A 226,038-nucleotide genomic window follows, 5' to 3' on the forward strand; every position below is an offset into this window, starting at 1 on the left:
TCGAGCAGAACCGCAACGAGGTCATATTCGACCAGTTCCAGCACAACCGGAACCCGTTCATCGACCACCCCGAGTGGGTCGAGTCCATCTGGTAGGGAGTCACCGGAGGCCGACCGGCTCAGCCCGGTCCGGCCACGGCCCGCGCACCGTGCTCGACGGCCGCCTCGCGGGAGCCGAAGCGCGGCAGGTCCTGGCCGGTCCGCTCCCGGACCAGGTCCGGGGGGCCCAGCCGGTCACCCGGGTCGACGACGGCTGCACGCCGCCCCTCCCGGGCGAGTCTGGACAGGCCGGCGTGCAGCAGCTCGAGAGCGAGGGAGTCCGCGCCGGTCACCTCGCGCAGGTCGAGCACCACCGCGCCGGCCCGCTCCGCGCCCGACTCGTCCAGGGCGTACAGCACGCGCTCGGCGGCGGTGAAGTCGAGCGCCCCCTGGGCGGCGACGACACCCACACGCTCGTGCAGCGCGCGCTCCCGCCGGCCGGACGGCGCGGAGGGCAGCACATCGGCGGTGGTGGCCAGCGTGACGGTGGAACCGGGCAGCGCCGGGTTCCTCATGAGGTGGAGCCCGAGGCGCTCCGAGAGTGCGCCGAGCGCGGCGTGGCCGCGCACCGACGTGCCCGCCGCGTCCAGCAGCGGACTGTAGGCGGCCAGGCCGAAGCGGGCCGGGCCGGCGGCGATCAGCCCGCCGGACACACCGCTCTTGGCCGGCAGCCCGACCCTCAGCAGCCAGTCGCCCGAGGCGTTGTACATCCCGCAGGTGGCCATGACCGCGAGAACCTGCGCCGCGACCTCGGGGGACACGACCCGCTCCCCGGTGACGGGATTGACGCCGCCGTGCGCCAGGGTGGCGGCCATCACGGCGAGGTCGAGCGCGGTGGCCCGGACCGCGCACTGCCGGAAGTAGGTGTCCACCGCGGCCACCGGGTCGACGGGCAGGACTCCCGTGCTGCGGATCAGATAGGCGAGCGCCCGGTTGCGGTCCCCGGTCGCCGCCTCCGAGTCGTACACGTCCTCGTCGACATCAAGCTTCCGCCCGGCGAAACGGCTCAGGCAGGTCAGGATGCGCTGGAAGGCGGGGGTGTCGCGACTGTCGGGGACCAGGGCCGTGGTGACGATGGCGCCGGCGTTGACCATCGCGTTGGCCGGCCGGCCGGAGCCGGGTTCCAGGCTGATGGCGTTGAAGGCCTCACCACTCGGTTCGGCGCCTACCCAGCGCCCCACCTCCTCGAGGCCGAGAGAGGCGAGCGCGAGGGCGTAGACGAAGGGTTTGGACACCGACTGCAAGGTGAGATGAGTGTCCGCCACGCCCGCGCTGTAGGAGTGCCCGTCCATGCTGACGAGGGCGAGCCCGAAGTCGCCGGGATCGGCGGTGGCCAACTCCGGGATGTAGTCGGCGAGCTGTCCTTCGCGTACGCCGGCGAAGCGTTCGTGGAGTTCACGCAGCGCGTCCGTGACGGCCTCGGACGCGCTCACCGGAACGTCATTCCGTGTCGTCGCCGAAGATGTCGCGGAGCTTGGCCTCGCGCTCCGGGTCGAGGTTGCTGTGCAGCAGTTCGGCGCCACCGCCGGGCAGCGACTCGCTGATGCGGCTGGGCACCTCGTCGAGAGTGAGCAGGAAGAGCGCCGATGTCCCGGGCGTCACCTCCCGCTTGACCTCGGCGATGAAGTCGTCGTCGATGCCGACGTCGGCGAGCCTTCCGCCGAGCGCACCGGCCGCGGCTCCGACGGCCGCGCCGAGCAGAGGCATCAGGAAGATCAGCCCGAAGAGCATTCCCCAGAAGGTGCCGCTCAGCGCGCCCGCGCCGACGAGGTTGATCAACTGCTTGGTCTTCGGCTTGGAACGCCTGTCCGGCCAGGTCACGACAGCCGCGTCGAGGATCTTGACCAGACCTTCCTTCTGGAGGGACTTCAACGCGGCCTCCACACTCTCCGCGCCTTCGGCCGTCCGGAACTTCCACACCGTGAGCGTGGACATCGCGTCTACCTCCGAAAGAACGGGGAATAATTCGCCCATACTAGGATCAAAAGGTATGAATTGACTCGTTGGGCGACCCCTCCGCACAGAGGCGGCCCCAGCATCGCGGACCCCGAACCCTCCGGGAGGGAACGATGGATACGGACGCCCTGACGCCCGGCCTGCTGCAGGAACTTCGCGCGACCAGGCCCTATCCGGCCCTGTCGCTGACGATGCCGACCCACCGACGCGCGCCGGACAACGCCCAGGACGCCGTACGGCTGCGGAACCTCGTGGCCGAGGCCGGCAACCGGCTGGCCGCCGATCCCCGGGTGACCCACGAGACACAGAGGGCCGTGAAGGCGCAGCTGGACCGCGCGGCCGCCGACGTCGACCAGCGACGCGCCCTGGACTCACTGGTCATCCTGGCCGACACGGACGGCTACCAGATCTGACAGCTGCCGCGGACTGCTCCCGAGCGCGTCGTCCTGAGCGACTCCTACCTCACACGCAACCTCGTCGCGGCCAAGGCGGGGGCACAGCTGTTCTGGGTGCTCAGCGTGTCCGCCGAACACGCGGCACTCTGGTCGGGGACGAACGAGGTGCTGCGTGCCGAGAACAGGAACGGATTCCCGCTGAGCCCCCCGCACGAGAACTTCGACCCGGAGCGCCAGGCCCGGAGCGGCGGCGCCCCGAGCCTCTACTCCAACGAGGACACCCGCAGCTTCTTCCGCACGGTCGACAGCAAGCTGCGCGGCGTACTGACGGCGGACCCCCGGCCGCTGTTCCTGGTCGGACTGCCGCAGGCACTCTCCTTGCTCGAGGACGTCGGAGAGTGTGCCGGGTCGGCCGCCTGCAAGGTCCCGAAGGGGACGACGGCGGAAACGACCGCAGCCGAGCTGGCCGACGAGCTGAAGGCCGCACTGGACGACTGGCGCGGGCAGACGGACGCCTCCGTCCGGGACAGGCTCGACACCGCCCGGGGCGCCAAGTCCTTCGCCAGCGGGCTCGACGAGGTCTGGACGGCCGCCGGGGAGAGCCGCGTGGCCCTCGTCGCGGTAGAGGAGCACTTCCAGCAGACGGTGCGCGTCGACGACAACCACCTGCAGCCCGTGGACCCGGCGGACGTCGCGCCGGAGGACGGCGGGATCCGCGAGGACGTCGTGGACGAGCTCATCGAGACGGTTCTGGACAACGGCGGCGAAGTGGTGTTCGTGGCCGATGACTCCCTCGCCGGCCACGGCCGGATCGCGGCAGCTCTGCGCTTCTGACCGCGTGTCCCTACGTGAGGATTATGTGAATTATGTCTAGGTTTGGCGCTCCGAAGTTGATCTCACCACGTTGATCCCACTGATCACGTCGTGCACGAAGGAGAGCCATTCATGGACCGATTCAGGCGCGCGTCAGCGGCTGCCCTGCTGACAGCGGTGGCACTGGCCGGCGCGGTGGGCGGGGCCGCGGCGTCGTCCGGTGTCCCCGCACCGCCGTCCGGGGAGCGCGCGCAGGACCTCGCGACGCGTCCGGCCCTATCCGCCCACGCGACCGCCCGCAACGTGTCGGCCTGGGAGGAGTTCCGCATCCACGGCTCCGCCCGGAACGTCGGCTCCGGCACCCCGGTCACTCTCCAGCAGAAGCAGGGCAAGCGCTGGGTGTCGCTGCCCGTCACGATGAGGACCGCCCGCAGCGGCGAGTACACCCTGCGCGTGAAGCTGGGCATGAAGGGCGAGAACGCCCTCCGGATGATCGGCGCCGGTGCTGTCTCGCCCGTCGTCCGCACGACCGTGAACTGAACGCCCCACCACGCGCTTCGGCCGGCCCGCGAAGAGCGGACCGGCCACGCGTCCTTCAGTCAGCCCTCCCAGGTCCAGTCGGCGACCTCTGGCAGGTCCGTTCCGTGTTCCCGGATCCAGTCGTGGTGGCGGGTGCGTACGTCCGCCATCGCCTGCCGGACGGCGACGGCACGGACCCCGAGACCGGGGACCCGGTCGACCACGTCCATGACCAGCCGGTAGCGGTCCAGGTCGTTGCGGACCACCATGTCGAACGGTGTGGTGGTGGTCCCCTCCTCCTTGTAGCCCCGGACATGCAGATGCGCGTGTCCCGCGCGCCGGTACGCGAGACGGTGCACCAGCCAGGGATAGCCGTGATAGGCGAAGATCACCGGCCTGTCCCGGGTGAAGAGGGAGTCGTACTCCGCGTCCGGCATCCCGTGCGGGTGCTCCTCGTGGGGCAGCAGCCGGGTCATGTCGACCACGTTCACCACGCGCACGGCGAGCTCAGGAAGGTGACGCCGCAGCAGGCCGGCCGCGGCCATCGTCTCCAGCGTCGGTACGTCTCCGGCACAGGCCAGCACGACGTCGGGTTCACGGCTGCCGTCCTCGGTACCGGCCCATTCCCACACCCCGGCCCCCCGGGCGCAGTGCGCGCGTGCCTCGTCGAGGGTGAGCCAGTCGAAGCCGGGCTGCTTGCCGGCGACGATCACGTTCACGTAGTCGCGGCTGCGCAGTACGTGGTCGGCGGTGGACAGCAGCGTGTTGGCGTCCGGCGGCAGATAGACCCGGACGACCTCGGGGCTCTTGTTGAGGATGTGGTCGACGAAGCCGGGGTCCTGGTGGGAGAAGCCGTTGTGGTCCTGACGCCAGACGTGCGAGGTGAGCAGGTAGTTCAGAGAGGCGATGGGCGCGCGCCAGTGCAGCCGACGCGAGGTGCGCAGCCACTTGATGTGCTGGTTGACCATCGAGTCGATGATATGGGCGAAGGCCTCGTACGAGGAGAACAGCCCGTGGCGCCCGGTGAGGAGGTATCCCTCCAGCCAGCCCTGGCAGAGGTGTTCCGAGAGGACTTCCATCACCCTGCCGTCGCGGGCCAGATGCTCGTCGGTCGGGAGGACCTCCGCCTGCCATGCCTTGCCGGTGGCTTCGTAGAGCGCGCCCAGACGGTTGGACTCGGTCTCGTCGGGACCCACCACGCGGAAGTTCCTGCGGTCGGCGGTCGCCGCCATGACCTCTGCGAGGAGTCCGCCCAGGGCCCGGGTGGGCTCGTGCAGGACGGTCCCCGGCTTGTCGACCCGTACCGCGTGGTCCTCCAGGGTGGGGAGCGGCAGATCGCGCAGGAGCAGCCCGCCGTTGGCGTACGGCGTCGAGCCGAGCCTGGCCGCGCCCTCGGGGACGCAGTCCAGGACCTGGGCGGTGGGCCGGCCCTCGGAGTCGAAGAGCTCCCCGGGCCGGTAGGAGCGCATCCACTCCTCCAGCTGACGCAGGTGGCCGGGGTTGTCGCGGACGCCCGGCAACGGGACCTGGTGGGCGCGCCAGGTGTTCTCGACGGGGAGTCCGTCCACGTCCTCGGGCCCGGTCCAGCCCTTGGGGGTGCGCAGCACGATCATCGGCCAGCGGGGCCGCGCGGATGCGCCCTCGGCGCGCGCCGCTCGCTGGTACTCCTCGATACGGTCCACGGCGAGGTCCATGGCGGCGGCCAGCGCGCGGTGGACCACGGCGGGTTCGTCGCCTTCGACGTAGAGCGGGTCGTGGCCGTATCCGCGCAGGAGCGCGTCGAGTTCGCCCTCGGGCAGCCGGGCGAGCACCGTCGGGTTAGCGATCTTGTATCCGTTGAGATGGAGGATCGGCAGGACGGCACCGTCATGGACGGGGTCGAGGAACTTGTTCGAGTGCCAGGACGCGGCCAGCGGCCCCGTCTCCGCCTCACCGTCGCCGACGACGCAGGCGACGAGCAGCTCCGGGTTGTCGAAGGCCGCGCCGTAGGCATGGGTGAGCGAGTATCCCAGCTCGCCGCCCTCATGGATGGAACCCGGGGTCTCCGGGGCGACATGGCTGGGCACACCGCCGGGGAAGGAGAACTGCTTGAACAGTGCTCCCATCCCTGCGCGGTCGCGGCTGACATCGGGGTACGTCTCCGAATAGCTGCCCTCCAGCCAGGAGTTGGCGAGGACGGCGGGGCCGCCGTGGCCCGGCCCCCAGACGCAGAGGGCCTGCCGGCTCCGTGCCTTGACGACCCTGTTGAGATGGGTGTGGACCAGGTTCAGCCCGGGCGAGGTGCCCCAGTGGCCGAGAAGCCTCGGCTTGATGTGCTCGGGGGCCAGCGGCTCTTCGAGGAGGGGGTTGGCTATCAGATAGATCTGGCCGACCGCGAGATAGTTGGCGGCACGCCAGTGCGCGTCGAGTGCCGAGATCTCGGTGTCGGACAGGGCGGATGCCCCGGACGGTGTTCGGGCGTCGGTCATGAGGCGTCTCCCTGGGGCATGACTAGCCGGCGTCCGAGCCGGGGCCGTACCAGACGGTGGTGGCGTTGCAGAACTCGCGGATGCCGTGTCCTGCCAGCTCCCGCCCGTAGCCGGAGCGCTTCACCCCGCCGAACGGCAGCGCGGGGTGGGAGGCCGTCATGCCGTTGAAGAACACCCCGCCGGCCTCCAGGTCGCGCACACAGCGTTCCATCTCCCCCTGGTCACGCGTCCAGACGTTGGAACTGAGCCCGAAGGGTGTGTCGTTGGCGAGATCCACGGCCTCGTCGAGGTCCGCCACCCGGTAGAGCGTCGCCACCGGGCCGAAGGTCTCCTCACGGTGGATGCGCATGTCGGGGGTGACCCCGGTGAGCACGGTGGGCTCGTAGAACCAGCCACGGTCCAGTCCCTCGGGCCGCTTGCCCCCGCACAGCGCGGTGGCGCCCTTGGCGAGGGCGTCCTCGACGAGTTCCTCCAGGTCGGTGCGGCCCTGTTCGCTGGAGAGCGGTCCCACGTCGGTGGACTCCTCCAGCGGGTCGCCGACGGTCAGGGCGCGCATCCCGGCGGTGAACCCCTCGGTGAAGGCGTCGTAGGCGTCCGTGTGGACGATGAAGCGCTTCGCGGCGATGCAGGACTGGCCGTTGTTCTGGACGCGGGCGGTCACCGCGGTCTTCGCGGCCTGCTCGACGTCCGCCGACGGCAGGACCACGTAGGGGTCGCTGCCGCCGAGTTCCAGCACGGTCTTCTTCACCTCGTCGCCCGCGACGGAGGCGACCGCGCGGCCGGCCGGTTCGCTGCCGGTGAGCGTCGCCGCGGCGACCCTCGGGTCGCGCAGGACCGCCTCGACGGCGCCCGAGCCGATGAGGAGCGTCTGGAAACAGCCGGCGGGGAACCCCGCCCTGGTGAACAGGTCCTCGATGTAGAGGGCGGTCTGCGGCACGTTCGAGGCGTGCTTGAGCAGACCGGTGTTGCCCGCCATGAGGGCGGGCGCGGCGAAGCGCATGACCTGCCAGAGCGGGAAGTTCCACGGCATCACGGCGAGCACGACGCCCAGCGGCCGGTAGTGCACCCGGGCGCGGACGGCACCGGAGTCCTTGACGTCGGTGTCGTCGGGGTGCTCGTCGGCGAGCAGGCGCTCGGCTTCGGCCGCGTACCAGCGCATCGCCTTGGCGCACTTGGCGGCCTCGGCCCTGGCGGCCTTGACGGGCTTGCCCATCTCGGTGGTCATGGTGCGGGCGATGTCCTGCTGGTCCTCGTCGAGGAGATCGGCGGCCCGGTTCAGCAGGCGGGCGCGCTCGGCGAAGTCCGTGGTGCGGTAGCTGCGGAACGCACGGTGTGCGGCGGCGAGCCTGCGCTCGGTCTCCCGCTCGTCCAGTGCGTCGAATGTCCTGAGCGTCTCGCCGTTCGCGGGATTGACCGTCGCGATGGGCATGGCACTGCCTCCTTGCGTTGTTCTTCGACCGTGCCGCGCCACGCCGCGGCGCGCAACGCGGCCCTCTCCCACGCGTACCCGGCCGGCGCGGATCATGCGTGCTCCGGGCACACCGTCCACGCCGGCCGGGCCGGCACCGGGCTGTTCGTCACACGAGTTCGGCCACCGGGCCGCTCTCGACCACCGGGCCGCTCCCGGCCACCGGGCCGACTTCGTCCATCGGGCCGACTTCGTCCATCGGGCCGCTGAGGAACGTACGGCCGCCGGGGAGCGGCGTACGCGGAAGCAGTCCGGTGGTGACCGGCGTCTCGGCGTAGCGCGTGAACCACACCACCTTGCCGTCGGCGGTCCGGCAGGTGCCCCAGCTGTCGCTCAGGGCCATGACACGGCTGAGGCCGCCGCCACCGCCGTCGAGCAGCCGGGGCATCCGGGAGTCGTTGTCGGCCACGGACACCGTCAGGTGCCGGCCGCTCCAGCGGAGCTCGACGACGCAGTGGTTGTCGTCGCCGACGTGTCGCTGGACGTTCGTCAGGAGCTCTTCCGCGGCCCGGCACACCGGCCGGACGTGCAGGTCGAGACTCCAGTGACGAAGGTGTGCGGCGACTATGCGCCGCAACTGGGAAATGCGCTCTGCCGACACCTGCAGTTCGACCAGATAGTGCCGGTCGAGTGGAACGGTCATCGTCGAGGCTCCTCACCGCGAGGCTCACGAACTTCACCCCGTTCGAACCAACGACCCCCGAACACGAAGCGTGAGCAGTAATCACTTCTGGGTCACTCATCAGGGTGACCCGAGGGGGCCGGTTGCGCAACCGAAGGAGCCTGGCACCGGGTGTCACGGCAGGTAGGGCAGCAGTTTGTCCGGGGTGAGGGGAAGCTCGCGCACCCGGGCCCCGGTGGCGTGCCGTACGGCGTTCCCGATCGCGGCCGCGGTTCCGACGATGCCGATCTCGCCGATGCCCTTGCTGCCCATGGGGTTGAGGTGCGGGTCTTCCTCGTCGATCCAGTGCGCCTGGATGTCGGGGACGTCGGCGCAGGACGGCACGTGGTAGGAGGCCAGGTCGCACTCGGTGAAGTCACCGAAAAGGGGGTCCATGGTGCTGCCCTCGGTGAGGGCCATGCCGAGGCCCATGACCATGCCGCCGATGAACTGGGAGCGTGCCGTACGGGAGTTGAGGATGCGTCCGGCGGCGAACACGCCGAGCATTCTGCGAACCCGCACCTCGCCGGTGAGGGAGTCCACCGCCACCTCGGCGAAGTGGGCGCCGAAGGCGTGCCGTGAGTACGGGGACTCCTGCGCCGTCTCCTCACCGGTGTCGGCGGTGACGGTGATGCCCTCCGGCGGGAGCGGCCCGGTGTGCTCCGCGAGCCGGCGGACCAGCCCGGTGGCCGCCTTGTGCACCGCCGAGCCCCAGGAGGCCGTGCCCGAGGAGCCGCCCGCGACGGACCCGGCGGGCAGGTCGCTGCTGCCGATGTCGATCGTCACGTTCTCCTGGGGGGTGTCCAGCACGGAGGCGGCGATCTGCGCCATCACGGTGCGGGCGCCGGTGCCGATGTCCGTGGCGTTGACCCCGATGCGGTAGGAGCCGTCGGGAGCGGCCTGCGCCGAGGCCGCCGACTTCGAGACCATCACGGGGTACGTCGCCGAGGCGACCCCCGTGCCGAGCAGCCAGGGCCCGTCCTCGCGTGCGGCGGGCTGCGGGTCGCGGTCGAGCCAGCCGAAGCGCCGGGCTCCCTCGCTCAGACAGGCCGCGAGGTTGCGGCTGCTGAACGGGCGCCCGCTGTCGGGTTCGTCCTGGGGTTCGTTGCGCAGTCTCAGCTCGACGGGATCGATCCCGAGGGCGTTCGCCAGTTCGTCCATGGCCGACTCCAGGGCGTACATGCCCGAGGCCTCTCCCGGTGCGCGCATCCAGGACGGGCTGGGCACGTCGAGTGCCGCCACCCGGTGCTCCGTGCGGCTGTGGGGCGAGGCGTACATGATGCGGGCCGGCACGGCTGCCTGCTCGACGAACTCCTTGATCTGCGAGGTGTGGGTGACGATCTCGTGGGAGACGCTGGAGAGGACGCCGTCGCGGTCGGCGCCCAGACGGACCCGCTGCAGCGTGGGTGCGCGATGCCCGACGATCGCCGCCATGTACCGCCGGGGCAGGGCCAGCTGGACCGGAAGGCCGGTGTGCCGTGCGGCCATCGAGGCCAGGACGGCCTGCGGACGCGGGGTGCCCTTGGAGCCGAAGCCGCCACCGACGTGTTCGGAGATGACGGTGATGCGGTCCCGGTCGAGCCCGAAGGCCTTGGCGAGGCTGTCGCGTACGACGGTCGATCCCTGGCTGGAGTCGTGGACGGTCAGATGTCCGTCGTCCCACCGTGCGGTGGACGCATGCGGTTCCATGGGGTGGTTGTGCAGCCCCCCCAGCGTGTAGGTGGCGTCGATCCGCACGGGTGCGGCGTCGAACCCGCGCATGGCGTCGCCGCGTTCCCGCAGGGCCGGGAAGCCGCCGTTCGCCTCCTCGGGGGTGTAGAGGCCCGGGTGGTCCCAAGTGAGGACGACGTCGTGCCCGGTGGTGGCGTACTCGACGTACACCGCTTCCGCACCGGCCCGCGCGGATTCCAGGCTCTCCGCCACGACGAGGGCGACGGGCCAGCCCCGGTGCGGCACCCGGTCGTCCTGGAGCACGGCGAGGATCGGGTCGTCGGGCTCCTTCAGCCTCGGCGCGTTGTCCTTGGTCAGGACGGTGTGCACCCCCGGAACCGCGAGCGCGTCGGCGGTGCGGATCGCGGTGACGCGCCCGCTCGCGACGGTGGCCGGGACGATCCAGCCGTACAGAAGGCCTGGCGCGGTGTGCTCCGCGGCGTAGCGGGCGGTGCCGGTGACCTTGTCCCGGCCCTCGCGGCGGACTACGGGCGCGCCCAGCGCCCGGGTGGAGTCGCTCATGACGGAAGTCCTCGGTTCGTCGGGGTGTGCGGGGCGACGGCGGGTCAGGCGGTCGCGGCCTCGGTGGTGAGTTCGGTCAGCGTCGCGACGGCCAGCCTGCGGGCCAGGACCACCTTGAAGCCGTTGTCGCGCAGGGGCCTGGCCGCTTCGAGCTCGACGCCGACCGCGCGCGCGAAGGTGTCCTCGTTCGCGGGGGCGCCGCGCAGCACGTCCTCTGCCAGCCGGGCACGCCAGGGCCGGTGCGCGAGCCCGCCGAAGGCGAGCGAAGCGTGGTCGACGCGTCCGTCGCGCACGCTCAGCACGACCGCGACGGAGGCCAGGGCGAAGGCGTACGAGGCGCGGTCCCTGGCCTTGCGGTAGAGGGAGACGGCCCCGGCGGGAGGCGGCGGCAGCACCACTTCGGTGATCAGCTCACCCGGACGGATCACCGTGTCCTGGTCCGGGTTGTCACCGGGAAGCCGGTGGAAGTCGGTCACGGGCACGGTCCGCTCCCCCTCGGGGCCGTGCAGCAGGACGGCGGCGTCGAGGGCGGCGAGGGCGACCGCCATGTCCGAGGGGTTGGTGGCGACACAGTCCTGCGAGTGGCCCAGCACCGCGAGATCCCGGTGCGCTCCCTCGCGGGCGGGGCAGCCAGAGCCCGGAGACCGCTTGTTGCAGGGCTTGGAGACGTCCTGGAAGTACGGGCACCGGGTGCGCTGGAGCAGGTTGCCGCCGGTGGTGGCGGTGTTGCGGAGCTGCCCGGACGCCCCCGCCAGCAGTGCCTGGGACAGGGCGGGATAGCCGCTCCGTACGTCGGGGTGGGCGGCGAGGTCGCTGTTGCGGACGGTCGCCCCGATCCGGAGGCCGCCGTCGTCCGTGCGTGTCACCCGGTCCAGAGGCAGCCGGCTGACGTCGACGAGCAGGCCGGGTGACTCCACCCCGAGTTTCATCAGGTCGACGAGATTGGTGCCGCCGCCGAGGAACCGTGCGGCGGGGTGCCCTGCGCCGGCGCGGACGGCTTCGGCCACGGAGGCGGGACGCAGATAGGCGAAGGGTTTCACGGGGCCACGTCCTTGATCGCCTCGACGATGTGCGGGTAGGCGCCGCACCGGCAGATGTTGCCGCTCATCCGCTCGCGGATCTCGTCCGCGTCGAGCGCGGCCGGTCCTCCGGCGGCGAGTGCCGCTCGCGCGGTGACGTGGGAGGGGAAGCCGTCCTCGGCCTCACCGAGCATCCCGGCGGCCGAGCAGATCTGCCCAGGGGTGCAGTAGCCGCACTGGAGCGCGTCCCTCTCCAGGAAGGCCGACTGCAGCGGATGCAGCCGGTCTCCGTCGGCCAGCCCTTCGACGGTGGTGATGTGGGCGTCCTCCTGCGCGACGGCCAGCAGGAGACAGCTGTTGGCGCGCCGGCCGTCGACGAGCACGGTGCAGGCTCCGCACTGGCCGTGGTCGCAGCCCTTCTTGGCGCCGGTGAGTCCGAGGTGCTCTCTCAGGGCGTCCAGCACGGTGGTGCGGTGATCGAGTGTCAGGGTCCGTGCCGTGCCGTTGACGTACAGGGTGAAGGTGGAACAGTCGTCGGGAGTCGGCACCTGGGCCGCTTCCGTGTCGACGGTCCCCGGGGTGGCGTTCATGCAGGCGTTACCTTCCGGGTTCGGGGCGGACGGTCGTCACGCGGGCCGGTGGCTCTCCAGCCGCAGGCGGATCTCCTGTTCCTGGTCGCCGGCCGCCGTCCCGACGAGCCGGACGGTGAATGCGTCCGCCAGGTGCTTGCGGAGGCGGTCGACCGCCCAGTAGCCGCCCTGCGCCTCGACCATCACCGGCGCGGAGAGCTGCGCGGGTCCGGGGCCCGTCTTCGTCTCGGAGACGTCGACCGTCGCCGTCCACACGGTGGGGCGCGTGTCCGAGGCCTCCTGGGGGGCGTCGCCCGCCGGACGGTCGGAGACGAAGGAGCTGCGCAGCACGTCGAACACGGTGCGCGCGTCCTCCTTCGGGCAGCCGGTCACCGCCACCACGACATCGCCGCTCTCCTGGTGTTCCTGTGCCTGTTCGTGCGTGCTGTTCACCCTGGGTTCCTTTCACTGGGAGCGCTCGGCGGCCTCACGCTGGGGGCCGACCGTGTGTACGGGGTCCTCGGCGGAGGCGATTCCCGCCGCGAAGACCCCGAAGCGTGTGCAGACCGAGCCCGCGAGCAGCGCGAGGCCCGCGCCTGCGGCGACGGGGCGGCTGCGGTGCCCGAGCAGGAGGGCCGCCGCCGCGCCGGCCGCGGTCAGCCCGCGTGCCGCGCGCATCAGCGTCCCGGCGCGGCCCTCACGGCAGGTCACCGCGACGGTGCCGAGGCGGCGCTCCATGGCTCGGCTCGCGGCGCCGTCGCCGACGGCCGCGAGTACGGATGCGTACCGGGCCGGGGTGTTCTCGTGGACGGGTCCGGCGACCAGGGCCATTCCGGCCGCCGCGGCGGTGGCCGACGCCGCGAAGAGGTAGGGGAGTTCGCGGTGTGCACCGTGCCAGGCCGGTACGGCGGTGTCGGCTGCCAGGACCGCGGTGTACGTCGCCAGGACGGGCCCCAGGACAGCGGCGGCCGCGGTGGCCGCCGCGCCGGTCCTCGGCAGCCGGCCGGTGACCGCGGTGAGGGCGGCCGCACCCGCGGCCGGTCCGTAGCCGGCGAGCAGCCAGGAGCCCATGCTCATCGGGGAGGTCGGCTTGAAGACGCGCAGCATGTTGGGGAACCGCGACGGGCGGCCGAGGTCGTGGACGAGCGCCGCCGCCGAGAGGCTGACGGCCGCGAGGGAGGACACCTTCAGGGCCTTGGCCGTGGTGCCACGGCCGGTCAGCTGGGCTCCGGCGGCGACGACGGAACCGGCCCCCGCCAGTCCGCCGAGGAAGAAGTATCCGGCGATGTCCTGGGCGGACCACGACGGTGCCTTGATGACAGGCCTGCCGTAGTAGGAGACGGGCTCGGCACGGCCTGCCTTCCTGCTGGACGTGCTGCTGGTCATGTGCGGCCGCTCCTTCGGGTGAGCAGGGGAAGGGCGAAGGAGAGGGCGGCGCCCGTGGCCAGCGACAGTGCGGCGATCCCCGCGTGACGCCACATGGCCGGCAGGTCCCGCGTGGTGACCACGGGGTGCGGGGGCAGGCCGTACACCTCGGGCTCGTCCATGAGGAGGAAGAACGCCCCGTCTCCCCCGACCCCGTTGTCCGGTTCATGGCCGTACAGCCGCGCCTCGGTCACTCCGGCCCCGTGCAGCTGCTCCACCCGCAGCGCGGCGCGTTCCCGCAGTTCGTCGAGCGGGCCGAACTGGATGGACTCGGTGGGGCAGGCCTTGGCGCAGGCCGGCTCCTGCCCCGCGCCGAGGCGGTCGTAGCACATGGTGCACTTGAATGCCCGGCCGTCCGTGGGGCGTTGCTCGATCACGCCGTAGGGGCAGGCGGGCACGCAGTAGCCGCAGCCGTTGCAGATGTCCTCCTGGACGACGACCGTGCCGAACTCCGTGCGGAACAGTGACCCGGTCGGGCAGACGTCCAGGCACGCGGCGTGGGTGCAGTGCTTGCAGACGTCCGAGGACATCAGCCACCGGACGCCGGAGGCGTCCTCCGGCTTCCCGGGATCCGGCTCGACGAGCGGCAGTTCCGTACGTCCGGCGGGCACGGGCTGTTCGATGAAGGCGACGTGGCGCCAGGTGGAGGCTCCCAGGCCGCCCGTGTTGTCGTACGACATGCCGGTCAGCGACAGCCCGTCCTCGGGGAGGGCGTTCCACTCCTTGCAGGCGACCTCGCACGCCTTGCAGCCGATGCAGACGGAGGTGTCGGTGAAGAACCCCACGCGCGGCGGGGCGTTCTCGTGTCCGGCGTCGCCTGCCGGATCGGGCTCGGGCCCGCTGAAGAGGTTGTTCCTCACGACGTCTCCTGCGTTCCGGTGGTCTCCGTGATCCCGGCCCGGCGGCGGTACTCCGCGACGAGTTCGGGCAGTGCGGGTCCCCTTGGCCTGCGTCCGGACCGGATGTCGGCGGTGAGCGCCTTGTCCTCCTGGATCAGGGCGTTGGGATCGAGTGCGATGGCCACCAGTTCGTTCGCCGCGTCGCCGGTGGAGATGCCGTTGGGGCCCCAGTGGAAGGGCAGGCCGATCTGGTGCACGGTCCGGCCCCGGACGGTCAGGGGCGTGATCCGGCGGGTCACCATGACGCGCGCCTCGACGGCGTTGCGCGCCGTGATGATCGTGGCCCAGCCGCCGTGCTCCAGCCCTCTCTCCGAGGCGAGCAGCGGCGACACCTCGCAGAAGAACTCCGGCTGCAGCTCGGACAGATACGGCGACCAGCGGCTCATCCCGCCCGCCGTGAAGTGTTCGGTGAGGCGGTGGGTGGTGACGACGTACGGGTACACCTCCGCGCCCGGCTCGTCGCCGCTCGGGTGGTAGCGGTTGCCCTCGCGGGGGTGCAGCTGCCTGACCGGCGAGCGGGAGCGCGAGGGGTGCAGGGCGTTGGTGAAGGGCGAGTCCTGCGGTTCGTAGTGCGTGGGCAGTGGGCCGTCCTCGAGGCCGGCGGGGGCGTACAGCCAGCCCTTGCCGTCGGCCTGCATGATGAACGGGTCGTCGCCGCGCAGCGCGTCGGGCCCCTCGGCGCCTGGTGGAGGCACGTGGCCGGGGGCACGGTCCGGGACGAAGTCCGGGACGTCGTACCCGGTCCACCGGCCTTCTACGTCGTCCCACCAGACGTAGGCCTTGCGGTCGCTCCACGGGCTGCCGTCGGGGGCCGCCGATGCCCGGTTGTAGAGGATGCGCCGGTTGGCCGGCCAGGCCCAGGCCCATTCGGCCGCCACCCAGTCCTGTTCTGTGTGGGGCTTGCGGCGGGCGGCCTGGTTGACGCCGTCCGCGTACACCCCGCAGTAGATCCAGCATCCGCACCGCGTCGAGCCGTCGTCCTTGAGCTCGGTGTAGGCGGAGAGCGGGGCACCGTCCGGGCCGTGCCCGTTGATCTCGGCCAGTACCGCCGCCGACACCGGTTCGTCGAGCGGCCCGTCGACGGGGTAGTCCCAGGTCAGGTCCTGGACGGCGCGGTCCATGGGGTCGGTGGACGCCGCGAGCCGCTCCTTGACGCGCCGGCCCAGGTGGTACATGAACCAGAGGTCACTGCGCGCGTCGCCCCCGGGCTCGACGGCCGCGTGGTGCCACTGGAGCCACCGGTTGGTGTTGGTGAAGGAGCCGGACTTCTCGGTGTGTGCCGCCGCCGGGAAGAAGAAGACCTCGGTGCCGATGTCGCCGGTGGTCATCTCCCCCGTCTCGGTCTCCGGGCCGTCCTGCCACCAGGTCGCGGACTCGATGAGCGAGAAGTCGCGCACGACCAGCCATTCGAGCTGGGCCATGCCGAGCCGCTGCAGTCGTGTGTTGGCGGAGCCGACCGCCGGGTTCTCACCCATGAGGAAGTAGCCCTTGCACTCCCCCGCCAGCTGCGCCATGACCGTCTCGTACGTGCCGTGGGAGCCGGTGAGGCGGGGCAGGTGGTCGAAGCAGAAGTCGTTCCCGGCCGTCGCCGCGTCGCCGTAGTAGGCCTTGAGCAGGCTGACGAAGTAGGCGCGCATGTTGCCCCAGAAGCCCTTGTCGGTGCGGCTCACCCGGATGAACGCGTCGAGGTTCTCGTGGGCGTGTGCGTGCGGCATCGGCAGATAGCCCGGCAGCAGGTTGAAGAGGGTCGGGATGTCACTGGAGCCCTGGATCGACGCGTGTCCGCGCAGGGCCTGGATGCCGCCCCCGGGCCTCCCGATGTTGCCGAGGAGCAGCTGGAGGACGCTCGCCGCGCGGATGCACTGGGCGCCGGTGGTGTGCTGGGTCCAGCCGACGGCGTACGCGAAGGCGGTGGTCCGCTCCCGTCCGGAGTTGGAGGTCAGCGCGTCGCAGACCTCCAGGAAGACCTCTCGCTTCACCCCGGTGATCTCCTCGACCATCTCGGGGGTGTAGCGCGCGTAGTGACGCTTGAGGACCTGGTAGACGCAGCGGGGGTCCTGAAGGGTTTCGTCGCGCGGGGGCCACGCACGGGTCTGGGGGCCTCCCGAGCCGTGGGTCTCGGACCCGGCCGCGGAGTGCACCCGTTCGTGCGCGTCGTCGTCGCCCGCGCGGTCCCCGTACTGCTCGTCCACGTCCCCGGCGGGCGCCTGCACCTCGGTGTCCCGGTACTGCCAGCTGCGGGGGTCGTAGTGGCCCCGCTCCTCGTCCAGGCCGGAGAAGACGCCGTCGAGGTCCTCGGTGTCCCTGAAGTCGTCGCCGACCAGCGTGGCGGCGTTGGTGTAGTTGAGGACGTACTCCCGGAAGTCCTTCTCCTCGCTGAGTACGTGGTTGATGATGCCACCGAGGAACGCGATGTCGCTGCCGGCCCGGATGGGCACGAAAAGGTCGGAGAGTGCGCTCGTGCGGGTGAAGCGCGGGTCCACATGGATGATCCGGGCGCCGCGGGCCTTCGCCTCCATCACCCACTGGAAGCCGACCGGATGGGCTTCGGCGAAGTTCGACCCCTGGATGATGACGCAGTCCGCGTGCTGGAGGTCCTGCATGAAGGTGGTCGCCCCGCCCCGGCCGAACGAGGTGCCGAGGCCGGCCACGGTGGAGCTGTGGCAGACCCGCGCCTGGTTCTCCACCTGCACGATGCCGAGCCCGGTGAAGAGCTTCTTGATCAGGTAGTTCTCTTCGTTGTCCAGGGTGGCGCCGCCGAGGCTGGCGATGCCCAGGGTGCGTGCCGTGCGGAGTCCTTCGTGCTCCCACTGCCAGGTCCTGCGCCTGGTCTCCACGACACGGTCCGCGACCATGTCCATCGCCGTCTCCAGGTCGAGCGGCTCCCATTCGGCTGCGTACGGGCGCCGGTACAGCACCTGGTGGCGGCGGGCCGGGCCGGTGGTGAGCTGGAGCGTCGCGGAGCCCTTGGGGCACAGCCTGCCGCGGCTGACCGGTGAGTCCGGGTCGCCTTCGATCTGGACGACCCGGTCGTCCTTGACGTACACCTGCTGGCCGCAGCCCACCGCGCAGTACGGGCAGACGGACTTGACGACGCGGTCCGCCGTGGCCGTACGGGGCCGGGCCTCTTCCGTCTCCCGCGACACCACCGCCCGCCCTCTGCCCAGAGGATCACCGCCGGTCAGCTGCCGGAACACGGGCCAGCGGCCGAGCGGGTTGCCTGCTCCCATCGCATTTCCTCCAGCGGTCCGGGGACTGACTCCAGGCTCGCCCCACGGCTCCGTGTCGGCGACACGAGCGGTGTTCCGACGGGCGGGCCCGCGAAAGATCTCGTACCCGGTGTGCGGCGGGGAAACGTGGCCGTCCGCCCGCGCCGTGTACCGGCTCGCCGCCTACAGTTCGCGGAGCGCCGGCAGGAGCGTGCTCCGGGCCCAGTCGATGAAGGGCCGCTGGTGGGACCCGCCGATCTGGACGAGAGCGACCTCGGTGAAGCCCGCCTCGATGTAGGGGCGTACGGCCTCGACGAACGCCTCGACGTCCGAGCCGCACGGGATCGCTCCGGCGATGTCGTCCTCGCGGACGAACCGGGTCGCCTGCTCGAAGGCGGAGGGGCCGGGCAGTTCCGAGTTGACCTTCCAGCCGCCGAGCGACCAGCGGAACTGGTCGTGGGCGCGGGCGACGGCCGCACCCCGGTCGGTGTCGTAGCAGACGGGCACCTGTCCCACGCGGGGCTTGCCGGCCCCGCCGTGCCGGTCGAACGCGCTCAGGAGTTCGCTCTTGGGTTCGGTCGCGATGACCAGGTCGCCCAGGGTCCCCGCGAGTTCGCAGGACTTCTCCCCGGAGACCGCGATGCCGATGGGGACACGCTTGTCGGGCAGGTCCCAGAGCGTGGCGTTCTCCACGTCGAAGTGGGTGCCGTGGTGGTTGACGTAGCCCCCGTCGAAGAGGGCACGGATGATCTGTACGGCTTCTTCGAGCATCTCCAGCCGGACATGGGCGGAGGGCCGTCCCGCGCCCACGACGTGTTCGTTGAGGTCCTCTCCGGAACCGAGGCCGAGGCGGAAGCGGCCCTCGGCGAGCAGCTGGAGCGTCGCCGCCTTCTGCGCGACCACCGCGGGGTGGTAGCGGGTGGTCGGACAGGTCACGTACGTCATCAGCGGGATCCGGGAGGTGGCCTGAGCGGCGGCTCCCAGGACCGACCACGCGTAGGGCGCGTGTCCTTGGGAAGCCAACCAGGGGAAGTAGTGGTCGGAGGTGACGGAGAAGTCGAATCCGGCCTCTTCCGCCGCGACCACGTCCCTGACGAGGGCGCGGGGACCCGCCTGCTCGGTCATCATCGTGTAGCCGATCTGAACCATATGAAACTCATTTACCGTGACATCGCCATAAAACATGAATTCATGTCAATGGCTGTCTGTGATCGACTCCCCGGGGTATGCGCCATGCATGGACGTAACGAACGGAGCAAGGGACTCAATCGCCGCCACCCTCGCCGACGGCCCAGGCGCGGTCGGTGTGATCGTCGGCATCGTCGGGCTCGCCGTGGTGGTTCTGCTGATCGGCGGCTTCTGGTTCGGCATGCGGCGCCGCGACAAGGAATCGCGGCCGCCGCTTCCCGAAGAGCAGCCGCCGCGTCCGGAGTACCGGACGGAGATCCAGGAGAGCGGTCGGCACAGCTCGGACCAGTTCCCCGAGAACGGCCGGGCCATGTCGCCGTACGAGCTCGGCGGCCACGGCAATGAGGTGATCCCGCCCGACACCACCCCGGACACCACGCCCGACCCCGAGCGCCCGCGCGACTGACGGCGGCGCCGACGGATGGGGGGAAAATGAACCGGTCGAAATCCGACCGCAGGACCCGGATCACGGTCCTGGTCGCGCTCGCGGCCAATCTTGTCATCGCTGTGGCCAAGGGGGTGGGGGGACTCCTGTCGGGATCCCCCGCCCTCCTGTCCGAGGCCGCCCACTCCGTGGCGGACAGCGTGAACGAAGTCTTCCTGCTGGCCGCGCTGAGGCGCAGCCGCCGCCCTCCCGACGCCCATCACCCCTTCGGGTACGGCAAGGAGCGCTACTTCTGGTCGCTGCTCGCGGCCGTCGGCATCTTCGTCGTAGGGGGCTGCTTCTCGTTCTTCCAGGGCTTCGAGGCACTGGGCCGGGACGAGCAGGAGTCACCCGAGGGGTACACGGTGGGCCTGATCGTCCTCGGGGTCGCCTTCCTCGCGGAAGGCGGTTCCCTGGTCCGCGCCCTGCTTCAGCTCCGCGGGGAGAAGGGCGCCGCCCGTGACCCCGCGCTGAGGACGGTGATCGCCGAGGACAGCACGGCGGTGCTGGGTGTGGTGCTGGCCATGGCGGGCATGGTGCTGCACCTGGTCACGGGAGACGTCGTGTGGGAGGCGTCGGCCTCGCTGGGGATCGGCCTGCTGCTGGTCTACGTCGCCTTCCGGCTCGGCAGGGACGCGCGTGACCGGCTGATCGGGGAGTCCGCCGAACCCGACCTCCGCCGGGGCGTGAAGGAGCTTCTCGCGTCCCAGGCCGAGATCGACAACGTCGCGGCCCTGTTCACCATGGGCCTCGGTCTCGACTCGGTGCTGGTGGCGGCCAGGATCGACCTGGCACCCGGCATCGACAGCGAGGAGGTCGAGCGGGTCGCCGTGCGCATCAAGCGGTCGATCGCCGAGGCCTGGCCGGAGGCGGAGCACGTCTTCCTCGACATCACGAACGCGCCGCCCCGGGGCGGGGTGTGACCGCGGGCGCCGCGTGTTGCGGGAGTCGCCGAGGCGGAAGAGGCTGGTCCTGGCCGCGCGGCACCGAAGAAGTCATGCCGCAGAACCGATAGGGCAGTGGACCATGACTCCTAGCGATCCCCGGACCGCGCCGGAACCGGCGGTGCTGAGCGGTGCGAGCGCCCCGTGCTGGGTCCACCTGGTGACCCGCGACCTGGAGGACGCACAGCGCTTCTACGGCGCCGTTCTCGGCTGGACCTTCCGCCCCGGACCGCTGGGCAGGGACTTCCTGATGGCGCGCTCCGAAGGTGTGCCGGTGGCCGGCATCGGCGCGGTCGCGTCCGCCTACCAGGTGGGCGTGGCCTGGATGCCCTACTTCTCGGTCCGGGACGCCGGTGTCGTCTCGGCCCGCATCCGGGAGCGCAGCGGCACCGTGGCCGTAGGCCCGCTGACGGTCGGGCAGGGCCGGGCGGTCCTGGCCGCCGACCGGGACGGCGCGTCCTTCGGGGTCTGGGAGTGGACAGGGCGCGCGGCCACCCTCGCACCGTCGGGGAACCGGGCGCACGCCTGGCTCCGACTGCGTACGAGGGACGCCTTCGACGCGGCGATCTTCTACGGCGAGGTACTCGGCTGGGAGAGCGGGGAGCCCGGCGGCTGCGAGGTGGCGTACGTGAAGGAAGAGGTGCTCGTACGCTGCAACGGACGCCCGCTGGCCAGGATCAGTTCGGGTGCCGTCGAGTCCGCTCCCGACCCTCAGGTGCGCCCGCACTGGCAGGTGCAGTTCCCGGTCCCCGATGTCGGCGCGACGGTCCTCGCCGCAGAGCGGAACGGGGGGACCCTCATGGAACGGCGTGACGTGCGGTACGGCAACGAGGCGACGCTTCGGGACCCGGACGGCGGGCTCTTCACCGTGACGGACGTACGCGGTCCGGCGGGCGTGGACGAGGACTGACGACGTCAGGGACGCGGGTCGGAGTTCTCGGGGTCCTCGTCCTCTCCCCCGCCACCCGGCCGGCGCCCGTCGCCCCGGGCGATGGCCCAGAGCGGGAACACGAACCAGCAGACCAGGAACCAGAGGGCCATTCCGCCGACCAGCCACAGTGCCGCCACGTTGTGCAGCGCGACCCGGAGTATGAGCAGCAGCGTGCTGCACATCGTGCAGAAGAGCAGGCCGAGTCCCAGCTTCGTCAGGCGTGAGGCCCAGATGACCGTCTGCGGCTTCATCCGGCGGCCGGTGAGCAGCCGGTGGTAGGACACGGGCCCTATCAGCGCGGCCGCGGTCGCCGAGCCCAGCATGACGGTCACGACATAGATGTTCCGGTCGGCGGTGGAGAGATCGGCGAAGCGGGGCTGGAAGACCACCGCGAGCAGGAAGCCGAACAGGATCTGTACGCCGGTCTGCGCGACCCGGAGCTCCTGGAGCAGGTCTCCCCACTGCCGGTCCGCCCGCTCCTCCTCGGTCTCCTGGCGTCCGCTGCGCGGGTTCGCCCCTCCCCCGTCGCTGCCCACCGGTCTCTGTCCCATGGATGCCTCCCCCGCCTCGTAGAGGTGGTACTGGTGCCCCGCGAGGCGGTCGTGAATCCTGGCTCATCCACGTTGCCGGTCGGTCGCGGGACAGCGCGCCGGGCGGTGCTCTCCATGGTGGCAGCCGCCGGGAAAACCACCACAGCTACGGCCGGGAGGGCCGGCAGCCCTGCCGGACGAGGGCCAAAACCTCGACGCACCGTGACAACTCGCATAGGATCGTCCTACGGCATCGCGCGTCGGTCACCGGCTGGGTGAGGCGTGGAGGTAGCCCGTGAGATGCCCGTTGGAGGCATTCCACAGTGTCAGTCGAGTTGAATCACACCATCGTGCACAGCCGGGACAACCGCGAGTCCGCCGATTTCCTGGCGCACATCCTGGGTCTCACCGTCGGAACGGAGTGGGGACCCTTCATCCCGCTCGTCCTCGCGAACGGCGTCACGCTGGACTTCGCGACCATCCCCGCCGAATCGATCACCGTGCAGCACTACGCGTTCCTCATCTCGGAAGCGGAGTTCGACACGGCCTTCGAGCGCATCGAAGCGCAGGGGATCGATTTTTACGCCGATCCCCACAAGAAGCACCCCGGCGAGATCAACCACAACGACGGCGGACGCGGGGTGTACTTCCCCGATCCCAGCGGTCACGGGATGGAGCTCATCACCCGCCCGTACGGCGGCTGGTCGTAGCCGTCCCGGCCCCTCGATCCGTACGGACGGCCCGGCCCCGATCGGGGCCGGGCCGTCCGGCTCAGGGACCGCCGTCGACCGTCAGCGTCAGCTCGGGCCGATCCCACATCACCGCGGGAGGGTTGGCCGCGACGGTACCGGTGCGTTCGGCGCCGACACCGCGGTAGAACCCCTCGGCCGGCGGGTGCGCCACCACGCGCACGGCGGTGAGACCCGCACGCCGTGCCTCGTCGCGCAGGTGGCCGACGAGAAGCCGCCCGATGCCACGCCCCTGGGCGTCGTCGGCGACGAACATCAGGTCGAGTTCCGGCGGGGACAGAATCAACGCGTAGAAGCCGAGCACGCGGCCGTCGTCGTCCACGGCCACATGGACGGCGTGCGCCTCGATGTAGTCCGGGCCGACCCTGTACCCCGCGACCATGGGTGCGAACGGGCCCTCGTAGGCGCGTGACGTGGTGACCAGGCGGGTGAGCCGTCTGGCGTCGCGTGCGACGGCTCGCCTCACGTGGACGGCGCCACGCCGGCCCGTAATACTCGGTCTCATGAGATGAGTATTACGCACTGCCGGCACGGGGCGCACACGCGATCAGCGCCCGCTTCGCCCGGCGTGCCACTCGGCCACGACCGCGTCGATGTCGAACGGCTCGAGGTTCAGCGGCGGGCCCTCCGGGGGTCTGGCAAGCGCTTCGCGGATCCTCTCGTTCACCTCGGCCATGATGCGCCGGACCTCGGCCTCCGACCGCGCCTGGGACGCCTCGTGCCGGGCGTCCTCGGCCGCCTTCCGCAGCATCAGCGAGGGCGGGAGCGCCGACAGCCCCTCCCGCTCCATCTTCGCCTTGATCCACCACATCGCGTCGTAGGGCCTGTCGAGACCTGGAATCGGCTTGCCGGCACCCGGCAGGCCGGCGAAGACGCCTCGCTCCTCCGCCTCGCGAATCTGCCGGTCGACCCATGTCTCGAAGCTGACCCCCGCCGGTTTCCGCTCGGTCACCGCGCGCCCCTCTCGCAACTCGTACCGGACGGCTCCGTGTTCGTCCGGGCCCGCACCCTTCGAGGATACCGGGGAGCATTCCCGCTTGAACGGCGTCCAGGGGGTACACGCCTGTTGCGCACAGCCCGGCCAATACACCGAACCGGGCCCGAACCGGAAGGGGTTGACGAGAGTGAAACAGCACGACGCACCGACCGCGAACCGACGGGAGCGTCGGCCATGACGACCGTGGTGATCATCGTTGCCGTCGTCCTCGTGGCCGCGCTCGCCTTCTTCCTCGTCCGTGGCCGTGCGACCGGCGGGCGTGGTCTGCGGAGCCGCTTCGGATCCGAGTACGACCGGACGGTCGCCCGTCACGACGGCGACACCGCGGCGGCCGAGCACGAGCTCTCCGAGCGGGTGAGGCTGCACGGCTCCCTGTCCGAGCGGCCCCTTCGGCCGGAGGCCCGTGAAGCGTACGCGCGCCGCTGGGCAGAGGTCCAGGAACAGTTCATCGACTCCCCCAGGGACGCGGTCGTCGAAGCCGACGCGCTCCTGGCGCAGCTGGCGCGCGACCGGGGCTTCCCGGACGGCGACAGTTTCGAGGAGCAGACGGCCGCCCTCTCCGTCCATCACGCCGAGCAGGTCGACGGCTACCGCAGGGTGCACACGGCCGTGCGCGGCCAGGGCGGCACGGAGGAGATGAGGAAGGCCCTGATCGAGTCCCGGGCGCTCTACGACGTACTTCTCGCGGACGCGCCGGCCGAGCCGGCCCGGACGGACCGGCACGAGACGAAAGGCAGTGCAGCAGCATGACCGACCGCATCGAACGCATGGCACAGCCCCGAGACGGCGGGAGCCGTGAGCCGAGGAGCGGAGGGCCGGGCGATCTCAGCGTGCCGCCCGCACCGCGTGCGGCACCCGCCGTTCCGCCGGCCGAACTGAACGGCGGGCGGGACGGCCGCCATGAGACCGTCGGCGCCGACCGGCCGCTGGTCTCCCGGGACGCCCGGGACAAGCTGTCGCTGCGCATGCAGCAGGCGGTGACCGACTTCGTCGAGAGCCCCCGGCGGGCGGTCGAGGAGGCGGACAGCACGTTCGACGAGATCGTCGCGGGCCTGACCGAGGTCCTCGCGGAACGCAGCCGGGTGCTGCGCGCGAGCTGGCAGGAGCAGGACACCGATGCCCAGACGGAGGAGTTGCGCGTAGCTCTTCAGCGCTACCGCGACATCAGCGAACAACTGCTGAGGATCTGAGCGGCGCCGCCTCAGCACACCGGCCCGGAGCCACGTCCCCCGACACGGCTCCGGGCCGGCCCGCGCCCGGGGCGGTCCGTCAGACCGGGACGGACAGGTCGGCGCGCAGCCGCTCGGCAACCGCCGGCGGGAGGCGCAGCGCCTGGTTCAGATAGCCGTCGAGTCCGCCCCAGCGCTCGTCCATCGCGTCGAGGGCCACCTCGAGATACCGGGGCCGGGCCTCGACGACCGCGGACGCGATGTCCGGGTCCCCGCCGTCGGCGAGGAAGCGCACCACCGCGGGCCCGAAAGCCGCGCGCACCGCGCGGTTCCCCGCGAGGAACTCCGCACGTACGGCGTCACGCGACGCCCCCGCCATCATCAGCAGCAGCGCGGCGGCCCAGCCCGTCCTGTCCTTCCCGGTCGCGCAGTGGAAGAGCAGCGGTCTCGCGCGGGGGTCCGCGACGGTGTCCAGGAAGGCGCGGTACGCGGCCGCCGCCCCCGGGGAGAGGACCATCTTCCGGTAGGTCTGCGCGAACAGTTCCTCCGCCTTCCCCCCGCCGAGCAGACGGGCTGCTCCGTCCGGGTCGCCGAGCAGCGCCTTGAGCCGCGCCGGTGCCACGCCCGGGTTGTCGCCGAGGACATCGGCGACGAAGAGCCTCGCACCTGTCGGCAGCCGGTCGGGCGCCCACCTGCGCTCGTCCGCCGTACGCAGATCGACGACGGTGCGGATACCGAGCGCGGCCACCGCCATGTCGTGCTCCGCGTCGAAATCGCTCAGCTGGCCCGAGCGCAGGAGGATTCCCTGCCGCAGGCGGTGGTGGCGCCCCAGGGCGATGCCGCCCAGATCGCGCAGGTTGACAACGGTGGAGGCGGGGACGGCCCGGGCGGTCTGCACGATGAACTGCCTCTTTCCCGACAGACTGCAGGTCGGAATCAACGTCGCACGGCGTGCGAATATCGACAAAGGGAACGTGAGTTACCGGGACACCGGCCGGCGGGGAATCAGTCGGCGAGGATCCTTGCCTTCTGCGCCGCGAATTCGGCGTCGGTGAGAGCGCCCCGCTGCTTCAGCTCGGCGAGTCTCTCGAGCAGCGTGATGACGTCGTCCCCGCCGTCGGCGGGGACGCGCTCGTGCGCCAGGAGACGGCCGCCCGCCTCCTGGACCGCGCGGGTGAGAGGTACCGACCAGAGGTCCTCCCACACGATCAGCGCGGCAGAGTCCTTCTCCGGCGGATGCTCGAGTACGTCGAGATCCGTGACCTGCGGCAGACCGGCAGGCCGGTCGTCCGGCGGATCGAACGACACCAGGCCCTGGGGGTCCATCTCCCGCAGCTCCACGTACTCGACTCCTCCGCCCGCCGTTCTGCGTGCGAAGGCCAGGTCGAGGATGCGTACCGCCTCGGACGCGACGGCGTCGGCCAGTACGGGCGCGATCGCGTCGGCGAAGCGGCCGCCGGGAAAGGTGACGACGAGGTACTCCACGGGTCCCACAGCCATGGTGCGTCCTTCCCCTGCGGTTCTGGATCGACAGCAGCTTAACTTCGGGCAATCCGTTACGCACTGTGAGAAATGGATGGCAGAAGTGATAGGGCGGAGGGCGCGCATGCCGCGGTGCGCGCATCCGCGGCGTGGGACAGTGGTCGTGTGACCCTGGAAGACCTCGTCCGGCTGCGCCGGGCCCGTGACCGGATGGACCGCGACTACGCGGAGCCGCTCGACGTCGCGGCTCTCGCCCGCGCCGCTCTCATGTCGACGGGCCACTTCTCCCGCAGTTTCCGTGCCGCATTCGGGGAGACGCCGTACAGCTACCTGATGACGCGCCGGATCGAGCGGGCGAAGGCCCTTCTGCGGCGGGGAGACCTCACGGTGACGGACGTCTGCTTCGCGGTCGGCTGCACCTCGCTCGGGTCGTTCAGCTCCCGGTTCACCGAGCTCGTGGGTGAGAGCCCCAGCGCGTACCGGGCGCGCCCTCATGACGCGGGCGCCGCCATCCCGGCCTGCGTCGCCAAGATCCACACGAGACCGGTCAGGAATCGAGAAGCAAAAGCCTTTCCCCGCCCGTAGCGTGGCTCACATGGACATCAGACTTTCGACGTGTTTCATCGCCGTCGACGACCACGACAAGGCGCTGGCTTTCTACCGGGACGTCCTCGGCCTCGAGGTGCGCAACGACGTCGGTTTCGAGGGGATGCGCTGGGTGACCGTCGGGGCGCCGTCGCAGCCCGGTGTGGAGATCGTCCTCGAGCCGCCGCTCGCGGACCCGAACGCCTCCCCCTCCGACAAGGCGGCCATGGCGGAACTGCTGGCGAAGGGCCTGCTGCGCGGTGTCATCTTCAGCACCGACGACTGCGACGCCACCTTCGAGCGCATCCGCGCGGCGGGCGGCGAGGTGCTCCAGGAGCCGGTCGACCAGCCGTACGGCGTCCGCGACTGCGCCTTCCGCGATCCCTCGGGCAACATGCTGCGCTTCAACCAGCCCCGCAGCTGATTCCGCCCCGGCCGGGGCCGCCCTCTGCTAGACAACGACCGTTGCCGCGAGCGCCGGTGACGCCGATGGTGACCGCGCAGGCGGCCCGCGTGACAGATGGAGAAAACACAAGCATGGCCACGAGGACGGACACGCAGTCGCCTGCGCTGCATGTTTCCGACAGCCACGATCTGATCCGTGTACACGGCGCACGCGTGAACAATCTCAAGGACGTCACCGTCGAGATCCCGAAACGCCGTCTGACGGTGTTCACCGGCGTCTCCGGCTCAGGCAAGAGCTCGCTGGTGTTCAGCACGATCGCCGCCGAGTCGCAGCGGATGATCAACGAGACCTACAGCGCCTTCGTCCAGGGCTTCATGCCGACACTGGCGCGGCCCGAGGTCGACGTGCTGGAGGGGCTCACCACCGCGATCATCGTCGACCAGCAGCGGATGGGAGCCGATCCGCGGTCCACGGTCGGTACCGCCACCGATGCCAACGCGATGCTGCGTATCCTCTTCAGCCGGCTGGGCAAGCCGCACATCGGCCCGCCCAGCGCGTACTCCTTCAACACCGCGTCGGTCCGCGCGAGCGGCGGGATCACCGTCGAACGCGGTGCGGCGAAGACCAGGACGGTGAAGGCCACCTTCAACCGCACCGGCGGCATGTGCACGCGCTGCGAGGGCCGGGGCTCGGTCTCCGACATCGACCTCACCCAGCTCTACGACGACTCCAAGTCGCTCGCCGAGGGCGCCTTCACCATTCCCGGCTGGAAGTCGGACAGTCAGTGGACCGTGCAGGTCTATGCCCAGTCGGGCTTCGTCGACCCGGACAAGCCGATCGCCGAGTACACCGAGAAGGAACTGCAGGCCTTCCTCTACGGCGAGGCGGTCAAGGTCAAGGTCAACGGCGTCAATCTCACCTACGAGGGGCTGATCCCCAAGATCCAGAAGTCGTTCCTGTCCAAGGACAAGGAGGCGATGCAGCCGCACATCCGGGCGTTCGTGGAGCGCGCGGTCGCATTCACCACCTGCCCCGACTGCGACGGCACCCGGCTCAGCGAGGGCGCCAGGACGTCGAAGATCGAGCGGATCAGCATCGCCGACGCCTGCGCGATGCAGATCAGTGATCTGGCCACGTGGGTGAGCGGGCTCGACGAGCCGTCGGTCGCGCCGCTGCTCACCGCGCTGCGTCACACCCTCGACTCCTTCGTGCAGATCGGGCTCGGCTACCTGTCGCTCGACCGTCCGGCGGGCACGCTCTCGGGTGGTGAGTCGCAGCGCGTCAAGATGATCCGGCACCTCGGCTCCTCGCTCACCGATGTCACCTACGTCTTCGACGAGCCGACCATCGGCCTGCACCCGCACGATATCCAGCGGATGAACGAGCTGCTGCTGAGGCTGCGGGACAAGGGCAACACGGTGCTCGTCGTGGAGCACAAGCCGGAGACGATCGCGATCGCCGACCATGTCGTCGACCTCGGCCCCGGCGCCGGGGCGGAGGGCGGCGCGGTCTGCTTCGAGGGAACCGTGGAGGGGCTGCGTGCGAGCGACACCGTCACCGGCCGCCATTTCGACGACCGGGCCGCCGTCAAGGAGTCGGTACGCAAGCCCACCGGCGCGCTGGAGATCCGTGGGGCGTCGGCACACAACCTGCGGGACGTGGACGTCGACATCCCGCTCGGGGTGCTGACCGTCCTCACCGGCGTCGCCGGTTCCGGCAAGAGCTCGCTCGTGCACGGGTCGCTGCCACACCGGTCGGGGGCGGCCGGTGAGAACGTGGTGTCGGTCGACCAGAGCCCGATCAGGGGCTCGCGGCGCAGCAACCCGGCCACGTACACCGGGCTGCTCGACCCGATCCGTAAGGCGTTCGCCAAGGCCAACGACGTGAAGCCGGCGCTCTTCAGCGCCAACTCCGAGGGCGCCTGCCCCGCGTGCAACGGCGCGGGAGTCATCTACACCGACCTGGGGATGATGGCCGGAGTCACGAGCACCTGCGAGGACTGCGAGGGCAAGCGGTTCGACGCCTCGGTCCTCGAATACCGCTTCGGCGGCCGGGACATCAGCGAGGTGCTCGCGATGTCGGTGGCGGAGGCCGAGGAGTTCTTCGGCGCCGGCGAGGCACGTACGCCTGCCGCGCACCGCGTCCTCGGCCGGCTCGCCGACGTGGGGCTCGGGTACCTCCGCCTCGGGCAGCCGCTCACCACACTGTCCGGCGGCGAGCGGCAGCGGCTCAAGCTCGCCACCCACATGGCCGGGAAGGGCGGCGTCTACGTCCTCGACGAGCCGACCGCCGGTCTGCACCTCGCCGATGTCCAGCAGTTGCTCGGCCTGCTCGACCGGCTGGTCGACGCCGGCAAGTCGGTCATCGTCGTCGAGCACCATCAGGCGGTCATGGCGCACGCGGACTGGATCATCGACCTCGGCCCGGGCGCCGGCCACGACGGAGGGCGGATCGTCTTCGAGGGCACGCCGGCCGACCTCGTCGCCGACCGCTCGACCCTCACCGGCGAGCACCTCGCGGCCTATGTCGGGGCCTGACCGGCGCGGCCCGGCGTTGGCCCAGGTGCCGGCGCCGGGCCCGGGGCCCCTCGTCCGGCCCCGGCCCCGGGTCCCGGCCAGGATCCACCGGACAAGGGCGCACTACCCAGCGGATCCGGCACATTTCGGAGAGTGCAAGGTCACAGCCGGTGGCCCTGCTGCTCATCGGAGTGCTGACCTAGCATCTGAGCATGACGGTCCTGCCTGCTGACGGGCTTTCTCCGGCCGCCGAGTTCGCCGACCCTTCCCACGACCAGTGGCAGAGCCTTGTCGAAGGCGTACTGCGCAAGTCGGGCAAGGAAGTCACGGGCGCGGCCGCCGAGGAGGCGCTGTCCACCGCACTCGAGGACGGACTCACGGTCCGCCCTCTGTACACCTCTGCCGACGTATCGGCGGACCCCGGTCTGCCCGGCTTCGCACCCTTCACACGGGGCAGCAGGGCGACGGGGAACACCACGGCCGGCTGGGACGTGCGCCAGCGCCACGCGCTGGCCGATCCCGTGCGCCTCAACGAGGCCGTGCTCGGCGATCTGGAGAGCGGCGTCACGTCGCTCTGGCTGGCCGTCGGCGGGCCTGGCGGGGTGCCGGTACCCGGCCTCGCCCGCGCACTGGAGGGCGTGTATCTCGATCTGGCGCCAGTCGTGCTCGACGCGGGTGCCGATCCTGGCCCCGCCGTCCGTGAGTTGCTCGGGCTCTACGAGGCCCGCGGTGTCGCGAAGGAGGCCGCACGCGGCAGCCTCGGGGTGGATCCGCTCGGGCAGGCCGCACGCTCGGGCACCGAGCCGGGGCTGGGCGACGCCGTCCACTGGGCGCGGCTGTGCTCCCGGGAGTATCCCGGGCTGCGCTCCCTGGCCGTGGACGCGCTGCCGTATCACGAGGCGGGCGGCTCGGCCGCCGAGGAACTGGGGCTCTCGCTGGCCACCGGGGTCGCCTACCTCCGCGCGCTGACGTCGTCGGGGCTCTCCGTCGAGGAGGCGTGCGCGCAGCTGGAGTTCCGGTACGCCGCGACGGCCGACCAGTTCCTGACGATCGCGAAGCTGCGCGCCGCCAGGCGGCTGTGGGCCCGTGTCGCCGAGGTCTGCGGGGCTCCGGGCGCAGGGGCCCAACGGCAGCACGCCGTCACCTCGTCGGTGATGATGACGCGGCGTGATCCATGGGTGAACATGCTGCGGACGACGCTGGCCTGTCTGGGCGCGGGTGTCGGCGGAGCCGAGTCCGTCACCGTACTGCCGTTCGATCACACACTGGGTCTGCCGGACGCGTTCGCCAGGCGGATCGCCCGCAACACCTCGACGATCCTGATGGAGGAGTCGCATCTGGCCCGGGTCACGGACCCTGCGGGCGGTTCCTGGTACGTCGAGCGGCTGACCGATGAACTCGCCGCTGCCGCCTGGGCGTTCTTCCAGGAGGTCGAACGGGCCGGCGGCCAGGCGGCCGCCCTGCGCTCCGGCATGGTCCAGGAGCGGCTCGCGGCCACCTGGGCGGCCCGGAGCCGGGATCTGGCACGGCGCAAGGAGCCGGTCACCGGGGTCAGCGAATTCCCGTCCCTCGACGAGCGGGTGGTGGAGCGCGAGCCCGTACCCGCCGCGCCGTCGGCCGGCGGGCTGCCCGAGGTGAGGCGCGACGAGGCGTTCGAGACGCTGCGGGCCAGGTCGGACACGCACCTCGCGGCCACGGGCAGCCGGCCGAAGGTGTTCCTTGCCGCACTCGGGCCGGCGGCGGTGCACACCGCTCGGGCCTCCTTCGCGGCGAATCTCTTCCTCTCGGGCGGTATCGAACCCGTCCACGTCCCGGTTTCGGTGGACGCGTCGACCGCTGCCGCGGCCTTCACCGCCAGTGGGGCCACGATCGCCTGCCTGTGCTCGACGGACACGCTCTACGCCGAGCAGGGCGACGCCGTCGCCTCCGCTCTCAGGGGCGCGGGCGCCGGCCAGATCTTCCTCGCGGGGCGGCCGGGCGAATTCACCGGGGCCGACGTCCATGTGTTCGCCGGCTGCGACGTGGTCTCCGTACTCTCCTCCGAACTCGACCGCATGGGAGTGGCGTGATGCAGACACCCGAGACCACGGCGTCCCCCGGGGCCCCTGTGCCGGACTTCTCCGACGTCGCGCTGAACGGCGGGACCCCCTCCGGGGTCACCGAGGACCAGTGGCACGCCGCCGTGAAGGAGTCGGCCGGCCGGTCCGAGGAGGAGCTGCTCTGGGAGACCCCGGAGGGCATCGACGTCAAGCCGCTGTACACCGGGCGGGACCTCGAGGGGCTCGACTTCCTCGGCAGCTATCCCGGCATCGCGCCGTACGTGCGCGGCCCGTACCCGACGATGTACGTCAACCAGCCCTGGACGATCCGCCAGTACGCCGGGTTCTCCACCGCCGAGGAGTCCAACGCCTTCTACCGGCGGAACCTCGCGGCCGGACAGAAGGGGCTGTCCATCGCGTTCGACCTGCCCACCCACCGGGGCTACGACAGCGACCACCCCCGGGTGACGGGCGACGTCGGCATGGCGGGCGTGGCGATCGACTCGATCTACGACATGCGCCAGCTGTTCGACGGCATCCCGCTGGACCGGATGTCGGTGTCGATGACGATGAACGGCGCGGTGCTGCCCGTGCTCGCCCTGTACATCGTCGCCGCGGAGGAGCAGGGGGTCGCCCCCGAGAAGCTGGCCGGGACCATCCAGAACGACATCCTCAAGGAGTTCATGGTCCGCAACACCTACATCTATCCGCCCGGCCCCTCGATGCGGATCATCTCCGACATCTTCGCGTTCACCTCACAGAAGATGCCCCGCTACAACTCGATCTCCATCTCCGGCTACCACATCCAGGAGGCCGGAGCGACGGCCGACCTGGAACTGGCCTACACCCTGGCCGACGGGGTGGAGTATCTGCGGGCCGGGCAGGCGGCGGGCCTCGACGTGGACGCCTTCGCCCCGCGCCTCTCGTTCTTCTGGGCGATCGGCATGAACTTCTTCATGGAGATCGCGAAGCTGCGGGCGGCGCGGCTGCTGTGGGCGAGGCTGGTCAGGGAGTTCGGCCCGAAGAACGCCAAGTCCCTCTCGCTGCGCACCCATTCGCAGACGTCCGGCTGGTCCCTGACCGCGCAGGACGTGTTCAACAACGTGACCCGTACCTGTGTCGAGGCGATGGCGGCGACCCAGGGGCACACCCAGTCGCTGCACACCAACGCCCTGGACGAGGCGCTCGCGCTCCCGACGGACTTCTCGGCGCGGATCGCCCGCAACACCCAGCTGCTGCTCCAGCAGGAGTCCGGCACCTGCAGGGTCATCGACCCGTGGGGCGGCAGTGCGTACGTGGAGAAGCTGACGCACGACCTTGCGGCGCGGGCCTGGCAGCACATCGAGGAGGTCGAGGCGGCCGGCGGCATGGCCAAGGCCATCGACGCGGGCATCCCGAAGCTCCGCATCGAGGAGGCCGCGGCCCGCACCCAGGCCCGGATCGACTCCGGGCGCCAGCCCGTCATCGGCGTCAACAAGTACCGCGTCGAGACCGACGAGAAGATCGACGTCCGGTCGGTCGACAACTCCTCCGTACGCACCCAGCAGATCGAGAAGCTGCGCCGGCTGCGCGAGGAACGCGACGAGACGGCCTGCCGGGCGGCGCTGAGCGCGCTGACGGAGGCGGCCGGGCGGGACCCGGGCCCGGGGCTCGACGGCAATCTGCTGGCGCTGGCTGTCGACGCGGCCCGGGCCATGGCCACGGTCGGCGAGATCTCCGACGCGCTGGAGAAGGTGTACGGCAGGCACTCGGGACAGATCCGTACGATCTCCGGGGTGTACCGCAAAGAGGCAGGAGAGTCCCCGTCCGTGGACCGTACCCGCACGCTGGTCGACGACTTCGAGGAGGCGGAGGGGCGGCGTCCGCGCATCCTCGTCGCCAAGATGGGCCAGGACGGTCACGACCGCGGCCAGAAGGTGATCGCGACGGCCTTCGCCGACCTGGGCTTCGACGTCGACGTCGGCCCGTTGTTCCAGACGCCGGGCGAGGTCGCCCGGCAGGCGGTCGAGGCGGACGTGCACGTCGTGGGCGTCTCGTCGCTCGCCGCCGGTCACCTCACACTCGTGCCCGCGCTGCGCGAGGAGCTGGCCGCCGAAGGCCGGGAGGACATCATGATCGTGGTGGGCGGGGTCATTCCGCCGCAGGACATCGAGGCGCTGCACGAGGCGGGTGCCGCCGCGGTGTTCCCGCCCGGCACCGTGATCCCGGACGCCGCCCACGATCTGGTCACGCGGCTCGGTGCCGCGCTCGGCCACGAGCTGTGAGCCGCTGACGGATGGCGCGGCACATCAAGATCGACATCGACGCGTACGTCAGGGGTGTGCTCGACGGGAAGCGTGCGTTCGTGGCACGCGCGATCACTCTCGTCGAGTCCGCCCGCCCAGATCACCGGGTGCTGGCGCAGCGACTGCTGAGCGAGCTGCTGCCCTGTTCGGGGCAGGCCAGGCGGATCGGGATCAGCGGGGTGCCCGGCGTGGGGAAGTCCACGTTCATCGACGCGCTCGGCACCCTGCTGACGGGGCTCGGGCACCGGGTCGCCGTGCTGGCCGTGGACCCGTCGTCGAGCCGTACGGGCGGTTCCATCCTGGGCGACAAGACCCGGATGGAGCGGCTGGCCGTGGACGCGCGGGCGTTCGTACGCCCCTCCCCCACGGCGGGGACCCTCGGCGGGGTGGCCAGGGCGACCCGCGAGTCCATCGTGGTGATGGAGGCCGCCGGCTACGACGTGGTGCTGGTGGAGACGGTCGGGGTCGGGCAGTCGGAGACGGCGGTCGCCAACATGGTCGACACCTTCCTGCTGCTCACCCTGGCCCGTACCGGCGATCAGCTGCAGGGCATCAAGAAGGGTGTCCTGGAGCTGGCGGACACCATCGCGGTCAACAAGGCCGACGGCCCGCACGAACGCGACGCCCGCTCCGCCGCACGTGAACTGGCGGGTGCGCTACGGCTGATGCACCCCGTGGACGCGGCCTGGACTCCCCCGGTGCTGACGTGCAGCGCCAGGGAGTCGACCGGTCTGGACACCCTGTGGGAGCGACTGGAGCAGCACCGTACGCTCCTGGAGTCCACCGGTCGGCTGTCGGCCAAGCGCCGCGAGCAGCAGGTGGACTGGACCTGGGCGATGGTCCGTGACGAGCTGCTGGACAGCCTGCGCAGCCACCCGGCGGTGCGTGCGCTCACCCCGGAGGTCGAAAAGCTGGTCCGTGAGGGCGAGTTGACGGCGACGCTGGCCGCCGGGCAGATCCTGCAGGCGTTCCGCGGGGAGGACTGAGGGCCGCCCTGCCCGGGTTCACACGGCGGCGCGCCGTGTGCCGGTGGGGGTGTCGTCGGCGATGCCGTGCTGGTCCTCGTCGGGGCGCCCCTGCCCGGGCAGCAGAAAGGTGATGGCGAGGAAAGCGGCCAGGAGGCATGCCTGGACGATGAGGGCGTGGTGGAGTCCGCCGGTGAAGTCGCCGCTCTCGGCCCGTGCGAAGAACAGGGAGCCGAAGACGGCGACGCCGACGGAGCCGCCGATGGACTGGACGGCGGACAGGACTCCGGAGGCGGATCCGATCTCCTTGTCGTCGACGGCGGCGAGGACGAAGCTGAACAGGGCGGCGATGACCATGCCCGCGCCGATGCCGGAGACGGTGATGCCCGGGGCGATGTCCCAGATGGAGAACGCGGCCGTGGTGAGGCCGTCCAGCTCGAACCAGAGCAGTGTCGCACCGGCGAGCTGGACCAGCGGGCCGATCTGGAGGACCTTGCGGCCGATCCTGTCCGCGAGGAAGGCGCCGCTGACCGCCCCGCCGATCGCCGTGCCCACCGCGAGCGGCAGGTTACCGAGTCCCGCGTCACCGGCGGTGAAGTGCCGGCCGATCTGGAGGTAGAGGGTCAGCACGAGTTGCGTGCCGACGAGTCCGGCGAAGAACAGGGCGATGCCGCCGAGCCCGACGGTGAAGGCGGGCTTGCGCAGCAGGCCGGGAGTGACCAGCGGTTCACGGCCCGCCGCTGCCGTACGGCGCTGGTGCACCGCGAACAGGACGAACCCGATGGCCGAGGCGGCCATGCACAGCCATGTCCACAGTGGCCAGCCGTCCTCCTGTCCCTGGTTCAGGGGAAGGACGAGGAGCGCGCAGGATGCCGCGACCAGCGCCGCGCCGGACATGTCGACGCTCACCGTGCGGTCGCCGGCCTTCTTCGGTACGCACTTCGCGGCGGTTGCCAGGGCGGCGATGCCGATGGGCAGGTTGACCAGGAACACCGACCGCCAGCCCAGGCCGAAGAAGTCGCCCTCGATGAGGAAGCCGCCGAGGACCGGGCCGATGATGCCGCCGAGCCCGAGGACGGGGCCGAAGATCCCGAAGACCTTGGTGAGTTCGGGCCCGGTGAAGTTCTCCCGCAGCAGGCCGAGGCCCTGCGGCAGCAGCATCGCCCCGGCGGCGCCCTGCAGCAGCCGGAAGGCGATCAGTGTTTCGATGTTCGGCGCCAGCGCGCACAGCAGCGAGGTGGCGGTGAAGGCGGTCAGGCCGATCAGGAACATGCTGCGCCGCCCGTAACGGTCACCGAGCCGGCCACCGAGCACGAGCCCGGCTCCCAAGGTGAGGGCGTAACCACCGATCACCCACTGAAGGCCGACGGAACTGGCGCCGAGGGATTTTTCCAGTGCTGGTCCGGCGACGTTGACGATGGAGGCGTCCAGGAGATCCATGACCTCCGCGACCAGCATCACCACAAGGATCAGCCACCGCCATCGGTAGGGCTCGGTGGCCTCGTGGACGGTGGGGGAAGGGTCACGCATTACTCAGTACCTCCATCGTGAAGTAATTCCATGATGAAGGTAAATTGATGGCGGTAGGTTGTCAAAGCGGGCCGACGACGCGGATCGCGTGGCAGGAGAGAAAGGTGGCGGGCCTCCCATGGAGGAAGCGGTGCGGGACGGTGTGGCGGCGCAGCGTGAGCGGCTGATGGAAGGGCTGCGTGGCTACGGAGGCCACTACGCCGAGCTCAGCCGACGCTTCGCCGCCTGGCTGGGCCTGCACTCCACCGACGCCACCGCGGTGCTTGAGATCGCTGCCGCCGAGGAGCGCGGCACGCCCCTGTCGCCGGCGCGGCTGAGCGAGCGGATCCCCCTGTCCACGGGCGCCACCACCGCGCTCCTGAACCGTCTCGAAGCGGCGGGGCACATCACCCGCACCCGCGAGCACTCCGACCGGCGTGTCATCACCCTGCGCAGCGGCCCGCACATCCAGGAACGGGCGGACGAGTTCTTCGGCCCGCTCGCCCGCCGCCTCGACACCGCGATGGCGCACTATCCGCCGGAACTCCTGGAACGGTTCGAGTCCTTCGTGACCGACCTGAACTCCACCATGGACGCTCACCTCGCGGAGCGGAGCACGGCGACGCGGCGTTCCCCCGGCAGCTGAGGGCTTTCCGGCATCACGCCACGGGAGGGCCGGGCCTTCCCCTCCCCGGCCTTGCGTGGTACGTTGCGATCAGCACGCGTGGACACCCCCATCGGGCCCCGGTGCTTCCTCTCCGCTGTTGCGCCCGGCCCTCGCGGCCGGCGATCCAGCTTCTCGTAACACCTCTTCCGTCCGGTCCGGGCTTCTCATGCCCGTCGTACGAGGCGTGATTCCGCCGCCTTGCCTTCGCCGGACCTCTCATTCGCCATGTCCGCGAAAGGACCCACCCCATGACCAGCACACTCGAACGCCCCGTAGTCCGGCAGAACCAGCCCGTCCCCGCCGTCGGTGTCCTCGACACCACGAACAACGGACATGGCGTCCTGCGCACCGACGGTGGCCATCCCTCCCCCCGTGACGTCCAGGTGTCGCCCGCACTGATCCGGCGGTACGCCCTGCGCAAGGGCGATGTCGTCGAAGGGACCTGCGAGCGCCCTCGTGCCCTGTCCGGCGTCGACTCCGTCAACGGCCGTGCGGCGCACGAGCTCCGGGGCCGTCCGCACTTCCGTGACCTCACCCCGCTCCACCCCCGGGAGCGGCTGCGCCTTGAGCGGCCGGACGGGGGCCCGGCCCCCCGGATCGTCGACCTCGTCTCCCCCGTCGGCAAGGGTCAGCGCGGCCTGATCGTCGCGCCGCCGAAGACCGGCAAGACCGTGCTGCTGCAGCAGATCGCGGCGTCGGTCGCCGTCAACCATCCCGAGTGCCATCTGATGGTGGTCCTCCTGGACGAACGTCCCGAAGAAGTCACTGACATGCGCCGTTCCGTGCGCGGCGAGGTGTACGCCTCCACCTTCGACCGGCCCGCCAAGGAGCACATCGCGCTCGCGGATCTCGCCGTGGAACGAGCCAAGAGGCTGGTCGAACAGGGCTGCGACGTCGTGATCCTCCTCGACTCCCTGACCCGGCTGTGCCGCGCGCACAACAACAACGCCGGGGCCGGCGGCCGCACTCTGAGCGGCGGCGTGGACGCCGGGGCTCTCATCGGCCCCAAGAAGCTGTTCGGATCCGCCCGGCTCGCCGAGGAGGGCGGCTCGCTCACCATTCTGGCGACCGTGCTGGTGGAGACCGGCTCCCGCGCCGACGACTACTTCTACGAGGAGCTCAAGAGCACCGGCAACATGGAGCTCCGCCTCGACCGGGCGTCGGCGGACCGGCGGGTCTTCCCCGCCGTCGACATCACTCCTTCCGGCACCCGTCGCGAGGAACTCCTGCTGCCCGCGGGGGAACTGGCCGCCGTACGGAGCCTGAGGCGCGCCCTGGGGTCGAGGGACTCCCGGACCATGCTCGAAGCGCTGCTGGACAGGATCCGCAGGACCCCCGACAACGCCGCCTTCCTCCGGCAGGTCGAGCAGACCGTTCCCGGCGCGTGACCGTATGCACGGCATCCGGGCGCGGCCGGCGGACCCTGGAAGTCGGGCGCGCCCGGATGACCGGGCACGCCCGCCCGGCCGCTCAGCCCGTGGCACCCAGCGCGTCGGAGACCAGCGCGCGGGCCTCGTCCTGGACCCTGGCAAGGTGTCCGGCGCCCTGGAAGCTCTCCGCGTACACCTTGTAGACGTCCTCCGTGCCTGACGGGCGGGCCGCGAACCACGCACTGTCCGTGCAGACCTTGAGCCCCCCGATGGCCGCGCCGTTGCCGGGCGCCTCGGTGAGCACCGCGGTGATCGGCTCACCGGCCAGCGTGTCCGCGGTGACCTGCTCCGGGGAGAGCCTGGCCAGCACCGCCTTCTGCTCCCGGGTCGCGGGGGCGTCGATACGGGCGTAGGCCGGGTCGCCGAACCTGGCGGTGAGTTCGCCGTAGTGCTGGGAGGGGGTGGAGCCTGTGACGGCCGTGATCTCCGAGGCGAGCAGGGCGAGCAGGATGCCGTCCTTGTCGGTGGTCCACACCCGGCCGTCGCGGCGCAAAAAGGATGCTCCGGCGGACTCCTCTCCGCCGAACCCCAGCGTGCCGCCGAACAGCCCGTCGACGAACCACTTGAAGCCCACGGGGACCTCCACCAGTCGCCGTCCGAGGTCCGCGACGACCCGGTCGATCATGGAGGAGGAGACCAGGGTCTTGCCGATGCCGGTGCCGGCGGGCCAGTTCTCCCGGTGGGAGCAGAGATACCGGATGGCCACGGCCAGGTAGTGGTTCGGGTTCATCAGCCCCCCGTCCGGCGTGACGATGCCGTGCCGGTCGGCGTCCGCGTCGTTGCCGGTGGCGATGGTGTACGCGTCGCGCTGCTCGATCAGCGAGGCCATGGCGTGCGGGGATGAGCAGTCCATGCGGATCTTGCCGTCCCAGTCCAGCGTCATGAAACGCCAGGTGGGATCGGCGAGCGGGTTGACCACCGTGAGGTCGAGCCGGTGCCGCTCGGCGATGCGCCCCCAGTACGCGACCGATGCGCCGCCGAGGGGGTCGGCGCCGATCCTGATCCCGGCATCGCGTACGGCGTCCAGGTCCAGGACGGCCGGGAGATCGTCGACATAAGCGGTCAGGAAGTCGTGGCGCCCGGTGGTTTCGGCGGCCAGTGCCCGGGCGTAGGGGATCCGCCGGACCTCCTTGAGCCCTCCCCCGATCAGGGCGTTGGCCCGGTCCTGGATCCAGGAGGTCGCGTCGGAGCCGGCCGGCCCGCCGTGCGGCGGGTTGTACTTGAACCCGCCGTCCGCGGGCGGGTTGTGCGAGGGCGTGACGACGATGCCGTCCGCGAGGCCGGCCGTACGGTCCCGGTTGTACGTCAGGATCGCGTGCGAGACGGCCGGGGTCGGGGTGTAGCCGTCGTCGCTGTCGATCAGGACGGTGGCGCCGTTGGCGGCGAGTACCTCCACCGCCGTGATCCGGGCGGGTTCGGACAGCGCGTGGGTGTCGGCCCCGAGGAACACCGGCCCGTCGGTTCCCTGCCGCTTCCGGTAGTCGCAGATGGCCTGGGTGGTGGCGGCGATATGGTCCTCGTTGAACGCCGCCGCGAGCGCCGATCCGCGGTGCCCCGACGTTCCGAAGGCCACACGCTGGCCGGGCTCGTCCGGGTCGGGGTGGACCGTGTAGTAGGCCGTCACCAGCCGTGCCACGTCCACCAGGTCTCCGGGCTGCGCCGGCTGACCGGCCCGTTCGTGAACCATCGCTTCTCCTCTGTCCTCATCGGCCGTTCGCGGACCGCCACCGGACGGACGATCACCACGAGTTGTACCCGATACTGCCTGTCCGGCGGCGCTCCCGGGTACGCGGCCCGTCGGCTGCACGTCCGGCCCACGACGGATCCGGGGCCTTCTCGCCATGGCAGGCCGGTTCGCACGAAGAGGGAGCCGACCCGGAGAATGCCGTACCGGGCGACCGGAAACCGGCAGCGGGAATTCCCGAGCTCAACTGGCCGGGAATTGCGACACATTAACGGCGGACACATCCGGAACCCACTGGATACGTCATCGGAATACAGCCTCGGGACACAGGAGAGGCGTACGGCACGGCCATCATGCGGCACAGTGACGGACAAATGCATCCGTAGCAGTCTGACACGCCGCAGAACTCGGGGAACCGGTGGTCGGGGGCCTGTCCGGGGGTAAGCCATCCGGATACGAGCGCGAGTCATGCGTGTTTTCCCACGCACGGTCTGCCAGAGTTCAGTTCGGTTTTATCCACTTGATCTCCGCCGCCATTTTCCTTGCCGCCGGTGTTTTCCCGAACCGGCTCTTCGGGGGCCTGTGAAAGAGAGCCGTGCGTGCTGCAGAAGAGTTGCACCGACGAGAGTCGGCTGACAGTGCTTCACCTGGTCCAGCCGGTGGAGGGGGGAGTCGCACGGGTCGTGACCGACCTCGTCGCGGCACAGGTACGGGCGGGGCTGCGGCCCGTCGTGGCCTGCCCGCCGGACGGGCCGCTGGCGTCCGGGGCGTCCACCGCCGGGGCGCGGGTGTGCGCCTGGCCGGCGGAGCGCGCCCCCGGCCCCCGGCTCGGCCGGGAGATCCTCACGGCGAGCAGTCTGATCCGCGCGTGCGCCCCCGATGTGATCCACGCCCACAGCGCGAAGGCCGGGCTCGCCGGCCGGCTGGCCGTGCGCGGCCGGATCCCGACGGTGTTCCAGCCGCACGCCTGGTCGTTCGAGGCCCTGGAAGGCCGGGCCGCCGGACTGGCCGCCGCGTGGGAGCGGTTCGGGGCGCGGTGGAGCGACCGCATCCTCTGTGTCAGCGAGTCCGAGCGTCTGACCGGACAGCGCGCGGGTATCACGGCGCGCTGGTCGGTCATCCACAACGGCGTCGACCTCTCCCGCTTCCGGCCGGCCCGCGAGGACACCGCAGCGTCGGCCCGTTCCTCGCTCCCGGTGCTCGACGGGATCCCGGCCGAGGTGCCGCTCGTCGTGTGCGTCGGACGCCTGAGCCGGCAGAAGGGCCAGGACGTGCTGCTGCGGGCCTGGCGGACGGCAGCGCCGGGCGGTGCGCGACTGGTCCTGGTCGGCGACGGACCGTACGGGGACGAACTGCGCCGCACCGCCCCTCCCGGCGTGCTCTTCGCGAGAGGGAGCGAGGATGTGCGGCCCTGGATCCACGCGGCGGACCTGCTGGTCCTCCCTTCGCGCTGGGAGGGAATGGCGCTGGCCCCCCTCGAAGCGATGGCCTGTGGCACGCCGGTCCTGCTGACCGATGTCGACGGGGCCAGGGAGAGCCTGCCGCCCGGACACCTGTCCCACTGCCTCGTGCCGCCCGATGACCCCGGGGCCCTCGCGGACGCGCTCACCACGCTGCTGGGCGACCCGGCGCTGCGGGCGGAACTCGGCCGCACGGCGCAGAGCCGCACCCGGTCGGTCTTCGACGTGACGAAGACCGCCGGAGCGGTCCTGCGTCTCTACCAGGAACTTGTCGGCCAGTCCCATCCCACGACGAGGAAGCGCACCGAGCGATGACGACGGAGAGTGCACCTGTCCCCCGAGCCGCCCAGGCAACCGCCGTACGGCGTGCGGCTCCCACGATCCGCCCGCCGCGCAGCGGCAGGGAGGGCGCCGCGGCCCCACGGACCGCAGGGGGCCTCGGGTGGGTCCGGGCTCCGGCGCAGCTGATGGCCTGCGACGTACTCGCCCTCGGCATGGCCGTTGCCCTGGTCGCACCTGGGCCGTGGCCGACGGTCGTCGCCCTCCTGCAGGCCGCCGCCCAGCTGCTCCTGAACGCCTACCGGGGCCTGTACCGGACCGGGCTCTCCCCGTCCGCCCTGGCCGAACTGCCCGCGCTGGCCGGGCTGGCCGTGGTGCAGTGGTACGTCGCCGCCGAGACGATGTCCGCGCACGATCCGAGCCACGCCGCCGGGTGGCTGGCGCTCGGCCTCGCGGCCGGCTTCCAGACTTTGGTGAGCTGCGGGTCACGCGCCGTGGTCCACCGGTCCCGGCTGTGGTCGGCCGCACGTGATCCGCAGTCCACCCTGGTGGTCGGCGACGGTCCGTCGGCCGACCGGGTCGTCGCCGTTCTGCAGGAGCACACGCGGTACGGGATGCGACCGGTCGGCCGGGTGGCGGGCTCCGGCCCGGATGCGGACCAGGCGGCGGACCTGCCGGCGGGCGAAGCGCCCCTGCCCGTCCTGACGTCGGTGCAGGACGCCGGACGGGCGGTCGTGCAGAACTCCGTACGGCACGCCGTCTTCACGGTCCCGCCCGAGGCCGCGTCCGGCGGGGCGGAACTCTTCGCCCTGTTCGCGCGGCACGGCTGCCGGGTGTGGCTGATCACCGATCAGGCACCTGCGCCGTACCGGTCCGCACCCCGGCCGGACCATGTGTGGGGGTTCGCGGCGCACGCGCTGCACCCGGGGCCGCACCGTCCGGGGGCGCACCGGGTGAAGCGTGCCATGGACGCGGTCCTGGCCATGGTCGCCCTGGTCGCGGCGTCCCCGGTGATGGCCGCCTGCGCTCTCGCCGTGCGTGTGTGCGACGGTCCGGGCGTCATCTTCCGCCAGGAGCGGATCGGCGGGCACGGACGCCCGTTCGTCCTCCTGAAGTTCCGCACGCTGCGCGCCGACGCGCACGAGTCGGCCACCCGGTGGAACGTGGCGGCGGACCGGGGCATGAGCCGCGTCGGCAGGTTGCTGCGCAGGACGTCGCTCGATGAGCTGCCGCAGCTCTGGAACGTCGTACGCGGAGACATGAGCCTGGTCGGGCCACGCCCCGAACGCCCCTATTTCGTCCAGCAGTTCAGCCGGAAGCATCCCGGTTACCGGTACCGGCACCGGATGCCCGTCGGCATCACGGGACTGGCCCAGGTGCACGGTCTGCGCGGCGACACCTCGATCGAGGACCGGGCGCGCTTCGACAACCGGTACATCGAGACATGGTCGCTGTGGCAGGACATGTGCGTGCTGGCGCGCACGGCCGGCTCGGTGTTCCGGCTCGGAGGCAGCTGACCAGTGACACTCACCATGACCGCGGCACCCGTCGCACCGGCCACACCGGAGAGGACGCCGGCTCACCGGTGGGGCGGCCGTTGGCCGTTGCTGCCGCTGATCGCGACGGTTCTGCTCGTGGCCGTACCGTCCGACGACACGTCGCCCTGGGCCGTGGCCGGTGTGCCGGCGGCCGATCTCCTCTCGGGTGTGGCCGTCCTCGTCTGCGTGGCCCGGCTTCTGATCCTGCGCAGGCGTCCGCTCACACCGTCCGCGGCGATCGCGCTCGGGCTTCCCGTGGTGGGCCTGGCCCTGGCCACGGTCACCGCCGCCGACCCGGTGGCGGCCCTGCCGGGGTTCGTGCGGTACCTGCAGATCTTCGTCCTCGTACCGGCCGCTGTCCTGCTCCTGGTCAGGGACGCCGCAGGGTTCCGGGCCGTCGCGGCGGCCCTCGTGGTGCTGGCGGCCGTCCAGGGTGCGGCGGGGGTGCACCAGTACGTCACCGGCACCGGTGCCTCCTACATGGGGGAAAACATCCGCGCTGTCGGCACGTTCGGCCCCAGCGATGTGATGGGCATGGCCACGGTCGTCGGCTACGGCCTGGTGGCGGCCGCAGCGTACGCGCTCCGCACCCCCGCCGGCACACCGCGCCGGCTGAGGCCGTGGACTGCCGTGACCGCCGCGCTGCTTGCCGTCCCGCTCGTGCTGTCGTTCAGCCGGGGAGCGTGGATCGCGACGGCGGCGGGAGCACTCGCCGTGATCGCGCTGACCGGGCTCCGGCAGGCCGTCCGCGTCCTGGCGGTGCTGGGCACGGCCGGCGTCGTCCTGGTGGGCGGTTTCGGCGTCGGGTCGGAGATGATCTCGCAGCGGCTCACCAGCATCACCGAGGTGACCAGCGCGCCCGACCGGTCGGTGAACGACCGCTACACCATGTGGGCCGCTGCGGCGGGGATGTGGCGCGAGCACCCCGCGACCGGCGTCGGGCTGAAGGGCTTCCCCGCGCACCGGGACGGGCACGCCTCGATCGGGCTCTCCGCCGGCAGCGACACGGCGGGGGCAGGCCAGGAGTTCCGTAAGCAGCCGCTGCTCTCCCCCCACAACATGTATCTGCTGGTGCTCAGCGAGCAGGGACTCATCGGCTTCACCACGCTGGTGGGCTCCTGGGCGGCGCTCCTGGCCGGCGGGGTGCGCAGGCTGGTGCTCGCACGGGCCCGTGGAGCCGCGGCAGTCGACTGCGGGCTCGCCGCCGTCGGGCTGATGACCTGGCAGACGGTCGACTTCCTGTACGCGGACATCGGCGGCCCTTCCACCGTCCTGACCGGGATCGTGCTCGGCCTCGCCGCGTGGTGGGCGCTGGCGGAGCCGGAGAGGACGGCCGACGCGTGAGGGGGACGGTCACGGATCCGGTCGCTGAGGTGCCGGTCACCGGAACATCCACGCGTGATTCCCCAGTGCGGTCGGGGCGATTCCTCGCCCGGGCGGCGGGGGGCGCCGCGGGGCTGACGGTGATCGCGGCCCTGCTGGGGCTCCTCCGGGACCAGGCCGTGGCCCGGCTCTTCGGCGCCAGTCACGCCAGCGACGCCTTTCTGATCGCCTGGACGGTGCCGGAGATGGCGGCCACGCTGCTGATCGAGGACGGCATGGCGCTGCTGCTCGTGCCCGCGTTCAGCCTGGCGCTGACCCGGCGGGCCGCCGGCGGCCACGCGCAGGACCCGGTCCGCGTCCTGGTGGCCGACACCCTCCCCCGGCTGTTCGCCGCGCTGGCCTGCGCGGGAGGGCTGCTGGTCTGGGGCGCGCCGTGGGTTGTCGGCATCCTGGCTCCCGGACTGGACGATCCCCGGCTCGCGGTGGACTGCACACGTCTGACGTCCGTCACGGTGCTCACCTTCGGCATCACGGGGTACTTCAGCGCGGCGTCGCGGGCGCACGGCAGGTTCCTGGCTCCGGCCGGTGTCTACATCGCGTACAACATCGGCATCATCGGCATGACGCTGGCGCTGCACTCCGTCTGGGGGGTGAGGGCCGCGGCCGCGGGGGTAGCCGTGGGCAGCGTGCTGATGATCCTGACCCTGCTCCCCACGTATCTGCGGCTGATGCCGGCGCGGAGCCGGAGGCCGGCGGCCCGGGAGCGGGGTTCCGGATCCGCCCTTCTCGGGGCGACGGTCCTGGCGCCCGTCGTCCTGTTCGTGGTGAGCCGTCAGTCGCAGGTCTTCGTCGAGCGTTTCCTCGCCTCGTCGCTGCCGGACGGCGCCATCTCCCATCTCAACTACGCGCAGAAGGTCGCGCAGCTGCCGATGGTACTGGCCATGATGATCTGCACGGTGACCTTCCCCGTCGTCGCCCGGGCGATGGCGGCCGGGGACCGGGAGGGTGCCAGGCAGCGGGTCGAACGGGATCTCGCCCTGGCCGGGACCGTGGTGCTGCTGGGCGCTGCCATGGTGCTCGGCTGTGCGCCCCGTATCGTCGAAGTCCTCTTCCAGCGCGGCGCCTTCGACGCCGCGGACACCGCCGCCACGGCCGGTGTCATGCGGGTCTACGCGCTCGGTCTGCTCGGCCACACCCTGGTCGGTGCCCTGTGCCGGCCGTACTTCTCGGCCGGCCGGCCCACCTGGTATCCGCTCGGCTCGATGGGTGCCGGACTCCTGGTCACCACTGCCGCCGGAGCCCTGCTGACCGGCCCGTTCGGCGTCAACGGCATCGCCGTCGCCAATGCCGTCGGCATCAGCACGGCCGCTCTGCTGATGCTCCTGGGCCTGGGCTCGCGGGCGGTCGCCGTACGGGCCTGGGCCGTCGCCCTCTCCCTCGCCCGGCCGGCTGCCGCGGCGGCGGCTGCCGCGGCAGCCGGCCGGCTGGCCACGGAGCTGGTGCCCAGACCGTTGCCGGGGCTGGCGGCCGGGTGCCTGATCGTGCCCATGACGTTCCTTCTCACCGCGCTCGTGCTCAGAATCCCCGATGCCGTTCATCTGCTGGCACTCATCCGACAGAGGTTCCGTCATGACCGCTGACACTTCGGCGCCCCGTGCCCGTACGTTCCCGTTCCGGTCCCAGCCGTGGATCCTGACCTACCACTCGGTGAGCGATCCCACGGAGGATCCGTACGGCATCACCGTCTCCGCCGACCGCCTGGACGAGCAGCTGACCTGGCTGCGGCGCCGGGGACTCACCGGTGTGGGGATCGCGGCGCTGCTGCGGGCGTGGCGCGCCGGGAAGCGAGGGCTGGTGGGGCTCACCTTCGACGACGGGTACGCCGATTTTCTCGACGAGGCACTCCCGGTACTGCTCGCCCACGGCTGTAACGCGACGGTGTTCGTCCTGCCCGGCCGGCCCGGCGGCTCCAACGCCTGGGATCCGCTCGGCCCGCGCAGACCGCTGCTGACCGAGGAGGGCATCCGCACCGTCGCCGCGGCGGGTATGGAGGTCGGTTCGCACGGCATGCTCCACCGGGATCTGACGGCGCTGTCCGACGACGAGCTGCGCCGGGAGACACACGGCAGCCGGGAGGCGCTGCGGCTCATCGTCCGGCAGGCTCCGTCCGGCTTCTGCTACCCGTACGGCACGGCCGACCGGCGGGTGGTCGAGTCCGTGCGGGAGGCGGGGTACGCGTACGGGTGCGCCCTCGCTCCCGGCTCGCTGTCGGGGCCGCTCGCCCTTCCCCGCACCCATGTCAGCCACGCCGACCGGGGCGCCCGCCTGCGGGCCAAGGAGGTACGGCACCGGCTGCGGCACCGCTCACCCGGCGCCATGGGGCCGGGTGACGCCGAGTGAGAGCGCTGCACGTCATCACCGGCCTCGGCGTCGGCGGGGCGGAGCAGCAGCTGCGGCTGCTGCTGCGTCATCTGCCGGTGCACTGCGACGTCGTGACGCTCACCAACCCGGGAGCGGTCGCGGAAGGGCTCCGCGCGGACGGCGTCCGTGTCCGGGACCTGCGGATGAGGAGCAACCGGGATCTGGGCGCGGTGCCCCGGCTGGCCCGCCTCATCCGCCGCGGCTCGTACGACCTCGTGCACACGCACCTCTACCGTGCCTGTGTCTACGGCCGGATCGCGGCGCGTCTCGCCGGGACCACCGTCGTGTCGACGGAGCACTCGCTGGGGCGCGCGGAGATCGAGGGACGGCCGCTGACCCGCTCCACCCGGGAGCTCTATCTGCGCACCGAGCGGCTCGGGGCGGCGACGGTCGCCGTCTCCGACACCGTCGCGGGCAGGCTGCGCGACTGGGGTGTGCCGGCCGCCCGGATCCATACCGTGCCCAACGGCATCGATGTGGCGGCGTTCCGCTTCGACGGCGCGCGACGGCTCGCCACCCGTGCCCTGCTGGGTCTTCCCGACGGTGCCTTCGTGGTGGGGGGCGTGGGCAGGCTGGTTCCCGGCAAACGCTTCGACCTGCTGGTGCGTGCCGTCGCCGCGCTCCCCGGTGCCTGGCTCGTCCTGGCCGGGGACGGGCCGGAAGCCGGGGCCCTGCGCTCTCTCGCCGGCCGGCTCGGTGTGAGCGGCCGTGTCAGGTTCCTCGGCGAGTGCGGCGCCGCGGGTGCCGCGCCCGGCGTTCCGGCGGTGCTCAGTGCCCTCGACATGTTCGTCTCGGCGTCCCGCGAGGAGTCCTTCGGTCTTGCCGTCGTCGAGGCCCTGGCCGCGGGACTGCCCGTGGTGCACGCGGCCTGCCCCGCCATCGAGGACCTTCCGGCGGGCCGGGTGCCGGGCGCCACCCGCATCGACTCCGGCTCCGGCGCGGCGGATCCGACGGAGGAGCTGACAGCCGCGCTGCGCCGTCGCATGGAGAGCGGCGGCCCCAGGCTGCCGCCGCCTCCCGCAGTGGACCAGTACGACATCAGGCTCAGCAGCCGACGCCTCATGGACGTCTACGCACGGGCCATCGACACCGCCACAGTTCCCCCGACCGAGAGAGCACCATCATGACCGAGTCGCCCGAGCAGCAGCCGCCCGTCCCAGGACGGTTCCGCAGGCTCCGCCCCGCATCCGTACGGACCGGCCGGTGGCCGCTGCCCGCCTGTGTCCTGCTCGGAGCCGCCTGCGGATTCTCGTACGGCGTGCTCGCCCCGCCCGAGTACGCGGCCACCAGCTACGCCATGGTCACCGCCGGAAAGGACATCGATCCGGCCGCGGCCCTGGGCTACGCGCAGTCGTACGGCCGACTGGCCACCAGCGACGCCACCCTGGCCTACGCCAAAGGCGCCGCCGGGGAACCTGTGCGCGAACTACGCACGCACGTGCGGTCCGAGACCTCCCCGGACTCGCCCATGATCGCGGTCACCGGTACGTCGGCCGACCCGCGCCGTGCCGCGGACATCGCCGACGCGGTGACGGAGGCGGTGGTCGTCAGCAGCGGGCACGTCGCGAAGGAGACCGGCGTGAAACTGGTCAAGTTCTCGCACGCCGTGCCGCCCGTCGAGCCCGTGTCCCCGTCGACGCCGCTCGGTACGGCCGTGGGCGCCGCCGCCGGCGGTCTGGCCGGCGGACTGGTCCTGCTCGTCCGTCCGCGCCCCGGACGCCGGGACGCCGTGGCCCAGGTGCCGGGCCCCGCCCAGGGCGGCGCCACCGGCGAACGGGAGCTCGTGCGATGAACACCGGCCTCCGAGGGCGGCTCACCGTGACCCTCTGCCGGGATCTGCCGGACTTCGCGGAACTCGCCGCGGAGTGGGACGCGCTGCACCGCCGGTGTCCCACCGCCACGCCGTTCCAGAGCCACGCGTGGCTCCACTCGTGGTGGCTCTCCTACGGGGCCCCCGGGCGGCTCCGGGTCGTCCTGGTGCGCCGGGGCGGACGGCTGATCGGTGCGGCGCCGCTGATGCTCGTGCACCGCCCGATGCCCCTGCTGGTGCCGATGGGCGGGACGATCTCCGACTTCTTCGACATCCTGGTGGACGGCGAGGAAACCCCGGCAGCGGTCACCGCGCTGGAGCGCGGGCTCCACCGTGCGGCCGCGCACACGGTCGTGGACCTGCGGGAGGTCCGGCCCGACGCCTCGGCGCACCTGCTGTTCGAGGCGTGGTCCGGCGCCCGGAGCAGCCGCACGGACTCGACCTGCATGGAGCTGCCGGCCCAGCCGATCGACGCCCTCATCGGGCGAATGAGCGGTTCGCGTGCCCAGCGGGCCCGGGCCAAGCTGCGCAGGATCGACTCGGTGGGCATCGAGTGCCGTCCGGCTCCCGTGCACAGGGTGGCGGGCGCGATCGGCACGCTGCTGCGGCTGCATGAGCTCCAGTGGCTCGGCAGAGGGGTCAACCCCGAGCATCTGCGGCCCCGCTTCTGCGCGCATCTGGTGCGCTCCACCCGCCGGATGGTGCGCGACGGCGAGGCCTCGGTCAGGGAGTTCCTGCTCGACGGGGAGGTGGTGGCCGCCGATCTTTCGTACCGGTCGGCGCGGCTGACCGGGGGTTATCTCTACGGGGCCGATCCCCGGCTCAGAGAGGCGAAGGTGGACGTCTCCTTCATGCTGCTGCGCGAGATCGCACGGGAGGCCGGGGAGCTGGACCGCGGTGTGCTGAGTCTGCTGCGCGGTTCGGAGCAGTACAAGAGCCACTGGGGTCCCGTACCGGTCGTCAATCAGCGTCTGATGCTGTCCCGTTCCGCGCTGGAGCCGCTGTTGCGGCTGCGGGAGACGCAGGTGGCCGTCCGGGACCGGGCGGCGGAGACGGTGAAGTCCCGCTTTCCCGCCGCGCGGGACCGGCTCGGCCGGCTCAGCGAGCTGCCGGCGGCCGGTGCCGCGCTCATGGGCCGGAGTTGAGCCGTGATGATGAGTTTTGCGCCGATCCGTTACCGTCTGTCGACTTATCCGTTGTCAGGGCATAGCGGCCGCACGCTCGGCGGCCGGTTCCGATCCTCTCAAGGAGAACTGATGTCGCGTATCTCGAAGGTGGCCGCCGTCATGGCAGGTACCGGTGCCCTGATCGCCGGCGGCGCCGGCATGGCTGCCGCCGACTCCGGAGCGGAGGCCGTCGCGGCCAACTCCCCCGGTGTCCTTTCGGGCAACGCCGTCCAGGTGCCCGTCCACATCCCGGTGAACGTGTGCGGCAACACGGTGAACGTCATCGCCCTGCTGAACCCGGCGTTCGGCAACACCTGCGCGAACGTGTCGGACAGCCACGAGGACGAGGGCGACTACGCCTACGGCCACTGACCTCCCCCGAGGCGCCGTCCGGGCCTCCCCTCTCCGCGCGGAACGCGGCGAGGGGAGGCCCGGCCCCGTTCGGCAGGCGCTGCTCAGACGTACCGGTAGAGCCGACTGTGGTCCATGAGCTGCGAGGGTGCCACATCCCACGGCGGCATGGGCCGGTCGAGCACGAAGATCCTGTCCCGCTGCGGGTCGTCGGCGGGCAGAGCGCGGGCCGGCAGGTAGCGGGAGCGTGGATGCGCCTTCTGCCAGCGGGTCCACAGGAGGTCGATGAAGGCGTGATGCAGCCAGAAGACCGGGTCGTCGGGTGACGCGGCGCCCGCCATCGACCCGCCGATCCAGCGGTGCACCTGGTTGTGGTTGGCCACGCCCCGGCCCCCTCTGATGCCCCAGCCCTCGATCCTGTTCCGGAAGCCGGTGGTGCTGACACTGTTCCAGGGCGCGGCGTCGTACACGGGATCGCTCAGCGCACGGTCCACGTCGGCCGCCCCCGGCAGTGTGACGGGCGCGGAGGGCCGGCCGAAGTTGCGCCGCAGGAAGGGGTCGTCGGTGACTCCGGCGCGGATCCGCCAGTTTCCCTGCCGGTAGGCGAAGGGCCCGGTCATGACCTGCCGGTCGCCCGGCCTGCCGTTGCCGCCGAGGAAGCCCTCCGCCCAGAGTGACGCGCTCGCCGTGTTGTCCCGCGTCCAGTCCCAGTAGGGAATCGATACGCGCGAGTCGACCGCCCGCAGCGCCTTCTCGAACTCCAGGAGGTATCTGCGGTGCCACGGGAAGAAGGACGGGGTCATGTGGGCGGGCCGTGGCCTGCTCTCGGCGTCGGTGACGTAGAACTGCCGGTGCAGGGTGACGAACTCGTCGTAGCGACCCGATCGTTTGAGCTCCAGGATCGCGTCGACCAGGCGCTTCTTCTCGGTGCGCGTGAGGTCGCGCTGATTCTTGCGGCTGTACACGCGTGCTCGTCCTTAAGGGCTCAGATGGTGTGCGGGGAGGAGGCCGAGAGCTGGGCGGCGCCGAGTTCGTCGACGGCCGCCCGGGCCGTCTCCAGGAGCGTGGGGAACGACTCGTAGTGGTTGACGGTGCTGAGATAGCTCCCGTCGGCGCGCCTCATCACGTGCAGCGTCCTCCCGTCGACGCTGACCTCGGTGCCGGGCGCCGCGGCGGCGGCCTCGGCCTCGCCGGCGAACGGCTGGGCTCCGGCCGGCACCATGGCCGTTGCCGTGCCACGGATCTCGCGGCCCTTGTACAGCTCGGAGAAGCGCTCGGGCCCCATGGCTTCGCGCTCCTGGACGGAGCCTCCGGGCTCCCGGGGCCCGAGGAGGACCGGGGTGAGCGCGCCGCCGGTTCCGGCGACCACGGTGGCGGTGAAGGCGGTGCGCAGCACCGCGCGGCGGCCAGGCCGCGGGGCGGCCGTGGGCTCCCCGCTCGTGCCGTCGGTCGGATTCATGGTGGTGTGCCTTCCTCTTGTGCGCTCCGGCCAGGTGTCCCGCTCGAGTGGGCAACGAGACGGAGCGTGAACGGTTCTCATCCGTAGGGCATCACGCGGCCGTGGGAATTGGTGGCGCCGTGCGGCCGTGTCGGCCGCACGGGCGCCGTCCACCGGGTCAGCATGGCCGTCCGAACTCCCGGAGGTTGTGCATGAACGCCCCGACGCAGGTGCCCACGGTCCACGTGCGAGGAACGGCCCTCGCCGATCCGGCCGACCCGGCGTTCTGGCGGCTGCCCCGGCCCGAGCGGCTGTCCGCGTTCGCCCGGCTGAGGGAGCTCGACGCCCCGGTCCTCCTCACTCCTCGTACGGGCTCGCGTACGCCGTTCTACGCGTTGGTGACCCACGCGGACGTGCGGGCGGCCAGCCGGCAGCCGCAGGTCTTCGCCAGCGCCCCGGGCGTCACCATTCCGGAACCGGCCCCCTGGGCCAAGGCGGTGTTCGGCAACTCCATGGTCAACATGGACGGAGCCGAGCACGCGGGTCTGCGCAGGACCATCTCCCGCGCCTTCACCCCGAGGCTGCTCGCCGCCGCCGAGGAGAACATCGACGCCGTCGCCCGCCGGCTGGTGGACGAGATGGCCGCGGAGGGACCAGGCGACTTCATGCGCTCGGCTCCCTCCCGTATGCCGTTCGAGGTCATCTGCGACCTCATGGGCATCCCCGCACGCCACCGGGGCCGTATCGCCGCGCGCATCGACCACGCGTCGGAGTACGTCGGGGTGCAGAGACGCGGCCGTACCCGGCTGCGGATCCCTGGGCGTGGCCTGCGCTCACTCGCCCGCATGCAGCTGGAGATGGCGGGCATCGCCCGTGAGCGGCGCCGCGCCCCGGCTGACGACGTGATCACGGCGCTCGTCCGCGCGGACGTCGGCGGCCGAACCCTGTCCTCGCGTCAGCTCGGCGCGTTCTTCTCGCTGCTGCTCGTGGCGGGTGTGGAGACCACCCGGAACGCGCTCGCCCACGGGCTGGTCCTCCTGACCGCGCATCCGGAGCAACGGGCTCTGCTGGAGTCCGACTTCGACCGCTACGCCGACGGCGCGGTCGACGAGATCGTCCGCCACTCGACGCCGATCATCCAGTTCCGGCGGACGGTGGCGGCCGAACACACGCTCGGCGGGCACACCTTTCTGCCCGGGGAAAAGGTCGTACTTCTCTACGCGTCCGCCAACCGTGACGCGTCCGTCTTCGACGACCCCGATTCCTTCGACATCACCCGGTCACCGAATCCGCATCTCGGATACGGAGGCGGGGGCCCGCACCACTGTCTGGGGGCGCATCTCGCGAAACTGGAGATGAAGGCTTTCTTCCGAGAAATGCTCACACGACTGAAAGGCGTACGGACTTCGGCCGAACCGGGTCTGGTCGATTCCAATTTCGACAACCGGGTCCGCTCCCTTCCTTTCACCTTCGAGACACGTCACCCGAACGGCCCGCTCTGAACCTGCGCGTGTCGCGAATGGTCTATTCGCAGGTGGTCCCGCAGCCCATTGTCGAATCTTTCTCCTTAGGGTCGACAGGGTCGGAGTCAGGCCGCAATCCAAGGAGGAGCCGTGCCCGTACAGCGCCGTCTCATCAACTTCGGCGTCGGGGCGACCGCGCTCTGCCTCCTCGTCGGCGGTGCGGTCCTCGCCGGCCATGACACCACGGACACGCAGGCCGGCAAGGGCGCGGCCCAGCAGGCGCCGGAGCCGGACACGACGACCGCCGTCGGCGCCTATCTGGACTACGGGCCGAAGGGTGTGCAGCGGATGGAAGAGCTCTCCCGCTGGCTCGGCGGTACGGAGCTCCGCGTCGGGCACAGTTACCTGCCGGGCGACCTGTGGGAGAACATCGAGGGCCGCCCCGGCTTCCTCGCCTCGTGGGCTGCCTGGCGGAAGGCGGACGAGGACCGGATGTTCGTGCTCAACACTCCCATGCTGGAGCGGAACGAGGAGCATGTCTCCGACGACGAGGTGCGCGGCCTGCTGCGGGCGGGCGCCGAGGGGCGGTTCGACGAGCACTTCCGCCGGCTGGCCGAGCGTCTGGTCCGGCTGGGCGTCCCGGACACGGTCATCGTCCTCGGCTGGGAGATGAACGGGACGACGTACACACACCGGTGCGGCCCCGATCCCACCGCGTGGAAGGAGTACTGGAACCGCGTCGTCACCACGATGCGGTCCGTGTCCGGCCAGAAGTTCCGCTTCGACTTCGCTCCGAGCAGGGGGCGGGACGCCGTGCCCTGGACGGAGTGCTATCCGGGCGACGACGTCGTGGACATCATCGGCATGGACTCCTACGACCAGCCTCCCGCGCGGACCTTCGACGAGCAGGTGAACGAACCGTACGGTCTGCAGAAGCAGGTGGACTTCGCGGCCGAGCACGGCAAGCCGATCTCGTTCCCGGAGTGGGGACTGTTCCGCAACGGCGACAACTCCGAGTACATGCGCCGCATGCTGGAGTGGATGGAGCGGCACAAGCCGGTCTACCAGACGATCACGGACTACTGCCCGCACGGGGTATGGCAGTGCGCCGACAATCCCGAGTCCTCCCGGGTGTTCCGCGAGATGCTGAGCGGGCTGCCTGACGCGACAGGGCCCTCGGCGCCCGCTCCCGACCCGAGCGGGACGCCGACCGCGCCGAAGCCCGACAAGCCGGCGCCGACGTCGCCCGCACCGGACACGAACGGGTCCGGATGGTGCTTCACCGTCCCGCTGAGCGAGTGGTTCGGCCAGTGGCTCGGCGACCGCGAACTCTGCCTGCGCGACTGAGGGCGCTCGCTCCGGCGATGTCACATCCGCGGCAGCCGCTCCGTCATGGTGGCAGGCGGCGCGGACCCGGGAACGGCGTTCCGGGGCCCGCGCCGGCGTACCGGGCAAGGCACGAGCGCAGGCTGGTGGTGCCGGTGAGGGTGCCCGGTGCCGTGGGAGCCGCCATGGCGGGCGACGGCCGGCTGCCGGCCGGCCCGGGACCGCGGGGCACGGAGACCTTAGACGAGTGGCTCGCCCGCGCTGTCACACGGGGAGCGTGACAGAACCCCGTCCTCCGTCGCTCACCACCCGGTCCACAGCAGATGGTTGACCAGCAGGGCGACTACGGCCTGGGCGGCCAGCCAGCGGCGTCTGCCGATGTCCGGAAGCAGAGCGGCGGCGGGAATCAGCCAGACGACGAAGGGCTGCCAGATGCGTTCCGTCTCGGCCTTGCTCATCCCGGACAGATCCGCGGCGGCAAGGGCGAGGAGCGCGGCCAGGGTGAGGATCGCCAGCCGCTGAGAGGCCGTCGCGGTGCCGGAGAGGAGACCGCGTACGGCGGCGGGGGCGGAAACCGCCGTACGGCGCAGACCGGCGACGGTGGCGAGTCCCGCGGCGAGTGCGGTGCAGGCGAGGTTCGCCCAGACCCAGTAGGAGTAGGGACGGGTTCCGCCCGCACCCTGGTAGTAGCGCTCGACCAGCAGATGGTAGGCCTCCCACCAGTTGAAGCCCGCCAGGGTGAAAACCGCGGGTACGACCAGTGCGCCGAGCAGGAGGAGGCCGAGCGGGCGTGCCGTCCGGGCCAGCACGAGGACGGCTGCCAGCAAGGCCGCGACGAGCGTCAGGCCGTAACTGAGGTAGCAGGTCAGCCCGAACAGCAGTCCGGAGCCCAGCGCCGCGGCTGCCGGGTGGCGGGCCGTGCGGGTCGCGGCGAGAGCCAGCAGTGCCACGGACCACGCGGCGACGGCGGCGAAGTAGCCGTCCGCCGAGGTGCCGGTCCAGACGGCGAAGGGGGCGAGGACGAGGAACGGGGCCGCGCGCCGCGCGAGGTGCTCGCCCGTCAGGGCGCGCAGCGCGACCATGACGGCCACCGCGGCGGAGCCCCCGAGCACGATGCACCACATGCCCGCCCACGCGCCGCCCCCGAGTCCCGCGCGGTCCAGGCCGACGAAGGTGAGCGTGGCGCCCGGCGGGTGCCCGGCGACGTGGGCCGGCCAGTTGCCCGGCGGACCGATCACGATGTGGTCGGTGAATCCCCGCAGGGCGGCGCCGATGTCGTCGAAGCGGTCGATCACACGCAGGTATTCGTGCTTGGTGGTCAGCCTGCGCGCGATCCCCCGGTACCAGCCCTCGATGAGTGCGAGCGAGAGGATCCACGCCACCGAGCCGGCCCAGCAGGTGAGCAGCAGCCGCCGCCAGGGGAGCCTGGCCGCGAGCCGTGGCCCGTACGCGACGACCGCCACGGCCACCGCGAGGGCGGCCGGAGTACCGGGGCCGACGTGCGGGTCCCAGGAGGCCAGGAGGGGCGGCCAGTGGACCTGCAGGCTGCCGTCGCCCTCCTGGATCACCCATCCGACCGCCATGGCCACGGCCACCAGCAGCGCTCCCGCGGCGGCGGCCGTCAGGTCCCGAGAGCGGCCGGCGGGATCGGGGGTGGGGGCGGATTCGTCGATGGTGGCGGGCACGGTGGGCTCGGGGGGCCGGATGCGGTCACTGCGTTCCTCGGTCGTCACGCAGGCACGCTACGCACCGACGGGGGCCAGGAGGCGGTGCGACGCCGCCGCGTCACACAACCGTCAGATCCGGTGACGGGTGATCCGCCCCGCGCCTCGGACGTCAGACTTTCGTCAGGAGTCGTACGCCACTCGGAGCGGGGTCTTCGGCTTAACGTCGGCACATGGGCGACAGACATCGGCGGACCGGTACGCACCTCCCCTCCCCCGGCTTCCCTCCTCCCACCGAACCGGCCTTCTGGCGCAGTCCGGTGCGCGGGGTCCGGTTCACGGCCGTACTCGGCGTGGTTCTCCTCGCCGGGATCACCCTGCTGTTCGTGACCGGCCTGCTGTCGTACGCGGCGTACAACCCGGATCTCGCCGCCGTGAACGACAAGACACCGGCCAGGGGGTGGCTGGGCTTCTACCTGTTCGACTGGCCCACGGGGCCCCACTGGCTGTACCGGCTGACCCAGGGGGTCCACGTGACCCTCGGCATCGTTCTGGTGCCCGTGCTCCTCGCCAAGCTGTGGTCGGTGATCCCGAAGCTCTTCGCACTGCCGCCGGCTCGGTCGGCCGGGCATGCCCTGGAGCGGCTGTCGCTGCTGCTGCTCGTGGGCGGGGCGCTCTTCGAGTTCGTCACGGGGCTGCTCAACATCCAGTTGGAGTACCTGTTCCCCGGTTCCTTCTATCCCCTGCACTTCTACGGGGCGTGGGTGTTCTTCGCCGCGTTCCTCGCCCATACCTGCCTCAAGCTCCCCCGGGCGCTACGGGTACTGCGCCATGGTCTGCCCACGGCGGAGATTGACGAACTCGCCTCGCCGCGTCCCGCGCCGCCGACCGTCTCCCGGCGCGGTGCCCTGGCGGTCGTGGGGGCGGGGTCGCTGCTCCTGCTGGTGACCTCCGCCGGCCGGAGCTTCGACGGCGGGCTGCGGCGGACCGCCCTGCTGACCCCGCGCGGCGGCGCCGAACCCGGTCCCGGGCCCAACGGCTTCCAGATCAACAAGACGGCCGCGAAGGTGGGCATCCCTCCGGCCGCGACGGGGGAGCGCTGGCGGCTCACCGTCGTCGGACCGGCCGGGGAGGTCCAGTTGTCACGAGCGGAGCTCCTGGCCATGGAACAGCACAGCGCGGCGCTGCCCATCGCCTGTGTGGAGGGCTGGTCGACATCCGACCAGTGGTGGCGCGGGGTCCGTCTGCGCGATCTCGCGGAGCTCGCCGGCTTTCCCGAAGGGCCACCGGGGGTGCTGGTGGAGTCCCTCCAGCGCAGCGGGCCGTTCCGGAGGGTGGCGCTCAGGGACAACCAGGTGCGCGACCCGCGGTCGCTGCTGGCGCTGGGCGTCAACGGTGAGCCCCTGTCGCCGGATCACGGCTACCCGGCGCGCGTCATCGTGCCCGCCGCCCCCGGTGTGATGAATACCAAATGGGTGAGCCGACTGACGTTCGGAGAGCTGTGATGCGGGTTCTGCGCCGCTGGTACGGGGAGGGGCCGCTGCACCTGCTGCTGATGGTCTCGTCGTTCGCCCTCACGGGTTACGCGGGAGTGCGGCTGCTCGACGGGGACACACTCATGATCCTCGTGTGGTTCGTGGGCGCCGCGCTCGCGCACGACCTGGTGCTGGTGCCGCTGTACTCGGCGGCGGACCGTGCCCTGCGGGTCCCGTTCGCCCGGCGCCCGGGGCTGGTGAACTTCGTACGGGTACCGCTGCTCCTCTCCGGGCTGCTCCTGCTGATGTGGTTCCCTCTGATCACGCGTCACTCGGAGCTCTACGAGCCCGCGAGCGGGATGTCCCCCGACAGATTCCTGGGCAACTGGTTGCTGATCACGGCCGCGCTGTTCGCCGTGTCGGCGCTCTGGCTGGTCGTACGGACCGTCCGGGCGCGGCGCAGGGCGAGGAACGGACGGCCGTCGGCCTCCCACTGATCGACGGGCTTCCAGTCCTCCGACCGCGCGTACCCGAGCAGCGCGGACACCCCGGCACGGGCCCATGGGAAGTGGGGTGCGTCGGCGTTCCCCCGGCCGTCGTCGATGCGTACCTGGACCTGCTCGTCCACTTCATGGGGTGCGGCCTCCGTGATGAGCAGTCCCCCCGGCGCCAGCACGGCGGCGACCCGGCGGAGCAGGGCCCTGGGGTCACCGCCGATCCCGATGTTGCCGTCGATGAGCAGGGCCGTCCCCCAGCGGCCCTCCCCGGGCAGCGGCTCGAACACGCTGCGGCGGAGCGCCGATCCGCCGATCCTCTGGGTGCGGCCGATGGCGGCCTCGCTCACGTCGATACCCAGCGCGCGGTGTCCACGCTCGGTCAGCGCCGCCACCAGCCGGCCGGGTCCGCACCCGATGTCGATGACCGGTCCCTCGCTGAGGCGGAGTGCCGACAGGTCGGCGGCGTCGGCGTCCGCGCACCAGCGTTCGATGTCAAGCGGCAGGAGCCACCCGTCCTTCCGCCGGAGGAACAGCGGGCCGCGGCCCCGGCTGACCGCGCGCGCGTACGGATCGGTCACCCAGGGGACGGGGGCCGGGCCTGCCGGCGGGAGCACCGTGCTCATCGGACCTCCGCCCGGTCCAGGCGGGAAAGAGCCGAGGCGAACAGGCCGTGGGGCGCCTCGGCGGCGACGTGCAGCGCGTCCTCGGCGGTGTCCACGTCGCGCAGCGGCGGCAGATCCCGCACGGTGAGGCCCGCGCCGGTCAGGCGTGCCCGCTGGATCGTGCCCGTGCCGGGGCGGGACATCGGCACGCCCCGCACGAGGGACGGGTCGGGGGCGGCCAGGCCCAGCGCCCAGAAGCCGCCGTCCTCGGCGGGTCCGAACCAGGCGTCGCAGGCATCCCAGCCGCCCGGGGAGAGGGCGGGTGCCAGCAGGGCCGGGGTGATCTGGGGCGTGTCCATCCCGACGAGGAGTGCCGGTCCGTCACATGTCCCGAACGCCGCCGCGATGCGTTCGTCGAGGGTGCCCGCGCTCTGCGGGAGCACGTCGAATCCCTGCGGCATCCAGGGGCCGGGGCGGCCTTCGAGCACCAGGACCCGTCGCAGGGCGGGAAGGGTGAGCACGGTCCGCAGGGTGTCCTCGAGGGCCGCGGTGGCGAGCTCCGCGGCCTCGCCGGGACTGAACGGCGGTGTGAGCCGGGTCTTGACCCGGCCGGGGACCGGTTCCTTTGCGATGACCAGCAGGGTCGTCGCCCCGGCGGTCGGTGTCCTTGCGCTCATCGTGATGCCTCCGCCCTGTCGCTCCGCGAGGCCTGCGGAGGCGGTTGCCGCAACACGGCACGCATGTCCCGCACGGCGTGCCAGGTCCCGCGCCAGGTGCCGGTGACCTTGGACTTCCCTGTCCGGGGCAGATACGGCACGTCCGTCTCGGCGACGCGCAGTCCGGCGTCCGAGGCGCGCACCACCATCTGGAGCGGGTAGCCGCTGCGACGGTCCGTCAGGCCGAGGGCCAGGAGCGCCTCCCGGCGCACTGCCCGCATCGGCCCGAGGTCGTGCAGCCGGAGGCCGGTACGGCGACGGAGCATTCCGGACAGGGCGGTGTTGCCCAGTCTGGCGTGCAGGGGCCACGCGCCGCGGGCCGTGGGGCGGCGCCGGCCGAGAAGAAGGTCGCTCTCCCCCTCGGCGATCCGCCGGACGAAGCCAGGGAGCAGCGCCGGGTCCAGCGAGCCGTCGCAGTCGCAGAAGCAGACGTACTCCGCCTCGGCGGCGAGCAGCCCCGCGTGGCAGGCGGAGCCGAAGCCACGGCGCGGTTCGTGCACGACGGTCGCGCCGAGCGAGCGGGCGATGTCCGCCGACCCGTCGGTGGACCCGTTGTCGACGACGATGGCCCGCCACCCGGCGGGAACCCGGGCCAGTACCCGGGGCAGGGCCTCGGCCTCGTCGAGGCAGGGCAGAACGATGTCGGCGCGGATGCGGTCGGCGAGATCCGCCGGTGGGGAATCGGTCACGCCGATCACCCTACGGAGCGGAAACCGGCATTCCGGGCTTCAGGTTCTTACGAAACGTGGACGTCGACCATGTGGCGGCCGGGGGCCGTCCGTCCGAACGGCCGGTGATGCCACAGTGGCAGCATGCAGAACATCTCCTCCCCCCGGGACCACCGTGCCCCGTCACCGACCGGTCGCGGGGACGGCGTGTCGCACGGCCGGGTTCTCGTCGTGGACGACGATCCGACGGTCGCGGAGGTCGCGGCGGGGTATCTGGAACGCGCGGGCTACGACGTCGAGCGGGCGGACGACGGGCCGGCGGCGCTGGAACGCTTCGCGGCTCTGCGGCCCGATCTGGTGGTCCTCGACCTGATGCTGCCCGGCATGGACGGCTTCGAGGTGTGCCGCCGGATGCGTGCGCAGGGGCCGGTTCCCGTCATCATGCTCACCGCGAGAGGGGACGAGGAAGACAGGATCCTCGGGCTGGAGACAGGCGCGGACGACTACGTGACCAAGCCCTTCAGCCCGCGTGAGCTCGTGCTGCGGGTGGACTCGGTCCTGCGCCGGGGCAGGCGCGCCGAGGCAGATCCGCCCGCCCGGCTCGGCGGAGCCGGGCTCCGCCTGGATCCGCTCGCCCGCCGTGCGACCCGTGACGGCCGGGACCTCGCTCTCACGCTCCGGGAATTCGATCTGCTCGCGTTCTTCCTGAGCCACCCGGGACGGGCCTTCGCCCGCGAGGAGCTCATGCGGGAGGTCTGGGGCTGGGACTTCGGCGATCTCTCGACGGTGACGGTCCATGTGCGCCGGCTGCGGGGCAAGGTCGAGACCGACCCCGCCCGCCCCGTTCTGATCCAGACCGTGTGGGGCGTGGGTTACCGCATGGATCTGCCGGACGACGACGCTCCCGGGAGCTGAGCACATGACCGACATCCTGCTCATCGCCCTCCTCGCCTTTCTCGGCGCCGCAGCGGCCGGACTGCTGGGCGCGCTGGCTCTGCGGCTGCTCCGGCACCGCCCCCTGGTGGTCTCCCTGACCGTCGTCGCAGCGGTGGCCGTCACGGCGATGCTGGCCGGGACCCTCACCGTGGCCTGGGCGATGTTCCTCTCTCCGCACGACCTGACGGTGGTGACGACCGTCGTCGCCATGGCCGCCGCCGTGTCCCTCGTGACCGCGATGCTGCTGGGGCGCTGGGTGGCCGCCAGGAGCCGGGACCTGACGCTGGCCGCCCGCGACTTCGGCGAAGGGGGCACGTTCGCGGCCCCGGAGGGGCTGGCCACCGCGGAACTCGCCGCGCTCACCCGCGAACTGGCGGCGACCAGCGAGAAGCTCGAGACCTCCCGGGACCGCGAGCGTGCCCTGGAGAGGTCTCGCCGGGAGCTCGTCGCGTGGATCTCGCACGATCTGCGGACCCCGCTGACCGGGCTGCGCGCCATGTCCGAGGCGCTGGAGGACGGCATGGCCCCGGACTCCGGCCGCTATCTGCGGCAGATACGCAGGGAGGTGGAGCGCATGAACGACATGGTCGGTGATCTCTTCGAACTGTCCCGGATCCATGCGGGGTCGCTCACGCTGACCCCCACCCGGGTCTCCGCCCACGACCTGGTCGGTGACGCGCTCGCCGGGGCCCATCCGCTGGCCCGCGAACACGGGGTCCGTCTCGTCGGCGACCGGGTGGACGCCGTGCCGGTGGAGGTCGACAGCAAGGAGATGAGCCGGGTCCTGGGCAACCTCCTGATCAACGCGATCCGGCGCACCCCGGCCGACGGGACGGTCGCGATGGCCGCGCGGCGTTCGCCCGGCGGTCTCGTGCTCTCGGTGACGGACGGGTGCGGCGGGATCCCCGAGGAGGAGCTTGCGCGGGTGTTCGACACGGGGTGGAGGGGCAGCCCGGCCCGTACGCCGCCGGCGGGGGCGGGGCTGGGACTGGCCATCGTCCGCGGGATCGTCGAGGCCCACTCCGGCCGCGCGGACGTACGGAACGTGACCGGTGGCTGCTGCTTCGAGGTCACTCTTCCCGCGGCATCGGGCTGAGGCCGGGCCGTCCGGTCACCCGGCGCTCCGCAGGGGCGCCGTGGCGAACTCCCGCATCCCCTCGGCGAACTCCGTCTCCGGCTTCCAGCCGAGCTCCTCACGCAGGCGGCGCGAGTCCGCGGTCACGTGGCGGACGTCCCCGAGGCGGTACTCACCGGTGACGACGGGGGCCGGGCCGCCGTGGGCGGAGGCGAGGGCACGGGCCATCTCACCGATGGTGTGCGGTGTGCCGCTTCCCGTGTTGTAGGCGTCGAAGGTGCCCGGCTCCCGCTCCTCCAGCGCCGCGAGTGCCACGGCGTTGGCCGCCGCGACGTCCCGTACGTGCACGAAGTCGCGCCGCTGGCCGCCGTCCTCGAACACCTGAGGGGCCTCGCCCCGGGCCAGGGCCGACCGGAAGAAGGACGCGACACCGGCGTAAGGGGTGTCTCGCGGCATCCCCGGCCCGTACACGTTGTGATAGCGCAACGCGACGGCCCGTCCGCCCGTCGCGCGTGTCCAGGCGGCGGCGATGTGTTCCTGTGCGAGCTTCGTCGCCGCGTAGACGTTGCGCGGGTCTCCGGCCGCGTCCTCGGTGACCAGACCGGGCACCAGCTCGGCGCCGCAGGCCGGGCATCGCGGCTCGAACCGTCCCGCGTCGAGGTCGGCGACAGCCCTGGCGCCCGGCCTGACGGAGCCGTGCCGGGGACAGTCGTAGCGCCCTTCGCCGTAGACGACCATCGAGCCGGCGAGCACCAGGTCCCGGACACCGGCCGCCGCCATCTCCGCGAGCAGCACCGCGGTTCCGAGGTCGTTGCACCCGACGTACTCCGGCGCGTCCGCGAAGTCCTTGCCGAGACCGACCATCGCCGCCTGGTGGCACACGGCGTCGACCCCGGACAGCGCCCCGGCCACCGCCTCCCGGTCCCTCACGTCCGCGACGACGGTCCGGACGCCCGGCGGCAGACGACCGGCCGCGAGGGCCCCGGCGCCGTGCGCGGACGGCAGCAGTGCGTCGAGGACCACCGGCTCGTGCCCTCCGGCGGCGAGAGTCCGGACGATGTTCGACCCGATGAACCCGGCTCCGCCGGTGACCAGTACACGCATGGCCGCCACGCTAGGCCGCCCGGAGGCGGGAAGGACGGCGCGGCACGCCCACGTCACGGAACCGTAAGACCACGCGCCCTCCGGTGGTTCCGCCCTGGCGGCGGCCGGCGCACCGACGGATTCCGGCGACGCGCGGCACGTCCCTCCGACGCGTCGCTTCCCGATCACACGGGTCTCTTCGATACTGGGTGCCGTACGCGTCTGACCGGAGGACCGGATTCACGCCGACGGCCGGCCGGCATCATCGGCCTGCCGTCGCTCTCCCCAGGAGGAACCGTTGCGCATGCTCATCAACGTGCCGGAGACCGTCGTCGCGGACGGACTCCGCGGAATGGCCGCCGCCCACCCGGAGCTCGTCGTGGACGCCGAGAAACGTCTCGTCGTCCGGCGCGACGCCCCGGTGGCGGGCAAGGTGGGGCTCGTATCGGGCGGCGGGTCCGGGCACGAGCCGCTGCACGCGGGGTTCGTCGGGCCCGGGATGCTGTCCGCCGCGTGCCCCGGGGAGATCTTCACCTCGCCGGTGCCCGATCAGATGGTGCGGGCGGCCGTCGCGGTCGACAGCGGTGCCGGCGTGTTGTTCGTCGTGAAGAACTACACGGGGGACGTGCTGAACTTCGACATGGCCGCCGAGCTCGCCGAGGACGAGGGCGTCCAGATCGCCCGCGTCCTGGTCGACGACGACGTGGCGGTGGACGACAGCACGTTCACCGCGGGCCGGCGCGGCACCGGCGCGACGCTGTTCGTCGAGAAGCTCGCCGGTGCCCTCGCCGACGAGGGCGCGCCGCTGGAGCGGGTGGAGTCCCTGGCGCGGCGCGTGAACGAGTCCTCCCGGAGCTTCGGGGTGGCGCTCAGCTCCGTCACCACTCCGGCGAGGGGCACGCCGACGTTCGATCTCCCGCCGGGCGAACTGGAATTGGGGATCGGTATCCACGGAGAGCCGGGCCGGGAGCGCCGCCCGATGATGACGTCCCGGGAGATCGCGGACTTCGCGGTCCACGCGGTGCTGGAGGACCTGCGGCCCAGCGGCCCCGTGCTCGTGCTGGTCAACGGGATGGGCGCGACTCCGCTGCTGGAGCTGTACGGGTTCAATGCCGAGGTACAGCGGGTGCTGTCGGAGCGAGGCGTGACGGTGGCTCGTACCCTGGTCGGCAACTACGTGACGTCGCTCGACATGGCAGGCTGTTCGGTGACGCTCTGCCAGGTGGACGAGGAGATGGTGCGGCTCTGGGACGCGCCGGTACAGACGCCCGCGCTCCGCTGGGGCCGGTGAACGGACTTTCCACCGTGTGTGAGGAACAGGAGATCTTGTGCTCGACACCGATTTCTTCCGTCGCTGGATGGCCGCCACGGCGGCTGCCGTCGACCGTGAGTCGGACCGGCTGACCGACCTCGACGCCGCGATCGGGGACGCCGATCACGGGAGCAACATGCGGCGCGGTTTCGCAGCGGTGAGTGACGTCCTCGACAAGGAGGCCCCCTCCGCGCCCGGGGCGGTGCTGACGCTGGCCGGCCGGCAGCTGATCTCGACGGTCGGCGGGGCGTCGGGGCCGCTGTACGGGACTCTCCTGCGCCGCACCGGGAAGACGCTGGGCGACGCACCCGAGGTGACGCCGGCTCAGCTGGCCGAGGCCCTCGGGGCGGGCGTCGCCGCGGTGGCCCAGCTCGGCGGGGCGCAGGCGGGGGACAAGACGATGCTCGACGCGCTGCTCCCCGCCGTCGAGGTGCTGGGTTCCTCGTTCGAGGAGGCCCGCGACGCGGCGCTGGCCGGTGCTCTGGAGACCGTGCCGCTTCGGGCCCGCAAGGGCAGGGCCAGCTACCTGGGCGAGCGCAGCATCGGACACCAGGACCCGGGGGCCGCGTCGGCGGCGCTGCTGGTCGGGGCGCTCGTCGAGGCCGCGGGACCGAGTGCCGGAGGCGGCGCATGAGCGACGAGAAGCAGGTCGGGATCGTCCTGGTCTCGCACAGTGGACCGGTGGCGGAAGCCGTCGTAGAGCTGGCCCGGGGGCTGGCGGCCGGTGGTGCGACGGCACCGGTGGCGGCAGCGGGAGGCACCTCGGCCGGAGGCCTGGGGACGAGTGCGGAGCTGATCGCCGAGGCGGCGAGGACCGTCGACAGGGGTGTCGGGGTCGCACTGCTCGTGGACCTCGGGAGCGCGGTGCTCACCGTCAAGTCCATGCTGGCAGAGGGTGACGAACTGCCCGACGGGGCACGGCTGGTGGACGCCCCGTTCGTGGAGGGCGCGGTCGCCGCGCTGGTGACGGCGTCGGCGGGGGGCGACCTGGACACCGTGGAGGCGGCTGCCACGGACGCATACGGCTACCGGAAGGCGTGAAGGGACTGCGCCGCCCTGCCACGGCTCGAACCCGGCGCACCACAAGGAACCACCGCGCGGCTCCCGGACCTGGTCCGGGAGCCGCGCGGTGGTGCGGCACACGACGGGGCGTCAGGCGGCGGGCGCCACTGCCCCGGCCGCGATCTCGATCCGTGCCTGACGGGTGACGCCGTTGACGGTCACCGCGAGCGTGACGGCGCCCGGCCGGAGGGCGGTGAGCGTGCCCGTGGCTGGGTCCAGCGCCGCGAGGTGGCGCCGGTGGGCGCCGTCCGCGTCACCGATGTGGACGTTCGGCGAACCGGCCCAGTCCGCGCTGAGCGGGAACGCCGCGGGAACGGTCCGAGTGCCCTGGGTGACGTTGGCGCTCACCTTCGTCCGCTCCCCCGCGACGAGCGCGGAGGGGGCGTCCAGGGCCAGTACGTCGACATGGGCGCGGGTCTGCGCGGAGACCCAGTCGGGGCCGCCCCGCCACGGCTGCCGGCGCGCCTGCGACTGTTCGCCGGGCGAGACGCGGTCGGCGCCGATCAGGGACCAGCCGGTGAATCCGCCCTCGTCCGCGGGGCCTGCCGGCGCCTTGCCGGAGTTCCCGTTGACCAGGTACGGGACTCCGTCCACGTGCGAGGCGTGGAAGACCCCGACATGGCTGCCGATGAGGGCCGCCCCTTTGCCGGTCGTGCGCCGGAAGTCCGCGAGCCACTGTTCGACGAGGGCGGCTTCCTTGCGGTCGCTCAGCTGACTTCCCTTCTGCACGGTCGGATCGCGCGGGGGCACGTGCTCGATCAGCATCACGGAGCCCACGGACCGGTCCTTCGCCGCCGCGTCCAGCTGGGCGCGCAGTTCCTTGATCTGGTCGAAGCCGCCGCCCCGCAGGCTGAGACTCGATGTGTCGAGCGTGACGACCCGGGTGCCCTCGTGGTCGAACGTCCGCCGGGCCGGACCGAACTGTGCGATGAAGTTGTCGATCTTTCCGCCCATCACCTCGTGGTTGCCCGGCACGTAGTACCAGGGCAGCGAGTCGCCGAGCTCCTCGTCGAGGACCTGTCGGGCGAAGGCCAGGTCGGCGGGCGAGCCCTCGTCGACGAGGTCACCGTTGACGACCAGGAAGTCGGGGTGCGCCGCCTTGATCTCGCGCAGGGTGCGGCGGGCCTGCTGGACGATGGCGCTGTCAGGTTCGCGTGCGACGAACTGGGCGTCCGACATCACCGCGAACTGCCAGTCCCGGCCCTCGGTCACGGCGGCAGGGTCGATCAACGGGTCTGCGCTTTCCGGCTGTTCGGGCAGGTCGACGGTGGGCGGCACCTGGGCGGTCAGGTCGTCGACGACGATCTCGCCGGTGTACTGCCGGGCCGCGGCCGTCTCGGCGAGGTAGAAGCGGTACACGGACAACGGCATCGCCGCGCCGGGCGGCACGGCGAAGGTGACCTGCCGCCAGCCGGTCCAGGTGATGTAAGGCCCCCGCAGCAGCTGGTCCGAGCCCGCGGCGTCCCTGAGGTGCAGGGTCGGCCAGGCACCGTTGCCGTCGCCCTTGATCCAGAGCGTGTACGCCTGCGGCTGGCCCGGCACGGCGACGGGCTCCGGCGGGGCGGCGTAGGCGGCGCGCGTCGCCGTCGACCGGGTGAAGTCGTAGGTGAGCCGGAGGCCGGTGCCGGTGTGTCCGTCCGGCGTCGCTGCGAGCGAACCGTCCGCGCGGGCCTGGCTGAACTTCCAGGATCCGGCGTCCTCGAAGTCCGCCGCGGACTGCTCCGTGAGGCCGACACTCACCGCGAGGACCGTACTGACGCCTGCCACCGTGGCCTTGATCTGCCCCGCTCCGGAGCCGGTGAGTGACCTCACGGTGAAGGACCCGCGGCCGTTGTCGTCGACGGCGAACAGCGTGTGGTCGTAGTCGAGGCGGATGTCCCCCGGCTCGACGGGAGCGCTCGTGCCGTGGGCGTCCAGTCCGAGGATGCCGAAGCCGCCGGTGGCCTCCTTGTCCGCCAGGCCGACACGCGCGGTGGTGGACCGGATCCGGTCCAGCCGGTCCAGGACGGTGAGCCGGGTTCCGCCGTGGGCACCGGCATGTTCGGCCCGGACGTCGGTCGTGCCGCTGCGGCGTGCGGTGAACCTGCCCCGGCCGTCGACCCTGCCGACGGCAGCGTCGGCCGCGCGCCAGCGCGGGGTCCCCTCGGCGGGGCCGTACGTCTCGTCGTATCCGGCCGCGGTGAGCTGCCGGGTCAGGCCGGGGAAGACCCGCTCGGGGTGACCGCCGCCGACCGGGTCGTCGCCGGGGGCGGTACCGGCCGGCATACGGGTCTCGACCCAGAACCCTTCGAGCCGGCCGCTGCCGTCGGGGGCGGTCAGGGCGAGACCGTTGGGGACGGTGCGCTCGCTGCCGTCGGACGGGCTGTTCTCGACCTGGAGCGTGTCGCTGCCCGGCTCACGGGCGACGAGCGTCGACGATCCTCCGCCGTCGAGGTTCAGGGCGCTGTACGAGCCGGCCTTGCGCATCATCTCGCCCAGTTCGGTGAGGGTGACGCCCCCGCTGTCGGCCTGGCGGCCGTCGACGGTGATGACCTGCATGGTCCGGCCGTCCCGGGAGAACCCGACGGCGGTGCGGGGCGCCGCGGTGTTGTTGCCCTCGCCGTCGTGGTCCTGCGCCGCCCCGTCGGCGACGAGCAGTTCCCGGCCGCCCACGGCGGTACGTGGTACGGCTCCGCCGTCGGTGCGTGCCCGGTAGGCGATGCCGACCGGGTCGCCGGGCTTCAGCGAGGTCAGGAGTTCCGCCCCGGCCTCGCGGCCGACGAGCACCACGGTGTCCTCGGGCACGGGTCCCGGTCCGGGGGTGCCCGGCGCGGAGACGACCTTGCCGTCGCGCACGGCCACTTCGGCAACGGGCTGCGCGTCGTCGACGGTCAGCGCGCGGTCGGCGCTGCCCCAGGCGGAGGTGTAGGCACCCACGCCCCCGGCCGGTACGTTCGCCGCGTTGTACGCGGCGAGCGGGTTCGCGCCCGAGGGCAGAGTCAGAGTGCCGTCGAAGTACAGCTCCAGGACGCGGCCCGCGTTCTCCGGCCCGATGCCCACCGCACGGTTGGCGCCCGGGGCCGGGGAGTGGACCGTCCGGCCGTCCTTCACGCCGGGGCCCTGGGGCGCCCCGGTCTGGTTGATGTCGAAGAAGTCCGCGTTGACCGCGGCGACGGTACGACGGCCCTGCCCGGGGTCGTGGCCGGCAGCGAGCTCGGAGACCGTGTGCCGGTCCGCGACCTTGCCCGAGGAGAGGTAGTCGGCGCGCACCCCGCTGCCGCCCAGATCGACGGAGAGGGTGTCGACCCGCAGCCACTTGTCGGATTCGAGACGGTCGTAGGAGCTCAGCCGTACGCCGGGGGCGACGGGGCGGGAGGCTCGGGCGGTCTCGATGCCGTCGCCGTCCACGACGGATCTCGCTTCGCCGGACGGGCCGCTCGCGGCCGGCGGGGCGACGGGTCTGAGGATCTCGGCGGTGGTGTGCGGGCGGGGGTCCGGAGTCGCGTCGGCGGCTGCGGGTGCGACAGCGCCGGCCGCCGTCACTGCCACCGTAGCCAGCAGCACGAGTGGCCGCAGGGTGCCTCGGAGTGTGCCAGGGCCCACAGATCCTCCTGGTGCAGAGCGGATTACGCGCAGAACGCGCTGTCGGCGGACAGCATGACCGGGCCCGGTGGGACGCACCAGGGGACAACGGGGACATCAGGAGGAACAGCGCGCGGCGAGGGAGTGCCCCCCGGCGGTCCCGGACCGGTGGCCTTCCGTCGTACCGCCCCACAGACTTGACGACATGTCGACAGTCAAGCGCAGTGCGGGGCTCCTGCTCTTCCGCATCGTCACCGGCGAGGACGGCCGGACGGACGCCGAGGTGCTCATCGGCCATATGGGCGGACCGTTCTGGGCCCGTCGTGAGACTGCGGCCTGGTCCATCCCCAAGGGTGAGTGCGAGCCCGCCGAGGAGCCCGCTGCCGCGGCGCGCCGGGAGTTCGAGGAGGAGCTCGGGCTGCCTCTCCCGGACGGGGCCTGGCTGCCGCTGGGCGAGTCACGCCAGTCAGGTGGCAAGACCGTGACCGTATGGGCCGTGGAGGCCGGGCTGGACCCTGAGGAGGCGACCCCGGGCACGTTCACCATGGAGTGGCCGAGGGGGTCCGGTGTGCTGCGGGAGTTCCCGGAGATGGACCGGTTCGCCTGGTGCACGTCGGACGACGCCCTCGAACGACTGGTGGCCGGTCAGCGCGTCTTCGTCGAGCGGTTGCGTGCCTACGTCCGAGAGAGTGGGCCCGCAGGGGCGTGACGTAGAAGGGGCTTCTGTCAGCGTTTCCCCGGCTGCCGGAGGCGGACGGCCCGGATACTTTACGCGGCCTGCTCGCCCGCGGCAGGGTTACCTTCCAGCGCACCAAGACCGGAAGAGTTCCCCCGGCCGCGGAGACGAAGCCGGGCCGGATCGAGGAGATCCTTCACCGCTCACTGGACCGGGGGGTCGCCTGCGACGAGTTCGGCCCGCTCGGAGCCGGGCTGGTGCTACGTGGCTGGACGGGGCCGCCTGGATCAATGCCCAGGCGGCCGCGCCCGTCACCCCTTGGAGGCAGCCTTCCGGATCAGCGGCTCGAACTCCCGCCGCACATAGGCGTCGAACGGCGCCGTCAAGGCGCCGTCGATCACCCGCCGCACCCGGTGTTCCGCCGCGAACTCCTTGATCGCTGCGCGGGAGGCCGGCTCCACACCCCCGCCGATGATCAGCACCCCGAACTCCTCGGCCTCCAACAGCTTCCGGGCCTCCTCGTCGGTGCTCACTCCCTCCGCTTCAAAGCCGTCAGCGCGCAGCGTGGCCAGCACCTCCGTCACCCTGGCGGGCGCCCTTCCCAGCACCAGCGTCCTCATGGCCGTTCCCCCTGGGCTCGTCGACATCTGTGCACCCGAACCTAGAAGCTCAACCCGACTTGAGGTCAACCCCCTGTCGACCGGCGGCGCGCAGATGAGCGATGCCCGCGTCGAGGGCGGCCTCCAGGTGGGTGGTGGCACCCGTGATCATGAGGATCAGCACGCCGCCCTGGATGCCGGCGAGCAGCGCCGCCGCCTCCCGCTCGGCGTCCAGGCCGGGGGCGGTCCCGCCTTCGGCCTGCAGATGGCGGATACCCGCGGCGAGCTGCCGCTGCCACCGGTCGAGCAGTTCACCGGCCACGGCCTCGGTGCCCTCCGTGGCCCCGCCGAGCTGGGCGAGAGCGGTGTGCAGGGGGCAGTCGCTGCCCTGGATGCGATAGCGCGCGAGGACCTTCTCGCGCCACCGGTACCAGGCGTCCCAGGACGTGAGGGAGCCGAGCTCCGGCTGCTGGTCCTCGATCACCCGGTCCGCTTCGTGCCGGGCCACGGCCAGGAGCAGGTCGTCCTTTCCCCCGGGGAAGTAGTGGAAGAGCTGGCTCTTGCTGGTCGCGGTGCGGGCCATCACGTCCTCCAGCCTCACCGCGAACACCCCCTGTTCGCGGATCTGCTCGGCGGTGCCCTCGACGATGCGCTGCCTGGTCGCGGCGCCTTTGCGGGTCAACGGCACGGGTCCTCCCGGTGCGAGGTCGTCGGTGACCCGTTCACGGGTCCGTGCGGTGGGTGGGGCGGTCAGGGCAGCAGCAGCAGTTTGCCCGTGGTGCGGCGCGATTCGAGGTCGGCGTGGGCGCGGGCCGCGTCGGCGAGCGGGTAGCGGCCGGTGACCAGCGGGGTGAGCCGCCCGTCCATGAGCAGGTCGAACACCTCGCCGGTACGTCGCACCAGAGCGTCACGAGTGGCGACGTGGTGATGTACGACGGGGTAGGTCAGCAGGATGCTGTTGGGCAGATCTGTGGGCCTCAGGGTCGGGACACCCATGAAGGGGCCGTAGTAGGCGTGCACGCCATGCGGGCGCAGGGCGAACTGGGAGGAGCGAAAGGTGTCCGCACCGCCGCCGTCGTAGACGACGTCGGCACCGCGGCCGCCGGTCAGCTCCCGGATCCGCTTCTCGAAGCCTCCGCCGGTGTGGACCAGGACGTGGTCGGCGCCTGCCTCCTTCGCGACGGGAGCCTTGTCCTCGCGGGAGACGAGCCCGATGACGCTCCCTCCGCGCGCCTTGATCATCTGGGTGAGCAGCCGGCCGACCCCGCCCGCCGCCGCGTGCACCACGGCCGTGTCGCCCGGACCGATCGGATAGGCCTCGGTGCTCAGGTGGCCGGCGGTCAGGCCCTGCATCATCACGGCGGCGGCGGTCTCGTCGTCGATGCCGTCGGGCACCTTGACCAGTGAGGATGCCGGGACTGCGACCAACTCGGCGTAGCTGCCCGGGTAGTAGAACCAGGCCACCCGGTCACCGACGGTGAAGCCGCGCACGCCCTCGCCAAGAGCAGCAACGTGCCCCATCCCCTCGACGCCGAGGACCGCCGGGGCCGCCCAGCCCGGGCCACCCTCGGCGCGGGCGCCGACATCCATGTAGTTCACGCCGGCGGCGCCCAGCCGCACCAGTACGTCGCCGGGCCCGGGGACCGGGTCGGGCAGTTCGGTCCAGCGCATGACCTCGGGGCCGCCGTGCTCCTCGATGCGGATCGCGTGCATGGGTGACACCTTCCTGTGTGGGCTCGTCGCCCTGGGGGAAACACTCAGCACGCTAGGCAGCCGAAAATGGACCGGCAAGTCCAAACCGCACGGCAGGCGGTCGCCCTGCCCCGCCCGGCCCACCGAGCCCGCACCGTCGCAGCAGCGCCGCCCCTCTCACCGCTCGCCCGGGGGAACGCTCATCGCCAGGAGCGCGGTGTCGTCGTCGAGTCCCTCGCCGAACGAGTCCAGGAGTGCGGTGAGCGCCTCGACGGTACCGGGTGCCGAGGTGGGTGCGAGGGCCCGGGCGAAGTCCAGGAGCGCTTCGTCGCCGTAGCGTTCACCTGGGTTCGGGGTACGAGCCTCGGTCAGGCCGTCGGTGTAGAGCAGCAGGGTGTCACCGGGACACAGGTGCAGGGTGGCGGTGGTGAACTGCGCGTCCGGTACGACTCCGACCAGTTGGCCGCCTGGGGTGGGCAGGTAGTCGGCGCTGCCGTCGGCACGCAGCACCACGGCAGGAGGGTGGCCACCGCCGGCCAGGACGACATGGAATCCGACGCCGTTCTCCTCTGGTGTGAGCAGGCCGAAGATCACGGTGCAGAAAGGTGGTTCGTCCTCCTCGGCCTGGTGGTTGAGCGCGGTGTTCAGGTTGGCCAGGACCGTGGCCGGTACGGGATCGGAGACAGCTGCGGCTCGCAAGGTGTACCGCGCCAACGACGTCACCACGGCCGCGTCCGCGCCCTTGCCGCGCACGTCCCCCATGAAGAACCCCCAGCGTCCGGCGGCCAGCGGGAACAGATCGTAGAAGTCCCCGCCCACCTCGTCCGAGGATGCGAAGTGGTAGTGCGCGGCGACTTCCATGCCCGGAACCGGTTCGATGGCCGGCGGGATCAGGGTGCGCTGCAGGGTCGTGGCAAGGCGCTGCAGGCGTTCGCGGTCGTGCTCGGCCTCCTGCCGGGCACGCAGGAGTTCACGCTCGTAGGCACGTCTGTCCCGGGCGTCCAGGAGGGTGGTTCGGATCAGCAAGGGTTCGCCGTCGTCGTCCTTCTTGACGGTGGAGGTGACCAGGACGGGCAGCCGGGTGCCGTCAGCGGCCTTGAGTTCCAGGGCGATGCCGTTGACCTCTCCCTGCATCCGCAGCAGCGGTGAGTAGTGCGTCTCGTGGTACAGCCTGCCTCCGATGGTCAGCAGGTCGGAGAAGTGCCGGTGGCCGACCAGGTCCTCGCGACGGTGGCCCAGCCATCTCAGCAGCGTTCCGTTGACCTTGGCGATCCGCCCGTCCATCAGTGTGGAGAGGTAGCCGCACGGTGCGTTCTCGTACAGGTCCTCCACGCTGTCCTCCAGCAGAGCGGAGAACGACAGCTTTTCCTGGTCGCGGTCCCCCGCCGACCGCGATCCGTCGGTCCCGTCACCGCCCGGGCACACGGTCACGGCCCCTGCACGAAGGCGATGATCGCCTCGGCCGTCTCCTCGGGGTCGCTCAGCTGGGGGCAGTGGCCCGTCGAGTCCAGGGTGACCAGCTCGCTGCCGGGGATCTGTGCGTGGACGAAGGCGCCCACCTCGCGCGGGGCGATCGTGTCGCGCGCGCTCTCGGCGATGAGTGTAGGAACGGTCACCTTGGGGAGATCCGCCCGGTTGTCGGACAGGAAGGTAGCTCTCGCGAAGACCCGGGCGATCTCGGGATCCGTTCGGCAGAAGCTGTTGGTCAGCTCCTCCGCCAGTTCGGGGCGCTCGGGGTTTCCCATGATCACCGGTGCCATGGTCGCGGACCAGCCCAGGTAGTTGCTGTCCAGTGACTCGAGCAGTTCATCCATGTCCTGCTCGTTGAATCCACCCCGGTAGTCGCCGTCGTCGATGTACGACGGCGAGGGGGTGAGGAGGACCAGTTTCTCGAAGAGCCCGGGCTCCTGCACGGCGGCGAGCACCCCGATCATGGAACTGACCGAATGCCCGACGAAGGTCACGGGCCCGAGGCCGAGCTCCTGGCAGATCTCGATCACGTCCTGCGCATAGCCGTCCAGGGTGGAGTACCGCTCGGGGCTCCAGGCCGACGCATCGGAACGCCCCGCCCCCACATGATCGAACAGGACCACCCGGAAGCGCTTCTCCAGTGCGGGCGCGACAAGACGCCAGAGATTCTGATCGCAGCCGAAACCATGGGCGAGCATCACCACCGGGCCGCTCTCCCGGCCTGTCACCCGTACCCGGTTCCTCTTCCGCACGTCCATACGAACATCCTGACACCCCCTGCACCTCACGGCCTGGTCTGCCGGGCGAACGCCGCCCACCAGCGCTGATCACGATTCCCGGTGGGCGGGCAGACGGTGTCCGTCGACTTTCTGCGCACCTACGTACGCGAGGGGGCCGCCCCCTGGGAGGCGTGGATTCCTGGATCCGTCACCGCGCGGCCCGACCGGAGTTCGAGCCGTTCACCGGTGAAGCGGCCGCGGAAACTCCGGTCGTGCGAGACGGCCACGACGGCTCCCGTGTAACGGTCGAGCGCGGCCTCGAGCTCCTCGACCAGGCCGAGCGCGATGTGGTTCGTCGGCTCGTCCAGGACCAGCAGATCCGCCGGACGGGTCACCAGCCGTGCCAGGGCGAGCCTGCGCTGCTGCCCGATGGAGAGGACGGCCACGGGCACGGTGAGGTCCTCCGGGCGGAACAGTCCGAGGGCCAGCAGTTCGTCCGCGTACTCGTCGGGGAGTCCCGGCCGGCCTGCGGCGAAGGTGGCGAGCAGGGTGCGGCGGGTGGGCCTGACGGGAAGTTCCTGCGGGAGGTAGCCGATTCTGCCGCGGCGCCGGACCGTGCCCGCGTCGGGTGCGAGGTCGCCTGCCAGGACGCGCAGGAGCGTGGTCTTCCCGGCGCCGTTGGGCCCGGTGACCAGGAGCCGCCGGCCCGGCTCGACACGCAGGAAGGGCAGGTCCAGCCGCTCGCCGACCCGGACCGAGTCCAGCTCGGCCAGGGGCCCGGGGCCGCTGTCGCCGCCCGTCGGGCAGTCATCCGTACGGGCGAGGGAGAGGTCGGCGGTGAACCGCAGGGGCCGGGGAGGCGCCGGGACGGGTGAGCGGCGCAGCGCTTCCAGCCTGGTCCTGGCGGCTCTGACCTGGCCCGACAGCTTGGCCTCGTGCGACCTGCGGTGCTTGCCGAAGCCCTGTCCGGGGTCCTTGCCGGTCCCCGCGAGGCGCTGGCCGGCCGCGTTCACCAGGTCTTCGGTGCGGGCCAGTTCGGCCAGCCACTCGTGGCGTTCCTGGGCCCACCGGCGGCGCGCGGCCGCCTTCGCCGTGCGGTATCCGTCCCATCCGTCGCCGTACCGGGAGACGCTCCGCAGGTCACGGTCGACCTCCAGGATCACGGTGGTGATCCGCTCCAGGAACGCACGGTCGTGGGTCACGGCGACCACGGTGCCCCGGTGGGCGCGGAGGTGCTCCTCCAGCCAGGCTACGGCGGCCGCGTCGAGATGGTTGGTGGGCTCGTCGAGGAGCAGCAGTTCCGGCGCCGCGGCCAGCACGCAGGCCAGGGCCAGCCGGGACTGCTCACCGCCGGACAGCGTGGCGAGCACGCGGTCCCGGGTGAGGTGGCCGAGCCCGAGGCCGTGCAGTGCGGCGTCGGTCCTGGCGTCCGCCTGGTATCCGCCGCGCTCCTCGTACGCAGCCAGCAGGTCCCCGTACGCGGCGAGCCGCGCGTCGGTCGGGTTCCCGTCGGACATCCCTTCCTCCGCCGAGCGGATCAGCCGCTCCAGGGCGCGGAGTCCGGCGAGGGCCGCGTCGACGGCGTCCTGGACCGTGCTGCGGGGGTCGAGAGTGAGCATCTGGGCGAGATAGCCGGTGCCGCCCGGGAAGCTGACGATGATCTCGCCGCTGTCCGGGGTCTCGGCGCCGGCCATCAGACGGAGCAGGGTGGACTTCCCTGAGCCGTTCTCGCCGATGACGCCGGTCTTCTCCCCGGGGCGGACGGTGAGGGACACCTGGTCGAGGACGGACCGGTCACCGTACGCCTTGGAGACGTCGTTCATGGCCAGTTGGGCGCGGGGGTGCTGAAGAGACATGGGTGCTTTCCCTGAAGTGACAGGCCTCGGCGGCGCGCACATCGACGTCAGGGACGGAAGCGCGCTGCGGGACCGGGGTACCGGACAGCGGGGAGGACTGCGGCCCACGGCGTGACCGGGTGGGTCACGCGGCGACGGTCAGCGTCGCGCGGCGGCGTCCTGGCCGGGAATCAGAGAAAGAAGTAGTACGAACCCATGGCACCCATTGTAACCACGCCGCGGTCGGTCCCGGTGGACCGTGAGGTGGCCCGGCGGGGCCGCCCGCCCCGGGTGGTGCCCGCGGCCCCTGAGTCACCCCGTCGACTCGTCCGGGGTCGGGTGTTCCGGGTGGACGCCGGCGTTGCGGGCAGCGTCGCGGCCCGAACCGGCCTCATCGGGGTCGGGATTGCCGGGGTCGGACTCGGCGTCCGGTTCCGCTTCGGAGGGTTCACCGCCCGGCGGGAGAATCACGTCGAGGGCGTCCTCACCGTCCTGGGCCTGCTGGTCGGGCAGATCGGCGGGTATCGGCGGCGGACTGCCCTCCGCCCCGGTGTAGGCGGTTCCCTGGGGCCTGCGGTCGGTCATGTCGTTGCTCCCGTCGGTGCGCGCCCGTTCCGGTGCGGGGCGGGCGCGCACTTCGCGTACCCCCTGTGCCCCGGACGACGCATGCCGCCGGTCCGGAGCCCCCTGCCGCTCAGCCCCGGCTGATCACGAAGTGGTCGACGCGCTCCCCCGACTCGGCGAGCGCCGTGACCTTCATCCGGGGGTGCGGGCCGGTCTCCACCTCCACCGCGAGGAACGAGAAGCCGGTGTAGCGCACCCGGGACCACTCCACGGTCTCGGCCGCCTTTCCGCCGCCCTTGACCACGTGGTACGTGTTGACGCTCTCGAGGTCCGAGACGTTGCCCTCGTAGCTGTCCGGTGCCGGGAAGTCGTACAGCGCCTTGCCCGCACCGCCCGCCGTGACGTACACGATGCCGTCCCGTGCCGGGTCGGTGCGCTCCCCGATCGGGACCGTGCGCCGGACCGTGTTCCTGAGGATCGCGTCGGTGCGCTCGTACACGTGGTTGTGGCCGTTGATGACCAGGTCCACCTGGTGCTTCTCGAAGAGCGGCACCCAGGCGTCGCGCACCCCGCCGTCCGAGGCGTGCGCGTTGGTCGTGGAGAACGCGCAGTGGTGGAAGAACACCACGACGAAGTCGATGTCCTCCCGGGCCCGCAGCTCTCCCAGTCGCCGATCCAGCCAGCGCGTCTGCCTGCCGTCGCTGATGCCGAAGTTGGCCGGTATCTCGTACGAGACGTCGTTGGCGTCGAGCGCGATCACGCCCACGCTTCCGTGGGTGAAGGAGTAGGCGCCCGGCTGGCCGACCGGGTCCGGGCCGTTGTCCGGCAGCGACCAGCGGGCGTTCTGGCCGCCGTAGCCGTCGGGCGAGTACCAGGCCTCCATGTCGTGGTTACCGGTCGTCACCATCCATGGCACGGTCTTGGAGACCGTCTCGGTCTGGGCCAGGAACTGGTCCCAGGTGCGGGCGTCGTAGGAGTCGGTGGTCTGCCCGGAGCCGGAGGGGTCGGCGTAGCAGATGTCGCCCGCGTGCAGGTGGAAGGCCGGGTTCTGGCCCAGGATCAGCTGGTCGTTCCCGAGCGCGTGGTAACTGACGCCCTGGTCGCCGAAGGCCGTGAAGGTGAAGGGTTCGGCGCGGGCCGGCGCGGTGGTGAGGGTCCCGAGCGTGCCGAGGTTGCGTGTGTCGGCGGGGTCGAAACCGTCGTGGCCCACGCCGTAGTAGTACGTGGTGCCGGGCTTCAGCCGCTCCAGGGCCGCGTGCACGTAGAACTGCTCGGCGGCCGCGATCTTGCCGTCGTTGAGCAGAGGCGTCGTCAGGTGCCGCACCTCCGCGTCGATCCTGCGGCTGAGCGCCCACGGCTCGAGCCCGATCCGGATGTAGGGACGCTTCACGGCGAAGGGGACCTGCCAGGAGACCGTCATCTGCGTCTTCGCGTCGGCCCCGTAGGCGAGGTGCCGGCCGAAGGGGGCGACCAGTGAGCCGTCCACCTGCGTCGGGCCGGTGCGCGAGGTGACCGCGGCCGGCGTGGCGGCGTACGCGGACGGGGAGGCGAGGCCCGTGGCCAGGCCGGTGCCCGCGACGGCCGCTGTCGCGGCGCTCGTCCGGAGCACACCGCGCCGGGTGAGCCGGGCGCGCAGGTACGCGTGCTGCTCGGCCATGCTCATGCGGTCGGCAAGCTTTTCGGGGATTCCGAAACGGGGAATGTCCATGGCCGAAACATCCACGGATCGCCTGACGGCATTCCATCGGATGAGTGAACGCTGCACGTACAGGATCCCATGAGTCCCTATGGTGGACATGACGTTCCGTCAGGTGGGGCGAGCGGTGGGTCGCTCAGTCCGGTGGCGGCCTGTTGCCGCATCAGTCCTGCGCGAAGAGCGGCCCTTCGGGATCGCGAGGTCACGGGCGGGCGGCAGCATCGCCCTGACGCTGCCGCCATGCCATTGCCCCCACCACTTTGGAGTGACTTTTCGTCACGCCACGTGCACTCAGAGTTAAGGTGTACCTGCCGGTGAGCGACGCGCAATGGGAGTCATGGCTCCAGGCCCAGTCGATCAGCCGGTCGTCCATCGTCATGACTCACCGTAAGGAATGCCAGTGAAGCCCTCCCTGACCAATTCACCTCGAGCCGCCTTCGCGCTGGCGGCGAGCGCACTCGTCGCTGCTGCGACGGTGGCGTCCGCAGGACCGGCCTTCCCCGAATCCGTACGCGGTCCGGAAGTGCGGCAGGCCGGCACCGTCTCCGCCGCCGCACAGTGCGGATTCTTCCGGTACAACGTCCGCGAGTCCCAGTTCGCCGCGTACGGCCACTGCGGTGAGACGACAGTGCTGATCCATGTCGACGTCAGAGGGGGCGGCAGCGCGAACGACTTCCATCTCTGTGTCGGCCCCGGCCCCACGCAGCTGCCGGGTGCCGGCCCGAACTACCTCAACGCGTATTACATCGGCGGTGCCGGATGCCGGAAAGGTGATCGGACCGGACACACACCCCACTGAGCCGGTTCGTGACTCGGCTCCGCGACCGGCCGGGGCTGTGCCACCTCCGGGAGGTCAGCCCGGACTCACGGGCAGCTCGCCGAATCCGTGAGCGATGAACGACTCCACCCCGTCCGGGAAGATGCGCGGGAGCGCTCCCGTGAGAGTTCCGGAGGCCGTATGCGTCAAGACCTGGTGCGGATGTCACTTCGTGGAGCCGGCCCTCGTGACGCCCCCGAGGGGCACCGCCGTGCTCCCCCCGTCCAGCGGCCGGCTCAGGACCAGCACGGCGACATCGTCGCGGCGTACTCCGCCGGAGAAGCTCTCCAGGTCGGACTGGAGAGCCTTCAGGACCTGCTCCGGCTCGCGTCCCACCCATCGGCCCAGCCGCTCGTCGAGAGGGTAGAAGGCGCCCGTCCCGTCGCGCGCCTCCGTCACCCCGTCGGTGAAGACCAGCAGCGCGGCGCCCGGCGGAAAGCCGATCCACTCGGCGGCGCGCGCCTCGTCGCTGAGATCCGCCATGCCCAGCGGTACGGATGTCCGGTGCAGGGTGACCGCCGACGCCGCCCCGTCGCACAGCAGCCGTGGCGGCAGATGGCCGCAGTTGACGGCCCGTACCCGCTCGCTGTCGTCGAAACCGAGCAGCAGGGCGGTGACGAAGCGTTCGTCCTCACCGGTCTCGGCGGAGAAGGCGTTGTGCCGGACGACCGCGTCCTCTACGGCATCGGCGACGGCGGTGAGCTCGCGCTCCCGCACGGCCGCTTCCCTGAACGCGCCGAGCGCGGCGAATCCCGCCCCGATCGCGGGCAGCCCCTTGCCCTGCACATCGCCGATGATCACTCGGGTCCCATGGGCCGACTGCACGACCTCGTAGATGTCGCCGCCGACGAACCGGTCCTCCTCGATCGGCTCGTAGAGACCGTGGGCACGGACCTGCCGTGTGACGACGGGGAGCGGGCGCAGGATCTGGCGCTGAAGCGCGACGGCGGCCGAGCGCAGCCGGGCCACCTCTGTGGCGTGCCGGATGCGCGCGGCGCAGGCGACGACACCCAGTGCGCAGGCGAGGCCCGTGAAGCCGAGGAGGAACACCACGTCCCAGAAGGGACCGGTCGACGCGATCCGTGAGCCGACGACGACCAGCATGACCCATACCGCCACCGCGGTGGTCTGGCGGACCGTGCAGAAGACCGAGGCGAGGGCCGGGAGCACGACCATGAGCGGGATGAGAGGGAGGTCACTACCGGTGAGGGCGTCGGGGACGACGACCACGACGGTCAGGAGGAGGAGCCACAGAGCGAGCGCCCAGTTCCCGATCCGGGAGGTACCCGCCTCGGTCTCTCCCGGATCCGCACCGGGCAGCGGCAGGCTGCGCGCCGCCCACAGGCGCCGGAGTCCCAAGACCACGGCACGCCTCCCGCCTGTTCGTCACTGACGCCCCACGGGTTCCAAGCTACCCGCCCCTTGGCCCCGGGTCCTGGCGTCGGCGTGCCGCCCGGCGTCCGCCGGTACGAGCGCCGAGAGGAAGGCGGTCGTACGGCGCAGAGTGAAGCCGAGGGATTCGTAGAGCCGGATGGCAGAGGTGTTCGACGCGGCGGCGTGCAGGAAGGGCGTCTCGCCCCGTTCCCTGACGCCATGGGCGACTGCCCTGACGAGGCGCGTCGCAAGCCCCTGCCCTCGTACGGAGCTGTCGGTGCAGACAGCGCTGATCTCGGTCCAGCCGGGCGGGTGAAGCCGCTCTCCCGCCATCGCGACCAGGACTCCGGCGCGGCGGATACCGAGATAGGTGCCGAGCTCCACCGTGCGCGGCAGGAACGGGCCGGGGCGCGTGCGCTCGACCAGGGCCAGCATGTCCGGCACGTCGGCCGGGCCGAGGAGCACGGCCTCCGGGTCGGGGGCGGCGTCCACGGACTCGTCCACCAGCTGGACGCCCTCGGCCTGGAAGACGATCTCCCAGTCGGCGGGCGGGGGCTCGCGGAACGCGGTGAGAGTGACGGACGCGCCGGGACCCGCGAGCGCGGCGACATCGGCCCAGTCCTGGGGGTCGGGCACGTCCGGCAGAGCGAGCCACGGGGTGACGTCGGGGTGATAGCGCAGGATGCGGCCGTACCGCTCGGCGAAGTGGGCGTGCGGGCCGGTGAGCGAGGCGCGGGCGGGGTTGTCCAGCGGATGGGACGCCTCGGGCTCTGTCCCGGGGCCGGGCACCCTGGGCGTGGACGGGTTCGTGAGCGGCGGTATGGCCTCGGGCATGGACTCTCTCACTCCGGTTGATATCGGCGACAAGGTTGGAAGGCTGATCCGCCCTGCCTCTATTCCCGGATGCCGGGCCGTTCACAAACATGCAATCAACGCGCTCACCTGGGCGTCGTTCCGCCGTCGCACCGTCCCGGAGCCCCACCGGCCGGGGCACACGGAACGCCTGACGGTCATCCGCCCGGTCCGGTGAATCGCGCACCACTGCGCGGGATACGACCCCAACAGGCATCGGCCTGTGGCACTCTGGACGGGACCGCCCCACCGGGCTCCCCCGTACCGGTGGGGCGGTTCTGTGCGCTCCCCGCGTATACCGGGCTCCTCCGTCAGGGCCCGGAAGGCGATCCCGGCCAATACCCGCATGAGTGTGGCTCAAATCTGCCTCTTTCCGCATGAGTTGCGGACCACCGGGCAGGCGCTTACACCTCAGGCCCACAATCTGAGGAGCGTGACGGGATGACCACGCACACCGCGCAGACCTCCGGTGCGGAACGGGCAGGCGCCCCGGACGGGCTTCCCCGGATCGAGGACGCCGGGCAGATCGCCCCCCAGGACGCGCGGAAGCTGTCGAAGCTCTTCTTCGACGGCCTGCAGGATCTCGACGAGGGAACCTCCGAGTACCAGTACGCCCGGAACACCCTCATCGAGATGAACCTGTCCCTCGTACGGTTCGCGGCGGGCCGCTTCCGCAACCGGGGCAGCGGCGACATGGAGGACATCGTCCAGGTCGGCACCATCGGTCTGATCAAGGCCATCGACCGCTTCGACCTCTCACGCGAGGTCGAGTTCACCTCGTTCGCCGTGCCGTACATCGTCGGTGAGATCAAGCGCTTCTTCCGCGACACCACCTGGTCCGTGCATGTACCGCGGCGGCTGCAGGAGTTGCGGGTGGATCTCGCGAAGGCGAAGGAGACGCTCTCCGCCGGCCTCGACCGGGATCCCACGGTGCGGGAGCTCGCCGAGCACCTCGGTCTCGAGGATGAGGAGATCACCGAAGGCCTCGTCGCGGCCAACGGCTACACGGCGGGATCGATCGATCTGCCCGCCGACACGGCGGAGCCGGCGGGCCGTGCGTCGGGCGGGCGCACCATGGTGGACGTGCTGGGCGAGCCCGACCCCGCGATGGAGGCGGTGGAGAATCTCCATACGCTCGCCCCGCTGCTGGGCGGTCTCGACGCGCGTGAGCGCCGGATCATCGACATGCGGTTCGGCCTGGAGATGACACAGGCGCAGATCGGCGAGGAACTGGGCATCTCGCAGATGCATGTCTCCCGGCTGCTCAGCCGCATGCTCGGCAAACTGCGCAGCGGGATGTTCACACAGGACTGACGCGCGACCGCCACCGGACCGGCCCCGTGAGCGAAGGGGCCGGTCCGGTGTGTCTGTTGCGGCGGCATTGCAGCTTCGTGGCCACGTGCTCGACCCGCTTCCGTCCCGGCACGGGCGGCCTCTACGGTCCGTAACCAGTACGCCGATCAGTACGCCGCCGCGTCGCCCTCGTGCCCGCGCGGACATCCCCCGAACGACCGTGCGAGGTATGACATGAGCCAGCCCGTCGACTCCGTCACCGCGGGACACACCCCTGAGGACCATGACCGGCAGGAGACCGCGGCCGCCTGGTCCTTCGAGACGAAGCAGATCCACTCCGGCGCGGTCCCCGACCCGACGACCGGTGCCCGGGCGGTGCCGATCTACCAGACGACGTCCTTCGTCTTCAGGGACACCGAGCACGCGGCCGGCCTCTTCTCGCTGGCTGAGCCCGGCAACATCTACACCCGGATCCACAACCCCACGCAGGACGTCCTGGAACAGCGGATCGCCGCGCTCGAGGGCGGAGTCGCAGCCGTCGCGCTCGCCTCCGGCCAGGCGGCCGAGACCCTCGCGCTGCTGACGCTGGCGGGTGCCGGGGACCACATCGTCTCCTCCGCCTCCCTCTACGGCGGTACGTACAACCTGTTCCGGCACACGCTTCCCCGGTTCGGCATCGAGGTGTCGTTCGTGGAGGACCCCGACGACATCGAGGCGTGGCGTGCGGCGATCCGGCCCGACACCAAGGCCCTGTTCGCGGAGACGCTCGGCAACCCGCGGGGCGACGTCCTCAACGTCCGTAGCGTGGCGGACGTGGCGCACGGCGCGGGGGTCCCGCTGATCGTCGACAACACCGTCCCCACGCCGTATCTCCTGCGGCCGCTGGAGCACGGCGCGGACATCGTGATCCACTCGGCGACGAAGTTCCTCGGGGGGCACGGCACCACCATCGGCGGGGTCGTCGTGGACGGCGGCACCTTCGACTTCGGTGCCCACGCCGAGCGTTTCGCGGACTTCCACACCCCCGACCCCAGCTACCACGGCCTGCGGTACTGGCCGGACCTCGGACACGGTGCCTTCGCCGTGAAGCTGAGGGTCCAGCTGCTCCGCGACCTCGGGCCCGCGCTCTCGCCGCACTCGGCCTTCCTCCTCCTCCAGGGCGTGGAGACGCTGAGCCTGCGTCTGGAGCGGCACACGTCGAACGCCCTGGCGCTCGCCCGCTGGCTGGAGGGCCGCGACGAGGTGTCGGCGGTGCACTACGCCGGCCTCGAGTCGAGCCCCTGGTACGAGACCGGACAGCGCTACCTGCCGCGCGGCGCCGGTGCCGTGCTCGCCTTCGAGCTCCGGGACGGGGCGGACGCCGGCAAGCGGTTCGTGGACGCGGTCGAACTGTTCAGCCATCTCGCCAACATCGGAGACGTGCGGAGCCTGATCATCCATCCGGCGTCCACGACGCACAGCCAGCTGTCCGAGGAGCAGCTCTCCGCCACGGGCGCCACCCCGGGGCTGGTACGGCTCTCCGTGGGCCTGGAGAGCGTGGACGACCTCAAGGCCGATCTGGAGGCAGGCTTCCGCGCCGCGAAGGCCGCGTCCTGAACCGGGCCGTCGCGCCTTCCGCACTCCCCCTCCCGCCGGCTTCCGGAGGCCGGCGGGAAGGGGACCCGCCCGGTGGCCGTTCGTGGGTGGTGCTCGACGGTCCGCTCGGACTCGAGTCCGGTGCCACTCTCCCGGGTGTGCGGCTGGCGTACGAGACCTGGGGCCGGCTCGCACCGGACTGCGCCAACGCGGTGCTGGTCCTGCACGCGCTGACCGGTGACAGCCACGCCGCGGGCCCTGCCGGGCCCGGCCACCCGTCGGCCGGCTGGTGGGATGCGCTGATCGGCCCCGGCCGGGCACTGGACACCGACCGCTGGTTCGTCGTCGCGCCGAACGTCCTGGGCGGCTGCCAGGGCAGCACCGGCCCCTCCTCCCGGCGGCCCGACGGCGCCCGCTGGGGCGGGGACTTCCCCCACCTGACGACCCGTGACCAGGTGGCGGCGGAGGCGCGGCTGGCCGATGCCCTGGGGATCGGCCGGTGGGCCGCGGTGATCGGCGGTTCGATGGGCGGTATGCGGGCGCTCGAATGGGCGGTGAGCCGGCCCGGCCGTACGGGATCGCTGCTTGTGCTCGCCGCTCCCGCCGCGTCCTCGGCCGAACAGATCGCCTGGGGCGGCACGCAGATCGCCGCGATCCGGAACGACCCCGGGTGGCGGGGCGGCGGCTACCACGACGCCCCGCCCGGCTCCGGCCCGCACCTGGGGCTCGGCCTCGCCCGGCGGATCGCCCATGTCACCTATCGCAGCGAGGCTGAGCTGGGAGCACGGTTCGGCCGGCGGGCGCAGCCCGGTGAACTGCCCCCGCGGAGCGGGCGCTACCAGGTGGAGTCGTATCTCGACCATCACGCGGCCAAGCTGGTACGCCGCTTCGACGCGGGCAGCTATGTGGTGCTCACCGAGGCGATGAACGCACACGACGTGGGCCGCGGCCGCGGCGGTGTCGCACGGGCACTGCGCCGGGCCGACATGCCCGCCCTGATCGCGGGCATCGATTCGGACCGGCTGTATCCACCGGCGCAACAGGCGGAGCAGGCGTCGCTGCTGCCCGGCGCCGACCGGCTCCGGATCATCGAATCCCCCTGCGGGCACGACGGATTCCTCATCGAGACCGACCAGGTGGGCGCCCTCGTGAGGGAGTTGCTCCCCCGGGCCGCAGATCCGGCAGGTCCCGATACCCGCTCAGGCCCCGACAACAGACCTCTTCCTCTGGAGTGCCCATGAGCGCCGTACCTTCCGAAGCCGCGTACGACCGGCGGCGGCTCCGCCTGTGGACCCGTGGCGGTGCGAGATCCGCGGGGATCGACCGCCGTGACCTGCTGAAGCTGGTCGCCGCGGCCTCGGTCGCGGCTCCGCTGGTCCCGGCCGCCGGGTCCCCCGCCCACGCGGCGCAGTCACTCGCGGGGGTGGTGAAGCCCCTGCCGCCGGAGCTGTTCACGGTGCGCGGCACCAACGCCGAGACGAACTTCGCGGCGCTGCGGGACACCGGGCTGCTGACTCCCACGGACCGTTTCTTCGTCCGCAACCACACCACGACACCCGTCATCGACGCGGCGGACTGGAAGCTCACGGTCTGGGGCGACGGACTGACCGGCGGTCCGGTGGACTTCTCGTACGAGGCTCTGCGCGCCCTGCCGTCCGTCTCGCACACCGCGTTCGTCGAGTGCGCGGGTAACGGCCGGAGCTTCTTCACCTCGCAGCAGGGCCAGGAGGTCAGCGGGACCGCGTGGACCCTGGGGGCGATCGGGACGGCGCGCTGGCGCGGGGTGCGGCTTGCCGACGTGCTGCGCAGGGCGGGTATCGGCCGGAACGCGGTGGATGTGCTGCCGCGCGGTCTGGACGCGGAAGTCGTCAGCGACGGGACGAATCTGGGCCGGGTCCGCAGGCCCCTGCCGGTGGCGAAGGCCCTGGACGACGTCCTTCTCGCGTACGAGATGAACGGCGAGCCGCTGCCGCCCGACCACGGCGCTCCGGTCCGGCTGATCGTGCCGTCCTGGGTGGGCGTGGCGAACATCAAGTGGGTGGGCGACATCGAGGTGAGCGCGGAGCCGCTGCTGAGCCCGTGGAACACGGGCCTGTACCGGCTCTTCGGCCCCGGGTACCCGCCCGAGGGCAGCGCGCCACTGACGCGTCAGACGCTCAAGAGCGCGTTCGAGCTCGCGCCCGGTGCCTCGTTCGCCGCCCACCGCAGGCATCTGCTCACGGGCCGGTCCTGGTCGGGCGGCGCACCGGTGCGCTCGGTCGAGGTCAGCACGGACGGGGGCGCCCGGTGGCGCCCCGCACGGCTGCGCGACGAGCCCAGGGCCGGGAGCTGGGTCCGCTGGACCGCCGACTGGGTGCCGGCGGCTCCCGGCCCGGGCGTGCTGCTCGCGCGGGCGACGGACCGGGCGGGCCGCGCCCAGCCGGTGACGACCGCACCCAACACGCAGGGCTATCTCTTCGACGCGGTGGTCAGGCATCCGGTGACCGTGGTCTGAACCTACCGCGCGGGCCGGCCCGCGTAGTACGTGGCGATCATGTCCTGGTCGCCGTGTCCGGCCGCCTCCGCGCGGGTGAACCGCTCGGCGGAGGCGGCGACCAGGTCGAGCGTCACTCCGGACTCCTGGGCCGCGTCGAGGATCAGCCGGGAGTCCTTGAGCGCGGTGGAGAGCGCGAAGCTCGGGCTGAGATCACCGGAGAGCACCGCCGCGGCCTTGCCCTGGAGGTACGGCGTGTCCAGCGGTCCGCCCTTCATGGCGTCCAGGAAGAGCTGCGGGTCGAGCCCGAGCCCCTCCGCGAGATTGAGGCATTCCGCAACGCTGTTGACCAAGTTGATCACCCAGGTGTTGGCGACGAGCTTGAGCCTGGTGGCGGCTCCCGGCTCCTCCCCGACCCATACGGTGCGCTGCCCGATCGCCTCCAGGACGGGCAGCGCCGTCGCGCGGGCAGCGGAGGGGCCGGAGACGAACACGGTGAGCGTGCCCTGCTCCGCGGGCTGTTTCGTGCCGGAGACAGGGGCGTCGAGGAAGACCAGCCCCAGTCCGGCGGCCCGGTGGGCCAGGTCGGTCGTGGCGTCGAGGCCGACGGTGGCGCTCTGCAGCCAGACCTGGCCCGGACGCAGGCCGGGCGTGGCGGCGGTGAGGGTTTCGGCCACGGACCGGCCGTCGTTCAGGGCGGTGAGGACGACGTCGGCTCCGCGTACGGCTTCCTCGGGCGTGTCCGTCACGGTGGCGCCGTGAGCGGCCAGCGGTTCGGCCTTGGACCGGGTGCGGTTCCAGACCCGGACGGGGAGCCGGTCCCTGAGCAGGCTGCGTGCCATCCCGGATCCCATGATCCCGGTGCCGAGGACCGCGACGGTCGGCGTGCCGGGGGCGGCGTCGGCAGGGGATGCGGTGGTCATGGGGAGGTTCCCTTCGTCGGTGCGGGCAGTCTCGAGACCGGTGGGTCTCAAGACTGCCGCAGCGCACTCTCCAGGACGGCGCGGTGCACGGCTCTGGCGAGTCGCGCTCCCCAGCGCGAACGCGGTCCGGCGAAGGGTTCGCCGGGCTGTCCACCCGGGTCGGGCGCTGCGACGCACACCGCGTCCGTCGGGGTCCCGGAGCAGTCGAGTCCGGCGTCCACGAGTGCCTGGACCTTCGCCTCGGTGGCGGTGGCCACCGCGTTGACCAGGGCGGCGTCGGAGAGCGCCACGGGGAGGGTGACGACGATGTTGACGGTCCCCGGCTGCGGCGGGCCGTCGCCGCCCTCGGCCGGGGCCGCGGCCCATCCCCGTACGCCCAGGCCGCAGGTGACGGTGGCGGTCGCACCGCCGTCGTCGGCGACGGTGTACGCGGTGACATCGGCGGCGGTCATCAGTCCGGCCCCGGGACCGTCCAGCGCCTCGGCCTCGGCGATCTCCGCGAGGTGCCGGCCGGGGTCGAGGCGGGGGTAGCCGCCGGGTACCTGGGCGTTCAGGATCCAGGCGCGGGGGCCGATCCCGCCGCCGAGCACGGCGCTGCTGCACACGCGCCAGCCGGGCCCGAGCCGCCAGACCAGGTGGTGCAGCCCGGAACCGTCCTCCTGCCGCGTCAGCAGTTCACCGCGCCGCCGGGGCGGACGGATGCCTACGGATGCGATGACGTACCCCCCGCGACAGGCCTGCCGACGGTCGGCAACGGCGCGTCGATCATACGGGCGGGCCGGGTCCGCCCGTCCGGCGCACCCGGGCAGGTGCTGCTCACTCGAATGGCGTAACGCATGCGGCGGGCCGATATCCGCGTGGAACGGGGCCACCGCCCCTCCCCGGTGCCTTGGGCCGCTCAGCGCCCAGGCCGGGAAGTTGCAGCGTCCAACCGGGTGAGGCGCGATGGAATCCGGACGCGCCTCCCCTGCTGGACCCAACCGCAGGACGCGCCCGGGCGAGGAGGAATCGGCCATGGGAGCCGCTGACGGTTTCACGGATTCCGGAGAACTCGACGGTCTGACCGTCTACGACAGCGACGGAGAGAAGGTCGGCACAGTGGGGCGGGTGTACGTCGACGACGACACCGGCAAGCCCGACTGGATCACGGTCAAGACCGGCATGTTCGGCATGAAGGAGAGCTTCGTACCGCTTGCCGGAGCCCGCCGGGTGGCCTCCGACCTGCACGTCACGCATCCGAAGGACCGCGTCAAGGACGCCCCCCGGGTGGATGCGGACGCGCACCTCTCCGTATCGGAGGAGGAAGAGCTCTACCGGCACTACGGGATGACCAAGAAGGCGACCGGCCACGCCGGAGCGGGCGGCGACGCGCGCACGACGTCCGGTACGGGAACGGGAGCCATGGGTGCCGCGGGTGCGGCCGGGGCAGCCGGTGCGGCCGGCACCGCCCGCACGACCTCCGGCGGCCAGGCCAAGGCCACCGGCACCCCCGCCGGCATGGGCACCACCGGTGCCGGCGCGGGCAGGCACCGCGACACGGAGACCTCCTCCACGTCCCGCCCGCTCGCCGGAGCCGGAGCAGAGCGGTCCGCCGCGGGCGCCGACGGCCGTGAGGAGATGGTCCGGTCCGAGGAGCAGCTCCAGGTCGGCACGGAGGAGTACGAGAGCGGAAGGGCACGCCTGCACAAGTACGTCGTGACCGAAAACGTCACGCGCACGGTGCCGGTGTCCCACGAGGAGGTGCGCGTGGTGCGCGAGCCTCTGCAGCCGGGCGAGAAGGTCACAGGCATGAAGGGCACGAACGACCTCGGCGAACAGGACGTCGAAGTCACCCTGCACGCCGAACGAGCCACCGTCCGCAAGGAGGCGATACCTGTGGAACGGGTCCGTCTCGAAACCAGCAAGGTCACCGAACAGAAGGAAGTCTCCGCCGAGCTCCGCAAGGAGAAGATCGACTACGCGGACGGCGAGGACGACAAGGGCAGCGGCAAGGACATGGGCGGCGAGTTCGGCCAGGGACGTCGTCGCTGACCCCCTCACACAGCGGCGAAAGGCCGCGCGACAGTAGCGAGGGGCGGACCCGGGCAGTTCACGGGCCCGCCCTCTCGTCGCGTTCCCACTGTCCGTGGACGGCTTCTCCCGGCAGGAACCGCACGGAAGGGCGCCCGCCGGGCCCTTCCGGCGTCACGACCGCGCGTACCCGGTAGACGTCGGCGATGAGTTCCTCGGTGATCACCTCCGAGGGCGTTCCGCCGGCGACCACCCGGCCCTCCTTCATGACCGTGACCCGGTCGCAGAACATCGCGGCCAGATTGAGGTCGTGCAGGGCGACCACCGCGGTGACGGGCAGCGCGGCGACGAGGGACAGCAGCTCCAGCTGGTGCTGGATGTCCAGGTGGTTGGTGGGTTCGTCCAACAGGAGTTCACGCGGCTGCTGGGCGAGGGCGCGGGCGATCTGCACGCGCTGGCGCTCACCGCCGGACAGGGTGTGCCAGGACTGCGCGGCGCGGTCGGCGAGCCCGGTGCGTGCCAGAGCTTCGCGTACGGCGTCCTCGTCCTCGGGGCCGGGCGCGGACCAGGGCCGCCGGTGCGGGATGCGGCCGAGGCGTACGACGTCCAGCACGCTCAGGTCGACCTGGGTCACCGCGTGCTGGTCGACGACGGCCACGCGGCGGGCCACACCTCTGCGGCCGGTCTCGGCGAACGTGCGTCCGTCGAGGGTGACCACGCCCGCGCCGGGGGTGAGGACCCCCGACATGACCCGCAGCAGCGTGGTCTTGCCGGAGCCGTTCGGACCCAGGAGCCCGACCGTGGTGCCGGGCGGCGGCGCGATGCTCACGTCGTCGAGCACGATCCTCCCGCCGGCTTCCCTGCTGACCCGGGCGGCCCGCAGGCCGTCGTCCGTGATGCCTGCCCGGGTCATGCGCCCCTCCGTGTGCGGTAGAGCACCAGGACGAAGACGGGCACCCCGATGAGGGAGGTGACGACACCGACCGGGACCTCCTGCGGGTCGAGGACGGTCCTGGCCAGGGTGTCGACCCAGACCAGGAACACCGCTCCGGCGAGGGCGGTCACCGGCAGCAGCCTCCGGTGCCCGGACCCCGTGAGCGCCCGGGCGGCGTGCGGCAGGACGAGGCCGACGAACCCGATGGCGCCCGCCGAGCTGACGAGGGCCGCAGTCAGCAGCGCGGTGGTGCAGAGCAGCACGATCCGGGTGCGGGCCACGTGCACGCCGAGGGAGGCCGCCGCGTCCTGCCCGAAGGCGAAGGCGTCGAGCGTGCGGGCATGGCCGAGGCAGACCAGCAGGGCCACGGCCAGCACGGCCGAGCACATCCACACGTCGTTCCAGCCGACCCCGCTCAGTGAGCCGAGCAGCCAGAAGAGCACGCCCCGGGTCTGCTCGGCGTCGGCGGCGGTCATCACCACGAAGGAGGTGAGCGCGGAGAAGAGCTGCATGGCCGCCACCCCGGAGAGCACCACCCGGTCGGTGGATCCGCCGAGTGTGTGGCTGAGGAGCAGGACGAGGGCGAACGAGCAGAGAGCCCCGACGAAGGCACCGCCCGAGACCGACACCGCTCCCCCGCCGACGCCGAGGACGACGACCACGACCGCCCCGGTGGAGGCCCCCGAGGAGACACCGAGGACGAACGGGTCGGCGAGCGGGTTGCGCAGCAGCGACTGCATCACGGTGCCGCACACCGCGAGTCCGGCGCCGCACACCGCGGCCAGCAGGGTGCGGGGCATGCGCAGGTTCCAGATGATGCCGTCCCGGATCGGGGTCAGCCGCCCGTCGCCGAGGCCGAGGTGCGAGGCAACCGCGGACCAGACGTCCGGGACGGAGATCCGTGCGGGGCCGATCGTGACGGCGACCGCCACGGACAGGAGCAGCAGGACGGTCCCGGCACTCCACAGGGCACCGTCGCGCAGGAGGATCCTGGCTCCGGCGGCCGACCGGATCGCCGTAGGCCGCTCCGCGCGTACGTCCGGAAGCTGGTGGGTCTTCGTCACCCCGCGAGCCCGAACGAGCGCAGCCCGGCCGCGACGCGCTCCACGCCCTCCACGGTCCGGATCGCCGGATTCATCGCCTGGCCGCTGAGCAGGACGTACCGCTTGTGCCGGACGGCGTCCATGTTCTTCGTGGCGGGGTTGGTCTCCAGGAACTCGATCTTCTTCTCCGCGCTCTCGGCCGTCTGCGACTCACGGGTGAGATCGCCGATGACCAGCACGTCGGGGTCGCGGTCGGCGACGGTCTCCCAGTTGATCTGGGGCCATTCCTCGTGGGAGTCGTCGAAGACGTTCTTCGCGCCGAGTTCCTCGGTGATGATGCCCGGGGCGCCGCAGCATCCCGCCATGTAGGGGGCCTCGGCGTTGGCGAACCAGTAGAGCAGGGTGGTGCCGGACGCGTCGATGTCCGCGGTCGCCTCGTCGACGCGGCTGCGGAGGCTCTTCACCAGCTTCTCGCCGCGCTCCGGGACTCCGAACACCTCGGCCAGGTCGCGCACTTCGCCGTAGACACGGTCCATGGTCAGTGGCTCGGAGCGGGAGCCGTCGCCGCTGCCCGTGTTGTCCTTGCCCGCGCAGTCGGCGGGTGAGAGGTAGGTGGGTACGCCCAGCTTCTCGAACTGGTCGCGGGACGCCACGCCGCCCTTACCCAGGGTGGACTCGAACGAGGCGCTGACGAAGTCGGGTTCCCCGGCGAGGACCTTCTCGGCGGAGGGCTGGTTCTCGGCGAGGCGCTCCACCGTCGCCTCGTCCTTCTCCAGGCCCTTCATCACCGGGTCCGTCCATGTCGCGGTACCCGCGATCCTGTCGGCGAGGCCCAGGGAGAGCAGGATCTCCGTCGATCCCTGGTTGAGGGAGACGGCGTGACGCGGTGCCGCGTCGACAGTCACCGTACGGCCGCAGTTCTTCAGCGTGACGGGGAAGCCGGCGACTGCGTCCCGTGCGGCACCGTCGGATGTGCTGCCGCCTCCGCCGCAGGCGGTCATGAGGACAAGTCCCGCGGTGAGCAGGGCTGTTCGGCGTACGGTGCTGGCTATGGGCGGCAAGGAGTCCTCGGCGTTCTCTGGGCTCATGCGCGGAGCCCGGTACGGAGTTCCGCTCCCGGTGCGGAAGCGGGTGCCAGCAGGTCTTCGGACTCGGGTTCGTCCGGACAGGGCGCCTTCCCGGTGCACCCGAGGGTGTCCCAGTGGCCGTGGCCCTGCCCGTCCCCCTCACCGCTGCGCGTCAGTTCCGGATTCGCACCGGATTCCCTGACTCCACGTGGAGTGTGACTGGCGTCTGCAAGCTATCACGCGGCTCACCGGCGGCCTCGGGGCCGTCGCCGGTACGGCGGGCGGGGGTCTCCCGCTCCGTACCGGCCGGCCGTCGGCCGGGTCAGCGCTTGGGGTGAACCGATTCGCCACCGTCCGTACGCGGCTTCCCGTTCCGGCGGGCGAGCACGGATGTCGTGCCCCAGTAGGCCAGCAGGACGGCGCGCAGTCCCAGGATCTCCAGGTGCTCGCCCAGGCGGCCGCACAGCGCCTGCCCGCTGCGTCCGGGACTCATCGCGCGTCCGCCGCGCCGGTGTTCCACGGGCCCCGGGGATCGTCGTACGCGTCCGCGTAGCCCGGTCCGGCGATCGGCCAGTCGGCGAGCAGTTCCTCCGGCAGGGCGAAGGAACCGGCCAGTTCCGGGGCGTGCGCGGCGACGGCCGCGACGAGCTCCTCGACGGCCTCCGGCAACGCCTCCACCTGATCGGCGCTCAGGAGACCGGCGGCCATCAGGTCGCCGCTGTTGCGGGACACCCACTCGACGGCGAACAGCCGCTCCAGCTCCCCGAGCCGGTCCCTGGCCTCTCCCTCGGGCAGCGTCGACCGGGCCTCGGCGTAGGCCTCGGCGGCCTGCCGGTAGGCGTAGGCCTCGACCCCGCGCAGAGCGGGGCCCGAGGCCGCGTTCCACCGGTCGAGGGTCCCGGCGTCGGGCGCCCGCAGCGCACGGGCCCTTGCCCGGGCGAACCAGATGTCCTGGACCGAGGCGAGGAGCCGGCCCAGGAAGTGCGGGTCGGCGAGGTCCCCGGGTCCCGGGTCGCGGTCCGGGAGGCCGTCACGGCCGGGCTCGGCGGCGAAGAGCATGTCGGCCGCCGCCTTGGCGTACAGGGCGATGTTGTCGCCCTCCGCGGTGATGGCCCCCTCCACGCCTGTGACGAGTTCGGTCATGCCGTTGTTCTCCAGCAGCGCCTGCGCGCCGCAGCGTTCACGGCTCTCGACGATGACCTCACGGGCCCGCCAGGTGATCCACGCCTTGGCGACATCGACCAGTCTCCCCGCGTCCGTCCGGCCGTCCTCGTCCGTACAGGCCTCCCACCGCCCCTGTGCCCTGCGGTACAGCAGGCTCATCGCGAAGACCGTGGCCATGGCCGAGGCGAGCGGTCCGTGGTGGGTCCGGTGGGCGTTCACCGGCACCGGTGGGGTGGACCGGGAGCCGGAGATCATCCGGTGGCCGCCGTAGCGTACGGCGACCGCCAGGGTCGCCCGGGCCGAGCCCGCCGCGCAGGCGCTCATGGAGATCCGCCCGGGGGTGACCCGGCCGATCGAGGTGAGGAACCTGCGCCGCCTGTCCCCCGGTCCGGTTCTGAACTCCCCGTGTTCTTCGCCTTCCTCACCCGTTCCCAGCAGGGCGTCCCGAGCCACGAAGAGCCGGTCGAACGAGGTCAGGCAGTGGTCCACGGGGCTGCCCATCCGGGCCGGCAGCCGGCGCACCCGGACGCCCGGCAGCGGCTGTACGTCGTCGGTGAGCGGCACCAGGAAGAGGCGTACCCCGTGGTCGGAACCGTCGGCCACCAGGCGGGCGGCGACCAGACCCGACTTCGCTCCGCCCGCCGGGCTGGTGTTGGGCATGAACTTCTGCGCGCCCGGGTTCGGGGTGTGCAGGACGAAGCCGTCCCGCTCACGGTCGTAGGTGGCGGTGGTCTCCATGGCCGTCGCGTTGTTGCCGTGCGCCACCTCCGTACAGAGGAAGGTGCCGATGCGCCGCATCGTCAGGTAGTCCGACAGATCACGTCGGCCGACGCAGTCGTGGTCGAGGAGACTGCCGAGGAAGAGGTTGTAGTGGATACCCGCCACGGTGGTCAGCGCGGGGTCCACCGGGCCGAGCCAGGCGTGCAGGGCGGCCAGCGCGCGCGGGTCGGCGGCGAGCCGCGCTCCGCTGTCGAGGGAGAGGTTGAGGATCCGCAACCGGTCGTAAGCGAGGTCCAGTCGCTCTTCGGGCGTTCCGCCGGCGGGGCGGCGGAACGGTTCTGTGCTGATCAGCCGCTGCCAGAATCCGTGCTCGCGCCGGAATCCGGGACCGAGGAGGACGCCGGTCAGCAGTTCGGTGGTGGACGGTGGGGCGGTGTCGGTAAGGGTCACGGTCATAACGAAATCAACGACCGTGGTGGGGGCGAGGACACCCTGGGCGCCCTACCGCTCCGGGGCCGGCACGCCGGTCAGGGCCGCCGCCAGCTCCTCCTCGTCGGGAGGCAGGGCACCGGCCCGTGCGACGGTCACAGCGGCCGATGCCACGGCGTATCGCAGCACGTCGCCCAGAACGGCGGCGTCCAGGGAGCGCAGCCGTGCGCGGCCCGGGGCCCCGAGCAGTCCGTACGAGGCCAGGGCGTGCAGCGCGCCCGACATGAAGGCGTCGCCGGCACCCACCGTGTCCGCGACCCGGACGGGCGGTGCGCCGGTGTTCACGGTCCTGCCCGGCAGGAACGCCGCCGCCCCGCCCGCGCCCCGGGTGACCAGGACGACAGCGGGCCCGGAGCGCAGCCACCGCTCGGCGGTCCTCTCCGGGGGCTCGTCCGGGTACAGCCACCGCAGGTCCTCGTCGCTGGCCTTGACGACATCGCTGAGCGCGACACAGCGCTCCGCCCGGCGTACGGCACGGGCGTGATCCCCCATCAGCCCGGGCCTCACGTTGGGGTCGTAACTGACCGTCGCCGTCTCCCGGAAGGACCGGACGAGGTCCAGGACGGTGTCCGCGCCGGGTTCCAGTGCGGTGGCGACCGACCCGGTATGGACATGCCGGGGCGGCTCCGGTGGCTGCGCGACCGGGCCGAGCGTCCAGGTGATCTCGAAGGTGTAGGTGGCCCTGCCCGCCTCGTCGAGCTCGACCGTGGCGGCCGGCGTGGGCGCGTCGCTGCCGTCGCCGATGACCCGTACACCGGCCGATGTCAGGTGGTCCTCGATCAGCCGCCCGTCGGGGTCGGGGCCGAGCTGGGTGATCAGGGTGGTGCTCCGGCCCAGTCTGGCCAGCCCGTACGCGACGTTCGCGGGGCTGCCGCCGGGGTGGATCCGGTCCGGCTCGCCCGGCACCCGGACGATGTCGGCGACGCATTCGCCGATGACCAGCAGGGCGGGGCTGTCGGGCATGGGGCGGGTCTCCTGGAGGACGCGGGCGGCAGTGCCCCGGCGGATCACGGCGGTCACGGGGCGCACTGCCGCCGATTCTGCCCCGTGTGCGGGAAACCGTGGAGACCCGGGGCCAGGGCGCCTGTCGTCGAACTCCCCTCGTCGCCCGGAGGCGGGAGTTCGACGACCGGCCCTCTAGGAGGCGTCGCCACGCCCCTCGTCGCCGTAGCGGCGCTCGAACTTGGCGACCTGGCCCTCGGTGTCGACCACCCGCGCCTTGCCGGTGAAGAAGGGGTGGCTCTCCGCGGAGATCTCCACATCGATGACGGGGTAGCTGTTGCCGTCGTCCCAGTCGATCGTCTGCTCGCTCGACGCGGTGGACCGGGTCAGAAACGCGTACCCGGCGGAACGGTCGCGGAAGACCACGGGACGGTACGACGGGTGCTTGTCCTGTTGCATCTCTGCTCCTGGAGGTACGGGGATCTCACGTCCCGGCTTCGGGCCAGCCTCGCCAAGGGCGCGGCCCCGCGCTATCCGGGGCGTCCGTACGGAGCAGAGGTCAGCCGCCGCCGCTCCCCGTGGCGGCACCGGCCGGCGTGGTCTCCGCTGCGCGACGGGACCACAGCAGTGCCCCCGCCAGCAGCACGACGGCGCCGAGCAGCCAGGGAAGAGGGCCGGCCGGGAGCGCGCCGACGGCCAGCCCGCCGGCCGCCCCGACCAGTTGCAGGGAGAGGGACTGCACGGACAGGGCCGTCGACCGGCCGGTGGCGTCGACACGGTGGTGCAGGAGGTCGTTCTCGCTGGGGCCCGCGGCGCCCAGGCCCAGGTAGACCAGTCCGTATCCGGCGGCGGCCACGGTCAGCGCGGGCGCTCCGGCCGAGGACACCGTGGCGCCGAGCGCCAGGAGGCCGGCGGTGCTCGCGCCAAGGCTCGCCAGGACCGCGCGCTCGCTGTTTCCGGCGAGCCGGGCGACGAGCGGTGCCAGCTGGCTGCCGAGCGCCGAGCAGGCGTATCCGGTGGCGGCCAGGCCGGCGAAGAGCACCGCACCGGACTCGGCCGTTCCCGTCAGACCGGCGGCACGGCCCGGGGTGAGCAGTTCAAGGGCGGAGAGCGCGGTGCCCGCGGCGCCGGCGGTCATCAGGATGCGGCGGACCAGCGTGTCCCGGGCGCCGAGCCGCAGCCCCGCGGCGATGGCGCCGGGCACGCCCCGCAGGACGCCTCGCAGGGTGGCCGGGGGGCGGGGAGGTTCGGTCAGGGCGGTCAGGACGTAGAGGACGAAGACGATCTCGACGGCCACACCCAGGAGTACGGGGACGGAGAGCGGCAGGACCAGGTCCGAGGTGAGCGTCCGCAGTCCGGCCCCCGGGTCGGAGCCGAGGCCGAGCAGCCAGGGCAGCGCGCCGCCGAGCAGCACCCCGAGGGCCATCGCGCCGGACGACGCCGCGCCGCCGCGTGCCAGCCCGGTGCGGATCTCGGCACCGGGCCCCGCGTGGGCATGCACGGTGTCGACGTACCAGGCTTCGGCGGGCCCGCTGGACAGGGCCCGGCCGGCACCCATGAGGGCCATGCCGAGGGCGAGCACCCAGGGGGCCGCCCCGAGGGCTATGAGCGTAAGGGCGCAGGCGTTGAGCACACCGGCGCAGGCCAGGACCGTACGACGGCCTATGACGTCGGAGAGGCCGCCGGTGGGGAGCTCCAGGGCGGCGGCGGTCAGGGCGTGTGCGGCGAAGACCGAGGCGACTGCGGCGAGCGCCATGCCGCGTTCGGTGAAGAGCAGCACCATCGGCGCGGACGTGAGGCCCGCGGGCAGCCAGAAGAGGAAGGACACCGTGACGAATCTGCGGCGGGCGATGCGTTCGTCGGGTCCGGGGGCCGTGGCGGGTGCGGCCTCGGGCGCCGGGGTCACGGGGTGCTTCCGGCGTCGGAGGGCGCATCCGCGTCGGGCGTACCCGTCCCGTCCGGTGCCAGCGGGAGCCCGGCGGTGAGCAGCACGACCTGCCGGGCCCGGGGGTCGTGCTCGTCGCGTGCCGTCAGCTCCGTGAGCTTGGCCGTGATCGCTTCGCGGAGTTCGCGGAGGGACTCCGGCGTCAGGCGCGGCATCAGGTCGTCGATCCCCGAGGGGTCGTGCCACTCCTCGCCGAGCCGGCCCGCGTCGATGTCCGCCTCGTGCTGCTCCATGGACTGCTGCAGATGCTCGAGCTGGCGGCGCCGGCCCAGCACCAGCATGGACCGGCCCGCGGGCGATGCCAGCATGGCCGCGTTGTCCGTCGAGGTGACGGAGTGCACGGCCTGCCAGCGGCGCTCACGTCCGTCGCGGTGCTCCGCCTCCGCGACGAAGGCGTACTTGGCGAGCACCCGGAGGTGGTAGCTGGTCGAGGCGGACGACTCCCCCGTCCTGACCGCGAGCTCGCTCGCGGTCGCCGGACCGTGCAGCCGCAGCAGGCCGAGCAGCCTCAGGCGCAGGGGATGGGTGAGCGCCTTGAGTGCCGCGGAGTCCCGCTCGGGATCGAGTACACGGTGCGTCGCGTCGTTGTCCACGACGGCAGCCTAGAGCGCGCCGACACTTTGCCAAAGAGTTTTTGCAGAATATTCTTGGGAAAGCCGTTCAGCCCCTCGACGCCCCCTCCACCGCGTCCGCCACCAGCGCGAGGAACCGCGCGTGTGCCTGCGGGCTGCACAGTGGTTCCGGGTTCCACGGCACGGTCCGCGCGCCCTGCCCGGCTGCCTGCCAGGCGGGGACGGAGATCCCGTCGAGCGGGACCGCGTTGGACCGGATGTCCGTCAGGACGATGCCGGGCTCCAGAGCCGCGGCATCCTCCCAGCCGACGGTGGCCCAGTTGGCCCCGGCGCCGTCGGGCGGGGCCACGAGGCCCACCCCCAGCTCGGCCAGCACCCGCAGTTCGGGCCACATCTGCGGACGGGCGACATACGCCTGCTCAGGACCCGCGGGCGAGAGGGCCACCACCCTGGGGGCTCCGGGGGCACGGGCCGCCGTGCGGAGCCGCTCGCGGGCGGCGTGCAGCTCACCCGCGGCATCCGGGACGGACGCGCCACCGAGCGCGCTCGCGAGCTCGGCGAACCGCTCGGCGACCCGGTCGAGCGTGCGCGCCTGACCGACGTCGATCACGACGACCGGAACACGCTCCTCCAGGCGCTTGGCGGTGTCCGGGTCCAGTCCGTAGAGCTGGCCGTGGCCGTAGCTGACGGCCACGGCCAGGTCGGGCCTGCCGCGTAACAGCGTGTCCACGTCCAGGTCGTCACCCGCACCCCGGTAGTCCACGGTGTCCAGCGGGAGCGTGCCGGTCTTCGCCCGGTCGGGCTCCGCCCCGTCGTGCCCGGAGCCGAATATCCCCTCCGGGCGTATCCCGTAGTCCCACAGCGTCGCTCCCGCCTGGACGTACGCGAGCACCCTGGACGGCCTGCGGTCCGCCACCGCCAGTTGCCCCCGGTCGTCCGCGAAGCTCCACGCGCTCTCCTCCGTCATGCCATTCACCCTTCCGAACCGGCGGCCAGGGCCCTCTCCTTGGCTCGCAACCCACTACCTGCCCAGCCCGTCGGCTCCACACCCTCCGTGGAACGCCCGAGATAGGTGAGCGGCCCCGGGTCGGGCACGTCGATCGGCTGGAATCCGAGCCGGTCGTAGAAGGCCCGGGCCGGAGTGTTCGCCGTCAGCATCGACAGGTGGACGGCCCGGACGCCCTTCCGGTGCAGAGCTCCCAGGAAGGCGCCCATCAGCTCCCTGCCGTATCCCCTGCGCTGCCATGGCGGCAGCAGGTCGATGTGCAGGTGCGCGGGGTGCTCGTCCAGCTCCGGGAGGATCATGCGCTCGGGGCGGTACAGGAAGGCCGTCATCGCCTCGGTGAGGGTTCCGGGTTCACCCTCCGGCGCGGGGAAGCGGTCCGTCACCAGAGGGAGCCAGATCTCACGGAAGGCGTCCACGAACCGCCGGGTGTCCGCGGTCCCCAGGACATAGCCGGCCGCACGCCCGGAGCCGTCGTCCAGGACGAAGGCCAGCTCCGGTTCCAGGTGTGCGTAAGGCTCGGCGAACAGGGCGGGCATCAGCCCGGGGTCGGGGTAAAGACGGGTGCTGTCCCCGCCGTTGTCGGCCGTGCGGACGCAGATGTCCGCGAGTGCCTCCTGGTCGGCGGGGCGATAGGGGCGTACGTACGCGGTCCGGGTCATCGCCCCATCCTTCCCGGCTGGGAGCGCTCCCACAAGGGGCCCTGAGGCATCTCAGGGCGTCTCGCGCTCCTCGCCGTCCGTGCGGGCGAGTTCGACGTTGAACTGGGCACCGGTCAGGAGCGCCAGGTTGGTGAACCAGATCCAGATCAGGAAGACCACCAGGCCGGCCAGCGAACCGTACAGCCGGCTGTAACTGCCGATGTGGGTCGCGTACAGCGCGAATCCGGCAGAGGCGATCAGCCACAGGAACGCCGCGAGCACCCCGCCGGGCAGCGCCTTGCGCACGCTCCGCGCGGACCGCGGACCGGTACTGAAGAGGACCAGGATGAGGCAGGCGACGAGACAGAGGAGGACCGGCCATTTCAGGCCCTCCCACAGTGCCTCGCCGGCCTGCGCCAGACCCACCCGGCGTCCGAGCCAGCGCGCCAGAGGTCCGGTGAGCACGAGGACGAAGGCGCTGGTCATCAGCAGGACGAGCAGCCCGATGGCCGAGACCACGATGATGTGAGCCTGGCGCAGCGGCGGCCTGGTGTCCTTCACCTGGTGCATGGCGTGCATCGCCCTGCGGAAGACCGCCAGATAGCTGGACGCGGACCACACGGCGCTCACGCTGCCGGTGGCGACGAGCAGCCAGACGGCCGTGCGCTCCTCGGTGGCGGCCTCCAGGGGCCGGCGCAGGGCCGCTCCGGACTCGGCCGGCGCGAAGGCCGTGATGTCGGCGATCAGGGCGTCGGTGGCACCGGGGTTGGCCAGGCCGATGACGGAGACGGTGACGAGGAGCGCCGGGAGCAGGGCCAGGATGGCGTAGTAGGTGAGGGCGGCCGCCCAGTCGGAGAGATCGTCGTTCCACAGCGACACGGGGGTCCGGCGCAGAGCGGCGCGCCAGTCTCTGCGGGCGGGGCGCCCTGCCGGGGGCGCGGTTCGTTCCGCGACGGGGTCGTCGGTCCTGCTGGGCACGCGGACACTCCGGGGGACGGGGGGCGGGAGGAGCGGACGGCCGGGACGCCTGATGACGGCCCGGCTGCCCCCTTTCTCTCATGCCTCGGTCCCGCGGATGTACTCCGGTCGGTCTCAGTCGTTGACGGCGGTGAGCAGCACCACCGCGTCCTCCAGGGCCAGCAGCCCGTGCCGCTCCTGCGGAATGGGGTGCAACCCGCCCGCCGTGAGGTCCACGTCCCCGGATCCGGCGGTGAGCCGGACCACCCCGCGAAGCACCTGGAGCGACGCGGCGGGCGGCGCGTTGTGCTCGTCGAGGGCGGACCCCGCGGTGAGCGCGATCACCGTCTGCCGCAGCGGCTCCTGGCGCAGCAGCAGATGTGCGCTGCGCCCGTGCGCGTTGGCGCGGGCCGCGGCCAGGTGCTCGTCGGCGAGAGCGTTGAGATCATCCATACGACCACTGTGCCGCAGCCCCCGCTCCCCCGCTATCGCGTCCGCCGCCGGGCCGCGGTGCCGTCCGGCACGCGGGTCCCCGAGAACACCTGCCCCACGGCACGGCGGAGCGGGGCCCGCAGCACGCGGACCCCGCTCCGGTGGAGCCGGCCGGAGGTCAGAGACCGCCGGTGTAGAGCAGCCGGTCGGGCGAGCCGGCACCCAGACCCGTCAGCACGTCCGGGGTCGCCTCGGCGGCGAGATGGTCGGCGACCTCCTGCGGCCCGGCGTCGGGGTTCCGCTCCTTGTAGAGAGCGGCCGCACCGGCGACGTGCGGACTGGACATGGACGTTCCGCTCAGCGTCGTGGAGCCACCGCCGAGCTTCGCGGACACGATGTCCACGCCAGGGGCGTACAGCCCCACACAGGTACCCCAGTTACTGAACGTCGCCTGCCGGTCCTGGTCGTCCTCGGCCGCCACGGCGAGCACGCCGTCGGCGCGTGCCGGGGAGACGTCACAGGCGTCCTGGTTCTCGTTGCCCGCCGCGACCACCGGCAGGGTGCCGTCCGCCGCGAGCGAGTCGAAGGCGTCGTCGACGGCCGACGACGCGGGTCCGCCGAGGGAGGCGTTGACCACGGCCGGCTGCTCGGCGTTCTGGGCGATCCAGTCGAGGCCGGCGATGATCCCGGCCCAGGTACCCGAGCCTTCGCAGTCGAGCACCCGCACCGGCACGAGAGAGGCCGCGGGAGCGACTCCGTACGTCGTACCGGCAACGGTCCCGGCCACGTGCGTGCCGTGCCCGTTGCAGTCCTCACCGTTGCGGCCGTCGCCGATCGCGTCGTACCCGGCTCCCACCCGGCCGCCGAACTCGCTGTGGGCGGATTCGATGCCGGTGTCCAGGATGTACGCGGTGACACCCTGGCCCGTGCCGTCCACGTCGTAGTCGCCGTCCAGCGGCAGATTCCGCTGGTCGATACGGTCCTGCCCCCAGCTCCCGGCCACGGCCCGCTTCCCGGCCGCCGCGGCGGCGGGCGGCGAGACGGAGGCCTCGCTGTTCTCCTCGACGGCCTGGACACCTGCCGCGCCACGCACCTGCTCGAGCTGCGCGGGCGTCAGAGAGGCCGCGAAGCCGTGCAGGACCCTGCTGTACGTGAAGAGGGTGCTGACCCCGATCTGCTCGGCCACTGCGGCCGGCTTCTGCTCGGGCGCGAGGGTGACGATGTACTGACCGGGCACAGCCCGGGCCGACTTCTGCACCGGCACGAGAGTCTCACCGGTGTCTGCCGTGGCCGTGGTGGTGCCGATCAGGGGGGTGATCAGCAGTAGAGCGGCTGGTGCCCAGCGGGCGCGCAGGCGCATGCGTTCTCCCTTGGGATGGAGGAGCGGATCGCGGACCTGTCAGGTCCGCGAAGTGCGAACACCTGACCTTTCGTCCACATCTCCGGGGAGCCTGAGCCGCGTCAGCCGGACAGCGCAACGATCGGCGCCGGGGCAGGCCCATTCGGCCCATCGCATGAAAGGTTTCAACTCCTCCTGCGAGCGAACATAGACCCGGTTCCACAAGGGCGTCAATGACGCACACAGCAGGTCTGCAACCATCCATTCAGAAATGGGATTATCACGAAAGAACCCTTGACAGAGGCCGGTCAAAACCTTAGCTTCTCCGGAACTGAAACGATTCATCTTCGCATCGTTACGGAGCCGCGTTGTGATCAGCAGAAGACGACTGCTCAGCACCACCGCCGCCACCGCCGCGCTCGCCGCGGTATCCGCACCGGCCGCCGGGGCTTCCGGGTCCGCGCAGGCTGCCGCCGGCCGGGCTCGCGTCACCGAGCCGACCGTCGAGTACGTACGCCGTCCTCTGGGCCTGGACACCCCGCGTCCACGGCTGACCTGGCCGGTCGCGTCGGACAGTCCGGGCCTGAGCCAGACCGCGTACCAGGTGCGCGTGGCCACCACCCCCGACCGCCTCGGGAAACCCGACGTCTGGGACAGCGGCCGGGTCGAGTCCGCGCAGTCCGTACTGGTTCCGTACGCGGGCCCCGAGCCGGTGTCCCGCACGCGCTACCACTGGTCCGTGCGGGTCTGGGACGCGGAGGGCCGGGCCTCCGCGTGGAGCGAGCCGTCCTGGTGGGAGACCGGGCTCCTGGACGCCTCGGACTGGTCGGCGGATTGGATCGCCGCGCCCGCCACGCTGACCGGCACACCCACGCTCGACGACGCGTCATGGATCTGGTTCCCGGAAGGGGACCCCACCGTCGAGGCACCCGCCGCCACACGGTGGTTCCGCGGCCGGGTGGAGATTCCGGAGGGTGTCACCCGCGCCCGGCTCGTCATGAGCGCCGACGACGGATTCACCGCGAGGGTGAACGGCGTGGAGGTGGCTCACACCGAGGCCGACGGCCCGGCCGAGAACTGGAAGCGTCCCGTCCTCGTGGATGTGACGGCCCATCTCTCCCCCGGCACCCATGTCATCGCCGTGTCGGCGACGAACGCGGTCGCCGGGCCTGCCGGGCTCCTCGGAGCACTGGAACTGACCACCGCGGACGGTACGGCCACGGCCGTCACCGACGCCGACTGGCGGGCCACCGACGAGGAGCCGTCGGGAGACTGGCACTCCGTCGCCTACGACGACAGCGCATGGCCGGCCGCCGCGGTCCTCGCCCACTGGGGCTCCGGCCCCTGGGGCGAGGTGCAGGTGGCGTACTCCCCCGCCACCCAGCTGCGCCGCGAGTTCCGGCTGGGCCGCAAGCGCGTCGCGCGGGCCAGGCTGTACTCGACCGCCCTCGGCCTGTACGAGGTGTCCCTCAACGGCGAGCGTGTCGGCGAGGACCGGCTCGCCCCTGGCTGGACGGACTACAACAAGCGCGTCCAGTACCAGACGTACGACGTGACCGGTCTGGTGACGCAGGGCGGCAACGCTCTCGGGATCACCCTGGCCGCCGGATGGTACGCGGGGAACATCGCCTGGTTCGGTCCGCATCAGTACGGCGAACAGCCGGCGGCTCTGGCCCAGTTGGAGGTCACCTACACAGACGGGTCGACCGAGCGCGTGGTGTCCGGCAGCGACTGGCTCACCGCGGCGGGGCCGGTCACCGGGGCCGACCTCATGGCGGGCGAGGACTACGACGCCCGGCTGGAGACGGACGGATGGACCCGGGCCGGCTTCGACGCGTCCGGCTGGCTCGCGGCCCGCCGCGTCGACGGGGTCACGGCGGCGCTCGTCGCCGAAGTGGACGGCGCCTGCCGTGTGGAGCGTGAGCTGACCGTCCGTGAGGTGACCGAACCCGAGCCCGGTGTCTTCGTGTTCGATCTCGGCCAGAACATGGTGGGCACTCCTCGCCTCACGGTGTCCGGACCGGCCGGCACCACGGTGCGGCTGCGGCATGCCGAGGTGCTCAACCCGGACGGCACGATCTACACCGCCAACCTGCGCACCGCCCGCGCCACGGACACGTACACGCTCCGGGGGGACGGCCGGGAGACCTACGAGCCCCGCTTCACCTTCCACGGCTTCCGCTACGTCGAGGTGACGGGATATCCCGGAACACCGGACCGCGACGCGATCGTGGGGCGTGTCATCCACACCTCCGCGCCGTTCACCATGGACTTCACCACCGATGTCCCCATGCTCGACCAGCTCCACCGCAACATCACCTGGGGACAGCGCGGGAACTTCCTGTCCATTCCGACGGACACCCCGGCCCGTGACGAACGGCTCGGCTGGACCGGCGACATCAACGTGTTCGCGCCCACCGCCTCGTACACGATGGAGTCGGCACGCTTCCTGACGAAATGGCTCTACGACCTGCGCGACGCCCAGACCTCCGACGGCGCCTTCACCCATGTCGCCCCGGACCTCCCGAACGTCGGCAACGGCGCGGCGGGCTGGGGCGACGCCGGAGTGACCGTGCCGTGGGCCCTGTACCAGGCGTACGGCGATGTGCGGGTGCTGGAGCAGTCGTGGACCTCGATGACCGCCTGGCTGGAGTATCTGGAGGCGCACAGCACCGGGCTGCTGCGCCCGGCCGACGGGTTCGGCGACTGGCTCAACATCGAGGACGAGACGCCCAAGGACGTCATCGCCACGGCCTACTTCGCCCACAGTGCCGATCTCGTGGCGCGGACGGCCGAGGCCCTGGGCAAGGACCCCGCGCCGTACCGCACGCTCTTCGGCCGGGTGCGCGAGGCGTTCCGCGCGGCGTACGTCTCCGCCGGCGCCCGGGTGAAGGGCGAAACGCAGACGGCGTACGTACTGGCCCTGTCCATGGACCTGCTGGCGGAGGACGACCGCGGGCCTGCGGCGGACCGGCTCGTCGCCCTCATCGAGGCGAAGGGCTGGCATCTGTCGACGGGGTTCCTCGGCACCCCGAGGCTCCTGCCCGTGCTCACGGACACCGGCCACACGGACGTCGCCTACCGTCTGCTGCTCCAGCGGACCTTCCCGAGCTGGGGCTACCAGATCGACCGGGGGGCCACCACGATGTGGGAGCGCTGGGACTCGATCCGGCCGGACGGCAGCTTCCAGGACGCCGGGATGAACTCCTTCAACCACTACGCCTACGGCTCGGTCGGTGAGTGGATGTACGCGAACATCGCGGGCATCGCCCCCGGCGCCCCCGGCTTCCGGAAGATCATCGTCCGGCCGCGTCCGGGCGGCGGGGTGACGCAGGCCGAGGGACGGTTCGACTCACGGTACGGACAGGTCACCACGCGCTGGAGGAAGGACTCGGACGGCTTCGCCCTGCGGGTCGTGCTGCCGGCGAACACGACCGCCGAGGTGTGGGTGCCGGGCGGCGACAAGCGGAGTGCCGGACGGGGCCCCGCGGACTTCCTGCGGCTGGACGACGGGTGTGCGGTCTTCGCCGTCGCCTCGGGCACCCATCAGTTCACGGCCTCCGGCTGACGGCCGACCGTCCGCGTGCCCCCGGAGGACGCTTCCGTCCTCCGGGGGCACGCGAGCGCGGTGGCATGCCCTAGCCGACGACGAAGGGTGTCGTCCCGGCCTCCACCCGGAGCACCGTGACTCCGCGTGACGGAACGACCAGACCGCCGCCCGCGCCCGGCGGGGGCCCGGTGAGAACCTGACCGGCCACCGCACCGAACTCGACGGGCTCGTCCGTACGGTTGACGAGGAACCAGTACTCCTGGGAGCCGTCGGTCCGTACGGTCAGCTCCACCCGTCCCCGGACGTCAGCGGGAAGTTCGCTGAGCACAGCGGCGCCGGACAGCAGGGGCCCCAGCACATCGGGCAGCCCGTGGCTGCCCAGCCGGGTGGAGACGTAGGCGGCGGAACCGCCGTCCGCCAGGGCACGCCGCGTGACGGCGGGGCGCCCTGTCTGGTCCCCGGTCCCGTAGTGGGCGAGGACCGTGACCTCGGGGTCGGTCAGGTCGATCCGGTCGGTCCACAGCGTGCCGGTCAGCCCGTTGTCGAGGCGCACGTCCTCGCCCTCCCGCAGCGGGCCGAACTCCTCGATGCGGATGCCGAGCAGATCGCGCAGCGCTCCCGGGTATCCGCCGAGGTACACATGGTCGTTCTCGTCGACGACACCGGAGTAGTAGGTGGTGGCGAGATGGCCGCCGCCGCGCACATAGGCGTCCAGCCGGCCGGCGAGCTCCAGGGGGACGACATGCAGGAGGGGGGCGGCGACGAAGTCGTACCCCGTGAGGTCGGCGTCGGTCGTGACGACGTCCACCCGGACACCCAGGGACAGGAAGGCCGAGTACCAGTCGAGCGCCTCCTGCCGGTAGCGCACCAGGGAGGACGGCTGGGAGTCGCGTTCGACGGCCCACCAGGAATCCCAGTCGTACACCAGAGCGGCGCGAGCCGGCTCCCGCACGGACCCGGTGACCGGGGTGAGCGCCTCCAGGGTCCGGCCGAGGGCGGTCACCGCACGGAACACCTCGCTGTCCGGGCCGGCGTGGGGCACCATCGCGGAGTGGTGCTTCTCGGCGCCGGCGGCGGACTGGCGCCATTGGAAGAAGCAGACCGCGTCGGCTCCGTGGGCGACGTGGACCAGGGAGTCGCGGGCGAGTTCGCCGTCGCGCTTGGCGACGTTGACGGGCTGCCAGTTGACCGCACTCGTCGAGTGCTCCATCAGGAACCAGGGCCTGCCCTGTGCGATGGAGTGCGTGAGGGCTGCGGAGAAGGAGAGCTCGTCCAGGCGTTGCGGCCCGGGGTGGGCGTAGTGGTCGTTGGAGACGAAGTCGATCTCCGCCGCCCAGTCGGGGTAGTTCATGCCCTTGGTGTCGCCCATCACCATGAAGTTGGTGGTGGCGGGGATCCGGGGGGTGATGCGGCGCAGGACCTCGCGTTCGGCCCGGAGGTAGTCCCTCAGCGCGTCGGAGGAGAAGCGCTTGAAGTCGAGCTGCTGGGTCGGATTGGTGTGGCTCGCGGCCAGTCGCGGGGGCTGGATCTGCGCCCACTCCCCGTAGTGCTGCGACCAGAAGGAGGTGGCCCAGGCCCGGTTGAGCTCCTCCAGGGTGCCGTAGCGGGTGCGCAGCCAGTCGCGGAAGGCCTGGGCCGCGTCGTCGGAGTAGTCGTAGATGTTGTGGCAGCCGAGCTCGTTGGAGATGTGCCAGGCGACCACGGCGGGGTGATCCGCGTAACGGGTGGCCATGGCCTCGACGAGCCGCAGGGCGTACGCGCGGAAGACGGGCGAGGTGGGCCGCCAGTGCTGGCGCGCCCCCTGGGAGAGGGTCTCCCCCGTGCGGGTGACCGGCAGGATCTCCGGGTGCAGGGTGGTGAGCCAGGGCGGCGGCGACGCGGTGGCGGTGGCGAGGTCCACGTCGATGCCGTTGCTGTGGAGCAGGTCGAGCACCTCGTCCAGCCAGGCGAAGTCCCATCTGTCCTCGGCCGGCTGGAGCCGGGCCCAGGAGAAGATCGCGACGGAGACGACGGTGACCCCGGCCTCTCGCATCAGCCGGACGTCTTCCTTCCACACCTCGCGCGGCCACTGCTCCGGGTTGTAGTCGGCCCCGTAGGCGAAGCGCGCGGGGCGGTCGTCGGAGGTCGGGCGCAGCCAGTGGCGCTCGGAGGCGGGGGTCATGGTGATCCTTTCGGATACGAGGGTGCGGGTACAGCAGGGGGCGGCCGCCCGTCGGCGGGCGGCCGCCCCGTGCCGGATCAGCGGCTGGAGGTCACTTGTTGACGCTGAAGCCCTGGTCGTTGCCGTAGGTGACGGAGGCCTTCTGCCACTCCTTCAGCCCGTCGGCGAGGGTGGTGTCGGAGACGTACGCCTTGCCGACGGAGTCGTTGAAGACGGAGTTCGCGTACACCTGGAAGGGCAGGTACGACCAGTCCTCAGGAACCTGGCTGGCCGACCGGGCGAAGATCTCGTTCGCCTTCTGACCGCCGAAGTACGGGAAGGTGGTGTCGAGGAACGACGGGGAGGCCAGGTCAGCAGTGGTCGCGGGGAAGGCGCCGGCCTTGATGCGGGCCTGGACGCCGTCCGAGTGGTTGGCGTACTCGTTGAACGCGTACGCCAGGTCCTTGTTCTTGCCCGCCTTCATCACCGCGAGGGAGCTGCCGCCGTTCTCGGAGCTGACCTCCCCGCCCTTCTTCCACTGCGGGAGCGCGGCGGCGCGCCAGTCGCCCGAGGCCGATTCGACACCGGATTCGAAGTTCGCGGGCATCCAGGCGCCGGTGGCGAGGGTGGCGATGGTGCCGTCCGCCAGTCCCTTGTACCACTCGTCGCTCCAGGAGCTGACGGGTGCCAGGAGCTTCTCGTCGATGAGCTTCTGCCAGACCTTGGTGAAGGCGACGACGCCCTTGTCGGCGGTGAGGTCGACCGTCACTTCGGTGTCGCGGGTCTTGAAGGGGGTCCCGCCTGCCTGCCAGATCATGCTGGTCGCGAACCCGGCGTCACCGGTGTCGTTGGTTATGTAGGCCTTCGGGTCCGCGGCGTGCAGGGCACGCGCCGCCTCCAGGTACTCGTCCCAGGTGGTGGGCGTGGCGATCTGGTGCTTGTCCAGCACCTTCTTGTTGTAGAAGAGCGCCATCGGGCCGGAGTCCATGGGCAGGGCGTACACGGCCTCGTCGACGATGACCGAGTTCCATGGTCCGGGCGAGTAGTCGTCCTTGTACTCCCCGGCGCCGTACCGGCTCAGGTCCTCGAGGGACTTGCCGAGGGCGAACTGTCCGAGCGCGTAGTACTCGACCTGCGCGACGTCCGGCACCCCGGATCCGGCCTGTACGGCGTTCTGCAGGGCGGTGTACTGGTCGTTGCCGGTGCCGGCGTTGACCAGCTTCACCTTGACCTTGGGGTACTTCTTCTCGAAGTCGCTGACCACCTGCTTCAGCGTCGGCTCCCATGCCCACACGGTGATGGAACCACCCTCCTTGAGGGCCGTCCGGAGATCACCTGCCGATACGGACTTGTCCGACGAAGCGGCGCCGCCGTCGTCGGATCCGCACGCGGTGAGACTCAGCGCGGCCGCGCACAGCAGGCCGACGCCACGCATCGCGCGTCTGGTCATGGTTCTCATAATTGCTTCACTCCGTTGTCGTGAGGGTGGTGCACGAACCGTGGAACGCCCGCACGGGGGTGCGGGGCTGGAGAGGGGTGGGACGCCGCGCAGGACGGTGGCCGGGGGAAACCGGTCCCGGAGCGCGGAGATTCGGTGGCCGACGTGGCCTGGAGGCGGGTCACCCCTTGACGCTGCCCGCCGCCAGGCCTGACTGCCAGTACCGCTGGAGCAGCAGGAAGGCGATGATCAGCGGCACGATGGTGAGCAGGGAACCCGTGATGACGAGGTTGAAGACCGGCTGGCCTCCCGCGGTGGACGCCTGCTCGTTCCAGGCGTTCAGTCCCAGGGTCAGCGGATACCAGTCCGGATCCTTGATCATGATCAGGGGCAGGAAGTAGTTGTTCCAGGTCTGCACCATGGTGAACAGCAGCACCGTCACGATGCCCGGGGTCAGCAGCGGGAGCGCGACACGGAAGAACGTCCGCAGCTCGCCGGACCCGTCCATCCTGGCTGCTTCCAGGAGCTCGGTGGGGACGGCCTCGGCGGCGAACACCCACATGAGGTAGAGCCCGAACGGCGAGATCAGGGACGGGATGATGACGGACCACGGCGTGTTGGTGAGGCCCATCTTGCTGAACATGAGGAAGGTGGGGACCGCCAGCGCGGTCGCCGGCACGGCCACCGCGCCGATGACGGTGGCGAAGACGGCGCGCTTGCCCGTGAAGTCGAACTTCGCCAGGCCGTAGCCGCCGAGGACCGCGAGGAAGGTGGCTCCGCCGGCGCCCACGACCACGTACAGCAGTGTGTTGAGGAACCAGCGGACGAAGATGCCGTCGTTGTAGGTGAGCGTCTGCGAGATGTTGTCCCAGAGCGCGAAATCGCCGCTGAACCAGAGGCCGAAGGAACCGAAGAGGCCCTTCTGTGTCTTCGTGGCGTTGACGACGAGCCAGGCCAGTGGCATGAGCGCGTAGAGCGCGGTCAGGCCCATGAGCACCGTGAGCAGCACGCTGCGGCGGGGCCGGTCGGCGGAACGTCGTCGGTGCGTGGCGCGGCGCGGCGCCTGGGCGCGGTGAGTGGTGCGCCGGGGCGTCTGCTCGGCGGTGAAGGGAGGGGCGCTCATCGTTCACGCCTCCTTTCGCATGCCGCGCAGCTGGACCGCGTAGGCGATGATCATCGTGACGACTCCCATGACGAGGGAGACGGTGGCGGCGTAGTTCTGCTGCCGGCCGGAGAAGGACAGCGTGAAGGTGTAGAAGTTGGGCGTGAAGTAGGTGGTGATCGCGTTGGGCGCCAGGTCCTGCAGGATGCTGGGCTCGTTGAACAGCTGGAAACTGCCGATCACCGAGAAGATCGTCGCGATCACCAGGGCACCGCGGATCGCGGGGATCTTGACCGCGGTGATGATCCGCCACTGTCCCGCTCCGTCGATCTCGGCGGCCTCGTAGAGGGACTTGGGGACGACCCGCAGCGCCGAGTAGAAGATCAGCATGTTGTAGCCGATGAACTCCCAGGTGACGATGTTGCCGATGCTTGCCAGCACCAGGGAGGGGGAGAGCGGATCGGGCAGTGACACGCCGAAGGCGTCGTTGAAGTTCCCCACCAGCCCGAAACGGGTTCCGTAGATGAAGCCCCACATCAGTGTGGCGACGACGGCGGGTACGGCGTACGGCAGGAAGACGGCGATCCGGAAGAAGCTCTTCCCGTAGATCCTGCCGCTGTCGAGGGCCAGGGCCACGAGCAGGGCGAGGCCGAGCATGACCGGCACCTGCACCACGAGGAAGAGCGCCACCCGGCCGACTGCTTGCCAGAACTGTTCGTCCTCGAAGGCTCGTTGGAAGTTGTCCAGACCGACGAACGACGTGCCGCCCACCAACTGGTCCCGGAAGAAGCTCAGATACAGCGAATAGAGGATCGGAGCGAGGAACACCAGGGCGAACACGGCCATGAAGGGGCCTACGAAGATCCAGCCGACCCGCCCATGCCGCCCCCGGGATACTCTGGCTGGCGGACGGCGTCCAGTCGTGATCGGCGTAACGGCCGTCATGGGTACTCCTGTTGGTCCGGCGTTGTGCATGGCCCCGGCCGGATGGAGACACCGGACATCATGGAGGCGCTGTGCTTGAAATCCGATGTTTACGTAAACATCCATCGGTGGGATGATGTCTACACGCCCTCTCCTCAACGGTCAAGGCCGGATTCCGGATAACGCGCCACCGGCCGGCCGTCCGACCGGACAGGGCCCGTTCGGCCGAACCCGCACGTCAGCACCGGGCGTCCGAAAGTGGTAGAAATGCCGATGGACCGGCCCGGCGGACCGCACGCGAAACGAGTAACACGCGCAGCGGCGACAAGGCGTGTCCCCTTCGCAGCATCCCCAGGACGCACGCGGTGGAAGACGGCCCCGCGGCCGGAAAGCGCCTCCCCCACACGGCGAAAGGCTCACCGAATCACGAGGGAGGCAGAGGAAGTGCAGGGACAGGAACCAGCCACCGACCGGCCACCCCGCAAGGAAGCCTCCATGGCCGACGTCGCGCGCCTGGCCGGAGTGTCCTCGCAGACGGTCTCCCGTGTGTCCAACGGGCGTTCCGCGGTGTCCGAGGGCACCCGCGAACGTGTACTCACCGCCATGAAGGAGCTGAACTACCGGCCCAACAGCGCAGCGCGCGCCCTCAAGAGCGGAAGGTTCCGCACGCTGGGCGTGATCCTCTTCACACTGGCCACGACGGGCAACGTCCGGACGCTGGAGGCCATTTCCGCCTCTGCGGCGGACGAGGGCTACGCCATCACCCTCCTGCCGGTCGCGACGCCCACCAGCACGGGAGTCAGGGGAGCCGTCACCGTGCTCGGCGAGCAGGTAGTGGACGGCATCATCGTGATCATGGAAGTCCGCCTGCTGGACGCGGCCATATCGCTGCCCCCGCACACCCATGTGGTGGTGGCGGACTCCGACGCGGGCGACCGTTACAGCGTCGTGGACACCGACCAGGCCGGGGGCGCCAGGGCAGCCGTGCGGCATCTCCTCGACCTCGGGCACCGCACCGTGACGCATGTCGCCGGCCCGCCGGAGTCCTTCGCCGCGCAGCACCGTGCCCAGGCCTGGCGGCAGACCCTCCAGGAGGCGGGCCGCCCGGTTCCGCCGCCGGTGAGCGGCGACTGGTCGGCCGCCTCGGGTTACGAAGCGGGGCTCGCACTGGCGGCGGACCCCTCCTGCACCGCGGTCTTCGCGGCCAACGACCAGATGGCACTGGGCGTCCTCAGGGCGCTGCACGAACAGGGCAGGCGCGTGCCGGAGGACGTCAGCGTCGTGGGGTTCGACGACATAGCCGACTCCGCCTCGTTCCTTCCGCCGCTGACCACCGTCCACCAGGACTTCGCCGAGATCGGACGGCTGTGCGTGGACGGCGTCCTGCGGCAGATCCGCAGCGAGACGACGGAACGCGGTACGACCCTGGTCCCGACCCGATTGGTGGTCCGGGGCAGTACGGCCCCGCCCCCTCACGGGTGACCGCGCTCCCCCGGGAACTCCTACAGGACGGGAACTGTCCTCGATCGCCTGGTGGCGGGCGAGAAGGCCCCCTGACCGCCGCCGTCCGTCAGGCCGCCGGGATCCCGAGGAGTTCCGGCTTTCCTGGGCAGGCCGAAGTGAGCCACGGTGTGACGGACGCGCGACGGGCGCGTCCTTCACACGGGACCTGCTCTCACCTGCCGGCTCCCACCGGGCGCAGAGTGCGCAGGAGGTGGTCTTGCGGTTCAGCGGGTCGCGGTCGGTCCTGGACCGGTGCGGAACAGGTCCGTCGACCGGCCTGTAGTCCTCGAACGCCGACTCCGAACCGCGGACTTGATGGTGATGCCCCGCTGCCGCTCCAGGGCGAGGGTGTCTCTCTGTGTGCTGCCGTCGTAGTGTGCACGGAGCTTCAGGTCCTGGAGACAGGTGTGGTGCATTCCTGTCTGGGTGGACTCAGAAGCTCGGCGCATGGACAGCTCCCGGGTTGGTCAGCTGGTGCCGGAATTACAGCAGAACGGTTCACCGGCGGGCAGTCTGATTCCGCAGGTGCGGGAAGCGCAGTTCTGTCCGGCTGCGCGCGGTGTCGCCGGGGCGCAGCACGGTGGTGGGCAGGTCCGGCCGGTTGGGTGAGTCGGGCAGGTGCTGGGTCTCCAGGCAGATCGCGCCGTGCCGTTCGTGGCGGCGGCCTGTGCCGTCGGTGAAGGAGCCGTCGAGCTGGTTGGCTGTGTAGACCTGGATGCCGGGCTCGGTCGTCCACACCTCCAGGACCCGGGCCGCGTCCGGGGCGGTGAGGCGTGCGGCACGGCGCAGGCCGCCGCCGGAGTCCCTCAGTACCCAGCAGTGGTCGAAGCCTCCCGCGGCGCGCAGTTGTCCGTCCTCGGCAGCGAGGCGTTCCGCGAGGACCCGGGGCGCGGTGAGGTCGAACGGGGTTCCGCGGACCTCGGCCGGCGGGCCGAGGGGGATGCCGTCGTCGTCCACGGGCAGGTAGGAGTCGGCGTCGACCTCCAGGTGGTGGCCGAGTACGTCGCCCTGGCCGGCCAGTTCGAAGTAGGAGTGGTTGGTGAGGTTGACGACCGTGGGGCGGTCGGTGACCGAGACGTAGTCGACGGCCAGGGTGCCCTCCGTGTCGAGGGTGTAGGTGACCGTGGTGTCCAGCGCGCCGGGGAAGCCCATGTCGCCGTCGGGGCTGTGCAGGGTGAGACGTACGGAGACGGTGTCGTCGGTCCGGTCCGGTGCCGCTTCCCACACCTTGGTGTGGAAGCCGTCCGGCCCTCCGTGCAGGGAGTGGCCCCGGTCGTTGGCGGGGATGTGGTGTTCGGTCCCGTCGAGGACGAAGCGGCCGTGGGCGATGCGGTTGGCGTAGCGCCCGACGACGGCTCCGAAGTAGGGGTGCTTGGCCGTGTAGTCGTCGAGGGTCGCGAGCGAGCGGACGACGGATGCGGTGGTGCCCGCGGTGTCCGGCACGTCGAGGCGGTGCAGGGAAGCGCCGTAGGTCAGCACTTCGGCCCTGACCCCCGTACCGCTGTCGAGGGTCCACAGGTCGGTCCTGGTCCCCTGGGCGGAGCCGAAGGGGGTGCGGTGCACGGTGGGGCGCGGCATCAGAGTTCCTCGGTGTGGCCGGAGTCGGGCCCGGCCGTGGTGGATTCGCGGACGACGAGGCGGTAGCCGGGGCGTGGCCTGCGTGGTTCGGCGACGGGTTCGCCCGAGAGCTGTTCGACGAGGCTGTCGACGGCGAGGCGGGCGATGGCTTCCTTGTCGGGGGCGATGGTGGTGAGCCTGGTCGTGGTGTAGCGGCTCTCCTCGATGTCGTCGAAGCCGACGACGGCGATGTCGTCCGGGATCCGCAGGCCGCGTTCGGTGATGGTCCGCATCGCGCCGATGGCGATGAGGTCGTTGTACGCGAACACGGCGTCGGGCCGGTGCTCACGGTCGAGGAGCTGCGCCATGCCGGTGGCGCCGTCCTCGCGGCCGTATCCGTCGGTGACCACGACGAGGGACTCGTCGGGTGTGATTCCGGCTGTCTCGAGTTCCTCGCGCCAGCCCCGGAGCCGCAGGTGCGCGGGCTGGCGTTCCTGGCCGGTACGCGATCCGAGGAAGGCGATCCGCCGGTTCCCCTGGGCCACGAGATGGCGCACGGCCGCGCGGGCCGCCGCCACGTTGTCGATGGCGATGTGGTCGTACGGCGCCTCGTACTCACGTTCGCCCAGCAGGACCAGCGGCGCGGTCTCGGTGCGCGCCATGAGGTCCTCGGTCTCCAGATGGATGGGGCTGAGGATGAGACCGTCGATCACATGGGACCGGAATCCCTGGCTGACCAGGAGTTCCTTCTCCCGGAGACCGGCTGTGTGGTCGACGAGGACGGTGTAGTCGTGCCGGGCGGCCGCGTCGATGACCGCTCCGGCGAGTTCCGCGAAGTACGGGTTGCCGAATTCGGGGACGGCGAGGGCGATGATGCCTGTGCGGCCCTTGCGCAGATGGCGCGCGGTGAGGTTCGGCCGGTAGCCGAGCTCGTCGATCGCCTGTTGCACCCTGGCGCGCATGGCGGGTGTGACGTGCTGATAGTTGTTCACCACGTTCGACACGGTCTTGATGGACACGCCCGCCCGTTGCGCAACGTCCTTGAGGCTGACGCCCACGGCACTCCTTGGTTCGGCTCGGCTCGGCTTGGCTCTGTGTCCGGCCCTGGGCGGCCGGCTCGTCGTCAGGTGCTTCTGCGACTGCGCGCGAGATAGCGCTGGGCCACCACGACAACGATAAGGAAGCCGCCGCTGACCACTGACTGGTAGGACGAGTTGAGCGAGCCGATCTGGTTGATCAGGTTCTGGATGACGGCCAGCAGCAGGACGCCCCAGAGGGTTCCGCTGATCGAGCCCGCGCCGCCGATGAGCAGGGTGCCGCCGATGACGACGGCGGAGATCGCGTCGAGTTCCATGCCCACTCCGACGATGGTGACGCCGGAGGAGAGCCTGGCCGCGTTGAGGGCGCCGGCGAGTCCGGCGAGCAGACCGCTGAGGGTGTAGACGAGGAGCTTCGTACGGGCGACGGGGAGGCCCATCAGGGTGGCGGCGTCGCTGCTGCCGCCCACGGCGAAGAGGGTCTGTCCGAAGGAGGTGCGCTGCAGGACGAGACCACCCGCGCCGAAGAGCACGAGGGCGATGACGATCGGGTAGCCGAAGCCCCAGACACTGCCCTGGCCGAGATCGCCGAAGGCGGAGTCCTTGGGCACGAGGTAGGTGGTGGCGCCCTCGTCGGTGAGGGCGAGCAGCAGGCCGCGGGCGCCCAGCAGGGTGGCGAGGGTGACGATGAAGGGCGCCATGTTCCCCCGGGCGATCAGAAACCCGTTGAGCAGTCCGATCCCGCCGCACACCACGAGAGGGAGCAGCAGTGCGGCGAGAAATCCGTACTGCGAGGCCCAGGCGGCGAGCACTCCCCCGAGGGCGAAGACGGATCCGACGGACAGGTCGATGCCGCCGGTGATGATGACCATCGTCATGCCGAGTGCGACCACGGCGAGGAACGAGGCCTGGATGGTCACGCCGCGGGCGTTGTCCAGGGACGCGAACGTCGGGTAGATGAACGAGGCGGCGATCACGACGGTGAGCAGGACCGCGAGCACGCCCTGGCGTTGCAGGAGTTCGGCGGCGCGCTGCCGGCCGGTCTGTTCGGCGTCGGCGGCGGGGCGGGCCGCGGGCGCTTTCGGCGCGGCCGGTGCGGCGGGGACGGGCTTGGTTTCGTTCATCGGGACCGACGCTCCCGGGCGACGTAGACGGCGGCGATGATGATGGCCGCCTGGGCGATCTGTGCGGTGGAGTCGGGCAGGTCGTGCTTGACGAGCGTGGCGCGCAGGAGCTGCATGAGCAGGGCTCCCGCGACGGTGCCGAGCACCCGGACGGAGCCCCCGTTGAGGGGGGTGCCGCCGACCACGACCGCCGTGATGGCGGAGAGTTCCATGAGGGTGCCGAGCGAGGAGGGGTCGCTCGCGGTGAGCCGGGCCGTGGCGAGGATGCCGGCGAGCGCCGCGAGGACCCCGCAGAGCACGTACACGCCGATGAGTACCCGCTTGACGGGCAGTCCGGCGAGCGCGGCGGCGGAGCGGTTGCCGCCGACGGCCACGACCTGCCGGCCGAAGGTGGTGCGCTGCACCAGGAAGGCGACGGCGACGGCGAGGACTCCGGCGATCAGGACGACCAGCGGTATACCGAGGAAGGAGCCGGTGCCCAGCGACAACAGGTCGGGGTTGACGATCTGCTTGAGCTGGCCGTCGGCCATGACCAGCGCGAGTCCGCGGCCACCGACGAAGAGTGCGAGCGTGGCCACGATGGGCTGCAGACCGACGAGGGATACGAGGGCACCGTTGACGGCTCCGACGACGGCGCCCGCCAGGAGGGAGACGACGAGCGCGGGCAGCAGCCCGTATCCGAGGTAGAGCGGGAGGAAGGCGGCGGCGAGCGCCATGGTCGAGCCGACGGACAGGTCGACGCCCTCGGTACCGATGACCAGGGCCATGCCCAGCGCGACGATGACGATGGGTGCGACCTGGACGAGCTGGGTGCGGAAGTTGTCCGCGGTCATGAAGTGGTCGGTGAACAGGGCGTTGAAGAGCAGCACCACCGCCACGGCCACATACACGCCGTAGCGCTGGTACCAGGCGGGATCTCGCAGCCGGGCCAGTGGGCTCACGGACTTCCGGGGCTTGTCGCTCTTGGTGGGCGGGGCGACGGCGGTCTGGGTCATCGGGGGTCCTCCTGGGCGGCCGGGGCCCGGTCCGCCGGCTCCGGTGCGTGGTCGGCGAGCACTTCGAGCAGCCGGTCCTCGGCCACGTCGTCGCCCGACAGTTCACCCGCGACCGTTCCGCCGCGCAGGACGACGATCCGGTCGGCGCCTTCGATGAGCTCCTCGATGTCGGAGGAGATGAGCAGGACGGCGAGGCCCTCGCCTGCGAGGTCGTCGATGAGGCTCTGGACCTCTGCCTTGGCTCCGACGTCGATCCCCCGGGTGGGTTCGTCGAGCAGCAGAACCTTGGGCTCCAGGCAGAGCCAGCGGGCCAGAAGGACCTTCTGCTGGTTGCCGCCGGAGAGTTCGCCGACCTTCTGCTCGGGACTCGACGCCTTGATCCGCAGGCGCTTCATGAAGATGTCGACGATCCGGTCCTGCTTGGCCCGCGAGACGACGCCGGCCCGGGAGAGCCGGGGCATGGCCGCCAGCACGATGTTCTCGCGGACGGAGAGACCGGGCACGATGCCTTCGGCCTTCCGGTCCTCGGGCAGCAGGCTGATCCCGGCCCGGATGGCGGCGGCCGGGGTGAGGCGCTTCAGCCGGGTGCCGTCGACGGTGAGTTCGCCCGCGTCCAGCGGCAGTGCGCCGGACAGTGCCTTGGCCGTCTCGCTGCGGCCCGATCCGAGAAGACCTCCGAGGCCGAGCACCTCGCCCGCGTACAGCGACACGGATATGTCGTGGAGCTGGAGGCGGCTGGAGAGACCGGTCGCGGTGAGTACCGGCGTGCGGGCGGCCTCGTGCCCCTCCGCGGCGAAACTCGTGACGCCTGAGCGGCGTACCTCGGAGAGGTCGCGGCCGAGCATCATCGACACGAGCTGCATCCGGTCGAGTTCGGCGAGGTCTCCGGTGTGGATGTGGCGCCCGTCGCGCAGGACGGTGACGCGGTCACAGATCCGGTAGAGCTCGTCCATGCGGTGACTGACGTACAGGACGGCGATGCCCTGGCTCCGCAGACGTTCGATGACGCGGAAGAGGGTCTCCACCTCGCGTGGTTCGAGCGAGGAGGTGGGCTCGTCCATGATGACGACCTGGGCGTTGACGGACACCGCCCGTGCGAGGGCGACCATCTGCTGGGTGCCGACGCCGAGGGTGTGCAGGGGGCGCCGGGGATCGACACGTACGCCGAACCCGTCGAGCAGCTCGCCGGTCTCCCGGTGCATGCGGGCGAAGTCGATGAGACCGAAGCGGTTTCTCGGTTCGCGGCCCAGGAAGATGTTCCGCGCCACGCTCATCAGCGGGACGAGGTTGACTTCCTGGTAGATCGTGGAGATACCGGCCTGCTGTGCCTCGAACGGCCGGGTGAAACGGACCGGTTCACCCGTCATCCGCAGTTCGCCCCCGTCCGGCCGGTAGACACCGGTCAGCACCTTGATGAGGGTGGACTTGCCCGCGCCGTTCTCCCCGACGAGTGCGTGGGTCTCCCCCGCGCGCAGCGAGAAGCCGACGTCGTCGAGGGCGACGACACCGGGGAATCGTTTGCTCACCGAACGGGCTTCCAGCACCGTGGAGGCCGCGGGTCCGGCCGCCTCCGGTGCCTGAGGTACTGCTTCGGGTGGTGCCATGGGTGTTCTCGGCCTTCCGCTGTCCAAGGAGAGAGGGCCCGGGAGCCGCCGTGGCCCGGTGCGGGCGCCACGGCGGCCGGGGCCGACGGGTTCAGGAACGGATCAGAACGCCCCGCCGAGCGATTCCTTGGCGTTGGTCTCGTCGTAGGCGCGGTCGGTGATGATGACGTTCTCGGGGATCTCCTCGCCGCCGTAGAACTTCTGGGCCGTCGCGAAGGCCAGCGGGCCGAAGCGGGGGTTGGACTCGATGACGGCGTTGTACTCGCCGTTGACCAGGGCCTGCACGGCGTTGCGGGTGCCGTCGACCGAGACGATCTTGACGTCCTTGCCGGGCTTCTTACCGGCGGCCTTCAGCGCGGTGACGGCGCCGAGGCCCATCTCGTCGTTCTCCGCGTACACGGCGGTGATGTCGGGCTTGGACTGGATGAGCTGCTCCATGACCTGCTGGCCCTTGTCGCGGGCGAACTCGCCGGTCTGCTGGGCGACGATCTCGATGCCGGGCGCCTCGGCCTTGATCTGGTCGACGAAGCCCTTGGTCCGGTCCGTGGTCACGTTGTTGCCGGAGGCGCCGAGGAGGATCGCCACCTTGCCCTTGCCGTCGGTCGCCTTGATCATCGCGTCGGCGGCACGCTTGCCCTGCTCGACGAAGTCGGAGCCCAGGAAGGCCACATAGTCCTTGCAGGCCGTGGAGTTGACCTTGCGGTCGATGGTGAGGACGGGCACCTTCTTCGCAGCCGCGGCCTTGAGCGCGGGCTCCAGGCCGTCGGAGTTCAGCGGCGCGATGATGAGGAACTGGGCGCCCTGCGAGAGCATGTCCTGGATGTCGCTGATCTGCTTGGACAGCTGCGACTGCGCGTTGGTGGTGAGCAGCTTCTTGACGCCGACCTTCGCGGCCTCGTCCTTGATCGACTGGGTCTCGGCGATACGGAACGGGTTGGCCTCCTTCTCCGACTGGGAGAAGCCGACCACGGCGTCCTTGAGGTCGATCTTGGGTGCGCCGTAGCTCTGCAGGGAGCAGCCGGGGCCGGAGGCGGCCTCGGGGGACTTGGCCGCCTGCGCTCCCTGGCTGCTGTCACCGCCCGCGCTGTCCGAGGTCTCCGACTTGGAGCAGCCGGAAACGGCCAGCGTGGCGGTGGCGGCGATCAGACAGGCCGCGGCGAGGGTACGGGATCGACGCTGGATCATCATGCGCGGGACGCTCCTTGGCGAGGTGACGGCACGCCGTTCGACGTGCGGTCGGGCATGGCGGGACGGTGCGTCAGCCGCTCGGCGGCAGATGACGCTGTTTCCCTCACGACCCCGCTGCGAGCTGCGGAAACTTCGGTCGTAAGGGCTTGTGCGGCCTCTCGGCGGCTCGGGTTTACAACGTTATATAGGCGAGGCGCCGCAGGCGGCAAGAGAGTTGTCGATGCGTTTCCAAAATGTGTCGCCCCTGGATGCGGCCTCCCGCACGACGACCGCGGGGGGTGTCACCGCACCAGGTACCGCACGCGCCTGGACTTGGGCTTCGCGGGGTGCGCCACGTCCGGGCGCCGCATCGGCTGAGTACGATCACCTACGCCGGTCTGAGTACGTGAGTGGTTGCCCGCCTCGCGCGGCACCGGAAAGGTGTGCGCATGCGCCGACTGCTGCTGCTCGCCCCGTTGTTGCTGTTCGCTGCCGGATGCGGAGTGGTGCAGTCCTCCGCGGGCGAGGCGACGGACGCCGCTCGGGGGGTGGCCAGGCATGCGGGCGAGCGGCTCCACAGCCAGCGTCCGCGCACGGCGGAGGAGGTCGGGCGCTCCGCCTCCGGCCTCGACGGGGTGGAGGTACTGCGGGTGACGGGTACCTCGACACACGACGGGGACGGCATCGATGTCGTCGTCCGCACGTCCGGCTCGGCGTACAACGGGTGGTTCGACGTCGAGGAGGTCACCGTGCGGCGCTGTTTCTCGGTGCGGGTGTCGCCCAAGTCGAAGTGGCGTGAGGATCCCCGTGACGTGGAGTGCCCTGACGGCCCCGCGCTGATCTTCTCCCCGCCACCCGAACCGCCCCGACTGCCGTACGAGGAGCTCCGAGCGCGACTTCCCCGGGTGCCGGAGGGCGGCCGGGTGGACGAGGCCGAGGTGCGCCGTACGCTCGCCGCCCTTGATCTGGATCCGGCGATCCGTACAGAGATGAAGGCGGACGGCGGCCGGGTCGGCGTTCTTCTTTCGGTGAAGGGCAACCATTTCGACCCGCAGGACTGCCTTCTTGCCCGTGTGGGCCCCGGCGCCACCGAGGTGTGGGTCCCGTCCCGGATCCAGCGGATGCCCGGAGAGGGCGGTTGCACCGTCGAGAACGCCCTGATCCGGGCACCGGCACCGGCACCGGCACCGCACTGAACGGGCGCCCCGGCTCTCCCGGGCCACGGATCCGGGTGCCCCACGGTCGGTCAGACCTCCGCGGACAGTGAGCCGGAGCCGGCTCGCGTGCACAGAGCCGGCCCGTAACCGCCGGGGCATGAGCCGGCCCGAAACGGCTTGCCCCATCGAGCCGGCCCGCCCTGGTGTGAGAGCACTTCAACGAGACGTTCCCCAGAAGCACGCCACGGAGCGGGAGCGTCCCACCTCTCCGAGGTGCCGGAGGGGCGACAGTCCTTGTCGGCCCTTCCCTTCGGAGGTTTCCTCCATGAACGTCGGTATCGGCCTGCCCATCGGCGACCCTGCCACCCTGCTCACCTTGGCGCAGCGCGCTGACGCAGGGCCGTTCAGCACACTCGGCCTGCTCGACCGGCTCGTCTACGCCAACCCTGAGCCCCTGGTCGCACTCGCCGTTCTCACGGGCGCCACCTCCCGCATCCGTGTCCAGACCGAGGTGCTGCTCGCCCCGCTTCGCGACACCGCCCTCCTCGCCAGGCAGGCCGCCACCTTGGACCGGATGACCGGTGGCCGCCTGTGGTCCGGCGAGCCGTACGGCGACGGAAGCGGCCCGATCGGTCCTGCTCCCGCACGGCCCGGCCGCCCCGAGGTTCTCTTCGATGGCTTCAAGCCCGCCGCGATCGAACGGGTCGCGCGCTGGGGCGACGGCTTCCTCGCCGCCGCGCCGCCCTCATGGGCCGTCTGCCTTTTCGAGACCGCCCGCAGGTTCTGGAAGGAGTACGAGCGCGACGGTGAACCGCGCATCGTCGCGCAGGTCAACGTCGCGCTCGGCCCGGACGACGTGGTCCACGAGGCCCAGGCCGACATGCACGCGTACTACACCTACACCGGCATGGCCGACCGGATGGTGGCCGGGATGCTCACCACGCCGGCCGAGATCCGCGATGCGATCGCCGGCTTCACCGACCTCGGCGCCGACGAGGTCATGCTCCACTGCTGAGGCCTCGATCCGGACCAGGCGGACCGCCTCACCGACGTCCTGTGACGGCGGCGTGGAACCGCTGCGGTCTCAGCGGAACGCGGCGACATTGCGGGCGGCCCAGTCGGCGAAGGAGCGCGGAGCGCGACCGAGAACCTCCTGGACGTCCGGGCTGACGCGCAGCTCGGCCGGGCTCGGGGAGCCGAGGATGTCCAGAGTGTCGTCGGCGAGCTCCGCCGGCATGCTCTGACTCATGGCGGTCTTCGCCTCCTCGCGGGTGAGCTCGTGAAACCTCACGGGCGAGCCCAGCGCGGCGGCGATGGCCGCCGCCTGCCGGCGCGGAGTGATGACTTCCGGGCCGGTCAGCTCGTAGACGCCGCCGGTGTGCCGGTCATCCAGCAGGCCGGCTGCCGCGACCTCGGCGATGTCCGCCGGGTCGATGATCGGCACACCGATGTCGCCGAAGGGCGCGGCGACGACCTGTTGTGCGCGGACGGACTCGGCCCACCACAGGGCGTTGGAGGCGAAGCCGCCCGGCCTCAGGATGACCCATTCCAGACCGGACTCCCGCAGCGTGTCCTCCAGTGCGCGCATCGCGACCCGTGTCTGGCCGGAGGGCCTGGTCACCACGCCCAGCGTGGAGAGCAGGACGACCCGACGGACTCCGCCGGCCGCAGCTTCACCGATGATGTCGGCGGGGTTGGCTCCAGTGGCGTGCAGGTCGCCGGAGAGCAGCAGGAACAGCGACTCCGCCCCGGCCAGGGCGGGCTTGAGGTCGGCCGGCTTCGCCAGATCGGCCACCACGTGGCGGACGCCGTTCGGCACCGCCGCCGTGTGCCGTGACACAGCCGTCACCTGCTGGCCCGCGTCGGCCAGCGCCTGCGTCAACGGGCGTCCGATGTTGCCGGTGGCCCCGGTTACTACGATCATGATCAGCTCCTTGTCGGATTGTGCTCTGTGGCCCTGACGTTAGGAGCGTGGGCTAACTTTTGGTAAGGACGTACCTCGAGGTAAGCTCATGCCATGACGGGAAGCGTGCAGTACAGGCAGGCCGAGGCGGTGAAGAGGTATGACGTGTTTCACACCGGCTGCCCTGCACGCGATGTGGTCGACCACGTGACCAGCAAGTGGGGCGCCTGGGTGCTGATCTCGTTGCGGAGCAATGACCTCCGGTTCTACGAGCTACGTGAGAGCATCCAGGGCGTCAGCGAGAAGATGCTCGCCCAGACACTGCGTGCAATGGTCCAGGACGACCTGGTCTGGCGGGAGGTCGAGCCGACGACGCCGCCTCAGGTCACCTACGGGCTGACCGAGTTCGGCCGGGACGTCAGCGAACCGCTGACCGAGCTGTTCGACCGGATCACACGGCAGCTGTCGCCGCGCAGCGCGGGATAGCGCGGTACCGGCTGGACCTCGCCGATGGACTCGCGGGCGTGATCGAGCAGGTGCGGCCGCACACGGCCGAGTTGGACAGCAGAAGCAGGCCACGTTCCGCACGCCGGTGGACAGGTCACGGTCGGCCGCGACGGCGCCCTCGGCTGCGTCGTCGCCGGAAGCATGTCGGTCCCGCTCGGTAGCATGCGAAGCATGGCCATCAAACTTGAGAACGTCGGCATCGCCGTTCGTGACCTCGAAGCGACGATTTCCTTCTTCACCGACCTCGGCCTCACGGTCGTCGGCCGTGACACGGTCAGTGGTGAGTGGACCGACACCGCCGTCGGCCTCGACGGCAACCACGCCAACATCGCGATGCTCCAGACGCCGGACGGTCACGGTCGCCTTGAGCTCTTCGAGTACATCCACCCCGAAGCGATCGAGACGGACCCCACTCTTCCCAACGAGATCGGCATGCATCGCGTCGCCTTCTCGGTCGACGACATCGACAAAGCCCTTGAGACAGCCGCAAAGCACGGATGCCATCCACTTCGCGGTGTGGCGACCTATGAGGACATCTACAAGCTCACGTACGTCCGGGGTCCCAGCGGCATCCTGGTGATGCTCGCCGAGGAGCTGAAGAAGAACTGACGCACGCCCGAGCGGTGGACCGGATCCGGGCGAACCACTGACCGCGTTCCGCGACTCCACCTGTGGAAGGCACCTCTGACGCAGCGTCGTCACTCACGCAGTCGAGCAGCGGGCGCCGCCGTCGCTCACGTACAGCGTCCACGTACGACAGCTCGACGTAAGTCCCCGCAAAATTGCCCCGGGCGGTACGGCCACTCGGCCTCCCCCTCCCTCGCCCCGTACGACTGGGTTCACTGGCAAGGAAACCAGAACGAGGTCGTTCGCCGTTTTCAGGCGGCGTGTCCAGGGACGGCGATGCGAAGATCGAGGAGCTGTTGCGCATGCACGGGCACGTGGTCTTCGGTGAGGCCGTCGATGAGGCTTGCCAGCGGAATCGGCTGGTCCAGCACGAGTGCGTCATTGGACAGGAGGAGCGACGGCACCAGAACCGAGGCGGCTTCCTCGTTGAGCTGATCGGCGATGTCGCACAGGACGGTGGCCTGGCTCCGGACATGATCAATCAGGTCCGGCCGACCTGAGTGCTCGGTGATGATCCGGTCAAGGTTCCAGGTGTCGAGGGAGATCCGGTTGTCGAAGGTGGGCCGCGAGCCGGCGACGATGTCCAGAGCAACCGCTGCGATCGAGGCGTCGACGCTGAGGAGATGGGCCAGTATCTGGTCGGCGTTCCATCCTCCGTCGTCCGCGTCGCCGAGGTCGGGGGTGGCCGCCGCGTCGAGCAACCTGTCGTAGGCGCTGCGAAGTGCTGTCGTGTCCATAGCGTGCTTCCTTCATTCGGGGCGTGTCGAACTTGAATCCCGCTCCGCTGCCTCGGCGACGCGTTTGATGTTCGCCAACCGCCGGTCCCAGTAGGCCGTGAGCGAGGCCATCCACCGTGCCGTCGTGTCCAGCGCCGCGGGCCGCACTGCATACCGCACCTCGCGTCCGACCCGGCCGCCGGAAACCAGCCCGGCGGCATCCAGGACGGCGAGGTGCTTGACCACGGCCTGCCGCGAGACGGGAAGTCGTTCGGCGAGCGTCGTGGCAGTGGCCTCGCCCTGTGCGGCGAGCACGTCGAGCAGTTGACGTCGTGTCGGGTCGGCCAGCGCACCGAGGACGCTGTCGACGACCTCGGTGACGCCGGGACGTTCTTCCGTCACGTGGAGGGCTGTTCGGCGCGTGTCTTGAGCGCGCCGAGCTCCAGGGGCCAGCCTCCGGTGTGGTCCTTCAGGGTCTGACCGCGCAGCTCCTCGGACCCGGCCAGCGCCGCGAACCCGCTCTCGACGACGCGCAGCCGCGTCCGGTCCCCTTCCTGGGTCAGCGTGAACTCCACGAGGGTGCTGTTGCCCTCGCGCAGTTCCTCTCCGGGGAACGCGCTGGTCCAGCGATACGCCAAATACGTGGGCGGCTCGACCTTCTCCACGCGCACCGGAAAGTCGCCGTGCTCGGCGTTCCTCGCCGTCATCGACTCGCCTTCCTTGGCCACGGTGCCGGGCAGGCTCGCCTTGTCGGCCACCCAGAACCCGGGTTGGGCCACCAGTGACCAGACCCGCTCCAGGGGTGCCGCGATCAGGGTTTCGCTTTCGATCCGGTCCTCGCTCATGAGGGACTCCTTCACCGTCACATCGGATGCAACCCCAGAGTTGCACATCGACCTTCAAGGTGCAACCCAGGGGTTGCACCTCGGCCGGGCGTCTCTTCAACCGGTTGCCCCAGGCGCTCATCGTTGGCCGGCGCCGTGTACTCCGGGTTCACTCGCGCCGCCGACGGCCGCCACCCGGGACATCGCCGCGGCCGCCGCCGGCCTGCTGCTCGACCGCTTCCGAGGACGCCCGGCACGAGCAGAACCACGAGGAATCGGGGTCAGCGCGGGCAGGCGCGTGGAGCACATTGGTTGTCGGACTGCGCACTGCCGACGGCACCTCTCGGACCAGCGGATCATCTGATCGCCGGTTGATGTGTGCCGTTGACGCCGCGCTCGAGTGCTGGAGCGGGAGGCCCTTGCCTACGCCGTCAGCGCCTGCTCGAAGCGGGCGTACGCCTCCTCGTCGAAGAGCACGAACCGGACCTCGGTGACCGGAGGGAGCGCTGCCTCGCGGACCGTACGTACGGCGATCCTGGCCCCGTCGTCGAGCGGCCAGCCGTAGATGCCCGTCGAGATCGCGGGAAAAGCAACCGTCCGGGCTCCCAGCTCGGATGCCACCCGCAGGGACTCCCGGTAGCAGGAGGCCAGCAACGCGGAGCGGTCCTGTGTGCGCGACCAGACCGGGCCCACCGTGTGGACGACGTGCTTCGCATGCAGCCGGCCGGCCGTCGTCGCCACCGCCTGCCCGGTCGGCAGCCCCTTGCCGTAGTGCGAGGCCCGCAGATCACGGCAGGCGGCGAGGATCTCGGGCCCGCCACGCCGGTGGATCGCGCCGTCCACCCCACCGCCGCCGAGGAGTGAGGAGTTGGCGGCGTTGACCAGGACGTCGGCGTGCTGCTCGGTGATGTCCCCGTGTACGAGGGTGAGCGTCGGTCGTGTCGTCATTCGGCCATACTGCCGTCTGTCGGCGGGGGACGCGGGGCCACGGCTGTCACAGGCGCAGCCGGTCGACAGCTGATCCACCAGCGTGGGCCCCTGCCGAGAGTTCAGCAGGGGCCCACGGTGCAGGAGAGCCGCGGAAGGCCGGGGCCTGTCCTCGATGAGCGGCATGCCGACGGCATCAGCTACCGTCCGCTACCGGTCCGACCGCCCGGCATCACTTCAGATGTCGGGTGAAGAACTGTGCCGCGGCGTCCCCCGCGAACTGCGGGACGCCGGTGTGCCCGCCCATGTTGGCGTGCAGGGATTTCTCCTTGGAGCTGAAGGCGTCGAACAGGTCCAGGGCCGCCTGCCGGTCGTTCCCCTCGTCGTCCCACTGCAGCAGGACGTGCAGGGGAATGGTGACCTGCCGGGCCTCCTCGAACATGGCGCGAGGCACGAAACTCCCGGCGAAGAGACCGGCGGCCACGATGCGTGGCTCGACGACCGCAAGCCGGATGCCGATGGAGATCACTCCCCCCGAGTACCCGACGGGGCCGCCGATCTCGGGCAGCGAAAGGAGGGCGTCCAGGGCGGCCTGCCATTCAGGGACCGCCTTGTCGACCAGAGGGAGGACGAGGGCGTCGACGATCTCGTCACTGACCGGATCGCCGGCCCCCATCGCCCGGCGCAGGTCGGCGCGCGCCTGCTCGGCGGCGGGCCAACGGGGCCGGTCGCCGCTTCCGGGGAGCTCGATGGTGGCCGTGGCGATGCCCTCCGCCGCGGAGTGCCGGGCCCGGCCCAGCAGTCGGGGGTACATCTTGCGCAGCCCGAGTGCAGGGTGGCCGAGCAGGATCAGAGGAAACGGTGCCGATGTGGACGCGGGTGTCCAGAGGATGCCAGGGATCTCACCGAGGGTGAATTCGCGTTCGAGGACGCCGTCGTCGAGGCGCTGCTCGGAAGTGAAATGCATAGTCGTGCCTTTCGGGAGTGCACTGGAACGGCGCTCCCGGACGATCTGTCTATCGCCCGACCGTGACCCCGGAGGAGAGCACCCATGTCGATACTGCGTTCACGGGTACCACCTCCTCGGTCTCTCGCACGGTCTCCGGGAATTTAGCAGCGGCCGCCCTCGTCCGCCAAACGGTTTTAGCCCACCCTTGATGGGGTGTGCGGCCCGGTGCGGCAGCCCGGAGCTCCCGGCAGTGCGGCGCGTGCGCACACTGCCGGGAGCGGTTCTGCGAGGTGCTGCCTTCTACTGGCCCGCGGCCGCGCCGGCCGCGATGACCTCCTGGTTGATCTCCCGCACCTTGGCGGGGTCGACCTTGATCTCCCGGCGGTCGTACGTCCAGAGACCGTTGAGCTCGTTCTCCAGGTCGGTCACCTGGGTGTAGATCGAGCCGGAGAGATGGGCACCGGCGGCCTCCAGGTAGTACGTCCGGGTGTTCTCGACGTACTTGGCGGTCAGGGCGTCCTTGTCCGCGACGCCGCTGTAGATCGCGGCGGGGGCACCGGGCCACATGTTTCCGGGCATCCGCAGGGTGAAGCCGCCGTGCTCACCGTCCATCGCGGCGCGGGTGGCGTCCGGGGACGCCGGGTCGGTGTTGTTGTAGTCGTGGTGGTCGATGATGTCACCCTTGCCGGAATCGCCCTTGGAGTCACAGCAGTTGACACCGCTGTGAGCGTTGACGACCCGGGAGGGGTCGGCGGCCTGGACCTTCTCGGCGATCTTTCCGGTCTCGGTACGGTCCCACTCACCCCAGCCCTCGTTGAAGACGATCCAGGCACCGATGGAGGGGTAGTTGTGCAGCTGCTCCATCATCTCGGCACCCTGGTCGAGGAAGGCCTTCTGGCCCTTCTCGCCCGTGAGGTTGCCGGAGACGAAGTCCTGCCACACCAGGAGACCCAGCTGGTCGGCGTGGTAGTACCAGCGGGCGGGCTCCACCTTGATGTGCTTGCGGACGGAGTTGAAGCCGAGGTCCTTCTGCGCCTTCAGGTCGAAGACCAGTGCGTCGTCGCTGGGCGCCGTGTTCAGGCCGTCGGGGTAGAAGCCCTGGTCGAGCTGGGCGAGGGAGAAGAACGGCTTTCCGTTGAGCACCAGCTTCTGGTAGCCCCCGACCTCGGCGACGTCGAAGGAGCGCATGCCGAAGTAGCTGTCGACGGTGTCCTTGGAACGGCCGTCCTTGAGAGTGATCTCCAGGTCGTACAGGTAGGGGTCGTCCGGGGTCCACAGGTGCTGCTTGGCGACCGGCAGGCTCAGCTCGCTGTTGGCGGCGCCGGTGACGGTGCCGACGACCTTGCCCTTCTTGTCGCGGGCGACAGCGGTGACGCGGGCGGACTTCGAGGCGTCCTCGGAGTTGACCGTCACGGCGAGCCGGCCCTTGTCGATGTCGGGTGTGGTCGTCAGGGAGTCGACGGCGGCCGGAGCGACCGGCTCCATCCAGACGGTCTGCCAGATGCCGGAGGAGGCGGTGTAGAAGATGCCGCTGGGGTTCGAGGACTGCTTGCCCGTGGGCTGGTCGGCTCCGGTGGTGTCGGTGACCGCGACGACGATCTCCTGGGGGCCGTTGCCCTTGAGGGCGCCGGTGATGTCGGCGCTGAAGGCGGTGTAGCCGCCGGTGTGCTCGGCGACCTTCTTGCCGTTGACCCAGACCTGCGCCTGGTAGTCGACGGCACCGAAGTTGAGCTTCAGCCGGTCGTCGCTGCTCCGCTTGCCGACCGACCAGCTCCTGGGCACGGTGACGAGCTTGCGGTAGAACATGTGGTCTTCGTGGCGCTCGAGTCCGGAGAGCTGTGACTCGACGGGGTAGGGCACGGTGATGCGCTCGTCGAGCTTCTTACCGAAGACCGGCTTCTCGTCCGCGGTGGCTCCCGCGAACTCCCACGGCCCGTTGAGGTTCTTCCAGTCGTCGCGCACCTGCTGCGGGCGGGGGTACTCGGGCAACGGGTTCTTGGGGTTGACCTTGTCACCCCACGGCGTGGTCAGCCGGTGGGCGGAGAGATTCGTCGCCCTGCGGCTGATCTCCGGGACGGTCTCGTCGCCGTTCTTGAGGCCACCCTCACCGTCGTAGACGACCTTGACCTGCTGGCCCTTCTGGACGGCAGCGCCCAGGGTGACGACGACCGCATTGCGGTTGTCCGACGCCCTGACGACCGACTTCACCGGCATCGGAGTCGTGTCCGCCTCGATGGCGAGGTGGTCCTTGACGTCCTGGACGCCGCTGACCTCGTGGTCGAAGGTCGCCTGCAGCTTCAGACCGCTCTCGGCGACGCTCAGCCCGACCGGGTAGACCTCGAAGTCGGACGGCGGGGTGAAGGCCGAATCGGGCACGATCTGCTTGGCCAGCTTCGCGCTCGACCAGCGCAGGAACATGTTCGCCCCGCCGGTGTCCTGGAACATCTCCAGCCGGAACGTGTGCTGCTCCCCGGCCTTCAGGGCGACCGGAGCGCTGGTCTGCTCCTTGTCCCAGTCGGGCTCCCAGTGGTCGATGACCGCCTTGTCGTCGATGAAGAGCCGGAAGCCGTTGTCACCGATGGCGGCGAAGGTGTAGTCGCCGGTCTCCGGGGCCTCGATCTGCCCCGTCCAGCGGGCGGTGGTGTGCTCGGTCTTTCCGGTGGCCGATTCGAAGGCACCGGTCAGCCCGGGGAAGTTGATGTCCGGGTCGAGCGCGGTCGCGCCGAGTTCGGCGAAGTCGCGGGCGCCCGGGGCCGACATGGCGAAGTACTCGCCCTTGAGACCGTGCACCTCGGTGGACGGGTCGTCCTTCACGAACGCCGAGGCCGTGGCGGCTCCATCGGCGGGAGCGGCTGCGGGAGCCGCGGCGGCCGGGACCAGGGTGGCCCCGAGAGGGAGCAGCAGCGCCGCCGTACAGGCGAGCGATCTCAGGAGAGTTCGGGGGCGGGCTAGTTGTCGTATCAAGGCGTCGTCCTCGTCGAAGAAGCCGAAGTGCCCCGGACCACGGAGCACTGCACATAGTCGAACATTGAGCCACAGCCCCAAACACCTGACAACGGTCGTGCACACAGAATTTTCAACGATAGAAAATTAGTGGGCCCATCGCTCCGCCCACAGGACATGCGAAGCCCGGCGGGCGGCATCGCGCCGTCCACCGGGCTCCGCACCCGGGCCAGTTGCTCTGTTACTGCGGAAGACCCGCAGGTCCCGTGGCCCAGGACGTGTTCGGCCTGTCGGCGAGCCGGTAGGTCAGCGTCCCTCCACGGGTGACCAGCCCGGCGTCCGTCCACGACCTGTCGGCCGTCCGCCCGTCGACCTTCACCGCGTCGATGTACGGATGTGTCGCATCGGCCCCCGGGGCGCTGATGCGGATGTCCCCGCCCTGCGCCCTGTGCAGCACCGCGGACGGGAACAGCGGCGCTCCGAGCAGCATCGTGGCGCTGCCGGGCGTCTGCGGGTAGAGGCCGAGTGCCGAGAAGACGTACCAGGCCGACATCGTGCCGAGGTCGTCATTGCCGGGCAGGCCTCGCGGGCCTGTGCCGTAGACGGTGTTCACGATCTCCCGTACGGTCTCCTGGGTCTTCCACGGCTGTCCCAGCGCGTTGTAGAGCCAGGGGGCGTGTATGCCGGGCTCGTTCGTCGGGTCGTAGCGCAGCGCGTCGCCGCCCTTGACCGACCAGGAGCCGTCGGCCTTGTGGAAGAAGCCGTCCAGCCGCTTCGCCGCCACGTCCCGGCCGCCCATGGCCTCGGCAAGCCCCTGCACGTCCTGCGGGACCATCCAGGTGTACGTGGCGCTGGTGCCCTGCGCGAAGCCCAGGTCACTGCCCGGGCTGAAAGGGGTCACCCAGGAGCCGTCGAGGTCGCGTGCCTGGATGTAGCCGCTGGTCCCGGCACCGTCGGTGGCCTCGGGGTTGAACACGTTGCGCCACCAGAGACCGCGCTCCTCGAAGGCGTCGGCCTCCTCGTCACGTCCGAGCATCCGGGCCCATCGGCCGAGTGCCGCGTCGGCGACCGAGTCCTCCAGGGTCTCGGCGGCGCCGCCCCAGCAGCGGCAGACGTCCTGGGCGGCGTAGTGGGACTCCAGGTACTGGGCGAGATTGGGCCGCTGGCCGGTGCACTGGCCGGGGCATCCCGCGTCGGAGAGGCCGTCGGGGTGGGGCACCGTGGCCTGCCGGGCCAGGGATTCGAAGGCCCCGTCGTAGTCGAAGTTGCGTACACCCATCGCGTAGAACGTGGCGAGGGTGGCGGCCGTGGGGTCGCCCGTCATCACATGCGTGGCACCGTTGACATGCACCCAGCGGTCCCAGACGCCGTCGTTCTGCCGGGCGAAGTTGTAGAGCGACTGGGCGAAGTCGCCCGCGATCCTGGGTTTGAGGAGGGCGAGGAGCTGGATCTGAGCACGGTACTGGTCCCAGCCGGAGAAGTTGCTGTACTGCGCCTTCTGACCGCGCGTCACCCGGTGCGGCTTCCCGTCCATTCCCGGGTAGCGGCCGTCCCTGTCGCTGATCAGATTCGGCTGCATCAGCGAGTGGTACAGCGCGGTGTAGAACGAGGTGCGCTGCGCGTCGCTGCCGCCGCCGATACGCGCGGAGGCCAGCTCGCGGTCCCAGGCGGCGGATCCCGCCCTCGCCACGTCGTCGACGCTCGCCCTCGGCGCGATCTCCCCGCGGAGGTTGGCCTCGGCGCCGGCCTGGCTGACGTAGGAGATCCCGATCCGCATACGCACGTCGTCGTCGGCCGCGGTGTCGAAGCCGACCCAGCCGCCGGAACCCCGCCCGGCGCGGTCCGCACCGGTGGCGTATCCCTCTCCCCCGCTTCCGCTGGTGGCGCCCGGGGCCAGGGTGCCGTCACGCCAGGTGCCCGTGGTCGAGAAGGCACGGTCGAAGGAGGCACTGAAGTAGAGCCGGTAGTAGCTCTTGCGGTTGTTGGTGCCGCCGTTGGCACGCCGGCCGCAGAACGCGCCGGTGAGAACCGAACCGGTCACCTTGCGGTGCGCGGTGTCGATCTCGATCTCGGCGTCCTCGCTGCCGTTGAGGGAGTTGGACACCCGGAAGAGCAGGTTGGCGGGCTCGTCCGCCGGGAAACTGAAGTCCGCCACTCCCGCGCGCTCGCTCACTGCCAGGTCGGCGGTGGCTCCGGAGTCCAGGCCGACGGTGTAACGGCCTGCCACGGCACGCTCGTTGTCGTGCGAGAAGCCCGAGGCGTAGACGGCGTCCTTCGTGTCGGCGGACGGCGAGGAGGTGACGTCTCCGACGAACGGCATGATCGGCACATCACCCGCGGCGCCGGGATTGCAGCCGGCTCCGTTGACATGGGTGAGGCTCAGCCCGCGCATCCGGGTCACCCCGTACTCGTAACCGTTGGCCGCGCCGGTGCTCGTCTGGTCGCCCGTGGTGCTGGTCGGGGACCACGCGATCATGCCGTACGGACGGACGGCGCCGGGATAGGTGTTGCCGCCGTTCGCCGTGCCGATCATCGGGTCCACGTAGGCGGTGGGGCGCGTGACCGGCGCCTCGGCCTGGGCGGCCGGCGGCGTGACGGCGCCGGCCAGCGCGCCGGTGAGGACGATCGCGGCGGCCCGTGCGGCGAGACGCCGGGCCGTGGACGGTCTGGAGGGCATGTTCTCGGATACCTCCGACAGAGGAGAGACAACGTTGTCAACACCGTCGGACCACGGCGCCGCAGCGTTGATCGATTCGCCGCCGAGCGTAGATCCCCATGACGTGCGAGGGAATGCCACGGACGGATCCGGCCGGTGAACGGGCGATGAACGGGGCCCGGGAGCAGGTCCCTGGCACGATGACGACCGGTAGGAGACGCACCGAGCCTCAGCAGAGGAGCACCGTGATCCGCTGGACGTACGCCTTCATCGACCGCCCCGCACCAGCCGCCGGCCGCGCCGCCGACTTCTGGAGCGCGGTCACCGGAACCCGAGCCTCCGCGCCCTGGGGGGAGGCGGGCGAGTTCACCACCCTGCTCCCGGACGGAGCCGACGCCTGCCTGGTTACCCAGGCGGTGGGCGGGACGGGCGGGGCTCATCCCGATCTGGCGGTGGAGGACATGGCGGCCTTCACCGCACGGGCCCGCCGGCTGGGAGCCGACGAGGAGGCCCGGCACCCGGAACTGACCGTCCTGCGCTCCCCCGGCGGCCAGCCCTTCTGCGCCGTGCCGTGGCGCCGCCAGAGGACGCGGCCGCCGGTCTTCACCTGCCCCGGCGGCACCACGAGCCGGCCGGACCAGATCTGCCTCGACGTGTCACCGGCGGTGTTCGACGCGGAGGTCGCGTTCTGGACGGCGCTGACCGGCTGGGACGCACGCCCTGGCGTCCACCGGGAGTTCCATGTGCTCCGCCCGTCCGAGGACCTGCCCGTGCATCTGCTCCTCCAGCGCCTGGACGAACCCCGACCCGCTTCGGCACATCTGGATCTGGCCTGCTCCGACCTGGTGGCCGGCCGGGCAGATCACGAGCGGCACGGCGCCGAGTTCGTGCGCGACGGCGACGGGTGGACGGTGATGCGGGACCCGGCGGGCGGGATCTACTGCCTCACCGGGCGTGACCCTGCGACGGGCAAGTAGCGCCGGACCGTCCCGCCCGGCACTTCGGGCGGGAACAGTGTCCGCTCTTCACTCCGAGAGAACTGTCAGGTAGCCTGACGTTTCAGTCGAAGCCGATCCCCGGAGGTTCGCCATGACCATGGAGTACGCCACCCAGTACCGCACCCGCTCCCACATTCCCCCGGAGCCGGGCAAGCCGTATTTCATCGAGAAGGGCATGGGCGACCGGGCCCACCTCTTCGGTGATCTCGTGACTGTCTACGCCGGTGGCGAGCAGACCGAGAACGCCTTCAACTTCTTCACGGTCGAAGGGGTGAAGGGCGACATCATCCCCGCCCACCTGCACACGGACACCTACGAGGTCTTCTACATCGGCAGCGGCGCGGCCCGGCTCTTCGTCGAGGACCAGGAAGGCGAGCAGTACGAGAAGCTGCTGACCACCGGCGACTTCGGCTTCGTGCCCAAGAACTGCCCGCACGCATACCGGATCGAGCGCCACCACAGCCAGATCATCGGGGTGGCCGCGGGTCCGGGCGGCACCTTCGAGCGCTTCTTCGAGAACCTCGGCACACCGACGGAGGAACTGACCCTGCCACGCGAGCCGTACGTCCCCGAGCCGCAGAAGTTCGGCACGGTGCCGCAGCGGTTCGATGTGCGCTTCATGCCCGGTCAGCAGTGGCGCACCCAGGACTGACCGGTCGTCCCGCAGGCAGACGCGCCAAAAGCTCCGCCGGCTCTCGTTCCGAGGACACTCCCCGCTCGCGCCCAACGGAAGTCAGGTCCATGCCCATGCCTCCCGCTACTCCGTCCGCCCGTTTCCAGCCCCCGGCCCCGCCGGACCCGGCCACGCTTCCCCTGCCGTACCCCTCGTGCCCGGAGCCCGGCGTGAGGCTGCTGCGCGGAGCCGTCTACCAGCTGCTCGAGGGGCGCCGCGCGCTGGAGCTGGACGTATGGCTGCCGGAGGACGCCGGTGCCCGTGTCCCCCTCGTCGTGTTCGTGCACGGCGGCGGGTGGCACACCGGCCTGCGCGACAGCATGGGGCCCCGTTTCAGCTCCTGGCAGCCGGGACCGTTCGCCCGTCTCGTCCGGGCCGGCTTCGCCGTGGCGTGCCTCGACTACCGGCTCAGCGGCGAAGCGCACTTCCCCGCCCAGCGGGACGACGTCACCTCCGCACTGCGCTGGCTGCGTACCCGCGCGGACGAACTCGGCGTGGACGCGTCCCGCACCGTCCTGTGGGGGGAGTCGGCGGGCGCCCACCTGGCCGCCCACGCCGCTCTCTCGGCACGGGCCGAGGGCATCGAATCGGTCAGCGGCTGCGTGTGCTGGTACGTCCCCAGTGATCTGGTCGCCCTCGCCGAGGACCACGGGGGCGGCTACGACGCCGACGACCCGGCCACCTATGAGGCGCGCCTCCTCGGAGCGGCGGCGGGCGCCGACCCGGAGAGGGCGAGAGCGGCGAGTCCGGTGGCCCATGTCACCGCGCAGGCCCCTGCCTTCCTCCTCCTCCACGGAACCGCCGACACCGCCGTCCCCACCCGGCAGAGCGTCCGGCTGGCCGACGCGCTGCGGGAGGCGGGGGTCCCCGTGGAGCTGAACCTGGTCGAAGGAGCCCAGCACCTGTGGATGGGTGTTCCCGACGAGCGGGTCACTGAGTGTTTCGAACGTTCCGTGGAGTTCACCCGCGCGCGTACCCGCTGATCACGGGCGTGCGGCGACGGACGCGGAGGTGCCGGACGGGGCACGGCCGGTCGTTATGCTCGGAGCTCCGCCTGACATCGAGGAACCATGACCGCCGACACCGCACCGAACATGCCCCAGCTGCTCAGCGAAGCCAAGCGCTGGTTCGACGACGCCCTGCTGGCAGGCATGACCGCCGCCGGTGAGCAGCCCGTGACCGCCGCGCAGGCCGCGGTCTTCGCGGCGCTCGATCCGGACGGCACCTCGATCTCGGAGCTGGCGCGGCGGATGGGCGTCACCCGTCAGACGACGCACCAGGCGGTGCACAGCCTGATCGGTCTGGGCCTGCTGGAGCAGACGCCCGATCCGTCCTCCGCCCGGTCCCGGATCGTCCGTACCACCCCGGAAGGTGCCCGGGTACACGAGCGGGCACAGATCATGCTCGCCCGAGTAGAAGCCGTCCTGGCCGAGCGCATCGGTCCGCAGGCCGGGCTGCTGCGCGACATCCTGACGCGGTCCTGGGGCGAACCGCCCCTGCTGACGCCCGGCCTCTGAACCACGGGCAAGCGGGCCGTGACCCCGGCAGGGGCACGGCCCGCCGTCACGCTACGGCGTGGTGATGCTCGGCCGGGGCGCGGTCGCCATCCCGCTGCCGATGGCGAAGCTGGGATGCGGCGGCTGGTTGTACGCGGTGTTCTGCCAGGCCAGCGCGGTCCTGTACATCGTGTCGTGGAGCAGTGTGGTGATCTTGGTGCTGGTCTCGTGCGGCGTGGCGTAGATCCGCAGCGCCGTGTTGTTGGTGGTCGGCCAGACGACTTCCTCGCGCCAGTCGCCGAAGATGTCGCCGGAGAGCGCCGGTGTGGCCTTGGTGCCGTTGCCGGAGTGGACGGAGGCCCCGGTCAGCAGACGGGTGTCGCCCGAGGTCCCGTACTTGTCGATGTGGGTGTCGTCCAGGAGTTCACGGGTCGTGTCGCCGTCCCACCAGGACAGGAAGTTGGAACTGGACGGCTTACGGCTGGTGACGACGTCGCCGTTCGGGCCGCGCACACCGGAGACGGCGGACGACCAGGACTCGGCACCGGCGCTGCCGGACCAGATGTCACCGGACACTCCGCGTCCGTTGTCCCCGCTCGCGGGCGTGGACCAGAGGATCTGGCCGGTCTTGGCGTCCGCCATCCACGAGGACGGCTTCGAGCTGTCCTCGTCGACCTTGAACTCCTCGATGCCCGGCCTGGACGGATCGAGATCCCCTACGTGCATGGCGTCTCCGTGGCCGTTCTTCGTCGTCCACAGTCCGCTGCCGTTGTCGTCCACGGCCATGGCGCCGTAGATGATCTCGTCCTTGCCGTCACCGTCCGCGTCGGCGACGGACAGCTGGTGGTTGCCCTGCCCGTCGTATCCCTTGCCGGAGTTGGTCGAGCTGTTCGTGTCGAAGGTCCAGCGCCGGGTGAAGGCGCCGCCCCGCCAGTCCCAGGCCGCGATGACGCTGCGCGTGTAGTAGCCGCGCGCCATGATCAGGGACGGCCTGGCGCCGTCCAGATAGGCCGTGCCCGCGAGGAAGCGGTCGACCCGGTTGCCGTAGGAGTCGCCCCACGAGGACACCGTGCCGCGCGCGGGAACGTAGTCGACGGTGCCCATGGCCGCGCCGGTCTTCCCGTTGAACATCGTCAGGAACTCGGGTCCGGACAGGATGTACCCGGAGGAGTTTCGGTAGTCGGCGGAGGAGCTGCCGATGACCTTGCCGGTACCGTCGACACTGCCGTCGGCGGTCTTCATCGCCACCTCGGCCTGGCCGTCACCGTCGTAGTCGTACACCTGGAACTGGGTGTAGTGCGCGCCCGAGCGGATGTTGCGCCCGAGGTCGATCCGCCAGAGCCGGGTGCCGTCGAGGCGGACTCCGTCGATGATCGTGTTGCCCGTGTAGCCGGACTGGGAGTTGTCCTTGGCGTTGGTGGGCTGCCACTTCACCACGAAGTCGAGGGCTCCGTCGCCGTCCAGGTCGCCGACGGACGCGTCGTTGGCCTCGTAGGTGTAGGCGACCCCGTCGGGTGTCGTACCACCGGCCGGCGGACTGATGGGCACGTCCTTGTAGCCGGCGCGGAACTGGATCGCGTTCACGGAGTCGCTCTGTTCCACGCCGTCGACGACCGCGCGCACCGTGTAGTCGGCGGTGGCGGGTGCGCCGGAGTGGAAGTAGTTCGTCGTGGCCGTGACCGGCGAGTCGTTGACCTTGGTGCCGGCCCGGTAGACGTTGAACGACACGTCGTCGGGGTCGGTGCCCAGCCAGCGCCAGCTGATGAGGTTCCCGCTGTCGGTGTGCACGCTCACGACGCCGCGGTCGAGCGCCTCGGCCTGCCGGGCGGTGGCGGCCTGCGAGGCCGGGCCGAGGGCGACGATCCCGCCTGCGGCGAGCAGCCCGGCCGCCAGAGCACCGACAAGAGCGCGTGTACGGGTGATGCGGTGTCTGCGGCGGGGGCGGGAATGGGGGTGGGGAAGCAGAGGCTCCACGGGAGGCACCTTCTGGCAGGGGATGGCTTACGCCCCCTCAGTTGCTCCCGGATGCCGAAAGGTTGCCGCCGGATTCCTTCTGCGTTTCGGCGGGCCGCCCCCGAACGGCACCGGCCGCGGCGTGCAGCGAGCGCAGCGCGATCAGCAGGAAACCGATGTCGTCGAGGTAGACGGGGTCCGGCAGAAGGTCGACGGGCGAGACGGTGTAGATGATCGCCGCCCAGACCAGCGCCTTGTCGCGCAGGGGGATGCCTGCGTCGACGAGGAGCTTTCTGGCCCGGATCACGCGTACCAGCAGAACGAGCGCGGCACCTGCCATGAGCAGGAGCACGAGGGCGCCGATGACGAGCCAGACCGAGGTGTCCATGGCTCATCGTCTCCCGGCCGGGCGGCCGGAGCGCGGAGGCGTCACCCGTGGCTCCTGGCCTGTTGCCGGGCGCGGCGGCGTTTCAGGGCACGGCGCTCGTCCTCGTCCAGGCCTCCCCATACGCCCGCGTCCTGCCCCTTCTCCAGAGCCCACTCCAGGCATGCCTCCCGCACGGGGCAGGTCCCGCAGAGGGCCTTGGCCTCCTCGGCCTGCACGAGCGCGGGACCGCTGCTGCCGATGGGGAAGAACAGGTCCGGGTCCTCGTCGCGGCATGCCGCGTGCGTGCGCCAGTTGTCCATGTCTCTCGCTCCTTCTCGCTCCTCGCAGGGAACGGTCAGCCGGTCTCTGCCGGATTCCGCCTCGTTGCCGAGTTCCTTCTGTGCGCGTGACCGTCATCCGGCGTTCGAAACCACAACAGGCCCGGCCTTCAGGGGTCTCCGGCACTCCAACTGCCCTCCGGCAGCGGCGAACCCGGGTGCGGGGCAGCCGCGCACGCGCCGTCCAGCCGAATGCGGTAGCCCATGACGGCGGCTGGTTCGTCGATGATGTCCACCCGGGCCCCCGCGGTCTCCAGGACCGCACGGTCGCCGATCTCCGGGGCCGGTACGCGCAGCAGGTGCAGCGGAGGGACCCCGGTCAGGGGGTGCGGCGGGAAGTCGAGGGGCATCACCTGCACCGTGAGGTGCTGCCGGTGGGCGGCCTCCTCCAGCGCCGCTCGCTGCCCTGCCATGACCGCGGGTCCACCGACCCTGGTGTGGAGTGCGGCGGCCGGGAACAGGGCCCAGAGGGCCGCGCCACGGTCCTCCAGCCGGCGCTGCCGCTCCGCCAGCAGTTCGAGGTGCCGGTCGAGCCGCGCCCGCGGATCGGCGGACAGGCTCCGGCACAGGGCCTCCTCGTAGGCCGGGGTGCGCAGCAGCTCGGGGACCAGGGCGGGGTGCCAGGTCCGGACGAGCGCGGCGGAGGACTCGATGCCGATGACCTCCTGCTGCCACGGGTCCATCGCGTCCCGCCACGCGTGCCACCAGCCCGGCAGGTTGGCGGCCGCGATACCCGCCATGATCGGCTCGGCCTCCGCGTCGGACACCGCGTAACGCTCCAGGAGGACGCGGACCTGATAAGGGTCGAGCCCGGTCTCCGCGCGCTCGATGCGCCGGACGGTGGCGGGGTGGGCACCCAGTGCAGCGGAAGCCGCCTGGAGGCTGACCCCCGCGCGTTCCCGCAGTATCCGCAGGCGCGCCGCCAGGACGCGGTGCTCAACGGTGGGGCCGGACCGGGGCCTCATCCACGTCCCTTCCTCACATGTGCCGGGCGGCGCGATTCCGGGGCGCTACCGAGCGGCCTCGGCGCCAATTCGGAACCATTCTGACATTCTGCCTCTTGCAAAGTATGCACTTTGCACGGACAGTACGTACATGTCGGAAATAGTTACGTGCGCGCGTCCGGCCCCGGAGGGATCGGGCGGGCGGAGCGCACAGAGCTGGTGGATACCCCGCCTCCCCCGGGCTGTCCCCGTGGCGAGGCACCGCGTGCAGGAAGCCATGCGGGGCTGGGGAGAACCCGACGAGCGCATCGAGACGGCGGCGCTGGTCGTGACCGAGCTGGTCACGAACGCGGTGGAACACACCGCGGGCCGGCGGATCCGCTGCCGCCTCCTGCGGACCCCCGGCCGGGTACGCATCTGCGTGTGGAACCGCGGCCGACGGCACGTACCGGAGCTGCCAGGTCCACGAAGCCGGCAGCCCTCGGGCGCACCCACCGAGGAGCCGCACGGCACGGATGGGCCAGGGCCTGTCGCCTTCAGCGCAACGGACGGCACGGACGACGGCTTCAGCCTCGCGTCGGTGTCCGAGGACGGCCGGGGCCTGATGCTCGTGGACGCGCTGGCGACACGATGGGGCACACGCACCAGCGTGTCCGGCCGACTCGTCTGGGCGGACATCTGAAGCCCGGGGCGGGGCCGCCCGAGGCCGTCCTGCGAATCATGAGGCCGCACACCGGGGCGGGCGAGCATGATCCGGACGAGAGGCCATGGCCAGGCACTGAGTTGTCGCCGACGGCGGTCGTCTTCCACGAGCCCGAATTGTTCAGGCTCTCGAAGTTCGAGAGGTTGTTGCATGCGGGGCTATCTGCGCTCGCGAGGTGGTTGTCCGCACGCCGGTAACTCCCCGCCGCCTGGCCGGCTGAACCCCGTTGGGCAGGTGATCCTCGCCGGCGCCATGAAATTCCTGCGGAAGTCCCCGCCGCAACCGGGCAGGATCGACGCCACCGGCGGAGTGCTGTCGGTGCTGGGCCTCGGGCTGCTCGCGTTCGGACTGGTCGAAGGACGCTGCCGCTGCCCGTGATGCCATGTGCCACGCGATCCAGATCAACGGCTACACCTGTGCCGCACTGCTGGCGCTGAGAATGCCGGCGACCTTCCTCATCCCCCCGGAGGCCGGACGCCCAGCAGGTGCCGGCTCAGGCCGGCGCCGTCCGGCACTCCGGGTGACCCCAGCCGTTCGGGTTCTTGGCGATCATGTCCTTGGCTGCGTACGGCTTCCCGCAGTGGCACCGGCCCGCGAATTTCGCCCGGATCGAGCCACCGGAGCGCGCCCGCCCCGTGGAACCGCTCGTGGAGCCGCCCTTGGCAGCGCCCCCGGCCCGGCTCTTCGTCGAGCGGGCGGGCGCCGGCACCGGCATGTCCGCCGTGCCGTACGCGGTCCCCGCCGCCTGCTGCGAGACTGCCACCTCGCTCGCGGCCTGGTCGGCCAGAGCGTTCAGCGGGTCGCCGTCCACCTGGTGCGCGGGCACGTAGCGGAAGGTCACACCGCGGCTGCTGAGCAGCTCGTCGATGCCGACCACCAGCTCCCGGTTGGCTACCGGCTTGCCCGCCGACGTCTTCCAGCCGTTGCGCTTCCACCCCGGGAGCCACTTGGTCACCGCGTTCATGGCGTACTGCGAGTCCATGCGCACCTCGACGGGCACGGCCGGATCGGTCGACCTCAGCAACTCCAGCAAGGCGGTGAGCTCGGCGACGTTGTTGGTGGCGGTGCCCAGTGGGCCCGCTTCCCACCGGTGAGGGTTCCCCTGGTCATCGGCCACGACCCACGCCCAGGCGGCAGGTCCCGGATTGCCCTTCGATGCCCCGTCACACGCGGCGATGATGCGCTCGTTCATGCCCCTGATCATGCCAGCCCGGAAGCTCAGGGCACGATCGCCTCGGATCAGCCGGCCCGTGGTCAGCTTCGCCTTCTCCTGCGCGCGGACCGACGTCCGCGTACGGATCAGCCGGGCGCCGGTCTCTGGGTGGCACCCGGTCAGCAGGCGCCGGGCGGTGTTCTTGCCCTCGTCATCAAGGACCTGGAGATCGGCCGGTCCGACCGCCTGACGACAACGCCGCGAGGTGCGGTGCCAGGGCACGCGAGCCCAGCACGATCCAAAGCCCTGGTCCATCTGCGGAGTGTCGGACGACATGGAGCGGCCTCCCGGGCGCGCAGGCGTCGGGGCGCCGCACGCCAGGCCGGAGACGGTGCGGTGCTCGTCGAGGCGGCACCAGGCTTGGGTGCCCGGTACAACCGCATGAGAACGGGTAACGCGAAGAGAGCGATCGGACCGGCCACACAGCTCAGTTCATCCGAATGAAGGTGAATGACCGGGGTTCGGTGCCATCGGGCGAGGCTACCCATCGCACGTGCATGGTGCCGTCTTGAGGGCGGGTCATGACGCGGCTGGGGGTCGGGGTGCAGAAGCCTTCTGGTTCGGACGCGGTGACGGTCTCCGGTCCGAATGCCAGCGTGTCACTGCCTGAGGCGAGGACGGAGAAGCCCTCGCAGTGGTGGGCGTCTCCGTCCCAGGCGAAGGTAGCGCGTGCCTCTCCCAGGGAGCCTTGGCTGATGGTCATGCGTACGGCAGAGGTCGGGTCGTTCCCGTCCTGGGCCCGCCAGGTGCCGAGGTAGGGGGTGGGCACGGCCCGTTTCGGGGACGAGGCGCGGTGCAGGGTGACAGTGATTCCGTCCGACTTCCAGGTGAGGCCGGCGTCCCCGTGCGGGCGCAGGGTGATGTCCCCGGCCGGTGTGCACAGATGTGTGGGAGTAGCGGTCACCGCTCCGGGTGCGATGACGAGCAGGGCGCCGGTGGAGCGGAGGGTTCCTTCTGCCTGGCACAGGGAGGTCCTCGACAGGGTCGTGATGTCGGCGATCTCGGTTCCCACGGTGCCTTTGCGGAGCACGATCCTGCGCAGCGAGGGGGCTTGTTCGCCGGGCTCGGTGAATGCGCCTTCCCAGGCACCGACGTAGTTGTCCGGGATGGCGGGGGTGCTCCGTGTCCTGAGGGAGGAGGGGGAGGTACGGACGGGTGGGGTGGCTGAGGGCGCTACGGCAGAAGCGGTGGGAGAAGGACTCGGAGTCGGGCTCGGAGATGAGCGAGGTACCTCAGCAGATGATTCGGGGCTCTTCTCCTGGGTGGTTGTGCGAGAGGACTCGTGATCGCGCAGGCCGAGTGTGGTGATGACGACGGCTCCGGTGACCACTGCGGTGAGCGCCACGGACGCGATCGCGACTTTGGCGGTGCGCCACCGTGGCGGCCGGCCCTGGGCCTCCTGCCGCGCGGTCAGGGCCGCGGGTGCACCGCCGCGCGTCAGGGCGGGGCGTGTGTCGGTGTCGTACGCGATCGTGGAGGCGCCCGAGGCACGGGCGGTGAGGGTGCGGGCAGCGGTGTGCTGCTCCGTCAGCGTCGCGCGTGAGACGAGCAGGATCGCGGCCGTGCCTCGTGAGGCGGCCGAGTCATGGACGGGCAGAGCAGGCTCGTCACCGCTGTCGTGGTTGGGGTGGCCTGTCTCGGTGCTGGGGCGGGGCAGGGATGCGGCTGCTTCGTTCCGTACCCGGGTGACCGCGGTGTGGACCATCCGGACCTGGATCAGTCGGTTCTCCGCTTCGCGGAGATCGTTCGCTGCCTGGGTGCTCTGCTCGGCCGCCTGCGGCATCGATGCCGCTGCGGGTGCGGCGGGAGGGTCGAGCTGTATCTGAAGGCCAGCGATGACGCCGAGAAGGATGTGGATGAGCCGCTCGGCGTCCTGCAGGGTCGCCGTGGCCTGGTCGACGGTCTGCTCTGGCGTCACCGGCTGGCTGAGGGCGTCCGGCTCCGCGGAGGAGGCGGGCTGTTGCGCTGCTACCGCCTGGGCGTGCAGGCGCCGGGCCGTTGCCAGCAGTTCGGTGCGGGAGCGTTCGTCACGTGCCAGGTCGTGCACCAGACGTTCGAGCAAGTACAGAGGGATCGTCCTGGTCCCTGAGCGGTACTCGCCCCAGAGGGTCTTGCTTCCCGCGTTCTTGTACCGGCCGGCGAGCTCGCGGACCGTGAGGCCCTTCGTGAGATTGCGCAGGAAGACGGCCAGCGCGTTGGCCTGCTCCGTCTGCCCTTTGGGCCCGCCCTGCGGGCGCCCGGCCTTCACCACTGTGGATCCCCCGTAGTTGTCCCGTTGTCCGCGTTGTCCGCTGCTTGCCCGCGTCCCATCTGCGCTTATGCGTAATGGCAGTTGAGGACAATCAGACCAGGTCACACCGTGAGATCTCCAGCACTTCCCGGACAAACTCTGGAGATCCCGTGACGCGTGCGTATAAGAGAGGCCATGACCGGCCCCGGTCCGGTGCCGGCAGAGCGCCCACGATCCTGCGGCGCGTGGGCGTCGTCCTGGCCGGTGCGCTGACCGCCGGCATCCTCTCCGCGTTCCCCGCCCTGGCCGACGAAGGCGCCGCGGCAGCCGGCGCACCCGTCGCCCTGGGCTCGGTGACGGCAACCGGCGACGACCAGCTCTTCGCACTCGCCGCGGACCACTCCGCCGTCTACCGGTGGAACGGGGAAGGAACCGACTGGACCAAGATCGGCGGACCCGCCGAGACCCTGCACGCGGGAGGCGCCGGGCTGTTCGCCACCGCCCGGAGCACCGGCAAGGTCTTCAAGTACGAGGGAACGCCGCAAGCCTGGTCCCAGGTCGGTGAGGCGGGTGCGGACTTCGCTGTCACCGGCGACCGCCTCTACGCGTTGAACCCCGACCGCACAGCGGTCTACGAGTGGGCCGGCCAGGGCACCGACTGGACCAGGGTCGGCGGACCCGCCGAGGAACTCGACGCCGGTGGCGCCGGTCTCTTCGCCACCGGCCGCGACGACAAGGTCTTCAAGTACGAGGGCACCCCTGAGACCTGGACCCAGATCGGTGAACCCGGTGCGGACTTCGCCGTCACCGGCGACCGCCTCTACGGCATCGCCGCCGACCACACGGCCGTCTTCGAATGGTCCGGGCATGGCACCGACTGGAGCCGGGTCGGCGGACCCGCCCAGAGCCTCTACGCCGGCGGTGCCGGTCTCTTCGCGACCGACCGCACGAGCGGGCAGCTCAGCAAGTACAACGGGGAGCCCGACTCCTGGACCAAGGCCGGCGAACCCGGTGCCGGCTTCGCGGTCAGCGACACCCACCTCTACGGCCTCGCCCCCAACGGAACCGCGGTCCTGCGATGGGACGGCACCGGCACCGCCGCCTGGACACCCATCGGCACACCCACGACCGCACCGGCACCTCCCCCGGGCCAGGAAACCCCGCCGCCCGCTCCGCCCCAGCCGCAGGAAACCACCTCGGCACCACAAGAAGCCACCCCCGCCCCTGCCCCGGAAGAGACAGCGGAGGCCACGGAAAACCCCACCGCACCAGCCGAAGCGGAAGCCCCGGCACCCGCCCCGAACGAGGAAGGGCACCGGGGCATCACCCCGGCGCCGCTACAGGCCGCGGGGCCGTCCGACACCCAGGATGAGCACGCCGTCCGCATGGCCGTCACCGCCCAGGACGACCTCTACACCCTCACCGCCGACAAGAGCGGTCTCTGGAAGCGCGGCAGTGACGGCTGGTCGCCCCTCAGCGGCGCCGCGAACGCCGTCCACGCCGGCCGAGCGGGCGTCTTCATGACCGAGGACGACGGCGAACAGATCCGGAAGTACAACGCCGCCACCAGCGCCTGGGACCCGGTCGGCGGCTCGGCCGGCCAGTTCGCCGTCACCGGGAAGCACCTCTACCGGCTGACCCCCCACGGCATCGGAGAATGGCACGGCGACACCTGGACTCCGATCGGCGGACCGGCCAGGAACATCTACGCCGGGCGTGCCGGACTCTTCGCGACCAACCCGGACACCGGCGACATCCACAAGTACGAAGGCAAGCCCGGGAAGTGGACCCGGATCGGCGGACCCGGCGCCCACTTCGCCGTCGGCAAGGACCACGTCTACGGCATCGCCCCCGACCACACCGCGGTCTACGAATGGACCGGCAAGGGCACCGACTGGACCAGGATCGGCGGACCCGCCAAACACCTCTACGCCGGAGGCGCCGGCCTCTTCGCCACCAACCCCACCACCGGCAACATCCACCAGTACGACAACACACCCGACGCGTGGACCGAGATCGGCGGCCCAGGCGCCACCTTCACCGTCAGCGACACCCAGCTCTACGGCCTCTCCCCCGACCTCACCACCACCTACCGATGGAACGGGACAGGGAGCGACTGGACCAGGCTCGGCGGAGCCGCCGACATCGCCCAACAGCAGAAAGACGAACAGCTCCTCGCCGAAACCTGCGGTCAGGAATGCGTCGAGAAGTACCGCGAAGCGAAGAAGCTCCTCGAGACCAGCATCACCGACTGGCTCAAGGCCAACGGCGGCCAGGCCCTCATCGACACCTTCGGTATCACCGCCGTCCTCGAGTGCGTCAACGACCATGACCTCAGCAGCTGCCTCGAAGTAGTCGTCGACGCAGGCAGCACCCTCCTCACCGTCGGCGCCTTCAAGAAGGCCTACAGACTCACCGAATCCGCCAAAAACGTCGCTGAAAAACTGCCCGAATTCAAGAAAAAGCTCACCACAGCACAGGAGGCCTACAAGACCCTCCGCACCATCATCGACACCGCACGCAAAGCCCTGGAGCAGCTGCCTGACGACGACTCGGCCGCCGATGAATCCTGCGAGACGAGCAACAGCTTCCTGCCGAACACTCCCGTCCTCATGGCAGACGGAAGCCGGACTCCCATCGAAGACATCCGCCTCGGGGACACCGTCCTGGCCACCGACCCCGGAACCGGAGACACCCGCCCGGAACCCGTCACCGACGTGATAACCGGCCATGGGGAGAAGCACCTCGTGAAGGTCACCGTGGATACGGATGGCAACGCCGGCGACCGCACAGCAGACATCACCGCGACCGAACATCACCCGTTCTGGACCGTGGACCCGGCACTCTGGACCAACGCCACCGACCTGACCCCTGGCAACTGGCTACGCACGAGCGCCGGCGTTCGAGTGCAAGTCGAACGCGTTTCGAAGTGGACAGCACCTCAAAAGGTCCACAACCTCACAGTCGCCAGGCTGCACACGTACTACGTGATCGCAGGAGAGACCCCCCTCCTGGTGCACAACGCCAAGAGGGACAAGTGCAGCCTTGAGATCGATCACGTGGGACAGGTGGACCAGGACTGGGTCACCAAAGGGGCCCACGTCAACATGAAGGATGGGATGGAGGTGGCGCTCCGCCCGGACGGCAAGGGCAGCATCAAGGGTGAGGCTGTTCGCCTGCGGAAGGGAACCGCCACGCAGAAGCAGGTGGATGCCGTTGTCGCCGCGATCAAGCTCGATGCAAAGTTGCGAGGTGACATGCTCAGGGTGACAAGGTCCGCAATGGAAGTATTCGAGTCCAGTGCCACGGCCATGCGCGAAGGCCGCAAACCTCAGTGGCGTTTCAGTAACGACCGGTCGGCAGAACTGCAGGCCTTGATCGCAGCGATGGAGAAGATGTAAGTGCACGACCTGGCGTTCTATGCGCACGTCGCTGCCTGTGGTGAAGTACTCGGCGTAGGAATTGGCTCTCAGCCTGCCGAGTGGAAAACTGCCCTGGGCGGAGACTACCTCGACATCGAATCGCAGGGTCTCCTACGCCGAGACTACGGGCTGGTAGAGCTGTCCTTCCAGCAGGAAGAAGGCTCGTGGACCTGTTTCGGCATCAGCGTGCAGGTTCATCGCCTACGCCTGGATACGGCAGCACAAGTGCCGGCAGCGCTCCAACACCGGTACGGCCCCTTCTCGCCCCGGGCCCGGTTCGACAAGTTGTCCGCTGAGATCACCGACCAGGGCTACGTCATCGAAACAGATAACGACGCCGCAACTACAGACATCCATCGCTACAAAGTGCTGGGGTCCGGTGTGAGGATCCTCGTGGTGGCCGAGAGTTCTCCTGCGAGCACAGATTCCGGCTTCTTCGAAGGCACACGAGCAGGAGATGTGCACCGCCTAAGCGTCTCGCCGGCCTGGTGGCAAAGCATGAACTGAATCCAAGCGCCCCATAACCCCGATCCGTCAGACGGTCCGCCGGTTCTCCGGTGGACCGTTTTGGCTTGTGGAGGGGAGGTCGGTGCGGCTACTCAACTTGAATGGGTGATGCCGAGGAACGGTGAGGACTACGAGAATTCTCCGGAACTAAGCCAGAGATTAGTTGCTCGCCGCTGTCCTCGTTGTGCAGATCGCCTGGTGGACGCCGGGCTTGCCACCTCTTGCGGGCCCAGGCGACGGCGGACGCAGTCCCGGCGAACAGTGCGGTGGCGAGGTACTGAGCACAGCTTCGTGGAAAAGTGAAGACATGCAGGTAGGACGCACGGAGACAGAGCTGGCGGTCTTGCGTCACTCTCCTCACTACTCAAGCTACAGAACCTGCAAGTTGATGATCTGCACCCTGAGCGCGGCGTACATCAGCAGCCTTTTCCGAACCGGCAGATGCCCAGGCGATGGAGTGAATGGCCAAGGCATTTTGAGCATGCGTGGTGGGCGCAGGCGACGCGCGACGTACCGCTGCCCCCTCCTCGTTTCCCGCGATCGTGCTGACATGATGCTTCAGCCGGACAGTTCATATCGGATGTCCAACCACGCTTCTCGAGCGCCGAGTTGTGAGACGTGCACTCGCCGCCTGAGGCCCAGACGAAGGAAGCATCATGTCCACACCCCCCGGTTCCACCGAAGGGCTGGAGCTCCCCGCTGAGCGGGCGCGCCGCGGCGGGACCTACCTCGGTGCGCTCCTCGCGGCCATGCTCGCCCTGGTGATCGTCGAAGGGCTCATGGTATTTGTGTTCGCTGCGCTGATCGAGGGTGAGGGCATGAGGGCCGTGAGCTGGCCGGGCGTCGGCGGATATGTGGGACTGCCGGTGATAGCAGCAGTGGTGATCTTGCCGCCGCTGCTCGCGCTTGCGTGGCGATATCCGGCCCTGCGTATCGACTCAACGGGTATCAGCAAGGTGGGGACCCGCCGCACGGAGACCGTGCGCTGGGCCGATATCGACAAGGTCCGGTTCAACAGCAGGCGGAGCTACCTGCTGCTGGTGCTGAAGGCAGGCGCGCTTCCGGAGCAGCCGAACGCCTCAGGCGGGCCGAGAGCGGTGATGATGTATTCGCTCGGCAACTCCCTCTGGCGCCGACGGCGGCCGGGTCAAGCTGACTTGATCGTTGACGCGGTCGAGCGGTTCGCCCCGGGGAAGTACACCGTCCAGCCCTGGGACCTGGGCCAGGGCGGTGCGAAAAGAGCGGGCGCCTCGGCGTAGAAGAGCGAGGAAATGACGGTCTACGGGGACCACGGCCCGCGATTGGAGTCAAGCCGGTCCGCGCGCGTTTTCGCACCGGCCGGCCCGGTGGTGACGGCGAGCCCCATGCCCTGCGAGGAGCCGGTCACGACAGCGGTCCTGCCGGCGAGATCGGTACGCACCGTGCGGTCATTCCGTCCCGTGCCCGCCGTGCGCGGGGTCTCCCCCTGGCACTCCCCGGTCCGGGACGCCTTCCGGCCGCCCGGGGCTCCACCGCTCCCCGGCCGGGTCAGGTCAGGTCAGGTCAGGTCAGATCAGGCCATGGCACGACTCGGGGCTCCCGGCCCGTGCGAACCGGCCGGGAGCCCCGTCGAGTGGGCTCAGAGAACGCCGGACTCGGAGACGGCGATCTTCGCCTTGGTCTTGCCGGTCGAGGAGCCGAGCGACTCGATCTTGCGGACGAGCTCCATGCTCGCCTCGTCGGCGACCTCGCCGAACACCACGTGCTTGCCGTCCAGCCACGGGGTGACGACGGTGGTGATGAAGAACTGCGAACCGTTGCTGTTCGGGCCGGCGTTGGCCATCGAGAGCAGACCCGGCTTGTTGTGCTTCAGCGTGAAGTTCTCATCGGCGAACTTCTCGCCGTAGATGCTCTTGCCGCCGGTGCCGTTGCCGTTGGTGAAGTCGCCGCCCTGGAGCATGAAGTCCGGGATGACCCGGTGGAACGGCGAGCCCGCGTAGCCGAAGCCCTGCTCACCGGTGGCCAGCGCACGGAAGTTCTCCGCGGTCTTGGGAACCACGTCGTCGAAGAGGTTGAACGCAATCCGCCCAGCGGGCTGGTCGTCGATGGTGATGTCGAAATACGCCTTGATGGTCATGAGCCCATCCTGACATCACCCGGCGCCTCCCCGTGCACAGCCCCCGCCCTACGGCGGCTGCACGCCGCACGCGTACGGCGTACCACGGGGGTGAGCCGTGGTACGCCGTTTCAGTCAGGGAGAACGCCGCTTCCCCCTACCGGTGCGTTCAGCGGTTGCCGCGGTGACCGCCGTCACGGTGCCGGCCCCAGGACTCGGAGTCGACCTTGTGCCCACGGTTGTCCCGGAGCGTGGCGGTGTCCCTGCTGTCCCACACGTAGCTGCGACGGTCCTGGTACACGTCGTGCCTGGTGTCACGGCCGACACCGGTGTGGACGCGGACGGAGGAGCGGGCGGGCAGCCGCAGGTCGAACTTGTACGTGCGACGGCTCTCGTCGGTGAGCGTCCAGCCGCGGAGGTTGACGGATTGACGGCCGGTGTTGGTGACGGTGACCCACTCGGCGTTCAGGCTGCGGTTGGAGCCGTTGTCGCGGCCGGGGCTGTCGTGCTGGATCTTGCCCAGGACGACCGTCGAGCGCTGTGCCGGCCGGTTGTGGCCGTGGTCCCGGCCATCGGCCGTTGCCGGAAGAGCCGCTGCGGCGAGCAGGGCGCCTGAGGCGAGAACGGTGGCGGTGATCCGTCGTGCGGAACGGGACATGGAAACCCCTCATCATGCGGGCCCGGAACGAAGTGCCGGGCGTTTTCCGACCCGGCGTCGTGCCGGGAACGCAAACTTTGTCCCGCTTTCGAGGTGGCCGAAAGACGCCCTGGACCGTGTGACGAAGTGCGGACATTCCTGTCACAGACGACTGCACCCGGCACGGATGCCGACAGTCGTAGACCTGTCAACCGTTGATCGTTGCACCGACCCTTCCTGGGGAGGATGGCCTGGCCATGGCGCCCCGTTCACCTCGGGGCCGCTCCCCCTGGCGCCCCCGTCCGGACCAGGCGGATCCATGTAACAGAAGCGACAGCGCTTTCTGGACAGAGGTTCCATTACCGCCGGGATAGAAGCTCACGCGTTCGAGCCTTCAGCACCCATCGCGAAGGGGCGAGACGGGCGCGCTGTCCGCCGCTGGTGACCAACGCGTTCACGGATGTCATCGGATCCAGCGCCATCGTCCTGGCCAGCAGGACGCCGACGGCCAGCGGGAGCAGGGTCACGGCCAGCGCCGTGCCGGCACTGGCCAGGTTCTGGATGCGGGGGCGCGTCGGCGCTTCGGTGGGCATGGCTCCATTCGACCGGAGGGGGCCGGTCCCGGGATCGGGCCGGATACTCAGACACCCCGCTCCCCCGTACTCATTCCGGCACTCGGCCCCGGCCGGCTTCAGTCCGGCGGGGAGGGTGGGCCCCAGTGGGAGAACCTGGGCAGCCACTTGACCCGGTAGTCGGGATGCCCCGCGTGCTCGGCGGCCATCTGCCGGACGACGAAGCCCAGCCCGACGGCGCGGCCCGAGGTGAAGTCCTGGGCCGGGCGGTCGGTGTCCAGGACCGCGATCTCCTCGTACTCGTCAAGAAGGACCCTGGTGGTCTCGACGCGGCGCAGAGTGTGTGCCGGGTCCTGGTAGGCGATGTGCCGGTCGTAGCCACGCGACCGCACGACGAACGCGATTCCGCTCGTCCGGTCGTGCACCTCGCCGGGCGCCTCGGCCGGAGTCCGCCAGCCGTCGCCGCCCGCTTCCCGCGCGATGTCCTCCTCCTCGGCGAGGCGTGCCCGCACGAAGGCCAACATGTCCGAGTTGTCTGCCATCTGGTTCCGAATCCTTCTCCGTCACAGACCGCGGCGGACGGTCCAGCCACCACCGCGGGCCCGATCTGCCCGACCAGCAGAGGATGCCTCAATCGCGCGCCCGGGGCGCAGTCGGCACGGGGTGAGTTCCGCATGACGGACACCGCACCGGGCTGTGACCGGCGGTGTTCAGCGGGACGGATCCCGGCGGGCGGCCATCAGCAGTGCGATGTCGTCGGGCCGGTCCTCGTCCTGCTGGGCCTCTCCGATGACCCGGTCGGCGGTCTCGGCCAGCGGCATGTGTCCCACCTCGTCCAGGGTGCTGCGCAGCCGCTCGATGCCCTCGTCGATGTCGGTGCCGGACTTCTCCACGAGCCCGTCCGTGAAGAGGGCCAGAACGGCTCCCGGATCGAGCCGCAGTTCCGTCGTGGCACAGGATCTCGTGCGTGCGGTCGTCCGCGGTGACGGCCCCGCTGCCCATGTCCCACTCGAAGTGTCCGACGCGCATCTGCCGCGCGGTGTCCGAGGGCAGCCGTACGGGCACGGGCTCGCCGTCCCACTCGGCCGGCCGGTCCTGCGCGGCGATGTCGGCGCCGAGCCGCTGGGCAAGTGCCTCCAGCCGGCGGCGGTCCGCGCCGCCGACCGGTACGCCCCGGGTGGCGTACCGCAGTACGACGAGCACCCCCACCGGTGTGGTCCCGCTGGAGACGGGGACGTAGAGCGACCCGAAGGGGAAGGGCAGGCCCGCCATCAGCTGCGGGAACCGGCGCATGGCCTCCTCCGCGTCACCCAGGTAGACGGGCCGGTTCGCCCGGTAGGCCTCGGCCACCGGCAAGGGACGGTTCACGTGCATCCGCCACCAGGGACGCAGCAGCGGTACGGACAGCCCCGCGAGCACTGCCATCAGGAGGAGGCCCGGGGTCCGGGAGCGCAGGTACACGGCGCCCGCATAGCCGCCGACTGCGTCGACGGCGCTCACCACGGCCTGGGCGAGCACCAGCGACAGTCCGTCGGGCGTTCGGCTGCCATCGGGGCTCCAGGTCACACAGCCAGGATGCGCACCCGCGCGCGGGTGCGCATGTCCACGTCCGGCGCGTCCCGTCAGATGCCGGCGGGGGCGGAGGGCTCCGTGCCCGTCCGCGCGCACACCGAGGCGGCCGCCTCGGAGGCGAAGGCCAGCATGTCCCGCACCTCCTCAGGACCCTGTGCCACCGTGAAGGACCCGTGTCTTCCCATCCGGCTCAGCAGGCCCGCGGCGAACGCGTCCCCCGCGCCGATCGTGTTGACGACCTCGACGGGTGTGGCGGCGACGGACACGGGCGGCTCGGTCGCGGTGTACGCCGTACTGCCCCGGGCGCCCCGGGTGAGGACCACCAGCCGTCCTCCGGCCGCCAGGCTCCGGCAGGTCTCCTCCGGAGCGGCCCCCGGCCACAGGCGCTCCAGGTCCTCGTCGCTCGCCTTCACGACGTGTGCGAGGCCACACAGTTCGCGCAGCGCCGCCGCACCGTGGTCCGGGCCCAGAGTGCGGTCGTGGCGGACGTTGGGGTCCACGAAGAGCAGGGAGTGCTCGGCCGCCGCGGTTGCGGCCGCCCGCACGGCCGACGCCGCGGGCTCCACAACGGCGGCGAGCCCGCCGACGTACACGGCCCCGAAGCCGGCCGCCCGGGCGGACAGGTCCGGCAGCCGGAACGTCGCCGTGTCCTGGAGGTGGAAGTGGTAGCCCGTGCCCCCCGCGCCGGGCTCGGCGACCGCCAGCGCGGTGGGCAGGCCGGAGCGCGCGCACAGCGTGAGGTCGACCCCGGCCGCCCGCATCCGCTCCTCGATCGTGCGGGCGAAGCCGTCGCCGCCCAGTCCCCCGGCGAACGAGGCCGGGGTGCCGAGCGTGACCAGGCCGACGGCGACGTTGGCCGGGGCCCCGCCGGACTGGGCGGCCCGTACGCCGGCGTCACCGGCCACGGGTACGAGGTCAACGAGGGCCTCTCCCAGTACGAGGACGGCGCCCGGGCCGCCCGTCACGGCTCGACCACGATCTTGCGGCCGATGCCCGCCTTGAAGCGGTCGATGGCCTGCGGGTACTGGTCGAGCGGCAGCCGGTCGCTGATGAAGACGGCAGGGTCGAGGACTCCGGCGGCGAAGAGCGCGGCGGCACGTTCGTAGCTGTGCAGGACGGCCATCGAGCCGGTGATGGTGATCTCCTGGTTGTAGATGCGGTACGGCTCGATGACGGCCGTCGTCGCATAGTCGGCGACCCCGAACTGGAGGAAGGTCCCTCCCTTGGCGACGCGTCCCAGGCCGTCCTGGATGGCGGCGGCGTTTCCCGTGGCGTCGATGACCACGTCCCAGCCGCCGGGCCGCTCCAGTTCGTCCGCGCCGGCCGCCGACCGGGAGCAGCCGAGGAGGCCCGCCGTGGCGAGGCGGTCGGGGTTGACGTCCAGGATGTCCACGCCCGCAGCCCCGGTGCGCTTGGCGAGCTCCAGCATCATGAGGCCCATGGTTCCGGAGCCGTAGATCAGCACCTCGGCGCCGAGGGTGCTGCTCAGGACGTCGTAACCCCGGACCGCACAGGACAGCGGCTCGATGAGGGCGGCGTCCTTCACGTCGATGTGCTCGGGCAGCCGCACGCAGTTGGCGACGGGGGCCACGGCGTACTCGGCGGCGCCGCCGGAGACGGTGACACCGATGGCGGCCCAGCGTTCGCAGAGGTTGCCGCGTCCACTGCGGCAGTAACGGCACTCGTGGCAGTGCAGGGAGGGGTCGACGGCGACTCGGTCGCCGACGGCCAGTTCCGTGACGTCACGTCCGACGCCCACGATCTCGCCGGCGAACTCGTGGCCGGGGACGAGCGGCAGGGAGGGCGCGAACTCGCCCTGCAGGATGTGCAGATCGGTGCCGCACAGCCCGCACGAGGCGACGGACACGACGACCTCGCGGGGGCCGGGCGTGGGGTCGGGGACGGTGGTGACGGAGATCTTGCCGGGTGCTTCGACGACGGCTGCCCGCATTATTTCACTGCTCCGAGAGACAGGCCCTGGACGAGTTTGTCCTGGGCGGCGTAGCCGGCGGCGAGCACCGGCAGGGACACGACGACGGACGCGGCACACAGCTGCGCCAGGAAGAGGCCCTGGCTGGTGACGAATCCGGTGAGGAAGACGGGGGCGGTCTGGGCGACGACGCCGGTGAGCACCCGTGCGAAGAGCAGTTCGTTCCAGCTGAAGATGAAGCAGATCAGCGCGGTGGCCGCGATCCCTGGGGCGGCCATGGGTGCGACCACCCGGGCCAGGACGGTCGGCAGCCTCGCGCCGTCGACCTGGGCGGCCTCGATCACCGACACCGGCACGTCCGCGAGGAAGGACTGCATCATCCAGACCGCGATCGGCAGGTTCATCGAGGTGTAGAGCAGGACGAGGAGCCAGATGTTGTCGAGCATCCCGGCGTTCTTGGCGAACAGGTAGACCGGGAGGAGCCCTGCGACGACGGGCAGCATCTTCGTGGACAGGAAGAAGAACATCACGTCGGTCCACTTGCGCACGCGCCGGATGGAGAGGGCGTACGCCGCCGGGAGCGCCAGCAGGAGCACCAGGACCGTGGAGAAGAAGGACGCGCCCAGGGAGTTGAGCAGCGGCGGCCACGGCGTGACGCCGGTGTCGGCGCCGAAGAAGGCCCGGTAGCCGTCGAGGGTGAGCGGCGCGAAGACCGAGGGCGGGTTGGTCGCGGCGTCCGACTCCGCGTGCAGCGAGGTCAGCAGCATCCACAGCGCGGGCAGGCAGAAGGCGAGTCCTGCCGCCCAGGCGAGCAGGCCGAGCGCGGTGGAGCGGCGTCGTGCCCGCCGCAGGACGCGTCGCACGGACGGGGCGGGCGCGGGGACGGTGGCAGTGGTCATGCGCGGTTCGCCTCCTCACTGAAGAGGGACGAGACGGTCCGGAGCGCGAAGGTGGCGATGATGATCGTGCCGATCACCACCACGACTCCCGCGGCGGACGCCAGTCCGTATTCGTGGGCCTGGTAGAAGGTCTGGTAGATCGTGTACGGAAGGTTGGCGGTGTCGAGGCCGCCCGCGGTGATCGTGAACACCGCGTCGAAGTTCTGCACGATGTAGACGGCGCCGAGCAGCACTCCGAGTTCGAGGTACCTGCGCAGGTGCGGCAGGGTCAGATAGCGGAAGGTCTGCCAGGGGCTCGCACCGTCGAGGCGTGCCGCCTCGACGACCTCCGCGGGCCGGCTCTGGAGCCCCGCGAGCAGGATCAGCATCATGAACGGCGTCCACTGCCAGACCAGTGCGGCGATCACGGCGAGCAGCGGCATCTCCGCGATCCAGTCGGGCTGGGCCGGGTTCGTGTCACCGAAGAGGTCACCGACCCAGCTCAGTGCGCCGTTGAGGAGCCCGTACTCCGGGTTGTAGAGCGCGTGCTTCCACAGGAGCGCGGCGGATACGGGCACGATCAGGAACGGCGTGATGAGCAGTGTGCGGACCAGACCGCGGCCGAAGAACGCACGGTCCAGGAGCAGTGCGAGGGCCAGTCCGATGACCACCGTGGCGAGGACGACGCCCACGGTCAGCAGGATCGTGGTGAAGACCGAGTCGCGGAGCGCGGCGTCGGTGAACACGGACGCGTAGTTGTCGAGCCCGTTGAACGCGCGTTTGTCGGGGCTGAGGGAGTTCCAGTCGAAGAGTGAGATCACCAGGGTCGCCACGAACGGCAGCTGGGTGACGACGATCAGGAAGACCAGCGCGGGGAGCAGCGGGGCCCTGGTGGCCCAGGCCCGGGCGCGGCTCTTCTTACGGGCCTGGGCGGCGGGTGGCCGGGGTGGCGACTGGGGGGTGGTGCCGACTGCTGTGGTCATCGGTACTCCTTGGCGACCTGTTCGGCCAGCTTCTGGGAAGCTGCCAGCGCCTTGTCGACGGACTGGCGGCCGGCGATGGCCGCGCTGATCTCCTGCGCGACCCTGGTGCCGAGATCGGTGAACTCGGGGATGCCGACGAACTGGATCCCGGGCACGGGGCGCGGCTGGACACCCGGGTTCTTCGGGTCGGCGCCGGAGATGGCCTGCTCGGTGACGTCCGCGAAGGAACCTGCCGCCTTGCGGTATTCGGGGTTGTCGTAGGTGGAGGCCCGCTTGCCCGCCGGCGCGTTGGACCAGCCGCTGGATTCACCGACGAGCGTCTCGTACTCCTTGCTGGAGGCCCAGGAGACGAACTTCCAGGCGTCGTCAGCCTTCTTGGACGCCTTCTGGATGCCCCAGGCCCAGGTGTAGAGCCAGCCCGAGCTCTTGGTCTCCTCGACCGGCGCGGGCACGTAGCCGATCTTCCCCTTGACCGGGGAGCCCGCCGCCTCCAGCGAACCGGCGCCCGCCGTGGCGTCGTACCACATGGCGGTCTTGCCCTGCGTCATGTTGTTGAGGCACTCGGCGTATCCGGACTGGGAGGCGCCGCGCTCGCCGTGCTTGCGCACGAGGTCGACGTAGAACTTGGTGGCCTTCTTGAACTCCGGTGAGGTGAGCCGGGGTTGCCAGTCCTCCGTGAACCAGGTGCCGCCCATGGTGTTGACGACGGTGGTCAGCGGGGCGATGAGCTCGCCCCAGCCCGGCAGCCCTCGCAGGCAGATGCCCTTCATCCCGGATTCGGCGCCGTCCGCCCCGGCCGCGAGTTCCGCCACCTCCTTCCAGGTGGGGTGCGCGGGCATCGTCAGCCCCTTCGCCTCGAAGACGTCCTTGCGGTACATGAGGAAGGACGACTCGCCGTAGAAGGGTTCTGCGTAGAGCTTGCCCTCGGCGGTGAGTGACTCCCTCAGGGGTTCGAGGATGTCGTCCTGGTCGAAGGCGGTGTCCTTCGCCGCGTAGGTGTCGAGCGGGTGCAGCCAGTCGTTCTTCGCGAAGAAGGGCACTTCGAAGTTGCTGATGGTGCCCACGTCGTACTGGCCGGCCTGGTTGGAGAAGTCCTGGCTGATCTTGTCGCGGACGTCGTTCTCCGGGAGCACCGTGAAGTGGACCTTGATGCCGGTCTCCTCGGTGAAGTGCTCGGCGGTGAGCTTCTGCAGCTCCAGCATCTGCGGGTTGTTCACCATCAGTACGTTCAGTGCGTCACCCCCACCGAACGCGGTGCCGCCTGCTCCGGCGCACCCGGCGGCTAGGAAGGCCATCACTGCCGTGCCCGCGACCGCACGCACGCGGGTCCCACGGCGTCGTTGCTGGTGGGGCATAGATTCTCCTGATCGGTCGTAGCGGCTCGGGGATCGGTGCCCGTGCCCTCCGGTTCTCCTGACGGTTCCGGGCATGGCGGGGCTGCCCTCCGTGTCCTCATGACGAGGACGGGAGCGGGGGCGGGGAGGCGGGGACGGTGGACGGGGACGAAGGGGCGGGGGAAATGGAGTGGGGGAACGGGACGGGGGCGGCGGGGCCGTCCCCGCCGTCGTGTCAGACGCGGATCACGTTCGGGCCGAGCAGGGAGTAGCGCTGGGCTTCCGCCGAGGGCAGTCCGGTGTCGGTGACGACGGCCTCGAAGTCGCCGACACCGGCGAAGCGGCAGAAGCTCACTGCTCCGAACTTCGAGTGGACACCGGCGAAGACACGGCGGCGGGCGCTGCGCATGGCCTGCGCCTTGACCTCGCCGACCGCCGGGTCCGGGGTCGTCAGCCCGTACTGGCGGGAGATGCCGTTCGCACCCACGTACGCCAGATCGATGACGAAGTCGGCGAGCATACGGGTGGCCCAGTGGTCGACGGTCGCCATGGTGCTGCCGCGCACACGCCCGCCGAGCAGGAGCACCGCGGTCTTCTCCGAGTCGGCCAGGACCGTGGCGACGGCCAGGGACGCGGTGACCACCGTCAGCGGCCGGTCGCGGGGAAGGGCCTCAGCGATGAGCTGCGGAGTGAAGCCCTCGTCGACGAAGACCGTCTCCGCGTCACCGAGCAGCTCGGCGGCGGCCGTCGCGATCCGTGACTTCTGCGGTACGTGGTGGGTGGTGCGCATCGCCAGGGTGGTTTCGAACCCGGCGCTCTCGACCGGGTACGCGCCGCCGTGCGTACGCCGTACGAGGCCGTGCTCCTCGAGCGTGTGCAGGTCACGCCTGATGGTCTCCTTGGCCACCTCGAACCGTTCGGCCAGCCGGTTCACGTCGACCGAACCGTCCTGCCGGGCCGTCTCGAGAATCCCTCGGCGGCGTTCCTCGGTGCCCACGACACATCCCTGCACTAGTGCGAATCAGCCATGGGCCCAGCGTCCGTTCGGGCCCACGCATTGTTTGTACAAGCAGATACGGCTCCACGACCAGCTTCTTCGCGCCACAGGCTGTGCCCGTTCATGCCCGTTTCACTCCGGCTCCCCATGCTGGTCGCCCGTGCCGCGATGCCGGTACGGCAGCGGCCGAACGCCTGCTTCGCCCGTTACGGTGCCCGTTTCGCGCCCGTCAGCGGTCACACAGGCATCAGATGGGGCGACACCAACAGCTCCCTTCCACCGGCGAGTTGCTGTGGCAGACTTCGCGGGCGGAGCGGTTCACCCCAGCTGCGACGGAGCTCTTCATGACGACTGGGACATCCCGGCCCCCGATCGACACCGGCAGGCCCCACTCGGCGCGTGTCTACGACTCACTGCTCGGCGGTAAGGACAACTACCCGGCGGACCGGGCGGTGCCCCAGCAGCTGCCGGCAGAGGCGAAGGCCGGAGCGTGCCAGAACCGTGCCTTCATGACCCGCGCCTGGCTGGCCGGCGAGGGCGTGAGCCAGTTCCTGGACTTCGACCACCCCGTCGCTCTCTCACTCCTGGGCCTGCTCCACTTCCTTCCCGACGACCAGAACCCTCGGGCACGCGTCCGCACCCTGACGGCCGCCCTGCCCACGGGCAGCTACCTGGTGCTGTCCCAGGGGGCCTCGGACGTGAACCCCGAGCGCGGCGAGCAGGGCGCGGCCGAGTACGGCAAGGGCGGCATCCGGCTCGCGTTGCGCACCCGTGCCGAGTTCGCCGGCTTCTTCGAGGGCCTGGACGTCGTCGAGCCCGGCCTGGTGACGGCCCCCGAGTGGTACCGCGGCACTCCGGCGCCCCGGCCGGAGGAGAGCGGCGTCTATGTCGCGGTCGCCCGTATCCCGTAACCACTGTCCGGAAGGGACGTCGTCATGGCCGAGGGCCACCAGCACGCCGCAGCCGAGGCGTTCGACGCCATCGGGGCCGACTACGAGGCCGCCTTCGCCGGCTCGGCCGCGCACCGGGACTCGCTGAACCGGCTGCTGGAGCGGCTGGATCCGCACAGCAGGGTTCTGGACGTCGGCAGCGGAACGGGCAGGCCGACCGCCCACACCCTGGCGGCCGCGGGCCACGAGGTGCTGGGGGTCGACGTCTCGCCCGTCATGGTGGACCTGGCGTCCCGCCGCGTTCCCGGGGCGTCGTTCCGCCGCGCCGACATCCGCGAGGTCACTCTGGAGGAGGAGAGCTTCGACGCGGTCTGCGTGTACTTCTCGTTCCTGCAGATGTCGCGCGACGAGCAGCGCTCTCTCGTGCACCGCCTGGCGGGGGCGCTCAGGCCGGGCGGGTATCTCGTGCTGGCGACCGTGCCGCTGGACGTGGAGGGCGTGAGCGCCGTCTTCATGGGCCAGGAGGTACGGGTGACCAGCTTCGGACCCGAGGCGTTCAGAGCGCTGGCGACCGACGTCGGGCTCACCGTCGTACACGAGTACGACACCGTGTTCACCCCGGACCGTCCGGGGGCGGTTCCCGAACCCCATCTGTTCCTGGAGTGCCGCCGGTGACCTGCCGGTGCCGCGTCATCCCGGGCCGTTGATCTCCGGCTGCAGCAGCTGTTCCGTCCAGATGACCTTGCCGCCGTCTTCGGTGTAGCGGGTGCCCCAGCGTTCGGCCAGCTGGGCGACGAGGAACAGTCCCCTGCCGCCTTCGTCCATGCTGGCCGCCTGGCGCAGATGGGGCGAGGTGCTGCTGCGGTCGGACACCTCGCAGATGAGCGTCCTGTCGCGGATCAGCCGCACGCCGATGGGGCCGTTGGCGTAGCGGATGGAGTTGGTGACCAGTTCGCTGAGGATCAGCTCGGTCGTGAACGCCTCCTCGACCAGATTCCACTCGGTCAGCATGCGGGACACCTCGGAGCGGATCCGCGCGACCGCCGACGGGTCGGAGGGCACGTCCCATTCGGCGACGTTCTCGGGGGCGAGGCGGCGGGTCCGCCCGACGAGCAGCGCGATGTCGTCACGGGCCTTGGCGGGGACCAGGACGCGGAGGACGGCCTGACAGGTCTCCTCCGGGGTCCGGTCGGGGTGTCCGGACAGGGTGTCGCGCAGGAGTTCCAGCCCCTCGTCGATGTCGCGGTGCCGGTCCTCGACGAGGCCGTCCGTGTAGAGCACCAGACGGCTGTCCTCCGGAAGCTCCAGGTCGAGGGTCTCGAAGGGCATTCCGCCGAGCCCCAGAGGCGGGCCACCGGGCACATCGGCGAACGCGGCCACGCCGTCCGCGCTGATGATCACCGGCTGGAGGTGACCGGCCCGCGCCATGGTGCAGTGCCCGGACGCAGGGTCGTAGATCGCGTAGATGCAGGTGGCCCCGGTGACGCCTGCTCCTTCCGAGCCTTCGACCGACTCGTCCTGGTCGATGCGGGCGACGAGCTCGTCGAGGTGCCACAGCAGCTCGTCGGGGGGCAGGTCCAGGGTCGAGAAGTTGTGGACCGCCGTGCGCAGGCGCCCCATCGTGGCGGCGGCGTGCAGTCCGTGCCCGACCACGTCCCCGACCACGAGTGCGACCCGGGCGCCGGGCAGCGGGATGATGTCGAACCAGTCGCCGCCCACACCGCCCAGCCCGCCGAGCCCCGCCTGTGCGGGGAGGTACCGGTAGGCGGCGTCGATGGCGCTCTGGTCCGGGAGCCCCTGCGGCAGCAGGCTGCGCTGCAGGGTCACCGCCACGTTGTGCTCACGCGAGTAGCGGCGCGCGTTGTCGATGCTCACCGCGGCGCGGGCGACGAGCTCCTCCGCGACGGACAGGTCCTCCTCCTCGAACGGCTCGGGGGTCTGAGCCCGCCAGAACAGGGCCGCGCCGAGAACCACGCCCCTGGCCCGCATGGGGACGGCCATCAGCGAGTGGAATCCGCTCTCCACGATGCGTTCGGCGCGTTCCGGGTTCTGCTGCTGCCAGCCGGCGCGACGCGGCAGATCGGTGTCGAGGACGGCTTCGCCCCTGAGCAGGCCGGCCCCGAGGTCCGTGGTCGGCAGAAAGCCGATCATGGAGCCCAGCGGGTGGAGTCCCGTGTCGTCGCGGGGTCCGCTGAAGGCCGAGCGGCGCAGGCCGTCCGTGGTGGCGCTGACGGTCGTGGGTTCCTCGCCGCGCAGCACGCCCTCGGCCAGATCCACGGTGGCGTAGTCGGCGAACCGTTTCGTGGCGAAGTCCGCCAGCTCCTCGCACGTGCGTACGACATCCAGGGCGGTGCCGATCTCCGTGCCCGCGTCGTAGAGGAGCTTCAGCCTGCCGCGTGCCATGGCGGCCCTGCCCGTGAGGGCCTGCAGCTCCGTGGTGTCCCGCAGGGTCGTCACGCTGCCGGGCGGACCGCCGTGCCTGTCCGTGGCCCGCTGGCTGATGGCCAGGACGCGGTCGCCCACGGAGTGCACCTCGTCGGTCGCGCTGCGCCCCGAGACCAGCAGCTCGGTGGTGACCGGGTCGAGCCCCAGCTCCGCGACGGGCGTGCCCTCGACGTCCGGGGGAAGGCGCAGGAGCCTTCGTGCCTCGTCGTTGGCCAGCAGCAGCCGCCCTTCGCCACCGGCGATGAGCACGCCCTCCCGCACGGCGTGCAGAACGGCGTCGTGGTGCTCGTACATCCGGGTCATCTCGGTCGGGCCGAGTCCGTGGGTCTGGCGGTTCAGGCGTCGGGTGACGAGTGCGGTGCCTCCCAGGGCGAGCAGCAGGATCCCCGCGGCCGAGCCGAACAGGAGGGGGAACTGGCCCTCGGCGACCCCGCTGACGTTCTTGATGGTGATGCCCGCGGACACCAGGCCCACGGCTTCGCCGCCCGCGCCGGTCACGGGCACCACGGCCTGGACGAGCGGCCCGATGGTCCCGTCGACCTTCTCGGTGACGACCCGGCCGTCCAGGGCGGGTTCCACGGTGCCGACGAACTTCTTGCCGATCCTGTCGGGCAGCGGATGGGTGTAGCGGACGGATTCGAGGTTCATGACGACGATGAAGTCGACCCCGGATCCCTTCCGCGCCGCCTCCGCCCTCGGCTGGAGCACCGCGGTGGGATCGGGGCTCCGCAGAGCCGCTTCCACACCGGGGGCGTTCGCGAAGGTCTCGGCCACGGCGACCGAGCGATTCCGGGCTTCGCGTTCGCTGTCGGCCCGGGACTGCAGCACGAGCGCCGCCACGGATGCAGCGACGAGCAGCACCACGATCGCCACCTGCAGGAGAAAGACCTGACCAGCGAGGCTTCTCATTCGGAGAAACGGACGCGGGCGGCCGTAGCGTCCGGCCATGTCCCCCTTTCTACACGGCTTGCCGCTTCCTCGCCGCCCCGCCGGCCTCGCGGGCGGCCGAAGCGCACCGGGACTCCGGGTGAGTACAGCACGCTCACCGGCTCCCCGGCGGGCGCGGGCAGCCCTGCCGCCGTCACCAGGCTCTCGTCGCACTCGAGGAGCCGCGCCCGGTGCAGGGGCCAGCGGGGATGTGCGTTCCGGAGATACACCGGGCGCCCGTAGAACGTGCTGTGTATCCCCCACCGCGCGGTCAGGAAGTGTTCGAGCTCGCTGGGCGTCCCGATCCGTTCGCCGGCGCGCAGCACGATCCGGCTGTGGGCACCCCGGGGACCGGGGACGCGCCGTCTGCTGGTGTAGGTGACGGTGTCGGCCTCGCGCCGCACCTCCATTCGGGACCACATGTACGGCAGTCGGAAGACGGCCCGGGCGACGGCCACGGGGATCAGTCTGGAGGCGTCGAGCGAGCGGAAGGCCACCCCGGGTCTGCCGTGCTCGTCCCGCGAGTACAGCCGGACATTGGTCTCGGGGAAGGAGCCCAGGTAGGGGATGCCTGGGAGGCCGAGCAACCCGACGCGGTACATCCGGAAGGCGACCAGTCCGACGTAGGTGACTCCGTCCAGGGTGTCCGGCACGGTTCCGGCGGGCAGGAGCGGCGCCACGTCCCCGGGGTCGGCCGCCCAGTGCAGGAACGCCAGGTCCAGCCAGGACTGCGTCATCAGCGGGTTCATCGCCGGGTACGGCGGATCGGGGGTGATGGGCTGCGGTGTACGCGGTGAGGGCGGCACCCGGACAGAATGGCAGAGGGCGGTGGCCTGTTCCCGGAGGCGGTTACTGCAGGGCGCGTACCGCGGCGCCGAACAGCGAGGGCAGCCGCTGGGCCGCGGGCACGATCAGCCCGGCGGTCCAAGGGTGTCCTGCGGCGCCCAGCAGCGCGCCGGTGAGCAGCCGGTGCCGTCGCGTGAGTTGCGCCCACCGCGCCGGGTATGCCTCGGGGCGTCCCTCGGCGATGCAGTCGACCGCCGCCGACGCGGTCGCCGCCGCGAGGGCGATGCCCTCGCCGGTGAGCGCGTCGACGTAGCCGGCCGCGTCACCGGCCAGCAGGATCCGGCCGGCTCCCGGTGCGCTCGCGCTCCGGCGCAGCGGGCCGGCGCCGCGTACGGCGCCCGCCTCCAGGCCGTGGAGCCTGTGGGCCAGGGCGGGGAACGCGGAGAGGTGCTGCTCGTGGGAGCCACGGTGGCGGCTGAGCACGGCGACACCCACCAGCCCCTCCCCCACCGGCGTCACATACGCCTCGCCGTGACGCGACCAGTGGACTTCCACGAGGTCCGTCCAGGGGGCGGTCCGGTAATGCCTGCGCTGCCCGTATCTGCGGGGTGCGGTGCAGGGGCGTTCCAGGCCGAGCTCGCGGCGCAGCGGTGAGTGCAGTCCGTCGGCGGCGATCAGCCAACGGGCGGTCAGTCCCGCCGTCGTGACGCTGTCGTGCCCCTGGCGCACCTCCCCCGCCCGGTCCGCGACGAGGCGCACCCCGAGCTCCTGGGCACGCCGGTGCAGGGCGGTGTGCAGCTCGGTCCTGCGGACGCCGAGCCCGGGGCCGCCCCGGAAGGCCGCCTCGGCCTGCCGGGGGCCCTCGACGTACCTGATCCCCCGGAGTTCGCTGCCTGCCGGGGTGACGCCCAGCGCGCGCAGGGCAGCCACCCCGCTGGGCATGATTCCCTCGCCGCAGGCCTTGTCCACGGGTGTCGGGCGGGGTTCGAGCACGACGGCCTCCAGGCCGGCCATGGCGGCCCGGATCGCAGCCGCCAGGCCGGCCGGCCCGCCGCCCGCCACCAGGATGTCGATCACGCGGGTGCGTCCGCTCCCGCGAAGCGGGCCAGCGCGCAGTCCTCGCACCGGATGCGTACGGTCATGAGCGCCGCGTTGCCCACGGTGAACAGGACGGCGGTCACCCAGGCTCCGTGGACCAGCGGCAGAGCGGCCCCTTCGGCGGCGACCGCCACATAGTTCGGGTGACGCAGCCACCGGTAGGGCCCTCCGGTCACCAGGGGCAGACCGGGGACGACGATGACCCGGGTGTTCCAGCGGCGCCCGAGCGTGCGGACGCACCACCAGCGCAGTCCTTGCGCGGCGGCCACCACCGCCACCATGGCCCAGCCGAACCAGGGCACGAACGGGCGGCCTGCCAGCCATGCCTCGGCGAGGCACGCGGCGAGCAGTCCGGTGTGCAGGGCCACCATCACCGGGTAGTGACCGCGGCCCGCCTCGGTGCCGCCCCGGGCCAGGCTCCAGCGGGCGTTGCGCAGCGCCACCACGAGCTCGGCCTGCCGTTCGGCGGCGACGGCCAGCACGAGGGCCATGTACCAGATCATGTGTTCCTCCGGACTACCAGCGCAGCAGCACCAGTTCGCAGCAGAATCCCGGGCCCATGGCCATCAGCAGACCGGGCGTTCCGGGCTCGGGGCTCCGCTGCTCCATCGTGTCCCGCAGGACGTGCAGGACCGAGGACGACGACAGGTTGCCGACCTCGGCCAGCGAACTCCAGGTGACGTCGAGGGCGCCCTCGGGCAGGGACAGGACGTCGGTGACGGCTTCCAGGACCTTGGGCCCGCCGGGATGGCACACCCAGCGGGCGACGTCCTTCGGTTTCAGCCCGTGCTCCTCCAGGAAGCCGCTGACATCCTCGGCGAGATAGCGGCGTACGACGTCGGGGACGGCCGGGTCGAGCACCACCCGGAAGCCGGAGCTGCGGATGTCCCAGCCCATGACGTGCCCCGTGTCCGGATACAGGCGGCTGCGCGTGTCCACCACCTCGGGACCGTCCACCGGCGTCCGGTGGCCGTCGCCGACGAGTACCGCGGCCGCGGCGCCGTCGCCGAAGAGGGCGGTGGCGACGAGGTTGGCGGGGCTCGCGTCGTCCCGCTGGAAGGTCAGGGAGCAGAGTTCGACCGAGAGCAGTACGGCCACCTGCCCGGGCCGGCCGAGCAGGTAGTCGTGCAGCCGTGCCACCCCGGCTGCCCCGGCGACGCAGCCCAGGCCGAAGACGGGGAGCCGCTTCACGTCGGGGCGCAGACCGAGGCGTCCGACGAGCCGCGCGTCGATCGAGGGGGCGGCGATTCCCGTGACCGAGGTGAACATCAGCAGGTCCACGTCGTCGGGGCGCAGCCCGGCCTTGCGCAGGGCGCCGCGGACGGCCTCGGCGCCGAGGTCGACGGCCGCGCCGACGAACACGTCGTTCGCCGCCCCGAAGCCGTCCAGTTCGCCGTAGCGCTCCAGGGGCAGCACCATGTTCCGGGTGCGCACGCCCGCGTTCGCGTGGATCCGGTCCAGCACGCGGCGGTCGGCCCCCGAGGGCAGACAGGTGCGCGCCACCATGTCGGTGACCTCGCCCTGGGTGTGGCGGTGCGGCGGAAGGACTCCGTGCACCGCCGCGATCCGGGTCACCCTGGCCACCGCTTCGGAGAGATCATGCCCCCATCCTGCCAACGAACCGGGGCAAATCAGTGCACATGCGACGCGCGGCTGCCGTATTCGTACGCCTTGGTGTCCTTACGATCGCCCCGTGGACACCACGGACCGGCCCTCGGCACTTCCCCCCGCACTGCGCCTGCCCCGCTCCTCGGCGGGGCTCGTGCTGTCCTGTCATCCGGGTCCGGTCCTGGCGGTGACCACACTCGTCACCGCACTGGCCGTCAGTTCCGGTCCGGGGGGCGGCCGTTGGGTGCTGGTCTCCGCCGCCGTGCTGACCGGGCAGCTCTCGGTGGGCTGGTGCAACGACGCGTTCGACTCACGCCGCGACGCCCAGGCCGCACGCCCCGGCAAGCCGGTGGCCCGTGGTGCGGTGGGCCGGGGAGCGGTGTGGAGGGCGGCGTTCACCGCGCTGTCCCTGTGCCTGGTGCTGTCGTTCGCCTGCGGTGCGGCGGCGGGTGCGGCGCATCTGGCCGGGGTCGTGGCGGCATGGGCGTACAACCTGAAGCTCAAGGAGACGGTGCTGTCCTGGCTGCCGTACGCGATCGGTTTCGGCAGCCTTCCGTGTCTGGTCGCCCTGAGCCTTCCGGGAAGCCCCTGGCCCGCGTGGTGGGCGGTCGTGACGGGTGCGCTGCTCGGAGTCGCGGCCCATCTGGGCGACGTGCTCCCGGACATCGAGGAGGATCTGCTGGCGGGTGTCCGCGGCCTGCCCCAGCGACTGGGGCCGGCCCGCACCCGGATCCTGCTGCCCCTCCCGTTGTCGGCGGCCACGGCGGTGCTGGTCCTGGGGCCCGCGGGGCCTCCCGGTGGGCGGGGTGTCGCGCTCCTCTGCGGGGTCGCTCTCTGCGCCGTGGTGGCGACAACGGCGTACGCCGGTCCACGGGCGACCGGGAGATGGCGCAAGGCGGCGCTCGCGGGGACGGTGGCGGTGGCGTCGGCGGATGTGGCGCTGCTGCTTGCGCGTGGCAGGGGAATCGCCTGACGGCCCGTACGGACGGTGTGTCCGTACGGGCCGTCAGGTGTGACGCGGGCTCTACTGGCCGGCGAGACCGGTGTGCGCGATACCGCGCACGATCTGCCGCTGGAAGAACGCGAAGACGATCAGGAGCGGCATCCCGGCGATGACGAGCGACGCCATGATCTGGGCGTACCGCACCCCGAAGGACGACTGGACGTTGACGAGGCCGACGGGCAGCGTCATGCCGCCCGGGTCGGTGGTCACGAGGAACGGCCAGAGGAAGTTGTTCCAGGTGGAGATGAAGGTGAAGATCGCCACCGCCGCCAGCACGGGCCGGGACAGCGGGATCACGATCGTCCAGAACACCCGCCAGCGGCCGGCGCCGTCGCAGAAGGCCGCCTCCTCCAGCTCCCGTGGCACACCTTCGAAGAACTTCACCAGGATGAACACCATGGCGGGCACGGCGACCTGGGGCAGGATCACACCCCAGTACGTGTCGACGAGGCCGAGCTGCACCATCTCGCGGAATAGGGGCGCGATGAGCACCTGCGGGGGCACCATGATGCCGGCCAGCACCAGCCCGTAGAGCAGCCGCCGGCCTCGGAAGTCGGTGCGGGTGAACCCGTACGCGGCCATCGCGCATGTCACGACGGTCAGCAGCGTGGTCATGACGGAGATGTACGCCGAGTTCATGAGCCAGACCATCAGGTCACCGGACTCCCAGACCTTGCTGTACGCGTCGAAGGTGACGCGCGAGCCGATCCAGGAGAGCGGTGTCTTCGTCGTGTCGCCCTCCGGCTTCAGGGAGGTGGCGACGGCCCAGGCGAGCGGCAGGAGCCAGGCCGCGGTGAGGAGCAGGGCGATGACGAGCAGGACGACCCTGCCGCGCGTCCAGCGCAGGCGGCGGCCCCCGGCGTCGGAGGGCCGCTCCGGCCGCGGGGTGGGGCGGGTGGTGACGGTGGTGGAACCGCTCACTTCGCGGCCTCCTCAGCTCGGCGCCGGGACAGCAGCGGCTGCACCAGGGAGACGGTCAGGATCAGGGCGAAGAAGATGTACGAGACGGCGGAGGCGTAGCCGATGCGGTAGCCCGTGAAGCCCTGCTGGTAGACGTACTGGAGGATCGGCCGGGTGGAGTCGTCGGGGCCTCCGCCGGTCATGATGTAGACCTGGTCGAAGATCTTCAGCGAGGCCAGCATCTGGAGGACCACGACGAGCCCGGTGGTACGGCGGAGCATCGGCAGGGTGATGTGCAGGAGACGCTTGCCCGCGCCCGCACCGTCCAGTTCGGCGGCCTCGTAGAGGTGCGCCGGGATGGCCTGGAGGGCGGCGAGATACAGCAGGAAGTTGAAGCCGACGGTCCACCAGACGGTGGTCGCCACGACGCTGAGCATGGCGTACCGCTCGTCGGTCAGCCAGCCGATCTCCGGCGTCAGTCCGACCGCGGCGAGCATCTGGTCGGCGAGGCCGAAGCCGGACGGCAGGATCATGTTCATGAAGAGCAGGCAGACCACGCCGGACGGCAGCAGGAAGGGCGCGAACCAGCTGAGCCGCCACAGCCACTGCACCACCCGCAGCTGGTGGGCGAGCAGGGCCAGCACGAGGCCGACGACGACGAGGGGGACGGTGGACAGGACCGTGAACCAGACGGTGTTCCACAGCGAGGACCACACGGCGGGGTCGCGCACCGCCTCGGCGTAGTTGTCGAGGCCGACGAACTCACCCCCGGTGCCGGTGATGTTCTCGCTGGTGAGACTCATGCCCAGGCCGGATATCAGCGGCCAGATCAGGAACCCGGCGTACACGACGAGGAAGGGCGCGATGAACACCAGGCCGTGTTCGGTCCACTTCCTGTGCACGGTGCGGGACGGACGCCCGGCCGCGCCCTGGGCGGGCTTCGCCACGGGTGCCGGCGCCGCCGCGGTGGTGGAGGTCATGACGGGGCTCCCGGGAGGGGGTTGCGGGTGTCGAGGAGTGTCCGCAGCCGGGCCTTGGCCTCGGTCAGGGCATTGCGCGGGCTCCGGGAGCCGGTGAGGACACCGGAGAACACGGCACCGAGCTCGATCCACATCCGGGAGGCGGACCCGGCGAACCACGCGGGTTCGTCCAGCGCCACATCGTCGATCACGGTGCGGTACTCGGACTGCGGCTTCAGGGCGAGGTAGGCCGGATCGTCGAGCACCGGCAGGTAGGCGGGCACGTGCCCGCCCTCGGCCCAGGCCACGGAGTTCTTCAGCATCCAGGCGACGAGGGTGTGGGCAGCCTCGTTCGGGGCACCGCCGCGGTCCGCCTGGTGCGGCAGGACGAAGGAGTGGCAGTCGGCCTGGGTGGCAGCCGTCCCGAAGAGCGCGGGGATGCGGGTCATGGAGAACGGGAGCCCGGTGGTCCTGAAGGTGGTGATCTCCCATTCGCCGTTGAGGTGGAAGGCGGTCTTCCCGCCGTTGAAGACGCCGATGGATCCCGCGTAGTCGACGCGGCGCACCATGAGCCCTTCCTCGATGAGCCGTGCCAGGTATTCCAGTACCCGCAGCGCCTTGGCGTCGTCGAGGGCGAGGCGTTTGCCGTCCGCGGAGAGCACGGTGCCGCCGGTCTGCGCGTAGAAGCTGGAGAAGAGACGCCAGGGGGTGATGCAGTCGGGCCCGAGTGTCTCGGTCACCAGACCGGGCTGTCCGGTCGCCTTCTTCGCGGCGCGCAGCGCGTCGGCGAAGTCTTCGGCCCCGCTGATCGGCTTGAGCCGGCCGCCCGACATGAGTCCGGCCTTCTCGCAGATCTCGGTCTGGTAGTAGAGGACGAAGGGGTGGGTGTCCAGGGGGACGGCGTACTGCTTGCCGCCCACCTGACCCCGGCGCCAGATGTCCGGCGGGAAGTCCTTCTCCCGCACGCCGTGTTCGGCGAGCAGGTCGAGGTCGAACGGATCGAGGAGCCTACCGGGGGCGAAGCCCGCGAGCCGGGCGAGGTGCAGGGCGGCGAGCTCGGGGGCCCGTCCGCCGGCGCCGGCCATGCCGAGCTTGGTGTAGTACGGGGCGCCCCACTGCAGGGTCGAGGCTTCCAGGGCGATGTCGGGGTGCCCGGCCCGGAAGTCGTCCAGCATTCCCTGCATGTTGACGCCGTCACCGCCGCCGAACAGATGCCAGTACCGCAGCAGGGTCTGTCCCGGACCCGCGGCGGTGGCCGGTGCGGCGCAACCGGACAGGGGGCCCAGGGCTCCGGCGGCGGCCAGGGCGCCGGCACCGCCCGCGAGGGCTCGGCGCCGGCTGAGGAGGGGTGGTTGCATGGCGGCTCGTCTCGGCTCGTCTCTGAGGTGCGGGGACGCGTGAAGAGAGGCGGTACGTTCGATATTCCGACGCGTGACCGTCACTTCGGACGGGACCGTAGGCGCGGGAAAACGTGGCGTCAATGACTCGCGCTGAAATTGCGAACAATGTTCGAGATCGCGAACGAGAACCCTCCCCACCACCCGGAACCGGTCGACAGGAACGCGCGTGCACGGGCGTCCGAGAGGAGATATCGCGGGGAAGCGCACACATTTCTTACTGGGGGGTAGGCCCGCCCGGCCGCCTTGCTATACCTTCCGTCTAACAAGCGGGACGGATGGCTGCCCGGCATGGGCCGGCACCGGTTCCTTGCCTACGGCTGTCGCCGTCTCCGGTCGACAGCCCGGCATTTGACGATCCGTCACCTACATCGCACCTGTGACAGCACAAGGACATCACTGACGAACCGAGGAGCCGCACCATGGCAAGCAGCACCGTTCGACCCGATGCCGAGGACCGGCCGCCCGAGGACCACCTCACCCGGCGCCTGCTCGAATCGGCGGCCACACTGGCGTACGACCCCGCCACCGAGGTCGACTGGGACACCCCGCTGGACAAGGACTTCCACGGTGCGAGCCCGGAGTGGAGCACCCTGTACGGCACGGCGTACTGGGCCGAGCTCACCGAGGAGCAGCGCAAGGAACTCACGCGCCAGGAAGCCGCTTCGGTGGCCAGCACCGGCATCTGGTTCGAGATGATCCTCCAGCAGATGGTCCTGCGCGACGTCTACGCGAAGGACCCCACGAGCGCGGACGTCCAGTGGGCTCTGACCGAGATAGCCGAGGAGTGCCGGCACTCGATCATGTTCGCCCGCGGCGCGCAGAAGCTGGGTGCCCCGCCCTACCGGCCGCACCGGCTCGCGGTGGAACTGGGGCGCGCCTTCAAGACCCTCGCGTTCGGTGAGGCGGCGTACGCGGCGATCCTCGTGGCCGAGGAGGTTCTCGACGTCATGCAGCGCGACTGGATGCGGGACGAGCGGGTCGTGCCCTTCGTCCGCACCATCAACAACATTCATGTCGTCGAGGAGTCCCGGCACATGAAGTTCGCCCGCGCGGAGACCCGCAAGCACCTCAGCGGCGCCGGCCCGGTGCGGCGGCGGATCAACGCACTTGTCATCGCGATCGCCTCGTACGTGATCGTCACCAGCATGGTGAACAAGGGCGTCTACGCCAACGCCGGACTCGACGGGAAGCGTGCACTCGGGGAGGCGAAGGCCAACGAGCACCACAAGTCGATGATGCGGTCGAGCTGTTCGGGCCTCATGGAGTTCCTGGCCTCGGCCCGGCTGCTCACCAAGCCCGCCCTGGCCTTCTACAAGCGTGCCCATCTGATCTGAGCGGACGAGATGACCTACGCCATCACCCAGACCTGCTGCGGGGACGCCACCTGCATCTCGGTGTGTCCCGTCAACTGCATCCACCCGACACCGGAGGAACCGGACTTCGGCCGGACGGAGATGCTGTACATCGACCCGAAGTCCTGCATCGACTGCGGCGCCTGCGCCGACGCCTGCCCGGTCGAAGCGGTCTTCCCGGTGGACAGCCTTCCTTCCTCGCAGCAGGAGTACGGCCCTCTCAACGCGGCGTACTTCGCGGACCGGGAGCCCGGAGAGGCCCCCGAGGGGCCGAACTTCCACGTATGGGGAGAGCCGACCTTCAAGCGCAGCCTGCCCTCGGACTTCGCACCGCTCCGGGTCGCGGTGGTGGGCACCGGGCCGGCGGGGATGTACGCCGCCGAGGACCTGCTGCTGCACACGGGCGCCGAGGTGACGCTGATCGACCGGCTGCCCGTCGCGGGCGGGCTCATCCGCTACGGCGTGGCGCCCGACCACCTGTCCACGAAGAAGGCCGGCGACACCTTCGCCCGGTTCCACACGCATCCTAGGGTGCGCATGTGTCTCGGCCTGGAGGTGGGCAGGGACATCACTCCGGAGGAACTCGCCGCGCACCACGACGCCGTGATCTACGCCGTCGGCGCGTCGGCCGGCCGCCGGCTCGGGATCCCCGGCGAGGACCTGCCCGGCAGTATCTGCGCGACGACGTTCGTCTCCTGGTACAACGCCCACCCCGAGGTCGCTCCGGACACCGTGGACCTGTCCGCGGAGCGTGTCGTCGTGGTCGGCAACGGAAACGTGGCGCTCGACGCGGCGCGGATCCTGGTCTCGGACCCCGACGCGCTGGCCGCCGGCGACATCGCCGGCCACGCGCTGGAGGCCCTGCGTGCCGGCTCGGTGCGCGAGGTGGTGCTGCTCGGGAGGCGGGGGCCGGAGGACGCGGCGTACACCCGGTCCGAGCTGCTCGCGCTCAAGCATCTGCCCGGCGTGGAGCTGGTCGTCGACGACCACGACCCGAGGACGGGTGCGGCGGTCGACGGCGCGGAGCCGGGCGGCAGGGCCGCTCTGCTGGCCGGTGTCACCCGCGAGGAGATGGACTGGTCGCGCCCGCCGCCGGCGGGGCGCCGCATCGTGTTCCGATTCCACTCCGCGCCGGTGGAGGCACTCGGTGACGACGGCGTGACCGCGGTCCGTGTCACGGACGGCACCGGGAGCACGGGGGGCCGGGAGATACCGGCCGGGCTGCTGCTCCGGGCCGTCGGCCAGCGTGGACTGCCGGTCACGGGGCTGCCGTTCGACGAGGATACGGGCACCGTCCCCCACGAGGGCGGCCGGGTGACGGGCCTGACCGGTACGTACGTCGTGGGATGGATCAAGCGCGGCCCCTCGGGCGGCATCGGGGCCAACCGCGGCTGCGCCGCGGAGACGGTGGGAACCCTGCTGGACGACGCCGTCAGGCGTGCGCTGCCCGTGCCGGAGCAGGGGGCGAAGGCGTTCCAGCGCCTCGTACGGCGCCGTAACCGGCGGATCGTGGACGCCCGCGGCCTGGCGGAGATCGAGCGTGCCGAACTCGCCCTGGGGCGCCGGCACGGCCGCCCCAGGGTCAAGCTGGCGACGCTGCCCGAGCTGGTGGCGGCGGCGAGGGGCGGCCGCCGGCGGATTCCCGGCTGACCGTGCGGCCCGGCCCGCCGGCGGCACCGGTGGGCCGGGCTGCGGCTGTGGGCCGGGCGGCGGAGACTCAGCGAGGAGCGCCGACTCCGCCGACGGCGTCGTGGGGCAGGCCGGGCGCGTCCCTCTGCCCGCGCTCCACGACCGAGTCGAGGATCTCGCCGACCCTGATCGCGGTGTTCGACAGCAGGGACGACGTGATGCCGTGGGTGTGCTCCGTACCGCCTTGCAGATAGACGCCGCACCGCATCGCGGGATCGGTCGTCACCCGGTAGTCACGCTCGACACGGACCCGCCCCTGGTCGTCGAGTCGGCAGCGCTCCGCCAGGTCGCCGAGCAGGCCGAGGGCGTCGGCGGGCGCGTAGCCCGTCGCGTAGACGACCACATCGGCGTCGAGCGTCGTCCGTTCCCCCGTGACCAGGGACTCGACCGTGGCGCGGACCGTGTCGGGCGTCTCGACGGCGTCGACCACCCTGGAGACGTTGAGGAACCTCAGCCGCTCGGTCCCGAGGACCTTCTCCTGGTACGCGGTGCGGTAGAGGTCGTCGATGAGGTCGATGTCCACCACGGCGTAGTTGGTGTTGCCGTGGTAGTCCATCAGCCGGCGTTTGGTCTCGTCCGGGGCGGTGAAGTACGCGTCGACCGCGTCCGGGTCGAAGATCCGGTTGGCGAATCCGCTGTCGTCGGCGGGGCTGTAGCCGTAGCGGGAGAAGACCGCGCAGACCTCGGCCTCCGGGAAGCGGCGGTGCAGGTAGGCGACGTTCTCGGCAGCACTCTGGCCGGCCCCGACCACGACGAAGCGGGACGGCGGCTCGGCCCCGTCCAGACCGTCCACCCGGGACAGCAGGTCGGATGTGTGCCAGATCCGGTCCGTACGCTTGATGCCCTCGGGCATCTGCGGCCGCAGGCCCGTGCCGATCACCAGGTTGCGCGCCCGGTGCACCACGACCTCTGATCCCGAACGGGCGGTCACGTCCACGTACTCGACGACACCGTCCTCCACGACAGGCCGGACATCGATGACCTCGTGCCCGTAGGACACCATGTCGTCCACCTTGGCGGCGGCCCATTCGAAGTAGGCGTGGAACTCGACCCGCAGCGGAAAGAGACTCTTCCCGTTCACGAAGTCGATCAGTCGCCCCTGGCTCTGCAGATAGCAGAGGAAGCTGAAGTCGCTCGACGGGTTCCGCAGCGTCACCAGGTCCTTGAGGAAGGACACCTGCATCGTGGCATCGTCGATCAGCATCCCGCGATGCCAGCCGAATCGCGGCTGTTTCTCGAAGAAGTGAGCGGTGACGGCCTGCTGCCTGCCGACGCGTTCGTTGCGCTCCGTGAGCGCGATCGCCATGGCCACATTGGACGGTCCGAAGCCGATTCCTATGAGGTCGTGGACCGGTGGTGCGTCGTCGGGTGAAGCCTGTGACATGTCACTCCCATCGTGCGGGGGCAGCCGCTTTGGCGGACGTGGGGAAAGCGGAAAAGGGCACACCGGCTGAGCGGCAGCCGGCGCGAAACTTAGGTAAAGCTAACCTCATCATCGCGCCCTGTCGACCGGGCAAAACGGACAGAGGTGGATGAGTCGCAGTCAACTCACCCCGAAACGATAGGCATTGCATGCTTAGGTTAGGCTTGCTTTACTAGCTTTCACCGTCGTTCCGAGGAGGAACCCGTGCGGGTCGTCATGTTCGGCTATCAGACGTGGGGGCACCGCACCCTGCGCGCTCTCCTGGACTCCACGCATGACGTGGTGACGGTGGTGACACATCCCAGGAGCGAGCACGCGTACGAGAGGATCTGGAGCGACTCGGTCGCCGACCTCGCCGAGGAGAACGGCGTGCCCGTCCTGATCCGCGACCGGCCCGACGACGAGGAGCTCTTCACCCGTCTCAAGGAGGCGGAGCCGGACATCATCGTGGCCAACAACTGGCGTACGTGGATTCCCCCGCACATCTACGGGCTCCCCCGGCACGGCACACTGAACGTGCACGATTCACTGCTCCCGAAGTACGCGGGCTTCTCACCTCTGATCTGGGCCCTGATCAACGGTGAGCGCGAAGTGGGCGTGACCGCGCACATGATGGACGCCGAACTCGACGCCGGCGACATCGTGGTGCAGCGCGCGGTGGACGTCGGGCCCGCGGACACGGCCACGGACCTGTTCCACAAGACCGTCGACCTCATCGCCCCCGTCACCACGGAAGCGCTCGCCCTCATCGCCTCCGGGCGCACGGACTTCACCCGGCAGGACAGGTCCCTGGCCACCTTCTTCCACAAGCGGGCCGCCGAGGACATCCGCGTCGACTGGAACTGGCCGGCCGAGGACCTCGAACGGCTCGTGCGCGCGCAGTCCGCTCCGTATCCCAGCGCGTTCACCCACCACAGGGGCAGGCGCCTGGAGATCGTGACGGCTGTCCTGTCCGAGGGCCGCTACGGCGGCACCCCCGGAAGGATCTTCTACCGCGAGGGCGACGGAGTGGTGATCGTGGCGGGGGCGGACGCAAGGACCGGCCGCAACCACGGTCTGGCCGTCACCCGGGTACGCACGGAGGACGGCCAGGAGATGCCCGCCAGCGAGTACTTCACCTCGATGGGCGGCTACCTCACCGGCAGGCCCTGACCTCCGGGTCCCCCGGCCGTCGCCACGTCAGGAGGAACCATGCACCGGCCGAGCCCGCCGGGGACGGCTCACACGCCCCGGACCGAGGGCGTGACGCCGCCGGGCGTGCTGAGTCTCAACGCCTATCTCATGTACGCGACGGGCAAGGCCGCACGCCGCAGGCTCACCGGCACACTGACAGCGGCGGGCAGACGCGCGCTGGCACGGCTCGACGCCGATGTGTCCGCCACCGAGTCGGACCTCCTCGCCCCGCTGACCCACGAGGAGCGTGAGCTGTTCGCCTCCCTGCTGCGCCGTGTCCACACCCACCTGGAACGGGGCCGGGCGGCCGACGGCCTCACAGCCTCAGCCACCGAACCGTGAGTGCCCGCTGTCACCGCCATGGACCGCGTCCCCTCACGCCCCCGCCGTCGACTGGTCCTCGGCAGCCGCGCGGTAGAGCCGGCGCAGCCGCACCACGCCCAGGTCGTGCTGGTAGAGGTTCTCCCGCTGGTCGGCGTCGGCCGGCATGGCCTCCAGCATGACGCGGTCCTGCTCCAGGACGTCCCAGTGGCGCTGCTCGATCAGCGTCCGGTACAGGAAACGCCAGGACGCGCGCTGCCAGTCCTGGACCCGGCGGTAGCGCCAGAAGAAGACGCCGCTGCGCTGCTCGTCCACCGGGCAGACCATGCCGACGATTCCGAAGGGGCCGCCGGGACCGGCCGACGGCGGGTACGGGATGGAGAGGTCGACCCAGTCCACGCCGGTGCGGCAGAGTTCCACCCAGTCGAAGTTGACGCCGCGCTGGTCGGTCTTCTCGAAGAAGTAGCCGCGGGTGGTCTCCCGGATGCGGAACTTGGCCGTCGTGTCGCCGTCGAACATGGTGTGCGAGTCGTGGTGCAGGAAAGCGCCGTGCATGGGGTCGAGCAGGTTCTCCACGCCGTACCGCCAGGGCGCGTTCCATTCCGCGTAGCAGAGGAACGCGTCGACCTCGGGGTCGGTCAGCGGCTCCGGGAGGGTCAGCTCGACGGGCTCGGGGTGCTCCTCGTCCCCGAAGTACGCGAGGACGGCGCCCGCCACCTCGCGGACCGGCAGTGACGTCACCAGCTTCTTGCCCTCCAGGCTGCACCCCGGCAGCCCGGGGACGGAGGAGACGGTGCCGTCGGACTCGACCTCGACACCGTGGTACCAGCAGGCGACCCGGTCACCGAGGTGCTTGCCGAGCGACAGCGGGGCGCCCCGGTGCGGGCAGCGGTCGGCGAGCATGGACAGGGCACCGTCGGAGCGCCGGAACAGCAGCCACTGCTCACCGAGCACGGTCACCTTGCGCATGGCGCCGGGGGCCACGAAGTGCGAGGGGACGACCGCGTGCCACTGGTTGCGCAGGCCGGTCGCGTAGATGTGGTCCGCGGTGGCGGAGGACGACAGCGTCATGGTCAGGCTCCCAGTCGGTTCATCTCGGCGCGGAAGGATTCCTCGGTCCACGGGCTGCCGTCGGGGGCGTGGACCTGGCGGGCGTTGAGCCCGCGCACGACGTCGGCGAGTTCGTGGCCCTCGCGGGTGAAGACCTCTTCGAGGGTGGCGGCGAGTTTGTACTCGTACGGGGTGGGTTCGTGCGTACGGGACTGGTGGATGTCCAGGTACGGCCAGGTGTCGGTCACGGTGTCTCCTGAAGGTGCGGGGGAAGGGTCAGAGGTCGAGGACGAGCCGGCCGGAGGCACACCGCGAGACGCAGATCATCATCGTGGTGCCCGCGGCCCGTTCGGCCTCGCTGAGCAGGAAGTCGCGGTGGTCCGGCGTGCCTTCGAGCACCCGGGTCTCGCAGGAGCCGCAGATCCCGTCACGGCACGAGTTGTCCACGGTGAGGCCGGCGCCCTCCGCGGCCTCCAGCACGGAGGTGCCGGCACCCACGGTGAGTGTCATCCCGGAGGTACGGCACTCGACCTCGAACGCCTCGTCGTCGGTGCGTTCCACCGTCGGTGCGGCGAACCGCTCCAGGCGCAGCCGGTCCCCGCGGCAGCGCTGCCCGACGGCCGCGAGCAATGGTTCGGGTCCGCAGGAGTACACCAGGGCGCCTGCGGGCAGCCCGGCGAGCGCGGAGTCCAGGTCGATGTGGCCGTGTTCGTCCTGCGGGACGAGCGTGACATCGCCGCCGAGCGCGTCGAGTTCGCCGGTGAACGCCATGGAGTCCCGGCTCCTGCCGCCGTAGACCATGCGCCACCGGGCTCCCCTGCGGGCGGCCTCCCTGGCCATCGCGAGCAGGGGGGTGATCCCGATTCCTCCGGCGACGAACACATAGGCGTCGGCGTTCTCCAGGGCGAAGTGGTTGCGCGGCTCGGAGACCGTGATCTGCTGGCCCGGCCGCAGCTGGGTGTGCACGAAGCGTGAACCGCCGCGCGAGGCGGGCTCGTTGAGTACGCCGATGCGGTAGACGTCCGTGGTGTGCGGGTCGCCGCAGAGGCTGTACTGGCGTACCTGGCCGCCGGCGTGGACATCGAGGTGCGCACCGGGGGCCCAGGCAGGCAGGGGTTTGCCGTCGGGGTGGGTCAGCTCGACGGACAGGACGCCCTCGGCCTCCCAGGTCATACGGCGGACGGTCAGCCGCAGCGAGTCCTCGGTCATGGTCTGTTGCCTCCTTGCCGGCAGTCGGGGCGGCCGGGCTACTGGCCCGGGATCCTCACGGGCGGGGTGAACGGGTTCTGCATCGGGCCGAGGGCGTCGAGGTCCACCTCGACGAGCGTGGGGCCCTGGGAGGCGACAGCTTCGGCGAGTACCGGCCCCGCGTGCTCCTCGGCGGATATACGCGCGTACGGCAGCCCGCAGGCTGCTGCCAGCAGGCCGAAGTCCGGGGTGGTCAGGTCGACCCCGGAGCGGCGCTCGCTGTGGTGGTCCTGCATGTTGCGCAGGACCCCGTAGCCGCCGTCGTTGAAGACGATCAGGGTCAGGCGGGGCCGCTCCTGGGCGAGGGTGAGGAGCTCGCCGAGGTGGACGGCGAGTCCGCCGTCGCCCGCGATCACGACGGTGGGCGTGCCGGGCCGCGCGAGCGCTGCGCCGATGCCCATGCCGAGGCCCTGTCCGATGCCTCCGCCGCGCGGGAAGACGTTGTCCTTAGGGTCGTACATCTCCAGGAGCCGGTTGCCCCAGCTGCTGGAGGGGATGGTGACGTCACGTGCGACGACGGCCTCGCGGGGAAGGGCCGCCCGGATGGCGTCGCAGATGGCGGCCTGCGGTCCGATGTTGTCGTGCAGGATCGCGCGGACCTCGGTGCGTACGGCTCCGACACGGTCCGTCCACCCCGGCTCGGCGGTCACGGCGTGCGGCAGCAGGGCCGTGAGCACGCCGGCCGCGTCACCGTGCAGGGCGTGAGTGGCCGGGTGGACCCGGCCGAGGGCCGCTGCGTCGATGTCGATCTGGATGTGTGCCCCGGGGAGTTCCAGGGTGTAGTCCGCCGTCTCGTTCGACCGGAAGTGGGTGCCGACGGTCAGCAGGACGTCCGCGTCCTCGATCAGGGCGCGCACGGCGGGTGTGGTGGCGAAGTTCCCGATGACCTGCTCGTGGTCCTCGGGCACGCTGCCGCGCCCGGAGTTCGAGGTGATCAGTCCGGCGCCGGTCGCCTCCAGCAGCCGGGCCAGCTCGCCACGGGCGGTGTTCGCTCCGCCGCCGGCCCAGACGAGCGGGCGGCGAGCGGAGGCCAGGAGGGCTCCTGCGGCGGCGAGTTCGCTCTCGCCGGGTGCGATGGGGGCCGCCGGCCCGTACTCGACGGGTTCGTCGGTCTGCGCGGAGTACTGGAGGTCGATCGGCCACTCCACGCTTGCGGGTCCGCCGGGCGCGGTCAGCGCGGTGCGGGCCGCCTCGCGAAGGATCCGGCCCGCCTGCCCGGTGTCCGGCACGCTCGCCGCGTAGGCGGAGACTGCCTGGAGCATGCCGAGCTGGTCCTTGGTCTCGTGGATGAATCCCCGTCCGCTGCCCAGGAATTCCCTCTCCACCTGACCGGTGACGTGCAGCACGGAGCTGCCCGCGCTGAGCGCCTCGATCAGCGATCCGGCGGCGTTCCCCGCGCCGGTTCCGGTCGAGGTCAGGGCGCAGCCGAGGGTGCCCCGGGCCCGGCCGTAGGCGTCGGCGGCGTTGACGGCGGATGCCTCGTGCCGGACGGGGACGAACCGCAGTTCACGGTCGACGGCTTCGACGAGCGGCAGATTGTGGACGCTGACGATGCCGAAGACGGTGTCGATGCCGAGTTCGCGCAGGACGGTGACGAGGAGATCGCCTCCGTTGTCGTGACGCATGGTGTCTCCTCAGAGGATGGAGCGGCCGACGCCGCCGCAGACGTCGATGCTGGTGCCGGTGATGTACGAAGCGCGGGGCGAGAGCAGGGCGACGACCGCGTAGGCGACCTCTTCGGCCCGGCCGAGGCGGCCCAGCGCGATGCCCCGGTCCTCGGCCAGTTCCGACTGCCATTCCTCGTACGACAGGCCGGAGTCCGCTGCCGCGTGGCGGCGGGTCCACTGGCCGGTGTCGACGAGACCGAGGCAGACGGAGTTGACCCGGATGCCGTCGCGTGCGAGCTCGACGGACAGGGACTTGGAGAGGTTGAGGATGCCGGCGCGTGCGGCGCTCGTCGTGATCAGCCGGGTCTCGGGCTGCTTGGCCAGGACCGCGTTGATGTTGACGACGCTCGCCGCTGCGGACGCGGCCAGATGGGGGCGCGCCGCCTGGAGGGGGTTGAGCACCCCGGCGAACTTCAGCTCCAGCTCGTCGCGCCAGTCCTCGGCGGTGGAGTCGTCGAGCCCCTTCATCCGGGACTGTCCGGCGTTGTTGACCAGCCCGTCGATGCCGCCGAACTCCTCGGTGGTACGGCTGACGAAGCCGCGCACGGCGTCGGCGTCCCGTACGTCGCACACGCCGGTCAGCAGGCGGTCGTTCCCGGCGCCGAGGCCGGCGGCCGCCTCGGCGAGCCGGCCGGCGTCACGGCCGCAGGTGGCGACACGGGCGCCCTCGTCGAGCAGGGCGCGGACCGTGGCCAGGCCGACGCCCGAGCTGCCGCCGGTGACCACGATCGTGCGGTCGGCGAGGCCCAGATCCATAACTCGTATCTCCTGCGGTTCAGTTCATGGTGAAGCCGCCGTTGACGGCGATCACCTGTCCGGTCAGATAGCGGGATTCCTCGCCGAGCAGGAAGGAGACGATCCCGGTGAGGTCGTCGGGCTGCTGCGGCCGGGAGATGGCCCGGTTGAGGCGGTAGAGGTCGTGCCGTTCGGCGGGCACGGTCTCGGTCGCCTCGCACTCGGTGAGTCCGGGGGCCACCGCGTTCACGGTGATCCCCTTGTCTCCGAGTTCGCGTGCCATGGCGCGGGTCAGCGCGATGACGGCGCCCTTGGAGGCGATGTAGTGGGCGAGGCGCGGGGAGCCGTACAGAGCGGCGTCCGAGGCGAGGTTGACTATGCGGCCGGGCCTGGTGAGGAGCGGGTACAGGGTCTTCGACACCAGCCAGGGGCTGCGGGCGTTGACCGCCATCAGCCGGTCCCACACCTCGATGTCGATGTCCTGGAACTCCTTGCCGCCCACGCCGTTGGCGAGCGCCGCGTTGTTGACCAGCCCGTACAGCGGCCCCAGCTCGCGCACGGCGGCGGCGAGTGCCTCCACCGAGGCGGGGTCGGCGACGTCGCAGCGTACGAAGTGGGCGTCGATCGCCTCCGCGCGCAGTTCCGACGCGGCGGACTCGCCCCGCTCACGGTCCAGTTCGGCGAGGACGACCCGGAAGCCGTCGGTGCCCGCCCGGCGGGCCATGGCCAGTCCCAGGCCACGGCCCGCTCCGGTGACGACGACGGTGCGCCGGCCTGCCGGGGGCTGGTCAGCCACGGGTGACACCGTGCATCGGCGAGTACTCGGGGTAGGTCGGCACCTGCGGCTTCTGCGTGCCGATGACGACGCAGAACAGGGCGTCGGTGTCGCCCTCGTTCTTGAGTGACCGGGTCACACCGGCGGGAACGACGATCATGTCGCGGTAGCCCAGGGTGCGGTACTCGGCCTCTTCGGCGCCGCGGTGGATGCCGACCTTGACCTCGCCCTCCAGGACGAAGAACGCCTCTTCGACGTCGTGGTGGGTGTGGGCCGGGCCCTCGGCGCCGGGCGGCAGCAGCATGTTGGAGAACGTGAACCCGCCGGAGGGGAGGATCCGGCTGTCGCTCTCGTGGTTGCCGGTGGCGCCGGAGCCGACGTACCGGATCTGGCCGCGGCGGAACTGCGCGCCCGCCTTCTCCTGGAAGGACAGGGTGTCGAAGTCGGCGACCCGGGAGGCCTTTGAGGCGATGAGGGAGTCGGTGTACGCGGCGAGGTCGTCACCGTTGTCGTACGCGTCGGTGGTCAGAGGCATGGAAGGCTCCTATTCGGGGATGGCGGCGGTGATTCGGAGGTGGGAGAGGACCCAGGCGTTGAAGTGCCCGGGCTGCTCCTGGTTCGCCAGGTGACCGGCGTCCTTGACGATCACGTAGGCGGTCCTGTGGATGGCCCCGGCGATGGCCTGGCTCGCCTCGACGCCGGTGACCCGGTCCTGTTCGCCGCAGAGGACGAGGGCAGGGGCGGCGATCGAGGGGAGTTCGGCGCGCAGGTCGGCGGAGGCCATGGACTCGGCGGCGTACGCGTAGCCCGGCAGCCGCACCGAGGCGGCCATGGTGTCCACGACGCGGTGCACCAGCTCGTCCGGCGCGTGGGGCGACACGAGGCGCGGGCCCCTGGCCGCGGCGAAGGCGCGCGGGCCCAGCTCTGCGAGGTCGGCCGCCCTGGCGCGCATGCCGGCCGCCTTGGCCTCGCCGGTGCCCGAGCCGGGGCTGGAGTCGGCGACGATCAGCGAGGCGACGAGCTCCGGGTGCCGGGTGGCGAGCCGCAGCGCGATCACCCCGCCCCAGGAGACGCCGAGGACGTGCGCGGTGGTGGCACGCTCCCGGATGAGGGCGGCCGCCGCGTCCGCATAGCCGTCCAGGTCGAGGGGGCCCCCGGGGTCGGGCGACTTGGCGTAGCCGGGGGCGTCCCAGGCCACGACCCGTGCGTACGCGGAGAGCTCGGCGAGCTGCGGGGCGAAGGCGGCCGAGGAGGAGCCGATGCCGTGCAGGCACAGCAGCAGGGGGCCGTGGTCGCCCGCCTCCTCGACATGGACGCCTGCGGCGCTCACAGGATCTGTCCGGTCCGGCCGGCGAGGGCGGCGAGGCTGCGCAGCACGGCGTAGGGCACCACCTGGCTGGTGGCCGGGTTGCCGGGGTCGGGCAGGTGCGCGACCTCGAAGCGGTAGGTGCCGTGTCCGCCGGACGCCTCGATCACATGCCGGGTGTGGTGCGCCGCCGGGTCGGCGACGACCCGGACCCGCACAGCGTCCAGGTCGCCGACGGCCAGCGCGACCGAGGCGGCCACGTTCGTCGACTTGGGGAATCTGACGGGGACGTCGCGGGCGGTCCCGGACATGACCTCGACCGGTCCGGTCGCCGTCCGCATGCGGGCCAGCAACTCCTCGTCCATCCACGGCTGTTCGAGGGTGGAGGGCAGCTTGGTGGTGGTCAGCCGGACCTGGTCGAGCGGGCCGAGGGCGCGGACCGCCTGGAGCAGGTCGAGCCCGCCGACGGCGCCGCCCGTGAAGTACACCCGGCCGGGTCCGGCCGCCAGCAGCCGCTTGGCGAGCTCGTCGTCGGTGAGCGCGCCCGTGGAGGCGATCAGCAGATCGGTACCGGAGGCCAGGACCCGCTCGCCCCATTCGCGTACGACGCCCTGTCCCGCCGCCTCGACGACGAGGTCGCAGGAGTTCATGGCCTCCTCGAAGGTGGCCTGCCGCACGGGGGCGGCCTCGCCGAGCGGGCGGTTGTCGACTACGCAGACCAGCTCGGCGCCGGTCACGCGGCCTTCGGCGAGCGCGGTTCCGACGACGCGGCCGATGGCACCCCAGCCGACGACGGCGACCTTGCGTACGGTGCTCATGCGGTGGCCTCCTGGGCGTCAGCGGGAACGAGCGGGCCGGAGCCCTGGGAATCGGGGGAAGCGAGGGGGCCGGGGTCCGGGGAGCCGGCCATGCTGCAGCGGATCCCCTTCGACGGCGCACCTGCCGTCCCCCAGAGGTCGGACAGCTCGGGGACGCGCCGCCACACCCGGGCGATCCAGGCGTCCTCGACGATCTGGGCGACCTCGGAGGTGTACTCGCAGACCAGCCCGGAGGGGTCGGTGAAGTAGGAGAAGGTGTTGTTCCCGGGGCCGTGCCGGCCGGGGCCCCACTGGGGGGTGATGCCGTGGTGGCGCAGCCGTCCGAGGCCCCGCATGAAGTGGTCGACCGAGGTCATCTCGTAGGCCACGTGGTTGAGCGAGGTCCACTCCGCCTGGTTGAAGGCGATGCAGTGGTGGTCGCTGTTGCAGCGGAGGAACGCCATCTGGTGCTCGGACCAGTCGGAGACGCGCAGCCCGAGTACGTCGCAGTAGAAGGCGACCGCGGCGTCGATGTCGGTGGTGTTGAGTACGGCGTGCGTCACCCCGACGGGTACCGCGCCGTCCTTGCCCCGTGGCACGACGGCCTCGACCTGGGCGCTGATCTCGATGAGCCGCCCCTCGGGGTCGGTGAACCGCAGTCCGTAGCCGCCGCCGGCCTGGTCCAGGGGGCCGGGTCCGGTGACGGGGACCAGGGAGCGCGCTTCGAGGCGTCGGGCAGCCTCGTCGACCTCGGCGGGGGTGGCGACGGCGAAGGCGATGCGTCCGAGGCCGACCCGGTCCCGCTCGGTGAGGTGCAGGATGTGGTGCTCGTCGCTCGTGCCCCGGAGCCAGCGGGCGCCGGTGTCGGACTCGACGGTTTCGAGGCCCCAGACGTCCTCGTAGAAGTCGGCGGCCTCGGCGAAGGCCGGGGTGTGCAGCTCGACGTAGCGCAGCGAGCGGAGCCGGGCGATCGGACCGGGCGGTATCGGTTGCATGGGGTCCCTCCAGGACTGGCAGGTGTGCCGGGTCAGTTGGCCCACGGAAGCGGATGGTCCGAGATGCCCCAGTACAGGGACTTCTGGCGTTGGTAGGCGCGGATCGCGTCACGGCCCTTCTCGGTGCCGAGGCCGCTGTCCTTCCACCCGCTGAAGGGGGTGGAGGCGCTGAACTGCTTGTAGGTGTTGATCCAGACGGTTCCGGCCTCGATCCGGCGTGCCAGCGCCCCGGCGGCGCGCAGGTCACGGGTCCAGATCCCACAGGCCAGCCCGTAGACGGAGTCGTTGGCCTGGCGGACCAGGTCGTCCTCGTCGTCGTAGGGCAGGGCGACCAGGACCGGGCCGAAGATCTCCTCCTGACAGGTGCGCGAAGTGTTCGGGAGGCCGTCGAGCACGGTGGGCAGGTAGTACGCCCCGTCCTCGTACGGCTCGCCCTCGGGCGCCGCACCGCCGCACAGCACGCGGGCCCCTTCGGACCGGGCGAGGTCGACGTAGGCGGCGACGGAGTCGCGGTGGCGGTGGTGCACCAGCGGGCCGACCTGGGTGGCCGGGTCGGTGCCCGGGCCGACGCGCAGCTTGCGTACGCGCTCGACGAGTTCGCCGACGAAGGAGTCGTAGATGTCGCGTGCCACGAAGAGCCTGGATCCGGCGATGCAGGACTGGCCGCTGGACGAGAAGATCCCGAACAGCACGCCGGCCAGGGCCTGTTCGATGTCGGCGTCGGCGCGCACGATCGTCGGCGACTTGCCGCCCAGCTCCAGCGAGGCGGGGATCAGTTTCCGGGCGGCGATCTCGGCGACGGACCGCCCGGTCTCCGTGCCCCCGGTGAATCCGATGCGGCCGACGAGGGGGTGGCGCACCAGGGCGTCACCGACCACGCGGCCGCTGCCCGGCAGCACGGAGAGCAGTGCGGCCGGCAGCCGGAACTCGTCGAGCGCCTGGGAGATCAGCCGCCCGAGCGCCAGGGAGACCAGCGGGGTCCAGGCCGCGGGCTTGAGGATCACCGCGTTGCCGGCGGCGAGGGCGGGGGCGATCTTCTGCGCGTCGCTGGCGACCGGGGAGTTCCAGGGGTTGATCGCGCCGACGACGCCGATCGGCTCGTGCGTGCTCACCGTGACGTACGGGCCGCGGGACGGGGTCACCGACTCCTCGGCGGTCTCCAGGACGGCCGCCATGTAGCGGAAGGTGCCCGCCGCGCTGAGCGCGAGCGCCCTGGTCTCGGTGAGCGTCTTGCCGGTGTCGGCGGTCTGCAGGGCGGAGAGCTCGTCCGCGGCCTGTTCGGTGAGCTCTCCGATCCGGTGCAGCAGGCGGGCCCGCTCGTGGGCGGACAGGTCGCGCCAGGCCGGTTCCGCCACGGCCTTCGCCGCGGCTTCGGCGGCCTCGGCGACCTCGTCCACCGAGGCGGAGTGGACGGTGGCGAGGACGCGGCCGGTCGAAGGGTCGACCGTCTCGACGGGCTCGCCCGCACCACGTCGCCACTGGCCCGCGATCAGGATTTCGGTGGTGAACTGCAGCACGGGTGGACCTCCGGGCGAGGCGGAAAGGGGGGTGGACTCCGGGCGCGGACAGGCTCGCCGGTTTACCGTCACCGGACTGCCGAAGTACTAGAAATCTAAGTGCTTAAGTTTCTCAACACAAGACCCCGAGGTGAAATCGTTGCCTGGGAGGCCTTGAGCACACCATCCATGGCGTCGATGATGGTGGCCGAGTTGCCGGAGGCCAGCTTCCTAAGCTCTTAACTATTGACCGCTTAGATATAGCCCCCCTACTGTCTCCGCAACTCATCTGCCCGCGGAAGGACCCCCTCCATGACGACTGTGGCCGGCAAGCCCGCACTCGGCTCGATCGCCGCGAGACTCGAACGTCTGCCGCACTCGCGCTGGCACGTCAAGGTCCGGTTCCTGATCGGCGCCGTCACCTTCTTCGAGGCGTTCGACCAGCTGCTGGCCGCATCCGCACTGCCCATCCTGATGAAGGAGTGGCACCTGTCCACCGGACAGGCCACCTTCGCCGTCACCTCCGCCTCGATCGGCATGCTGCTCGGCGCCCTGGCCGCGGGCTGGCTGGGCGACCGCATCGGGCGGGTGCGCACCGTCGCCCTGGGCGTCGTCGTCACCGGCCTCGCCAGCCTCGCCGTGGCCTTCTCCGGCTCCATCGAGGTGTTCTCGCTCTTCCGGTTCCTCCAGGGACTCGGCATCGGCGGGGTCGTACCGGTCGCGGCCACGTACATCAATGAGATCGCCCGCTCCGACAAGCGGGGCCGTTTCGTCCTGCTGTACGAGATGATCTTCCCGGCCGGACTCGCGGCCGCCACGCTGCTTGCCGTCTGGGTCGTGCCCACCTTCGGCTGGCGCGCGATGTTCCTGGTGGGCGCCCTGCCGGTGGTGATCGGCGCGATGCTGCCGCGCCATGTGCAGGAGTCCCCGCGCTGGCTGCTGTCCCGTGGCCGTACGGCCGAGGCGGAGGCGGCGATCGCCCGCATCGAGGCGGAGGTCGCCCGCGCGACGGCCGAGGAGCTTCCCGCGCCGGCCCCGTCCGTGGATGCCCCGAACGAGCCCAGGGGCACCCTCATGGACCTGTTCCGGGGGCGCTATCTGCGGCGTACGGCGGTCCTGTCGGGGCTGTGGTTCGCGGCGTACTACGTGAACCACGGCATCTCCACCTGGCTGCCCTCCCTCTACACGAAGGAGTTCGGCCTGGATCTCACGACGGCGCTCGTCTACACCCTGGTCAGCAACGTCACCGGGCTGCTGGGCACCTTCGTCGTGGCCATGCTGATCGACCGCATCGGCCGCAGGCCCGCCCTGATCGGCGCGTTCGTCGGCACCGTGCTCTCGCTCGCCGTACTGGCACTCGCCGGCGCGACCTCGGGCGGCCAGGTCGCCCTGTTCGCGTCCTGCACGACGTTCTTCCTGTACGCGATCAACGCGGGGCTCTACCTCTACTCCCCCGAGCTCTACCCCACGTCCAACCGGGCCAGGGGTGCGGCGTTCGGCGGCCTGTGGAACCGGTGCGGCGTCATTCTCGGCCCGGTGGCCGTCGGCGCGGTCATCGGGGCCGGCGGCGGTCTTGCACTCGTCTTCGCGCAGCTCGCCGTGGTCGGCGCGGTGGGCGCCGTGATCGCGTGGTTCGCCGTCGAGACCAAGGGCAGGACGCTGGAGGAGCTCAACGCCTGATCACCCCGGGCGCCGCTGCCCGGACGCCCCGCTGATCGCCCCATCACCTCAGCAGTAAGATTCTCAGTGCCGTGAGAAGCCGGGGGGCGCCGGCCGACGCCGCACAAGGGGATGAGATGGCAGCATCAAGGTCCATGGACCAGGACGCCGTGGCGAAGGTGATCGAGGACTGGGCGCGGGAGCGGCCTGAGCTGGACACCAGTCCGCTCGAGGTCCTCGCCCGCCTCCACCGGTCCTTCCTGCGCTACAGCACCGGGCTCACCGAGTCCATCGAGCGGCACGGTCTGTCCGTCGCGGGCTTCGACGTCCTCACCGCGCTGCGCAGGTCCGGCGAGCCCTACCGGCTGACGGCCGGGCAGCTCGCCGATTCCGGGCTGGTGTCGTCGGCGGGGGTGACCCTGCGGATCGACCGGCTGGAGAAGGACGGCCTCATCGTCCGCGAACGGGACACCCAGGACCGCAGGGTCGTCTACTCCCGCCTCACGGAGAAGGGTCTCGCCACGGTGGACACGGCGTTCACCGAGCACCTGGACAACGAGAACCGGATGCTCGCGGGGGTGTCGCCCTCCGAGCGCCGGCAGCTCGCGCGACTGCTCCGCAAGCTGGAGATCTCGATCCTCGACGCCGACGAGGATCGGGCCGGCACGGAGCAGTAGCCGCCGGACCGCATGCCCCCTCTGTCCGGCGAAGGCCGCGATCTCCCACTTCCGCACGCGTAACAACGAGTACAAACGCTCCGCCCACGAGTCGTCCGTGCGGGTGCCGCCGGCGCTCACCGGTCCCGGCTTCACCGGCGGCGGACCCGGCCGTCGGCCCGTCGGCACGGTGGATCTGATGCCCACCCGGCTGGAGGCCGCGGGCATCGCCGTACGAGACCGAACCGGCCGGCCGGCGCCGCGCGGAGCCCTTCCCGCCGAGGTTCCGTGGGAGGGGGTGGAGTTCGAGCACCGGGCTGCCTGATCAAAATCCGGTGCGGTTAACATATGAGCACCGCCTAGCTCGAAAGATGGACTTGTGACTGCCACCGAGGACTCGTTCACCAATTGGAAGACCCGCGAGGAGATCGCGGAGTCGATGATCCCGATCATCGGGAAGCTGCACCGGGAGCGGGACGTCACGATCCTGCTCCACAGCCGCTCCCTGGTGAACAAGTCGGTGGTCAGCATCCTCAAGACCCACCGGTTCGCCCGCCAGATAGCCGGCGAGGAGCTCTCGGTCACCGAGACGCTGCCGTTCCTGCACGCTCTCACCGCGCTGGACCTCGGCCCGTCGCAGATCGACCTCGGGATGCTCGCCGCGACGTACCGGACGGACGAACGCGGCCTGTCGGTGGAGGACTTCACCGCCGAGGCCGTGGTGGGCGCGACCGGCACCAACAAGACGGAGCGCCGCGAGGCGCGCGATGTGGTCCTCTACGGGTTCGGCCGCATCGGCCGCCTGCTGGCCCGCCTGCTCATCGAGAAGACCGGCTCCGGCAACGGACTGCGGCTGCGCGCCATCGTCGTACGCCAGGGCGCCGGGCAGGACCTGGTGAAGCGCGCCTCGCTGCTGCGCCGCGACTCCATCCACGGCCAGTTCCAGGGCACGATCACCGTCGACGAGGCGAACAGCAGGATCATCGCCAACGGCAACGAGATCCAGGTGATCTACTCCGACGACCCGGCCTCGGTGGACTACACGGCGCACGGCATCAAGGACGCCATCCTCATCGACAACACCGGCCGGTGGCGTGACCGCGAGGGCCTGTCCAGGCACCTGGGCCCCGGCGTCGCGAAGGTCGTCCTGACCGCGCCCGGCAAGGGCGACGTCCCCAACATCGTGCACGGCGTCAACCACGACATGATCAAGCCGGACGAGCAGATCATCTCCTGTGCCTCCTGCACCACCAACGCCATCGTCCCGCCGCTGAAGGCGATGGCGGACGAGTACGGCGTGCTGCGCGGCCATGTGGAGACCGTCCACTCGTTCACCAACGACCAGAACCTGCTGGACAATTACCATAACTCGGACCGCCGGGGCCGCTCGGCCCCGCTCAACATGGTCATCACCGAGACGGGTGCCGCCTCCGCCGTCGCCAAAGCCCTGCCCGACCTCCAGGCGAAGATCACCGGCAGCTCCATCAGGGTCCCGGTGCCGGACGTCTCGATCGCGATCCTGAACCTGCAGCTCGCGCGCGGCACCGACCGCGAGGAGGTTCTCGGCCACCTCCGTAACGTGTCGCTGACCTCGCCGCTCAGGCGTCAGATCGACTTCATCACCGCTCCCGACGCGGTCTCCAGCGACTTCATCGGTTCGCGCCACGCCTCGATCGTCGACGCCGGCGCCACGAAGGTCGAGGGCGACAACGCGATCCTCTACCTCTGGTACGACAACGAGTTCGGCTACTCCTCGCAGGTCATCCGGGTCGTCCAGCACGTCTCCGGCGTCGAGTACCCGACCTACCCGGCCCCGGCGGTCTGATCCGGACGTGAGGCGCGAGGGCTTCCGGTGCCGCGAGGCGGCACGGGGAGCCCTCGTCGAACACGGTCAGGAGCTCCCGGTACGGGTGGCGGCGATCGCCACCGTGGCGGAGGACATCGTGAAACGGCCGCCCATCGCGTCGATCGCGGTCCCGACCTTCTCCAGCACCCTTGCCAGCCGCTCCGACGGGAGCCCGGTCAGGGACCCCTGAGTGGGCAACAGGTCCAGCCATTCGTCCCGGGTGTAGACCCTCTCCCAGTCGAAGCGCCACCGCTCGGGGCCACCGAAGCCGCCTGCCTCACGGATCCCGTCGGCGGCCCTGTCGAGTATCACCGCGTACGCGTCTCCGGGCCGCCCGGCCGGCTGCCGGCCGAACGGAGAATCGGGCGCCTCCCGCCGGTAGGCCGTGGCGAAGGCATCCGCCACCTCGGGCGGGGGCTCGAAGACATGCCAGAACGCCGCCAGCCTCCCTCCGTGGCGCAGCGCCCGCGCGGCCTTGGCCGCACCGGCCGCCGGCTCGATCCAGTGCCAGGCCTGCCCCGCGACCACCATGTCGAACAGGCGGCCCGCCGGGTCCCAGGCCTCGAAGGCCGCCACCTCGACATCGATGCCGCTGTGCCGTGCGATGCCGGCCATTCGCGCGTCGGGGTCGACCCCGAGGACCGTGCAGCCGGCCGCGAGGAACTGCCGGGCTCCGATTCCCGTGCCACAGCCGACATCGAGGACGCGGGAGCCGGGACAGCCGGCGATCACCGCCTCGACCAGGGCGTCGGGATAAGGGGGGCGGGCCCGGTCGTAACGCTCGGCGTCCGAGCCGAAGGACTCCGCCACCTCCCGGGCCCGATGAGGATCGCCTCCAGGGGGGCCTGACTGCTTCTTCGGTAGAGTGGGCATGCGCCCACCCTAGTGGGCGCATGCCCACTAGAACAACGGGCCGGGCAGAGAAGGGAAGCGCCATGCCTACAGGGGTACACATCCGTGACGCGCGTCAGCAGTTGTTCGACGCCGCCGAACGTGTCCTGCTCCGGGACGGGCCGAGTGCGCTGACCAGCCGGGCGGTCACCACGGAGGCAGGCTGCGCCAAGGGCGTCCTGCACCGGCACTTCACCGACTTCGACGACTTCCTCGCAGCACTCGTCCTGGCCCGCACCCGCGAGGTGGAGACCCTGGCCGCCACCCTGCGCGACTCCGCGGGGACAGGATCCGTCGCCGACAACCTCGCCCGCGCGCTGGCAGCTCTGTTCGGTCCGGTCGCGGTGGCGGTCATCCCCCTCATCACCTTCCGCGACGAGCTGCGCGCCAGGCTGCGCCGGACCTGGCCGGCCGGCGTCCCCATCCTGTCGGAAGGGGTGGCCATGGCGGCCTCCTACCTCGCCGCGGAGCGTGACCTGGGCCGCATCGACACGGATACGGACATCGACACGCTCGCACCCACTCTCGTCGGGGCCGGCCATCTGCTCCACGGTGACCGGAACGGCGCCCCGCCGGACGCCGGTGCGGTCCGCAGGATGGTGACCACGGTCCTCGCGGGCGTCATCCGTGAACCGGCCTGACCAGGCGCCTGATTCCACACCTGACTCCGACCCGGCCCTCAGTACAGGTCCGCCGCTTCCCCGTCCGGCAGCGGCTGTTCGGCCCAGATCGTCTTGCCGGTGTGGGAGTAGCGGGTACCCCAGCGCTGGGTGAGACTCGCGACGAGCAGGAGGCCGCGCCCCCCTTCGTCGTAGATCCGGGCGCGGCGCAGGTGAGGGGCTGTGCTGCTGCCGTCGAAGACCTCACAGATGAGCGCGGTGTCCCGGATGAGGCGGAGCCGGATGGGATCACCCCCGTAGCGGATGGCGTTGGTGACCAGCTCGCTGACGACCAGCTCTGTGGTGAACACGGCGTCGTCCAGGCCCCATGCCTCGAGTTGCGCGGCGACACGTTTACGCGCGTTCGAGACGACGGCCGGATCCGTGGCGAGGTCCCAGGAGGCGTAGTGGCCGGCGTCGAGCCGCCTGGTACGGGCCATCAGCAGGGCGACGTCGTCGTTCGGCTGCTCGGCCACCAGCGTGTCCATGACAGTATCGCAGGCCTCTTCGAGGGAGAGCTCGGGGCGGCGGAGCAGATCACGGAACTCGGCGAGAGCATGATCGACGTCCCGGCCCGCCGTCTCGATGAGACCGTCCGTGTACAGGGCGAGCCGGCTGCCCTCGGGCAGTTCGAACTCGGCCCCCTCGAAGGTCAGGCCGCCCACCCCGAGCGGCGGACCGGAGGGCAGTGCCAGCTGTCTCACGGTGCCGTCGGGGCAGGCCAGCATCGGCTCGGGGTGCCCGGCCCTGGCCATCGTGCAGCGTCCTGTCGCCGGGTCGTAGACGGCGTACAGACAGGTCGCGCCGGCGACCTGTCCGCCCTCGGGGCTGTCCGCCGGCTGTTCACGGTCGAGGGTGAGCACCAGTTCGTCGAGCTGGGTCAGGAGTTCCTCGGGTGCGAGGTCCACATCGGCGAGTGTCCGTACGGCGGTGCGGAGCCTGCCCATGGTGGCCGAGGCGTGGAGACCGTGGCCGACGACGTCGCCGACCACCAGCGCGACGCGGGCCCCGGACAGCGGGATGACGTCGAACCAGTCCCCTCCGATGCCCGCGCCGTTGGTGTTCGGGAGATAACGTGCCGTGACCTCGACGGCCTTCTGGCGGGCCGCCCGCCGTGGCAGCAGGCTGCGCTGCAGGGCGAGCGCCGTGGCGCGCTCGCGGGTGTAACGACGGGCGTTGTCCACGCACACGGCCGCCCGTGAGACGAGTTCGGCGGCGAGCTCGAGATCCGCCGCGGAGAACCGCCCGGGTGTGCGGTGCCGGCAGAACAGCGCCGTGCCGAGGGTGATGCCACGGGCCCGCAGCGGGGCCACCAGCACCGAATGGATCCTGTTCTCACGCATGCTCCGCGTCCGGTCGGGCTCCTCCGACTCCCAACGCCGCAGCACCTCCTCGTCGACGACGAAGCTCACCGGATCCCCCATGACCACGGTGCGGCCCACCTCGGAGCTCCGGTCGTACGTATGGGTCTCACCGATCGAGAAGAGCGCTTCGGGGCATCCGTCGAGCACGGACCGCTGCGCCACCCGGTGGAAGCTGATCGTGTCCCTGTGCAGAATCGAACGCGCCTCGTCGCCCGTGAGCACCTCGGAGAGCAGGTCGACGGCGGCGAAGTCGGCGAAGTCCTCGACGGCGAGTTCCGCCAGCTCCTCGGCGGTGCGGCCCAGGTCGAGGGTGCTGCCGATGCGCCTGCTGGCCTTGTTCAGCATGGCCATGCGTTTCCGCGCCCAGAACTGTTCGGTCGTATCCAGTGTCACGACGGTCACGCCCTGGACCTCGCCGGCCGCGTTCCGTACGGGCGCCAGCGCCGCCTGCCAGATGTGCTCGCTGTCACTCACCACGAGGTGTGTCTCGTAGGGCTCCCCCACGCCCGTCCTCAGCACCCGGGCGATCGCCTCCGCGAGGCCTTCACCGCCCTCCAGGACAAGTCCGGGCTCCACCTCGCCGGGCTGCAGCCCGAGCATGGCAGCCTCGGTCCTGCCGACGGAGGCCGCCGACGCCTTGTTGACCATGGCGAGCGTCTGGTCCGGGCCGAAGTACGCGACCAGTACCGGCAGCTGCTCCAGGATCCGACTGCGCATCCGCTCGGACAGTACGTCGGCGGGGGGCCTGTCACCGGCGGACTCGGGCGCGCTGGGGCCCGCAGGCGGACCGGGGCGCGCGGTCTCGTCCATGCTCATGGGCCCATCACTCGTCCTCACCGCCTAGGCAGGCCGCCCACGAACATACATATGCGACCTTTGTTCAAGAATGCCCTTGCGGGTCCGCTCCCTCAACCGCCCCCTCCCCCGGGCACAGCCGATTGGCTCAGCCGGCCGGCGGGGACGGCGGCCCCCGGTCGCGCGCTCAGCCCTCTGCGACGGCGAGCGGACCGCCCGCGCCGAACGCCAGCTTCGCGAAGCGTTCGCCGATGCGGAGGTGCGTGGCGGCGTCGGGGTGCAGGGCGTCGGGGAGGGGCAGCTCGGCGGCGTCGGCCTCGCCGTAGAGTTCGCGGCCGTCGAGGTGGTACAGGTTCGGGTCCTCGGCCGCCCGCTGCTCGACGATGCGGGAGAGTTCATCCCTGATGACGCTCAGTGTGAGCTTTCCGGCGGCCGTTTCGACGGGGTCTCCCATGGCACGGAAGTACAGCCTGCCCTCGCCGATGGCGCTGAAGTCCGGCGCGCTGGGGCCGGGCGTGTTCTCGTGGATGGGGCACAGGATGGGCGAGACGACCAGCAGCGGCGTGGTGGGGTGGCCTTCGCGGATCGTGTCGAGGAAGCCGTGGACGGCAGGGGCGAAGGCGCGCAGGCGCATCACGTCCGCGTTGACCAGGTTGATGCCGAGCTTGACACTGATCCGGTCCGCCGGAGTGTCACGCAGCGCGCGGGCGGTGAACGGGTCCAGCAGGGCGCTGCCGCCGAATCCCAGGTTGACCAGCTCCACCCCGCCGAGGGCGGCGGCCCGCGCGGGCCAGATGGCGGTGGGGCTCGCGGCGTCGGAGCCGTGACTGATCGAGCTGCCGTGATGCAGCCACACCGCCCGGCCCGGGTCCGGGACCGGCTCGACCGGCGCGTCGGTGCGCAGGGCGACCAGCTCGGTGGTCTCGTTGTGCGGCAGCCAGATCTCGATGACCTTCGGACCGGCGGACAGACCGCTGAAGCGGAGTGTTCCGGCCGGGCCCGCCGCGAGATCCGCGGATCCGGTGGTCATGTCGATGGTCAGGGTGTTGCCGCCGGTCACGGAGGCCTGGTCCGCGAGGCGGCCGTCGACCAGCAGGTCGTAGATACCGTCCGGCCGGGGCGGGGCACCCACGTACACCCGCTTGGTGGACAGGGTGTCCAGTTCGACGACGGTGGCCCGGGTACGCAGGACGAGTCGCACGCCGGAGGGCTGGGCCTCCGCCATGGCCAGCTGGCCGTCGGTGTTCTGGGCGCGCGCACGGGCGGGCAGCCGGTGCGGCAGCAGACCGTGCTCGGTGCGCTCCAGTTCGAGGGCCCCGCGCAGGAGGTCTTCGGTGAGGGGGGTGGTTATCAGCTGGGGCTGGGTGCTCATTCTTCGTACCTGTTCCGTTGTGCGTGTCCGGGTCGGCCGGGAAGGTCCGGCAGGATTCAGGGCGCGGGCCAGTTCCGCAGCAGGGCGTCGAGGGCATCCAGGACCCGTGACCAGGTCTCCTGCGTGCCGGGGGCGCTGTGGCTGAAGCTTCCGCCCGATTCCAGGCTGATGTAGCCGTGGAAGACGCTGCCCAGCAGCCGGACCGCGTGTGTCTGGTCCGGCTCCGTCAGGTCGTAGCCCCGCAGGATCGCCCGCGTCATCTGGGCGTGCCTGCCACCGGCGCTGGCGGCGGCCGCCTCCGGGTCGAGCCTGAGCTGCGCCGCGGCGTAGCGGCCCGGGTGCTCCCTGGCGAAGTCGCGGTAGGCGTTCGCGAACGCCTCCAGCGCGTCCTTGCCGGCGCGCCCGGCCAGCGCGGCGGCGACGCGGTCGGCCAGTTCAGCCAGGGCCAGCAGGGCGATCCTCGTCCTGAGGTCCTGGGAGTTCTTCAGATGCGAGTAGAGACTCGCGTCCTTGACCCCGAACTGCCGGGCGAGTGCCGCGACGGTCACGTTGTCGAAGCCGACCTCGTCGGCCATGTCCGCCCCGGCCTGTGTCAGACGCTCCGCGGTCAGCCCTGCTCTCGCCATGGCCACCTCCCCTTCAGCAGATTCGATTATGCATTTACCTAGTCCTCCTAGGCAAATCACAACGGTTATTAAGTTATGGACCGCCGAGGTGCCGTCCGGGGAACCGGCTCGCGAGGGCGCCGCCGCCTCCGCGTACGGGCCGCGTCAAGAACTCCGGCCCTTCCGTATGGAGCCCGTCAAAGGTACTCAACACGCGGCTCACCTCGCGGTTTGCTTCTGGTCGGCCGCACGGGCCGATTCCATTCCGTTCTCTTCACACAGGAGCTCACGATGGCCGATCCGGCCTTCGTCGCCATCACGATCGCGGTTTTCGCACTGGTGGCTCTCATAGCCAAGGGGGTGACGAAGCTGTGACCGCCGAGAACATCGCCGGCCTGGTCGTGGCCGTCTCCCTGCTGGTGTACCTCGTCCTTGCACTCGTGTACCCGGAGAGGTTCTGAGGCCCGATATGAGCCCCGTAACAGCTGGTGTGCTCCAGTTGCTCGCGCTGATGTCCGCGCTTGCCCTGGCATACCGTCCGCTCGGTGACCACATGGCCCGGGTCTACTCCTCGGAAAAGCATTACCGGCCGGAGAAGTGGATCTACCGTGCCGTCGGCGCCGACCCGTCGGCATCCATGCGCTGGCCGGCCTATGTGCGCGGCGTGCTCGCCTTCTCCGCGGTGAGTGTCCTCTTCCTCTACGCGCTTCAGCGCCTCCAGGGGACTCTGCCCGGTTCGCTCGGCTTCGGGTCGATCGACCCGGACCAGGCGTTCAACACGGCGGCGTCCTTCGTGACGAACACCAACTGGCAGTCGTACTACGGCGAACAGACCATGGGCCACGTCGTGCAGACCGGCGGTCTCGCGGTGCAGAACTTCGTCTCGGCCGCCGTCGGCATGGCCGTGGCCGTGGCCCTCGTACGCGGGTTCTCGCGCTCCCTCACCGGCGAGCTCGGGAACTTCTGGACGGACCTGGTGCGCGGCACCGTACGCATCCTGCTGCCGATCGCCGTGATCGGCGCGGTCGTGCTGGTCGCGTGCGGTGTCATCCAGAACTTCTCCGGCATCCACGAGGTCGGGCAGTTCACGGGCGGCACGCAACAGTGGAACGGCGGCGCGGTCGCCTCGCAGGAGGTCATCAAGGAGCTGGGTACGAACGGTGGCGGCTACTTCAACGCCAACTCCGCCCACCCCTTCGAGAATCCGAGCCCCTTCTCCAACCTGTTCGAGATCTTCCTGATCCTCCTGATCCCGTCCGCGCTGACCCGCACCTTCGGCCGCATGGTCGGCAACCTGCGGCAGGGCTACGCGATTCTCGCCACGACGGCCACCATCTGGCTCGCCTTCACGGCCCTGATGATGTGGACGGAGTTCGCCCACCACGGCCCGGCTCTCGATATCGCCGGCGGCTCGATGGAGGGCAAGGAGACACGGTTCGGCATCGGCGGATCGTCGGTCTTCGCCGTGGCGACCACCCTCACGTCGACCGGTGCGGTGAACTCCTTCCACTCCTCGTACACGGGGCTGGGCGGCGGCATCACCATGCTCGGCATGCAGTTGGGAGAGATCGCGCCCGGCGGTGTCGGATCCGGTCTCTACGGCATGCTGGTCATGGCGGTCATCGCCGTGTTCATCGCCGGCCTCATGGTCGGCCGTACACCCGAGTACCTCGGAAAGAAGATCGGCACCCGGCAGATCAAGCTCGCGGCGTGCTACATCCTGATCACGCCGGCGCTGGTGCTCTGCTTCACCGCGGTGGCTATGGCTTTGCCCACTCCGGCCGACTCGATGACCAACAGCGGCGCGCACGGGTTCTCCGAGATCCTCTACGCCTACACCTCCGGCGCCAACAACAACGGCTCCGCCTTCGCCGGGCTCGACGCCGACACCCAGTGGTTCAACACCACCATCGGGATCGCGATGCTGCTCGGCCGTTTCCTGCCGATCGTGTTCGTCCTGGCACTGGCCGGCTCGCTCGCCGAGCAGCACCCGGTCCCCTCCACAGCGGGCACGCTGCGGACCGACAAGCCCCTCTACGCGGGTCTGCTCGTCGGCACGATCCTCATCCTCACCGGTCTGACCTACTTCCCGGCCCTGGCGCTGGGGCCGCTCGCCGAAGGACTCGCCTCATGAGTACCGTCACCCCCACCCGCGCCCCGCACGAAGACCGGTCCGGCGACGGCGCCGCCGCGTCCGGCCGTGTCGGCGGGGGTCTCTTCGACCCGAAGCAGCTGCTGAGGTCCTTCCCGGACGCGTTGAGGAAGCTCGATCCACGCGTCATGATCAAGGCTCCCGTCATGTTCGTGGTGCTCGTCGGCTCGGTGGCCACCACCCTGCTGGCACTCCAGGACCCGGGTGACTGGTTCGGCTGGGCCATCACGGCCTGGCTGTGGCTGACCACCGTCTTCGCCAACCTCGCCGAGGCCGTCGCCGAGGGGCGCGGCAAGGCCCAGGCCGACACCCTGCGCAAGGCGAAGACCGACACGGTCGCCCGCCGGCTGGACGGCCGTGACGAGGTGGAGGTGCCCGGCACCGAGCTGCGCGTCGGTGACCTGGTCGTCTGCGAGGCCGGCGACATCATCCCCGGCGACGGTGACGTCGTCGAGGGCGTGGCGTCCGTCGACGAGTCGGCCGTCACCGGCGAATCCGCCCCGGTGATCCGGGAGTCGGGCGGCGACCGCAGTGCCGTCACCGGCGGCACGAAGGTGCTCTCCGACCGGATCGTCGTAAGGATCACCACCGAGCCGGGGAAGACCTTCATCGACCGGATGATCGCCCTGGTCGAGGGCGCCGCCCGGCAGAAGACACCCAACGAGATCGCGCTGAACATACTGCTCGCCTCGCTGACCGTCGTCTTCCTGCTCGCCGTCGTCACCCTCCAGCCGTTCGCGATCTACGCCGGCGCCAGACAGTCCATGATCGTGCTGGCGGCGCTGCTGGTCTGCCTGATCCCGACGACCATCGGCGCCCTCCTCTCCGCGATCGGCATCGCGGGAATGGACCGTCTCGTCCAGCGCAATGTGCTGGCCATGTCGGGACGCGCGGTGGAGGCGGCGGGTGACGTCTCGACGCTGCTGCTCGACAAGACCGGCACGATCACACTCGGGAACCGGCAGGCCGCGGAGTTCGTACCGGTGAGGGGTGCGACCGAGGCGGAGCTGGCCGACGCCGCCCAGCTGTCGTCGCTGGCCGACGAGACCCCCGAAGGCCGCTCGGTCGTGGTCCTCGCGAAGGAGAAGTACGGTCTTCGCGGACGCCACCAGGGCGATGTCTCGCACGCCACATGGGTCGCCTTCACGGCTCAGACCCGTATGTCCGGGGTGGACGTGGACGGTCTCAAGGCCCGCAAGGGTGCGGCGGGTTCGGTCGTCGCGTGGGTGCGGGCGCGGGGAGGCCACGTCGCCGACGACGCCGGCTCCCTCGCCGGCCGGATCTCGGAGGCGGGCGGCACCCCGCTGCTCGTCGCCGTCGAGGACGCGAAGGGTGCGCGGATCCTGGGCGTCATCCACCTCAAGGACGTCGTCAAGGACGGCATGCGGGAGCGCTTCGACGAACTGCGGCGGATGGGCATCAGAACCGTCATGATCACGGGTGACAACCCGCTGACCGCCAAAGCGATCGCCGACGAGGCGGGAGTCGACGACTTCCTCGCCGAGGCCACCCCCGAGGACAAGATGGCCCTCATCAAGCGGGAGCAGGCGGGCGGCAAGCTCGTCGCGATGACGGGCGACGGCACCAACGACGCCCCGGCGCTGGCCCAAGCGGATGTCGGCGTGGCGATGAACACCGGCACCTCGGCCGCCAAGGAGGCCGGGAACATGGTGGACCTGGACTCCGACCCCACCAAGCTCATCGAGATCGTGGGAATCGGCAAACAGCTCCTCATCACCCGGGGCGCCCTGACCACCTTCTCCATCGCCAACGACGTAGCGAAGTACTTCGCGATCATCCCGGCCATGTTCGCCGTGGTCCACCCGGGCCTGGACAAGCTGAACATCATGGGTCTCGCGTCACCCGAGTCCGCGATCCTGTCCGCCGTCATCTTCAACGCGCTGATCATCATCGCCCTCGTGCCGCTCGCCCTCAAGGGCGTCAGGTACCGGCCGGCCGGCGCCGACAGGATGCTGCGGCGCAACCTCGGGATCTACGGACTCGGCGGCCTGGTCGCCCCGTTCATCGGCATCAAGCTCATCGACCTGCTCCTCTCCCTCGTTCCCGGGCTCTCCTGAACCAGAAACGGCTGATCAGCCATGCGCACCTCCCTCAAGAACACCGCCCGCCTCCTCGGAGCGGGGCTGCGCGCCCTGCTCGTCCTCAGCGTCATCTGCGGCGTCCTCTACCCGCTCGCCGTCACGGGCGTCGCCCAGGCGCTCTTCAGCGAAAAGGCCAACGGTTCCGAGAGCGGTGACGGGAACGGCCGGACCGTCGGATCGTCCCTGATCGGGCAGACGTACAACCTGCCGAAGCAGAACCCCGACGACCCGGACGAGGTGGCGAAGCCTGACCTGAAGTGGTTCCAGCCCCGCCCGTCGAACGGTCTGGGCAGCAACAGTGTGAACCTCCAGTACTCACTGATCCTCTCAGGTGCCACCAACCGCTCGGCGGACAACGCCGACCTGGTCGAGTGGGTCACCGAGGCGAAGGCGGCGGTCGTGGCGGACAACTCCACCCCGTCCCACAAGGTGCGACCCCAGGACGTGCCGGCCGACGCCGTCACCTCCTCGGGATCGGGTCTCGACCCGCACATCTCCCCGGCGTACGCGAAACTCCAGGTCCACCGGGTCGCCCAGAGGAACAACCTCCCCGTGCGGCAGGTGGCGGAGCTTGTGGCCGATCACACCGAGGGCCGTGCCCTCGGGTTCATGGGCGAGCCCCGGGTCAACGTTCTGGAGCTCAATGTCGCACTCCGGGACGCCCCGAAAGTTTCGAACTCTTTGGGCTCGAATTCTGATCAGAACTCCAGAGAGCGCAACAACGAAGACCACCTTCATTGACCATAAGCCAACACGCTCGCGGCCATCCCGCGCATCGCGCAGGACCTGGCGAACAGAGGGCTGTGCGCCGGCATGATCTCGCCGCAGACCGGCCGCGCCGTGGCCCCCGGCTGACAGCCTGGCGTTTCCGGGCCGGTGGGGGCGGCGGCCCTGCCCGCCGCCCCCACCGGCCCGCCGCGTCCGCGTACGGCCTTGCCGGGAAGCCGAGTTGGGCTCCTGCCGACGTGATGGGCGCTCACGTTGCCTATCCTGGTCGCACGCTGATCATCCGCTGCCGCGCACACCCAGGAGTTCACCATGTCCCGACCGGAGAACGATGCCCCCGCCCTGCGCATCGACACCAGCAGACCCCACCCCGCCCGGATGTACGACTGGTTCCTCGGCGGCAAGGACAACTACCCGGTGGACGAGGCGTTGGGCCGGCAGATGCTTGCCGTCGAACCCTCCGTCCCGGTCATGGCGAAGGTGAACCGGGCCTTCATGCACCGCGCCACCCGGTGGCTGACCGACCAGGGGATCCGGCAGTTCCTCGACATCGGTACGGGGATACCCACCGAGCCGAATCTGCACCAGGTGGCCCAGCAGGCGGCGCCGGCCACGCGGGTCGTCTACTGCGACAACGATCCGATCGTCCTGGCGCACGCCGAGGCCCTGCTCAAGGGCACCACGGAGGGCTCCATCGACTATGTGCAGGCGGACGCCCGGGACGTGGACGCCATTCTCGAACACGCGGGCAGGACCCTGGACTTCAGCCGGCCCGTCGCACTCTCGTTGATCTCGCTGCTGCACTTCGTCAGTGACGAGGACGGCGCCTACGAGCTGGTGGCCCGGCTGACCGAGGTGCTCGCGCCCGGCAGCCACGTGGTGATCTCGCACCTCACCGCCGACTTCCACCCGGCCGAGGCCGGCAAGGTCAACGAGATGTACAAGGCCAACACGCTCACCCTGGCGCCCCGCACCCGTGATCAGTTCGCCCGCTTCTTCGACGGCCTCGACATCGTCGAGCCCGGCATCGTGGCAGCGGAGGCCTGGCACCCCGGGCTCGGTGAGCCGGTTCCCGGCCAGGACGACATCATCAGCGCCGGCTATGTGGCGGTGGGCCGCAAGTCGTAGCCCCGGCCCCGTCTCTGGCCACCGCTCCCCGGGGCGGGGCCGGAGTTGGCCGACAAGGCGCTGTTGACCTCGTCGGCGGCGCCCCCTGATTCTCGGGTGATCCGCCGCGATACAGGGAGGCAACACAATGACGGCCACAGCCGGAGAGACGCCCGTACCGTACCCCTTCAACGAGCCGGCCGGGCTGGGCCTGGCAGACGCCTACCAGGAGGCTCTGGAACGGCCCGGGCTCGTCCGCGTGCGCATGACGTACGGAGACCCCGCGTGGCTGGCCACCCGCTACGCCGACGCGCGCCTGGTACTCGGCGACCGCCGATTCAGCCGGGCGGAGGCCCTGCGCCACGACGAACCGCGACAGTCCGAGGGGAGCCGGGACAGCGGCATCCTGAGCATGGACCCTCCGGGACACACCCGGCTGCGCACCCTGGTGGCGAAGGCGTTCACCGTGCACCAGGTGGAGAAGTTGCGGCCCTGGGTACGAGAGCTGGCCGCCGGCCTGCTCGACAGGATGGAGGCCCAGGGACAGCCGGCCGACCTGGTGGAGCACTACGCGCTGCCGATTCCCGTCGCGGTCATCTGCCGCATGCTCGGCGTCCCGGAGGAGGACCGCCCCAGGTTCCGGGCCTGGAGCGACGCCGCCCTCTCCACCAGCTCCCTCACGGCCGAGGAGTTCCTGCGCAGCCGTGAGGAACTGCGCGCGTACATGGGTTCGCTGATCGAGGAACACCGGCGCAACCCCCGGCAGGACCTGATGACGGGGCTGATCGAGGCCCGCGACACCGGGGACCGGCTCACCGAACTGGAACTGGTCGACCTGTGCGTCGGCATCCTCGTCGCCGGCCATGAGACCACCGCGACCCAGATCCCCAACTTCGTGTACGCGCTGCTCGACCATCCTGACCAGCTGAAGCTGCTGCGGGAGAGCCCCGAGCTGATCCGCGGGGCGGTCGAGGAGCTGATGCGGTTCGTCCCGCTCGGCAGCGGCGCGGGCTTTCCCCGGTATGCGACGGAGGACGTGGAGGTCGGCGGCACGCTCGTCCGGGCCGGTGAGCCCGTGCTCGTCGCGGTCGGCGCCGCCAACCGCGACGCCCTGAAGTTCGAGGGCGCCGGACGCCTCGACGTCGCCCGGACAGGAGTCCAGCATCTGGGCTTCGGTCACGGCGTCCACCACTGTCTCGGCGCACCGCTCGCCAGGCTGGAGCTTCAGGAGGCGCTGGAAGCGCTGCTCGTCCGCTTCCCCGCCCTGCATGTCGCGGGGGACGTGAAATGGAAGGACCAGATGCTCGTGCGTGGTCCGCGTGAGATGCCGGTGGGGTGGTGACCGCCGTGGCGTGGACGACGGAGGTGGACCGCGAACTGTGCATGGGCTCGGGCATGTGCGTGGGGATGGCGTCCGATCTGTACGCCCTGGACGACGAGGACCGGGCCCGGCCGGTCCAGGAGCGGATAGCTCCTGACGAACGTGCGCTGGACGCCGCGGACTCGTGCCCCGCGTCGGCGATCCTCGTCCGCGACGGGGGCCGTCCCATCGGGCCGCGCCCCTGAGCGAGGGGGCCGGGCTGCCCGCGTCCGGCGGCGCCCCGGCCGGCCGTTCCTCATGCCGGCTGTCCCGCGCCCCGGACGCAGGACAGGACCACGACGAGAGGCCAGAACGACTGCGCGAACGTGAGGACCCGCTCGGCCGCCCCCGCCGTGTCGAGTACGAAGAGGGCGAGCAGGAACCACGCGCCGCCGAGCCACATCAGCGCGGCCGCCGTGACGGACGGCCAGGGCCGCAGCGCCCACGGCGGAGCCGCCGCGCGCGGCCCGCCGGCCGCGCCCGGCCCGGACCTGGCCCGCGGGCCGAAAACGCCGCGTCGCACGGCCAGAACCGGCCACACCGCGAGCAGCGCGAAAGCCACGGCCACGACCACGCCGTGGGAGAACGAGCCACCGCTGCTCGGGGCCGGGAACAGGGCCAGCATCATCGCCGAGAGCCCGCCGCCGGCCAGCGCCACCCGTCCGAACGGTGCGGCGGGTCGCAGTCCGCACGCGGTGACCACATGGCAGGCTCCGAGGGCGAGCAGGGCCGACGTCATCACCCAGTACCCGGCGGCGCCGTCGGCGGCCAGGATGCTGATCGTCGTCGTCGCGGGATCGTAGCCAGGCCCCTGAAGCTGCGCCGAGACCGCCCAGCCGCCGACGAGCAGGACCGGGGCACACGACGAGGAGAACAGGACCCACCAGGAGACAGACCGCATCGGTGAACGGTAGAACGCCCGGCCCGCAATCGCCGGTGTACACGCAGGCGATGGCGTACTCCGCTCACAAGCGGGTACACGTCTGGCGGCGGGTCACATGACGGCGTGTCGAACCGCACCGCCCGGCCGGACCGACGACGGCTCCCGTGTCCCTGCGCGCCGCACCGGAAGTAAATCCGAACAGAGGAGAACCCTGCTGTGCTGACACCCAGTCCTCAGGACCTGCGAGTCGCTCTGGCCCGCTACGCCGACGCGCGGATCGAGGACTCGCGGCGCTCCACCGTCGCCACCGCGCGCGCGTCGGAGGACGCCGCCTACACGCTGTGCGTGATGACGGGTACCCAGGCCGTTCCGCACGCCCTCCACATCGCCGACACCATGCTCGGGATGCGGACCTCGGTCTCCCCCGCGCTGCGCCGGCCCGACGGCGCGGCGCAGGACGGCCGCCTCCAGACCGCCTGAGAGGCCATCGGCCCCGTTCCTCCTGGCGAGGCCGCCGGTCAGACGAACTGCTGCACCACCAGCACCGACGCACCCGCGACCGCCAGTGCCGTGGCGGCCAGCCGGGTGCGCCGTACGTCCAGCCGACGGGTCAGATGCCGTGAGAGCAGCACTCCGGCGACGGCGGCGGGGGTGAGCAGCGCGGCGCCGAGCAGGGCATGCGCCCGGACTGTGCCCGCCGCCGTCAGCGCGGCGAGGCTCATGAGTGAGCCCACGAGGAAGAACGCGCTCATCGTGGCGCGCAGTTCCGGCCCGCGCAGCCGCTGCCACACCATCGCCATGGGCGGACCGCCGATGGACGTCGCCGTTCCCATCAGGCCGGACACCATTCCGGCGATGACCACCGCGGACCTCCGCTGCCTCGGGACGTAGCCCGCGATGCTCACCGCGACGCCGGCGAGGACCATACCGGCGATGAGGAGCGCGAGGTACCGGGTGGGGAGTGCGACGACGAGCAGTGTGCCCGCCAGCACTCCGGGCAGCCGTCCGACCAGCGCCCATCCGCAGCCGCGCAGGTCCGCCCGGCCGCGTTCGCGCACGAGTACCGTCGCCGTCACCCCGCCGGCGAGCAGCAGGACCGCGACGGGGGCCAGCGCGGGATCCACCAGGGCGAAGACCGGTGCGGCGATCATGCCGAGGCCGAAGCCGATGGAGACCTGGAGCAGTGCGCCGACGCCCACCGTGACGCAGAGCAGGGCGAATTCGAGGCCGCTCACACCCACGCGGCGCCTTCCTCCAGAGGAAAGTGGCACAGGGCTGTGTGCGGGTCGGCCGCGTCGTTCGTCTCCCTGGTGACGACCGGAGGTGTATGGGTCGCGCACCGGTCCTCGGCACGCCAGCAGCGGGTACGGAAGCGGCACCCGGAGGGAATGTCGAAGGGCGAGGGGATCTCCCCCTGGAGGTGGATCTCCTGGTGGCGGGGGTCACGGGAGGGCTTCAGTACGGGGGCGGCCGACATCAGCGCGGCGGTGTAGGGGTGCTGGGGGTGTTCGAAGACGTTCTCCGTCTCTCCCTGTTCGATGACCTTGCCCAGGTACATCACGGTCACCCGGTCGGAGATGTAGCGCACCACGGACAGGTCGTGGGAGATGAAGACGTAGGTGACGCCGAGGCGGGTACGCAGCTCCGAGAGGACGTTCAGGACCTGCGCCTGGACCGACAGGTCGAGAGCGGAGACGGGCTCGTCGCAGACGATGAGGTCGGGGTCGAGGGCCAACGCGCGCGCGATGCCGATGCGCTGGCGCTGGCCGCCGGAGAACTCGTCGGGGTAGCGGTGGGCGTCACTCTCCCGGAGCCCGACCAGGGAGAGCAGTTCGCGGATCCGCTTCTCGCGGGCCTTGGCTCCCGGTACGACGTCCCGGTGGGTGCTCCACGGCTCGCCGATCAGGTCGGCGGCCGACATGCGTGCGTTGAGCGATGCGAAGGGGTCCTGGAAGACCATCTGCACACGGCGGCGCCAGGCGAGCAGTTCCTTGCCGCGCAGGGCGAAGGGGTCGGTCCCGTCGAACCGTACGGTGCCCGAGTCCGGGCGCTCCAGCCCGAGCAGTACCCGGGCCAGGGTGGATTTGCCGCAGCCCGACTCGCCGACGAGCCCGAGGGTCTGCCCCCGCCCGATCCGGATGTCCACCCCGTCCAGGGCGGTCAGCCGGCGCCGGCCGCTGCCGAAGGTCTTGGTGACTCCTCGGACCTCCAGCAGCGGAGGGTCCTCCTGCGGGCCGTCCGCGCGAGGTGCGGACGTGGCTGTGGTGGCACGGGGCTCAGACACGTGCGAGCTCCTCGGAGAAGTGGCAGGCGGCCGAACGGCCCTCGCCCGCGGGACGCAGGGACGGGCGTTCCTGGAGACAGCGCTCCCGCACCAGCGGGCAACGGGCCTGGAAGACGCAGCCGGACGGCACCGCGCTCAGCTCGGGCGGGCTGCCGGGGACGGCGGGCAGGGGGCGCCCGCGCACGCTGTCCTCCGGAACCGAGTCCAGCAGCCCCCGGGTGTAGGGGTGGCGGGGGGAGGAGAAGACGTCCTGCACCGGTCCGTTCTCCACGACCGTGCCCGCGTACATCACGACCACCTCGTCGGCGCGCTGGGCGACCACGGCCAGGTCGTGGGTGATGAGTACGACGGCCATGTCCCGCTCGTCCTGGAGGTCCCGCAGCAACCGCATGATCTGCGCCTGCACGGTCACGTCGAGAGCGGTGGTGGGTTCGTCGGCGATGAGCACGTCGGGGCCGAGCGCCACGGCCATCGCGATCAGCAGCCGCTGGCGCATACCGCCCGAGAACTGGTGGGGATAGCTGCGGGCCCGTTGCCTCGGTTCGGGGATGCCCACGCGCGTCATCAGCTCGACGGCCTTCTCGTGGGCCTGGCGCCGGGAGAGTCCTCGGTGGATGCGGAAGGGTTCGCCGATCTGTCTGCCGACCGGCTGCACCGGGTTGAGGGCGGTAAGCGCGTCCTGGAAGACGATCGACAGGACGGGCCCGGCCAGCTTGCGGCGTTGCGCCGGGCTCATGCGGAGGGTGTCCTCGCCCCTGACCCTGACGGTGCCGCCGGTCACCGAGGCCGCGGGGTCCAGCAGCCCGACCACGGACAGAGCGGTCATCGACTTCCCGCAGCCGGATTCGCCCAGGACGGCCAGGGTGCGTCCGTGACGGACGCTGAAGCTGACGCCGTCGACGGCGCGTACCGTCCCGGAAGGTGTGGTCAGGTCCACGCACAGTCCTTCGACAGCGAGGGCCGGGGTGTCGGTGCCGGACGGGGTGGGGCTGGTGGTGGTCGTCACGGGATCATCTCCGGAGGGACGGCGGCCGAGGGGGTCCGGCGCTTCTTCGGCAGCGTCAGGCGCCAGCGCTGGGCGGGGTCGGTGGCGATGCGGGCCCAGGCGGCGAGCACGGTCGCGGACACCGTCGTGAGCACGATGGCCAGCCCTGGCAGCACGGTGATCCACCATGCGGTCTGGAGGTACTGCCGCCCCTGGGCGACCATCAGGCCCCAGCTCACGTCCGGGGGCTGGATTCCGATCCCCAGGAAGCTCAGTGACGACTCGGTGAGCATCACGAAGCAGAAGTCGAGGGTGGCGACCGTCAGCAGGGTGGGCAGGGCGATCGGCAGAATGTGCCGGTAGATGATCATCCGGCCGGCTGTGCCGAAGGTCCGGGCGGCGTCCACGAACAGCCGGCTCCGCAGCTCCGCCGCCTCCGCGCGCGCGGTGCGCAGATACACCGGGATACGGGTCACGGCCAGGATCAGCACGAGGTTCAGTGCGCTCGGGGAGAAGACGTACAGCACGACCACCGCGATAAGCAGCGAGGGAAAGCTGAGGATCACGTCGGCGAACCGCATGGCCACGCTCTCGCGGCGCCCCCCGTGGTAGCCGGCCCACAGGCCGAGGGCCGAACCGATCAACAGGGAGCACAGCACGGCCGGGACGGCCACGGACAGCGTCGTGGCGGCGGCCTCGATCAGCCGGGCCACCATGCTGCGCCCCAGGACGTCGGTGCCGAGCAGCCCGTACGCCCCGTCGTTCAGGGACGGTGGCCGCAGGGAGGCGCCGAGGTCCTGTCGCTGCGCGCGGTCGCCGATGAACAGCCGTCCGAAGAGGGCCACGAGGGCGACCACGGTGAGGATCACGGCCCCGGCGGCCGCGGCCCGGTCCCGGCCCAGCATCCGCCACCGGCTCGGCTGCGCGGTGCGGGCGGGAGAGGCCGCGTCCCCGGCGGAGGACTCTTCTCGGGTCATGGTGCTTCCTTCGCTCATGCCGGCACCGCCTGACGCACTCGGGGGTCGGTCAGCGCGTGGCAGACGTCGACGAGGATGTTCAGCGCGAAGATCGTCACGGCGGTCAGGAGGACGGCCGCCTGGAGGACCGCGAAGTCACGCTGGAGGATGGAGTCGATCATCAGCTTGCCGATACCGGGCCAGCCGAAGATCGTCTCGACGATCACCGCGCCGTTGACCAGACCCACCGTCAGGTCGCCCGCCACGGTCAGCACCGGTGTGACGGCATTGCGCAGGGCGTGGCCGAAGACCACCCGGCCGGGCGTGGCGCCCTTGCTCCGGGCGATCTTCACATAGGGCGCGGAGAGCGCGGTGACCATGCTGCCGCGTACCACCTGCACCAGCACGCCGAAGGGACGGATCAGCAGGGTCGCGATGGGCAGCACCCAGATCTCGGGGCCGCCGATCGTGCCCGAGGTCGGCAGCAGTCCGAGGCTCACGCCGAGGACCAGCACGCCCATGATGGCGAACCAGAAGTCGGGGATGCTGGCGGCCGTCATCGACAGCAGGCTGGCGATCCTGTCGATCAGGGAGTTGGGCCGGTAGGCGGCCAGGCTGCCGACCAGCAGCGCTCCGGTGATCGCCAGCAGCATGGTCACACCGGCGAGTTGCAGGGTGACGGGAAAGGCGTCGACCACCATCGAGCCCGCCGACTGCCCGGTCCGGAGCGAGGTGCCGAAGTCGAACCGCGTGGCGTCGACGAGGTAGTTCCACAGCTGTGCCGGGATCGAGAGGTCGAAGCCCTGCGCGGTGGAGAACTCCGCCCGTTGCTCGGCGGTGGCGCTCAGTGGGAGGTAGAGGTCGACGGGATTGCCGGTCATCCGGGCCAGGAGGAACACGCCGAGGACGACGCAGACCAGGGGGACGGCGCTGGAGAGTACGCGCTTGCGCAGAAATGTGATCATGTCAGTGCTTCGCCCCCTTGGCCGGGCTGACCTCGGCCAGCCGGAGTTCGTCCCCGGTGGCGGAGTCGGGCTTGTACCGGATCGCCGGCGACAGGCCCAGCAGTCCGCTCATGTGGGCGATGTGGGTGTACTGGACGACGGATTCGTTCTGCTCCGCGAGCAGGCCTGCGAAGGCCTTCTGCCGCTCCTTGCCGGAGAGCGCGGCCGCTTCGGCGATGCGCCGGTCCAGAGCCCTCGTGCCGAAGGTGGACTGGGGGCCGTCGCTCCGCAGGTACTGGCTGGTGGTGAAGTCCGCGTCACCGGCCTGGTTGCCGTGCATGATCAGCAGGGCGATGGGGCCGACGTCCTTGGGCAGCGGGCGGAGCTGGTACTGGAGGTGGGTGGCGGTGTCGGCCATCCGCACCCGTACGTTCAGCCCGATCCGCTCCATCTGGTACTGAAGTGCCTCCGCCGTCTCCGACACCCCGGAGAACATCCCGTTGCGGGCGACCAGGGTGACCTGCCGGTCGGTGGGCACACCGTCGGCCGACGCCTCCTCGATCAGGGCGCGGGCTTCGGCGACGTCCTGCCGGGCGGGCCGGATCGCGTCGCTGTGTCCCACCACTCCCGGCGGAACGAGTTGTCCGGCCGGTTCGGCCAGGCCGCCGAGCAGGGCGTCGATGATGCCCTGGCGGTCCACGGCCAGGTCGATGGCCCGCCGTACCCGCAGATCGTCGAGCGGAGCCTCACGGCCGTCCAGCCGCAGGGCGGTCGTCTCGTTGTTGGGGTAGGAGACCGTCGTGTCCTTCTCCGCCTCCATCGGGTCCAGGGCCACGGCTATCTCCGCCTCGCCCTTGTCGATCATGGCGGCGCGGACGCTGGCGTCGCTGCGCCACACGTACCGTGCCCGCGCGAAGGGCGGTGCCTCGCCCCAATAGTCGCCGAAACGGTTGAGGGAGATCGCCGCTCCGGGCTGCCAGGAGCGGACGGCATAAGGGCCGGTCCCGACCGGTATGCGCACCTTGGCGGCGCTGTCGGTGGTGCGGGGCACGATCTCCACGAAACTCAGGCGCAGCGGGAGGATGGGGTCCGGCTTCTCGGTGGTGACGGTCAGCCGGCGGTCGTTCACCGCCTCGACCTCGAGGTCGTCGTTGCCGAAGACGTAGCCCTCGACGTTGCAGGCGAGGTCGGAGTTGACCGCCCGGTCGATGGAGAAGGCGGCGTCCTCGGCGGTGAAGGGCGCGCCGTTCTGGAAGGTCACCCCGGAACGGATGTCGAACGACCAGGTGCGGGCCCCGGTCTGCTTCCAGCCGGTCGCCAGCAAGGGGTTCAGCTCGCCGGACGCGGGATCTCGTTCGACCAGGGGTTCGGTGATGTTGGACCGGACGACGACGCCGGTGCCTGTCAGTGATGCCTCACAGGGCTCCAGGGTGGGCGGTTCCTGGGTGAGCACCACCCGCAGGGTGCGACCGTCGGCCCGGCCGGTCTCGCCGCCGGCGCTGTTGGCCACGGCGCATCCGCTGGTCATGAGCACGGCGCCCGCCAGCAGTGTCGCTGTCAGCTTGCGGGGCCGCCTTGGTGCTGCGCGCTGGGTGGGTGAAACGAAGGACTTCATCGTCACATGTCTCCGGGGGAATCGCTGATGTGTCGCGTTCCGAGCTCTGGGGTATAAGGGCGACCACCACATGCTGTCTACACTTGCGTACTCCGTCCGTATCCGTGAACGCGAAGCTAAACCGGCGCCGGGGCAGCGTCAAGACATACGGAAGACCTGACATCCCCGCGCCGGTTCGCGCCCGGTGCCGCCGAGCGCCGCACACCCCCCGAAACCGTCGACGAAGACCGGAGCATCACCTTGCCGAACTCACCCCTCCCCACGAGCGCCCCGGACACCGTTCTCCAGGTGTCCCCCCTGCTGCCCGCCCTGGAGGACTCGCTGGCCGAGGGCTTCCACACGGTTCGCCTTCCGGAACTGCCCGACCCGGCGGTCTGGTTGCGTGAGCACGGCAAAGACGTGGTGGCCGCTGTGACGAGTGCGCGGACCGGCGTCAGCGACGATCTGATGGACGCGCTGCCGAGACTGGGGGCGATCGTCCACTTCGGCGTCGGCTACGAGACGACGGACGTGGTCCGGGCCCGCGCCCGGCGCATCGACGTCAGCAACACCCCCGACGTGCTCACCGACTGCGTGGCCGACCTCGCGGTCGGCGCCCTGATCGACGTCATGCGCCGGATGTCGGCCGCCGACCGGTACGTACGGGCGGGGAGCTGGGGCACCACGCCCTTCCCGCTGGCCTCACGGGTGAGCGGGAAGCGGGTGGGCATCCTGGGACTCGGCCGTATCGGACGGGCGGTAGCACAACGGCTCGACGGATTCGGCGCGCGAATCGCCTACTGCACGCGCACCCCGGTCCCAGGCGTCGGCTACCACCATCTGCCCAGCGCGGAGGCCCTGGCCGAGGCCTGCGACGCGCTTGTCGTGACCGTCGCGGGAGGACAGGGCACCGAGGGTCTGGTCTCGGCGGCCGTGCTGGACGCGCTGGGCCCCCAGGGATACCTGGTCAATGTCGCGCGGGGCAGTGTCGTCGACGAGCCTGCCCTGGTCGCAGCGGTCGAGGAGGAACGGATCGCGGGGGCGGCGCTCGACGTCTTCACCGACGAACCGAACGTGCCGCAGGCCCTGTTGGCCTCGGACCGGGTGGTACTGCTGCCGCACATCGCCAGCGCCACGCGGGAGACACGTGCGGCCATGGGCGACCTGGCCCTGCGCAATCTGAGGCGGTTCATGACGGAGGGGGTTCTGCTCACCCCGGTCCCGTGACCTCCCGGCCGACCCATTGACACCAGCACTCGTCCATACATACAAATATTGTCTACAGATGAGAACGTGACATCACTATGAGGATGGCCTGCATGGCGCGCACCTCCGAACGCATCGCCGACGTCACCGTGACCCCCGTGGCCTTCCGCGACCACCCCCTGCTCAACACGGTCGGCGTACACGAGCCGTACGCGCTGCGCACCATCGTGGAGATCACCACGGAGAGCGGGATCAGCGGCATCGGCGAGACCTACGGCGGCACGGTGCACCTGGAGCGGCTGCGCCGCGCCGCCGCCGAGCTGACCGGCATGGACGTCTGGAGTCTCAATGACCTGACCGCCCGCACCACGCGTGCGCTGGGAGCCGACACCACGGGCGGCGACGGCATGTCCGGGATGGTCACCGGAAGCAGCGCCGTGGACCGGATCATGGCTCCGTTCGACGTCGCGTGCCTGGACATCCAGGGCAAGACGGTCGGCCGTCCGGTCTGCGATCTGCTCGGGGGAGCCGTGCGCCCCGCGGTCCCCTACAGCGCGTATCTCTTCTACAAGTGGGCCGGGCACCCCGGCCAGGGCGACGACGACTGGGGCGCGGCCCTCGACCCGGCGGGCCTGGTCGACCAGGCCCGGCGCATGATCGGGACGTACGGCTTCTCCTCCATCAAGCTCAAGGGCGGCGTCTTCCCGCCGGATGAGGAGATCGCGGCGGTCAGGGCGCTGCGGAAGGCGTTTCCGGACCATCCCCTGCGCCTCGATCCCAACGCCGCCTGGAGCACGGAGACATCGCTGTACGTGGCCCGCGAGCTGGACGGCGTCCTGCAGTACCTGGAGGACCCGACCGAGGGCATCGAGGGCATGGCGTCCGTGGCGGGGCGGACACCGACCCCGCTGGCGACCAACATGTGCGTGGTCTCCTTCGACGACTTGGCCCCGGCCGTGGCGAAGGGCGCGGTGAGCATCGTCCTGTCCGACCACCACTTCTGGGGCGGACTGCGGCGCTGCGGCCAGCTCTCCGCGATCTGCGAGACCTTCGGGCTGGGTATGTCGATGCACTCCAACTCGCACCTGGGCATCAGCCTCGCGGCGATGACCCACCTGGCGGCGGCCACCCCGCGTCTGACCTACGCCTGTGACACGCACTGGCCCTGGAAACGGCCGGACGAGGACGTGGTGGATCCCGGACCGCTGCGCTTCAGCGAGGGTGGCGTCGCCGTACCGACGGCCCCCGGTCTGGGCGTGGAACTGGACCGGGACGCACTCGCACGGCTCCACCGCCAGTATCTGGACTGCGGGCTGCGCGACCGCGACGACACCGGCTACATGCGCCGTTTCGACCCGTCGTTCTCGATCAAGACCCCCCGGTGGTGACCCGCTCGTGCGCATCATGATCAATCACCGCATCCTGAGCCGGTTCGACGAACCCCTCAAGGCGGGTACGGAGGGCAGCCATGTCTGGTCGGACGCCTGCGACTGGGACACCGGCCGGATCTCCGACGCCCTCCCCGAGATCGACGTGTACATCGGATCGAAACTCGGGGCCGAGGACGCGCGCCGCGCCGCGCGCCTGCGGCTCGTGCATGTCGTCGGCGCCGGCTACGACGGCATTCCGCTGGACGCGCTCCGTCCCGGGGTGACGGTCGCGACCACCCATCACCACGGGCGTTCCATCGCCGAGCACGTACTGATGGCCGCGCTGATGCTCTCCCGCGACGTGCTGACGGCCGACCGCGTGCTGCGCTCCGGACGCTGGCGCAACGTGGCCGTCGACCCCGGGCTCCCGTTCGGGTCGACGCTGCGCGGACGGCGGGTCGGGATCATCGGCTTCGGCGAGACCGGGACCGAGGTCGCCCGGCTGTGCCAGGCGGTCGGGCTGGGGGTGCGTGCCGTGCGGCGCGACCCCACCGCGCCGGTCCCCGCCGATCTGCGGCCCGACTGGGTCGGCGGCAGCGACCGGCTGTCCGAACTCCTCGCCGAGTCCGACATCGTGGTGGTCACGGTCCCTCTGGGCCCCGCCACCCGCGGACTGATCGGCCCGGCCGAACTCGAGGCCATGGGGCCCGGGTCCCTGCTGGTCAACGTGGCCCGGGGCCCGGTGGTGCAGGAGGAGGCGCTCTACGAGGCGCTCCGCTCCGGTGCCATCGGCGGCGCCGCCCTGGACGTGTGGTGGTCCGGCCCGCCGGACCCGCCGAGCCGGCTGCCCTTCCACGACCTGCCCAACGTGCTCATGACGCCTCACAACTCGGGACACACCACCGACACCTTCGCCGCCCGCGCGACGGAGATCGCCGGCAACATCGGCCGGCTGCGGCGCGGCGAGCCGCTCGTGAACGTGGTGCGCGCCGGCGCGGGCGACACCCGGCCGGTGCCCGAAGACGACGCCACCCCTCGTGACCCGGCCCGTTCGTCCGGCGGCCCCCTCTCGCCCGACCACTGATGCAAGGAGCCCACTCGTGCTCGAAGGCGTTCTGTTCTTCCCCGTCACCCCGTTCACGGCCACCGGTGACGTCGACCTCGATGCCCTGCGCCGACATGTGTCGGCGGGCGTGGACGCGGGGCCGGGCGGCGTGTTCGTCGCCTGCGGCACCGGCGAGTTCCACGCCCTGGACCAGGAGGAGTTCGCCGAAGTCGTGCGGACCGCCGTCGACGCGGTGGGAGGGCGCGTTCCGGTGTACGCCGGAGTCGGTGGCGCGCTCGGCCTCGCCCGGCGGTTCGCCCGGGCCGCGGCCGAGGCCGGCGCGGACGGGCTGCTGCTCATGCCTCCCTACCTGGTCGAGTCGCCCGCAGCGGGGCTCATCGCCTACACCCGTGAGGTCGGCCGGGAGACCGGTCTCCCCCTGATCGTGTACAACCGCGCCAACGCCCGGTTCGACGAGCGCTCCGCGGCGGATGTGGCCCAGCTGCCCACCGTGGTGGGCCTCAAGGACGGGACCGGCGACCTCGACCTCGTCGCGCGCATCGTCCCCGCCGTGCGGGACGCCCTGGCCGCTTCCGGCAAAAGCTTCCAGTTCTTCAACGGCATGCCCACGGCCGAGGCGAGCCAGCAGGCCTACCGGGCGCTGGGCGTCAAGCTGTACTCCTCGGCCTCCTTCGCTTTCGCACCGGACATCTCCCTCGCCTTCCACCGCGCCGTCGAGGCGGGCGACCAGCCGCGGATCGACGCGCTTCAGCGCGCCTTCTTCCACCCCCTGGTCCGGCTGCGCCGACGGGTCCCCGGATACGCGGTGGCGCTGGTGAAGGCAGGTGTGACCCTGTCGGGTGTCGAGGCGGGACCGGTGCGGCCGCCGCTGACCTCACTCACCGGGCCGGAGACCGAGGAGCTGGCCGCCCTCATCGCCGATGGGCGCGCTGTGATCGCCTCCTGAACCGATCCCCAGGACCGCGTGGAACGGGTGGGGCGGCCGGAGGATCCGGCCGCCCCACGTGTCGGCTAAGGAGTCATCTCGTACGCCCCGGACAGCGCCTCGACCCGGTCCCAGACCCTGGCCGAGCGTGCTTCGTCCACAACAGGGCGACGCACCGCGGCGATGGCCCAGGCCTGCTGTTCCCCGGTCGCGGAGTCCTTGCCGTGGAGCTCGACGGCGTGCGCGGAGAAGTCGCGGACCAGTACGGAGAAGAGTTCGTCGAGCACGTCCTCGTCCAGGCCGGTCAGACGGGCCTGCTCCAGAATCAGCTGGCCGTGGACCACCAGCGCGAAGAGCTGGCCGACGGAGAGCAGGAAGTCGAGGTCGCGGCTCTGCCGCTCGTCGGGCGCCGCGCGGGACACGAAGTCGCAGAGCGCGTCCGCCTGTTCCCGGAAGCGGGCGACATTGGGGACCGCGGCGTACGCGTCATAGGCCGGGCGCCAGTCGTGGAAGCGTACGGAGCCGAGACCGCGGGCCGGTCCCTGGCGGAAGAGGAACGCGTCGTCACCGGCGTCCAGACGCGTCGTCACCGGCTCGTACCCGGCCGGGTCCAGCAGGTGGTTGCGCATGAACTTCAGAATGAGGGCGAGGTTGACGTGGACCGTGCCCTCGAGCTTGGGCAGGCTGCGGATCTCCACGGCCGCCTGGGCGAAGTAGGTGTCCTTCTCGAAGCCCTTGGCCGCGATGACGTCCCACATGAGGTCGATGACCTTCTCGCCCTCCGTGGTCACCTTCATCTTGGTCATCGGGTTGAACAGCAGGTACCGGCGGTCGTCGGGACCGGCCGAGCGGAAGTAGTCGACCGCGCGGTCGCTGAAGAGCTTCATGCCGACGAGCCGGACGTAGGCGTCGGCGAGCTCACGCCGGACGTGCGGGAAGGCTGTCACGGGGCGGCCGTAGAGGATGCGGTTCTGCGCATGGGTCACGGCCTCGTACATCGCGTGCTCGCAGATGCCGATGGAGGCGGTGCAGAGGTTGAACTTGCCCACGTTGACCGTGTTGAGGGCGGCGTCGAAGGCGGCGCGGCCGGTGTGCAGGACGTCGTCGGGGCCGACCGGGTAGCCGTCGAGGCGGAACTCGCTGACGTACTTGGAGGAGTCGACGACGTTCTTCACCAGGTGGTAGGCGGAGTGCCGGCTGTCGGCCGCGAAGAAGACGTAGCCCTCCGGTCCCTCGACGTCGGTGCGGCGGCCGAAGACGGAGACGAGGCCTGCGGCGTTGCCGTTGCCTATGTAGTACTTGGAGCCGGTGGCCAGGAAGCCGCCGTCGCTGTCCGGCTCCAGAAGCATGTCGGTGGAGTAGATGTCGGCGCCGTGCGCCTTCTCCGACAGACCGAAGGCGAACACCTCGCCCTGGGTGAGGAGTTCCGCCGCGCGGCTGCGGGCGGCCGCGTTGCCGCTCTGCCAGACCGGGCCGAGACCGAGGATGGTCACCTGCCAGGCGTACCAGTAGTCGAGGCCGTAGAAGCCGAAGATCTCGTTGAGCGCGGCGATCCGGGCGGTGTCCCAGCGCTGGTCCTCCCGCCCCGCGGCGGAGGCGGGGGTGAGGAAGGTGGCGAACAGCCCTTCCTTGGCGGCGAATTCGAGGAACTCCCCCAGCCAGGCGCGGGACCGGTAGTCCTCGATGATCCGGCGCTTGCCGCGGGCCTCGAACCAGTCGATGGTGGCGCGCAGGAGCCTGCGGGTCTCGGGGTCGAAGTGCGCCGGGTCGTAGGCACGCGGGTTGAACAGCAGCGGGTCGGCCATGGTGGTACACCTTCCGAGGGGTGACGGGCGGGAGGATGCGGGAGGGTTCAGATACGGGGGCCGGCCGCGCCGAGCCGGTGGAGGGTGGCGAGCACGTCGTCGAGCCAGGCGACCGTCATGCGCTCGTAGGCGATGCCGCCGCGCAGCACGACATGCTGCAGTTCCTGCCCCGCGCCGAGCGGTGCGGGGGCGCCGGGGCCGGTGAAGTCACGCAGTTCCCCGGCGAGGTAGTGCGCGAGCCGGTCGCTGTGCACCCGGTGGTGCCGCTCGACCTCGTGGAGCAGCGCGGCCGGGTCGTCGAAGGCCGCTCCACGGATCTTCACGGCGAGATCGTGGCGGAGGCTCTCGGGCTCGATCGGTTCGTGCAGCCAGCCGGAGAGGGCGGCACGGCCGGGGGCGGCGACGGAGTACTCCTTCTTGTCCGGCCGGCGCTCCTGCGGGACGTCGCGGACGTCGAGCAGACCGTCGCCCTCCATGCGCTTGAGGACGCGGTAGATCTGCTGGTGCGTGGCGGTCCAGAAGTATCCGATGGACCGCTCGAACCGCCGGGCGAGCTCATAGCCGGAGCCCGGCTGCTCCAGCAGGGAGACGAGGATCGCGTGTTCGAGCGCCATGACCCCGATCGTTCTATGCAACTGGTTGCATAGCAAGCGACGGCGGGCGGGTGAGACGCTCCTCACCCGCCCGCCGCCGCTTGGAGTGCCTCAGTGCTCGCCCCACGGCGAGTCGTACTTCTCGGCGAGCGCGTCCGCCTCCTCGGGCGTCAGGAGGCGCGGAGAGCGTTCTCCCAGGGTGAGGAGCAGGGCGGACACCTCCTCCAGTTCCACCGCCGCGTCGACGGCACGGGCCATCGTGCGGCCCGCGAGGACGGGGCCGTGGTTCTGGAGAAGCGCGGCGCGGAGCGGGAAGGGCAGCCGGGCCAGGTCCTCGGCCTGGTCCGCGTCGCCGGGCGGGGCGTACGGAACGAGAGGGGTCTGACCGACGCGCATCACGAAGTACGGGGTCAGCGGCGGTACCGCGCTCCTCACCGACCACGGGGGGAGGCAGGACACCGCGGTGGCATGCCGGGCGTGCAGATGCACGACGGCGCGGGTGCCTGGGTCGCGCCGGTAGAAGGCGCTGTGCAGGGGGAACTCCTTCGACGGCCGTGGTCCGTCGAGGTGGGTGCCGTCGAGGCCGAGCACGCTGAGCCCGTGGGGGTCGACCTCGGCGAGGTCGGCGCCGGTGGGGGTGATGAGGATGCGGTCGTCGACCCGGACGCTGAGGTTGCCGGAGGAGCCGGGGCTGAGTCCGAGTGCCGCCAGCCGGGCGCCCGCGGCGGCGAGGTCGGTGCGGGGGTCGCTCATGCCAGTGCGCTCCAGGCTTCCGTGAAGATGGTGGTGTCGCCGAAGTTTCCTGACTTGAGGGCGAGATCCACGGTGTGGTCCCGGCCGTCCGCGCGGCCTTCGGCACGGGCCCAGGTGACGCCCGGGGCGATGGGCGAGCCGATGGACAGGGCGCGGACGCCGAGGGCGGTTACGACGGCTCCGGAGGTCTCGCCGCCGGCCACGAGCAGCCGGCGCGCGCCCGCCGCGACCAGGCCGGTGGCGCAGGCGGCGAGGGCACGCTCGACCAGTTCGGAGGCGGCGGGCCCGTCGTGCGCCCCTGGCTGTTCCAGGTCGCCGAGATCGTCGACGGCGTAGATCAGAGGCGGCTTCCCCGGGGCGTCGTCCCAGGCTCGGCGCGCGAAGGCGACGAGCCCGGCGACCGTCCCGGCGAAGTCCGCGCGCAGGGCGGCCAGGTCGAGCTTGCGGTGCGGCAGGCGGGCGCGCGCGTGGGCGACCTGGGCCCGTGTGGCGGACGAGGCACTGCCGGAGAGTACGACGCCTGGATCCCCGGGGCGGGAGGCCGGGGTGGCGCGTGCCTCGGCGTGCGGACCGGTGAGACCGAGGGCGAGTCCGGCCGCGCCGGTGACGAGGGTGAGGTGGGCGGTGGCCGCACAGACGGTCACCAGGTCCTCGTCGTTCACGGCGTCCACCACGACCAGCGCGTCGGCGAGGCCGGGGGCGTCGAGAGCGGCACGCAGCGCGTCGCTGCCCTTCCGTACGGTGTCGAGCCCGACGAGGCGTACCGGGTGGCCGGTCTGCGGGGTGAGCAGCCGGCCGACGTGGGAGTCGCGCATCGGCGTGAGCGGGTGGTGCCGCATGGGGCTCTCGTCGAGGAGTTCGTCGTGGACGAAGAGGCGGCCCTTGTAGACGGTGCGTCCGGTGGCGGGGAACGAGGGGACGACGACCGTGCGGCTCTCACCCAGTTCCGCGAGGAGCGCGTCGGCGACCGGGCCGATGTTGCCGCGCGGGGTGGAGTCGAAGGTGGAGCAGTATTTGAAGTAGAAACGCTCGCAGCCGGCCGCGCGCAGGGCGCGCAGGGCCGCGAGTGACGTACCGACAGCCTCCTCCACGGGCGCGGTGCGCGACTTGAGGGCCACCACCACCGCGTCGGCGTCACGCACGGCTGCGGCCCCCGGGCCGTCGGACAGGGCGCCGGGCCCCACGGTCACCACGGTCCGGTGGCCCCGGGCGACGAGCATGGTGGCGAGATCGGTTGCTCCGGTGAAGTCGTCGGCGATGGCCCCGAGGGTCGGCATCGGACCTCCTTGCGTTGGGGGTGCGGTACCGGGTGGAGTCCCCCGGAACGCTGCGTGTGAAAAAATGTTAACAGACTTTACGCAGACGAGATCTGCTGGTACATCTTGTTAACACGCTCCCCTGTGGTGCTCGTGCCGTAGCCGAGACCGCGTCCGCCGGAGCCGTTGAACCGAGCCGTGTGCCCGTCTAGGAGAGCCCATGAACCTGCATCATCTGTTCGCCGGAACCGGCGACCGGACCGTGCGCTACGCACTGTCCGGAGCCGGCGGCGGCTTCGCCCGGACCTTGCTGGCCCAGACCCCGCGCATCGGACGTCTGGCCCCTGCCGTCCTGTGCGACCGTGACGTGGAGCGGCTGCGCGGCATGCTCGTCGAGCTCGGTTACCCGGCGGACAGCCTGGCCGTCTGCGCGGACGCCGACGAGGTCGCACGGGCCGCGGAGGACGGGGCCGTCGCCCTGGTCGCGGACGGCTCGCTGCTCCCGGCCGCGCCCTGGGACATCCTGGTGGAGGCGACGGGAAGCCCGGCCGACGGATACGCCATGGCCCGCGAGGCGCTGACCAGCGGCCGTCACGTCGCCATGGTGAGCAAGGAGGTCGACTCCGTCGCCGGGCTGCACCTCGCTGATCTGGCCCGTGACAACGGCGTCGTCTACACCACGGCCGACGGCGACCAGCCCGCGAATCTCATCGCGCTGGTGACCTGGGCGGAGCTTCTGGGCCTGGACATCGTGGCGATCGGCAAGTCCAGCGAGTACGACCTCGTGTTCGACCCTGAGACCGGCTCGGTCACCCAGCTCGACACCACGGTCCCCGCGCCCGAGCTGGCCGGGCTGCTGAGCCTCGGTGACGACGTGCGCACCACACTCGCCGCCCGCGCGGCCGCCGTGACCGCTCTGCCGACCGGCGCCACCGCCGACTACTGCGAGATGGCGGTGGTCGCGACCAACACCGGCTTCCGGCCGGACGTCGAGCGCCTCCACTACCCGGTCGCCCGGATCGCCGAGCTCGCCGACGTCTACGCCTTGCGCGAGGACGGCGGCCTGCTGCACCGCGCCGGTGCCGTCGACGTGTTCAGCGCGCTGCGGCTGCCGGACGAGGCCTCGTTCGCCGGCGGCGTCTTCGTCGTCGTACGGACCGGCGACCCGGTCACCTGGGAGACGCTGCGCGGCAAGGGCCACGTCGTCAGCAGGGACGGGCGCTACGCGGCGATCTACCTCCCGTACCACCTCATGGGCGTCGAGACACCGGTCTCGCTGCTGTCCGCCGTGCTCCACGGCCGGCCTTCCGGCGGCGCCGACCCGCGTGCCCACGCCATGCTCGCCGGCCGCGCCCGGCGTGACCTGCCCGCGGGCACCGTGCTGGACATGGGTGGCCACCACCACGACGTCACCGGCGTCCAGGCCGTCCTGCTCCGCGACGAGGACGCTCCCGCCGACGCGGCACCGCTGTACCTCGCGGCGCACGCCACGCTCGGGCGTGATGTCCGGGCCGGCGCGCTGATCGCCCTCGGCGACCTCGCCGACCCTGACGCGGACCTGCTGCACGCCTGGACCTCCGGACGTGCCTCGCGTGCCACCGACACCGCCGCCCCTCACGTGAGTCGATGATGAGTACCGACCTCCAGAACCTCCTGCTGGGCGCGGCCGCGGTCGTCGTCCTGATCCTGCTGATCACCAAGGCCAAGCTCCATCCGTTCCTGGCGCTGGCACTGTCCGCCCTCGGCCTGGGGCTCGCTGCGGGCCTCGGTCCCGGCGACACCGTCGAACACTTCCAGGACGGCTTCGGCGACGCGCTGAAGAGCACCGGGCCCACCATCGGTCTCGGCACCATCCTCGGCGGCATCCTGCTCGGCTCCGGCGGAGCCGACCGGATCGCCACCGTCTTCATCGGCGCCCGCCCGGTCAAGTGGATCCCGACCGCGATCACGGCCGCCGCGCTGCTCATCGGTATGCCGCACCTCTTCGACGTCAGCTTCGTGATGCTGGTGCCGCTGGTGTACGCCGTAGCCAAGCGCACGGGCACCCACCTGCTGTACGTGGGGCTGCCGCTCGCCGCCGGCCTGTACATCTCGCACGGCCTGCTGCCCCCGCACCCCTCCCCCACGCTGGCGGTCTCGGCGTACGGGGCGAACACGGGCCTGACCATCATGTACGGCCTGATCATCGGCATCCCGATCGCCGTGATCAGCGGGCCGCTGCTGACGAAGTTCGCCTCGCGGTGGTTCGGCCCGGCCCCGGACCTCGACAAGGGTCCCATCCCGGAGACGAGCCCCGAACCGGAGAACCGCAAGCGACCGGCCTCGTTCGCACTGGCCCTGATCACCGTGCTGCTGCCGCCCGTCCTGATGCTCATCGGGACCGTGGGCACCTCGAACACCGCGGAGGGCTCCCTGCCCTACGCGATCTTCGAGGCCTGCGACTCCTCGGTCATATCCCTGCTGGCCGCGGTGATCTTCGCCTTCTTCGCCCTGGGTCTGCGCTCCGGCTTCGGCCTGAACCAGCTCCAGAAGATGGCGGGCAAGGGCCTCGGTCCGGTCGGCGGGATCGTGCTGATCCTCGGCGCCGGCGGCGGCCTCAAGGCGATGCTCACCGCGACCGGCATCGACCAGCTGATCTCCGACTACGCGGTCGACTGGTCGATCCCGCCGCTGCTGCTCGCCTGGCTGGTCGCCGCGCTGCTGCGCATCTGCCTCGGCTCGGCGACGGTGGCCACCGCGGCGGCCACCGGGATCGTCGCTCCGCTGATCGGCGCCTACCCGGGCCTCTCCCCCGAACTCCTGGTGCTGGCGACGGCGTCGGGCGCGGTGATGCTGTCGCACGTCAACGACTCCGGGTTCTGGCTCTTCAAGGAGTACTACCAGCTCTCGGTGGCCCAGACGTTCCGCACCTGGACACTGATGCTGTCCCTGCAGTCCCTGCTCAGCCTCGGCGGAGTGCTCCTGCTCAGCACGTTCGTGGGGTCCTGAGGCCGCGCCCTGTTGGGACACCGCAGGCCGGGACGGCACAATCGAGCAGCGACCGCGGTGGTCGCGTGAGGAAAGGTAAGAAGCAGTGGCCGACGAAGAGCAGTTGCCCCTGATCCCCGATCAACGGCGCGAGCTCCTGTTGAAGCATCTGCGGCGCGACGGGGTGCTGAGCGTGCAGCAGATCACTCAGCTCTTCGGCGTCTCCCACATGACCGTCCGCCGCGACATCGCCGAACTGGAGCGTCAGGGGCTGGTGTTCTCCGTGCCCGGCGGGGCACGGATCGCCAGCCACCTCCAGAGCGAGCCCAGTTTCCAGGCCAAGTCCCTGATGGAGCAGCCCGAGAAGCAGTCCATGGCCACGGCAGCCGCCGGGCTCGTACGGGAGGGCATGACGGTCTATCTGGACGCGGGCACGACGCTGCTGGCCATGGTGCCGTTGCTCGCCCGCCACACGTCGCTGACGGTCGTCACCAACGACTTCACGACCGTCGACCGTCTGATGGCCTCGTCGCACCTCGACGTCATACACATCGGCGGCCAGGTCGACCCGTCCAACCGGTCGAGCGTGGGCCGGCTCGCGGCCACGACGCTGCGTCAGCTCGCTCTCGACATCGCCTTCATCAGCACCAGTTCCTGGGATCTGCTGCGCGGGGTGACCACCCCTTCGGCGGCGAAGGTGGAGGTCAAA

Annotated in this window: 206 protein-coding genes, 4 pseudogenes and 1 riboswitch (2 of these 211 running past the window's edge); of the genes and pseudogenes, 84 read left to right on the forward strand and 126 right to left on the reverse strand. The window is 71.0% G+C overall.

Annotation, left to right across the window (positions count from 1 at the left end; all coding sequences use genetic code 11):
- Window positions 1–95: the 3' portion of an endonuclease I family protein gene (locus ACIREO_RS12200; protein ID WP_404107776.1), read on the forward strand. Its footprint begins 727 nt before the window's first position; the window shows 95 of its 822 coding nt (coding positions 728–822); the start codon falls outside the window, past its left edge; the stop codon is at window positions 93–95.
- Between the two features lie 23 nt (window positions 96–118).
- Here ACIREO_RS12200 and glsA read toward each other — a convergent pair whose 3' ends face one another.
- Both glsA and ACIREO_RS12210 read right to left on the reverse strand, forming a co-directional pair.
- The gene (glsA, locus tag ACIREO_RS12205; protein WP_404107779.1) at window positions 119–1,471 is read right to left on the reverse strand and encodes a glutaminase A; all 1,353 of its coding nucleotides are present in this window, start codon (window positions 1,469–1,471) and stop codon (window positions 119–121) included.
- Between the two features lie 7 nt (window positions 1,472–1,478).
- The gene (locus ACIREO_RS12210; RefSeq protein ID WP_404107782.1) at window positions 1,479–1,973 is read right to left on the reverse strand and encodes a DUF1269 domain-containing protein; all 495 of its coding nucleotides are present in this window, start codon (window positions 1,971–1,973) and stop codon (window positions 1,479–1,481) included.
- Window positions 1,974–2,107: 134 nt separating this feature from the next.
- Between ACIREO_RS12210 and ACIREO_RS12215 the strand changes: the two are divergent.
- Window positions 2,108–3,223, forward strand: a pseudogene (locus ACIREO_RS12215) (chemotaxis protein).
- A gap of 111 nt (window positions 3,224–3,334) precedes the next feature.
- On the forward strand, window positions 3,335–3,742 hold the full coding sequence (locus tag ACIREO_RS12220) for a hypothetical protein (RefSeq protein ID WP_404107785.1): 408 nt from the start codon (window positions 3,335–3,337) through the stop codon (window positions 3,740–3,742).
- 59 nt (window positions 3,743–3,801) lie between these two features.
- Here the strand turns inward: ACIREO_RS12220 and ACIREO_RS12225 are convergent, their stop codons facing one another.
- From ACIREO_RS12225 to ACIREO_RS12275, 11 genes are all read right to left on the reverse strand, one after another.
- Window positions 3,802–6,189 (reverse strand): phosphoketolase, encoded by a 2,388-nt coding sequence (locus ACIREO_RS12225; protein ID WP_404107788.1) that lies wholly within the window; start codon window positions 6,187–6,189, stop codon window positions 3,802–3,804.
- Window positions 6,190–6,211: 22 nt separating this feature from the next.
- A complete protein-coding gene (locus ACIREO_RS12230) occupies window positions 6,212–7,618 on the reverse strand; it encodes an NADP-dependent succinic semialdehyde dehydrogenase (protein WP_404107791.1) in 1,407 nt (468 codons plus the stop codon).
- Between the two features lie 148 nt (window positions 7,619–7,766).
- On the reverse strand, window positions 7,767–8,300 hold the full coding sequence (locus ACIREO_RS12235; RefSeq protein ID WP_404107793.1) for an ATP-binding protein: 534 nt from the start codon (window positions 8,298–8,300) through the stop codon (window positions 7,767–7,769).
- Between the two features lie 153 nt (window positions 8,301–8,453).
- Entirely contained in the window at window positions 8,454–10,550 is a 2,097-nt protein-coding gene (locus ACIREO_RS12240; RefSeq protein ID WP_404107795.1) for a xanthine dehydrogenase family protein molybdopterin-binding subunit, read from the reverse strand.
- A 44-nt stretch (window positions 10,551–10,594) separates the two neighbouring features.
- Window positions 10,595–11,590: an FAD binding domain-containing protein gene (locus tag ACIREO_RS12245; protein ID WP_404107798.1), complete on the reverse strand. Its 996-nt coding sequence runs from the start codon at window positions 11,588–11,590 to the stop codon at window positions 10,595–10,597.
- Window positions 11,587–12,159 carry a 2Fe-2S iron-sulfur cluster-binding protein gene (locus ACIREO_RS12250; protein WP_404107800.1) on the reverse strand — a complete coding sequence of 191 codons (573 nt, stop codon included), beginning with the start codon at window positions 12,157–12,159 and terminating at the stop codon, window positions 11,587–11,589. The genes ACIREO_RS12245 and ACIREO_RS12250 overlap by 4 nt, the downstream gene beginning before the upstream one ends.
- 36 nt (window positions 12,160–12,195) lie before the next feature.
- On the reverse strand, window positions 12,196–12,591 hold the full coding sequence (locus tag ACIREO_RS12255) for a hypothetical protein (RefSeq protein ID WP_404107803.1): 396 nt from the start codon (window positions 12,589–12,591) through the stop codon (window positions 12,196–12,198).
- Between the two features lie 12 nt (window positions 12,592–12,603).
- A complete protein-coding gene (gene nrfD / locus ACIREO_RS12260) occupies window positions 12,604–13,524 on the reverse strand; it encodes an NrfD/PsrC family molybdoenzyme membrane anchor subunit (protein WP_404107806.1) in 921 nt (306 codons plus the stop codon).
- Entirely contained in the window at window positions 13,521–14,423 is a 903-nt protein-coding gene (locus ACIREO_RS12265) for a 4Fe-4S dicluster domain-containing protein (protein WP_404107808.1), read from the reverse strand. Before ACIREO_RS12265 ends, nrfD begins: the two co-directional genes overlap by 4 nt.
- Complete coding sequence (gene fdh / locus ACIREO_RS12270; RefSeq protein ID WP_404107811.1) at window positions 14,420–17,692, reverse strand: formate dehydrogenase; 3,273 nt, start codon at window positions 17,690–17,692, stop codon at window positions 14,420–14,422. The genes ACIREO_RS12265 and fdh overlap by 4 nt, the downstream gene beginning before the upstream one ends.
- Before the next feature lie 162 nt (window positions 17,693–17,854).
- Window positions 17,855–18,820: an LLM class F420-dependent oxidoreductase gene (locus ACIREO_RS12275; RefSeq protein WP_404107814.1), complete on the reverse strand. Its 966-nt coding sequence runs from the start codon at window positions 18,818–18,820 to the stop codon at window positions 17,855–17,857.
- A gap of 88 nt (window positions 18,821–18,908) precedes the next feature.
- On the opposite strand from ACIREO_RS12275, the gene ACIREO_RS12280 reads away from it, so the two are divergent.
- From ACIREO_RS12280 to ACIREO_RS12290, 3 genes are all read left to right on the forward strand, one after another.
- Window positions 18,909–19,265 (forward strand): DUF6479 family protein, encoded by a 357-nt coding sequence (locus ACIREO_RS12280; RefSeq protein ID WP_404107817.1) that lies wholly within the window; start codon window positions 18,909–18,911, stop codon window positions 19,263–19,265.
- Window positions 19,266–19,291: 26 nt separating this feature from the next.
- Window positions 19,292–20,206, forward strand: coding sequence for a cation diffusion facilitator family transporter (locus tag ACIREO_RS12285; RefSeq protein WP_404107820.1), 915 nt, complete (start codon window positions 19,292–19,294; stop codon window positions 20,204–20,206).
- 103 nt (window positions 20,207–20,309) lie between these two features.
- Window positions 20,310–21,137, forward strand: a complete 828-nt coding sequence (locus tag ACIREO_RS12290; RefSeq protein WP_404107823.1) for a VOC family protein — start codon at window positions 20,310–20,312, stop codon at window positions 21,135–21,137.
- A 5-nt stretch (window positions 21,138–21,142) separates the two neighbouring features.
- Here ACIREO_RS12290 and ACIREO_RS12295 read toward each other — a convergent pair whose 3' ends face one another.
- Window positions 21,143–21,709, reverse strand: coding sequence for a DUF6328 family protein (locus tag ACIREO_RS12295; protein ID WP_404107826.1), 567 nt, complete (start codon window positions 21,707–21,709; stop codon window positions 21,143–21,145).
- A gap of 302 nt (window positions 21,710–22,011) precedes the next feature.
- Between ACIREO_RS12295 and ACIREO_RS12300 the strand changes: the two genes are divergently transcribed.
- Complete coding sequence (locus ACIREO_RS12300; RefSeq protein ID WP_404107829.1) at window positions 22,012–22,398, forward strand: VOC family protein; 387 nt, start codon at window positions 22,012–22,014, stop codon at window positions 22,396–22,398.
- 61 nt (window positions 22,399–22,459) lie between these two features.
- Here ACIREO_RS12300 and ACIREO_RS12305 read toward each other — a convergent pair whose 3' ends face one another.
- Both ACIREO_RS12305 and ACIREO_RS12310 read right to left on the reverse strand, forming a co-directional pair.
- Complete coding sequence (locus ACIREO_RS12305; RefSeq protein ID WP_404107831.1) at window positions 22,460–22,942, reverse strand: GNAT family N-acetyltransferase; 483 nt, start codon at window positions 22,940–22,942, stop codon at window positions 22,460–22,462.
- Between the two features lie 42 nt (window positions 22,943–22,984).
- On the reverse strand, window positions 22,985–23,389 hold the full coding sequence (locus ACIREO_RS12310) for a DUF1992 domain-containing protein (RefSeq protein WP_404107834.1): 405 nt from the start codon (window positions 23,387–23,389) through the stop codon (window positions 22,985–22,987).
- A gap of 219 nt (window positions 23,390–23,608) precedes the next feature.
- Between ACIREO_RS12310 and ACIREO_RS12315 the strand changes: the two genes are divergently transcribed.
- Both ACIREO_RS12315 and ACIREO_RS12320 read left to right on the forward strand, forming a co-directional pair.
- A complete protein-coding gene (locus ACIREO_RS12315) occupies window positions 23,609–24,184 on the forward strand; it encodes a hypothetical protein (RefSeq protein WP_404107837.1) in 576 nt (191 codons plus the stop codon).
- Window positions 24,181–24,624, forward strand: coding sequence for a hypothetical protein (locus ACIREO_RS12320; protein ID WP_404107840.1), 444 nt, complete (start codon window positions 24,181–24,183; stop codon window positions 24,622–24,624). The genes ACIREO_RS12315 and ACIREO_RS12320 overlap by 4 nt, the downstream gene beginning before the upstream one ends.
- A 79-nt stretch (window positions 24,625–24,703) precedes the next feature.
- Here ACIREO_RS12320 and ACIREO_RS12325 read toward each other — a convergent pair whose 3' ends face one another.
- Window positions 24,704–25,501: a tyrosine-protein phosphatase gene (locus ACIREO_RS12325; protein ID WP_404107843.1), complete on the reverse strand. Its 798-nt coding sequence runs from the start codon at window positions 25,499–25,501 to the stop codon at window positions 24,704–24,706.
- Between the two features lie 107 nt (window positions 25,502–25,608).
- Window positions 25,609–26,103 carry a DUF6325 family protein gene (locus ACIREO_RS12330; protein WP_404107846.1) on the reverse strand — a complete coding sequence of 165 codons (495 nt, stop codon included), beginning with the start codon at window positions 26,101–26,103 and terminating at the stop codon, window positions 25,609–25,611.
- A gap of 147 nt (window positions 26,104–26,250) precedes the next feature.
- Between ACIREO_RS12330 and ACIREO_RS12335 the strand changes: the two genes are divergently transcribed.
- From ACIREO_RS12335 to meaB, 6 genes are all read left to right on the forward strand, one after another.
- A complete protein-coding gene (locus tag ACIREO_RS12335) occupies window positions 26,251–26,670 on the forward strand; it encodes a helix-turn-helix transcriptional regulator (RefSeq protein WP_404107849.1) in 420 nt (139 codons plus the stop codon).
- Window positions 26,671–26,680: 10 nt separating this feature from the next.
- On the forward strand, window positions 26,681–27,094 hold the full coding sequence (locus tag ACIREO_RS12340) for a VOC family protein (RefSeq protein WP_404107852.1): 414 nt from the start codon (window positions 26,681–26,683) through the stop codon (window positions 27,092–27,094).
- A gap of 113 nt (window positions 27,095–27,207) precedes the next feature.
- On the forward strand, window positions 27,208–29,613 hold the full coding sequence (locus ACIREO_RS12345) for an ATP-binding cassette domain-containing protein (RefSeq protein WP_404107855.1): 2,406 nt from the start codon (window positions 27,208–27,210) through the stop codon (window positions 29,611–29,613).
- 191 nt (window positions 29,614–29,804) lie between these two features.
- The gene (gene mutA, locus ACIREO_RS12350) at window positions 29,805–31,661 is read left to right on the forward strand and encodes a methylmalonyl-CoA mutase small subunit (RefSeq protein WP_404107858.1); all 1,857 of its coding nucleotides are present in this window, start codon (window positions 29,805–29,807) and stop codon (window positions 31,659–31,661) included.
- Window positions 31,661–33,895: a methylmalonyl-CoA mutase gene (gene scpA, locus ACIREO_RS12355; protein ID WP_404107861.1), complete on the forward strand. Its 2,235-nt coding sequence runs from the start codon at window positions 31,661–31,663 to the stop codon at window positions 33,893–33,895. Before mutA ends, scpA begins: the two co-directional genes overlap by 1 nt.
- Window positions 33,896–33,906: 11 nt before the next feature.
- Window positions 33,907–34,902 (forward strand): methylmalonyl Co-A mutase-associated GTPase MeaB, encoded by a 996-nt coding sequence (gene meaB, locus ACIREO_RS12360; protein ID WP_404107863.1) that lies wholly within the window; start codon window positions 33,907–33,909, stop codon window positions 34,900–34,902.
- An 18-nt stretch (window positions 34,903–34,920) separates the two neighbouring features.
- On the opposite strand, the gene ACIREO_RS12365 is transcribed toward meaB, so the two are convergent.
- Window positions 34,921–36,411, reverse strand: a complete 1,491-nt coding sequence (locus tag ACIREO_RS12365) for an MFS transporter (RefSeq protein ID WP_404107866.1) — start codon at window positions 36,409–36,411, stop codon at window positions 34,921–34,923.
- Window positions 36,412–36,529: 118 nt separating this feature from the next.
- Here ACIREO_RS12365 and ACIREO_RS12370 point away from each other — a divergent pair, with 118 nt between their 5' ends.
- Both ACIREO_RS12370 and rho read left to right on the forward strand, forming a co-directional pair.
- Complete coding sequence (locus ACIREO_RS12370) at window positions 36,530–37,036, forward strand: MarR family winged helix-turn-helix transcriptional regulator (protein ID WP_404107869.1); 507 nt, start codon at window positions 36,530–36,532, stop codon at window positions 37,034–37,036.
- 269 nt (window positions 37,037–37,305) lie between these two features.
- Entirely contained in the window at window positions 37,306–38,445 is a 1,140-nt protein-coding gene (gene rho / locus ACIREO_RS12375; protein ID WP_404107871.1) for a transcription termination factor Rho, read from the forward strand.
- Window positions 38,446–38,527: 82 nt separating this feature from the next.
- On the opposite strand, the gene pgm is transcribed toward rho, so the two are convergent.
- Entirely contained in the window at window positions 38,528–40,174 is a 1,647-nt protein-coding gene (pgm, locus tag ACIREO_RS12380; RefSeq protein ID WP_404107874.1) for a phosphoglucomutase (alpha-D-glucose-1,6-bisphosphate-dependent), read from the reverse strand.
- Window positions 40,175–40,770: 596 nt separating this feature from the next.
- Here pgm and ACIREO_RS12385 point away from each other — a divergent pair.
- The 9 genes from ACIREO_RS12385 (at window position 40,771) to ACIREO_RS12425 (ending at window position 50,540) form a co-directional block, all read left to right on the forward strand.
- The gene (locus ACIREO_RS12385; protein WP_404107877.1) at window positions 40,771–41,946 is read left to right on the forward strand and encodes a glycosyltransferase family 4 protein; all 1,176 of its coding nucleotides are present in this window, start codon (window positions 40,771–40,773) and stop codon (window positions 41,944–41,946) included.
- Window positions 41,943–43,427: a sugar transferase gene (locus ACIREO_RS12390; protein ID WP_404107880.1), complete on the forward strand. Its 1,485-nt coding sequence runs from the start codon at window positions 41,943–41,945 to the stop codon at window positions 43,425–43,427. The genes ACIREO_RS12385 and ACIREO_RS12390 overlap by 4 nt, the downstream gene beginning before the upstream one ends.
- Before the next feature lie 15 nt (window positions 43,428–43,442).
- Window positions 43,443–44,792, forward strand: a complete 1,350-nt coding sequence (locus ACIREO_RS12395; RefSeq protein WP_404107883.1) for an O-antigen ligase family protein — start codon at window positions 43,443–43,445, stop codon at window positions 44,790–44,792.
- Window positions 44,789–46,411, forward strand: coding sequence for a lipid II flippase MurJ (locus tag ACIREO_RS12400; protein ID WP_404107886.1), 1,623 nt, complete (start codon window positions 44,789–44,791; stop codon window positions 46,409–46,411). The genes ACIREO_RS12395 and ACIREO_RS12400 overlap by 4 nt, the downstream gene beginning before the upstream one ends.
- The gene (locus tag ACIREO_RS12405; RefSeq protein ID WP_404107888.1) at window positions 46,401–47,171 is read left to right on the forward strand and encodes a polysaccharide deacetylase family protein; all 771 of its coding nucleotides are present in this window, start codon (window positions 46,401–46,403) and stop codon (window positions 47,169–47,171) included. The genes ACIREO_RS12400 and ACIREO_RS12405 overlap by 11 nt, the downstream gene beginning before the upstream one ends.
- Window positions 47,168–48,319 (forward strand): glycosyltransferase, encoded by a 1,152-nt coding sequence (locus tag ACIREO_RS12410; protein ID WP_404107891.1) that lies wholly within the window; start codon window positions 47,168–47,170, stop codon window positions 48,317–48,319. The genes ACIREO_RS12405 and ACIREO_RS12410 overlap by 4 nt, the downstream gene beginning before the upstream one ends.
- Entirely contained in the window at window positions 48,316–48,984 is a 669-nt protein-coding gene (locus tag ACIREO_RS12415; RefSeq protein ID WP_404107895.1) for a YveK family protein, read from the forward strand. The genes ACIREO_RS12410 and ACIREO_RS12415 overlap by 4 nt, the downstream gene beginning before the upstream one ends.
- Entirely contained in the window at window positions 48,981–50,147 is a 1,167-nt protein-coding gene (locus tag ACIREO_RS12420) for a GNAT family N-acetyltransferase (protein ID WP_404107898.1), read from the forward strand. Before ACIREO_RS12415 ends, ACIREO_RS12420 begins: the two co-directional genes overlap by 4 nt.
- Window positions 50,148–50,258: 111 nt before the next feature.
- Window positions 50,259–50,540: a chaplin gene (locus ACIREO_RS12425; protein WP_404107901.1), complete on the forward strand. Its 282-nt coding sequence runs from the start codon at window positions 50,259–50,261 to the stop codon at window positions 50,538–50,540.
- Window positions 50,541–50,623: 83 nt separating this feature from the next.
- Here the strand turns inward: ACIREO_RS12425 and ACIREO_RS12430 are convergent, their stop codons facing one another.
- Together ACIREO_RS12430 and ACIREO_RS12435 are read right to left on the reverse strand one after the other, a co-directional pair.
- The gene (locus tag ACIREO_RS12430; protein WP_404107904.1) at window positions 50,624–51,484 is read right to left on the reverse strand and encodes a tyrosinase family protein; all 861 of its coding nucleotides are present in this window, start codon (window positions 51,482–51,484) and stop codon (window positions 50,624–50,626) included.
- 20 nt (window positions 51,485–51,504) lie between these two features.
- Window positions 51,505–51,978 (reverse strand): tyrosinase family oxidase copper chaperone, encoded by a 474-nt coding sequence (locus tag ACIREO_RS12435; RefSeq protein ID WP_404107906.1) that lies wholly within the window; start codon window positions 51,976–51,978, stop codon window positions 51,505–51,507.
- Window positions 51,979–52,169: 191 nt separating this feature from the next.
- Between ACIREO_RS12435 and ACIREO_RS12440 the strand changes: the two genes are divergently transcribed.
- Window positions 52,170–53,459 carry a cytochrome P450 gene (locus ACIREO_RS12440; protein WP_404107909.1) on the forward strand — a complete coding sequence of 430 codons (1,290 nt, stop codon included), beginning with the start codon at window positions 52,170–52,172 and terminating at the stop codon, window positions 53,457–53,459.
- Window positions 53,460–53,570: 111 nt separating this feature from the next.
- A complete protein-coding gene (locus ACIREO_RS12445) occupies window positions 53,571–54,767 on the forward strand; it encodes a glycoside hydrolase family 26 protein (RefSeq protein WP_404107912.1) in 1,197 nt (398 codons plus the stop codon).
- A gap of 281 nt (window positions 54,768–55,048) precedes the next feature.
- Here ACIREO_RS12445 and ACIREO_RS12450 read toward each other — a convergent pair whose 3' ends face one another.
- Window positions 55,049–56,479 carry a hypothetical protein gene (locus ACIREO_RS12450; protein ID WP_404107915.1) on the reverse strand — a complete coding sequence of 477 codons (1,431 nt, stop codon included), beginning with the start codon at window positions 56,477–56,479 and terminating at the stop codon, window positions 55,049–55,051.
- A gap of 164 nt (window positions 56,480–56,643) precedes the next feature.
- Between ACIREO_RS12450 and ACIREO_RS12455 the strand changes: the two genes are divergently transcribed.
- The gene (locus ACIREO_RS12455) at window positions 56,644–57,915 is read left to right on the forward strand and encodes a molybdopterin-dependent oxidoreductase (RefSeq protein ID WP_404107917.1); all 1,272 of its coding nucleotides are present in this window, start codon (window positions 56,644–56,646) and stop codon (window positions 57,913–57,915) included.
- Window positions 57,916–58,225: 310 nt separating this feature from the next.
- Here ACIREO_RS12455 and ACIREO_RS12460 read toward each other — a convergent pair whose 3' ends face one another.
- The 3 genes from ACIREO_RS12460 to ACIREO_RS12470 are packed head-to-tail and all read right to left on the reverse strand — an operon-like array spanning window position 58,226 to window position 60,389.
- A complete protein-coding gene (locus ACIREO_RS12460; protein WP_404107919.1) occupies window positions 58,226–59,005 on the reverse strand; it encodes a class I SAM-dependent methyltransferase in 780 nt (259 codons plus the stop codon).
- The gene (locus ACIREO_RS12465) at window positions 59,002–59,661 is read right to left on the reverse strand and encodes a DUF2064 domain-containing protein (protein WP_404107922.1); all 660 of its coding nucleotides are present in this window, start codon (window positions 59,659–59,661) and stop codon (window positions 59,002–59,004) included. The genes ACIREO_RS12460 and ACIREO_RS12465 overlap by 4 nt, the downstream gene beginning before the upstream one ends.
- Window positions 59,658–60,389 carry a glycosyltransferase family 2 protein gene (locus ACIREO_RS12470; protein ID WP_404107925.1) on the reverse strand — a complete coding sequence of 244 codons (732 nt, stop codon included), beginning with the start codon at window positions 60,387–60,389 and terminating at the stop codon, window positions 59,658–59,660. Before ACIREO_RS12470 ends, ACIREO_RS12465 begins: the two co-directional genes overlap by 4 nt.
- Window positions 60,390–60,512: 123 nt before the next feature.
- Between ACIREO_RS12470 and ACIREO_RS12475 the strand changes: the two genes are divergently transcribed.
- Both ACIREO_RS12475 and ACIREO_RS12480 read left to right on the forward strand, forming a co-directional pair.
- A complete protein-coding gene (locus ACIREO_RS12475; RefSeq protein WP_404107928.1) occupies window positions 60,513–61,283 on the forward strand; it encodes a response regulator transcription factor in 771 nt (256 codons plus the stop codon).
- A gap of 4 nt (window positions 61,284–61,287) precedes the next feature.
- Window positions 61,288–62,400: a sensor histidine kinase gene (locus ACIREO_RS12480; protein ID WP_404107930.1), complete on the forward strand. Its 1,113-nt coding sequence runs from the start codon at window positions 61,288–61,290 to the stop codon at window positions 62,398–62,400.
- Window positions 62,401–62,415: 15 nt separating this feature from the next.
- On the opposite strand, the gene ACIREO_RS12485 is transcribed toward ACIREO_RS12480, so the two are convergent.
- On the reverse strand, window positions 62,416–63,483 hold the full coding sequence (locus ACIREO_RS12485; RefSeq protein ID WP_404107933.1) for an NAD-dependent epimerase/dehydratase family protein: 1,068 nt from the start codon (window positions 63,481–63,483) through the stop codon (window positions 62,416–62,418).
- 277 nt (window positions 63,484–63,760) lie between these two features.
- Here ACIREO_RS12485 and dhaK point away from each other — a divergent pair, with 277 nt between their 5' ends.
- From dhaK to ACIREO_RS12500, 3 genes are read left to right on the forward strand one after another with little or no spacing between them, the layout of a single operon-like run.
- A complete protein-coding gene (gene dhaK / locus ACIREO_RS12490; RefSeq protein ID WP_404107936.1) occupies window positions 63,761–64,753 on the forward strand; it encodes a dihydroxyacetone kinase subunit DhaK in 993 nt (330 codons plus the stop codon).
- Between the two features lie 37 nt (window positions 64,754–64,790).
- Entirely contained in the window at window positions 64,791–65,408 is a 618-nt protein-coding gene (dhaL, locus tag ACIREO_RS12495) for a dihydroxyacetone kinase subunit DhaL (RefSeq protein ID WP_404107938.1), read from the forward strand.
- A complete protein-coding gene (locus ACIREO_RS12500) occupies window positions 65,405–65,815 on the forward strand; it encodes a PTS-dependent dihydroxyacetone kinase phosphotransferase subunit DhaM (RefSeq protein ID WP_404107941.1) in 411 nt (136 codons plus the stop codon). The genes dhaL and ACIREO_RS12500 overlap by 4 nt, the downstream gene beginning before the upstream one ends.
- Window positions 65,816–65,926: 111 nt before the next feature.
- Here ACIREO_RS12500 and ACIREO_RS12505 read toward each other — a convergent pair whose 3' ends face one another.
- Window positions 65,927–69,418, reverse strand: coding sequence for a phosphodiester glycosidase family protein (locus tag ACIREO_RS12505; protein ID WP_404107944.1), 3,492 nt, complete (start codon window positions 69,416–69,418; stop codon window positions 65,927–65,929).
- A gap of 184 nt (window positions 69,419–69,602) precedes the next feature.
- Here ACIREO_RS12505 and ACIREO_RS12510 point away from each other — a divergent pair, with 184 nt between their 5' ends.
- On the forward strand, window positions 69,603–70,106 hold the full coding sequence (locus ACIREO_RS12510) for an NUDIX domain-containing protein (RefSeq protein WP_404107946.1): 504 nt from the start codon (window positions 69,603–69,605) through the stop codon (window positions 70,104–70,106).
- A gap of 278 nt (window positions 70,107–70,384) precedes the next feature.
- Here the strand turns inward: ACIREO_RS12510 and ACIREO_RS12515 are convergent, their stop codons facing one another.
- The 8 genes from ACIREO_RS12515 to ACIREO_RS12550 all read right to left on the reverse strand — a co-directional run bounded on the left by ACIREO_RS12515 (window position 70,385) and on the right by ACIREO_RS12550 (window position 78,660).
- Window positions 70,385–70,693: a hypothetical protein gene (locus ACIREO_RS12515; protein ID WP_404107949.1), complete on the reverse strand. Its 309-nt coding sequence runs from the start codon at window positions 70,691–70,693 to the stop codon at window positions 70,385–70,387.
- A gap of 49 nt (window positions 70,694–70,742) precedes the next feature.
- Window positions 70,743–71,360, reverse strand: coding sequence for a TetR/AcrR family transcriptional regulator (locus ACIREO_RS12520; RefSeq protein ID WP_404107951.1), 618 nt, complete (start codon window positions 71,358–71,360; stop codon window positions 70,743–70,745).
- 62 nt (window positions 71,361–71,422) lie between these two features.
- Entirely contained in the window at window positions 71,423–72,385 is a 963-nt protein-coding gene (locus ACIREO_RS12525) for a quinone oxidoreductase family protein (protein ID WP_404107954.1), read from the reverse strand.
- A gap of 156 nt (window positions 72,386–72,541) precedes the next feature.
- On the reverse strand, window positions 72,542–73,795 hold the full coding sequence (locus ACIREO_RS12530; protein ID WP_404107956.1) for a PP2C family protein-serine/threonine phosphatase: 1,254 nt from the start codon (window positions 73,793–73,795) through the stop codon (window positions 72,542–72,544).
- The gene (locus ACIREO_RS12535) at window positions 73,792–74,592 is read right to left on the reverse strand and encodes an alpha/beta fold hydrolase (protein WP_404107959.1); all 801 of its coding nucleotides are present in this window, start codon (window positions 74,590–74,592) and stop codon (window positions 73,792–73,794) included. The genes ACIREO_RS12530 and ACIREO_RS12535 overlap by 4 nt, the downstream gene beginning before the upstream one ends.
- 119 nt (window positions 74,593–74,711) lie before the next feature.
- The gene (gene abc-f, locus ACIREO_RS12540; protein WP_404107962.1) at window positions 74,712–76,409 is read right to left on the reverse strand and encodes a ribosomal protection-like ABC-F family protein; all 1,698 of its coding nucleotides are present in this window, start codon (window positions 76,407–76,409) and stop codon (window positions 74,712–74,714) included.
- A 291-nt stretch (window positions 76,410–76,700) separates the two neighbouring features.
- Window positions 76,701–76,973: a hypothetical protein gene (locus ACIREO_RS12545; RefSeq protein ID WP_404107965.1), complete on the reverse strand. Its 273-nt coding sequence runs from the start codon at window positions 76,971–76,973 to the stop codon at window positions 76,701–76,703.
- A 109-nt stretch (window positions 76,974–77,082) separates the two neighbouring features.
- Window positions 77,083–78,660, reverse strand: coding sequence for a purple acid phosphatase family protein (locus ACIREO_RS12550; RefSeq protein WP_404107968.1), 1,578 nt, complete (start codon window positions 78,658–78,660; stop codon window positions 77,083–77,085).
- Window positions 78,661–79,048: 388 nt separating this feature from the next.
- On the opposite strand from ACIREO_RS12550, the gene ACIREO_RS12555 reads away from it, so the two are divergent.
- Window positions 79,049–79,447 (forward strand): DUF6355 family natural product biosynthesis protein, encoded by a 399-nt coding sequence (locus ACIREO_RS12555; RefSeq protein ID WP_404107971.1) that lies wholly within the window; start codon window positions 79,049–79,051, stop codon window positions 79,445–79,447.
- 183 nt (window positions 79,448–79,630) lie between these two features.
- Here the strand turns inward: ACIREO_RS12555 and ACIREO_RS12560 are convergent, their stop codons facing one another.
- A complete protein-coding gene (locus ACIREO_RS12560) occupies window positions 79,631–80,830 on the reverse strand; it encodes a PP2C family protein-serine/threonine phosphatase (protein WP_404107974.1) in 1,200 nt (399 codons plus the stop codon).
- A gap of 21 nt (window positions 80,831–80,851) precedes the next feature.
- Window positions 80,852–81,673 (reverse strand): GNAT family N-acetyltransferase, encoded by an 822-nt coding sequence (locus ACIREO_RS12565; RefSeq protein ID WP_404107977.1) that lies wholly within the window; start codon window positions 81,671–81,673, stop codon window positions 80,852–80,854.
- 459 nt (window positions 81,674–82,132) lie between these two features.
- Here ACIREO_RS12565 and ACIREO_RS12570 point away from each other — a divergent pair, with 459 nt between their 5' ends.
- The 4 genes from ACIREO_RS12570 (at window position 82,133) to ACIREO_RS12585 (ending at window position 87,053) form a co-directional block, all read left to right on the forward strand.
- Window positions 82,133–83,005 carry an RNA polymerase sigma factor SigF gene (locus ACIREO_RS12570; protein ID WP_404107980.1) on the forward strand — a complete coding sequence of 291 codons (873 nt, stop codon included), beginning with the start codon at window positions 82,133–82,135 and terminating at the stop codon, window positions 83,003–83,005.
- Between the two features lie 213 nt (window positions 83,006–83,218).
- Window positions 83,219–84,580, forward strand: coding sequence for a bifunctional o-acetylhomoserine/o-acetylserine sulfhydrylase (locus ACIREO_RS12575; RefSeq protein WP_404107983.1), 1,362 nt, complete (start codon window positions 83,219–83,221; stop codon window positions 84,578–84,580).
- Complete coding sequence (locus ACIREO_RS12580; RefSeq protein ID WP_404108721.1) at window positions 84,577–85,800, forward strand: homoserine O-acetyltransferase; 1,224 nt, start codon at window positions 84,577–84,579, stop codon at window positions 85,798–85,800. Before ACIREO_RS12575 ends, ACIREO_RS12580 begins: the two co-directional genes overlap by 4 nt.
- Entirely contained in the window at window positions 85,797–87,053 is a 1,257-nt protein-coding gene (locus tag ACIREO_RS12585; protein ID WP_404107985.1) for a sulfite oxidase, read from the forward strand. The genes ACIREO_RS12580 and ACIREO_RS12585 overlap by 4 nt, the downstream gene beginning before the upstream one ends.
- 2 nt (window positions 87,054–87,055) lie before the next feature.
- Here the strand turns inward: ACIREO_RS12585 and ACIREO_RS12590 are convergent, their stop codons facing one another.
- Both ACIREO_RS12590 and ACIREO_RS12595 read right to left on the reverse strand, forming a co-directional pair.
- Window positions 87,056–87,955: an NAD(P)-dependent oxidoreductase gene (locus ACIREO_RS12590; protein ID WP_404107988.1), complete on the reverse strand. Its 900-nt coding sequence runs from the start codon at window positions 87,953–87,955 to the stop codon at window positions 87,056–87,058.
- Between the two features lie 47 nt (window positions 87,956–88,002).
- Complete coding sequence (locus ACIREO_RS12595; RefSeq protein WP_404108722.1) at window positions 88,003–88,656, reverse strand: adenosylcobinamide amidohydrolase; 654 nt, start codon at window positions 88,654–88,656, stop codon at window positions 88,003–88,005.
- 313 nt (window positions 88,657–88,969) lie between these two features.
- Between ACIREO_RS12595 and ACIREO_RS12600 the strand changes: the two genes are divergently transcribed.
- On the forward strand, window positions 88,970–89,986 hold the full coding sequence (locus tag ACIREO_RS12600; protein WP_404107990.1) for a PRC and DUF2382 domain-containing protein: 1,017 nt from the start codon (window positions 88,970–88,972) through the stop codon (window positions 89,984–89,986).
- A 58-nt stretch (window positions 89,987–90,044) separates the two neighbouring features.
- Here the strand turns inward: ACIREO_RS12600 and ACIREO_RS12605 are convergent, their stop codons facing one another.
- The 14 genes from ACIREO_RS12605 to ACIREO_RS12670 all read right to left on the reverse strand — a co-directional run bounded on the left by ACIREO_RS12605 (window position 90,045) and on the right by ACIREO_RS12670 (window position 103,234).
- Window positions 90,045–90,878 (reverse strand): ABC transporter ATP-binding protein, encoded by an 834-nt coding sequence (locus tag ACIREO_RS12605; RefSeq protein ID WP_404107993.1) that lies wholly within the window; start codon window positions 90,876–90,878, stop codon window positions 90,045–90,047.
- The gene (locus tag ACIREO_RS12610; protein WP_404108724.1) at window positions 90,875–91,912 is read right to left on the reverse strand and encodes a FecCD family ABC transporter permease; all 1,038 of its coding nucleotides are present in this window, start codon (window positions 91,910–91,912) and stop codon (window positions 90,875–90,877) included. The genes ACIREO_RS12605 and ACIREO_RS12610 overlap by 4 nt, the downstream gene beginning before the upstream one ends.
- A gap of 47 nt (window positions 91,913–91,959) precedes the next feature.
- The gene (locus tag ACIREO_RS12615; protein WP_404107996.1) at window positions 91,960–93,030 is read right to left on the reverse strand and encodes an ABC transporter substrate-binding protein; all 1,071 of its coding nucleotides are present in this window, start codon (window positions 93,028–93,030) and stop codon (window positions 91,960–91,962) included.
- Window positions 93,031–93,060: 30 nt separating this feature from the next.
- Window positions 93,061–93,248, reverse strand: a riboswitch (cobalamin riboswitch).
- A gap of 83 nt (window positions 93,249–93,331) precedes the next feature.
- Entirely contained in the window at window positions 93,332–93,502 is a 171-nt protein-coding gene (locus tag ACIREO_RS12620) for a hypothetical protein (protein WP_404107999.1), read from the reverse strand.
- On the reverse strand, window positions 93,499–95,349 hold the full coding sequence (locus ACIREO_RS12625) for an acyl-CoA dehydrogenase (protein ID WP_404108002.1): 1,851 nt from the start codon (window positions 95,347–95,349) through the stop codon (window positions 93,499–93,501). The genes ACIREO_RS12620 and ACIREO_RS12625 overlap by 4 nt, the downstream gene beginning before the upstream one ends.
- 45 nt (window positions 95,350–95,394) lie before the next feature.
- Window positions 95,395–96,345, reverse strand: a complete 951-nt coding sequence (locus ACIREO_RS12630) for a carbohydrate kinase (RefSeq protein WP_404108726.1) — start codon at window positions 96,343–96,345, stop codon at window positions 95,395–95,397.
- A gap of 174 nt (window positions 96,346–96,519) precedes the next feature.
- The gene (locus ACIREO_RS12635) at window positions 96,520–96,783 is read right to left on the reverse strand and encodes a type B 50S ribosomal protein L31 (protein ID WP_099171537.1); all 264 of its coding nucleotides are present in this window, start codon (window positions 96,781–96,783) and stop codon (window positions 96,520–96,522) included.
- A gap of 100 nt (window positions 96,784–96,883) precedes the next feature.
- Window positions 96,884–98,230, reverse strand: coding sequence for an MFS transporter (locus ACIREO_RS12640; protein ID WP_404108005.1), 1,347 nt, complete (start codon window positions 98,228–98,230; stop codon window positions 96,884–96,886).
- Window positions 98,227–98,862: a helix-turn-helix domain-containing protein gene (locus tag ACIREO_RS12645; protein WP_404108008.1), complete on the reverse strand. Its 636-nt coding sequence runs from the start codon at window positions 98,860–98,862 to the stop codon at window positions 98,227–98,229. The genes ACIREO_RS12640 and ACIREO_RS12645 overlap by 4 nt, the downstream gene beginning before the upstream one ends.
- A 67-nt stretch (window positions 98,863–98,929) precedes the next feature.
- Complete coding sequence (locus ACIREO_RS12650) at window positions 98,930–99,808, reverse strand: ABC transporter substrate-binding protein (protein WP_404108011.1); 879 nt, start codon at window positions 99,806–99,808, stop codon at window positions 98,930–98,932.
- 5 nt (window positions 99,809–99,813) lie between these two features.
- A complete protein-coding gene (locus ACIREO_RS12655; protein WP_404108014.1) occupies window positions 99,814–100,506 on the reverse strand; it encodes a GNAT family N-acetyltransferase in 693 nt (230 codons plus the stop codon).
- A gap of 51 nt (window positions 100,507–100,557) precedes the next feature.
- Window positions 100,558–101,463, reverse strand: coding sequence for a YihY/virulence factor BrkB family protein (locus ACIREO_RS12660; RefSeq protein WP_404108017.1), 906 nt, complete (start codon window positions 101,461–101,463; stop codon window positions 100,558–100,560).
- A 114-nt stretch (window positions 101,464–101,577) separates the two neighbouring features.
- Window positions 101,578–101,895 (reverse strand): cupin, encoded by a 318-nt coding sequence (locus tag ACIREO_RS12665; RefSeq protein ID WP_404108019.1) that lies wholly within the window; start codon window positions 101,893–101,895, stop codon window positions 101,578–101,580.
- A 157-nt stretch (window positions 101,896–102,052) separates the two neighbouring features.
- Window positions 102,053–103,234, reverse strand: a complete 1,182-nt coding sequence (locus tag ACIREO_RS12670; protein ID WP_404108021.1) for a S8 family peptidase — start codon at window positions 103,232–103,234, stop codon at window positions 102,053–102,055.
- Between the two features lie 349 nt (window positions 103,235–103,583).
- Here ACIREO_RS12670 and ACIREO_RS12675 point away from each other — a divergent pair, with 349 nt between their 5' ends.
- The gene (locus tag ACIREO_RS12675; RefSeq protein ID WP_404108023.1) at window positions 103,584–106,781 is read left to right on the forward strand and encodes an alpha-L-rhamnosidase; all 3,198 of its coding nucleotides are present in this window, start codon (window positions 103,584–103,586) and stop codon (window positions 106,779–106,781) included.
- Between the two features lie 70 nt (window positions 106,782–106,851).
- On the opposite strand, the gene ACIREO_RS12680 is transcribed toward ACIREO_RS12675, so the two are convergent.
- The 4 genes from ACIREO_RS12680 to ACIREO_RS12695 form a co-directional block, all read right to left on the reverse strand.
- Window positions 106,852–108,924, reverse strand: a complete 2,073-nt coding sequence (locus ACIREO_RS12680) for a beta-galactosidase (protein ID WP_404108026.1) — start codon at window positions 108,922–108,924, stop codon at window positions 106,852–106,854.
- A gap of 91 nt (window positions 108,925–109,015) precedes the next feature.
- A complete protein-coding gene (locus tag ACIREO_RS12685) occupies window positions 109,016–110,362 on the reverse strand; it encodes an ABC transporter substrate-binding protein (RefSeq protein WP_404108029.1) in 1,347 nt (448 codons plus the stop codon).
- A gap of 160 nt (window positions 110,363–110,522) precedes the next feature.
- Window positions 110,523–111,464 carry a carbohydrate ABC transporter permease gene (locus ACIREO_RS12690; RefSeq protein ID WP_404108032.1) on the reverse strand — a complete coding sequence of 314 codons (942 nt, stop codon included), beginning with the start codon at window positions 111,462–111,464 and terminating at the stop codon, window positions 110,523–110,525.
- A 3-nt stretch (window positions 111,465–111,467) separates the two neighbouring features.
- Window positions 111,468–112,388: a carbohydrate ABC transporter permease gene (locus ACIREO_RS12695; RefSeq protein ID WP_404108035.1), complete on the reverse strand. Its 921-nt coding sequence runs from the start codon at window positions 112,386–112,388 to the stop codon at window positions 111,468–111,470.
- 474 nt (window positions 112,389–112,862) lie between these two features.
- Here ACIREO_RS12695 and ACIREO_RS12700 point away from each other — a divergent pair, with 474 nt between their 5' ends.
- Window positions 112,863–113,849 carry a LacI family DNA-binding transcriptional regulator gene (locus tag ACIREO_RS12700; RefSeq protein WP_404108038.1) on the forward strand — a complete coding sequence of 329 codons (987 nt, stop codon included), beginning with the start codon at window positions 112,863–112,865 and terminating at the stop codon, window positions 113,847–113,849.
- A gap of 519 nt (window positions 113,850–114,368) precedes the next feature.
- Here the strand turns inward: ACIREO_RS12700 and ACIREO_RS12705 are convergent.
- The 6 genes from ACIREO_RS12705 to ACIREO_RS12730 all read right to left on the reverse strand — a co-directional run bounded on the left by ACIREO_RS12705 (window position 114,369) and on the right by ACIREO_RS12730 (window position 121,375).
- Window positions 114,369–115,448, reverse strand: a complete 1,080-nt coding sequence (locus ACIREO_RS12705; RefSeq protein WP_404108041.1) for an aldose epimerase family protein — start codon at window positions 115,446–115,448, stop codon at window positions 114,369–114,371.
- Entirely contained in the window at window positions 115,448–116,485 is a 1,038-nt protein-coding gene (locus ACIREO_RS12710; protein ID WP_404108044.1) for a LacI family DNA-binding transcriptional regulator, read from the reverse strand. Before ACIREO_RS12710 ends, ACIREO_RS12705 begins: the two co-directional genes overlap by 1 nt.
- Before the next feature lie 65 nt (window positions 116,486–116,550).
- Window positions 116,551–117,588 carry an ABC transporter permease gene (locus ACIREO_RS12715; RefSeq protein ID WP_404108047.1) on the reverse strand — a complete coding sequence of 346 codons (1,038 nt, stop codon included), beginning with the start codon at window positions 117,586–117,588 and terminating at the stop codon, window positions 116,551–116,553.
- Window positions 117,585–118,583 (reverse strand): ABC transporter permease, encoded by a 999-nt coding sequence (locus ACIREO_RS12720; RefSeq protein ID WP_404108050.1) that lies wholly within the window; start codon window positions 118,581–118,583, stop codon window positions 117,585–117,587. Before ACIREO_RS12720 ends, ACIREO_RS12715 begins: the two co-directional genes overlap by 4 nt.
- Window positions 118,580–120,187, reverse strand: a complete 1,608-nt coding sequence (locus ACIREO_RS12725; protein ID WP_404108052.1) for a sugar ABC transporter ATP-binding protein — start codon at window positions 120,185–120,187, stop codon at window positions 118,580–118,582. The genes ACIREO_RS12720 and ACIREO_RS12725 overlap by 4 nt, the downstream gene beginning before the upstream one ends.
- Before the next feature lie 102 nt (window positions 120,188–120,289).
- On the reverse strand, window positions 120,290–121,375 hold the full coding sequence (locus ACIREO_RS12730; RefSeq protein ID WP_404108055.1) for an ABC transporter substrate-binding protein: 1,086 nt from the start codon (window positions 121,373–121,375) through the stop codon (window positions 120,290–120,292).
- Window positions 121,376–121,803: 428 nt separating this feature from the next.
- Here ACIREO_RS12730 and ACIREO_RS12735 point away from each other — a divergent pair, with 428 nt between their 5' ends.
- Window positions 121,804–122,550, forward strand: a complete 747-nt coding sequence (locus tag ACIREO_RS12735) for a translation initiation factor IF-2 (RefSeq protein ID WP_404108058.1) — start codon at window positions 121,804–121,806, stop codon at window positions 122,548–122,550.
- Window positions 122,551–122,836: 286 nt separating this feature from the next.
- Window positions 122,837–123,526 carry an LLM class flavin-dependent oxidoreductase gene (locus tag ACIREO_RS12740; protein ID WP_404108061.1) on the forward strand — a complete coding sequence of 230 codons (690 nt, stop codon included), beginning with the start codon at window positions 122,837–122,839 and terminating at the stop codon, window positions 123,524–123,526.
- Window positions 123,527–123,595: 69 nt separating this feature from the next.
- On the opposite strand, the gene ACIREO_RS12745 is transcribed toward ACIREO_RS12740, so the two are convergent.
- A complete protein-coding gene (locus ACIREO_RS12745; RefSeq protein ID WP_404108063.1) occupies window positions 123,596–124,435 on the reverse strand; it encodes an SDR family oxidoreductase in 840 nt (279 codons plus the stop codon).
- A 93-nt stretch (window positions 124,436–124,528) separates the two neighbouring features.
- On the opposite strand from ACIREO_RS12745, the gene ACIREO_RS12750 reads away from it, so the two are divergent.
- Together ACIREO_RS12750 and ACIREO_RS12755 are read left to right on the forward strand one after the other, a co-directional pair.
- On the forward strand, window positions 124,529–124,900 hold the full coding sequence (locus ACIREO_RS12750; protein ID WP_404108066.1) for a winged helix-turn-helix transcriptional regulator: 372 nt from the start codon (window positions 124,529–124,531) through the stop codon (window positions 124,898–124,900).
- Window positions 124,901–125,092: 192 nt separating this feature from the next.
- Complete coding sequence (locus ACIREO_RS12755; RefSeq protein ID WP_404108069.1) at window positions 125,093–125,530, forward strand: VOC family protein; 438 nt, start codon at window positions 125,093–125,095, stop codon at window positions 125,528–125,530.
- Window positions 125,531–125,799: 269 nt separating this feature from the next.
- On the opposite strand, the gene ACIREO_RS12760 is transcribed toward ACIREO_RS12755, so the two are convergent.
- The 7 genes from ACIREO_RS12760 to ACIREO_RS12790 form a co-directional block, all read right to left on the reverse strand.
- Window positions 125,800–126,285, reverse strand: a complete 486-nt coding sequence (locus ACIREO_RS12760; RefSeq protein WP_404108072.1) for a hypothetical protein — start codon at window positions 126,283–126,285, stop codon at window positions 125,800–125,802.
- Between the two features lie 12 nt (window positions 126,286–126,297).
- A complete protein-coding gene (locus ACIREO_RS12765) occupies window positions 126,298–126,666 on the reverse strand; it encodes an ArsR/SmtB family transcription factor (RefSeq protein ID WP_404108074.1) in 369 nt (122 codons plus the stop codon).
- On the reverse strand, window positions 126,663–127,109 hold the full coding sequence (locus tag ACIREO_RS12770; RefSeq protein WP_404108077.1) for an SRPBCC domain-containing protein: 447 nt from the start codon (window positions 127,107–127,109) through the stop codon (window positions 126,663–126,665). The genes ACIREO_RS12765 and ACIREO_RS12770 overlap by 4 nt, the downstream gene beginning before the upstream one ends.
- 402 nt (window positions 127,110–127,511) lie before the next feature.
- Window positions 127,512–128,036: an O-acetyl-ADP-ribose deacetylase gene (locus tag ACIREO_RS12775; RefSeq protein WP_404108080.1), complete on the reverse strand. Its 525-nt coding sequence runs from the start codon at window positions 128,034–128,036 to the stop codon at window positions 127,512–127,514.
- Between the two features lie 211 nt (window positions 128,037–128,247).
- Window positions 128,248–128,982 (reverse strand): alpha/beta hydrolase, encoded by a 735-nt coding sequence (locus tag ACIREO_RS12780; RefSeq protein WP_404108083.1) that lies wholly within the window; start codon window positions 128,980–128,982, stop codon window positions 128,248–128,250.
- Between the two features lie 282 nt (window positions 128,983–129,264).
- Complete coding sequence (locus tag ACIREO_RS12785) at window positions 129,265–131,976, reverse strand: PA14 domain-containing protein (protein WP_404108086.1); 2,712 nt, start codon at window positions 131,974–131,976, stop codon at window positions 129,265–129,267.
- 172 nt (window positions 131,977–132,148) lie between these two features.
- A complete protein-coding gene (locus ACIREO_RS12790; RefSeq protein ID WP_404108089.1) occupies window positions 132,149–134,584 on the reverse strand; it encodes a GH92 family glycosyl hydrolase in 2,436 nt (811 codons plus the stop codon).
- 224 nt (window positions 134,585–134,808) lie between these two features.
- Here ACIREO_RS12790 and ACIREO_RS12795 point away from each other — a divergent pair, with 224 nt between their 5' ends.
- The 4 genes from ACIREO_RS12795 (at window position 134,809) to ACIREO_RS12810 (ending at window position 137,751) form a co-directional block, all read left to right on the forward strand.
- Complete coding sequence (locus tag ACIREO_RS12795; protein WP_404108091.1) at window positions 134,809–135,540, forward strand: VOC family protein; 732 nt, start codon at window positions 134,809–134,811, stop codon at window positions 135,538–135,540.
- 112 nt (window positions 135,541–135,652) lie between these two features.
- Complete coding sequence (locus tag ACIREO_RS12800) at window positions 135,653–136,213, forward strand: quercetin 2,3-dioxygenase (RefSeq protein ID WP_404108094.1); 561 nt, start codon at window positions 135,653–135,655, stop codon at window positions 136,211–136,213.
- Window positions 136,214–136,302: 89 nt separating this feature from the next.
- Window positions 136,303–137,217, forward strand: a complete 915-nt coding sequence (locus ACIREO_RS12805; protein ID WP_404108096.1) for an alpha/beta hydrolase fold domain-containing protein — start codon at window positions 136,303–136,305, stop codon at window positions 137,215–137,217.
- Between the two features lie 87 nt (window positions 137,218–137,304).
- Entirely contained in the window at window positions 137,305–137,751 is a 447-nt protein-coding gene (locus tag ACIREO_RS12810; RefSeq protein ID WP_404108099.1) for a MarR family winged helix-turn-helix transcriptional regulator, read from the forward strand.
- Between the two features lie 51 nt (window positions 137,752–137,802).
- On the opposite strand, the gene ACIREO_RS12815 is transcribed toward ACIREO_RS12810, so the two are convergent.
- The 4 genes from ACIREO_RS12815 to ACIREO_RS12830 all read right to left on the reverse strand — a co-directional run bounded on the left by ACIREO_RS12815 (window position 137,803) and on the right by ACIREO_RS12830 (window position 141,353).
- Complete coding sequence (locus ACIREO_RS12815; protein ID WP_404108100.1) at window positions 137,803–139,704, reverse strand: rhamnogalacturonan lyase; 1,902 nt, start codon at window positions 139,702–139,704, stop codon at window positions 137,803–137,805.
- Window positions 139,705–139,741: 37 nt separating this feature from the next.
- Window positions 139,742–140,071 (reverse strand): YkvA family protein, encoded by a 330-nt coding sequence (locus tag ACIREO_RS12820; RefSeq protein ID WP_404108103.1) that lies wholly within the window; start codon window positions 140,069–140,071, stop codon window positions 139,742–139,744.
- 41 nt (window positions 140,072–140,112) lie between these two features.
- On the reverse strand, window positions 140,113–140,370 hold the full coding sequence (locus ACIREO_RS12825) for a WhiB family transcriptional regulator (protein ID WP_404108106.1): 258 nt from the start codon (window positions 140,368–140,370) through the stop codon (window positions 140,113–140,115).
- Between the two features lie 128 nt (window positions 140,371–140,498).
- Window positions 140,499–141,353 (reverse strand): helix-turn-helix domain-containing protein, encoded by an 855-nt coding sequence (locus tag ACIREO_RS12830; RefSeq protein WP_404108109.1) that lies wholly within the window; start codon window positions 141,351–141,353, stop codon window positions 140,499–140,501.
- A 256-nt stretch (window positions 141,354–141,609) separates the two neighbouring features.
- Here ACIREO_RS12830 and ACIREO_RS12835 point away from each other — a divergent pair, with 256 nt between their 5' ends.
- Together ACIREO_RS12835 and ACIREO_RS12840 are read left to right on the forward strand one after the other, a co-directional pair.
- Complete coding sequence (locus tag ACIREO_RS12835) at window positions 141,610–142,014, forward strand: ATP-binding protein (RefSeq protein WP_404108729.1); 405 nt, start codon at window positions 141,610–141,612, stop codon at window positions 142,012–142,014.
- Window positions 142,015–142,287: 273 nt separating this feature from the next.
- Window positions 142,288–142,413, forward strand: coding sequence for a hypothetical protein (locus ACIREO_RS12840; RefSeq protein ID WP_404108112.1), 126 nt, complete (start codon window positions 142,288–142,290; stop codon window positions 142,411–142,413).
- A gap of 115 nt (window positions 142,414–142,528) precedes the next feature.
- Here ACIREO_RS12840 and ACIREO_RS12845 read toward each other — a convergent pair whose 3' ends face one another.
- Together ACIREO_RS12845 and ACIREO_RS12850 are read right to left on the reverse strand one after the other, a co-directional pair.
- The gene (locus tag ACIREO_RS12845) at window positions 142,529–143,227 is read right to left on the reverse strand and encodes a ribonuclease H (protein ID WP_404108732.1); all 699 of its coding nucleotides are present in this window, start codon (window positions 143,225–143,227) and stop codon (window positions 142,529–142,531) included.
- Window positions 143,228–143,675: 448 nt separating this feature from the next.
- On the reverse strand, window positions 143,676–145,496 hold the full coding sequence (locus ACIREO_RS12850) for a hypothetical protein (RefSeq protein WP_404108115.1): 1,821 nt from the start codon (window positions 145,494–145,496) through the stop codon (window positions 143,676–143,678).
- 227 nt (window positions 145,497–145,723) lie between these two features.
- On the opposite strand from ACIREO_RS12850, the gene ACIREO_RS12855 reads away from it, so the two are divergent.
- The 3 genes from ACIREO_RS12855 to ACIREO_RS12865 all read left to right on the forward strand — a co-directional run bounded on the left by ACIREO_RS12855 (window position 145,724) and on the right by ACIREO_RS12865 (window position 150,666).
- Window positions 145,724–148,879, forward strand: coding sequence for a polymorphic toxin-type HINT domain-containing protein (locus ACIREO_RS12855; RefSeq protein WP_404108117.1), 3,156 nt, complete (start codon window positions 145,724–145,726; stop codon window positions 148,877–148,879).
- Window positions 148,880–149,407 carry a hypothetical protein gene (locus ACIREO_RS12860; protein ID WP_404108120.1) on the forward strand — a complete coding sequence of 176 codons (528 nt, stop codon included), beginning with the start codon at window positions 148,880–148,882 and terminating at the stop codon, window positions 149,405–149,407. It begins immediately after the preceding gene.
- A gap of 656 nt (window positions 149,408–150,063) precedes the next feature.
- Complete coding sequence (locus ACIREO_RS12865; RefSeq protein WP_404108122.1) at window positions 150,064–150,666, forward strand: PH domain-containing protein; 603 nt, start codon at window positions 150,064–150,066, stop codon at window positions 150,664–150,666.
- 71 nt (window positions 150,667–150,737) lie between these two features.
- Here the strand turns inward: ACIREO_RS12865 and ACIREO_RS12870 are convergent.
- From ACIREO_RS12870 to ACIREO_RS12930, 13 genes and pseudogenes are all read right to left on the reverse strand, one after another.
- Window positions 150,738–150,827, reverse strand: a pseudogene (locus ACIREO_RS12870) (oxidoreductase); the annotation flags it as partial.
- Between the two features lie 198 nt (window positions 150,828–151,025).
- Window positions 151,026–151,523 (reverse strand): peptidylprolyl isomerase, encoded by a 498-nt coding sequence (locus ACIREO_RS12875; protein ID WP_404108125.1) that lies wholly within the window; start codon window positions 151,521–151,523, stop codon window positions 151,026–151,028.
- A 148-nt stretch (window positions 151,524–151,671) separates the two neighbouring features.
- Window positions 151,672–152,160, reverse strand: coding sequence for a lamin tail domain-containing protein (locus ACIREO_RS12880; protein ID WP_404108128.1), 489 nt, complete (start codon window positions 152,158–152,160; stop codon window positions 151,672–151,674).
- Between the two features lie 338 nt (window positions 152,161–152,498).
- Window positions 152,499–152,732 (reverse strand): hypothetical protein, encoded by a 234-nt coding sequence (locus ACIREO_RS12885; RefSeq protein WP_404108130.1) that lies wholly within the window; start codon window positions 152,730–152,732, stop codon window positions 152,499–152,501.
- Window positions 152,733–152,830: 98 nt separating this feature from the next.
- A complete protein-coding gene (locus tag ACIREO_RS12890; RefSeq protein WP_404108133.1) occupies window positions 152,831–153,253 on the reverse strand; it encodes a DUF6221 family protein in 423 nt (140 codons plus the stop codon).
- Window positions 153,254–153,421: 168 nt separating this feature from the next.
- Window positions 153,422–153,841 (reverse strand): SpoIIE family protein phosphatase, encoded by a 420-nt coding sequence (locus tag ACIREO_RS12895; protein ID WP_404108135.1) that lies wholly within the window; start codon window positions 153,839–153,841, stop codon window positions 153,422–153,424.
- Window positions 153,840–154,379, reverse strand: a pseudogene (locus ACIREO_RS12900) (GAF domain-containing protein); the annotation flags it as partial. The pseudogene ACIREO_RS12900 and the gene ACIREO_RS12895, both read right to left, overlap by 2 nt.
- Window positions 154,334–155,248 carry a PfkB family carbohydrate kinase gene (locus ACIREO_RS12905; protein WP_404108138.1) on the reverse strand — a complete coding sequence of 305 codons (915 nt, stop codon included), beginning with the start codon at window positions 155,246–155,248 and terminating at the stop codon, window positions 154,334–154,336. The gene ACIREO_RS12905 and the pseudogene ACIREO_RS12900, both read right to left, overlap by 46 nt.
- Window positions 155,245–156,234 carry a zinc-dependent alcohol dehydrogenase family protein gene (locus ACIREO_RS12910; protein WP_404108141.1) on the reverse strand — a complete coding sequence of 330 codons (990 nt, stop codon included), beginning with the start codon at window positions 156,232–156,234 and terminating at the stop codon, window positions 155,245–155,247. Before ACIREO_RS12910 ends, ACIREO_RS12905 begins: the two co-directional genes overlap by 4 nt.
- Window positions 156,234–157,112: a carbohydrate ABC transporter permease gene (locus tag ACIREO_RS12915; protein WP_404108144.1), complete on the reverse strand. Its 879-nt coding sequence runs from the start codon at window positions 157,110–157,112 to the stop codon at window positions 156,234–156,236. Before ACIREO_RS12915 ends, ACIREO_RS12910 begins: the two co-directional genes overlap by 1 nt.
- A complete protein-coding gene (locus ACIREO_RS12920) occupies window positions 157,109–158,074 on the reverse strand; it encodes a carbohydrate ABC transporter permease (protein WP_404108146.1) in 966 nt (321 codons plus the stop codon). Before ACIREO_RS12920 ends, ACIREO_RS12915 begins: the two co-directional genes overlap by 4 nt.
- Window positions 158,071–159,429, reverse strand: a complete 1,359-nt coding sequence (locus tag ACIREO_RS12925) for an ABC transporter substrate-binding protein (RefSeq protein WP_404108148.1) — start codon at window positions 159,427–159,429, stop codon at window positions 158,071–158,073. The genes ACIREO_RS12920 and ACIREO_RS12925 overlap by 4 nt, the downstream gene beginning before the upstream one ends.
- Window positions 159,430–159,643: 214 nt before the next feature.
- Window positions 159,644–160,405: a DeoR/GlpR family DNA-binding transcription regulator gene (locus tag ACIREO_RS12930; RefSeq protein WP_356707111.1), complete on the reverse strand. Its 762-nt coding sequence runs from the start codon at window positions 160,403–160,405 to the stop codon at window positions 159,644–159,646.
- A gap of 344 nt (window positions 160,406–160,749) precedes the next feature.
- On the opposite strand from ACIREO_RS12930, the gene ACIREO_RS12935 reads away from it, so the two are divergent.
- A complete protein-coding gene (locus ACIREO_RS12935) occupies window positions 160,750–161,316 on the forward strand; it encodes an SAM-dependent methyltransferase (protein ID WP_404108151.1) in 567 nt (188 codons plus the stop codon).
- A gap of 24 nt (window positions 161,317–161,340) precedes the next feature.
- Entirely contained in the window at window positions 161,341–161,970 is a 630-nt protein-coding gene (locus ACIREO_RS12940; protein ID WP_404108153.1) for a class I SAM-dependent methyltransferase, read from the forward strand.
- A 15-nt stretch (window positions 161,971–161,985) separates the two neighbouring features.
- Here the strand turns inward: ACIREO_RS12940 and ACIREO_RS12945 are convergent, their stop codons facing one another.
- From ACIREO_RS12945 to ACIREO_RS12965, 5 genes are read right to left on the reverse strand one after another with little or no spacing between them, the layout of a single operon-like run.
- On the reverse strand, window positions 161,986–164,688 hold the full coding sequence (locus ACIREO_RS12945; protein WP_404108155.1) for a SpoIIE family protein phosphatase: 2,703 nt from the start codon (window positions 164,686–164,688) through the stop codon (window positions 161,986–161,988).
- Window positions 164,646–165,473, reverse strand: coding sequence for a YqjF family protein (locus ACIREO_RS12950; protein WP_404108158.1), 828 nt, complete (start codon window positions 165,471–165,473; stop codon window positions 164,646–164,648). The genes ACIREO_RS12945 and ACIREO_RS12950 overlap by 43 nt, the downstream gene beginning before the upstream one ends.
- A 43-nt stretch (window positions 165,474–165,516) precedes the next feature.
- The gene (locus tag ACIREO_RS12955) at window positions 165,517–166,530 is read right to left on the reverse strand and encodes an NAD(P)/FAD-dependent oxidoreductase (protein WP_404108160.1); all 1,014 of its coding nucleotides are present in this window, start codon (window positions 166,528–166,530) and stop codon (window positions 165,517–165,519) included.
- A complete protein-coding gene (locus ACIREO_RS12960; protein WP_404108163.1) occupies window positions 166,527–167,054 on the reverse strand; it encodes an isoprenylcysteine carboxyl methyltransferase family protein in 528 nt (175 codons plus the stop codon). Before ACIREO_RS12960 ends, ACIREO_RS12955 begins: the two co-directional genes overlap by 4 nt.
- 13 nt (window positions 167,055–167,067) lie before the next feature.
- On the reverse strand, window positions 167,068–168,126 hold the full coding sequence (locus ACIREO_RS12965) for a type III polyketide synthase (RefSeq protein WP_404108166.1): 1,059 nt from the start codon (window positions 168,124–168,126) through the stop codon (window positions 167,068–167,070).
- Between the two features lie 118 nt (window positions 168,127–168,244).
- On the opposite strand from ACIREO_RS12965, the gene ACIREO_RS12970 reads away from it, so the two are divergent.
- Window positions 168,245–169,132, forward strand: a complete 888-nt coding sequence (locus ACIREO_RS12970) for a UbiA family prenyltransferase (protein ID WP_404108169.1) — start codon at window positions 168,245–168,247, stop codon at window positions 169,130–169,132.
- Window positions 169,133–169,183: 51 nt separating this feature from the next.
- Here the strand turns inward: ACIREO_RS12970 and ACIREO_RS12975 are convergent, their stop codons facing one another.
- From ACIREO_RS12975 to ACIREO_RS12985, 3 genes are read right to left on the reverse strand one after another with little or no spacing between them, the layout of a single operon-like run.
- Window positions 169,184–170,083 carry a carbohydrate ABC transporter permease gene (locus ACIREO_RS12975; RefSeq protein ID WP_404108171.1) on the reverse strand — a complete coding sequence of 300 codons (900 nt, stop codon included), beginning with the start codon at window positions 170,081–170,083 and terminating at the stop codon, window positions 169,184–169,186.
- Window positions 170,080–171,042, reverse strand: coding sequence for a carbohydrate ABC transporter permease (locus ACIREO_RS12980; protein WP_404108174.1), 963 nt, complete (start codon window positions 171,040–171,042; stop codon window positions 170,080–170,082). Before ACIREO_RS12980 ends, ACIREO_RS12975 begins: the two co-directional genes overlap by 4 nt.
- Window positions 171,039–172,379, reverse strand: a complete 1,341-nt coding sequence (locus ACIREO_RS12985; protein ID WP_404108177.1) for an extracellular solute-binding protein — start codon at window positions 172,377–172,379, stop codon at window positions 171,039–171,041. Before ACIREO_RS12985 ends, ACIREO_RS12980 begins: the two co-directional genes overlap by 4 nt.
- Before the next feature lie 461 nt (window positions 172,380–172,840).
- Between ACIREO_RS12985 and ACIREO_RS12990 the strand changes: the two genes are divergently transcribed.
- On the forward strand, window positions 172,841–173,755 hold the full coding sequence (locus ACIREO_RS12990) for a diiron oxygenase (RefSeq protein WP_404108180.1): 915 nt from the start codon (window positions 172,841–172,843) through the stop codon (window positions 173,753–173,755).
- Between the two features lie 9 nt (window positions 173,756–173,764).
- Complete coding sequence (locus tag ACIREO_RS12995) at window positions 173,765–175,423, forward strand: FAD-dependent oxidoreductase (RefSeq protein ID WP_404108183.1); 1,659 nt, start codon at window positions 173,765–173,767, stop codon at window positions 175,421–175,423.
- 67 nt (window positions 175,424–175,490) lie between these two features.
- Here ACIREO_RS12995 and ACIREO_RS13000 read toward each other — a convergent pair whose 3' ends face one another.
- Entirely contained in the window at window positions 175,491–176,846 is a 1,356-nt protein-coding gene (locus ACIREO_RS13000; RefSeq protein WP_404108185.1) for a lysine N(6)-hydroxylase/L-ornithine N(5)-oxygenase family protein, read from the reverse strand.
- Between the two features lie 243 nt (window positions 176,847–177,089).
- Here ACIREO_RS13000 and ACIREO_RS13005 point away from each other — a divergent pair, with 243 nt between their 5' ends.
- A complete protein-coding gene (locus ACIREO_RS13005) occupies window positions 177,090–178,037 on the forward strand; it encodes a methionyl-tRNA formyltransferase (protein ID WP_404108188.1) in 948 nt (315 codons plus the stop codon).
- Between the two features lie 39 nt (window positions 178,038–178,076).
- Complete coding sequence (locus ACIREO_RS13010; protein WP_404108191.1) at window positions 178,077–178,400, forward strand: hypothetical protein; 324 nt, start codon at window positions 178,077–178,079, stop codon at window positions 178,398–178,400.
- A gap of 33 nt (window positions 178,401–178,433) precedes the next feature.
- Here ACIREO_RS13010 and ACIREO_RS13015 read toward each other — a convergent pair whose 3' ends face one another.
- Genes ACIREO_RS13015 through ACIREO_RS13065 form a run of 11 tightly spaced genes read right to left on the reverse strand, consistent with a single transcriptional unit; the run spans window position 178,434 to window position 188,469 of the window.
- Window positions 178,434–179,450: a Rieske 2Fe-2S domain-containing protein gene (locus tag ACIREO_RS13015; protein WP_404108194.1), complete on the reverse strand. Its 1,017-nt coding sequence runs from the start codon at window positions 179,448–179,450 to the stop codon at window positions 178,434–178,436.
- A gap of 2 nt (window positions 179,451–179,452) precedes the next feature.
- Window positions 179,453–179,677 carry a recombinase-like helix-turn-helix domain-containing protein gene (locus ACIREO_RS13020; protein ID WP_404108197.1) on the reverse strand — a complete coding sequence of 75 codons (225 nt, stop codon included), beginning with the start codon at window positions 179,675–179,677 and terminating at the stop codon, window positions 179,453–179,455.
- Between the two features lie 28 nt (window positions 179,678–179,705).
- Window positions 179,706–180,638 carry a PDR/VanB family oxidoreductase gene (locus tag ACIREO_RS13025; protein ID WP_404108200.1) on the reverse strand — a complete coding sequence of 311 codons (933 nt, stop codon included), beginning with the start codon at window positions 180,636–180,638 and terminating at the stop codon, window positions 179,706–179,708.
- A gap of 38 nt (window positions 180,639–180,676) precedes the next feature.
- Entirely contained in the window at window positions 180,677–182,302 is a 1,626-nt protein-coding gene (locus tag ACIREO_RS13030) for a thiamine pyrophosphate-binding protein (RefSeq protein WP_404108203.1), read from the reverse strand.
- 9 nt (window positions 182,303–182,311) lie between these two features.
- Window positions 182,312–183,100 (reverse strand): SDR family oxidoreductase, encoded by a 789-nt coding sequence (locus tag ACIREO_RS13035; protein WP_404108205.1) that lies wholly within the window; start codon window positions 183,098–183,100, stop codon window positions 182,312–182,314.
- A gap of 19 nt (window positions 183,101–183,119) precedes the next feature.
- A complete protein-coding gene (locus ACIREO_RS13040) occupies window positions 183,120–183,875 on the reverse strand; it encodes an SDR family oxidoreductase (protein ID WP_404108207.1) in 756 nt (251 codons plus the stop codon).
- Complete coding sequence (locus ACIREO_RS13045) at window positions 183,868–184,389, reverse strand: cupin domain-containing protein (RefSeq protein ID WP_404108210.1); 522 nt, start codon at window positions 184,387–184,389, stop codon at window positions 183,868–183,870. The genes ACIREO_RS13040 and ACIREO_RS13045 overlap by 8 nt, the downstream gene beginning before the upstream one ends.
- 9 nt (window positions 184,390–184,398) lie before the next feature.
- Entirely contained in the window at window positions 184,399–185,184 is a 786-nt protein-coding gene (locus ACIREO_RS13050; protein ID WP_404108213.1) for an alpha/beta fold hydrolase, read from the reverse strand.
- Complete coding sequence (locus ACIREO_RS13055; RefSeq protein WP_404108215.1) at window positions 185,181–185,978, reverse strand: aspartate dehydrogenase domain-containing protein; 798 nt, start codon at window positions 185,976–185,978, stop codon at window positions 185,181–185,183. Before ACIREO_RS13055 ends, ACIREO_RS13050 begins: the two co-directional genes overlap by 4 nt.
- Window positions 185,975–186,952, reverse strand: coding sequence for a VOC family protein (locus tag ACIREO_RS13060; RefSeq protein WP_404108218.1), 978 nt, complete (start codon window positions 186,950–186,952; stop codon window positions 185,975–185,977). Before ACIREO_RS13060 ends, ACIREO_RS13055 begins: the two co-directional genes overlap by 4 nt.
- Before the next feature lie 32 nt (window positions 186,953–186,984).
- On the reverse strand, window positions 186,985–188,469 hold the full coding sequence (locus ACIREO_RS13065) for an aldehyde dehydrogenase (protein ID WP_404108221.1): 1,485 nt from the start codon (window positions 188,467–188,469) through the stop codon (window positions 186,985–186,987).
- Window positions 188,470–188,760: 291 nt separating this feature from the next.
- Here ACIREO_RS13065 and ACIREO_RS13070 point away from each other — a divergent pair, with 291 nt between their 5' ends.
- The 4 genes from ACIREO_RS13070 to ACIREO_RS13085 all read left to right on the forward strand — a co-directional run bounded on the left by ACIREO_RS13070 (window position 188,761) and on the right by ACIREO_RS13085 (window position 192,588).
- A complete protein-coding gene (locus ACIREO_RS13070) occupies window positions 188,761–190,128 on the forward strand; it encodes an MFS transporter (RefSeq protein WP_404108223.1) in 1,368 nt (455 codons plus the stop codon).
- 116 nt (window positions 190,129–190,244) lie between these two features.
- Complete coding sequence (locus ACIREO_RS13075; protein ID WP_404108226.1) at window positions 190,245–190,784, forward strand: MarR family winged helix-turn-helix transcriptional regulator; 540 nt, start codon at window positions 190,245–190,247, stop codon at window positions 190,782–190,784.
- Window positions 190,785–190,881: 97 nt separating this feature from the next.
- Window positions 190,882–191,088 (forward strand): hypothetical protein, encoded by a 207-nt coding sequence (locus ACIREO_RS13080; protein WP_404108228.1) that lies wholly within the window; start codon window positions 190,882–190,884, stop codon window positions 191,086–191,088.
- A 54-nt stretch (window positions 191,089–191,142) separates the two neighbouring features.
- Window positions 191,143–192,588 (forward strand): glyceraldehyde-3-phosphate dehydrogenase, encoded by a 1,446-nt coding sequence (locus tag ACIREO_RS13085; protein WP_404108231.1) that lies wholly within the window; start codon window positions 191,143–191,145, stop codon window positions 192,586–192,588.
- A 66-nt stretch (window positions 192,589–192,654) separates the two neighbouring features.
- Here the strand turns inward: ACIREO_RS13085 and ACIREO_RS13090 are convergent, their stop codons facing one another.
- A complete protein-coding gene (locus ACIREO_RS13090) occupies window positions 192,655–193,482 on the reverse strand; it encodes a class I SAM-dependent methyltransferase (RefSeq protein ID WP_404108234.1) in 828 nt (275 codons plus the stop codon).
- 62 nt (window positions 193,483–193,544) lie between these two features.
- Here ACIREO_RS13090 and ACIREO_RS13095 point away from each other — a divergent pair, with 62 nt between their 5' ends.
- Window positions 193,545–194,141 carry a TetR family transcriptional regulator gene (locus ACIREO_RS13095; RefSeq protein ID WP_404108236.1) on the forward strand — a complete coding sequence of 199 codons (597 nt, stop codon included), beginning with the start codon at window positions 193,545–193,547 and terminating at the stop codon, window positions 194,139–194,141.
- A 38-nt stretch (window positions 194,142–194,179) separates the two neighbouring features.
- Here ACIREO_RS13095 and ACIREO_RS13100 read toward each other — a convergent pair whose 3' ends face one another.
- From ACIREO_RS13100 to ACIREO_RS13110, 3 genes are all read right to left on the reverse strand, one after another.
- Complete coding sequence (locus tag ACIREO_RS13100; protein WP_404108239.1) at window positions 194,180–196,339, reverse strand: SpoIIE family protein phosphatase; 2,160 nt, start codon at window positions 196,337–196,339, stop codon at window positions 194,180–194,182.
- Window positions 196,340–196,505: 166 nt separating this feature from the next.
- Window positions 196,506–197,690 (reverse strand): GDSL-type esterase/lipase family protein, encoded by a 1,185-nt coding sequence (locus tag ACIREO_RS13105; protein ID WP_404108242.1) that lies wholly within the window; start codon window positions 197,688–197,690, stop codon window positions 196,506–196,508.
- 56 nt (window positions 197,691–197,746) lie between these two features.
- Window positions 197,747–198,316, reverse strand: a complete 570-nt coding sequence (locus tag ACIREO_RS13110; RefSeq protein ID WP_404108245.1) for a TetR/AcrR family transcriptional regulator — start codon at window positions 198,314–198,316, stop codon at window positions 197,747–197,749.
- Between the two features lie 350 nt (window positions 198,317–198,666).
- On the opposite strand from ACIREO_RS13110, the gene kdpF reads away from it, so the two are divergent.
- The 8 genes and pseudogenes from kdpF to ACIREO_RS13150 all read left to right on the forward strand — a co-directional run bounded on the left by kdpF (window position 198,667) and on the right by ACIREO_RS13150 (window position 205,948).
- Window positions 198,667–198,756, forward strand: coding sequence for a K(+)-transporting ATPase subunit F (kdpF, locus tag ACIREO_RS13115; protein WP_033304754.1), 90 nt, complete (start codon window positions 198,667–198,669; stop codon window positions 198,754–198,756).
- 8 nt (window positions 198,757–198,764) lie between these two features.
- Window positions 198,765–200,429: a potassium-transporting ATPase subunit KdpA gene (kdpA, locus tag ACIREO_RS13120; protein ID WP_404108248.1), complete on the forward strand. Its 1,665-nt coding sequence runs from the start codon at window positions 198,765–198,767 to the stop codon at window positions 200,427–200,429.
- Entirely contained in the window at window positions 200,426–202,525 is a 2,100-nt protein-coding gene (gene kdpB, locus ACIREO_RS13125) for a potassium-transporting ATPase subunit KdpB (protein WP_404108251.1), read from the forward strand. The genes kdpA and kdpB overlap by 4 nt, the downstream gene beginning before the upstream one ends.
- Before the next feature lie 21 nt (window positions 202,526–202,546).
- Window positions 202,547–203,290, forward strand: coding sequence for a potassium-transporting ATPase subunit C (locus ACIREO_RS13130; RefSeq protein ID WP_404108254.1), 744 nt, complete (start codon window positions 202,547–202,549; stop codon window positions 203,288–203,290).
- Window positions 203,291–203,296: 6 nt separating this feature from the next.
- Window positions 203,297–203,398 (forward strand): annotated as a pseudogene (locus ACIREO_RS13135) (polysaccharide deacetylase family protein); the annotation flags it as partial.
- Window positions 203,399–203,587: 189 nt separating this feature from the next.
- Window positions 203,588–204,403: an SAM-dependent methyltransferase gene (locus ACIREO_RS13140; RefSeq protein ID WP_404108257.1), complete on the forward strand. Its 816-nt coding sequence runs from the start codon at window positions 203,588–203,590 to the stop codon at window positions 204,401–204,403.
- Between the two features lie 127 nt (window positions 204,404–204,530).
- The gene (locus tag ACIREO_RS13145) at window positions 204,531–205,724 is read left to right on the forward strand and encodes a cytochrome P450 (protein ID WP_404108259.1); all 1,194 of its coding nucleotides are present in this window, start codon (window positions 204,531–204,533) and stop codon (window positions 205,722–205,724) included.
- Window positions 205,721–205,948: a ferredoxin gene (locus ACIREO_RS13150; RefSeq protein ID WP_404108261.1), complete on the forward strand. Its 228-nt coding sequence runs from the start codon at window positions 205,721–205,723 to the stop codon at window positions 205,946–205,948. The genes ACIREO_RS13145 and ACIREO_RS13150 overlap by 4 nt, the downstream gene beginning before the upstream one ends.
- A 50-nt stretch (window positions 205,949–205,998) precedes the next feature.
- On the opposite strand, the gene ACIREO_RS13155 is transcribed toward ACIREO_RS13150, so the two are convergent.
- Entirely contained in the window at window positions 205,999–206,643 is a 645-nt protein-coding gene (locus ACIREO_RS13155; RefSeq protein ID WP_404108264.1) for a DUF998 domain-containing protein, read from the reverse strand.
- Between the two features lie 198 nt (window positions 206,644–206,841).
- Here ACIREO_RS13155 and ACIREO_RS13160 point away from each other — a divergent pair, with 198 nt between their 5' ends.
- Window positions 206,842–207,105: a DUF5133 domain-containing protein gene (locus ACIREO_RS13160; RefSeq protein ID WP_404108267.1), complete on the forward strand. Its 264-nt coding sequence runs from the start codon at window positions 206,842–206,844 to the stop codon at window positions 207,103–207,105.
- Between the two features lie 38 nt (window positions 207,106–207,143).
- Here ACIREO_RS13160 and ACIREO_RS13165 read toward each other — a convergent pair whose 3' ends face one another.
- Genes ACIREO_RS13165 through ACIREO_RS13190 form a run of 6 tightly spaced genes read right to left on the reverse strand, consistent with a single transcriptional unit; the run spans window position 207,144 to window position 213,409 of the window.
- A complete protein-coding gene (locus tag ACIREO_RS13165) occupies window positions 207,144–207,860 on the reverse strand; it encodes a TSUP family transporter (protein ID WP_404108270.1) in 717 nt (238 codons plus the stop codon).
- Window positions 207,857–208,909, reverse strand: a complete 1,053-nt coding sequence (locus ACIREO_RS13170; protein WP_404108273.1) for an ABC transporter ATP-binding protein — start codon at window positions 208,907–208,909, stop codon at window positions 207,857–207,859. The genes ACIREO_RS13165 and ACIREO_RS13170 overlap by 4 nt, the downstream gene beginning before the upstream one ends.
- Entirely contained in the window at window positions 208,902–209,915 is a 1,014-nt protein-coding gene (locus tag ACIREO_RS13175; RefSeq protein WP_404108276.1) for an ABC transporter ATP-binding protein, read from the reverse strand. The genes ACIREO_RS13170 and ACIREO_RS13175 overlap by 8 nt, the downstream gene beginning before the upstream one ends.
- Entirely contained in the window at window positions 209,912–210,871 is a 960-nt protein-coding gene (locus ACIREO_RS13180; RefSeq protein ID WP_404108278.1) for an ABC transporter permease, read from the reverse strand. Before ACIREO_RS13180 ends, ACIREO_RS13175 begins: the two co-directional genes overlap by 4 nt.
- Window positions 210,872–210,885: 14 nt before the next feature.
- Window positions 210,886–211,815: an ABC transporter permease gene (locus tag ACIREO_RS13185; protein ID WP_404108281.1), complete on the reverse strand. Its 930-nt coding sequence runs from the start codon at window positions 211,813–211,815 to the stop codon at window positions 210,886–210,888.
- Between the two features lies 1 nt (window position 211,816).
- Window positions 211,817–213,409: an ABC transporter substrate-binding protein gene (locus ACIREO_RS13190; RefSeq protein ID WP_404108284.1), complete on the reverse strand. Its 1,593-nt coding sequence runs from the start codon at window positions 213,407–213,409 to the stop codon at window positions 211,817–211,819.
- A 240-nt stretch (window positions 213,410–213,649) separates the two neighbouring features.
- Here ACIREO_RS13190 and ACIREO_RS13195 point away from each other — a divergent pair, with 240 nt between their 5' ends.
- From ACIREO_RS13195 to ACIREO_RS13210, 4 genes are all read left to right on the forward strand, one after another.
- Complete coding sequence (locus tag ACIREO_RS13195) at window positions 213,650–214,615, forward strand: 2-hydroxyacid dehydrogenase (RefSeq protein ID WP_404108287.1); 966 nt, start codon at window positions 213,650–213,652, stop codon at window positions 214,613–214,615.
- 92 nt (window positions 214,616–214,707) lie between these two features.
- The gene (locus ACIREO_RS13200) at window positions 214,708–215,982 is read left to right on the forward strand and encodes a glucarate dehydratase family protein (protein WP_404108289.1); all 1,275 of its coding nucleotides are present in this window, start codon (window positions 214,708–214,710) and stop codon (window positions 215,980–215,982) included.
- 16 nt (window positions 215,983–215,998) lie between these two features.
- Entirely contained in the window at window positions 215,999–217,048 is a 1,050-nt protein-coding gene (locus ACIREO_RS13205; RefSeq protein WP_404108292.1) for a 2-hydroxyacid dehydrogenase, read from the forward strand.
- A 16-nt stretch (window positions 217,049–217,064) separates the two neighbouring features.
- Window positions 217,065–217,976, forward strand: coding sequence for a 5-dehydro-4-deoxyglucarate dehydratase (locus ACIREO_RS13210; protein WP_404108295.1), 912 nt, complete (start codon window positions 217,065–217,067; stop codon window positions 217,974–217,976).
- A gap of 65 nt (window positions 217,977–218,041) precedes the next feature.
- Here the strand turns inward: ACIREO_RS13210 and ACIREO_RS13215 are convergent, their stop codons facing one another.
- The 4 genes from ACIREO_RS13215 to otnK form a co-directional block, all read right to left on the reverse strand.
- Window positions 218,042–219,760 (reverse strand): acyl-CoA dehydrogenase family protein, encoded by a 1,719-nt coding sequence (locus ACIREO_RS13215; RefSeq protein ID WP_404108298.1) that lies wholly within the window; start codon window positions 219,758–219,760, stop codon window positions 218,042–218,044.
- A 47-nt stretch (window positions 219,761–219,807) separates the two neighbouring features.
- A complete protein-coding gene (locus ACIREO_RS13220) occupies window positions 219,808–220,374 on the reverse strand; it encodes a PadR family transcriptional regulator (protein WP_404108300.1) in 567 nt (188 codons plus the stop codon).
- Window positions 220,375–220,464: 90 nt separating this feature from the next.
- The gene (locus ACIREO_RS13225) at window positions 220,465–221,106 is read right to left on the reverse strand and encodes a class II aldolase/adducin family protein (protein WP_404108303.1); all 642 of its coding nucleotides are present in this window, start codon (window positions 221,104–221,106) and stop codon (window positions 220,465–220,467) included.
- The gene (gene otnK, locus ACIREO_RS13230) at window positions 221,103–222,383 is read right to left on the reverse strand and encodes a 3-oxo-tetronate kinase (RefSeq protein WP_404108306.1); all 1,281 of its coding nucleotides are present in this window, start codon (window positions 222,381–222,383) and stop codon (window positions 221,103–221,105) included. Before otnK ends, ACIREO_RS13225 begins: the two co-directional genes overlap by 4 nt.
- Window positions 222,384–222,582: 199 nt before the next feature.
- On the opposite strand from otnK, the gene ACIREO_RS13235 reads away from it, so the two are divergent.
- The 3 genes from ACIREO_RS13235 to ACIREO_RS13245 form a co-directional block, all read left to right on the forward strand.
- A complete protein-coding gene (locus tag ACIREO_RS13235) occupies window positions 222,583–223,992 on the forward strand; it encodes a homoserine dehydrogenase (RefSeq protein ID WP_404108309.1) in 1,410 nt (469 codons plus the stop codon).
- Window positions 223,992–225,350, forward strand: coding sequence for a gluconate:H+ symporter (locus ACIREO_RS13240; protein WP_404108735.1), 1,359 nt, complete (start codon window positions 223,992–223,994; stop codon window positions 225,348–225,350). Before ACIREO_RS13235 ends, ACIREO_RS13240 begins: the two co-directional genes overlap by 1 nt.
- Window positions 225,351–225,435: 85 nt before the next feature.
- On the forward strand, window positions 225,436–226,038 hold the 5' portion of the coding sequence (locus ACIREO_RS13245) for a DeoR/GlpR family DNA-binding transcription regulator (RefSeq protein WP_404108312.1). Its footprint extends 195 nt past the window's final position; 603 of the gene's 798 nt are visible here — the first part of the coding sequence; its start codon is at window positions 225,436–225,438; its stop codon lies beyond the right edge, outside the window.

The sequence above is a fragment of the Streptomyces sp. NPDC102441 genome (assembly GCF_044765585.1).
Lineage (GTDB): Bacteria > Actinomycetota > Actinomycetes > Streptomycetales > Streptomycetaceae > Streptomyces.

Excerpts from the sequence above, each read along its gene's own strand:
- ACIREO_RS12210 (WP_404107782.1), bottom strand. The coding sequence starts at position 1,973 with ATGTCCACGCTCACGGTGTGGAAGTTCCGGACGGCCGAAGGCGCGGAG.
- ACIREO_RS12220 (WP_404107785.1), top strand. The coding sequence starts at position 3,335 with ATGGACCGATTCAGGCGCGCGTCAGCGGCTGCCCTGCTGACAGCGGTG.
- ACIREO_RS12225 (WP_404107788.1), bottom strand. The coding sequence starts at position 6,189 with ATGACCGACGCCCGAACACCGTCCGGGGCATCCGCCCTGTCCGACACC.
- ACIREO_RS12230 (WP_404107791.1), bottom strand. The coding sequence starts at position 7,618 with ATGCCCATCGCGACGGTCAATCCCGCGAACGGCGAGACGCTCAGGACA.
- ACIREO_RS12235 (WP_404107793.1), bottom strand. The coding sequence starts at position 8,300 with ATGACCGTTCCACTCGACCGGCACTATCTGGTCGAACTGCAGGTGTCG.
- ACIREO_RS12240 (WP_404107795.1), bottom strand. The coding sequence starts at position 10,550 with ATGAGCGACTCCACCCGGGCGCTGGGCGCGCCCGTAGTCCGCCGCGAG.
- ACIREO_RS12250 (WP_404107800.1), bottom strand. The coding sequence starts at position 12,159 with ATGAACGCCACCCCGGGGACCGTCGACACGGAAGCGGCCCAGGTGCCG.
- nrfD (WP_404107806.1), bottom strand. The coding sequence starts at position 13,524 with ATGACCAGCAGCACGTCCAGCAGGAAGGCAGGCCGTGCCGAGCCCGTC.
- fdh (WP_404107811.1), bottom strand. The coding sequence starts at position 17,692 with ATGGGAGCAGGCAACCCGCTCGGCCGCTGGCCCGTGTTCCGGCAGCTG.
- ACIREO_RS12275 (WP_404107814.1), bottom strand. The coding sequence starts at position 18,820 with ATGGTTCAGATCGGCTACACGATGATGACCGAGCAGGCGGGTCCCCGC.
- ACIREO_RS12280 (WP_404107817.1), top strand. The coding sequence starts at position 18,909 with ATGGACGTAACGAACGGAGCAAGGGACTCAATCGCCGCCACCCTCGCC.
- ACIREO_RS12285 (WP_404107820.1), top strand. The coding sequence starts at position 19,292 with ATGAACCGGTCGAAATCCGACCGCAGGACCCGGATCACGGTCCTGGTC.
- ACIREO_RS12290 (WP_404107823.1), top strand. The coding sequence starts at position 20,310 with ATGACTCCTAGCGATCCCCGGACCGCGCCGGAACCGGCGGTGCTGAGC.
- ACIREO_RS12295 (WP_404107826.1), bottom strand. The coding sequence starts at position 21,709 with ATGGGACAGAGACCGGTGGGCAGCGACGGGGGAGGGGCGAACCCGCGC.
- ACIREO_RS12305 (WP_404107831.1), bottom strand. The coding sequence starts at position 22,942 with ATGAGACCGAGTATTACGGGCCGGCGTGGCGCCGTCCACGTGAGGCGA.
- ACIREO_RS12315 (WP_404107837.1), top strand. The coding sequence starts at position 23,609 with ATGACGACCGTGGTGATCATCGTTGCCGTCGTCCTCGTGGCCGCGCTC.
- ACIREO_RS12320 (WP_404107840.1), top strand. The coding sequence starts at position 24,181 with ATGACCGACCGCATCGAACGCATGGCACAGCCCCGAGACGGCGGGAGC.
- ACIREO_RS12330 (WP_404107846.1), bottom strand. The coding sequence starts at position 26,103 with ATGGCTGTGGGACCCGTGGAGTACCTCGTCGTCACCTTTCCCGGCGGC.
- ACIREO_RS12340 (WP_404107852.1), top strand. The coding sequence starts at position 26,681 with ATGGACATCAGACTTTCGACGTGTTTCATCGCCGTCGACGACCACGAC.
- ACIREO_RS12345 (WP_404107855.1), top strand. The coding sequence starts at position 27,208 with ATGGCCACGAGGACGGACACGCAGTCGCCTGCGCTGCATGTTTCCGAC.
- mutA (WP_404107858.1), top strand. The coding sequence starts at position 29,805 with ATGACGGTCCTGCCTGCTGACGGGCTTTCTCCGGCCGCCGAGTTCGCC.
- scpA (WP_404107861.1), top strand. The coding sequence starts at position 31,661 with ATGCAGACACCCGAGACCACGGCGTCCCCCGGGGCCCCTGTGCCGGAC.
- meaB (WP_404107863.1), top strand. The coding sequence starts at position 33,907 with ATGGCGCGGCACATCAAGATCGACATCGACGCGTACGTCAGGGGTGTG.
- ACIREO_RS12365 (WP_404107866.1), bottom strand. The coding sequence starts at position 36,411 with ATGCGTGACCCTTCCCCCACCGTCCACGAGGCCACCGAGCCCTACCGA.
- ACIREO_RS12370 (WP_404107869.1), top strand. The coding sequence starts at position 36,530 with ATGGAGGAAGCGGTGCGGGACGGTGTGGCGGCGCAGCGTGAGCGGCTG.
- rho (WP_404107871.1), top strand. The coding sequence starts at position 37,306 with ATGACCAGCACACTCGAACGCCCCGTAGTCCGGCAGAACCAGCCCGTC.
- pgm (WP_404107874.1), bottom strand. The coding sequence starts at position 40,174 with ATGGTTCACGAACGGGCCGGTCAGCCGGCGCAGCCCGGAGACCTGGTG.
- ACIREO_RS12390 (WP_404107880.1), top strand. The coding sequence starts at position 41,943 with ATGACGACGGAGAGTGCACCTGTCCCCCGAGCCGCCCAGGCAACCGCC.
- ACIREO_RS12395 (WP_404107883.1), top strand. The coding sequence starts at position 43,443 with ATGACCGCGGCACCCGTCGCACCGGCCACACCGGAGAGGACGCCGGCT.
- ACIREO_RS12405 (WP_404107888.1), top strand. The coding sequence starts at position 46,401 with ATGACCGCTGACACTTCGGCGCCCCGTGCCCGTACGTTCCCGTTCCGG.
- ACIREO_RS12415 (WP_404107895.1), top strand. The coding sequence starts at position 48,316 with ATGACCGAGTCGCCCGAGCAGCAGCCGCCCGTCCCAGGACGGTTCCGC.
- ACIREO_RS12420 (WP_404107898.1), top strand. The coding sequence starts at position 48,981 with ATGAACACCGGCCTCCGAGGGCGGCTCACCGTGACCCTCTGCCGGGAT.
- ACIREO_RS12425 (WP_404107901.1), top strand. The coding sequence starts at position 50,259 with ATGTCGCGTATCTCGAAGGTGGCCGCCGTCATGGCAGGTACCGGTGCC.
- ACIREO_RS12435 (WP_404107906.1), bottom strand. The coding sequence starts at position 51,978 with ATGAATCCGACCGACGGCACGAGCGGGGAGCCCACGGCCGCCCCGCGG.
- ACIREO_RS12440 (WP_404107909.1), top strand. The coding sequence starts at position 52,170 with ATGAACGCCCCGACGCAGGTGCCCACGGTCCACGTGCGAGGAACGGCC.
- ACIREO_RS12455 (WP_404107917.1), top strand. The coding sequence starts at position 56,644 with ATGGGCGACAGACATCGGCGGACCGGTACGCACCTCCCCTCCCCCGGC.
- ACIREO_RS12460 (WP_404107919.1), bottom strand. The coding sequence starts at position 59,005 with ATGAGCACGGTGCTCCCGCCGGCAGGCCCGGCCCCCGTCCCCTGGGTG.
- ACIREO_RS12465 (WP_404107922.1), bottom strand. The coding sequence starts at position 59,661 with ATGAGCGCAAGGACACCGACCGCCGGGGCGACGACCCTGCTGGTCATC.
- ACIREO_RS12475 (WP_404107928.1), top strand. The coding sequence starts at position 60,513 with ATGCAGAACATCTCCTCCCCCCGGGACCACCGTGCCCCGTCACCGACC.
- ACIREO_RS12480 (WP_404107930.1), top strand. The coding sequence starts at position 61,288 with ATGACCGACATCCTGCTCATCGCCCTCCTCGCCTTTCTCGGCGCCGCA.
- ACIREO_RS12485 (WP_404107933.1), bottom strand. The coding sequence starts at position 63,483 with ATGCGTGTACTGGTCACCGGCGGAGCCGGGTTCATCGGGTCGAACATC.
- ACIREO_RS12500 (WP_404107941.1), top strand. The coding sequence starts at position 65,405 with ATGAGCGACGAGAAGCAGGTCGGGATCGTCCTGGTCTCGCACAGTGGA.
- ACIREO_RS12510 (WP_404107946.1), top strand. The coding sequence starts at position 69,603 with ATGTCGACAGTCAAGCGCAGTGCGGGGCTCCTGCTCTTCCGCATCGTC.
- ACIREO_RS12515 (WP_404107949.1), bottom strand. The coding sequence starts at position 70,693 with ATGAGGACGCTGGTGCTGGGAAGGGCGCCCGCCAGGGTGACGGAGGTG.
- ACIREO_RS12525 (WP_404107954.1), bottom strand. The coding sequence starts at position 72,385 with ATGCACGCGATCCGCATCGAGGAGCACGGCGGCCCCGAGGTCATGCGC.
- ACIREO_RS12535 (WP_404107959.1), bottom strand. The coding sequence starts at position 74,592 with ATGGACGTGCGGAAGAGGAACCGGGTACGGGTGACAGGCCGGGAGAGC.
- abc-f (WP_404107962.1), bottom strand. The coding sequence starts at position 76,409 with ATGTCTCTTCAGCACCCCCGCGCCCAACTGGCCATGAACGACGTCTCC.
- ACIREO_RS12545 (WP_404107965.1), bottom strand. The coding sequence starts at position 76,973 with ATGACCGACCGCAGGCCCCAGGGAACCGCCTACACCGGGGCGGAGGGC.
- ACIREO_RS12550 (WP_404107968.1), bottom strand. The coding sequence starts at position 78,660 with ATGGACATTCCCCGTTTCGGAATCCCCGAAAAGCTTGCCGACCGCATG.
- ACIREO_RS12565 (WP_404107977.1), bottom strand. The coding sequence starts at position 81,673 with ATGCCCGAGGCCATACCGCCGCTCACGAACCCGTCCACGCCCAGGGTG.
- ACIREO_RS12570 (WP_404107980.1), top strand. The coding sequence starts at position 82,133 with ATGACCACGCACACCGCGCAGACCTCCGGTGCGGAACGGGCAGGCGCC.
- ACIREO_RS12575 (WP_404107983.1), top strand. The coding sequence starts at position 83,219 with ATGAGCCAGCCCGTCGACTCCGTCACCGCGGGACACACCCCTGAGGAC.
- ACIREO_RS12585 (WP_404107985.1), top strand. The coding sequence starts at position 85,797 with ATGAGCGCCGTACCTTCCGAAGCCGCGTACGACCGGCGGCGGCTCCGC.
- ACIREO_RS12590 (WP_404107988.1), bottom strand. The coding sequence starts at position 87,955 with ATGACCACCGCATCCCCTGCCGACGCCGCCCCCGGCACGCCGACCGTC.
- ACIREO_RS12600 (WP_404107990.1), top strand. The coding sequence starts at position 88,970 with ATGGGAGCCGCTGACGGTTTCACGGATTCCGGAGAACTCGACGGTCTG.
- ACIREO_RS12605 (WP_404107993.1), bottom strand. The coding sequence starts at position 90,878 with ATGACCCGGGCAGGCATCACGGACGACGGCCTGCGGGCCGCCCGGGTC.
- ACIREO_RS12615 (WP_404107996.1), bottom strand. The coding sequence starts at position 93,030 with ATGAGCCCAGAGAACGCCGAGGACTCCTTGCCGCCCATAGCCAGCACC.
- ACIREO_RS12620 (WP_404107999.1), bottom strand. The coding sequence starts at position 93,502 with ATGAGTCCCGGACGCAGCGGGCAGGCGCTGTGCGGCCGCCTGGGCGAG.
- ACIREO_RS12625 (WP_404108002.1), bottom strand. The coding sequence starts at position 95,349 with ATGACCGTGACCCTTACCGACACCGCCCCACCGTCCACCACCGAACTG.
- ACIREO_RS12630 (WP_404108726.1), bottom strand. The coding sequence starts at position 96,345 with ATGCCCGACAGCCCCGCCCTGCTGGTCATCGGCGAATGCGTCGCCGAC.
- ACIREO_RS12635 (WP_099171537.1), bottom strand. The coding sequence starts at position 96,783 with ATGCAACAGGACAAGCACCCGTCGTACCGTCCCGTGGTCTTCCGCGAC.
- ACIREO_RS12650 (WP_404108011.1), bottom strand. The coding sequence starts at position 99,808 with ATGACGGAGGAGAGCGCGTGGAGCTTCGCGGACGACCGGGGGCAACTG.
- ACIREO_RS12655 (WP_404108014.1), bottom strand. The coding sequence starts at position 100,506 with ATGACCCGGACCGCGTACGTACGCCCCTATCGCCCCGCCGACCAGGAG.
- ACIREO_RS12665 (WP_404108019.1), bottom strand. The coding sequence starts at position 101,895 with ATGGATGATCTCAACGCTCTCGCCGACGAGCACCTGGCCGCGGCCCGC.
- ACIREO_RS12670 (WP_404108021.1), bottom strand. The coding sequence starts at position 103,234 with ATGCGCCTGCGCGCCCGCTGGGCACCAGCCGCTCTACTGCTGATCACC.
- ACIREO_RS12680 (WP_404108026.1), bottom strand. The coding sequence starts at position 108,924 with ATGACCCCCGCCTCCGAGCGCCACTGGCTGCGCCCGACCTCCGACGAC.
- ACIREO_RS12685 (WP_404108029.1), bottom strand. The coding sequence starts at position 110,362 with ATGAGAACCATGACCAGACGCGCGATGCGTGGCGTCGGCCTGCTGTGC.
- ACIREO_RS12690 (WP_404108032.1), bottom strand. The coding sequence starts at position 111,464 with ATGAGCGCCCCTCCCTTCACCGCCGAGCAGACGCCCCGGCGCACCACT.
- ACIREO_RS12695 (WP_404108035.1), bottom strand. The coding sequence starts at position 112,388 with ATGACGGCCGTTACGCCGATCACGACTGGACGCCGTCCGCCAGCCAGA.
- ACIREO_RS12700 (WP_404108038.1), top strand. The coding sequence starts at position 112,863 with ATGGCCGACGTCGCGCGCCTGGCCGGAGTGTCCTCGCAGACGGTCTCC.
- ACIREO_RS12705 (WP_404108041.1), bottom strand. The coding sequence starts at position 115,448 with ATGCCGCGCCCCACCGTGCACCGCACCCCCTTCGGCTCCGCCCAGGGG.
- ACIREO_RS12715 (WP_404108047.1), bottom strand. The coding sequence starts at position 117,588 with ATGAACGAAACCAAGCCCGTCCCCGCCGCACCGGCCGCGCCGAAAGCG.
- ACIREO_RS12720 (WP_404108050.1), bottom strand. The coding sequence starts at position 118,583 with ATGACCCAGACCGCCGTCGCCCCGCCCACCAAGAGCGACAAGCCCCGG.
- ACIREO_RS12725 (WP_404108052.1), bottom strand. The coding sequence starts at position 120,187 with ATGGCACCACCCGAAGCAGTACCTCAGGCACCGGAGGCGGCCGGACCC.
- ACIREO_RS12730 (WP_404108055.1), bottom strand. The coding sequence starts at position 121,375 with ATGATGATCCAGCGTCGATCCCGTACCCTCGCCGCGGCCTGTCTGATC.
- ACIREO_RS12735 (WP_404108058.1), top strand. The coding sequence starts at position 121,804 with ATGCGCCGACTGCTGCTGCTCGCCCCGTTGTTGCTGTTCGCTGCCGGA.
- ACIREO_RS12740 (WP_404108061.1), top strand. The coding sequence starts at position 122,837 with ATGAACGTCGGTATCGGCCTGCCCATCGGCGACCCTGCCACCCTGCTC.
- ACIREO_RS12745 (WP_404108063.1), bottom strand. The coding sequence starts at position 124,435 with ATGATCGTAGTAACCGGGGCCACCGGCAACATCGGACGCCCGTTGACG.
- ACIREO_RS12750 (WP_404108066.1), top strand. The coding sequence starts at position 124,529 with ATGACGGGAAGCGTGCAGTACAGGCAGGCCGAGGCGGTGAAGAGGTAT.
- ACIREO_RS12755 (WP_404108069.1), top strand. The coding sequence starts at position 125,093 with ATGGCCATCAAACTTGAGAACGTCGGCATCGCCGTTCGTGACCTCGAA.
- ACIREO_RS12760 (WP_404108072.1), bottom strand. The coding sequence starts at position 126,285 with ATGGACACGACAGCACTTCGCAGCGCCTACGACAGGTTGCTCGACGCG.
- ACIREO_RS12770 (WP_404108077.1), bottom strand. The coding sequence starts at position 127,109 with ATGAGCGAGGACCGGATCGAAAGCGAAACCCTGATCGCGGCACCCCTG.
- ACIREO_RS12775 (WP_404108080.1), bottom strand. The coding sequence starts at position 128,036 with ATGACGACACGACCGACGCTCACCCTCGTACACGGGGACATCACCGAG.
- ACIREO_RS12780 (WP_404108083.1), bottom strand. The coding sequence starts at position 128,982 with ATGCATTTCACTTCCGAGCAGCGCCTCGACGACGGCGTCCTCGAACGC.
- ACIREO_RS12790 (WP_404108089.1), bottom strand. The coding sequence starts at position 134,584 with ATGCCCTCCAGACCGTCCACGGCCCGGCGTCTCGCCGCACGGGCCGCC.
- ACIREO_RS12800 (WP_404108094.1), top strand. The coding sequence starts at position 135,653 with ATGACCATGGAGTACGCCACCCAGTACCGCACCCGCTCCCACATTCCC.
- ACIREO_RS12805 (WP_404108096.1), top strand. The coding sequence starts at position 136,303 with ATGCCCATGCCTCCCGCTACTCCGTCCGCCCGTTTCCAGCCCCCGGCC.
- ACIREO_RS12810 (WP_404108099.1), top strand. The coding sequence starts at position 137,305 with ATGACCGCCGACACCGCACCGAACATGCCCCAGCTGCTCAGCGAAGCC.
- ACIREO_RS12820 (WP_404108103.1), bottom strand. The coding sequence starts at position 140,071 with ATGGACACCTCGGTCTGGCTCGTCATCGGCGCCCTCGTGCTCCTGCTC.
- ACIREO_RS12825 (WP_404108106.1), bottom strand. The coding sequence starts at position 140,370 with ATGGACAACTGGCGCACGCACGCGGCATGCCGCGACGAGGACCCGGAC.
- ACIREO_RS12830 (WP_404108109.1), bottom strand. The coding sequence starts at position 141,353 with ATGAGGCCCCGGTCCGGCCCCACCGTTGAGCACCGCGTCCTGGCGGCG.
- ACIREO_RS12835 (WP_404108729.1), top strand. The coding sequence starts at position 141,610 with ATGCGGGGCTGGGGAGAACCCGACGAGCGCATCGAGACGGCGGCGCTG.
- ACIREO_RS12840 (WP_404108112.1), top strand. The coding sequence starts at position 142,288 with ATGAAATTCCTGCGGAAGTCCCCGCCGCAACCGGGCAGGATCGACGCC.
- ACIREO_RS12845 (WP_404108732.1), bottom strand. The coding sequence starts at position 143,227 with ATGAACGAGCGCATCATCGCCGCGTGTGACGGGGCATCGAAGGGCAAT.
- ACIREO_RS12865 (WP_404108122.1), top strand. The coding sequence starts at position 150,064 with ATGTCCACACCCCCCGGTTCCACCGAAGGGCTGGAGCTCCCCGCTGAG.
- ACIREO_RS12875 (WP_404108125.1), bottom strand. The coding sequence starts at position 151,523 with ATGACCATCAAGGCGTATTTCGACATCACCATCGACGACCAGCCCGCT.
- ACIREO_RS12880 (WP_404108128.1), bottom strand. The coding sequence starts at position 152,160 with ATGTCCCGTTCCGCACGACGGATCACCGCCACCGTTCTCGCCTCAGGC.
- ACIREO_RS12885 (WP_404108130.1), bottom strand. The coding sequence starts at position 152,732 with ATGCCCACCGAAGCGCCGACGCGCCCCCGCATCCAGAACCTGGCCAGT.
- ACIREO_RS12890 (WP_404108133.1), bottom strand. The coding sequence starts at position 153,253 with ATGGCAGACAACTCGGACATGTTGGCCTTCGTGCGGGCACGCCTCGCC.
- ACIREO_RS12910 (WP_404108141.1), bottom strand. The coding sequence starts at position 156,234 with ATGCGGGCAGCCGTCGTCGAAGCACCCGGCAAGATCTCCGTCACCACC.
- ACIREO_RS12915 (WP_404108144.1), bottom strand. The coding sequence starts at position 157,112 with ATGACCACTGCCACCGTCCCCGCGCCCGCCCCGTCCGTGCGACGCGTC.
- ACIREO_RS12920 (WP_404108146.1), bottom strand. The coding sequence starts at position 158,074 with ATGACCACAGCAGTCGGCACCACCCCCCAGTCGCCACCCCGGCCACCC.
- ACIREO_RS12925 (WP_404108148.1), bottom strand. The coding sequence starts at position 159,429 with ATGCCCCACCAGCAACGACGCCGTGGGACCCGCGTGCGTGCGGTCGCG.
- ACIREO_RS12935 (WP_404108151.1), top strand. The coding sequence starts at position 160,750 with ATGACGACTGGGACATCCCGGCCCCCGATCGACACCGGCAGGCCCCAC.
- ACIREO_RS12940 (WP_404108153.1), top strand. The coding sequence starts at position 161,341 with ATGGCCGAGGGCCACCAGCACGCCGCAGCCGAGGCGTTCGACGCCATC.
- ACIREO_RS12945 (WP_404108155.1), bottom strand. The coding sequence starts at position 164,688 with ATGGCCGGACGCTACGGCCGCCCGCGTCCGTTTCTCCGAATGAGAAGC.
- ACIREO_RS12960 (WP_404108163.1), bottom strand. The coding sequence starts at position 167,054 with ATGATCTGGTACATGGCCCTCGTGCTGGCCGTCGCCGCCGAACGGCAG.
- ACIREO_RS12980 (WP_404108174.1), bottom strand. The coding sequence starts at position 171,042 with ATGACCTCCACCACCGCGGCGGCGCCGGCACCCGTGGCGAAGCCCGCC.
- ACIREO_RS12985 (WP_404108177.1), bottom strand. The coding sequence starts at position 172,379 with ATGCAACCACCCCTCCTCAGCCGGCGCCGAGCCCTCGCGGGCGGTGCC.
- ACIREO_RS12990 (WP_404108180.1), top strand. The coding sequence starts at position 172,841 with ATGGCAAGCAGCACCGTTCGACCCGATGCCGAGGACCGGCCGCCCGAG.
- ACIREO_RS12995 (WP_404108183.1), top strand. The coding sequence starts at position 173,765 with ATGACCTACGCCATCACCCAGACCTGCTGCGGGGACGCCACCTGCATC.
- ACIREO_RS13000 (WP_404108185.1), bottom strand. The coding sequence starts at position 176,846 with ATGTCACAGGCTTCACCCGACGACGCACCACCGGTCCACGACCTCATA.
- ACIREO_RS13010 (WP_404108191.1), top strand. The coding sequence starts at position 178,077 with ATGCACCGGCCGAGCCCGCCGGGGACGGCTCACACGCCCCGGACCGAG.
- ACIREO_RS13015 (WP_404108194.1), bottom strand. The coding sequence starts at position 179,450 with ATGACGCTGTCGTCCTCCGCCACCGCGGACCACATCTACGCGACCGGC.
- ACIREO_RS13025 (WP_404108200.1), bottom strand. The coding sequence starts at position 180,638 with ATGACCGAGGACTCGCTGCGGCTGACCGTCCGCCGTATGACCTGGGAG.
- ACIREO_RS13030 (WP_404108203.1), bottom strand. The coding sequence starts at position 182,302 with ATGCGTCACGACAACGGAGGCGATCTCCTCGTCACCGTCCTGCGCGAA.
- ACIREO_RS13035 (WP_404108205.1), bottom strand. The coding sequence starts at position 183,100 with ATGGATCTGGGCCTCGCCGACCGCACGATCGTGGTCACCGGCGGCAGC.
- ACIREO_RS13045 (WP_404108210.1), bottom strand. The coding sequence starts at position 184,389 with ATGCCTCTGACCACCGACGCGTACGACAACGGTGACGACCTCGCCGCG.
- ACIREO_RS13055 (WP_404108215.1), bottom strand. The coding sequence starts at position 185,978 with ATGAGCACCGTACGCAAGGTCGCCGTCGTCGGCTGGGGTGCCATCGGC.
- ACIREO_RS13060 (WP_404108218.1), bottom strand. The coding sequence starts at position 186,952 with ATGCAACCGATACCGCCCGGTCCGATCGCCCGGCTCCGCTCGCTGCGC.
- ACIREO_RS13070 (WP_404108223.1), top strand. The coding sequence starts at position 188,761 with ATGACGACTGTGGCCGGCAAGCCCGCACTCGGCTCGATCGCCGCGAGA.
- ACIREO_RS13075 (WP_404108226.1), top strand. The coding sequence starts at position 190,245 with ATGGCAGCATCAAGGTCCATGGACCAGGACGCCGTGGCGAAGGTGATC.
- ACIREO_RS13090 (WP_404108234.1), bottom strand. The coding sequence starts at position 193,482 with ATGCCCACTCTACCGAAGAAGCAGTCAGGCCCCCCTGGAGGCGATCCT.
- ACIREO_RS13095 (WP_404108236.1), top strand. The coding sequence starts at position 193,545 with ATGCCTACAGGGGTACACATCCGTGACGCGCGTCAGCAGTTGTTCGAC.
- ACIREO_RS13100 (WP_404108239.1), bottom strand. The coding sequence starts at position 196,339 with ATGAGCATGGACGAGACCGCGCGCCCCGGTCCGCCTGCGGGCCCCAGC.
- ACIREO_RS13105 (WP_404108242.1), bottom strand. The coding sequence starts at position 197,690 with ATGAGCACCCAGCCCCAGCTGATAACCACCCCCCTCACCGAAGACCTC.
- ACIREO_RS13110 (WP_404108245.1), bottom strand. The coding sequence starts at position 198,316 with ATGGCGAGAGCAGGGCTGACCGCGGAGCGTCTGACACAGGCCGGGGCG.
- kdpA (WP_404108248.1), top strand. The coding sequence starts at position 198,765 with ATGAGCCCCGTAACAGCTGGTGTGCTCCAGTTGCTCGCGCTGATGTCC.
- kdpB (WP_404108251.1), top strand. The coding sequence starts at position 200,426 with ATGAGTACCGTCACCCCCACCCGCGCCCCGCACGAAGACCGGTCCGGC.
- ACIREO_RS13130 (WP_404108254.1), top strand. The coding sequence starts at position 202,547 with ATGCGCACCTCCCTCAAGAACACCGCCCGCCTCCTCGGAGCGGGGCTG.
- ACIREO_RS13140 (WP_404108257.1), top strand. The coding sequence starts at position 203,588 with ATGTCCCGACCGGAGAACGATGCCCCCGCCCTGCGCATCGACACCAGC.
- ACIREO_RS13145 (WP_404108259.1), top strand. The coding sequence starts at position 204,531 with ATGACGGCCACAGCCGGAGAGACGCCCGTACCGTACCCCTTCAACGAG.
- ACIREO_RS13155 (WP_404108264.1), bottom strand. The coding sequence starts at position 206,643 with ATGCGGTCTGTCTCCTGGTGGGTCCTGTTCTCCTCGTCGTGTGCCCCG.
- ACIREO_RS13180 (WP_404108278.1), bottom strand. The coding sequence starts at position 210,871 with ATGACCCGAGAAGAGTCCTCCGCCGGGGACGCGGCCTCTCCCGCCCGC.
- ACIREO_RS13185 (WP_404108281.1), bottom strand. The coding sequence starts at position 211,815 with ATGATCACATTTCTGCGCAAGCGCGTACTCTCCAGCGCCGTCCCCCTG.
- ACIREO_RS13190 (WP_404108284.1), bottom strand. The coding sequence starts at position 213,409 with ATGAAGTCCTTCGTTTCACCCACCCAGCGCGCAGCACCAAGGCGGCCC.
- ACIREO_RS13200 (WP_404108289.1), top strand. The coding sequence starts at position 214,708 with ATGGCGCGCACCTCCGAACGCATCGCCGACGTCACCGTGACCCCCGTG.
- ACIREO_RS13205 (WP_404108292.1), top strand. The coding sequence starts at position 215,999 with ATGATCAATCACCGCATCCTGAGCCGGTTCGACGAACCCCTCAAGGCG.
- ACIREO_RS13215 (WP_404108298.1), bottom strand. The coding sequence starts at position 219,760 with ATGGCCGACCCGCTGCTGTTCAACCCGCGTGCCTACGACCCGGCGCAC.
- ACIREO_RS13220 (WP_404108300.1), bottom strand. The coding sequence starts at position 220,374 with ATGGCGCTCGAACACGCGATCCTCGTCTCCCTGCTGGAGCAGCCGGGC.
- ACIREO_RS13225 (WP_404108303.1), bottom strand. The coding sequence starts at position 221,106 with ATGAGCGACCCCCGCACCGACCTCGCCGCCGCGGGCGCCCGGCTGGCG.
- otnK (WP_404108306.1), bottom strand. The coding sequence starts at position 222,383 with ATGCCGACCCTCGGGGCCATCGCCGACGACTTCACCGGAGCAACCGAT.
- ACIREO_RS13235 (WP_404108309.1), top strand. The coding sequence starts at position 222,583 with ATGAACCTGCATCATCTGTTCGCCGGAACCGGCGACCGGACCGTGCGC.
- ACIREO_RS13240 (WP_404108735.1), top strand. The coding sequence starts at position 223,992 with ATGAGTACCGACCTCCAGAACCTCCTGCTGGGCGCGGCCGCGGTCGTC.